Raw genomic sequence first — 228,648 nt, forward strand, 5'->3', positions numbered from 1 at the left:
CCGATGTGGTCCTGCTGGACATCGGCATGCCTGGCCTGGATGGCCTTCAGGTCGCTGCTCGCCTATGCGAGCGCGAAGCGCCGCCCTCGGTGGTGTTTTGCACCGGCGACGATGAATACGGCACAGAGGCTTTCAAGGACAGCACCCTCAGCCATGTGACCAAACCCTTCCAGCCTCAGGCGTTGCGCGATGCGCTGCGCAAGGCCGAGAAGCCCAACCGCGCCCAGTTGGCGGCGCTCACCCGGCCGGCCAATGAAGGCGGCGGCCCGCGCAGCCATATCAGTGCGCGAACGCGAAAGGGCATCGAGCTGATTCCCTTGCCCCAGGTTATCTATTTCATCGCTGACCACAAATACGTGACCTTGCGCCACGAGGGCGGTGAGGTGTTGCTCGATGAGCCCCTCAAGGCCCTGGAAGACGAATTTGGCGAACGCTTCGTGCGTATCCACCGCAACGCGCTGGTGGCCCGCGAGCGTATCGAACGCCTGCAGCGCACCCCGCTTGGGCATTTTCAGCTGTTTCTCAAAGGCCTGGACGGCGATGCCCTGACCGTCAGCCGTCGCCATGTGGCTGGCGTGCGCAAGATGATGCAGACGCTCTGACCACGTCTTTGCGCGGCCGCTGCCCACGGCCGCGCACGGGACGAACATAGCCATTGACCCGCATCTGCTGGTGATGCCGCCGGAGCTGTTATCATCGGCAGCATTTCTCTGCATCGGGGCGTTCCATGTCCACTCGCGAAATCCGCATTGCCACCCGTAAAAGTGCCTTGGCCCTGTGGCAGGCCGAATACGTCAAAGCCCGCCTCGAGCTGGCGCACCCTGGCCTGATCGTGACCCTGGTGCCCATGGTCAGCCGCGGTGACAAGCTGCTGGATGCGCCGCTGGCGAAAATCGGCGGCAAGGGCCTGTTCGTCAAGGAACTGGAAACCGCCCTGCTGGACAACGAAGCCGACATCGCCGTGCACTCGATGAAAGACGTGCCCATGGACTTCCCTGAAGGCCTGGGCCTGTATTGCATCTGCGAGCGGGAAGACCCGCGCGACGCGTTCGTTTCCAATCGTTTTGAAAGCCTCGAAGCCTTGCCCGCCGGCAGCATCGTCGGCACCTCCAGCCTGCGCCGCCAGGCCCAGTTGCTGGCGCGTCGACCAGACCTCGAAATCCGCTTCCTGCGTGGCAACGTCAATACCCGCCTGGCCAAGCTCGACGCTGGCGAGTATGACGCGATCATCCTTGCCGCCGCCGGCTTGATCCGCCTCGGTTTCGAAGACCGCATCACCGCCAGCATCAGCGTCGATGACAGCCTGCCTGCGGGCGGCCAAGGCGCGGTGGGTATCGAATGCCGCAGTGCCGACAGCGAAATCCATGCACTGCTGGCGCCGTTGCACCATCTCGACACCGCTGACCGGGTGGTGGCCGAACGGGCTCTGAACAAGCGTCTTAATGGCGGCTGCCAGGTGCCGATTGCCTGCTATGCAGTGCTTGAAGGCGACCAATTGTGGCTGCGCGGCCTGGTCGGCCAGCCGAGCGGGGGCACCTTGCTGGTGGCCGAAGCCCGGGCGCCGCGCGCGTCGGCTGAAGTGTTGGGCGTGCAGGTTGCCGAAGACCTGCTCAGCCAAGGCGCCGAGGCCATCCTCAAAGAAGTCTATGGCGAGGCCGGGCACCCGTGAGCCCTTGGCGCCTGTTGCTGACCCGGCCTGAAGAGGACTGCGTGGCACTGGCGCAGAGCCTGGCAGCCGCCGGCGTGGCCAGCAACTGCCTGCCTTTGTTGGCGATCGAGCCTGTGCGATTGGGCGACGTGGCGCGTCAGCGGCTTGCCGGGTTGGGGCACTACCAGGCCGTGATTGTGGTCAGCAAACCGGCCGCCAGGTTGCTGCTTGAGCAGCTCGCGCACGCCGGGCTGCAGCCTCCGGCAACCGGCTGGTTCACCGTCGGTGAAGCAACGGCCGCAGTGCTGCAGTCCGCCGGTCTTCAGGTGACTTTCCCTACGCAAGGTGACGACAGCGAGGCCTTGCTCGCACTGCCGGCCCTGCGCGAGGCTATCGCGCTTCCTACACCACGCGTCCTTATCGTCCGTGGCGTGGGAGGTCGCGAACTGCTGGCAGAGCGTCTTGCAGAGCAAGGTGCTAGTGTCGATTATCTGGAACTGTATCGTCGCTGCCTGCCGGAGTACCCGGCGGGCACGCTGATGCATCGCATCGAAGCGGAACGCCTCAATGGCCTGGTGGTCAGCAGTGGGCAGGGTTTTGAACATTTGCAGCAGATGGCCGGCGCCGATTGGCCGCAGGTGGCGCGTCTGCCGCTGTTCGTGCCGAGCCCGCGGGTTGCCGAGCAGGCCAGGGCCGCCGGGGCCCAACAGGTTGTGGATTGCCGTGGCGCCAGTGCCACGGCCTTGCTGGCAGCTGTGCAGCGCAGCGCTGCACCTGCCTCTTAAGGCGCTAAGCTGAACGCCTAGCGCCCCCATGCAAAGGATGGATACGTGAGCGAAACTGTCTTGTCCAATAACGATCAGCCGTCGGCCCAGACGCCGGCGGATCCCGTCACCGCCACACCCGCCAAGCGCTCCGGCACCGGTCTGGCAGCGCTGGCGCTGCTGCTGGGTGCGGCCGGGGTCGCAATAGGTGGCTGGGGTGTCTGGCAGGTGCGGCAACTGCAAGGCAGCGAATTCAACCAAGGGCAGCACCTTGAAGCCCTGAACCAGCGCGCCGAAGCGCTGCAACAGCGTGAACAGCAGATCAGCGCGCAGCTGGCCAGCTTGCCTGCCGCCAGCGAGCTGGAAGACCGTCGCCGCCTGGTTTCGCAGCTGCAAGGCGATCAGCAACGCCTTAGCCAGCGTCTGGAAACCGTGCTGGGCGAGAGCCGCAAGGAATGGCGCCTGGCAGAGGCCGAGCATTTGCTGCGCCTGGCCACCCTGCGCCTCTCGGCGCTGCAGGACATTACCAGTGCCAAGGCCCTGGTCGAAGGCGCCGACGAAATCCTTCGCGAGCAGAGCGACCCCGGTGCCTTCGCCGCCCGCGAGCAGTTGGCGCGCAGCCTGGCAACCCTCAACAGCACGCAGCAGCCAGACCGCACGGGCCTGTTCCTCAAACTGGCTGCACAGCGCGAGCTGGTGCAGCAACTCAGCGCCCAGTCGCCTGAATTCGAGAGCAATGCCGATGCGCTCGGTGCGCTGACCTCCGACGGCGATGGCGCCAGTCGCTGGTCGCAGTGGTGGGCCGAAATCTCGAAGTATTTCCAGATCGACTTCAACGCCGATGACAATGTGCGGCCGCTGCTGGCCGGGCAGTCGTTGAACCAGCTACGCCTGGCCCTGAGCCTGACCATCGAGCAAGCCCAGTGGGCCGCGCTTAATGGCGAGGCCAAGGTCTACACCCAGGCACTGGATGATGCGCGCAGCGTACTGCTGGCCAACTTCAACGCCGACAACCCACAAAGCAAGGCCATGCTCGACAGCCTCAACGCCTTGGCCGAGCAACCGGTGTCTGTGGTCACCCCTGACCTGAGCGAGAGCCTGGCCTCGGTGCAAGCCTACATCCAGCGCCGCCACCTGCCGGCCGAGGGTGAAGGGGGCAAGCCATGAAGCGGGTCTACCTGCTGGCCGTATTGGCAATCGTCATCGCCGCCGCGCTGGGCATTGCGGTGGCAAAGCACAGCGGCTACGTCTTGATCTCCTATGGCAGCTTCCGCTATCAGTCCGGCTTGTGGGCGGCGCTGGCGGGGCTGGTTGCCGTGATCGCCTTGCTCGGGTTGCTGCGCTACCTGGTTGGCTTGGTGCTGACCTCCAGCGGCGTGGTCAACCCGTGGTCGCGTCGTAACCGCAGCCGCCGCATCCGTCTTTCCATCGAGCAAGGCCAGTTGGACCTCGCCGAGGGCCGTTGGGCCAGTGCCCAGCGCCACCTGCACCGCGCCGCCGAAGCCGAGCGCCAGCCCTTGCTGTACTACCTCGGCGCCGCCCGCGCTGCCAACGAGCAAGGCCGCAAGGAAGACAGCGACAACCTGCTTGAGCGCGCCCTGGAGCGTCAGCCGCAGGCGGAACTGGCCATTGCCCTGACCCATGCCCAGTTGCAGATGGACCGTGGCGACACGGACGGTGCGCTAGAAACCCTGTTGGCGATGCAGGCGCGGCACCCGCATAACACCCAGGTGCTGCGCCTGCTGCAGCGCCTGTACCTGGAACGTGGCGATTGGTCGGCGCTGATTCGCCTGCTGCCTGACCTGCGCAAGGGCAAGGTGCTGCCAGCGGCTGAGCTCGCCGAGCTTGAAAAGCGTGCGTGGGGCCAGAACCTGAGCCTGGCGACAACCCGCGGCGAGGATGCGCAAAGTGCGCGTCAGGCCCTGGAACGTGCCTGGCAGCAACTGACTGCCGCCCAGCGACAGGAGCCGCAGCTGGTGCTGGCCTACGCCGAGCAACTGCGCCAGGTCGGCGCCCAGGGCGAAGCCGAGCAAGTGCTGCGCACCGCCCTCAAGCGCGAGTACGAAAGCCACTTGGCCCGCTTGTATGGCCTGGTGCGCGGTGATGACCCGGCGCGCCAGTTGCAGACAGCCGAAGGCTGGCTGAAGGCGCATCCACAGGACCCGAGCCTGCTGCTGACCCTCGGCCGCCTGAGCTTGCAGAACCGCCTGTGGGGCAAGGCGCGGGACTATCTGGAAAGCAGCTTGCAGATGGAGCGCAACCCGGAAACCTGTGCCGAACTGGCCCGCTTGCTCGCCGGGCTTGGCGAGACCGAGCGCAGCAACCAACTGTTCCAGGAAGGCCTCGGCTTGCTGGATGAGCGCTTGCTGGCGCTGCCGTTGCCAGAAGCAGTGCGCGCCTGAGTTACACCTAAGCGCTTTACCTGGGTAACCCCTTAGTTCGCGCCAGCGTGCGGGCTAAGGGGGCGGGTAACTTTCCCGGCGATATAAGTTAGTTCTGCAGTCCATTTCTTAAGACGTTTCCTACTGCTTGGCAGGAAACTTCCTTTGCTATTCAGCGACTTGTCGTCCCTGTAGTGCCTTGAAACACAGCGGTTATTTCCTCTACCGTTTCAAGCCACTTCATTCCCCGGGACCTCCATCGCCCATGCTGCCGGCCCGTTTACGCACTTTTTTCTTTCCTGCCTGCCTTGCCGCGTTGGCCGTGCTGGCCGGGTCATTTCACCTGGAAAGTGCCCTGGGGCTAGTGCCGTGCCCGTTGTGCTTCAGCCAACGTTTGTTCCTGGGCCTGTATGGGCTGCTTTGCCTGGGCGCAGTGCTGCAGGCACCTGGCAGGTCGGGTATTCGTCGTTACTCACAAGCACTGCTGGCCAGCGCGGCGGCGGGGGCGCTGTTGGCGGCACGGCATGTCTGGCTGCAAGGGGCGGGCGGGGCAGTTCACCTGTGCCCGGCACCGATCTGGGATGTGTTCGATCAATCCTGGCGTGAAGCTGCGCGGCAATTGCTACTGGGTGGCCCGGATTGCAACGCGCTGACCTGGAGCTTTGTTGACCTGACACTGCCTGAATGGAGCCTGCTGGCATTCCTGCTACTGGGCGCGCTGCCCCTGAGCCGCCTGCTGGCGTATCGTTTCCGCACCCTGGCGGGCGATTGACTTGGCGCAAGCCTGGAACGCTATCGCGACCAATGGTGTTGTAACGGGGTATTAAACACTTGTATGAACTTTGTCTGCTGCGTACCTTGATGGTCAGCACGCGCGGGAATAATCTCCCAGCACGCATACCGAAAATACAACTGCTCGATGCCGTCCTGCTGATGTCACCTTTGTGCTGCGCGGTCGTAGTGCGAGGTGCAGCGGCATCTACCCAGAAGGGAAGAGATCGCCATGCTCGATAGTTGTCAGAACGCCCAGGAACGCTGGGGTGGGGTTCATAAGCTGATCGACCGTTGGCTGGAGGAGCGCCAGGAACTGGTGCAGGCTTTCCGCGCGTTACGCGACGCCAAGCCAGCCTTCGCCGACAAGGACAAGAACCGCGATTTTTGCGCGGTGCTGGTCGACTATGTTTCGGCTTGGCATTTCGAAGTCAGCGAACAGCTGGTCAGTGAGGCCAAAGCCTTCGGCGATACCCGTGGCCTTGAACTGGCCACGCAGATCAACCCACGCATCGATGACAGCACCCAGATCGCACTGGCATTCAATGACCATTGCGAGAAGGGCGAATGCACAGACCCCGAGCGCTTCGCCGAAAAACTGGCCAAGCTGGGCGGCCTGCTGCACGAGCGCTTCGAGCTGGAGGATTGCCTGATCGAGGTGCTGCACAACGCGCACAAGGAAGAGGGCGCGGTCGAAGCCTGAGGCGGGCGTCAGTCGCCAACCGCCAGCAGTTCGATCTCGAATACCAAGGGGGTATAGGGCGCGATCAGGTCACCCGCGCCCTCGGCACCGTAGGCTTGCGCCGACGGAATCACCAGGCGCCATTTCGCGCCTGCATGCATCCGAGGCAACGCCACCCGCCACCCTTCGATCACCGAATCCAGGCTGAACCACTGCGGCTGTTGGTTTTGGTCGAAGACCGAGCCATCCGGCAACCTGCCCACGTAGCGTACCTGCACCTTGCCACCCGCTTTCGGCTGGGCGCCGGCGCCGCTTTGCAGTTCGCTGTAAAGCACGCCTTCGGGCAGTTCATGCACACCAGCACGTGCCCGCTCGTTGGCCATGAAGCGTGTTTCCACCGCCTTGAGTTTTTCTGCCTGAGCCTGCTCGGCGGTGTTGTCGGCCTGCGCTTCGTGCTGCTGCAGCACAGCCTGCATACGTGCCTTGTCGAGCTTGAGCGGTTGCCCTTGATAAGACTGGCGCAGGCCTTCGACCAGGGCGTCCAGTTGCAGCCCCGGCATCTCTTCGCGCAGCCGCTCGCCCAGGCTGGCACCCAGGCTGTAGGCCAGGTCGTGGTCGTCTGCATTGGCCAGGGCAAAGGGCGCCACCAGGCACAAACCTAAAACAAGAAAACGCGGCATGGACAGTTCCTGCGCAATGAGCGGGCCGTGGCAGCCAACATCGGGGTTGGCCTGTATCTGCCAAATATGAGCAACGCTTAATTCAGCAACTACACTTTCACGGAGCTGCAAGATAACAACTTTGCCCAGGCATGCAACGCGGCGTAAATATTACTGTCAACATGCCCTAGCGGCGGTAGCAGCAGAAGCATAGTATGAGCCGCAATCTCGTCAGCCAGGAGGTAAACCATGTCGGCCAAAAAGAAGCCAGTAAGTACGCCGTTGCACCTGCTCCAGCAACTTTCGGGCAGCCTGCTCGAACATTTGGAAGATGCCTGCTCGCAAGCGCTGGCTGATGCGGAAAAACTGCTGGCCAAGTTGGAAAAGCAACGTGGCAAGGCACAAGAGAAACTGCACAACGGTCGCCTGAAACTGCAGGACGCGGCCAAGGCAGGTAAAGCCAAGGCGCAGACCAAGGCACAAAAAGCGATCGGTGAACTTGAAGGGTTGCTCGACTCGCTCAAGGACCGCCAGACCCAAACCCGTACCTACATCCAACAGCTCAAGCGTGATGCCCAGGACAGCCTGAAGCTGGCCCAGGGTGTGGGCAAGGTGCGTGAAGCCGCCAGCAAGGCACTGGACCAACGTGCCGTCGCTGCCAAGGCTGCAAAACCGGCTGCCGCCAAAGCACCGGCTAAGGCCGCCAGCAAACCAGCAGCGCGCGCCACTGCCGCCAAACCTGCTGCCAAAGCACCTGCAGCCAAAGCACCGGCCAGAGCCGCTGCCGCCAAGCCAGCCGCCAAGCCAGCCGCCAAAGCCGCTGCCGCCAAAGCGCCGGCCAAAGCGCCAGCAAAAGCCGCTGCCGCCAAGGCACCCGCCAAAACTGCCGCCGCCAAACCTGCGGCCAAGCCAGCCGCTAAAGCCGTCGCTGCCAAAGCACCGGCCAAGGCTGCAGCTGCAAAACCCGCAGCCAAGCCAGCAGCTGCCAAGGCGCCAGCCAAGGCCGCCGCTGCTAAACCAGCAGCCAAACCTGCAGCGGCCAAAGCCCCAGCCAAAGCGGCAGCTGCAAAACCTGCTGCCAAGCCTGCTGCGAAGCCCGCAGCTGCCGCTAAAGCACCCGCACGTGCTGCCGCCAAACCGGCTGCAAAACCGGCGGTGAAAGCTGCTGCAAAACCCGCTGCTGCCAAACCTGCCGCGAGCAAGCCAGCCGAAACCAAGCCCGCCACGGCTGCCACCAGCGCGCCTGCCGCCGCGACCAACTCGGCTAGCCCGGCCGCAGCACCGTCGGCACCCGCCAGCACCCCGGCTCAGGCGCCGTCTTCGGCATCCTCAAGCGCTGCCGCCGCGACGCGCAATTGATGCAGCGCGCGGTGGTCTCGAGCCTGGTCCGGCGCTAGCCGGGCCAGCCAGTCGTCCGTGGGCTCGTGCGAGCCCGCGGGCCACTGTTGCGAACACGCCTGCAGGCGTTCCAGCAACGCCTTCTCGGCCTGCAATTCCAGCCCTTTTACTTGCTCACGCAACGCTGCCAATTGCGCATCGTTGTGCGCTGCTGTGCGCCATTGCTGGCGCAGGTTACGCAATGGCGTCACCACCTCACGCTGCCAAGGCTCGGCAATGTCGCGCAGGGCTTGTGCGCGCTCACCTGTCGCGGCCACGCCGCGTGCTTGCAGCCAGGTGCCACAGAGCAACAGGCAAACGTCACCGCCCAACGCTTGCACGTCAAGGCAGGCCTTTTCCACGCCGGCCCTGGCATACAAGGCCAGGGCGTGATTCCACAGGTCGGTGCACATGATTCCACTCACGCTACGGGCCGAGGAAGCTGGTAGACTCCGCGACCATCATGATCAGACTATCCAACCTCACTTTACAGCGTGGTCCGCAGCGCTTGCTAGAAGGCGCCGAGATGACCTTGCACGCCGGCCACAAGGCCGGTTTGATCGGTGCCAACGGCGCCGGAAAATCCAGCCTGTTCGCTTTGCTGCGCGGTGAGCTTTCGCCCGATTCCGGCGATTGCCAACTGCCCGGCGACTGGCGCATCGCCCACATGCGCCAGGAGGTCGACACCCTCGATCGCCTCGCGGTGGACTATGTGCTCGATGGCGACGTGCGCCTGCGCAAGGTGCAGGCCGAGCTTGCCATCGCCGAAACGGCGCACGACGGCACGGCCCTGGCGCGCCTGCACAGCGAGCTGGAAAGTGCCGATGGCTATACCGCCGATGCCCGAGCGCGCAAATTGCTGGCCGGCCTTGGCTTCACCAACGAACAGATGGACCGCCGCGTCGGTGACTTCTCCGGTGGCTGGCGGATGCGCCTGAACCTGGCACAGGCACTGATGTGCCCGTCCGACCTGCTGCTGCTCGACGAGCCCACCAACCACCTGGACCTGGATGCCATCCTCTGGCTGGAAGACTGGCTCAAGGGCTACCCCGGCACCCTGTTGTTGATTTCCCACGACCGCGATTTCCTCGATGCCGTGGTCGACCACGTGGTGCACGTCGAGCAGCGCAAGCTGAACCTGTACAAGGGCGGCTACACCGCCTTCGAGCGCACCCGTGCCGAGCGCCTGGCGCAACAGCAGCAAGCCTACGAGAAGCAGCAGGCCCAGCGTGCGCACATGGAAAAGTACATCGCCCGCTTCAAGGCACAGGCCACCAAGGCCCGCCAGGCCCAGAGCCGCATCAAGGCCCTGGAGCGCATGGAAGAGTTGTCGGCGGCGCATGTCGATTCGCCGTTCGACTTCGTCTTCCGCGAGTCGCAGAAAATCTCCAGCCCACTGCTGGACATGTCCGAAGGCCGCCTGGGTTATGGCGACAAGGCCATCCTGGAGAAGGTCAAGCTGCAGCTGGTGCCGGGTGCGCGTATCGGCCTGCTCGGCCCCAACGGCGCGGGCAAGTCGACCCTGATCAAGAACCTTGCCGGCGAGCTGGAGCCGCTGTCCGGGCGCCTGGTACGTGGCGAGAACTTGGCGGTGGGCTACTTTGCCCAGCACCAACTCGACTCCCTCGACGACAAGGCCAGCCCGCTGTTGCACCTGCAGCGGATTGCCCCGACCGAGCGTGAGCAGACGCTGCGCGACTTCCTCGGCGGCTTCGATTTCCACGGTGACCGTGTCGACGAACCGGTGGTGAATTTCTCCGGTGGTGAAAAGGCCCGCCTGGCCCTGGCGCTGATTGCCTGGGAACGGCCGAACCTGTTGCTGCTCGACGAACCGACCAACCACCTGGACCTGGAAATGCGCCTGGCGCTGACCATGGCCTTGCAGGAGTTCGCCGGTGCTGTGGTGGTGGTTTCCCACGACCGTCACCTGCTCAAGAGCACCACTGACGATTTCCTGCTGGTGGCTGACGGCAAGGTCGATACGTTCGATGGCGACCTTGAAGACTACAGCCGCTGGCTGGTCGAGTACCGTCAGCGCAACGCGCCGGTCAGCAACACCCCGGCCAACCCGGACAAGACCGACAAGAAGGCTCAGCGCCAGGCTGCAGCGGCCTTGCGTCAGCAACTGGCACCGCACAAGAAGGCGGCCGACAAGCTGGAAGCCGAGCTTAACCAGGTGCATGCGCAACTGGCTGAGATCGAAACAGCGTTGGGCGACAGTGGCCTGTACGAGGCGGCGCGCAAGGATGAACTGCGCGATGTACTGGCCCGCCAGAGCAAACTCAAGCAGCGCGAAGGCGAGCTTGAAGAAGCCTGGATGGAAGCGCTAGAAACGTTGGAAAGCATGCAGGCCGAACTTGAGGCGCTGTCCTGAGGCTGAGGTCTTTGGGGCCTAGGGCGGGAGCCTTTTAGCGCTTGTGAGATCGAGCGCCGCCCATGCGGCGCTTCGCAGCACAAGGCTGCTCCTACATCTGTTCGTGTCAGGCGCAAAGGGGGCTCGCGCCCATGCCACAGGAATAACTGGCCCGTGTAGGAGCAGCCTTGTGCTGCGAAGCGCCGCGCGGGCGGCGCTCGATCTCAACCGCACCCAAAACCCCAAACCCTAAACAAATCTGCAAAATCCGCTGGTTATTTTTTCGCCAACATCTTAGCTTAACGTTTTGCAACATATGTTCGAGCGAGGTGTGTGATGTCGATGGAAGTGTGGTTGGGCTTCTTTGCCGCGTGTTGGGTGATCAGCCTTTCACCGGGGGCCGGGGCGATTGCCTCGATGTCCAGCGGCCTGCAGTACGGTTTCTGGCGCGGTTACTGGAACGCACTAGGCCTGCAGATTGGCCTGATCGTACAGATCGCCATCATCGCCGCCGGCGTCGGCGCCATCCTCGCCGCTTCCGCCACCGCCTTTACGGTGATCAAGTGGTTTGGCGTTGCCTACCTGGTCTACCTGGCCTACAAGCAATGGCGCGCGCTGCCGATGGACATGAGCGAAGAGTCTGCCGTGCGCCCGATCGGCAAACCGCTGAGCCTGGTGTTTCGTGGTTTTCTGGTCAACGTCAGCAACCCCAAGGCACTGGTGTTCATGCTGGCGGTGCTGCCGCAGTTCATCAACCCACATGAGGCCCTGCTGCCGCAGTACGTGGCCATCACCGTCACCATGATCACCGTCGACATGCTGGTGATGGCGGGCTACACCGGCCTGGCTTCGCGGGTGCTGCGCCTGCTGCGTACACCCAAGCAGCAGAAGCGGCTGAACCGCACCTTTGCCGGGTTGTTCATCGGCGCGGCAACCTTCCTCGCGACCCTGCGTCGCGCGCCTATCTGACAGGCCACCGGGGGCGCATAAGCGCCCCCGGTTATTTCGGCTTTTCCACAAAGCCCTTGAGCAAATCCAGCGGCAGTGGGAAGACGATGGTCGAGCTCTTGTCCCCGGCAATCGCCCCCAGCGTCTGCATGTAGCGCAACTGCATGGCCCCTGGCTCCTTGCTGAGCATGTGCGCCGCCTGCATCAGTTTTTCGGATGCCTGCAACTCCCCTTCGGCATGGATCACCTTGGCCCGTCGCTCACGTTCGGCCTCGGCCTGGCGCGCGATGGCACGCACCATCGATTCGTTGAGGTCGACGTGCTTGATCTCGACATTGGCCACTTTGATGCCCCAGGCATCGGTTTGTGCATCCAGCACCTGGCGGATATCGGCATTCAGTTGCTCGCGCTCGGCCAACAACTCGTCCAGCTCATGCTTGCCAAGCACGGCGCGCAGGGTGGTCTGGGCCAGCTGGCTGGTGGCGACGAGAAAGTCTTCGACCTGAATGATCGCTTTTTGTGGGTCGAGCACGCGAAAGTACAGCACCGCATTGACCTTGACCGAGACGTTGTCGCGGGTGATCACGTCCTGCGGCGGTACATCCAGTACGACCGTGCGCAGATCGACCCGAACCATCTGCTGGATGACCGGGATCAGCAGGATCAACCCCGGTCCTTTCACCTGCCAGAAGCGCCCCAGCTGGAACACCACGCCGCGCTCGTACTCGCGCAAGATCCGGAACGCCGACAGCAACAACACGCCCAGCAGCATCAGCAGGGCGCCGAAACCCAATTGCATGAACATCGTCATTCTCCTTGGGCCGCAGGTGCAGCAGCGCTGACCTCCAGCATCACGCCACGGCGCGCCGTGACTCGCACGTGTTGGCCAGGCTGCAGTGGCGTTGCGCACTGAACCTGCCACTGTTCGCCCTGCGCCTGCACCGAACCGCAGAACGGGTTGTCTGCCAGCACTTGGGTAACCGTGACCAGGCTGCCGACCAAGCCGGCATCGCCGCTGACCAGGGCGCGCTTGCGCGCTTTCAGGGCCATACCCAGCACGCCACCGATGAACAGCGCCGACAGCACTGCCAGGCTGGCGATCAAGGGCAAGGGGATGCCGAACCCAGGCACGTCGGTATCCATCAAAATCACTGCGCCTACCACGAAGGCCACGATGCCGCCAAAGCCGACCACGCCAAAGCTGGGCAAGAACGCCTCGGCAATCATGAACGCCAGCCCGAGCAGTATCAGCGCCACCCCGGCGTAGCTCACCGGCAGCAATTGCAGGGCATACAGCGCCAGCAGCAGGCAGATACCGCCGATCACGCCGCCTACGGTGGAGCCGGGGCTCATGAACTCAAACAGCAGGCCGTAAACGCCGACCATGATCAGGATCAGCGCCACGCTGGGGTTGGTGATGACGGCCAGCAGGCGCGTGCGCCAGTCCGGCAGGTGTTCGACCAGGCTGGCACTGCGGGTGTGCATCTGCTGCGGCTGGCCGGCAGCGTCCAGTGTTTTGCCGTCGAGTTGGCGCAGCAGGTCGGGCAGGTCAGTCGCCACGAGGTCGACCACCTTCAGCCGCAACGCCTCGCTGGCCGACAAACTGACGGCTTCGCGCACGGCCTGCTCCGCCCAATCGGCATTGCGCCCGCGCAGCTGCGCCAAGCCGCGTATATAGGCAGCAGCGTCATTGACCTGCTTGCGGGCGAGGGTTTGTTCATCACCACTGGGCTTGGCCTTGTCGTCCTTGGACATGCCCGGGGGGCCGCCGATCTGCACTGGGGTGGCCGCGCCCAGGTTGGTCCCAGGGGCCATGGCTGCGACATGGCTGGCATAAAGGATGTAAGTGCCAGCGCTAGCGGCCCGTGCACCGCTGGGCGCGACGAAGCTGGCAACCGGCACGGGGCTGGCGAGGATGGCTTTGATCATCTGGCGCATGGCGCTGTCCAGGCCACCAGGGGTATCCATGCGGATGACCACCAGTTGCGCCCCTTGCGCATGGGCCTGGTCCAGGCTGCGCACCAGGTAGTCGGCACTGGCCGGGCCGATGGCATCGTCGATGCTCAACACCCAGACGGCACCGGGCGCTGCCTGGCTGCCCGGTGCCAGCCCAAGCAGCATCAACAGCAACAGCCAGCGCCACCAGCGAGCGGCCACCTGTCGTCACCTCGTTCGTCTCTATTACACAAGTTTAGTCATGCCTGCCGGGCCAAGGCCTAAAATTGAAGATTGGGGGGCGCACTACCGGAGGTGCATCATGCGTATGGCAAAGACCCTGCAGGCCCGCCTGGACAAGGCCAACTGCGACTACGACATCATTCCCCATCCACATTCAGCCACCAGCCTGGAGTCGGCACGCACGGCCGGTGTACCCGCCGAGCGGGTCGCCAAGTCGGTGGTGCTCGATGACCGGCATGGCAACTACATCCTGGCCGTGCTACCGGCCAACCGGCATCTGGACATGAGCAAGGTGCGCATGTCGGGCGCCTGGCAACTGACCCGCGAAAGCGGCCTGCCGACGCTGTTCGGCGATTGCGAGCGTGGCGCAGTGCCGGCGCTTGGCGATGCCTACGATATAAAAATGCTGCTCGACCCGACCCTTACCCGGCAAGGTGATGTCTACCTGGAGGCGGGTGACCACGATCACCTGATCCACATGAGCATGGAGCAGTTCATGAAGCTGGTACCGCACGCCGAAGTGCGTGAGCTGTGCTGATGTTCTCAAGCCAACGCCGGGCGGGCGTCGTGGACGGCCTGACCGGCTTTTAGGAGGAATCATGGAAGCACCGATCCATCCATTCGCCGAGCTGTTCAAGCAGCTGGGCTTGCCTGACGATGCCTTGAGTATCGATCAATTCATCACCAGCCACTCGCCGCTGCAAAACGAGATCAAGCTGGTCGATGCCCCGTTCTGGACCGATGCCCAGCGCAACTTCCTCAAGGACAGCATCAACGAAGATGCTGATTGGGCAGTCCCTTTCGACCAACTCAACGAGGCGTTGCGCCGCCCCCGAAAATAAAGCGCCGAGCGGCACCTGACGAGTGATTGGCCGTTGCTATGCTCAGGAAAACAATAAGGGGATAGCGCGATGAAAGATCCCTACGCACCAGGGTTCTGGTGCTCCGTGACGATCCTGGGCACGCTGACGGCCAGTTACTTCTATGGCATCAGGCAGACGCAACAGATGAACCAGGCGGTGCAGTTTCTCTACGCCGCTGCCGCGGTTACCGTGGCGGTTGCGTTGGTGGCGCTGACCTGGATCGCCTGGCAGCAGTTGCGTCTGAACAAACGTGAGGTGATCCAGGGGCGAACGTTGCTGACCATCTGGAACACCAAGGTTGCCCTGCGCCGGGTCGAAACGGTATTCGACCGCTATTTCTGGGGCAGCTACTGGCACTCCGGGCGCACCTTCGAAGAAGTCATGGGTGAGCTCAAGGGCACCCCGCTGGAGCAAAGCCTAGACGCTTTAAAGCGCCAGTGCCGGGCGCTCGACCGTGAAATCCACGATCACCACCACCACTGGCTGGCCAACGCACGGGACCTCTCCAGCGTGGCGGCGGCCATGGCCCGCGAACGCTATCAGCTCGACCTGGGCGAGCCGACGAGCACGGGCAATGGCACCACTGCCGTGCTCAACCGCGACCTTGAAGTGCTGGTCTACACTTGGTCGGCGCGCCTGCGCAGCTTCGACCACCAACTGGACGAACTGGAGCGCGCCTACCACTGAGGCGGTTTACTCGCCGCGGATGTACTGCTCCAGCTGCAGGATCAGGTTGGCCTGTTCGGCGATGGTTTCCTTCACCAGGTCGCCAATCGACAACAGGCCCAGCAGTTCGCCATTGCTGACCACCGGCAGGTGACGCAGGTGCAGGTTGGTCATCTGGTTCATGCAATATTCCAGATTGTGCTTGGGTTCCACGGTAATCACCGGGGCGCTCATGATCTCGCGTACCGGCGTTGCCGCTGACGAACGGCCCTTGAGCACCAGCTTGCGGGCATAATCACGCTCACTGACGATGCCGATCACCTGGTTGTTCTCCACCACCGGCAGCGCACCGATATTCTTCTCCGCCAGCAGTTTAAGGGCGTCCAGTACCGAGTCGTCCGGGCCGATGGTGTAAACGGTCTGGGGCTGCGACTTGGTCTTGAGGATTTGTTCGACGTTTTTCATACGGGCCTCTGCGGGTGGAAAAATCGCTGTCTCAATGTAAATAAAGCATCCGGCACGGCGCTCTGCACAGCAATGCAAGAAACGGCATAGAGGCGATTGAAAAACGTCATGGTTGAATCGATTGTGTGCCCAGCACTCCGGCAAGCCGTGTATCCGGCGCTGGAGATGCTTACCTGGGTGGGGCAAAATCCCCGATAATCTGTGACAATGCATGTCAAGTTGCCATCATCCAGACCTGTTTCGGCAAGGAGCCGCAATGCAAAGCATGTTTCGCCTCACAGCGCTCAGTTGCGCCTTCATCACCGCTGCCGGTTGCAGCAGCCAACAGATCGATAATATTTCCAAGAGCGTTAAAGACATTGGCAGGGACTACGGCATGCCCGTGCTCTGTGGTGTCGGGGTTGTCGCCGGGGGCGCTGCCGGTTATGCCCTTAAAGGCAAGGACGGCATCTTGCCGGGCGTTGCAGTCGGCGGCACGTTGGGGTGCATCGCCGGTTATGTCTGGCAGTCGCGCTTGCAGGAGCTTGACCGCATCGCCAAGGAAGAGAACCTGAAGATCACCACCGAGAAGTTGACCGTTGCCTCGGCTGCGGTGGTGACCGCCGTCCCTGAACAGGCGGGCCTGGTGACCCAGATCGAAGACACCGGTATGTTCGCCACCGGCTCCGACCAACTGACCCCCAACGGCCAGCGCGCCGTGGCCAAGCTGGCGCAGATGTATGCCAAGCCGGCCGCCACCGACAAGCAGGCCGCCGCCAAGGAGGCGCAGGCACGTCGCTTGTTGATCGTTGGCCACAGCGATGCCGTGGGCAATGCCGATTTCAACCAGAAGCTGTCCGAGCGCCGCGCCAAGACCGTGGGCAAGGTCATGCTGCAGGCCGGCATTCCGGCCAGTGCCATCTATTACCAAGGCGCCGGGGCATCGCGCCCGATTGCCGATAACAGCGACCCGTTGCTGCGTGGCCAGAACCGCCGTGTGGAAATCGTCGAGCTGGCCAACGAACAGGCCTTGGTGATGCGCGCCCAGGCAGAAGCGGGTAACACCCGCTACCTGCACTACGGCACCTCGACCGCTGCCAAACCTCGGCAGGCGACCACTACCGCACAAGCGAGCAGCAAGCCTGCCGCAAGCAAGCCGACCACGGCACAGCGCACGCCGGCCACGGCCAGCAGTACCGCCAGCGCAACCACCAGTACCACCAGCACCAGCACCAGCACCAGCACCAGCACCAGCACCGCGAAGGCTGTTGCAGCTGTGCGTCCGCAGGTCGATTTCGCCGGTACCCCCGTGGCCAACTACAGCTGGACCATGGCGCAGAGCATCAAGCCGAAACAGAGTGGCTTCACGCTGATCAGCAGCGCATACGCCGCGCAGATGCCGATGTCCAGCTGCGAGGCCGACCGCCCACGCAATGCCGGTGACGTGCTGAGCATGGTCAACGACCAACCTTTGCAGCGCCGTGCCACCAAGGACTACCTGCCGGGTTACAACAACCGGGTCTGGGCCAACCTGGTCAACGGGCACCTGGTGACCGTGTCGCCGGTATCAATCTTGCGTGAGAACGCCATGGTCGACCGCCAGCCGATCCTGCAGCTGGTCGAAGACTACAAACAGCCCACGCAGCACAAACCACGCACCATGAAGGCCGTGGCCAACACCTATGAAGGCGAAAGCGAAGTGCTCTACCGGGTCTTCGCCAGCGATGCCCAGGCATCGATTTCGTGCATGGACATCGTATTCAGCAAAGGCAATGCCGAGGTCAGCCAAGGTGCCTTGTTCTATGCCGCCGGCAGTGACGCGTTTGTCGCTTCCTACAAGCCGATCCCGGCTACCAAATAACCCCAGTCAAGGACGTCCTGAATGGAAGACTTTTCGCTTGCTGCACTTAAATCACTGATTCTCGCCAATCAGTTGCTCTCTGCCGGCCTGCTTTCGTTGCTGATCACTGCGGTGATCGTGCGTAACTATTGGGAAGAGGTTTCCTACTTCCTGACCCGTGTCTGGCACAGCTTCCCCTTGATCGGTACGGTGGCGCGCCTGTCGCGCAAGCCGGCTTCGGTCGACGCTGAAGGCTGGATCAACCACGAAGTCACCCTGTCGAACGTGTACAACAAGAAGTTCAAGCTCTACGCCAAGGACGCGAACGCCTACAGTGCCTACCTGGACTACCTGTCCAAGGCCGGTGAGGCCGGGCGTTCTGCGCGGCCGTGGTGGGTGTTGGCGGTTGTCCTGTTGCTGGTGGTGATCGAGGCCATGGGGTTTGCCTATGTGGTCGCCGGCTGGGTGAACATGGACGCGTCGACCAATGACCGTCACTGGCTGACGGCATTCGTAGCGATTCTGCTGGCTGTTGCGTCGGCGTTTCTGGCCGAGGCTGCCGGGCACGCGGTGCACCACAACAGCCTGGTCGCCCGCGCCCGCCATTGGTGGCAGGGTGAAGAGCCTTCCAAACGCTCGCGCTCGCTGAAAGCCAACAAAGCCATCAACCTGGAAGACTCCTTCAGCGACTCGGACAAGCCTGACTACGAGCAGCTGCTGGCCCGGGTGAAGGACGTGAACGCCAACGTCACGCGCAAGTTCTTCTGGTTGATCACCTGCGGTGCGTTCGTGGTGGCCATGGCCATTGGTGCCTTCCTCATCCGTTCGGCCACCCTGGACAGCATCGAGACCGAGATGGTCAACGGCATGCGTGCCGAAGCGTCCACGCAAAGCAGCACCGCAGGCTCGCCGTTCGACCTGCCAGCAGAATCCCAGGCCATCAACGATGAAGCGGATAACGCCACCATCGACGACAAGATGCAGGCGATCCGCAAGGCCAGCCTGACGACCTACGTGATGCTGTCGCTGATCTACGTGGCGATCCAAGGCATCAGCCTGTGGTTGGCCAGCCGCTACTTCTTCGCCGGTACACACTCGCACACCGCCTGGCAGCGTACCCACAAGTACGCCACCTCCGAAGAAATGCTCGATGCCATGGACCAGAAGCGTTCGGCCATCGCCAGCCATGCCGATGACAAGCTGCGCCGCTTGCAGACCTTGTTGTCCAGCCGCGATCACACCGATGCCAATGTGCTGACTGCACTGGATGGGGAAAACACCGCCCGCCGCAATTTCCTCAGCTTCGTCGAACACAAGGCTGACAAAGTATCGGAGCAGCCAGAGAAGCCAGCGCGGCCGGTTGAAACCGTTGCGCCAGCACCCGCCGCTGTAGCCGTCGCGGTCGCCGCGACGCCGGTCGAGTCCCAGCCTGCCGTAGCCCCGGTTGCCCCTGCTGCTGCAGTGGCCGAACCGGTCGGCACTGTCGCTATCAAGGCCTCCGAGTTCCACGATGTGACTGGCCTGCCGGAAGAAAGCCTGGCCGCCGCCAGCCGTGCGCTGAATGTCAGCGAGGCGCAACTGCGCGACATCCGCGAGCAACAGCAAGCACTCAAGGCGCTTGGCCTGTTCCCGGCGAAGAAGGAGGGCATGCTGTCATGAGGCTTGCCAAGGCCCTGATCCTTGCGCTGGCGCTGCCGTGTGCAGCGCTGGCCGCCGAACGCAACGACCTGCAGAGCTGCTACACGCGCAACGGCCTGGCAGACATCAAGCCTGCAGGTTCCGGCCGCGAGCTGGTGGTGATCATCGATCAGACCATCCCGATGCCAGAAGACCTGCAGCGCAGCGCCTGGGGCCAGATCGACCGGTTCGTGCAGCCGGGCGATCGCGTCAGGCTCTATACCTTCTCGGCGTTTCTGCCGGGTGAGTATCAGCGCCTGGTATATGCCGGCGAGCTGGACACGCCGTTGCAGGGCGAGGTTCGCGATGATGTGAACATGCGCAAGCTGCGTGGCCTGGACCAGTGCCTGGCGACCCAGAAAAAGGCGTTTCAGACCGGTTTCGGCGGGCTGTTCGTGAAGGGCTTGCGCGAGGCGCGTCAGGACATCCCCAAGAGCGAAATCATGAACACCCTGCGCCGTGTCGGTGAAGACATGGGCAAAGAGCAGGGTATCCAGGAGCGGGTGGTGTACCTGATTTCGGACATGCTCGAGCATTCCGATTACACCAGCTTCTACGCAGCCAACCAGATCAAGCAGCTGAACGTTGGCAACGAGCTGAAGCTTGCGCAGAGCAAGGGGCTGTACGCCGACCTGCAAGGCGCCCGGGTGTATGTGTCTGGCGCAGGGCTGGTCACCGACGCGGTGAAGCATGCCTACCGCTCTGGCAAGACCATGGATGCGCTGAACGACTTCTGGGCGCAGTACCTGAATGCGTCCAACGCAACGTTGGAAGGCTTTGGCACGCCTAGCCTGAGTACCGACCTTCGGTAACCCGGCCTTCCGGGTAATACGCACCCTTGTAGGAGCAGCCTTGCGCTGCGAAGAGGCCGGTGACAACAGCGCAGATCTACTGTGTTGTCACCGGCCTCTTCGCAGCGCAAGGCTGCTCCTACAAGTGATTGCGCTACAGCTTCGGCATCTGTCCGATGCGCGCGACCATCTCGCTCACTACCTGCAGATCCAGCATGAACTGCTCCACGGTCTTGAACTCGTTGTCGTTGTGCCCGGTGTATTTCACGTCAGGCATGGCCAGCCCGAACTGCACGCCGTTGGGCAAGTCATGCACCGAGGTAGCTCCCGCCGAGGTGCCAAACTCGTGCTTCATGCCCAGGTTCTCGCTGGCCACGGCAAGCAGGGCCTTGACCCATTCGCCCTCCGGGTTGCGGTACATCGGCGCGTCGAGGCTGTAGTCGAAGGCCACCGGGACGTGGCTGGTGCTCTTCCATTGATCCAGCTTGGTCGCCAGGTCATCCTTGATCACGGCAATTTCCTTGCCCTTCGGGATACGCAGGTTGACCGCCAGTTTCAGCCCCTTGTCGTCCACGCCGACAAAGGTCGGCGAGGCGGTCAGCGGCCCCATGAACGCGTCTTCAAAGCCCACGCCGAGCTTTTTGCCCAGGTAGTCCAGGCCCCAGTTGTCGCTGGCATAACGGGCGGCGTCGGTGAACTGGTTGTGCTTGAGCGGCACCTGCTTGCCCAGGCCATCGATGAACACCAGCATGCGCGCCACCGGGTTAACCCCGGACTCCGGCTCCGAGGAGTGGGCCGAGACGCCTTTCACGGTGAGCTGCACGTCCTTGCCAACCACCTTGGCATCGATGCTGAAATCACCGCCGTTGCCCTTCACATACGCGGCCCCGGCCTTGTTCAGGCTGGCTGCCAGCTCGGCAGGCTTGTCGCTGGCCAGGGTGGCGACCGACGTCGTCGGAATCTGGTTGGTGGCCAGGCCGCCGGTGAGGTGGGTGATTTCGGCGCCCTTGCCGGTGGCGGCGCGCTTGGCGAAGCTGGCCATGACCGTGCCGTAGCCTTTCTCGGCGATCACTACCGGGTAGCCGCCGTCCAGCGCCAAGTTGTAGTCAGGCGTCGGGTTGCGCTCGAAGTAGTAAGGGATCGCGTCACCGCTGGTTTCTTCGGTGGTGTCCACCAGCAGTTTGAGTTGCCGGGCCAGCGGCAGCTTCTCGTCCTTGGCCACTTTCAGCGCATACAGCGCCACGACGATGCCGTTCTTGTCGTCTTCGGTGCCGCGGCCATACATGCGGTCACCCACCAGCGTGACCTTGAAGGGGTCGAGGCGAGTGCCATCGTCCAGCTTCCAGTTGTCCGGGTTGACCGGCACCACATCGGCGTGGGCATGGATGCCGACCACTTCTTTGCCTTCGCCCAGGGTGATCTCGTAGACCCGGTTGTCGATATTGCGGAACGTCAGGCCAAAACCTTCGGCCAGGGCTTTGATCTTGTCCGCGATCTTCAGGAACTCGGGGTTCTCGTGCTGCGGTACGCCATCGACGCTGAAGGTGGGGATGGCCACCAGTTCGCGCAGGGTCTCGGTGGCGGCCTTGCCGTACTTGATACGGGTATACAGGCCCAGCAGGCGGTTGATTTCGTTCTGCTGCTCGTCGGCCAGCGGCTTGTTGGCCAGGTAGGCGCTCAGCGTCTCGCCGAGGTTGTCGGCCTTGGCCAGGTCGCTGCCGTTGAGCTTGCCGATGAACTGCTTGAAGTCCGCCAGTTCTGTGCCGTCGTAGGCCTTGATGATGGCCGCGGATTGTTGCTGGGAGAGGTTGGCCTGGGCCGGTACGCTGAACAGGCCGATGCTGGCCAGCAGCAGTGAGGTAGCGGTGAGTTTTTTCAGGTACATGGGCGCGCGCATTCCTTCGCGAGTCATTGTTGGGGGTACCCGTTCGAAAAACGGGAAGGTGCCCACGCTAACACCAATGCTCTGCAGTACGGGAGTACCAGAAACGCGACATGTCGCACAAACGAAAAAGCCCCGGGAATAATCCCAGGGCTTTCGAAGATGGCGCACTCGGCGGGATTCGAACCCACGACCCCTGCCTTCGGAGGGCAGTACTCTATCCAGCTGAGCTACGAGTGCAACGCGCACGCATGATACCCATCTGTTTCGGTTGCGTCCATCGCCTTGATCTGTAGCTGTTTTTACCCGCGCTTCGGACATAACGCTTGTAGGAGCAGCCTTGTGCTGCGAAGAGGCCAGTGGCAGCAACGCAGACGTGTGCTGTTATCGCCGGCCTCTTCGCAGCACAAGGCTGTTCCTACAGGCCATCAGAGTGCGATCAGCTCGGGCCGCAGCCCTTCTACCCGGCGAACCACGGGTGGCAGGTAACCGCCGGCACCGGTGATTTGGTGCAGCACCTTCTCGCGCAGCCCATGCAGCGCCACGCCTGTGCGCAGGCGCGGGTGTGGCAGGTCGATTTCGACCACCGACTTGATCCGCCCCGGGCGCGGTTCCAGCACGACCACCCGGTCGGCCAGGTAGGTGGCCTCTTCGGCATCGTGGGTCACCAGCAGGGTGGTGATGCCGGCTCGTTCCCGAATGGCCAGCAGCTCATCCTGCAGTTGCTGGCGGGTCAGCGCATCGAGCGCGCCGAAGGGCTCGTCAAGCAACAGGATCCGTGGGCTTGCCACCAGCCCGCGGGCGATTGCCACGCGCTGGGCCATGCCGCCGGAAAGCTGGTGCGGGTAAGCCGACTCGAACCCGCTAAGGCCGACCAGCAGCACAAATTCATGCACGCGCCGGGCGCGCTCACCCTGGGTCAGCTGTTCGTTGACCAGCCCCAGGGCGATGTTCTGCTCCACCGTCAGCCAGGGGAACAGGCGGTGTTCCTGAAACACGATGCCGCGTTCGCCATCAATGCCACTGACCGGGCGCCCGTCGACGCGGATGCTGCCGCTGTAGTCGGTGTCGAGCCCCACCAGCAGGCGTAGCAGGGTAGATTTTCCACAGCCAGACGCACCGACGATGGCGATGAATTCGCCTTCGTTGATCGACAGGTTGAAATCGTGAATGGCCTCCAACGGTTGGCCATCGACGCGGAATACCTTACCGACCTCTTCGAAGCTGACCAATGGCGGGGTAGCGTCGGGTTGATTGGCCGCAGGCAGGTGCGAGGTGTTGAAGGCGTTCATGCGGTTCTCCAGCGCGTGGCGCGCGATTCGAGGCGTTGTCCGAGGGTGCCGAGCAGGGCGCCGACCAGGCCGATCAGGACCATGGCGGCCATCACCTGGTCCATGCGGAACAGCTGTTGGGCGCCGATCATCAGGCTGGCGATGCCGCCGTCAGAAGGCATGAAGTACTCCGCGCCGATGGTGCCCAGCCAGGCGTAGATCAGCGACAGGCGCAGGCCAGCGAAAATCGCCGGGGCAGCGCCGGGCAGCACCAACCGGCGCAAGCGTTGCCACAGGCTCAGGCGCAAGGTGCGGGCGGCCTCGCCCAGCTGAGGCGACAGCCCGGCGATACCGCGCTGGGTGGCGATCAGCAACGGGAAGAACGCCGCCAGGGCCACGAACACAGTTTTTGCGCCTTCGCCCAGGCCGAACCAGGCCGTAAGCAGAGGCACCCAGGCAAACAGCGCCACTTGGCGCACGGCCGTCAGGCTCGGGCCGAACACGCGCTCGGCGTGGTGCGAAAGGCCCAGCAGCAGGCCAACCAGCAAACCCGCGCCACCGCCCAGCACCAGGCCGGTCAAGGTGCGTTGCAGGCTCAGCAGCAACGCCTGTGGCAGCGTGCCGTCCGCCAGCCCGTTGAACAGGGTGTGCAGCACGCCCAGCGGTGACGTGAGGATGTTCTGGTCGACCCAGCCAACGTTGCTGGTGGCCTGCCACAGTGCCAGCAGTGCAATCGGCAGCAGCAGGCTTTGCCAACCTTTTGGGATCGGGCCACGCTGTTGCTCGCCGGTTGCGGGTTGCGGCCAGAACAGCAGGCGTTTCTCCAGGCGCGAGAAGCCCTGCTCCATGAGCGCCCCAACCAGGCCGATCACTAGGATGCAGAGCAGCACCAGGTCGAGCATGAACAACTGCCGGCCCCACACCATCAGGTAGCCGATGCCCTCGCTGGAGGCCAGCAGCTCTACGGCCAGCAACGACGTCCAGCCGGTGGCCAGGGCCAGGCGTACGCCCGTGAGGAAGGCGGGCAGGGCGGCGGGCAACAGCAGCCGCAGGAACAACAGATGACGGGGCAAGCGCAGCGCCGCTGCAGCTTCACGCAGTTTGGGTTGGGCATCGCGCACGCCGACCAGGGTGTGCAGGGTGACCGGCACCACCACGGCTTTGACCAGCACCACCAGCTTCAGCAACTCGCCGATGCCGAAAAACAGCATGAACAGCGGTATCCAGGCCAGGGTAGGAATTTGCGCCAGCGCGACGAAGGTGGGCAGCACCAGCGTCTGTGCCCGCCGCGACGACCCCAGCCAGGTGCCCAGCAGCAACCCGCTGACAATCCCGACCGCCAAGCCCCAGAACAGCCGCTGCACACTTATCCACAGGTGCCCCCAAAGCTCCCCGGAGCCAAACTCCAGCGCGCTCTCCCACACCCGCGAAGGCGCCGGCAAAATCTGCTCGCTCATCCAGTGGTGCTGGCTAGCGACCACCCACAACACCGCGATCAACACCGGCAATACCCAAGAAAGGTACGCAGCCTTCTTGTAGGAGCGGCCTTGCGTCGCGAAAGGGCCGCGAAGCGGCCCCCGAAGCCACCCCCAACTCCTGTTCAGAATTCCATTCATCGGCATCTCTCGAACGAAGCGTTGTTATCTTATGCACTAATGGAATTAAAAAATCATAAGTGCGCATTTCAAGAGATAAGAGCATGCAAACCTTGCATGCGCAAACCCCTTACCGTTGCGTTTTCCTCATATTTTCCATGCGTTCTCCGCAAGCCCCCCGCAGGCCCGCAGCGCGCCTGATTTATGCCTTCTGGTTACTAAAAAATGAAGTTTTGATCTTTGGAGGTTCTAACCAGACCTGCCTAGCTTCTGACCAAAGCGCCGGCCTTCGTCGGTGGCAGCCTGCCAAGGAGCCTTGCCATGAAAACCCCACTACGCCACCTGATCACCGCCCTTGGGCTGGTCTTTACCCTCAACGCCCACGCTGCCGAGTCAGCCAAGCCAGAGAGCATCCGCATCGCCGTGCCCGACTTGAGCGCTGGCAGCAAACACAGCGCCGGGGGCGTGGTCGATGTCCTGCGCGACCAGCAATTGCTGGAGAAGGAATTCGCCAAGGACGGCATCCGCATCGATTGGCACTTCTTCAAGGGCGCAGGGCCGGTGGTGAACGAGGCCCTGGCCAATGGCCAAGCCGACTTTGCCTACCTCGGGGACCTGGCTGCGATCGTCGGCAAGGCCAATGGCCTGGATACCCGCGTGCTGTCGGCCGGCGTGCGCGGGGTGAAAAGCTACCTGGGGGTGGTGCCGGGGTCCGGCATCAAGACCCTGCACGACCTCAAGGGCAAGCGTGTGGCGGTGTTCCGCGGCACTGCCAACCAGCTGTCGTTCGCCAGCGCGCTGGCCAGCCAGGGGCTGTCCGAGCGTGATCTGAAGGTGATCAACCTCGACTTCAACGCTGCCAACGCCGCAATCGCCGCCAAGCAGATCGATGCCACCTGGGGCCTGTCGAACCTGCTGGCGCTGCGTGAACGCGGGCTGGTCGAGCTGCCCGTCAATTCCCGCGACCTGCAAGGCGCCGGCAGCACCCAGGCGGTCTTGCTGGGCACCGGCGAATTCATCCGCCAGCACCCAGACCTGGTGCAGCGCCTGGTCAATGCCCAGGAGCAGGCTACCGCGTGGCTGCGTGACGAACACAACCGCGACGCCTACGTCGACCTGGTGGCAAACAACGCGAGCTGGCCGCGCAGCATCCTCAGCGATGACTTGGCCAAGGAAAACCTCGCGCATTACTTCGACCCACGCCTGGACGCTGATTTTCTGGCCCAACTGCAGCAGGGCGTCGACCTGGCCGCCAAAGAGCGCCTGATCCGCCGTGGCTTCCAGGTTGCCGACTGGGTTGAACCTCGCTTTCTAGACACCGCACTGCAACAGCAGCAGGCCGTCCAGGCCGCCCGCTAACCCTCTGAACCGACAATAACCGCAAGGACCACGACCATGAGCAATGCCGCCTTGGCCACCGCGCCACTCGCCCTTGAACTCGACATCCACCCGGTTGCCGGCCGTATCGGCGCCGAGATCCGCGGGTTGAAGCTTTCTGCCGACTTGGATGCCGCCACGATCGACGCCATACAGGCGGCCTTGGTCGAGCACAAAGTGATCTTCTTCCGTGGCCAGACCCACCTGGACGACCAGAGCCAGGAAGGCTTCGCCAAGTTGCTGGGCGAACCGGTCGCCCACCCCACCGTGCCGGTGGTCGATGGCACCAGCTACCTGCTCCAGCTTGATGGTGCCGAAGGCCAGCGGGCCAACTCCTGGCACACCGACGTGACCTTCGTCGATGCCTACCCCAAGGCGTCCATCCTGCGCAGCGTGGTGGCGCCGGCGTCTGGTGGGGATACCGTGTGGGCCAATACTGCAGCGGCGTACCAGGAGCTGCCCGAGCCATTGCGCGAGCTGGCCGACAAGTTGTGGGCGGTGCACAGCAACGAATACGACTACGCGTCCCTCAAGCCTGACGTCGACCCGGCCAAGCTGGAGCGTTATCGCCAGGTGTTCACCTCGACGGTGTACGAGACCGAGCATCCGGTCGTGCGCGTGCACCCGGTCAGCGGTGAGCGGGCGCTGCAGTTGGGGCATTTCGTGAAGCGCATCAAGGGCTATTCGCTGGCCGACTCGCAGTACTTGTTCGCCGTGCTGCAGGGGCATGTAACGCGCTTGGAAAATACCGTGCGCTGGCGCTGGCAAGCGGGGGATGTGGCGATCTGGGATAACCGCGCGACGCAGCATTATGCGGTGGATGACTATGGCACCCAGCCGCGTGTGGTTCGGCGGGTGACGTTGGCGGGTGAGGTGCCGGTGGGGGTGGATGGGCAACTGAGCCGCACAACCCGAAAAGGCTAAGACCTACCCAGTCGGTAGGAGCAGCCTTGTACTGCGAAGAGGCCGGAGCTGCCAGGCTCATTACGTTTGGCATGTACCGGCCTCTTCGCAGCACAAGGCTGCTCCTACACACAGCGGGCGGTAGGGTTGTTCATAGGTCGGTATCACAGGCAATCAGCTGCCTGACCAACCCCTGCGCCAACGGCGACAACCCATACCCCACCCGGCTCACCACCCCATAGCGGGTATAAAACGCCTCTTCTTGCTCCGGCGCCAAGTCCGAAAGCTTCAGCGCCACCAGCCCCCCGTCGCGTTGATACGGCCGCAGGTTGGCATTGCAGGCAATGCCGATGGTGTCCGAATGCATCACCACATTCAGCAACGCATAGCCATGTTCGCATTCCACCGTGGGCAGAAAATCCTGCCGCCCGCTGAGGTCGCTGAGGATCTTGCGGATGTTCGGCGGGCGAAAGGTGGTGGCCAATGGGTACTCGAACAGGTCCCGCGCCTGCACCGCTTGCCGCGTGGTCAGCGGGTGCCCAGCGCGGCAGCAGAAATGCCAACGCTGCGGCGCCAGCTTGTGCACGCGGTAATCCGGGTCTGACTCGAACTGGCGGGTGTCGGCGACGAAAAACTCGATCTCTTCGGCGATCAGCTTGCGGTTCAACGCCTGCCAGTTATCCACCTGAAAACACGTGCGCGCCGCTGGGTATTCGGCGACGAAGCGCGCCACTGCCCGTGGCACCAAGCCCCCCGCTGGCGCAGGGCCGGAGCCGAAGCGCACCACGCCGGTGGTGGCGCCGTTGAACTGGTGAATTTCATTGACCAGGTTGTGCGCCCCGTGCACCAGCCGCCGTGAATGCTCCAATACCAGCAAACCCTGGCGGGTGGGGGCCAGCTCTTTGCTGGCGCGGTCCACCAGGCGGCAGCCGATGTTGTGCTCGAGGGTCTGGATGCTGCGGCTGAAGGCCGATTGCGACAGGTTCACCGCAGCAGCCGCAGCGACGAAACTGCGGTGTTCGACCAGGGCGATGTAGTGGCGCAGCTGACGGAGATCGATATGCATTTTCTACATTAAAACCTTCGGTCAAATGCAATTGCTGATAAGGGTAAGTCCCCTTATAAAGGCTGTTACTTATTCCACTAAATATGAATTACAAATATTTATATCACTTAAAAGAATATAAGCCCGACTGACCGCGATTCGGTTCCGCCAACGGAAATGCTCGCTCAGGGCCCATGCCTCAAGGAGCATCAGCATGTCCCGAGTTTCCCGTTGGCCTGCGCGCGCATCGCGGTTCACCCTGCAACCCTTGGCCGCTGGCGTATTGCTGGCGGCATCCACTGGCAGCTTTGCCGAAGCGCCTGTCAGCACCGCCCCAGCCGTGGAGCAGGAGGCCAAGCTTGGCACCGTTACCGTCAACGCCCGCCGTCGCGAAGAAACCGCACAGAGCGTGCCCACGCCGATCAGCGTGCTGAACAGCGAAACCCTGGAAACCCAGCGCATCTACCGCGTGCAGGACCTGCAACAACTGGTGCCGAGCACCAACGTCGCCTATGTGCATGCCCGTCAATCGAGCATCTCGATCCGTGGCCTGGGTAACAACCCGGCCAGCGATGGCCTGGAAGGCAGCGTCGGCATCTACCTGGACAACGTCTACCTCGGTCGCCCCGGCATGGCGGTGTTCGACCTGCTGGATGTCGAGCAACTGGAGGTGCTGCGCGGCCCGCAAGGCACGCTGTTCGGCAAGAACACCACCGCCGGTGTGCTCAACATCACCACGCGCAAGCCGACCTTCCACCGCGAGGGCAGCGTTCAGCAGTCGATTGGCGAAGATGGCTACCTGCAGACTCAGGGCAGCTTTTCCGGGCCGATCAGCGACACCCTGGCCGGGCGCATCAGTGCCTACCGCACCGAAGACGATGGCTACGTGAAGAACATCCACAACGGTGACGACCTGAACGGCGGCAAGCGCCAGGGATTTCGCACCCAATTGCTGTTCAAGCCCAGCGAAACCTTCAACCTGCGCTGGATCGGCGAGTACAACGAAGAAGATTCCAACAACGGCATCCTCAGCCTGTACAGCACCGGCCCGACCATCAACGGCGTCAACCGCTACGAGAGCCTGGCAGCGCAGGCCGGCGCGACGCTGGTGTCGGGCAAGGACCGCAAGGTCAATTTCGATGCCGATCAGCAGGTGACGGTGTTCCAGGGTGGCACTTCGGTCGAGGCCAACTGGACCTTGCCCAACGACTTCACCCTCACTTCGATCACCGCCTACCGCTGGTGGGACTTTACCCCGCGTAACGACGATGGCCTCAACGTGCCGGTGTTCTACAGCGCCGGTGTATCGGTGCGCGACAAGCAGTATTCGCAGGAGATTCGCCTGGCTTCGCCGACTGGTGGCGCCTTCGACTACGTGCTGGGCGCGTACTACTTCAAGCAGGACCTGGACAATAAATCCTTCACCTATTACGGCCCTCAGGCAGACATCTGGAACATCACCCCGGCGGGCGCCCTGAACAACGTCAACACCCTCGGTGATGGCCACATCGACACCGACAGCTATGCGCTGTTCGCCCAGGGCACCTGGCACCTTACCGACCGCCTGGACTTCACCGCCGGTGTGCGCGGCACTTACGAGGAGAAAAGCGCCTGGGTGACCCGTGATGCGCCTACGGGTGGCGCGGCGGTCACCGGCGCCGCAGCGGCGGCGCGCCAGGGCCGGGTGGGGGCCTACGACTCGGGGGATCTCAACCAGTACAGCTTCAGCCCCTCTGGCCTGCTGGGCCTGAGTTACCGCTTCAACGACCAGGTACTGGGTTATGCCACCCTGACCCATGGCGAGAAATCCGGGGGTATCAACCTTACCGTGGGCGCCGCGCCGCGCTTGGGCACTGACTCGCTGCTGGTCGGCACCGAGCGGGTCAACAACGCCGAAATCGGGGTCAAGAGCACGCTGCTGGATGATCGCCTGCAGCTCAACGCCAACCTGTTCTGGGCTGAAGTGCATGGCTACCAGGCCAACGTGTATGACGAGGCCAACCGCGTGCAGTACCTGGCCAACGCGGGGCGTGTGCGTTCGCGAGGCCTGGAGTTCGAGGCCACGGCGCTGCCGGTGCGCGGCCTTACGGTCAACTTCAACGGCTCGTGGAACGACGTGCGCTACACCGAGTACGACGATGCGCCATGCCCGCCCGAAGTCAGCCTGGCCAATGCCACCGCCACCTGCGACCTGTCGGGCCATCAGGTGGTCGGCGCCTCCAAGTACATCGCCAACCTCAACGCCCAGTACAAGTGGCAACTGGCCGAGCGCGTCGAGCCCTACGTCACCGCCAGCTACGCCTTCCGTTCCAAGGCGGTGGGCACCATCGATGACTCTGATTTCGGCCAGATCCCCAGCTATGCGCTGGTCAACCTCTCCACCGGCGTGCGCCTGGACCAGGGCGACGGCGTGCTCGACCTGTCGCTGTGGGTGAAAAACGCCGGTGACAAGACCTACTTCACCAGCCTGTGGAACTCCGCCAACGGTGGCTATGCCGGCGTACTCGGCACCCCTCGCACCTTCGGCGCTACCGCCCGTTACGACTTCTGAGCACAAGGAGCTTTGCCATGAATGCTAAAACCGAAACCCCTGCATTGCCTGAAGGCGCCTGCCTCACAGCCAAGGTCCCCGGGCCTGATGAGGCGCTGTTGGGCGACGTGGTGGTCAACCCGTACCGCCTGGCACCGCTGACGGCCATCATCCGCGATGGCGGGCGTACGCTGAGTGCGGCCCATGTGCGCGTGCTGGGCCGCGGCGAGCGGGGCGTAGACATCGCGTACGAGGTGTCGGACCGCTCGCTGTGGACCTATGGCGGCATCCCGGTGTTCGGGCTGTACCCCGACTACGTCAACCAGGTGGAAGTGACCTACAAACTCGATGGCGAGCGCATCCGCGAGCGTTATCAGGTCTATGCGCCGGCAGTGCGCCTGCCGGTGGTAGCGAAGCAGACAGCGGCGTTGCCCGAGGTCGAACCGATCAAGGTAGCGCCCGGCTTCGAAAACCGCCTTTACCTGTTCAACCACCTGCAGGGGGATATCCCGGGCGGCCGGGCCTTCAAGTGGAATGCCCTGGGCGGTGCGGCCGAGTGGGACCAAGTGGGCAACAACTGGATCGCCGACAGTAATGGCGACGTGCGCTGGTACCTGGATATCGAGCAGATTCACGATTCCAACCGCCGGGACGGCCTGGGCGGCACCATGGGCTTCCAGCAGACCCGTGACGGCAAGCTGATTTGGGGCCAGGGCCAGACTTACTCCAAGTACGACCTGCTTGGCCGGCGCATCTGGCAACGCAGCTTGCCGGACAAGTTTGCCGACTTCTCCCACGAAATCCGCGAGACCGCCAACGGCACCTACCTGTTGCGGGTCGGCACCAGCGATTATCGCCGGCCAGACGGCAAGCGCGTGCGCTCGATCCGTGACCACATCATCGAGGTGAGCGAAGCGGGTGATGTGTTGGACTTCTGGGACCTGAACCAGATCCTCGACCCGTACCGCGGCGACCTGCTGGAAACCCTTGGCAAGGCGGCGATTCAGTTGCCCGACGGCGTGCATAAGCAGGAAGACCGGCTGGCCAACGAACTGGCCGAAGGCGACCTACCGTTCGGTGACACCCCAGGCGTTGGCACCGGGCGTAACTGGGCGCACGTCAATGCCATCGACTACGACGCAGATGACGACAGCATCATCGTTTCAGCACGCCATCAAGGCGTGGTGAAGATCGGCCGTGACAAAGCCGTGAAGTGGATTCTCGCCTCGCCGCAGGGGTGGCCGCAGCGCTTGCAGGACAAGGTGCTGACGCCGGTGCAGAGCGAAGGCTTCGATTGGTCCTGGACCCAGCACACCGCCTGGCTCACGGGCAAAGGCACGTTGACTGTGTTCGACAACGGCTGGGGGCGCGATTTTGCCCCGACCAAGCTGGCCGGCAATTACAGCCGCGCGGTGGAGTACAAGATCGACGAGGCCAAGGGCACGGTCGAGCAGGTGTGGGAGTACGGCAAAGCGCGCGGTGACGAATGGTACAGCCCGGTGACCTCGGTGGTGGCCTACCGGCCCGAGACCGATACCCAATTCATCTATTCGGCCTCGGTGAATTTCCTGACCCCAGAGAAACTGACTACCACTGTGCTCAATGAGGTGCGCCGCGGGACGCAGGAGGTGCTGGTGGAGCTGAAGGTGCACAGCCGACAGCCGGGCAGTGTCGGGTATCGGGCGCTGGTGATCGACCTGGGCAAGGCGTTCTGATCCATCCCGTCTGGGAGGGCCGTCGGTCCTCCCTTCACATTTCTTCCCGCTCGATCGTCTAACCTGTATCGGCCTCTTCGCGGGCTTGCCCGCGAAGAGGCCGTCTGCGGTGTAAAAAATCATGAAATTTCCCCAGGCTGTTCAACCATTCGTTCTTTTTTTCGAACAGCCTATTGTCCTACACCCCAGCAGCCGCTTAGCATTCGTTTGAGATTTCAAACGCTCGATGCCCTGCTTTGGGCGCTTTTCAACAATCAACAATTCGGGAAGCCGACATGCAGCTCAAAGACGCTCAGTTGTTCCGCCAGCAAGCCTATATCAATGGTGAGTGGCTGGATGCGGACAATGGCCAGACCATCAAGGTGACCAACCCGGCCACCGGCGAAGTCATCGGTACCGTGCCGAAGATGGGCACCGCGGAAACCCGCCGCGCCATCGAAGCCGCCGACAAGGCCCTGCCGGCCTGGCGCGCCCTGACCGCCAAAGAGCGTTCGGCCAAGCTGCGTCGCTGGTTCGAACTGATGATCGAGAACCAGGACGACCTGGCTCGCCTGATGACCACCGAGCAAGGCAAGCCACTGGCCGAAGCCAAAGGCGAAATCGCCTATGCCGCCTCGTTCATCGAGTGGTTCGCTGAAGAAGCCAAGCGCGTCTACGGTGACACCATCCCAGGCCACCAGCCTGACAAGCGCCTGATCGTCATCAAGCAGCCAATCGGCGTTACCGCGGCCATCACCCCGTGGAACTTCCCGGCGGCCATGATCACCCGTAAAGCCGGCCCGGCCCTGGCCGCTGGCTGCACCATGGTGCTCAAGCCCGCTTCACAGACCCCGTACTCCGCTCTGGCCCTGGTCGAGCTGGCTCACCGTGCCGGCATCCCAGCTGGTGTGCTGAGCGTCGTTACCGGCAGCGCTGGCGAAGTCGGCGGCGAGCTGACTGGCAACTCCCTGGTTCGCAAACTGTCCTTCACCGGCTCGACCGAAATCGGTCGCCAGCTGATGCAAGAATGCGCCAAGGACATCAAGAAGGTTTCCCTGGAGCTGGGCGGCAACGCGCCATTCATCGTGTTCGACGACGCTGACCTGGACAAGGCAGTCGAAGGCGCGATCATCTCCAAGTACCGCAACAACGGCCAGACCTGCGTCTGCGCCAACCGTATCTACGTGCAGGACGGCGTCTACGACGCGTTCGCCGAGAAGCTGGCTGCTGCAGTGGCCAAGCTGAAGATCGGTAACGGTCTGGAAGACGGCACCACCACTGGCCCGCTGATCGACGGCAAGGCTGTCGCCAAGGTTCAGGAACACATCGAAGACGCGGTCGCCAAAGGCGCCAAGGTGCTGGCCGGTGGCAAGCTGATCGAAGGCAACTTCTTCGAGCCGACCATTCTGGTCAACGTGCCGAAGACCGCTGCTGTCGCCAAGGAAGAGACCTTCGGCCCACTGGCGCCGCTGTTCCGCTTCCAGGACGAAGCCGAAGTCATCGCCATGTCCAACGACACCGAGTTCGGCCTGGCTTCGTACTTCTACGCCCGCGACATGAGCCGTGTGTTCCGTGTTGCCGAAGCGCTGGAATACGGCATGGTTGGCATCAACACCGGCCTGATTTCCAACGAAGTCGCACCGTTTGGCGGTATCAAGGCTTCGGGCCTGGGCCGCGAAGGTTCCAAATACGGTATCGAGGACTACCTCGAAATCAAATACCTGTGCATCAGCGTTTGATCACCGGTTAAAAGGCTTTACCTCTGCCAGCGGGGCGCGAGAGCGACGTCTCGCTGGCCTTTTTTACATGCAGTACCTGGTGGCCAGGGCGTTCACGGCAGTCGATCAACGAATACTGTGCGCGAGCACTCCCAGCCACCCCCGAATAAAAGCGCCATTCTGATCGGCGCAATGAGGGCATTATGAGCAAGACCAACGAATCCTTGATGCAACGCCGTGTAGCCGCCGTCCCACGTGGCGTCGGCCAAATCCACCCGATCTTCGTAGACACCGCGAAGAACTCGACGGTGATCGACGTTGAAGGCCGCGAACTGATCGACTTCGCGGGCGGCATCGCAGTGCTGAACACCGGCCACCTGCACCCGAAAGTGGTTGCAGCCGTGCAAGAGCAGCTGACCAAAGTCAGCCACACCTGCTTCCAGGTGCTGGCCTACGAACCCTACGTAGAGCTGTGCGAAAAGATCAACAAGCTGGTCCCAGGCGACTTCGACAAGAAGACCCTGCTGGTCACCACCGGCTCCGAAGCCGTTGAAAACGCCGTCAAGATCGCCCGTGCCGCCACTGGCCGCGCTGGCGTGATCGCCTTCACCGGCGCCTACCACGGCCGTACCATGATGACCCTGGGCCTGACCGGCAAGGTCGTGCCGTACTCCGCTGGCATGGGCCTGATGCCAGGCGGCATCTTCCGCGCACTGTTCCCGAACGAACTGCACGGTGTGAGCGTCGACGACGCCATCGCCTCGGTTGAGCGCATCTTCAAGAACGATGCCGAGCCTAAGGACATCGCCGCGATCATCCTCGAGCCCGTACAAGGCGAAGGCGGCTTCCTGCCAGCGCCGAAAGAGCTGATGCAGCGCCTGCGCGCCCTGTGCGACCAGCACGGCATCCTGCTGATCGCCGACGAAGTGCAGACCGGCGCTGGCCGTACTGGCACCTTCTTCGCCATGGAACAGATGGGCGTTGCGCCTGATCTGACCACCTTCGCCAAATCCATCGCTGGCGGCTTCCCGCTGGCCGGTGTGTGCGGCAAGGCCGAGTACATGGACGCCATCGCACCAGGCGGCCTGGGCGGCACCTACGCCGGTTCGCCGATCGCTTGCGCTGCGGCCCTGGCCGTGATCGAAGTGTTCGAAGAAGAAAAACTGCTGGACCGCAGCAAGGCTGTTGGTGAGCACCTGGTAACTGGCCTGCGCAAGATCCAGGAAAAGAACCCAATCATCGGTGACATCCGTGGTCTGGGCTCGATGATTGCCGTCGAAGTCTTCGAGAAAGGCACTCACACCCCGAATGCTGCTGCCGTTGGCCAAGTGGTTGCCAAGGCACGTGACAAGGGTCTGATCCTGCTGTCTTGCGGCACCTACGGCAACGTCCTGCGTATTCTGGTCCCGCTGACCGCCGAAGACGCACTGCTGGACAAAGGCCTGGCGATCATCGAAGAGTGCTTCGCCGAACTCGCCTAATGTGACACGCTTCAGAAAAAACCCGCCTCGGCGGGTTTTTTTTGTGCCCAGAAAACGCGATGAACGCTATCGTTGACGCAGGACTTGCCTTGGAAGCTGCGACGGATTGCGTGTCAGGGATATTCAGGAGTTGGCCATGAGCGCTGTAGACCCCACCCCACCTTGCGTACTGATTGTCGAGGGCGACCCGTGGGTGCGTGACATGCTCAAGGAGATGCTGCTCAGCGTGCGTTGCGACGCCCGTCTGCAGGTCTGCGCCGATGGCTCGCAGGCGCTGAGCGCGCTGTCGAGCAAGCCCGACCTGATCATCGCTGCGCGTGAGCTGGCCGGCGTCGATGGCCTCGACCTGCTGCGCAAGGTCCGCGCCAAGGGCCCGGGGTTGCCGTTCATTCTCATGAGCAGCCGCAGCGACAGTGCCAGCGTGCGCGAAGCGTTGCCCCTGCACCCCACCGCTTACCTAAGCAAGCCCCTGAACCTGGATAACCTGCGCAAGCGCCTGGAAGAACTCCTGCTAGCCGTCGGCGAAGAAATCGCCTGCCCGGTGCCGCCTTTGCAGCCGGGTGCCAGCCTGGCCGGTTACCTCGAGCAGCGCCGCGCAACGGCCGATGGCGGGCCGCTGCTCGCCGATGTGCAGGTGGCGATCAAGCGCGCGCTGAACCCTCAGGGCCTGAACCTCAAGGTGCTTGAAGAGGAAGTGCGCAACGACCCGCAGGTTACCGCGGTGCTGATCGCCGCCGCCAACAGCGCCGCCCTGCACCGCGACGCGCCCGTGCAAACGTTGCTGCAGGCGTTGAACAAGCTTGGCAGCACCCAGAGCATGAACCTGATCCTGGGCATGACCCTCAAGCGCAGTGCACGGCTAAGCGACCCCTTGCTTGCGCAGCACGCGGCGCACTTCTGGAACCTCTCGCTGCACTGCGCTGAATACGGCCGCAGCCTGGCGCGGATGTTAGAACTGGATGAAGGGCGTTGTTACTGCGCCGGGCTGTTGCATTGCCTGGGCGACCTGGCGGTGCTGCGCTGCCTGCAAGAGTGGCGCCTGGCCGGTGGTGAGCTGGACGAGGGCACGGTCCGCAAGTCGCTCGATGAATACGGCGCGGCATTCGGTTCGGCGCTGCGCACGCGCTGGCGCTTGCCGCTGGCACTGCGTGAACTGATTGCGGCCATCTACCAACTGGGCGGTGGCGTGTATTCGCGGGAGATCCTGGCGATGAACCTGGCCGGGCAATTGTCACGGCTTCCGGCTGAGCATGGGTTGGAGCAGGTTGCCAGTAACAAGACTGCACGGCTGCTCAAGCTCGGCTTGGCGGAGCTGGGCCGGTTGCGCAAAGTGGAGAAGCCGCAGGACGAAGCCTCCATCTGACATCACGTGCGATTCTTGTAGGAGCGGCCTCGCGTCGCGAAAGGGCTGCGAAGCAGCCCCGGCAATATCGGCGGCGAAGCTGAAAGCCTGGGGCCGCTACGCGCCCCTTTCGCGACGCAAGGCCGCTCCTACAAATCGTGCATGGCCTGTGCTGAGTTTAGCCCCGCACAATCTGATTCTTCCCCTGCCGCTTGGCCCGATACATCGCCGCATCGGCGCGGGCGAACAGGCTGTCCAGCGACTCATCCTCATCCGTCAACGCCGTCAGCCCCTGGCTCACGGTCACCCCGTAAACGTGCTCGTCGTGGCTGAAGCTCAGCCGTTGGATCTCTCGCTGCAAACGCTCGGCGATCTGCTCGGCCACCTGTGCATTACAGCCTGGGAACACGGCCGCAAACTCCTCGCCTCCAATACGTCCAAACTGGTCCCCTCGCCGTAGCACGGCTTTGCCGCTGTCGGCGATACGCTGCAGTACCTGGTCGCCTTCCTGGTGCCCGTAGCTGTCATTGATCTGTTTGAAATCGTCGATGTCCAGCAGCAGGAAGGCCAGTGGCGTGCCGTCCTCGCGGGCGCTGTCGAAGGCCTGCTGGGCGCATTCGAAGAAGTGCCGGCGGTTGCTGCTCTGGGTCAGCACGTCGGTGGTGGCCAGGCGATGCAGTTCGCCTTCGAGTTGCTTCTTTTCGGTGATGTCTTCGGCGATACCGACAACGATGACCCGCTGTTCGCCCTCGCGGTGCTGGTTGATGTAGCACTTGTCACTCAGCCAGCGTACCTGGCCTTCGGCATTGAGGATGCGGTATTCGCGATCTTCCACCGAGCCTTTGAGCAGCACTTGGGCCAGGCTGCGCTCGGCGTACTCCAGGTCGTCGGGGTAGATGCTGTCGCGCCACTCGTTGTAGTCGGCCAGCACCAGGCTGATCGGGCGGCCAAAGATACGTTCGTAGGCCGGGCTGACGTAGAGCACCTGGCGAGCTTCCCAGTCAAAGGCCCAGAGTACGGCATTGACGCTGTCCAGCAACGAACTGAAGAGTTGTTCGCGTTCACTCAGGCGGGCGACTTCGCCTTGGGCGTGCAGCAGGGCCAGCAAGGTCTTGGCGGCCTCTGGAGGTGGGGTGCCGGGCAGGGAAGTTGGAATGTTCTTGGCCATGTGCACGAGCGAGTCTCGACAAGTGAGCGTGCGGCCAGCATCAGGCCCGCCACGCGGGCGATGTGCCGAATTGGAGTGGTGGGCAGGGGGGGAAGTTCCAGGCGGCACGCCCTGCCAGAAGGGCGTGCCGATCAACGGCGGTCAGGCGCCGGTTGGGCGCAGGGAGTAGGTTTTAAGTTGTGCGGCGAAGTCGTGCAGGGCATGGATGCCACTGGCTTCGGCCTCGTGCACCCAGTCCTTCATGGCCGCGAGCATGTCGTGGCCATTGGCGCTGGTGCGTGCCCAGATTTGCTGCAGGGCCAGGCGTTTTTCGTAAATGACCTTGAGGGCCTGGCTATGCGCGAGCAGCGTCTCGATGCGCACGTGGTGGCGGTCTTCCAAGAGGCTGGTCTCCCGCGACAGCAGGCGCTTGGCGCGGCGGAAACGGTGGCGCATCGACGCGTCGACCTTGGCCAGCTCTTGCTGCACCAGCGGGCCGATCACCAGCTTGCGGTACTGGGCCATGATCTGGAAGCGATTGTTGAGGATCGCCATGGCAGTGTCCATGTCCAGGTTGGCCTTGCCTTCGACCCTGTGGGCGATCGGCGCCACGCGCTGCACCTTGGCCAGGCGCAGGAAGCAGAACAGGCGTATCCAGGCCCAGCCCATGTCGAATTCCCAGCGTTTTACCGACAGCTTGGCCGAGTTGGGGTAGGTGTGGTGGTTGTTGTGCAGCTCTTCGCCACCGATGACGATGCCCCACGGCACCAGGTTGGTGGCGGCGTCACGGCATTCGAAATTGCGGTAGCCGACGGCATGGCCCAGGCCATTGACCACGCCAGCGGCCCAGAACGGAATCCACATCATCTGCACCGCCCAGATGGTGATGCCAATGGTGCCGAACAGCAGCAAGTCGATCACCGCCAGCAGGGCAATGCCGCCCAGCTTGAACCGCGAGTAGAGGTTGCGCTCGATCCAGTCGTCCGGGCAGTTCTTGCCGTAGATGCGCAGGGTTTCGGAGTTGCGTGCCTCTTCGCGGTAGAGCTCGGCGCCTTTGCGCAGGACCGTGCTCAAACCCTTGTGCACCGGGCTGTGCGGGTCGTCCGGGGTTTCGCACTTGGCGTGGTGCTTGCGGTGGACGGCGGTCCACTCGCGGGTGTTCTGCGCCGTGGTCAGCCACAGCCAGAAACGGAAGAAATGCTTGAGCGCGCCGTTGAGCTCCAAGGCCCGGTGCGCGGAGTAGCGATGCAGGTAAACCGTGACGCTGACGATGGTCACATGGGTCATCAACAAAGTGATGCCGACCAGTTGCCAGGCCGACAAGTCGAGCAGGCCGTTGTACCACATAGGTGTTAAAACCCTCGAGAACACAGGGGAAGGGTCTGATTATCCCTTGGCAGGGAAATAAAACCAGTCACCCTTTCAGATAGGACGTCACGACATGTTTCACCCTTTATAATGCGCGCTCTTTGTTCATGGGCCATTCCACCCGACATGTCTGTTTCCGTTCGCGACGCCTTGCGCATGGCTGCGCTCTATGTGGTGCTGTCGATCCTCTGGCTGGTGCTGGCAGAGATGCTCCTGCATGGCATGACTGACGACCCGCTGGCACTGACGGTGGGGCGGCAGATCAATGTGGTGATCTGGGTCTTGTTCAGCGCGGTGCTGATTTTCGTGTCGCGGGCACGGCTGCTCAATTTCATCGGCATTGGCGCGCGCCTGCGCTGCGAAGACCGCGAGCGGCTGCGCATGGCGGCGGCGGTGTTCGACAGTACCCTCGAAGGGGTGCTGGTGACCGACCGCCAAGGCCTGATCGTGCACGTCAACCGCGCCTTCATGCGTATCACCGGCTACCAGCAGGACGAGGTCATTGGCCAGCGCCCGAACAAGTTCAAGTCGGGCCGCCATGGCGCGTCGTTCTATCAGCAGATCTTTGCCACCCTGGCCGAAAAGGGCGAATGGAGCGGCGAGATCTGGAACCGCCGCAAAAGCGGCGAGATCTACCCGCAATGGCAGACGATCTGCGCCATACGCGATGACGCTGGCGAGCTAAGCCATTACGTGGCGGTCTTCAGCGACATCAGTGCGATCAAGCATACCGAGCAGGAACTGGCTTACCTGGCGCATCACGACCCGTTGACCGGCCTGCCCAACCGCCTGCTGTTCACCGACCGCGTCGAGCAGGCGCTGGTGACGGCGCAAGCCAACAAACGCGGTTGCGGTTTGCTGCTGCTCGACCTGGACCATTTCCAGAGCATCAACGACGGCCTTGGCCACACCATCGGCGATCAGTTGCTCAAGCTGGTGGGCGAGCGCCTGGGCGAGGTGGTGGGCAATGGGGTGACCCTGGCGCGGCTGGGGGGGGACGAGTTCGGTGTACTGGCGGAGAACTGCCAGCAAGTCGGCCAGGCGGGCAAGCTGGCGCAACGCATCATCGAGCGTATGCGCGAGCCGTTCGTGTTCGATGGTCATCGCCTGTTCATCAGTGTCAGCGTCGGCATCAGCCTGTTCCCCAGCGATGCGCTGGGTACCGAGCAGTTGCTGCGCAATGCCGACGCGGCACTGTTCAAGGCCAAGAGCAGCGGGCGCGCCTGCTATGCGCTGTACACCGAAGAGCTGACCGCGCACGCCCAGCACCGGGTGGAAACCGCGGGCGAGCTGCGCCGTGCCTTGGAGCAGGATGAACTGCGGGTGTACTTCCAGCCGGTGCATGACCTGGCCACGGCCGAGCGGGTAGGGGTCGAGACCCTGGTGCGCTGGGCGCATCCACAGCGCGGCCTGGTGCCGCCGAGCGAGTTCATACCGATCGCCGAGCGCACCGGGTTGATTGCCGAAATCGACACTTGGGTGCTGCGTCAGGCTTGCCTGCAGATGGTGCAGTGGCAGCGCGAAGGCCGGCAGCTGGCGTTTGTCGCGGTGAATATCTCAAGCCGTCTGTTTGGCCAGCACGCGTTGTATCGGCAGGTGGCCGAAGTGCTGCACGAAACCGGCCTGGCCCCGGCGATGCTGGAGCTGGAAGTCACCGAGAGTGCGGTGATGGAAGACCCGGAAGTGGCGCTGGAGCAGCTGCATCGCCTGCGTGAACTGGGCGTGACCTTGGCGATCGACGACTTTGGCACGGGGTATTCATCGCTGCTGCGGCTCAAGCGTTTGCCGGTGCAGAAGCTGAAGATCGATCAGGGGTTTGTCGCGGGCCTGCCTCATGACGATGACGACATCGCGATCGTGCGGGTGATCATTGCCCTGGCCCGCAGCATGGGCATGCACGTGCATGCCGAGGGCATCGAGCAGCAAGAGCAGGCCAGCTTCCTGCTGCAGGAGCAGTGCCAGTTGGGCCAGGGCTACTGGTTCGGCCGGCCGGTGCCGGCGCAGGATCTACCTTGGGGGTGATGGGTCGCCGGTGAGATCCTGGGGCTGCTTCGCAGCCCATTCGCGACGCAAGGCCGCTCCAACAAGAATCGCGACCCCTATAGAAGCAGCCTTGCCGGGGCGCCGGACCGTTAACGGCTCACCGCTTGTTCAACCCCTTCGCCAGCCGATCCCCACCCAGTTGAATCAACGCCACCAACGCCACCAGCATGGCGATCACGGTCAGCATGATTTGGCTGTCAAAGCGCTGATACCCATACCGATAGGCAATGTCGCCCAGCCCACCGGCGCCAATCGCCCCGGCCATGGCTGACGAGTTGATGAGGGTCACCAGGGTAATGGTGAACCCCCCGACGATGCCGGGCAGCGCCTCAGGCAGCAGCACATGCCAGACGATGTGCCAACGCCGGCAGCCCATGGCTTGCGCCGCTTCCACCAGGCCGTGGTCCACTTCGCGCAAGCTCACCTCGGCAATCCGGGCAAAGAAGGGGGTGGCGGCGATGGTCAGCGGCACCACGGCCGCCCACACGCCATAGGTGGTGCCTACCACCAGGCGGGTGAAGGGGATCAGCGCGACCATCAGGATCAGAAACGGGATCGAGCGGAACAGGTTGACGAACGCCCCCAGCACCCGGTTCAGCAGCGGTGCCTCGAAGATGCCGCCCTTGTCGCTGGTGACCAGCAGCACCGCCATCGGTACACCGACCAACAGCGCGATCAGCGACGACACGCCGACCATCAGCAGGGTGTCGAGCAAGCCTTCAAGCAGGCGATCAAACCACATGGCCCAGTACCTCCACGTCTTCGGCCCAACGGCGGGCACGCTCCAGCAATTGGTGGGTGTCGTGTGGCGAATGCTGCACCGACAGGATCAACTGCCCAAGGGCATGCTCACCGATGGTTTCAACGCCACCTTGCAGCAGGCGCACACGGCCGCCGAGGTCGGTGAACAGCGCAGAAAGCTCCGGCTCGCCGAGCAAAGTCAGCTTGAGCACCACGGCGCTGTCGCGGCTCTGCGGGCTGGCCTTGAGGCTGGCCTGCAAAGTCGCGGGCAGCTTGGCCTGCAAGGGTGCGAGCAAGGTCCGCGTCACTTCATGGCGCGGTGTGCCGAATACCCGCCAGACTTCCCCTTGCTCGACCACTTCGCCGCGCTCCAGCACCACCACGCGGTGGCAGATATCGCGGATTACCGCCATTTCATGGGTGATCAGCACGATGGTCAGGCCCAGGCGCTGGTTGATGTCACGCAGCAGTTCAAGGATCGAGGCCGTGGTTTCAGGGTCGAGTGCCGAGGTGGCCTCGTCGCACAAGAGGATCTCGGGGTCGTGCACCAGCGCCCGGGCGATGCCGACGCGTTGCTTTTGCCCGCCCGACAACTGCGCGGGGTAGACGTGGTGCTTTTCCTGCAGGCCGACCAGCTCCAGCAGTGCGCGCACCTTGCGCTGGCGCTCGGCCTTGGGCACACCGGCCACTTTCAGCGGCAGCTCGACGTTTTGCCACACGGTCTTGGCCGACATCAGGTTGAAGTGCTGGAAGATCATGCCGATGCGCCGGCGCAGCGCAACCAAGCGGTCCTCGTCGAAGGGCGCGATGTCCACCTGGTCGATCAGCACGCGGCCCTGGCTGGGTTGCTCCAGGCGGTTGATGGTGCGCAGCAGCGACGACTTGCCGGCGCCGCTGCGGCCGATGATGCCGAAGACCTCGCCATGGCGGATGTTCAGGTCGATGCCTTGCAAGGCAGGCTGAGCCTGGCCAGGGTAGGTCTTGCCGAGGCCGATGAAGCGCACGTGGGCTTCGTTGACCTCTGGGCGCAGGGCCTGTTCCTTGGCCGTTGGCGGCAATGGTTGGGGTGTCGGCGCCCTGAGCGCGCTGGCCTGGCTCATGTCAGCCCTCCCAACCGGCCTGGTAGAGGTTGCCGTGGGCTTTGTTCAAGGCCGCGCGCACCGCGGGCGAGTGCTGGTAGATATCGACGAACTTGGCCAGGCGCGGGTCGTCCTTGCTTTGCGGGCGAATGACGAACTGGATCACGTACTCTTTGTTTTCCAGGCCATCGAACAGCAGCGCGGAGGTGGCGTCGAAGCTGTTGGCCAGGCGGATGTAGGCCGGGTAGCCCTGAACCAGGTCGGCGTCATCATAGGCGCGGACCAGTTGCACCGCCTCGACCTGAAGGATTTTAAGGTGCTTGGGGTTGGCGATGATGTCGTCTTCCGTGGCCTTGTAGCCGACCCCAGGTTTAAGCGTGATCAGCCCCGCCTTGGCCAGTAACTGCAGGCCCCGGCCGCTGTTGATCGGGTCGTTGGCGATGGCCACGCTGGCGCCTTCGGGCAGCTCGGCGAAGCTTTTGTACTTTTTCGAGTACAGACCGACGTTGTTGATGATGCCTGGCGCGTAGGGCACCAGGTTGAAGCCCGCAGCGGCCTTGGCGTTTTCCAGGAACGGGATGTGCTGGAAGTAGTTCACGTCGATGTCGCCGCTGTTGAGGCTGACGTTGGGGGCTATCCAATCGCTGAACTCGATCAGCTTCACGTCCAGGCCTTGCTTGTGGGCTTCTTCCACGGCGGTTTCCAGGGGAATCGCAAAGGCGGAGGTGGTACCGATTTTCAACGGCTCGGCGGCGAAGGCGCTGGCGGACAGGCCAAGGGTGACCGCAATGGCCGCGACGGGCCGGAACAGTTTCTCAAGCATGGTGCAGGGCTCCAGTCGGGGCAGGGGTTGGGGTAAAGCGGTAGCGCGAGCCGGGATGGCTGGCGGGCAGGTGCGGGTGGTCGGTGTCGAACAACTTCTCGCGCAGGGTGCCCTCGGCGTAGGCGGTCTTGTAGCGGCCACGCTGTTGTAGCTGCGGGATGACCAGGTCGATGAAGTCCTCAAAGCTTTCTGGGGTGACGGTGCGGGTCAGGTTGAAGCCGTCCAGCCCGGTTTCGTCGAGCCAGGCGATCAGGGCATCGGCGACCTGTCCAGGCGTGCCGACCAGGGTCACGTAGCGCCCGCCCAGGGCGTGCTGATCAAGCAGGCGGCGGCGGGTCCAGGCGTTTTCCTGCAGCTGGCGCGTGGCCGACTGAATGGCGTTGCCCTTGCTGAAGCCGATCGGCTCGTCCAGCCCATAGGCCGCAAAGTCGATGCCGGTGGAGGCGGCAAAGTGCGCCACGCCGGCCTCGGGGCTGGCATGGCGCAGGTATTCGGCATGCTTGGCTTGGGCCTGTTGCTCAGTGGGGGCGACGATCACCGTGATGCCCATGAACACCTTGACCGCCTGCGGATCGCGACCCGCCGCCTTGGCGGCCGCGCGCACCTTGTCGACCTGGGCGCGGGTGGCGGTTTTGTCCTGGCCGCTGATGAACACGCACTCGGCATGGTTGCCGGCAAAGGCGAGGCCGCGCGGGGAACTGCCCGCCTGGAACAACACCGGTGTGCGTTGCGCTGAGGGCTCGCACAGGTGGTAGCCCTCGACGTTGTAGAACTCACCGTGGTGGCTGACCTTGCGCACCTTGTCGGGCTGGGCGTAGATGCGCTGCTCGCGGTCGGCGACCACGGCATCGTCAGCCCAGCTGCCTTCGAGCAGTTTGTACAGCACCTGCAGGTACTCGTCGGCCTGGTCGTAGCGCCGATCATGCTCGGGTTGCTGCGCCAGGCCCATGGCGCGGGCCGCGCTGTCGAGGTAGCCGGTGACGATATTCCAGCCGACCCGGCCATTGGTGAGGTGGTCGAGCGTGGAGAGGCGCCGGGCGAACAGGTAAGGCGCCTCGTAGGTGAGGTTGGCGGTAAGGCCGAAGCCCAGGTTGCGGGTGACGGCGGCCATCGCCGACACCAACAGCAAGGGGTCGTTGACCGGTAGCTGGATCGACTCCTTGAGCGTTACCTCCAGGGACTGGCCATAGATGTCGTAGGTGCCGACGATGTCGGCGATGAACAGGCCGTCGAACAAGCCCCGTTCCAGCAGGCGTGCCAGGTCGGTCCAGTATTCAAGCGTCTTGTACTGGGTCGAGGTGTCCCGCGGGTGGGTCCACAGGCCATGGTTGATGTGCCCGATACAGTTCATGTTGAAGGCATTGAGCAGAATCTGCTTGGCCATCAGATCGTCCCCCGGCGCGGCGGGTTTTCGTTGTTCAGGTAGTAGTTGCCGATGGCGTGGTACTTCCAGCGCACCGGGTCGTGCAGGGTGTGCACGCGGGCGTTGCGCCAGTGGCGGTCGAGGTTGTGCTCGGCGAGGGTGGCCTGGCTACCGGCCAGTTCGAACAGCGTGGTGCCGGCGGCGAGGGAAATCTCGGTGCTGATGGCGCGTGCTTCGGCCACGGCAATGGAGGCGGCGGCGACGTTATCGACGCTGCTGTCTTGCTGGGCGCGGTCGAGGTATTCACCGGCGCGTTCGAGCAGGGCTTCGGAGGCGTGCAGGCGGATCGCCAGTTGGCCGAAGCTTTTCAGGGTCAGGGGGTCTTCGCTGGCCTTGTCCAGGCCCGAGTCGACCCAGGGGCGGCTGCGGGTGCGCACGAAGTGCAGGGCATCTTCGTAGGCGGCGCGGGCGATGCCGGTGTCGATGGCGGCGTGGAGAATCTGTGCCAGTGGGCCGACCGGGGTCGGGCGTTCGAAGGCGCTCTGGAAGGGCACTACGTCTTGGGCGCTGACCCACACGTTGTCGAATACCACCGAACCACTGCCGGTGGTGCGCTGGCCGAAGCCGCTCCAGTCGTCGATCACCTGCAGGCCTTGGCTGTCGGCGGGGACGAAGGCCAATTGTTGCACGCCATCGTCATCGATCACCGAGGTCGGGATGCGCTGGGCGTAAAGGGCACCGGTGGAATAGAACTTGCGCCCATTGATACGGAACCCATCACCGTCGCGGCTCAGGCGGGTGGTGCGGTCGTTGGCGGTCTTGGTGCCCAGTTCGGCCAAGGCATTGCCAAAGCGCCGGCCGGCCAGCACTTCGGCGTACAGGCGTTGCTGTTGTTCAGGGCTGCCGTTTACCCGCAGCACTTCCAGGGCATAGAAGTGGTTTTGCGGGATCTGCCCCAGGGAGCCGTCGGCCTGGGCGATGCGGGCGATGACTTTGGCCAGGGTGACGTTGGACACACCGGCGCCGCCGAAGGCCTTGGGCACGCTGATGGCCCACAGGCCGGAGCGGGTGAACAGGTCGAGTTCGGCATGGGGCAGGCGGCGCTCGCGGTCGCGCAGGGCGCTGTCGCGGCGCAGTTGCTGGGCGATGTCTTCGGCGATGGCCAGGGCTTGGGTGTCGCTGGTGATGATGTTTGTGGTCATAGTGTTTCTCCGGGGCCTTGGGGGCCGCTCCGCGCCCCAATCGCCGGCAAGCCGGCTCCCACATGTTCGGCGGTAGCGCTCTGAAGGTGGGAGCCGGCTTGCCGGCGATTGGGCTGCGAAGCGGCCCCAGGGCCAATAATCAGATCCAGGAATGCCGCGCAGGCAGGCTGCCGTTCAGGTGGTAAGCGCCCACCGCGTGGTACTTCCAGCGCACCGGGTCATGCAGGGTGTGCACGCGGGCGTTGCGCCAGTGGCGGTCGAGGTTGAACTCGGCCAGGGTGGCGCGGCTGCCGGCCAACTCGAACAGCTTTTCGCTGGCCTGCAAGGAGACCTCGGTGGTCAGCACCTTGGCCTCGGCCACGGCGATCGACGCGCGGGCCGCAGAAGCGGCGTCGATGGGTGCGGCATTGACCTCATCGAGCACCCGCGCCGCCTTGCGTAGCAGCGCCTCGGCAGCGTGCAGCTCGAGCTTGAGGCGGCCGATGTCGGCGATCACGTACGGGTCGTCGCTGGCGCGCTCGACCTTGGCCTCGATCCAGGGCCTCGATTTGTCGCGCACAAAGCTGATGGCATCATCGATGGCCGCTTCGGCGATGCCGGCGTCGATGGCTGCCTGGATCAACTGCGAAGCTGCGCCCTGGATATTCGGCGTGTCACGCTGGCGCCAGTTGTCGATCACCAGCTCCGCATCGACCGGTACCTGGTCGAGCAGCACGGTGCCGCTGGCGGTGGTGCGTTGGCCGAACCCAGACCAGTCATCGACGATGCGCAGCCCAGGGCTGCCGCGGCGGACGAAGGCCAGGCGCTGGCGGCCTTCGTCGTCCAGTGCCTTGACCGCCACCCAGTGGGCGTACAGGGCGCCCGTGGAGTAGAACTTTTCACCACTGATGCGATAACCGTCGCCTACGCGGGTGATCTTCGCCTTCAGGGTCAGGGTGTCTTTGGTGCCGCGCTCGGGGCCGGCATTGCCGATGCGCCAGCCGTCCAGCACGCTGCGGAAGATAACCGCCTGCTGTGCTTCGGTGGCGGTCAGGCGCAGCAACTGCAGCATGCCGAACTGGTTCTGCGGGATCTGCCCCAGGGCCGGGTCGGCGGCACTGATCAGGCGGAAGACTTCCGCCACGGTTTCGAACGAGACATCGGGGCCGCCATAGGCTTTGGGTACGCTGATGCTGCCCAGGCCGCTGCGGGTGAACTGCTCGATCTCTGCCCACGGCAGTTTGCGTTGCTGGTCGCGGCGTGCGGCCTGCTCACGGGCCACGTCGGCCAGCTCGCGTGCGGCTTGCAGGGCCTCGGCGTCGTTGCGCAGGACCTTGGCTGGCAGCAACAGAGGCGAGCTGTCGACGTCGCTGTGGAAAAGGGTATTTGGCTGGCTGGACATCAGTACCGCTCCTTGGCTGCACTCAATGCCCTGGCGATACGCACTGGGGTGATTGTGATCCTGACCATTCCTAACCTCACAAAAGTAGATGCGTCGCTTCAGCTGATGGCGACAGACGTTTGCTGGTCCGGTGGTCCGGTGTATATACCCTAATGGCTTATTAAAAGATTATGAACTAACCTTTTGGAATATATATAGAAGTTGAGATCTGCACAGGATATGCCGGCCTCTCCGCGGGCAAGTCGGACCGCGAAGAGGCCAGTACAGGTTTATTCCGATGCTGCGGTACCGAGGAACTTGCGCAAGAACTGCCGGGTGCGCTCTTCTTTGGGCGCGGCAAACAGCGCCTTGGCTTCACCCTGTTCGACGATCACCCCCTTGTCGAAGAAGATCACCCGGTTCGCCACATCACGGGCAAAACTCATCTCGTGGGTAACGATGATCATGGTGCGCTTCTCTTCGGCCAGGCCGCGGATGGTGGCGAGCACTTCGCCAACCAGCTCCGGGTCGAGCGCCGAGGTGGGTTCATCAAACAGAATCACCTCAGGCTCCATCGCCAGGGCACGGGCAATCGCTACCCGCTGCTGTTGGCCACCGGAAAGGCGCCGGGGGTAGGCGTCTTCCTTGCCCGCCAGGCCCACCTTGGCCATCAGCTTGCGGCCCAGGGCAATGGCCTGGTCGCGGGGCGTCTTCTTGACGATCACCGGGCCCTCGATGACGTTTTCCAGGGCGGTGCGGTGGGGGAACAGGTTGAAGTTCTGGAACACGAAACCGGCCTGCTGACGCAACCGGCGAATCGCGCTCTGCTGCCCACCCAGCGGGCGATTGGCATCGATGCTGATGGCGCCGATCTGGATCTGCCCGGCGTCGGGGGTTTCCAGCAGGTTGAGGCAGCGCAGGAAGGTGGTCTTGCCCGAGCCGCTGGGGCCGATGATGGCGACCACTTCGCCTGGCTGCACGGTCAGGTCGATACCATTGAGCACGGTCTGGCCCTTGAACTGCTTGGACAGGCCTTTAACTACGATCATGCTCAATGCTCCTGGTCATGCTGGTTGACCCGCGCTTCCATGCGGTTCTGGAAGTGCGCGAGGATACTGCAGAGAATCCAATAGATAACCGCCACAGCCAGGTACATGGTGAAGACTTCGAAGGTGCGCGCGGTAATCAGCTGGGCCTGGCGGAACAGCTCGGGCACCTGGATGGTCGCCGCCAGGGCGGTGTCCTTGACCAGCGAGATGAAGCTGTTGCCCAGCGGCGGCAAGGCCGTACGCAGGGCTTGCGGCAGGATGGCCCGGCGCATGGCCTGGGTGCGGGTCATGCCGATGCTGGCAGCGGCTTCCCACTGGCCACGGTCGATCGAGGAAATGGCCGCACGTAGGATTTCGCAGATATAGGCTGCCATGTTCAGCGACAGGCCGATCAGCGAGGCCGGGATGGGGTCGAGTTCGATACCGATCTGCGGCATGCCGAAGTAGATCACGAACAGCTGCACCAGCAGCGGCGTGCCCCGGAAGAACGACACGTAGATGCGTGCCAGCCAGTTCAGCGGCAGAATCTTCGACAGGCGCATCAGCGCCAGGGCAAACCCCAGCACCAGGCCGAAGAACATGCCACCGACACTGAGCAGCACCGTATAACCCGCGCCCTTCAGCAGGAAGGGCGTGGAATCGACAACGAGTTGCAGGCTTTCAGCGATCATTTAGTGACATCGGCACCGAAGTATTTTTCCGACAGCTTGGCCAGCGTGCCGTCGGCCTTGAGCTTGTCGATGGCCTTGTTGAGGGCCGCCAGCAACTCAGGTTCGCCTTTGCGCAGGGCCACGCCGCTTTCCAGGCGCGAGAAGGCATCGCCGGCAAGCTCGGTGTCCTTGGCTTTTTGCGCGTATTCCAGTGCGGCCAGGCGGTCGATCAGGATCGCGTCGATGCGGCCGTTGCGCAGGTCGGCGAACTTGGTCGGGTCGTCTTCATAGGTGCGGACTTCGGCTTTCGGCACGTCCTGCTTCACCCACTGCTCGTAGTTGGTGCCCAGGCCGACGCCGACTTTTTTGCCCGCCAGGTCCTGTGCAGTCTTGATGTTCAGGTCTGCGGCTTTCTTCTTCAGCACCAACGCCTGGATGCCGGAGATGGTGTAGGGCTCGGAGAAGTCGTACTTTTTCTTGCGCTCTTCGGAGATGGTCACTTGGTTGACCACCACGTCCAGGCGTTTGGACTCCAGCGCTGCAAGGATACCGTCCCATTTGGTCGGCTGGATCTTGGCCTTGACCCCCAGTTCCTTGGCCAGCAGTTCAGAAAGCTCCACTTCGAAGCCGGCCAGCTTGCCGTTTTCATCCTGGAAGCTGAACGGTGGGTAGGTGCCTTCCAGGCCGACGTTGATCACGCCCTTTTCCTGAATGGTCTTCAATTGCTCGCCGGCGAAGGCCTGGCTGAGCAGGCCGGTACCCAGCAGAATGGCCAGGCTGGCGTTGAGTAGCGGTTTGGCGAATTTCGACATGTCAGGCCCCGCGCTTGGTGTGGAAGTAGTGGGTGGCGACTATAAAGTTGGCCGCTTAGGCCAGGAAATAATAAAAAATTATCTTATTATTTCATTTTGTTTTTCTGCCGAGTGAAGTCAGCTTTGAGGGTAGGCCAGGATACTGGCGCCGTCATCGCGGCTTATGCCCGACTTAGCGCAGGATGGAATAAAGCGTTGTTTTTTCCAAGGGATGGATTTGCCGTAGAGTGGATTGCATAACGACAGATTGGCCCCAGGCAGGAGAACACCGTGAGCGAACAACCAACATCCGCGCATTGGCAGCTGCACAGCATCGTCAGTGGTTTGCGCAGCGCCCGTGAGCAATGGCGCAGCCGCAATGGCCGCAGCATTGGCGAGCAGGGTGGGCGCGAACTGCCCTCCCGCGAGGCCATGCGGCAGATTCTCGAGCAGTTGTGCGGGGCGCTGTTCCCGATGCGCCTTGGGCCGGTCGACCTGCGCGAAGAGAGTGAAGATTTTTACGTAGGGCACACCCTGGATGCCGCCCTGACCGCGTTGCTGGCCCAGGCCCGCCTGGAGCTGCGCTACGCCGCCCGGCAGACCCAGGGTGACCTGGCATCCGTCGATGCCCAGGCACTGCGCCTGATTCAGGATTTTGCGGCGGCGCTGCCCAACCTGCGGGTATTGCTCGACACCGACGTGCTGGCCGCCTACCACGGTGACCCGGCGGCGCGCAGTGTCGATGAGGTGCTGCTGTGCTACCCAGGCATCCTCGCCATCATCCATCACCGCCTGGCGCATCACTTGTACCAGGCTGGTTTGCCGCTGCTGGCGCGTATCAGTTCGGAGCTGGCGCATTCAGCGACCGGCATCGACATCCACCCCGGCGCGCAGATCGGCCCGAGCTTCTTCATCGACCACGGCACCGGCGTGGTGATTGGCGAGACCGCGATCATCGGCGAGCGGGTACGTATCTACCAGGCGGTGACACTGGGCGCCAAGCGCTTCCCAAGCGATGAGTCGGGGACCTTGCACAAAGGCTTGCCGCGCCACCCGATCGTCGAGGATGACGTGGTGATCTATGCGGGGGCGACGATCCTGGGGCGCATTACCATCGGCAAGGGCTCGACTATTGGCGGTAATGTGTGGCTCACCCGCAGCGTGCCGGCCGAGAGCAACATTACCCAGGCCAACCTGCAGCTGGATTGCCAGGACAAGAACTGACCTGAGGTCTTTACTGGCTGAACCGCCCCTTTCGCGGGGCGGTTCAGGCATGCACCGATCAGCACCCCGGTTCGCATCAAATCCCGATCCATGGTTAACTTGAACGCTTGTTCAATGAAAAAACGCTGGTCCGCTGCCGGTGTTCAACAGGAGGATTCCTTTGCTGAACCCGTTCATTTCGAACCTTACGTCACGTGACGAGGTGCATGCCCGATGAGTGCACCGACCCCCTCCCTTGCCAATGGCAAGATGCGCATGAACCCTCCGGTGTTCTATTTCGCGGCAAGTTTCATCCTCATCTTCGGCCTGATCGTCATCACCAATCCGCAAGCCGCAGGCGACTGGTTGCTGGCGGCGCAGAACTGGGCGGCCAATACGGTTGGCTGGTACTACATGCTGGCGATGACGCTGTACCTGGTCTTCGTGGTGGTCACCGCCTTGTCCGGCTACGGCAAGATCAAGCTCGGTGCCGACCACGACGAACCCGAGTTCAGCTACTTGTCCTGGGCCGGCATGCTGTTTGCCGCCGGCATCAGCATCACGCTGTTCTTCTTCTGCGTGTCCGAACCGCTGACCCACATGCTGCAGCCGCCCCAGGGCGAAGCAGGCACGGCAGAGGCCGGGCGCCAGGCCATGCAGATCCTGTTCCTGCACTGGGGCCTGCATGGCTGGGGCGTGTTTGCCTTCGTCGGCATGGCGCTGGCCTACTTCGCCTACCGGCATAACCTGCCGCTGGCCTTGCGCTCGGCGCTATACCCCTTGATCGGCAAGCGCATCAACGGGCCGATTGGTTACGCGGTGGATGGCTTCGGCATCATTGCCACGGTGTTCGGCCTGGGCGCTGACATGGGCTTTGGCGTGTTGCACTTGAATGCCGGCCTGGATTACCTGTTCGGGATCAGCCACAGCCAGTGGGTGCAGGTCGCCCTGATCACCCTGATGATGAGCGCGGCGGTGGCCGTGGCGGTCGCCGGGGTGGAGAAAGGCGTGCGGGTGATGAGCGACATCAACCTGTTCCTGGCCTGCGCGCTGTTGCTGTTCGTGCTGTTTGCCGGCCCTACCCAGCACCTGTTCAACACGCTTATCCAGAACCTGGGTGACTACCTCGGCGCCTTGCCCCGCAAGAGCTTCGACGTCTATGCCTATGGCGAAAACCGCGACTGGCTGGGCGGCTGGACGGTGTTCTACTGGGCCTGGTGGATTGCCTGGGCGCCGTTTGTGGGCTTGTTCATTGCGCGTATTTCGCGCGGGCGCACCATCCGCGAATTCGTCTTCGGCGTGTTGCTGATTCCCCTGGGCTTCACCCTGGCGTGGATGTCGATTTTCGGCAACAGCGCGCTGGACCAGGTCATCAACCATGGCATGACCGCGCTTGGCCAATCGGCGCTGGATAACCCGTCGATGAGCCTGTACCTGCTGCTGGAGACCTACCCCTGGAGCAAGGTGGTCATCGCGACCACGGTGTTCATCAGCTTCGTGTTCTTCGTCACATCGGCCGACTCGGGCACTGTGGTGCTGTCGACTTTGTCGGCCAAGGGTGGTGACCCGGATGAAGACGGGCCTAACTGGCTGCGGATTTTCTGGGGCGCGATGACCGCGCTGATCACCAGTGCATTGCTGTTCGCCGGCAGCATCGATTCGCTGAAGTCGGCGGTGGTGCTGACCTCGCTGCCGTTCTCGCTGATCTTGCTGTGCATGATGTGGGGGCTGCACAAGGCGTTTTACCTGGAGTCCCAGCGGCAGATTGCACAGATGCATTCGCTGGCGCCGTTCGCTCAGTCGCGTCGCGGGCGCGGCGGCTGGCGCCAACGCCTGAGCCAGGCCGTGCACTTCCCGTCACGCGATGAGGTGTACCGCTTCATGGACGACGTGGTGCGCCCGGCGATTGCTGATGTGCGTGAGGTGTTCGAGCAGAAGGGCCTGGTGCTGATTACCCAGGACGACCCGAGCCACGATAACGTCAGCTTGAAAGTGGGCCATGGCGAGGAGCAACCCTTCATCTACCAGGTGCAGATGCGTGGCTATTTCACGCCGTCGTTTGCGCTGGGTGGGCTGGGTGCTCAAGAGTTGAAGAACCGCCGCTATTACCGGGCGGAAGTGCACCTAAGCGAGGGCAGCCAGAACTACGACCTGGTGGGCTACAGCAAGGAGCAGATCATCAACGACATCCTCGACCAGTACGAGCGGCATATGCAGTACTTGCACCTGGTCCGCTAGACCGCTGGGGCCGCTTTGCGGCCCTTTCGCAGCACAAGGCTGCTCCTACAGGGGATCGCACATCCGGTAGGAGCAGCCTTGTGCTGCGAATGGAGGCCAACGGCCTCCCGGTTCAAAACGGCGCATCCCCCAGGATCGTCGCCCGGTGCATCACCCGCCGATTCGGCCGGTAATCATCCACCGCAAAATGCTGGGTCACGCGGTTGTCCCAGAACGCCACATCATTTTCCTGCCACCGCCAGCGAATGCTGAACTCAGGCCTGGTCGCATGGGCGAACAGCAACTTGAGCAACGCGTCGCTCTCATACTCGTTCAACTCGTTGATACGCGTGGTGAACCCTTCGTTGACGAACAGCGCTTTGCGCCCGCTGACCGGGTGCGTGCGGATCACTGGGTGTGACAGCGGCGGGTTGTTGCGCCGGGTCGCCTCCCAGCGCGCCAGGTCTTCTGGCGTGGTGCCAAAACGCTCGAGCGGGAACGACTGGGTGAAGTCATGGGTGGCCGTCAGCCCGTCAAGCATCTCGCGCAGGGGCGCCGACAAGGCTTCGAGGGCGGCAATGCCACTGGCCCACAGGGTGTCGCCGCCATACGCCGGCAGTTGTTTGGCGCTAAGTACCGCGCCTAACGCCGGGGTCGGCAGGAAGGTCACGTCGGTGTGCCAGACGGCATTGTCGCGCACGTCGGTGACCGCCGTGTCGAGCACTAGCACCTGTGGAGTTTCCGGCACGTTGGGGTAGATCGGGTGGATGTGCAGGTCACCAAAGCGGGCCGCAAAGCGGGCTTGCTGGTCTGGGTTGATCGGTTGATCGCGGAAGAACAGCACCTGGTGCTTGAGCAGCGCTTGCTCGATGGCGTCGCGCTGCTCGGTGGTGATGTCGCGGCTGATGTCCACGCCGCTGATCTGGGCGCCGAGCGCCGGGCTGAGAGGGGTGATGGTCAGGCTCATGTCGGTCTCGATCTGTTTTTACTAGGCGCCGAAATGCCGGCGTGGTCAGTGGCTTTGCCCGTGCCAGGGCACCAGCTTGCGTTGCAGCGCGCGCAGGCTCATCTCCAACGCGAAGGCGATCAGGGCGATCAGCAGAATGCCCAGCACCACCACGTCAGTGACCAGAAACTGCGCCGCCGACTGCACCATGAAGCCCAGGCCGCTGGTGGCGGCGATCAGTTCTGCGGCTACCAGGGTCGACCAGCCGACCCCAAGGCCGATGCGGATGCCGGTGAGGATGTCGGGCAAGGCGCTGGGCAGGATCACATGGCGGATCAGTTGCGCCTTGGTCGCCCCCAGCGATTGCGCGGCGCGCAGTTTGGCCGGGTCGACGGTGCGTACGCCGGTGGCGGTGGCGATGGCAATCGGGGCGAAGATCGCCAGGTAAATCAGCAACACTTTCGACAGCTCGCCGATGCCGCACCAGATGACGATGAGCGGCAGATAGGCCAATGGCGGAATAGGGCGGTAGAACTCGATCAGCGGGTCGAGAATGCCCCGCGCCACGCGGTTGTAACCGATGGCGATGCCGACCGGGATGGCGGTCAGGGTGGCGGCGACCAGCGCCAGGCCGATACGGCCCAGGCTTGCACCCAGGTGCTGCCACAGGCTGGCATCCATGTAGCCCTGGGTCAGTAGGGTCCAGGCCCTGGCCAGGATGTCGCCGGGCGCCGGCAGGAACAGTGGCTCGATCCAGCCGGCGGCCGTCACCAGCCACCAGGCCAGCAGCAGGCTGGCCAGGGTCAGGGTGCTGATCCAGCGGGTAGCAAGTGGGCGGCGTACCTTTTCAGCCGGCCGGGTGTGGGCGTCGCGTTTGCCGGTAACCGGCAGATCCAGGCTGCTCATGCGCGCTCCTGCAGGCTTTGGCGTTGGGAGAAGACCCGCGCCAGCACATGCTCGCGGGTTTCGATGAAGCGTGGGTCGGACTTGATCGCCCGGGCCGGCTCGCCCGCCGCGTAGCGTTGGCCGAAGTCCAACTGCAGGCGCTCGACCACACGCCCTGGGTTGGGCGCCAGCAGCATCAGCTCGCTGGCGAGGAACACGGCTTCTTCAATGTCGTGGGTAATCAGGAACACAGGCTTTGCGGTGCGCTGCCAGACCTGCAGCAGCAGCTCTTGCATCTGCTCACGGGTGAACGCGTCGAGCGCGCCGAACGGCTCGTCCATCAGCAGTACCCGTGGGTCGGCCGCCAGCGCGCGGGCCAGACCTACACGCTGCTTCTGGCCACCGGACAATTGCCAGATACGCCGCTCGGCAAACCCGTCCAGGTCGACCAAGGCCAGCATCTCGCGGGCCTTGGCCTCACGCTGGGCGCGCGGTACGCCGGCCAGCTCAAGGCCAAAGGCGACGTTGCCCAGCACGTTCTGCCAGGGCAGCAAGGCATCGTCCTGGAACACCACTCCGCGTTCGGCGCTGGGGCCGTTGACCGGTGTACCGTCAAGGGTGATGCGCCCGCCGCTGGGGGCGACGAAGCCGGCGATCAGGTTGAGCAGCGAAGTCTTGCCGCTGCCGGATGGCCCAAGGGCCACCAGCAGCTGGCGTGGCCCCAGGCTCAGGTTGATGTCGGCCAGCACCGGGGTGCTGGCGCCAGGGTACTGTGCGCTGATGCGCTCCAGTTCAAGCAAGGCCATGACGGGCTCCGGATCAGTTTGGAAGGAACTTGGCGCTGACGTACGGCGAGTAGTCCGGCAGCACCGCGTCGACCTTGCCTTGTTGCTTGAGGAAGGTGGCGGTGTCAGTCAGCGCTTGGGTGGTCGGTGCGCCCAGGGCGTTGGCCTGGTCGGCGGCCAGTGGGTAGACGTTGCCTTCCAGCAGCACCGGGATATCGCTGGCCTTGGCGCCGGACAGCTTGACCAGCTTGGCCACGTTATCCTTGTTGGCCAGCCAGGCTTGTGGGTCTTTGCGGTAGTCGGCGTAGGCGTCAAGGGTGACCTTGGCGAACGCCTTGACCACCTCAGGGTGCTTGTCGGCGAAGTCCTTGCGCACGATCCAGGCATCGAAGGTCGGTGCGCCTTTCTCGGCCAGTTCACCGGAGGTGATCAGCACCTTGCCGTTTTCCTTGGCCACACCCAGGGCGGGGTCCCAGACGTAGGTGGCGTCGATGTCACCGCGTTTCCAGGCGGCAATGATCGCCGGTGGCGCGAGGTTGAGGATCTGCACCTTGGACGGGTCGATGTTCCAGGCCTTGAGCGCCGCCAGCAGGCTGTAGTGGCCGGTGGAAACGAAAGGCACGGCCACTTTCTTGCCGATCAGGTCTTGCGGCGTCTTGATGCTGTCGCGCGCCACCAGTGCTTCGCCCGCGCCGATCTGGGTGGCGATCAGGAAGGTCTCGACCGGCAGTTTGCGTGTTGCCGCAGCGGCCAGCGGGCTGGAGCCGAGGTAGCCGATCTGCACATCACCGCTGGCCACAGCCGTGATCACATCGGCGCCGTTGTCGAATTTGCGCCAGTCGATGCTGGCCTTGCTGGCTTTTTCGTAGTCGCCATCGACCTGGGCCACTTTGGCTGGGTCAACGGTGGTCTGGTAGGCCACGGTCAGGTCGGCGGCCTGGGCCAACCAGCTGGTGCTGGCGAGGGTCAGGGCGGCGAACAGGCGCAGCGGAGCGTGCGGGATCATGGTTGAACCTCTCGTCAGGCAATCAATGTGATGGATGGCGAGAAGACTAAATGATCTAAGAAATCTAAAATAAATAACTTTTTAGAATTAGCTTAGGAGCCAAATGCTTTAAGCCGCACGCCGTTGATGTCGCGCAATGGCGAAATCCGACACGCCTGCTAGGCTTTTTCGTCCCTTAGAACAGTATGGAATTAGGTTATGAGCAAACGTTTGCAAATAACCTTCAGTTATGAGCGAATGTGCCGTCTACAACAAATGGCAGTAAAGGTTCCTAACATATTCCCTAAAAATCTTACAAATTCATAAAACGGTCATTTTGGATTTATAGGATTGTCATTATCCTGTAGCGCAGGTGGCGCCTTAGACCAAAGTCGCGAAACGTTTAGAAACGATTGACTTCATGGTCACGCTTTGGGACTAAATCGCCAATCCACGGTGAGCGGGGCAGCAGACCCCGCCTCCAGAGATACACAAGAATTAGAACGTAGAGGAGCAAAACATGTACAAGTCCAGCCTGGCTCTGGCCGTGGCACTGGGGGTTCTCGCCCAACAAGCAGGCGCTGCCGGTTTCGTTGAAGACAGCAAACTGTCGCTCAGCTCGCGCACCATGTACTTCGACAACAACAACCGTGAAGCCCACGGCGACCCTCGCCCGGATCAGCGTGAATCAGGCCAGGGCTTCAAGCTCGATTACATTTCCGGCTTCACTGAAGGCACTGTCGGCTTCGGCGTCGACGCCCAGGCTCTGTGGGGCATTCAGCTGGATGGCGGCCGCGGCTATCACAAGACTGGCTTCCAGCCAGACGATAGCGATGGTTCGGCAGTAAGCCAGTGGGGCCGCATTGGTGCCAACGCAAAGGCTCGCTTCTCCAAGACCGAAGCTCACTTCGGTAGCGCCTTGGCGCCTAACCTGCCGATTCTGGTGGCCAACGATGGTCGTCTGCTGCCGCAGACCTTCGAGGGTGGCACCATCCAGTCGAAGGAAATAGACAACCTGACCATCAACGCCGGTCAGCTGACCCACGCCATGGGCCGTGCTTCGACCAACCGCACCGGCCTGTCCGTGGCGGGCGCTACCCAGGACAGCAACAAGTTCCGCTACGGCGGCCTGGACTACAAGCTCACTCCAGACCTGACCCTGCAGTACTACTACTCGAACCTGGAAGACTTCTACAAGCAGCACTTCCTGGGCGCGACCCACGTGTTCAAGATTGCTGACGACCAGTCGTTCAAGACCGACCTGCGCTACTTCGACAGCAGCAGCGACGGCAAGAACGGTGAAGCTGGCTACCGCTTCAGCAACAACGGTGGCTATGCCAAGAACCTCGGCGAGGTCGACAACAAGACCTGGTCCGCCATGTTCACCTACACCCTGGGCGGCCATGCGCTGATGCTCGGCCACCAGCGCGTCAACGATGACGGTGGTTTTGTCTGGCTCAACCAAGGCAACGTCGTTGATGGCAATGGCCGCAACGAAGGCGCCGGTGGTTCCAGCTTCTACCTGTTCACCGACAGCATGATCAACCAGTTCGCCAAGGCCGGTGAAAACACCACCTTCGGTCAGTACTCGTATGACTTCGCGCGTCTGGGCGTGCCAGGCCTGAAAGCTTCGGTTGCTTACCTGAAAGGTGAAGATGGCAAGAACGCCAACGGCAACGGTACTTTCAGCGAATGGGAACGTGACGCCCGCGTCGACTACGTTATCCAGGAAGGCACCTTCAAAGGCCTGGGCGCGAGCCTGCGTCACGGTGTCTACCGTGGCACTGGCACCAGCTCGCTGGCTGACCAGGATCAGACCCGTCTGATCTTCAACTACACTTACAACTTCCTGTAAGCCGTAGCTGAACCAGAAGCCTCGCCTAGTGCGAGGCTTTTTTGTGTCTGCAATTCGGTATGCTCTTCGGTTATAAATAAATCAGTATTTATTCTTTTTGTTTTTAACTGAATGCAGGCACATTGAACCCACAAGGCCAGAACACAGCACAGGAGCCGCACCCCATGAGCCTCAAACTCGGCGACATCGCCCCCGACTTCGAACAGGATTCCAGTGAAGGCAAGATCCGCTTCCACGAGTGGCTCGGCAACAGTTGGGGTGTGCTGTTTTCCCACCCGGCCGACTTTACCCCGGTGTGCACCACCGAACTGGGCCTGACCGCCAAGCTCAAAGACGACTTCGCCCAGCGCGGCGTCAAGGCCATCGCGCTGTCGGTGGACCCGGTCGACTCGCACCACAAGTGGATCGATGACATCAACGAGACCCAGAACACCGTGGTCAACTTCCCGATCATCGCCGACGCCGACCGCAAGGTGTCCGACCTGTACGACCTGATTCACCCGAACGCGAACGACACCCTGACCGTGCGCTCGCTGTTCGTCATCGACCCAAACAAGAAGGTGCGCCTGACCATTACCTATCCGGCCAGTACCGGGCGCAACTTCAACGAGATTTTGCGGGTAATCGACTCGCTGCAGCTGACCGACAACTACAAGGTCGCCACGCCAGGTAACTGGCAGGACGGTGACGACGTAGTGATCGTGCCTTCGCTCAAAGACGAGGAGGAGATCAAGCAGCGTTTCCCCAAAGGGTATCGGGCGGTGAAGCCTTATCTGCGCCTGACGCCGCAACCTAATCGTTAAAGGATCCACGTTGCATTGCTCTTAGCCATAGCAGGGATTTCGGGCCGTTTCGACGGCCCTTTTTTATACCTGAAGGAACGGTGTTGGCCTCTTCGCGGGTAAACCCGCTCTCACAGAGACCGTGTTCAGGAATAAACAAAAATGGAATAAACAAATGAAAAAATATGATTTCTAGATATATGAGCAGGCTGTTAATGTCACTCCCAACAGAACACAAGGAAGCGCTCCAATGCTGGTCGTCTCAATCGGTGGTAGCCCTGGTACCCGTTCACGCTCCGGCGTGTTGCTCGAGCGCTCGCGCCAGTGGCTGCAGCACCGTGGCGTCGAAGTGGTGACCTTCCAGGTACGCGACTTCCCCGCCGAGGACCTGCTGCATGCGCGCTTCGACAGCCCGCAGGTGCAGCACTTCCAGCAACTGGTGGCCCAGGCTGACGGGCTGATCGTCGCCACCCCGGTGTACAAGGCGTCGTTCGCCGGTGCGCTGAAGACTTTGCTCGACCTGCTGCCCGAGCGCGCCCTGGAGCACAAGATCGTGCTGCCCATCGCTACCGGCGGCAGCATCGCCCACATGCTGGCGGTGGATTACGCGTTAAAACCGGTGCTGTCGGCACTCAAGGCGCAAGAGACCCTGCAAGGGATCTTCGCCGACGACAGCCAGGTCGCCTACGCAGAAGGCGCCAAGGCGGCACAGCTTGCACCTGCTCTGGATGAGCGCCTGCAGGACTCGCTGGAAACCTTCCACGTTGCCCTGGCCCGTCGGCCGCGTCCCGTGGCCCCCGGCGTACTCAACGAACGCCTGATCAGTGCCCGCTGGAGCATCTGACCCGGTTCAACGGCTTTATCGCGTCATCCACCTTACTCGCCCGTCAACGAGGCAAGCAGGTGCAACCCGAACCCCATTCGCACAGGAGAGCGCCATGCGCACAGTCTTCTTGCGTCGTGGTCTGGTCGCCCTGTTTGCGGCGGCTGTGTCCTTCGGCGCCATCACCCAAGCCCAGGCCGAGAGCCTGCGCATCGGTTATCAGAAATACGGCACCCTGGTGCTGCTCAAGGCCAAAGGCACGCTGGAGAAGCGCCTGGCCGAGCAGGGCGTGCAGGTGCAGTGGACCGAATTCCCCGGTGGCCCACAGTTGCTCGAAGGCCTGAACGTCGGCTCCATCGACTTCGGCGTCACCGGCGAAACGCCGCCGGTATTCGCTCAGGCTGCCGGGGCCGACCTGCTTTACGTGGCCTACGAGCCACCGGCGCCGCACAGCGAAGCGATCCTGGTGCCGAAGGGCTCGTCGATCCAGTCGGTGAAAGACCTCAAAGGCAAGAAAGTCGTCCTCAACAAGGGCTCCAACGTCCACTACCTGCTGGTGCGTGCCCTGGAAGATGCAGGCCTCAAATACAGCGACATTCAACCGGTCTACCTGCCGCCAGCCGATGCCCGCGCGGCATTCGAGCGTGGCAGCGTCGATGCCTGGGTGATCTGGGACCCGTACCAGGCCGCCGCCGAGAAACAGCTGCAGGCACGTACCCTGCGTGACGGCAAAGGCCTGGTCGACAACCATCAGTTCTATCTCGCCACCCGTGACTATGCCACCCAGCACCCTGCCGTGATCAGCACCTTGATCGACGAAGTGCGTGCCGTGGGCGAGTGGTCCCAGGCCAACCCGCAGGAGGTCACCGATCAGGTCGCGCCCCTGCTTGGGCTGCCTGCCGACATCACCCTGACCTCGGTCAAGCGCCAAGGCTACGGCGCTGCGCCGCTCACCCCTGAGGTGGTGGCCGCGCAACAGAAGATCGCCGACACGTTCCAGGCGCTGAAGCTTATTCCCAAGCCGCTGAGCATCAAGGACGTGATCTGGACACCCCCGGCCAAGGTCGCCAGTGCGCCTTGATTGAATTGCCTGCGCCGGGGCGTTGCTCCGGCTTGAGCCACCCTTGAGGAGACAACTCCAATGAGCCTTAACATTTTCTGGTTTCTTCCCACACACGGTGACGGCAAGTACCTGGGCACCTCCGATGGCGCCCGTGCAGTCGATCACGGCTACCTGCAGCAAATTGCCCAGGCTGCCGACCGCCTTGGTTTTGGTGGGGTGCTGATCCCTACCGGGCGCTCCTGCGAGGATTCCTGGCTGGTGGCTGCGTCGTTGATCCCTGTCACCCAGCGCCTGAAGTTCCTGGTGGCCCTGCGCCCCGGCATCATTTCGCCAACCGTGGCGGCGCGCCAGGCCGCGACCCTGGACCGCCTGTCCAACGGCCGCGCGCTGTTCAACCTGGTCACCGGTGGCGACCCGGACGAACTGGCCGGTGACGGCCTGCACCTGAGCCACGAAGAGCGCTACGAAGCCTCGGTCGAGTTCACCCGTATCTGGCGCAAGGTGCTGGAAGGCGAAAACGTCGACTATGACGGCAAGCACATCCAGGTGAAGGGCGCCAAACTGCTCTATCCGCCGATTCAGCAACCGCGTCCGCCGCTGTACTTCGGCGGGTCGTCCGAGGCCGCGCAAGACCTGGCGGCCGAGCAGGTCGAGCTGTACCTGACCTGGGGCGAGCCACCGGCCGCCGTCGCCGAAAAAATCGCCCAGGTGCGTGAAAAGGCTGCCGCCCAAGGCCGCGAAGTGCGCTTCGGTATCCGCCTGCACGTGATCGTGCGTGAAACCAATGAAGAAGCCTGGGCCGCCGCTGACCGCCTGATCTCGCACCTGGACGACGAAACCATCGCCCGTGCCCAGGCCTCGCTGGCGCGTTTCGACTCGGTCGGCCAGCAGCGCATGGCTGCCCTGCACGGCGGCAACCGCGACAACCTGGAAGTCAGCCCCAACCTGTGGGCGGGTGTCGGCCTGGTACGCGGTGGCGCCGGTACCGCGCTGGTCGGCGATGGCCCTACCGTGGCTGCGCGGGTCAAGGAATACGCCGAGCTGGGCATCGATACCTTCATCTTCTCGGGTTATCCACACCTTGAAGAGTCCTACCGCGTTGCCGAGCTGCTGTTCCCGCACCTCGACGTACAGCGCCCGGAGCAACCGAAAAGTACCGGTTACGTGAGCCCGTTCGGCGAGATGGTGGCCAACGACATCCTGCCCAAGTCCGTGTCGCAGAGCTGAGGGCCGGGCCATGAGTCGTGCAACTTCTTCTACCTTGGCCCAGCGCCTTGCCCCGTGGGCACTGCCGGTATTGCTGCTGGCGGCCTGGCAGCTGGCGGTCAGCGCGGGCTGGCTGTCGACCCGCATCCTGCCAGCGCCGAGCGCGGTGGTGAGCGCGGGTGTCGAGCTGGTGCGCAGCGGCGAAATCTGGACCCACCTGGCCATCAGTGGCTGGCGTGCTGGGCTGGGCTTCGTCATCGGCGGCAGCATCGGCCTGGCGCTGGGCTTTATCACTGGCCTGTCGAACTGGGGCGAACGCCTGCTCGACAGCTCGGTGCAGATGATCCGCAACGTGCCTCACCTGGCGCTGATCCCACTGGTGATCCTGTGGTTCGGTATCGATGAGTCGGCAAAGATTTTTTTGGTCGCCCTGGGCACGTTGTTCCCGATCTATCTCAACACCTACCACGGCATCCGCAACGTTGACCCGGCGCTGGTGGAGATGGCGCGCAGCTATGGCCTGTCCGGTTTCGGCCTGTTCCGTCAGGTGATCCTGCCAGGTGCATTGCCCTCGATCCTGGTGGGCGTGCGCTTCGCCCTGGGCTTCATGTGGCTGACCCTGATCGTGGCAGAAACCATCTCGGCCAATGCCGGTATCGGTTACCTGGCGATGAACGCCCGGGAGTTCCTGCAGACCGACGTGGTGGTCTTGGCCATCGTCCTGTACGCCGTGCTTGGCAAGCTCGCTGACCTCGCCGCCCGCGGCCTGGAACGTGTCTGGCTGCGCTGGCACCCGGCCTATCAAGTGGCCAAGAAGGAGGGCGCATGACCGTGCTCAAGGAACAGCCGCCACGCCTGCTGCGTGGCATCCCCCTGGCATCTAACGGCCTGCGTAAAACCTTTGGCCAGCGTGAAGTGCTCAATGGCATCGACCTGCACATCCCGGCCGGCCAGTTCGTCGCCATCGTTGGCCGCAGCGGCTGCGGCAAGAGCACCTTGCTGCGTTTGCTGGCCGGCCTCGACCAGCCCAGCGCCGGTGAATTGCTGGCCGGTGCCGCACCCTTGGCCGAAGCCCGCGAAGAAACCCGGCTGATGTTCCAGGACGCGCGCCTGTTGCCGTGGAAGAAGGTGATCGACAACGTCGGCCTGGGCTTGTCTGGCAACTGGCGGCCACGTGCGCTGGATGCGCTGGAAGCAGTCGGCCTGGCCGACCGCGCCAACGAGTGGCCGGCAGCACTCTCCGGTGGCCAGAAGCAACGGGTGGCCCTGGCGCGGGCACTGATTCACCAGCCGCGTCTGCTGTTGCTGGACGAGCCGCTGGGTGCCCTGGATGCACTGACTCGTATCGAGATGCAGCAATTGATCGAACGCCTCTGGCGTCAGCACGGGTTCACCGTGTTGCTGGTCACCCACGATGTCAGCGAGGCGGTTGCCGTGGCGGACCGGGTGATCTTGATCGAAGACGGTGAGGTCGGGCTCGACCTCACTGTCGATCTGGCACGGCCAAGGTCGCGTGGTTCGCACCGTTTGGCGGCGCTGGAAAGCGAAGTGCTCAACCGTGTTCTGTCGGCCCCGGGCACTGCGCCTGAGCCGGATCCTGTAGCCCCTTTGCCCACGCAACTGCGTTGGGCGCACTGAATCACTCACTTACCCGACTGAAGCCAAAGAGAAGGAATCAAGCCATGACTATCAAAGCCATCAACGTTCGCAACCAGTTCAAAGGCACCGTGAAAGAAATCCTCGAAGGCCCGGTACTGTCGGAAATCGACGTGCAGACCGCCTCAGGCGTGGTCACCTCGGTGATCACCACCCGCTCCGTGCGTGAGCTGGAGCTGCAGGTGGGCAGTGAAGTGATTGCCTTTGTGAAGTCGACAGAAGTGTCCATCGCCAAGCTGTGATTCTGGTGTTGAAGGGGGCTGCTCTGCAGCCCTTCGCGGGCAAGCCCGCTCCTACAGGAGATCGAATTCCCATCAGGAGATCGAATCCCATGTGGAAGCGGCCTTGCGTCGCGATAGGGCCGCAAAGCGGCCCCAACCATTTCAACCCAAACGCTTAGCCAGAAACGGCGGCAAATAAAGCCCCAGATACGCCTCGAACACCCGCTTGCCTTCCTCAGCCATGCGCGGCGTGATCTGTTCATGCAACTGCACCGACCGCGCATACACCCGGTCGCTCAGCTCCATGGCCAGGGCAAACACATCCACATCCGCAGGCATCACCGGCAAATGAAAATGCTGGTCGAACAGCTTGTACATCAGGTCGCCCAGCTCCATGTCGTGCTGCCGGTCGGCTTGCACCACTTCGCTCAGGCCATGCTGCGCCAGGATCAACTGACGCGCCGCGGCATCCCCGTTGTAGATATCCAGCATGCGTTGCTCGATCAACCGTGACAGTTCATGCCAGGTCGTCAGCGTACTGCTGTTGATCGGTGCACTCAGCGCTTCGCGAAACGCCCGGTGCACGTCGGCGGTCAACGCCTCCAGCAGGGCCGGGACGCTGGCGAAGAAGTGGTACACCGACGAAGGGGGTATCTGCGCTCGCTCGGCCACGCTGTAGATCGACAACCCCGCTACCCCCAGCTCGGCAAGCAGCTCGCGCGCGGCCGCCAGGATCGTCTCGATCCTGGCCTGGCTGCTGGCGCGCGGCTTGCGCGGGGAGGCGGTGCGGCTCATCAGTTGCTGATCGCCAGGATGCTGGCCTGGTAGGCGCCGACGAACAGGTCGAAGTCGCCGACTTCGGTCTGCTCAAGCTCGGCCTGCTTGGCCAGCGACTCGCGGGCCAGTATTTCGAAGGCCTGTTGCTGCTCGTGGCTCAGGGGCTGTTCGCGGAATGTCTCGGCGTGGACCCGGCTTTGACGCAGGGAGAACTGGATGAAGGTTTCATCGTGCTCGGTCATGCGTGCCAGCACCTGGGCTGATGGGGTCAGCGAGGCGTCATCGACCTTGGCCTGTTGCTCCTGCAGCGCGTTGGCATGTTCGTCGCCGCCGTGGGCGCGGTCGAGCAGCTCGGCCAGTTGGCCAATGCGAGTGATCAACTCGGTAGCCCAGGTTTTCAGCGCGATGGGCTGACCATCACGGTGCAGTTCCAAGCCTGGGCGGCGGCCTTCCTTGACCACGGTCAGGAAGTTGTCGGTGCACTGGCCGCATTCGCCGTTGTCCAGCTGCGGGCTGTCTTCCAGCGCGCAGAACAGCAGGAACGCATCGAGGAAGCGCGCCTCGGGCAGGTCGATGCCCACCGGCAGGAACGGGTTGATGTCCAGGCAACGCACTTCCACATACTGCACGCCGCGCGAGGTCAGGGCCTGGATCGGCCGCTCGCCGGTGTAGGTGACACGCTTGGGGCGGATGTTCGAGTAGTACTCGTTCTCGATTTGCAGGATGTTGGTGTTCAGCTGCACCCACTCGCCATCCACGTGCGTGCCGACCTCGACGTAAGGCGGGTAGGGCGTGCCCACCGCCTTGCGTAGGCTGTCGGTGTAGCTGGCCAGGTTGTTGTAGCACGGCGTGAGGCCGGCCTGGGCGTTGCTCTGGTAACCCAGGTCGCTCATGCGCAGGCTGGTGGCATAGGGCAGGAACAACGTTTCGGCATCCAGCTCTTCAAGCTGGTGCGGGCGGCCGCGCAGGAAGCCTTTGTCCAGCGCCGGCGAGGCACCGAACAGGTACATCAGCAACCAACTGTAGCGGCGGAAGTTGCGGATCAGCGCAATGTAGGCCGAGGACTGGAAGTCGCGGTCGTCTTCAGTGCTGCCTTCGGCTTCGCGCAGCAGTGGCCACAGCGCTTCAGGCAACGAGAAGTTGTAGTGGATACCGGCGATGCACTGCATGGTGCGGCCGTAACGCAGGGCCAGGCCCTTGCGGTAGACGTGTTTGAGCTTGCCGATGTTCGAGGTGCCGTACTCGGCGATCGGGATGTCCTCCTCGGCCGGCAGCGTGCACGGCATCGACGGGCTCCACAGGTATTCGTCACCCAGCTTGCTGTAGACGAAACGGTGGGTCTGTTCGAGGCTTTCGAGCACCTTGGCCGGGTCCGCGAGGGCCGGGGTGATGAACTCCAGCAGCGACTCGGAATAATCGGTGGTGATCTGCTCGTTGGTCAGCGCCGAACCCAAGGCCTCAGGGTGCGGGGTCTGGGCCAGGCGACCTTCATCGGTCACGCGCAGGCATTCTCGCTCAATACCGTGCAGGCACTGCTTGAGCAGGGGGAGATTTGCGCCGAGCAGGCTCAGGCGGCGGTTGAGGAGTTCGCTCAAGATGTATTCCTTCACGCGTCAGTCGCCCCAATATGGGGGTAGAGATAACGGTCTACAAGGGTAGGAAGAAAGGAACTGGCGTTGTCGCCTGGTTTACGCGGTTCCAGCAGTGCCAGCGCACTGCTGAAAATACCGCAGATACAGCTTGGTGAGCTAGAGAACCGCGAAGGTTCCTTGCGCTTTGGCCACCAGTTTGTCGCCTTGAACTACGTCGGCGTCGACCACCAGCGTGCGCCGCCCGGCGTGCAGCACACGGGCCGTGCACAGCACCTCGCCTTCACTGACCGCGCGCATGTAGTTGATCTTGCATTCGATTGTCACGCTCTGCTGGTCGAAACCATGGCTGGCCGAGCAGGCCAGGCCCATGGCGATGTCCACCAGGCTGAAGATCGCACCACCGTGCAGTTTCTGGCCACGGTTGCGCAGTTGCGGCTCGAGCGCCAGGGCCACTTCGGCAACACCTGTATCCAGGCGTTGCAGGCGGCAGCCGAGCAGTTGGCTGAAGGCGCTTTCGACGTATTCGCGCGGGACGTCCATCACTTCTTCTTCAGCTGCTTGGCGTTGGCGAACAACGACGCCATGGCATTGTTGGCCGGGGCGGCAGTGGCAGTTTCACGCTGGCGCGGGGCCTGCTGCTGGCGATTGCCGCCGTTGCCACGGCCGCCGCCACGGTTGCCTTCGACCTTCTCGCCCGGGGTATCGCCCATGCGCATGGACAGGCCGACGCGCTTGCGCGGGATGTCCACTTCCATGACCTTGACCTTGACCACGTCGCCGGCCTTGACCGCTTCACGCGGGTCTTTGATGAACTTCTCGGACAATGCCGAGATGTGCACCAGGCCGTCCTGGTGCACGCCGATGTCGACGAAGGCACCGAAGTTGGTGACGTTGGTGACCACGCCTTCGAGGATCATGCCAGGCTCCAGGTCCTTGAGGTCTTCGACGCCGTCCTGGAAGGTGGCGGTCTTGAACTCAGGGCGTGGGTCGCGGCCGGGTTTGTCCAGCTCTTGCAGGATGTCGGTAACGGTCGGCAGGCCGAAGGACGCGTCGGTGAACTGCTTCGGGTCCAGGCGCTTGAGGAAGCTGCTGTCGCCGATCAGCGAGCGGATGTCGCGGTCGGTGCCAGCGGCGATGCGTTGCACCAGCGGGTAGGCCTCAGGGTGCACGGCGGAGGCGTCCAGCGGGTTGTCGCCGTTCATCACACGCAGGAAGCCGGCGGCTTGTTCGAAGGTTTTTTCACCGAGGCGGCTGACCTTTTTCAGCGCTGCACGGGTTGCGAACGGGCCGTTGGCATCGCGGTGGGCGACGATGTTCTGTGCCAGCGTGGCATTGAGGCCGGAGATGCGGGTCAGCAGCGCTACCGAGGCCGTGTTCACGTCCACGCCGACGGCGTTCACGCAGTCCTCGACCACGGCGTCCAGGCCACGCGCCAGCTTCAGCTGGGACACGTCGTGCTGGTACTGGCCGACACCGATGGATTTCGGGTCGATCTTCACCAGCTCCGCCAGTGGGTCCTGCAGGCGGCGGGCAATCGACACGGCGCCGCGGATCGATACGTCCAGGTCCGGGAACTCACGGGCGGCCAGTTCCGATGCCGAGTACACCGACGCACCGGCCTCGGAAACCATGATCTTGGTGATTTTCAGGGCTGGGTATTTTTTGACCAGCTCGGCCACCAGCTTGTCGCTTTCGCGGCTGGCGGTGCCGTTGCCGATGGCGATCAGTTCCACCGAGTGCTTGGCGCACAGTGCGGCCATGATGGAGATGGTGCGGTCCCAGTCGTTCTTCGGCGCGTGCGGGTAGACCGTCGTGTAGTCCAGCAGTTTGCCGGTGGCGTCGACCACGGCGATCTTGCAACCGGTGCGCAGGCCCGGGTCGAAGCCCAAGGTGGCACGCGGGCCGGCCGGTGCGGCCAGCAGCAGGTCGTGCAGGTTGTGGGCGAACACGTTGATCGCCTCGCTTTCTGCGTTGTCGCGCAGTTCGCCGAACAGGTCGGTTTCCAGGTGGGTGTACAGCTTGACCTTCCAGGTCCAGCGCACCACCTCGCCCAGCCACTTGTCGGCCGGCCGGCTGCGGTTTTCAACGCCGACGTGGTTGCCGATCATCACTTCGCACGGGTGCAGGGTGCCAGGCAGTTCTTCACCGACTTTGAGCGACGCGCTCAGGATACCTTCGTTGCGCCCGCGGAAAATCGCCAGGGCACGGTGCGACGGGGCGTTGCGCAGCAGTTCGTCATGGGCGAAGTAGTCGCGGAACTTGGCGCCTTCTTCTTCCTTGCCAGCCACCACGCGGGCGCTGAGCACCGACTCCTGCTTGAGGAAGTTGCGCAGCTTGTCGAGCAGGGCAGCGTCTTCGGCGAAGCGCTCCATGAGGATGTATTTGGCGCCTTCCAGCGCCGCCTTGACATCGGCCACGCCCTTTTCGGCGTCGACGAAGCGGGCCGCTTCGGTTTCCGGGGTCAGCTGCGGGTCGTTGAACAAGCCGTCGGCCAGCTCGCCGAGGCCGGCTTCCAGGGCGATCTGGCCCTTGGTGCGGCGCTTTTGCTTGTACGGCAGGTAAAGGTCTTCGAGGCGGGTTTTGGTGTCGGCCAGCTTGATCTCGCGGGCCAGTTCCGGGGTCAGCTTGCCCTGTTCCTCGATGCTGGACAGGATGCTGGCGCGGCGCTCGTCGAGTTCGCGCAGGTAGCGCAGGCGCTCTTCCAGGTGGCGCAGTTGGGTGTCGTCCAGGCTGCCGGTCACTTCCTTGCGGTAACGGGCGATGAAGGGCACGGTCGAGCCTTCGTCCAACAGGCCCACGGCCGCTTCGACCTGTTGTGGGCGTACGCCCAGTTCCTCGGCGATACGGCTGTTGATGCTGTCCATGTAAACCACCTGACAATTGTGAATACGGGGGCCGCGCGCGGGTTTGCAGCCCGACGGCACTGGATGAAAGCCGCGCATTATACCCATCGTGACCGGCTTGCGGTGATGGCGCCAAGCCAGCCTGAACGGCCCGGAACTGGCGCTGGGGGAAAAATCTGCTAACAATGCTCACGGCACGCGTTGCAATGGCTACGCCATAATGCGCGGCGATACCAGAGGAGTAATTCATGACCGGCACTGCAAACACCGCTGAAGGTGACAAGATTCTCATCGTCGACGACGATCCGGGGCTGAGCAGCCTGCTGGAGCGTTTCTTCACCAGCAAGGGCTACCGTGCCCGTGCGGTGCCCAACACCGAACAGATGGACCGCCTGCTCGCGCGGGAGGTGTTCAACCTGGTGGTGCTCGACCTGATGCTGCCGGGCGAAGACGGCCTGTCCGCCTGCAAGCGCCTGCGCCAGTCGAACAACCAGATCCCGATCATCATGCTCACCGCCAAAGGCGACGAACTCAGCCGCATCAAAGGGCTGGAGCTGGGCGCTGACGACTACCTGGGCAAGCCCTTCAACCCGGACGAGCTGATGGCCCGGGTCAAGGCTGTGCTGCGCCGCCAGGCGCCGAGCGTCCCGGGTGCCCCGGGCAGCGAGGACGAATCGGTCACCTTCGGTGATTACGAGCTGTCGCTGGCCACTCGCGAGCTTAAACGCGGCGACGAAGTGCACATGCTCACCACCGGTGAGTTCGCCGTGCTCAAGGCGCTGGTCATGCATGCGCGTGAACCGCTGACCCGCGACAAACTGATGAACCTGGCCCGTGGCCGCGAGTGGGATGCCTTGGAGCGTTCCATCGACGTGCAGATCTCGCGCCTGCGCCGCATGATCGAGCCCGACCCGTCCAAGCCACGGTATATCCAGACGGTCTGGGGCGTAGGGTACGTCTTCGTGCCGGACGGAAACGCCGGCAAATGATGCCGCGTCGTCCATGAGAACGCCGTTGTGGTTTCCCCAGAGCTTCTTCGCCCGCACGCTGTGGCTGGTGCTGATCGTCGTCCTGTTTTCCAAGGCGCTGACCCTCGTTTATCTGTTGATGAACGAGGATGTGCTGGTCGATCGTCAGTACAGCCACGGTGTGGCACTGACCTTGCGCGCCTATTGGGCTGCCGATGAAGAGAACCGTGACAAGATCGCCGAATCCGCAGGCCTGATCCGGGTGACCGGCTCGGGTGTGCCGGAAGGCGAGCAGCACTGGCCTTATAGCGAGATCTACCAGCGCCAGATGCAGGCCGAACTGGGCGAAGACACCGAAGTTCGCCTGCGCATCCATGCGCCACCGGCGTTGTGGGTCAATGCGCCGAGCCTCGGCCCTGGCTGGCTCAAAGTGCCGTTGTACCCGCACCCGCTGCGTGGGCAGAAGATCTGGAACGTGCTTGGCTGGTTCCTGGCCATCGGCCTATTGTCCACCGCCTCTGCCTGGATTTTCGTGCGCCAACTGAACCAGCCGCTCAAGCGCCTGGTGTTCGCCGCCCGGCAACTGGGCCAGGGGCGCAGCGTGCGCTTGCCAATCAGCGATACGCCCAGTGAGATGACCGAGGTGTACCGCGCCTTCAACCAGATGGCCGAGGATGTCGAGCAGGCCGGGCGTGAACGCGAGTTGATGCTGGCAGGGGTTTCCCACGACTTGCGTACACCGCTGACGCGGCTGCGCTTGTCGCTTTCGCTGCTGGACAGTGACAACGAGCTTAGTGATGACATGGTCCGCGATATTGAGGACATGGACGCGATTCTGGACCAGTTCCTGGCGTTCATTCGCGATGGCCGTGACGAGCCGGTGGAAGAGGTCGACCTGGCCGACCTGGTACGCGAAGTGGTAGCGCCGTACAACCAGCCCGAAGAACGTGTACGGCTGTGCCTGGAGCCGATTCCGCCGTTCCCGCTGCGTCGGGTTTCGCTCAAGCGCATGCTGGGCAACCTGATCGGCAACGCCCTGCACCATGCCGGAAAGGGTGTGGAAGTGGCGGCCTATGTGTCAGGCGACGAGAGCGCGCCGTACGTGGTGCTCAGCGTGCTGGACCGGGGGACGGGGATCGACGAGTCGGAGCTGGAGACGATCTTCAACCCGTTCATTCGCGGTGACCGTGCCCGTGGTGGCAAGGGGACTGGGTTGGGCCTGGCGATCGTCAAGCGCATTGCGGCCCAGCATGGCGGGAATGTCGAGTTGCGCAACCGGTCGGGTGGCGGGATCGAGGCGCGCGTCAGGTTGCCGTTGGGGCTTTTGCTGCCGCGTAATGCGGTGTGATTGTCGGGGCCGCTTTGCGGCCCGTTCGCAGCACAAGGCTGCTCCTACAAGGCTTCCGCGGTCCCCTGTAGGAGCAGCCTAGTGCTGCGAATGGGCTGCATAGCAGCCCCAACATTTCAGCCCTTACCCTTGGTTCGAGTCTGATTCGGCCCGCCATTCTTCTCCAGGTGCTCAATGATCATCCCGGCCACGTTCTTGCCGGTGGTCACTTCAATCCCTTCCAACCCCGGCGACGAATTCACCTCCATCACCAACGGCCCATGGTTGGAACGCAGGATATCCACCCCCGCCACGCTCAGCCCCATCACCTTGGCCGCACGAATGGCGGTAATCCGCTCTTCCGGCGTGATTTTGATCAGGCTGGCCACCCCACCCCGATGCAAGTTGGAGCGAAACTCGCCGGGCTTGGCCTGACGCTTCATCGAGGCAATCACCTTGTCACCCACCACAAAGCAGCGAATGTCGGCGCCGCCGGCCTCCTTGATGTATTCCTGCACCATGATGTTCTGCTTCAGGCCCATGAACGCCTCGATCACCGACTCTGCAGCTTGAGTTGTTTCGCACAGCACCACGCCAATGCCCTGGGTACCTTCCAGCACCTTGATCACCAGGGGCGCGCCATTGACCATCTGGATCAGGTCCGGAATGTCGTCAGGTGAGTGGGCGAAACCGGTGATCGGCAGGCCGATGCCACGGCGCGACAGCAGCTGCAACGAGCGCAGCTTGTCACGCGAGCGGGCGATGGCCACCGACTCGTTGAGCGGGTAGACGCCCATCATCTCGAACTGGCGCAGCACCGCGCAGCCATAGAACGTCACCGAGGCACCGATGCGCGGGATCACCGCATCGAAGCCTTCCAGTGGCTTGCCGCGATAGTGGATCTGCGGCTTGTGGCTGGCGATGTTCATGTAGGCCCGCAGGGTATCGATCACCACCATTTCGTGGCCACGCTGGGTACCGGCTTCGACCAGGCGGCGGGTGGAATACAGACGCGGATTGCGCGACAGCACAGCGATCTTCATGCAGCACCTGTGACAGGGGAAAGGGTGGCCGGAAAGGCCGGTTTGTCTTGTACGTACTTCAGGCCAGGGTTGACCACCAAGTGGCCGTGAATAAGTGCTTTGGAACCCAGCAGCAGGCGGTAGCGCATCTCTTTGCGACAGGCCAGGGTGAACTCGACTTCCCACACGCTATCGCCCAGCGCCAGCGATGTGCGAATCACATAGCGGGTCTGGGCGTGGCCATTGGAGCTCTTGATGGTCTTCATGGTCACCAGTGGCGCTTCGCAACGGCGGTGGCGCAACTGCACCACCGAACCCAGGTGCGCAGTAAATCGGACCCACGGCTGGCCGTCACGTTCGAACTGTTCCACCTCGGTGGCGTGCAGGCTGGACGTACTGGCGCCGGTGTCGATCTTGGCGCGCAGCCCGGCGACGCCAAGGTCGGGGAGGGCTACCCACTCGCGCAGGCCGATCACAGTCAAATGGTCAAATGTCTTCACGAAGCGCACCCAGGGGATAAGGTGGTGAACTGTAAGCACGGCGTGGACTTTTTGCATCCGCAAGATACGGTAGTACAGTTCGATTAAAGACAGAATTCGAGGTAACGGGATGGCACACAAGGCGGAAGAAGACGACAAGGTTCGCCTGGACAAATGGCTATGGGCGGCGCGGTTCTACAAGACTCGGGCGCTGGCCAAGGCGGCCATCGAAAGTGGCAAGGTGCATTGCCGGGGCGAACGCTGCAAGCCGGGCAAGGAACCCAGGGTAGGGGATGAGTTTGTCCTGCGCACCGGGTTTGACGAGCGCACAGTGGTGGTCAAGGCGCTGTCGGTGGTCAGGCGCGGGGCGCCCGAAGCGCAGGCGCTGTATGCAGAAACCGAAGAGAGTGTGCGCCGCCGCGAACAGGCTGCCGAAATGCGCAAGGCCGGGGCGATGGGTGTGACCACCGATGGCCGGCCAAACAAGAAGCAGCGGCGACAGATTCACCAACTGCACGGTAGCTTTGAATAGCCAGGCCCCTAAGGCAGCGCGATCGAGGTAGGAGCTGGCTTACCTGCGAAAGGGCCGCAAAGCGGCCCCCGCTGTTAGCGAACCACCGCCAGTCTACCGACCAACGGTAACCTGCCTGCTAAGGCAAACAACGGCGCCGTCCAGCGCATCAACGCCGCACTGCCTTTGGCCGCCAGAGGCGTGTAGCAACTCCACCCCAACGCCAGCACCGCCATCAGCAACCCGCCGATGTAGTCGTCCTGGCCCCAATGGGCGCCCGCCACCAAGCGTGGCAGCATGAACACCAGCGCCAGCCCCCAGACCACCAGGTAGTGCATCAGGCGACGGCTGAACACGCTCATGAACAACGCCCAGACCAGCAGCACCGAGGCGTGATCGCCCGGGAAACTCTTGCTGGAGCGGTCCTTGAGTTCCCAGGCCGCTTCCAGGTTCGGGTAATAGTCACTGAGGTGCACGACGTCATCGAAGATCATCGACGGGCTCTTGTGTTGCCACCCCGCAGCATCCACCCACTTGGAAAACAGCGCGCGAATCACCACTAATAGGATCAGGGTCACCAGAAAGCCGAAAAACGCCTCACGCACCTGGCAGGCTTTGAACACCCAGTTGCCACGGATCAGCACCGCCAGAAGGATCAGCCCGACCACGATGTCGAACGGGCGCAGGCTGCCAAGGGTCCAGATGTAGCGCCAGGTGGTGTTGTCGGCCAGCGGCGCATTGAGGCTGTGGAACAGCCACTCGTCGAAAGTCAGGCACAGGATCTGGCCAAAAGGCCATAACCAGAAACACAGTAGAGCGATGGGCAGCAGCGTGCAGGCTGCCAAGGGCCCGAAGGACCACCTTGCTTGGAACAGTGGTCGATTGTCCATAAGATACCTCTATTGCCAACAGGAATCGGAGCGCCTTGTGAGCGCTCTGCCACGGGCTTCGCAGTATTTCGAAACCTCGTGTAACCATTTTGTCATCATTTTCAGATAGCCAGAACCTATGAGCGAATTGCCGGATACCGATTTCACCCAACGTTTCCTCTTCGACGACCGCGATATCCGCGGTGAGTGGGTAGGGCTCGACCGCAGCTATGCCGAAGTGCTGGCGCGTCACCCGTACCCCCAACCCGTGGCCGCGCTGCTCGGCGAATTGATGGCCGCCACCGCATTGCTGGTGGGTGCCCTGAAGTTCGACGGCCTGCTGATCCTGCAGGCGCGCTCTCAGGGGCCGATCCCGCTGCTGATGGTGGAGTGCTCGGGCGAGCGCGAAATCCGCGGCGTGGCCCGTTACGAAGCCGATCAGATTCCTGCCGACGCGACCTTGGCGCAGCTGATGCCCGACGGCCATCTGACGCTGACCATCGACCCAGTCAACGGCCAGCGCTACCAGGGGACCGTGGACCTGGACGGTGCGAACCTGTCGGAGTGCTTCACCAATTACTTCGTTCAGTCGCAACAGCTCAACACCCGTTTCTGGCTCGATGCCAAAGATGGCAAGGCCCGCGGCCTGCTGTTGCAGCAATTGCCACGTGATCGTCAGCCGGACGACGAAGAGCGTGAGGACAGCTGGCAGCACGTTGTAGCCCTGGCCAAGACACTCAAGCCTGAAGAGTGGCAGGAAGACAACGAAACCTTGCTGCACCGTCTGTACCACGAAGACGCGGTGCGCCTGTTCGACATCGAACCCCTGCGTTTCCACTGCAGCTGCTCGCGCGAGCGCTCCGGCAATGCGCTGGTCAGCCTCGGCGAGCACGATGCCAAGCAGTTGGTCGAGGAGTGTGGTGGCAAGGTGGAGATCGATTGCCAGTTCTGCAACGAGCGCTATTTCTTCGATGCAAGCGATGTGGCGCAACTGTTTGCGGGTGGCGGCACGGACACGGCCTCAGAAACTCGCCACTGAAACGATTAATTGCAGGGAAATCTCCTGTCTAATTGCGCAAAAGCGCGGTTACGACAGGAGGGGCCTACTTTTTTTGGGCTTTTCTGGCATAATCCGGCCACTTTTTTCGCTGTAGTAGTTTTTTACAGACAACTACAAAACGTTTGGAGCACTCGGCCTCGGGCCGGATGGGGTATCTCATGACGCAAGCCAACAACACCGTGTACACCGACCTGAGCGTCGATGAGCTGGTAAAAGAAGCGCTGCAACGCGGTGAAGGCGTACTAGCCGATACCGGCGCACTGGTCGTTGAGACTGGGCACCGTACTGGCCGTTCGCCGGCTGACCGTTTCATCGTCGAAGAACCTTCCACCCAGGACGCCATTTCCTGGGGCCCGATCAACCGCAAGTTCCCGGCCGACAAGTTCGATGCCCTGTGGGACCGCGTCGAGGCGTTCAACAACGCCCAGGATCACTTCGTTTCCTACGTTCACGTAGGCGCCGCCGCCGAGCACTACCTGCCGGTGAAGATGACCACCCAGACTGCCTGGCAGAACCTGTTCGGCCGTTGCCTGTTCATCAACCCTGAACAGTTCAACCCGGCTGGCCGTGACCAGTGGCAAGTGCTCAACGTTGCCAACTTCGTGTGCGAGCCTGAGCGTGACGGCACCAACTCCGACGGTTGCGTCATCATCAACTTCGCCGCCAAGAAAGTGCTGATCGCTGGCATGCGTTACGCCGGCGAAATGAAGAAAGCCATGTTCTCGGTGCAGAACTTCCTGCTGCCGGCCGCTGACGTGCTGCCAATGCACTGCGCTGCCAACATCGGTGAAGAAGGCGATGTGACCCTGTTCTTCGGCCTGTCCGGCACCGGCAAGACCACCCTGTCGGCCGACGAAAGCCGTTACCTGATCGGTGACGACGAGCACGGTTGGGGCGAAGGCGTTGTCTTCAACATGGAAGGCGGCTGCTACGCCAAGTGCATCGACCTGTCCGAGAAGAACGAGCCGGTCATCTGGAAAGCCATCAAGCATGGCGCAGTGCTGGAAAACGTCGTACTCGATGCCAACAAGCACGCCGACTACACCGACGTCAGCCTGACCCAGAACAGCCGTGCGGCCTACCCGCTGGAGCACGTTGCCAAGCGTTCCGAAGCGAACCTGGGCGGCGAGCCTAACGCGGTCATCTTCCTGACCTGCGACCTGACTGGCGTTCTGCCTCCGGTTTCGATCCTGAACAACGAACAGGCTGCTTACCACTTCCTGTCCGGTTACACCGCGCTGGTCGGTTCCACCGAAATGGGTTCGGGCGGCGGCATCAAGTCGACCTTCTCCACCTGCTTCGGCGCGCCGTTCTTCCCGCGTCCGGCTGGCGAGTACGCTGAGCTGCTGATCAAGCGCATCAACGGCTTCAACTCCAAGGTTTACCTGGTCAACACCGGCTGGACCGGCGGTGGCTACGGCGTTGGCAAGCGTTTCAGCATCCCGACCACCCGTGCTGTGATCGCTGCGATCCAGAGCGGTGCACTGGTAGGTGCCGAAACCGAGCACCTGGACATCATCAACCTGGACGTGCCAAAAGCCGTTCCGGGCGTCGACACCGAGCTGCTCAACCCACGCACCAACTGGGCTGACAAAGCCGCTTACGACGAAGCGGCCAAAGGCCTGGCCAAGCTGTTCATCGAAAACTTCAAGAAATTCGAAGTTTCCGACGCGATTAAGGCTGCTGGCCCACAGCTGTAAGCTGTCGTTGGTTGTAACAATAAGCCGCCCTTGTGGCCAATGCCAGTCAGTTAAGCTGACTGGCATTGGCCACAAGGGCGGCTTATTAATGACTAGCTGAACTGCTGGGGCAGTTCTGCAGCTTGTATGCAATTAGGGTTTATGTTTATAGTTGGTGCGAGTTTAATTGGCTGGATTGCGGTTCCATTTAACAGTCCGCAATCTCAACGTTCCGGCCGAATTCTCTGGAATAATTTCAGCTCTAACAATTCTTTTTCCAATAAAGTCAACGGTTTGCAAGCCGTTGATCTTTTTTTCTATAATGCTGCCATCCCATTCCCAGGCGCGCACCACGCTCTCTTGTTGGACTGAGTCGCACTCCAGAGCCAGGTCAGAGCCTCGACTCACGAACTCGAGATTGAATTTTGCCTTTTCCGTACCAGGGCTCAGCTTATATTCCAGCTCAATATAGTTTCGATAGCTCCCCCCCTCTTCAACGGTTTGAAGTGTGAACTGTGCTTGGCCACCGCGTGTTTCCATGTAAAGGTTGTAATGAAAATCTCGAGGCGGTAGGAACCGGCGAACGCTTTCATTCATGTCCTCATTAAAGATATCTATGAAATAGTCGTGAAATTCATAATTGATGTCAGTGCTCATATCTGCTCTCCAAGTAATTAGATGATGAAACAAAGCCGACTATTCACAATTTCTGTAAAAGCGGAAACTGTTAGATTTATCAGTTGACTTCCTCGGCGAACCTTCGGACGTGCTGGACTCCAGAAATTTGAAGTTTCTGACGCCGTCTAGGCTGCTTGTTCACAGCTGTATACTGCTGCCAGCTGCTCCGAGGAAGCCGCCACTAGGGGCGGCTTTTTCGTATGTGAATCAAGGCCATTTTTGCCGTGCATGCAGAATACGGATGATCTCAACGCACTCGCCCGAGACGCGGTAAATCATCACATAGTTAGGCCGTACCACGATTTCTCGAGTTTCTGGGTACCTGCCCTTTCTGTACACAGAAGGATTGTGTGCAGCGCGCCTGGCTTTCTCCCTGAAGGATTCGTCCAGCATGATGGCCGCTTCAAGGGTTATCTTGCGCAATATGGTCCATGATGCGAAAACGGTCTTTACGTGCCATCTGACGCCATACCAGCCGCATCAGCGAATTTTGGCCCTGGGCGCAGCGCGGTGTGCGGCGAACAGTCGTTCCGCTTCTTCATCCTCCATAAGCGGTGAAGTATCGTTCAGGCTTGCCTCGACCTGTTCAGTAAACCAAGCTCATAGGCTGCGGCCTCATGGGCCTTTTTGAGGGCCTGGGCACGATCCGGCCGTTGATAGGTACTCGTTTGGCCAGGATCAAACGTGGATGCATCGACTTCGAAATGCTCAATACCCAGATCGAGCAGGTAAGTCACCAAGGTTTCGAATTTCTTGAATAGCCTCACGTTGCCGCTGCGTTGGGCGGTCAGAATGTGTTCCTGCTGATTGATATCGACCTGAATGGCCCAACCTCCCGGTTGGCCCACGATGTGAGTGGCGTTGATGCGCCCTGCTTCAGCCAATCGGCTCAGGTTGGCATGGTCTACTTGATGAGTGGGCACGGGTGTTTTTCTCGGTTTCATCGGGATAAACCATGCTATGCAATCTATAGTTGATTGCGACTATATGCCTTCCGATATTGTTGTGGGAAGCTTCCTTCTGGTGTCATCAACTGTGGATAACTAATGACCGAATCTCCTCAGCGCAGCGCATTCACCCACTTCCACCCCATCCTCACCCGCCCGCAAGACAACGATCACAACGGCCATATCGCCGGTGCCACCGTGCATGGCTTCTTCGAAACCGCCATCCAGGCGTTTCTGGTGGAGCAGGCCGAATTCGACCTGCGCGAAGGTGCGCTGGCGGCGTTCGTGGTCAGTTCGGCTGCAGACTTCTTCGCCCTGCCGGGCTTTCCGGATGTGCTTGAGGTGGGGCTGGGCGTGACGCGCCTGGCGGGCAGTACCGTGGAGTACCGGTTGGCCCTCTATCGCCCGGGTGAAGCGGATGCCTGTGCGGCGGGGACGGTGGTGCAGGTGTTCATCGAGCGGGCAAGCGGCCGGCCTGTGCCGTTGCCTGAGGCGCTGCAGGCAGTGCTCGCTGGCCTTCAGCTCGGGCAACAGGCATAAAAAAGCCCCGCCGGTGCGGGCGGGGCGTTTGCTGCCAGGGCTGGGCCCTCAGGCATTAGTCGCGCCAGTGGCGCTTGTGCTTGCGGTGGCCGTAATGGTGGCCACGGTCGTAGTGACGGCGGTCGTCATAGCTGCGACGGTAGCGACGATCGTCATGGCGCTCGTCTTCGTCGGCCTTGTTACCCATGTAGTTACCCAGCGCGCCACCGGCACCACCGCCGGCTGCTGCACCAATGTAGCTACCGGTGGTACCGCCCACGGAGCGACCGACCACGTTACCGCCTGCAGCGCCCAGCGCGCCACCGATGGCGGCTTCGCCACGCTGACGTTTGTCGGCACCCAGTGCACCGCCGGCGGCGCCGCCCAAGCCGGCACCAATGGCGCCGCCTGTGCTACCACCGATGGAGTTGCCCACGACGGAGCCGAGTACCCCACCCAATGCGCCGCCAATGCCGGCCTCGGTATTGCCACCGGCCATGGCAACGCCGCTGAGCAAGCTGAAAGACAACAACAGAATCGAGGAGTACTTCTTCATCAAGAGAGCCTCATAAGGATGACGAGGCGAATTTGAGGCTCTGGAGCGCGGCTGGCAATTGAAATCCGACGAGTAGCACGAGTTGTACACAATTCTCTAAGTTACTGTATTTACTGTGAAACTTTATCGGTTTTTGGCTGTCAGAGGTACTTATGACAAAGCCCTGAACCGTTGCGGAACAGGGCTTTTTTCGTTTTTGGCGGTGCTGCTTCCGGCCCTTTCGCGGGCAAGCCCGCTCCTACACCATCACCCCAACTCTCAAGCCTAGTGGAGTTACCTGTGGGAGCGGGCTTGCCCGCGAAGAACCCAACACATCTCTACAGAATGCGCCCATTGTCCCGCGCCCGCTCAAGCTTGATGGCAATGAACTTGGAAGTCGGCGTATGGCTGCCATCGCCAATGCTCTCAAGCGGCACCAGCGGGTTCACTTCTGGATAGTAAGCCGCCGCCTGCCCCGCCGGGATATCAAAGGCCAGCAATGTGAAACCGTGCACACGGCGCACATGCTCATCGCCCCACAACGAAACGATGTCGACCTTCTGCCCCGGCTGGAAACCTAGGCGGAGGATGTCGGCCTCGTTGGCGAACAGCACTTCACGCTGGCCACGCACGCCGCGGTAGCGGTCATCCAGGCCATAGATGGTGGTGTTGTACTGATCGTGCGAGCGCATCGACTGCATGATCAGGTCTGGCAACTGGCCGCTGGCCCGCACCCTTTCATCAAGCAAGGTGTCCGGCAACAGGTTGGCCTTGAAGTTGGCGCGGCCGGTAGCGGTCTTCCATTCGCGGCTGGCGGCGCTGTTGCCCAGGTAAAAACCGCCCGGTTCACGCAGGCGTTCGTTGAAGCCGCCGAAGCCGGGGATGGTGTCGCCGATCAGGTCGCGGATGCGGTCGTAATCGGCCACCAGCCAGTGCCAATCGACCGGCTGCTTGCCCAGGGTGGCGGCGGCGATGCCAGCGACCACCGCAGGCTCCGAGCGCATCTGCGTCGACAGTGGTTTCAACTGGCCGTTGGAGGCATGGACCATGCTGAACGAGTCTTCCACAGTCACCGCTTGTGGCCCGTCGGCCTGCAGGTCGATGTCGGTACGGCCCAGGCACGGCAGGATCAGCGCCTGCTTGCCGTGAATCAGGTGGCTGCGGTTGAGTTTGGTGCTGATGTGCACGGTCAGTTCGCAGTTGCGCAGCGCCTGCGCGGTGCGCTCGGTGTCTGGCGTGGCTTGGGCAAAGTTACCGCCCAGGCCGATGAACACCTTGGCGCGGCCGTCGAGCATGGCGTGGATGGCTTCGACGGTGTTGTGGCCGTTGTGCCGCGGCACGGGGAAGTTGAAGCGCTTTTCGATGGCGTCGAGCAAGGCCACCGGCGGGCGCTCGTTGATGCCCATGGTGCGGTCGCCCTGGACGTTGCTGTGGCCACGCACCGGGCACAGGCCGGCGCCTGGCGCGCCGATGTTGCCGCGCAGCATCTGCAGGTTGACGATTTCCTGGATGGTCGGCACCGAATGACGGTGCTGGGTGATGCCCATCGCCCAGCACATGATCACCCGCTTGCCACGGCAGTACATGCGCGCTGCCAACTCGATGTCGGCCAGGGTTAGGCCGGATTGCGCCTGAATGTGTTCCCACGAAGTGGCGTCGACCACGGCCAAGTAGTCATCGACGCCGTGGCCATGCTCGGCAATGAAGGCGTGGTCGAAGACCGCAGGCTCGCCGTTGGCCTGGGCTTCGCGTTCCCACTGCAGGACGAACTTGGCCATCCCACGCAGCAGCGCCATGTCGCCACCCAGGGCCGGGCGGAAGAACGCGGTGTTGGTTGGCCGGTCGCTGTTGGTCAACATCTCCAGCGGGTTCTGTGGGTGCTGGAAGCGTTCAAGGCCGCGCTCTTTCAGCGGGTTGACGCACACCACCTGGGCACCGCGTTTAACCGCATCGCGCAGCGGGTCGAGCATGCGCGGGTGGTTGGTGCCCGGGTTCTGGCCCCAGACGAAGATCGCATCGGCATGCTCGAAATCGTCGTAGGTGACCGTGCCCTTGCCGACGCCGACGCTCTGACCCAGGGCCACGCCGCTGGCTTCGTGGCACATGTTCGAGCAATCCGGGAAATTGTTGGTGCCGTAGGCGCGCACGAACAATTGGTAGAGGTACGCGGCTTCGTTGCTGGCACGGCCCGAGGTGTAGAACTCGGCCTGGTCAGGCGTTGCCAGGTTGTTCAGTTCGCGGGCGATCAGGGCGAAGGCCGCCTCCCAACTGATGGGCTGGTAATGGTCGCGTTGCGCGTCGTAGACCATCGGTTCGGTCAGGCGCCCTTGGTACTCCAGCCAGTAATCGCTTTGTTCGCGCAGCGCGCTGACGCTGTAGCGGGCGAAGAAGGCGGCATCGACGCGGCGCTTGGTGGCTTCCCAGTTGACTGCCTTGGCGCCGTTCTCGCAGAACTTGACCATGCCGCTTTCCGGCGAATCGCCCCAGGCGCAGCCGGGGCAGTCGAAGCCGCCATTCTGGTTGGTCTTGAGCAGGGCTCGAATGTTCTTCAGCGCATTGTCGCTGCCGACCCAGGCCTTGGCCACGCTGCGCAACGCCCCCCAGCCACCGGCGGGGCCGTGGTAGGGCTTGTAGCGAGGGGAGGAGGCTGGGGCGTTGTCCGGGAGGTGCTGGTACGAGGTCACGGCTGTTACGACTCCGCCGCTGGGCTGTAGACCCGCGGTGCGCTGTGCTTGGGCAAGTGGATGAGGTTGAGGTTGTGCTTGCGTGCCCATTGCAGGGCAAGGCCGGTGGGCGCCGACAGGCTAACCAGGGTCTGGATGCCGGCACGCAGGACCTTCTGGATCAGCTCCAGGCTGCAGCGGCTGGTGACGATGGCCAGGCCGCCTTCACTGTCGATGCCTTGGCGCAGCAGGGCGCCGATCAGTTTGTCGAGGGCGTTGTGCCGGCCAATGTCCTCGCGGCCGAGCAACAGCTCGCCGTTACGGTCCATGAACAGTGCCGCATGCACCGCGCCGCAATGCTGGCCAAGCGGCTGGAAGGCGTCGATGCGCTGGCGCAGGCCAGCCAGCCAGTGCGCGGGCGGCAGTGGCGCGCCGGGCAGTTCGGCAAGCTCTGGCAGTGCCTGCTCCAGGGCTTCGACCCCGCACAGGCCGCAGCCGCTGGTGCCGGCCAGTTGGCGGCGCTGGTTTTTCAGGTTCCAGAAGGCGCGGCTGGAGATTTCCAGGTCGGCGTACATTGCCGAACCGCTGCCAGAAAGCTTGAGGTCATAGATTTCCTGGGTGCCTTCGACAATCCCGCTGCCGACGCTGAAACCAACTGCAAAGTCTTCCAGGTCGGTCGGGCTCACCAGCATCACGGCCTGATTGAGGCCGTTGAAGGCGATGGCCAGGGCCACTTCTTCGGCCAATGGCGTGCTGGCGCGCTCGGCGTCGCTGAGCTGGACGTATTCGTAGGTGTTGCTGGCGGCGGGCAAGGCCAAAGGCGATGAGGCCGCGCAGACCGGAGGTTTGCTGTTCATCGGGGCTGACTACCGGCGGCTTTTTGATAGCACAAGCCTAGGCCTGTGGGCCGGTCACGTCTAATCGCTAGGGTCTATGCCGTGATAGACCGCGTCGATTGGTCGCAGTGGGGCAGGCCGAGCAATCCTGGCCTAGACTCCTGGCTCCGAGGTTTTTTCAACAAGGAGAACGCAATGAGCCTATTCAGTTTCGTGAAGGAAGCCGGCGAGAAGTTGATCGACCTGCTGACCCCCGGCAATGCCAATGCCGAGGAGCAGCTCAAGGAGCATGTGCAAAAGGTTGGCCTGGGTAATCCGAACATCACCGCCACTGTAGAGGGCGACAAGATCATCCTCAAGGGTGAGGTGGCCAGCCAGGAGGAGAAGGAGAAGATCATTCTGGCGGCGGGCAACATCAGTGGTGTGGCCAGCGTTGACGATCAGATCAAGGTGACAGGGCCAGTCGTTCAGGCTGCGCGGTTCGTTACCGTTAAAAAGGGTGACACCCTTTCAGCCATTGCTCTAGTCGTGTATGGCAATGGCAACCAGTACAACAAGATCTTCGAGGCGAACAAGCCGATGCTCACCCACCCGGACAAGATCTACCCGGGGCAGGTGTTGCGCATTCCGGACTGATAGATCTCTGTAGGCTGTGCCGCCCCTTTCGCGGGGCAAGCCCGCGAAAGGGCCCTCACAGGCCTGCCAGCAAATCCCGGTAATCCTCGACCGCTGCAAACTCTTGGGTGTCGCGGGGTGCCGCCTGGCTATCTGGCTGGCGCACTGCCAGCAAATGCCCCACGCCAAACCGCTGGGCACTGCGCAAAATCGCCAATGTGTCATCGATGAACAGGCTGCGCGCAGGCTCAAAGCCAATATCCGCCTGCAAGGCATCCCAAAACTGTGGGCTCTCTTTCGGATAACCATAATCATGCGAACTGATCAGCCGCTCGAAATACGGCGCCAGTTCCACCCGCTCCAGCTTCAGTGACAGCGAGTCACGGTGGGCATTGGTGATCATCACCACGCGTTTGCCTGCCTGACGGATGGCGGCCAGGAAGGTGTCGGCATCCGGGCGCAGGGCAATCAGGTCGGCGATCTCGCGTTTCAGTTCGCGGATCGGCAGCTTCAGCTCACGGCTCCAGAAGTCCAGGCAGTACCAGTTGAGCGTGCCGGCATTGCGCTCGAACAAAGGCTGCAGCTCCATTTCCGCCATGGCCCGGCTCACGCCATGCAGCTCGGCATAGCGCTGGGGCAGGTGCTCCAGCCAGAAGCGGTTGTCGTAGTGCAGGTCGAGCAGCGTGCCGTCCATGTCCAGCAGGACAGTATCGATGGCAGACCAGGGAAGAACAGGCATGGGAAACTCTCGTTCAGTCGGCTAGCCACGGTATAGTAACCCGTTCACGCCAAGGAGCTGCCCCATGCGCCAGAAACCCACCGTCCTCAACCGCGAAATCGTCGCCAGCAGCCGCCTGTTCCGCGTCGAGGCCGTGCAATTGCGCTTCAGTAACGGCGCCGAGCGCACGTATGAACGCTTGGTCGGCCGGGGCAATGGTTACGGGGCGGTGATGATCGTGGCCATGCTCGATGCCGAGCATGCCGTGCTGGTCGAGGAGTACTGCGGAGGCACGGACGAATATGAGCTGTCGCTGCCCAAGGGCTTGATCGAGCCGGGCGAAGACGTGCTGGCGGCGGCGGACCGCGAGCTCAAGGAAGAAGCCGGCTTTGGTGCGCGGCAGCTGGAACACCTGACCGAGTTGTCGCTGTCGCCGGGCTACATGAGCCAGAAGATTCAAGTGGTGCTGGCCACCGACCTGTATGAGGAACGCCTCGAGGGCGATGAACCAGAGCCCATGGGCGTAGACAAGGTCAACCTGCGCGAGCTGTCGGCGCTGGCCATGCACCCGCAATTTACCGAGGGCCGTGCCTTGGCGGCGCTGTACCTGGCGCGCGACCTGCTGATCCAGCGGGGGCTGCTGGAGCTATGAACGACCTGCAACTGATGCACGAAGTGGTCAAGCTGGCCCATCTGGCGGGCGAGGCGATTCTGCCGTTCTGGCGGGCCGACGTGGCGGTGACCAACAAGGCTGATGATTCCCCGGTGACCGCCGCCGACCTGGCCGCCCACCGCATCATCGCTGATGGCCTGCTGGCGCTGGCGCCGCAGATCCCGGTGCTGTCCGAGGAGGACTGCAACATTTCGCTGGCCGAGCGCCAGGGCTGGAGCCGCTGGTGGTTGGTTGACCCGCTGGACGGCACCAAGGAATTCATTGCGGGCAGTGAAGAGTTCACGGTCAACATCGCCCTGATCGAAAACGGCGTGGTGGTGTTTGGCGTGGTCTCGATGCCGACCAACGGGCGCTGCTACTCGGGTGGGCGCCAGTTGGGTGCGTGGCGTGCCGAGGCGGGGGAAGCTGCCCAGCCAATCCAGGTGCGTAACGCACCGCCTGCCGAAGGCCGTTTCACGGTGGTGGCCAGCCGTCGCCATTCCAGCCCCGAGCAAGAGGCGCTGTTGGCAGGGTTAGGGGCGGCGGTGGGTGAGCTGGACCTGGCCAATATCGGCAGCTCGCTGAAGTTCTGCCTGCTGGCCGAAGGCAGCGCTGATTGCTACCCGCGCCTGGCACCGACGTCGCAGTGGGATACCGCCGCTGCACAGGGCGTATTGGAGGGGGCCGGTGGCGAAGTGATCGAGCTGGATGGCCAGCCGTTCACCTACCCGGCGCGTGAAGCCCTGCTCAATCCGTTTTTCCTGGCCTTGCCCCGCGCAGCCGCCTGGCGCCAAGCCTTGATCGAACTGGCGCGCGCATTGTAGGAGCAGCCTTGTGCTGCGAAGAGGCCCGTTCAAGCAACAATAGCGATGGTGTCGATACGGGCCTTTTCGCAGCGCAAGGCTGCTCCTACAGACTCACTAGCGGTGCAGCACGTACTGGCCGCTGAATTTCACGGCAGGCTCGTCACTGCCAGCGTTGCTGACGGTGGTTTTCAGCGTCAAACGCGCCCGGCCGCGGCGCTGGTACATCGCCACGAAGCGCTCCCAAGCCTTCTCATCCGGCGCCGCACAGCGGGCCACCGCCGCGCCGGTGACCGGTAGCGGATAACTGATCTGCCCTTCCTGAATGACGATATGCCCGTCATCAATGCCCAGCTCGCGCAAGCGCAGGTGCAGCCACCCCCACCCCACCAGCACCGCGGCGCAGTACAGGCTGCCGCCGAACATGGTGCTCTTGTGGTTAACGTTGGCTGCCAGCGGCAGTTGCAGGCGCAGGGTGTGCTGCTGCCAATCGATGACCTCCAGGCCCATTTCGCGGGTCAGAGGGATGTCGCTGTGCAGTACAGATTGCAGGTACTGGCTGTCGCTGCTCATGGACGGTTGTCCTCCTGGTCGTCGTGCCCGCCACTGCCGCCGTCAAAATTGAGGCTGTGTTTGCGCAGCTTGTCATGCAGGGTCTTGCGGGGGATGCCCAGCGCTTCGGCCAGGCTGCGCATCGAGCTGTGCGGCTGGGCAAGCTCGGCGGCGATCAGCGAGCGCTCGAACTGTTCGACCTGTTCGCTGAGGTTGCCGGTCAATACTGGCGCCGTGGGCGTCGCCGCAGCCGGCGCCTGGCCGTCGAGGGCAAGCTCCAGGCCAAGGGCGAAGCGCTCGGCGACGTTCTGTAGCTCACGCACGTTGCCCGGCCAGTCGTGGCGCAGCAGCAAGGCGCGCTGGGCCGGCTGCAGGGTGTGCGGCGGCAAGCCGTGGCGCTGGCTGGCGGCGTCGGCAAAGTGCTGGAACAACACCAAAATGTCATCGCCACGCTCGCGCAGCGGGGGGATGCGCAGCGGCGCCACGTTCAGGCGGTAATACAGGTCGGCCCGGAAGCGCCCTTGGTCGGCTGACTGGCGCAGGTCTTCCTTGGTGGCGGCGATGATGCGGATATCCAGCGGGATCAGCTGGTTGCCGCCCAGGCGTTCGACCACCCGCTCCTGCAGCATGCGCAGCAACTTTACTTGCACATCCAGGCTCATGCTTTCGATTTCATCGAGGAACAGCGTGCCGCCATTGGCGAATTCGAACTTGCCGATACGCCGCTTCTGCGCACCGGTGAAGGCGCCGGGTTCGTGGCCAAACAGCTCGCTCTCGACCACCGATTCGGCCAATGCCCCGGCGTTGATGGCCACGAAGGGCCCGTCGCGGCGGCTAGAAAGGTCGTGCAGGGCGCGGGCAACCACCTCTTTGCCGGCGCCAGTTTCACCCAAAATCAGCACATCGGCACGGGTGCCGGCCAAGGCGCCGATCTGCTCACGCAGGCGCAGCATCGTCGGCGACTGGCCCACCAGGCGGGTGGCCAGTTGCTGACGGTCGCTCAAGGCCAGGCGCAGGCTGCGGTTGTCCAGCACCAGGCGGCGCAGGGCCAGGGCGCGGCGCACGCTGTCGAGCAGGGCGTCGCTGGCGAACGGCTTTTCGAGAAAGTCATAGGCGCCGGCACGCATGGCCTGTACCGCCAGCGGCACATCGCCGTGGCCAGTAATCAGCAGCACGGGCAGTTCGCTGTCGCGGCCGTGCAGTTGCTCCAGCAGTTGCAGGCCATCGATGCCCGGCATGCGGATGTCGCTGACCACCACACCGGGCCAGTCGGCTTCGATGCGCTCGGCCAGGCCTTGGGCATCGGCCAGCGCCACCACTTTGAGCCCGGCAAGGTCCAGGGTCTGGCTCAGGGCTTGGCGCAGGTGCGGGTCGTCGTCGACCAGAATGACCTGGGCTTGGCTGTCGATCAGTGTCTCGGGGCTCATGCCGAGGGGTCCTCCGAATTGGGCAGGGTAGCGCCGGGTGCCGCCACGCGCAGTTGCAGGGTAAGCAGGGCACCGCCTTCAGGGTGGTTGGCCAGCAGCAGTTCGCCGCCCAGGGCGCGCATCAGGCTTTCGCAGATGGCCAGCCCCAGGCCAAGGCCCTGGGTACGGGTCTTGGTGGTGAAAAACGGCTCTTTGGCATGCTCCAGTGCCTGGCGGCTGAAGCCCGGGCCATTGTCGCGGATGTACAGATAGACGTAGCCATCGCGCTGTTCGGCACTCAGCCAGAGGCGGCGTGGGTTGGCCTTTTCGGTCAGGGCATCGAGGGCGTTGGCCAGCAGGTTGCCCAGCACTTGGCGCAGGCGGGTTTCGCCGGCTTGCACCCACAACGTGGCCTCTGGCAGGTCGCGGATCAGCTCGACGGCCATCGCGCGGCGGCGCTTGGCCAGCAGCGCCAGGGCGTCGTCCAGTGCCGGCTGCAGGGCCACGCTTTCCGGGGCGTGGCGGTCGCGGCGGGCGAAGGCGCGCAGGTGGGCGATGATCGAGGCCATGCGCCCGGTCAGCTCACCGATCAGCTTGAGGTTGCCGCGGGCGTCTTCGGTGCGCTGGTGGTCGAGCAGGATCTCGGCGTTTTCGGCGTAGCTGCGGATGGCCGCCAGCGGCTGGTTGAGCTCGTGGCTGATGCTCGCCGACATGGTGCCCAGCACCGACAGCTTGCCGGCCTGGACCAGTTCGTCCTGGGCCCGCACGGCCTCCTGCTGGGCGTTTTCACGTTCGAGCACGGCGCTCTTGAGGCGGGTGTTGAGGCCTTCAAGGTCAGCGGTACGTTCGGCGACGCGCTTTTCCAGCTCTTGACGGCCACGGGCCTCGAAGTCGATGCGGTCGATGTAGTGCCGGCGCCGCTGCATCACCAGGCCGGCCAGCAGCACCAGCACCAGCAACGTGCCGGCGCCGATGGCCATCACCGTCTGCACCGAGCGGTCGACCAGGATGCGCGGGGCGAGGATGCTGACCTGCCAGCCGGTTTCCTTGATGTCGCGGGTCTGGGTGATCCACGCGTCCTGGTTCAGCACCAAGGGTTGCGGGGCCTGGGTCGGGTACGGCTGGATGGCGATGATCGCCTGGCGCTCGGCCTCGGTCAGCGCGCGGGTGGCGCGAAAACGCCAGTCCGGCCGAGAGGTGAGGATGACCACGCCGTTATGGTCGGTCAGCAACAGTTGCTCGGGGGTACGGCCCCAGAGGGTTTCGGTGTGGTCGAGGTCGACCTTGACCACCAGCACGCCCACGATCCGCTCGCGGTCGCGCACGGCGGCGGCGAAGAAGTAGCCACGCTTGGCCGAGGTAGTGCCCTGGCCAAAAAAGCGCCCTAGGTGGCCGGCCATGGCTTCGTTGAAGTAGGGGCGGAAGGCGAAGTTGCGACCGACGAAACTGTCGTGCTTGTCCCAGTTGGAGGCGGCCAGGGTATTGCCGCTGACGTCCATCAGGTACATGACCTCGGCACCGGTCTGCTGGACGATGTCCTTGAGCAGGCGGTTGGCGTTGGTTACCGCTTCCAGGCGGAACGGGTCGGCCAGCACGCCGCGCAGCGCCGGCAGGTCGCCGAGGATTTGCGGCAGGGTTTCGTAGCGGTGCAGGGTGCCCAACAGGTTGGCGACGTACAGGTCGAGGGTCTGGCGATTCTGCGAGGCCAGCTCTTCCTGGTAATAGCGCTCGGCCAGATGATGCAGCGGCCACAGCAGTGGGATCAGGCACACGGCCAGCAGGGCCAGGCTGCGCCAGCGGGGACGGCGTGGGGGCGTGGGTTTCGCGATCATCAGGTCAATGCGCCAGAAAAGTCTGACGCAATTATGCGCTACTTGAGGCAGTCGATCAGCGCCTGCTGCCAGTGCGGCAGGCTGATGTGCCATTGCTGGGCCAAGCGTGAGCAGTCCAAGCGTGAATTGAGTGGCCTGCGGGCGGGTGTAGGGTATTCGCTGGACGGGATCGGCTGCAGTTCGGCACAGGGTAACCCTTGCGCCTGCAACTGCTCGGCGATCGCCTGGGCGAAACCGAACCAGGAGGTCTCACCTTGCGCAGTGAGGTGGTAGGTGCCCCAGTCGCCAGCCTGCCCGGCTTGCCAGCGCTCGATCAGCGTGCGGGTGCTGGCGGCAAGGGTAGCGGCAGACGTCGGCGCGCCAATCTGGTCGTTTACCACGCGCAGTTGGGGCTTTTCCTGCAGCAGGCGCTGCATTGTCAGCAGGAAGTTGCGCCCATACAACGAATAGACCCAGCTGGTACGCAGGATCAGGTGCTGGCCGGCCACCGCGGTAATCGCCTGCTCGCCGGCCAGTTTGCTGTGGCCATAAACCCCCAGGGGGTTGGGCGTGTCTTGTTCGGTATAGGGCGTGGCCTTGCTGCCGTCGAAGACGTAGTCGGTGGAGTAGTGGAAGAGCGGCGCACCCAGCCGTGCTGCTTCTTCGGCGAGCACGCGGGGGCCATGGGCATTGATTGCAAAGGCCAGCTCGGGCTCTTGTTCGGCCTGGTCCACCGCCGTGTAGGCAGCCGCGTTTATGATCAGGTCGGGGGCGATCCGGCGCAGCGGCTCGCGCAGGGCCTCGGGCTGTGCCAGGTCGAGGTGCTCGCGGCCAAGCACGTGTAGCTCGCCAAGCCCGGCCAGCTGCGCCTGAAGCGCCTGGGCAACCTGGCCATTACGGCCGCAGACGACGATTTTCATGGCAGCAGTTGCGCCTCGCTCAGCGGTACGCCGACCTTGTCTTTGTCCGACAGCACCGGCGGCCCCGCGAGTTGCCAGTCGATGGCCAGCTCAGCGTCATCCCAGCGGATGCAACGGTCTGCGCCAGGGTTGTAGTAGTCCGTGGTCTTGTAGAGAAACTCGGCCGATTCGCTGACCACCGAGAAGCCGTGGGCGAACCCCGGTGGAATCCACAGTTGCCGATGATTATCGGCCGACAGGTGCACCGCGACCCATTTGCCGAACGTGGGCGAACTTCTGCGCACGTCCACGGCAATGTCGCGTATCTCACCCTGTACCACCCGCACCAGTTTGCCCTGGGTGTTTTCCACCTGATAGTGCAGGCCGCGCAACACGCCTTTGACGGAGCGCGAGTGGTTGTCCTGGACGAAGTCCACGGTGACGCCGGTGTGCTTCGCGAACTCGCGGGCATTGAAGGCTTCGAAGAAGAAGCCACGGCTGTCACCGTATACCGTTGGCTCGATGATCAGTACGTCAGGGATCTCGGTGGGGATGATGTTCATGCAGACTCGTTTGCCAGTTTGCCCAGGTACTGACCGTAACCGGTCTTCTTGAGTTTTTCAGCCTTGGCCAGCAGCTGGTCACGGGTGATCCAGCCCTTGTTGAAGGCGATTTCTTCCAGGCAGGCCACTTTCAGCCCCTGGCGATTCTCGATGGTTTGCACATATTGCGAGGCATCCAGCAGGCTCTCATGGGTGCCGGTGTCGAGCCAGGCGAAGCCACGGCCAAAGCGCTCCACACGCAAGTCGCCACGCTTGAGGTAGGCATTGGTGACATCGGTGATCTCAAGCTCGCCGCGCTCCGAGGGGCGAATGCCTTTGGCGATTTCGACCACGTCGTTGTCGTAGAAGTACAGGCCCGTCACGGCATAGCTGGACTTGGGCTTGAGTGGCTTCTCTTCGATGGACAGCGCATTGCCCTGCTCGTCGAACTCGACCACACCGAAGCGCTCCGGGTCCTTGACCCAATAGCCGAACACGGTGGCGCCGCTGGGGTGGCTGACCGCGCGCTGCAACTGTTCGGTGAAGCTCTGGCCGTGGAAGATGTTGTCACCGAGGATGAGGCAGACCGAGTCGTCACCGATAAACTGCTCACCGATCAGGAACGCCTGGGCCAGGCCGTCGGGTGATGGTTGCTCGGCATAGCTGATGCGAATGCCGAACTGGCTGCCATCGCCGAACAGCTGGCGATACTGAGGCAGGTCCTGGGGCGTGGAGATCAGCAGGATGTCGCGGATATCGGCAAGCATCAGCACCGAGATCGGGTAGTAGATCATCGGCTTGTCATAAATTGGCAGCAGTTGCTTGGATACCCCGAGGGTGATGGGGTGCAGGCGGGTGCCGGATCCTCCGGCCAGGACGATGCCCTTGGTCATGCAATGAGCTCCTTGATGTCGGTATTGCCCAGGCGTTCCCCCTGGTAGCTGCCATCCTGGACATGGCGGCACCACTGCAGGTTATCCAAGTACCACTGCACGGTCTTGCGCAGCCCGGTGGCGAAGGTTTCCTGCGGTACCCAGCCCAGCTCCCGCTCGATCTTGCTGGCATCGATGGCATAGCGCAGGTCATGGCCGGGGCGGTCTTGAACGTAGGTGATCAGGTCTGCATAACGGGCGACGCCTTCAGGGTGCTGTGGCGCCAGCTCGTCGAGCAGGGCACAGATGGCGTGAACCACGTCGAGGTTCTTCTGCTCGTTGTGGCCGCCGATATTGTAGGTTTCGCCGACCTCGCCGCGGCTCACCACCTCGAGCAACGCCCGGGCGTGGTCTTCGACAAACAGCCAGTCGCGCACCTGCTGGCCATTGCCGTACACCGGCAGTGGCTTGCCGGCCAGGGCATTGAGGATCATCAGCGGGATCAGCTTTTCAGGGAAATGGTACGGGCCGTAGTTGTTCGAGCAGTTGGTGATCAGTACCGGCAGGCCATACGTGCGGTGCCAGGCGCGTACCAGGTGGTCGGAGGCGGCCTTGCTCGCCGAATAGGGGGAGCTGGGCGCATACGGCGTGGTCTCGTGGAACAGGTCGTTGGCGCCATGCAGGTCGCCATACACTTCGTCGGTGGAGATATGGTGAAAGCGGAACGCACGGCGCTGCTCGGCAGGCAGGCGGCTCCACCAGGCACGGGTGGCTTCGAGCAGGGCGTAGGTGCCGACGATATTGGTCTGGATGAACGCTGCCGGGCCGTCGATCGAACGGTCCACATGGGACTCGGCAGCCAGGTGCATGATCGCGTCGGGCTGGAAGCGCTCGAGCACGGCACTGACTGTCGCCGCATCGGCGATATCGGCGTGGACGAATTCGTAACGGGTATTGTTGGCGATGCTTTGCAGCGACTCGAGGTTGCCGGCGTAGGTCAGCTTGTCGAGGTTCAACACTTCGTGTTCGGTGTTGCCGATCAGGTGCCGGACCAGCGCCGAGCCAATGAAGCCGGCGCCGCCTGTGACGAGTATGCGCATCTCAAGTCGCCTCTGGAAAACCAAGTTCTATGGCATGCAGCCTAGCTCGTCGGCTAGGGTGGTGGCAGACAAATATCATGGGTTTGAGCGTGATTATGGTGGATATGCCGATGGATATCGATTTAATAAGCGATAAGGCTTTGCCAGTCGGCTGTTTTTGCTTTTAAAGCCGATATATATCGGTTATAAATTTGCCATCGTTGCTCCTACCCCTATCGACCAACGCCCCAGCGCACATCGGCTCAGGGCCTACGCAGAGGTTAACCATGAAAACCCTCAATTCTACCCCCCGTGCCGACGGCTTCCACATGCCCGCTGAATGGGCGCCGCAGACCCAGGTCTGGATGGTCTGGCCGGAGCGTTCGGACAACTGGCGCCTGGGTGGTAAACCGGCACAGGCCGCGCATGTGACATTGGCCAAGGCTATCGCCCGCTTCGAGCCAGTGACCGTGGGTGTTTCTGCTGGCCAGTACGAGAACGCACGCCGTCAGCTCGACCTGCCGAACATCCGCGTCGTGGAAATCAGCAATGACGACGCCTGGGTGCGCGACACCGGCCCGACCTTCGTCATCAACGACCACGGCGAAGTGCGCGGCGTGGACTGGGGCTTCAATGCCTGGGGCGGCTTCGATGGCGGGCTTTACGCACCCTGGAACCGTGACGAGGAACTGGCCGCCAAGGTCCTGGAAATGGAGCGCTGCCAGCGCTACCAGACCGAGGGCTTCGTGTTGGAAGGTGGTTCGATCCATGTGGACGGCGAGGGCACGGTGATCACTACCGAAGAATGCCTGCTCAACCGTAACCGCAACCCGCACCTGGGTCGTGAGGAAATCGAAGCGGTCCTGCGTGAGCAGTTGGCAGTCGATACCGTCGTCTGGCTGCCGGACGGCCTGTACAACGACGAGACCGACGGCCACGTCGACAACTTCTGCTGTTACGTGCGCCCAGGCGAAGTGTTACTGGCTTGGACCGATGATTCCAACGACCCCAACTACGCCCGCTGCCACGCGGCGATGGACGTGTTGAAAAACACCCGCGACGCCAAAGGCCGTGAGTTCGTGGTGCACAAGATGCCGATCCCGGGCCCGCTGTACGCCACGGCTGAAGAGTGTGCTGGCGTCGACCAAGTGGCCGGTAGCCAGGAACGCGACCCGTCGGTGCGCCTGGCCGGCTCGTACGTGAACTTCCTGATCGTCAACGGCGGCATCATCGCGCCGAGCTTCGATGACCCTGCCGATGCCCAGGCCAGAGCCATCCTGGCCGAGCGCTTCCCGGATCATGAAGTGGTGATGATTCCAGGCCGTGAATTGTTGTTGGGGGGCGGCAATATCCACTGCCTGACCCAGCAGCAGCCGGCGCCGGTCAAGCGCTGAGACCACCGTGAATAAAGAGGCCCGTCATACGACGGGCCTTTTTTTTCGGGCGACCTTTCCACGCGACGTCCGGCCGCCTGAGTGGCATACGTTTTGTATTGTTTTTCAATTAGATAGCTCGAATGGGTCGGGCTCTCTGATCTGTAACAATGCCTACGTAAATTAGCCGCTCACGGGCAAAGGAGTACGTGTGGAAATGAACGCAGCAAGTGAGTCGGCTTTGTGCCCATCGGCCGTTAACCACCCATCGCTCAAGCTGTTGGCGCAGTGGTTGAAGCACCATGGAAACATCCAGGTCAGGACGACCGACCCACGACGTCTGCTTGCCGGGCGATACCCGCAAGGGCTGATCAGTGAAGCAGAGATGCAGGCGCTGATGGCGGTGTGGCACTGATCTCATCGGTTTTACCGGTGCTGGCCCCTTCGCAGCACAAGGCTGCTCCTACAGGTGGCGCGTGATCCCTGTAGGAGCAGCCTTGTGCTGCGAAGAGGCCGGTACAGCCAACAAAGATCAGAAGCGGTAAGTGCTCGTCACCACCAGGCTCCGCGGGTCGCCCACCTGGATCTGCGCCGCACTGGTCGCCGAACTGTAGTAGGTCTTGTCGGCAATGTTGTTCAACGCCGCCCGCACATCCCAGTCGTGGGTGCGGTAGCCGGCCAGCGCATCCCAGCGGCCGTAGCCTGGCAACACCGTGGTGTTCTGGTTGTCGGCATAACGCTCACCCACCAACGTCAAGCCGGTCTCGGCGTACCAGCCCAATTCCGGTTTCCAGGTCACGAACAGGCTGGCATTACGCTTGGCCACGTCGTTGATGCGGTTGCCTTCCTGGTTATTGTTGTCTTTGACGATGGTCGCATCCTGCAGGCCGATGCCCCCGCGCACGTACCAGTTGCCGACGATATTGCCGGTGGCGGTCAGCTCGATGCCTCGTGAGCGTTGCAAGCCGCTGAGCAGGGTGATTTCCGGGTTCTCCGGGTCACGCGTGCGGCGGTTGTAAAGCTCCAGTTCATACACGGCGAGGGTGGTGGTCAGGCGTTGGTCGAACCAGTCGCTCTTGACCCCGATCTCCTTCTGCCGGGTCAGCTCTGGCCCGGTGTCGTTGGTGTTGCCCGGCGCGCCAGGGGTGATGCCGATCAGGCCACCGCCCACTGGCGAGAAGGTCTTGCTCCACGACGCATAGAAGGAATGGTCGCGCCACGGCGTGTAGACCACACCCAGACGCGGGCTGGTGGTGTTGCTGTCCTGCGGCTCGGTCAGGCCGTCCTTGTTGGTGGTCTCTACCTCGAACTGGTCGAAACGAACGCCAGCGAGCACCTGCCATTGATCGTTCAGGCGGACCTGGTCTTGCAGGTAGAGGCCACGGCTTTGGACCACGGTGTGGTTGTCGCTCGACAGCAACATTGGGCCCGTGTGCTGGCGGCTGCGGTCGGGGTTGCCGACGTCCAGGCTGGGCACACTATTAGGCGCAGCGGTGTACAGGGTCGGGTCACGCCGTTGGCTGCCGAACTCCAGGCCCACCAACAGCTTGTGCTCCAGCCCCACGGTAGTGAAGTCGCCCTCGGCTTCGAGGTTGTTAAACAGGTTGCGGGTGTTCAGGTCTTGCTGCCAGCGCTGGCGGGTGACGGTGTTGGTGCTGGCGTTGTAGCCCGTCGCGTAGGTGTTGTCGAACTCGCTGTCGAGCTTGAACAGGCCGAGGGTGTGGCGCAGTTGCCAGGTTTCGTTCAGCTGGTAGTTGAGCCGCGAGCGCAGCGACTGGGCGCGGTCATCGATGTAGTCGCGCTGGGTATCGCTGTAGGTAGTGCTGCGGCTGACGTCGGCCGGGCGGCCGTTGACCCCGGGGATACCGCGGTCTGGTGTGCGGTTGTAGCGGCTGTATTCGTAATGCACCAGCCAGTTCAGGTCGGGCGAGAGCTGCCAGCTCATCGACGGGGCGAACAGCTGGCGGCTGCCATCGATGCCGTCGCGGAAGCTGTTGTTGTCTTGGTTGCCCAGGTTCAGGCGCAGGCTGATGGTATCGCTGGGGTCGGCGCTGAGGTCGGCGTACAGGCTGCGCAAATCTTCGCTGCCGCCTTGCGCCTCGATGCTCGAACGGCGGCCGTGCTCCGGCGCCTTGCTGACGCGGTTGACAATGCCACCCTGGCTGCCGCGGCCATACAACACCGCCGCCGGCCCTTTGAGTACCTCGACCCGCTCGATGTTGTTGAGGTCGCGGATGTACTGGCTGTCGTCGCGAATGCCGTCCAGGTAGAAGTCGTTGCTGGCCTCGAAGCCGCGAATGCGCACGCTGTCGAAGCGGGTGTCGGCGCCGCTGCTGACGTTGGGGATGCCCTCAAGTGCCTTGCCCAGGGTGTTGTTGCCGTAGTCCAGCACGTTGGCGGTCTTTACCGTGTCGATGGCCTGGGGCACGTAGCGCACGGGCGTCGAGGTGCGCGTCGCGGTACTGACTTCCTTGACCCGCGGGTTGTCCTCCTCGCGCTCGCCTTCGGCAGTCACTGACATTTCCGGCAGGGTGGTGGTGGCAGCGGTGGCCAGGCTGGCGCTGAACAGCAGCGACAGGCCAAGCGTCAGCGGGGAGAGGCGGCAGGGTACAAGCATGGAGACATCCGGACCGTGGCAGGTGAGAAAGGGTGCGAATGGTAATGCTTGCTATTTACTGTTGCTTGGGTATCTGTAAAGGGTTGTCTTTACATATGTATCACTTTGTAACCGCCGCTGTTGTATGCTCCGCGCCCGTGAAAGCTGCCGGGTTGGTCAAAGCGACATTTCTGACAGAAGAAAAAATGCCCACTGATAGCGCCAACAGGCATGGAAATGCACCAGCCGCCTGGGTGATTTTGGTTATATCAACCTGCATTTCACGATTTTTTGACATTTGTAATCGCACACCGCTAGGATTCGGCCAACGCCTGCTGGCCATGACATGGCCATGCTGCTGTAAAAGGCCACCGTGCGATTGCCGGCAAGCCTTTCAGTCTGGATCCGCATAGCGTCGAACCTACGAAGGGGCGTTGGTTCCTGGCGTCATATTGCGAAGCGTTTTTGATTAAGAAATAAGGAAAACAACATGTTGAAAACCAGGATCAGCCTGGTCGCACTGGCAATGATCGCCGCGACCCAGGCCCAGGCCAATGAGCAGGCCGACAGCAAGGGCTTCATCGAAGACAGCCACGCCAACGTTCTGCTGCGCAACGCCTACATCAACCGTGACAAGAAGCACGGTACCGATGATCAGATCGAATGGGGCCAAGGCGTCATCGCCAACTTCTCCTCCGGTTTCACCCAGGGCACCGTCGGTGTCGGTGTCGACGCATTCGGCCTGTACGCCCTGCGTCTGGACGGCGGCAAAGGCCACAACGGTGGCGGCGGCGTCGACTTCTTCAAACCGCACGACACCAAGAACGCCGACGGCAACGCCAGCTCGCCACACAACCTGGCCCGTGGCGGCGCAGCCGTGAAATTCCGCATCTCCAACACCGTGCTCAAGTACGGTGACCAGATGCCAGCACTGCCTGTGCTGCAGTACGACGACGCCCGTCTGCTGCCAGAAAGCTTCACCGGTACCCTGATCACTTCCAAAGAAATCCAGGGCCTGGAACTGAACGCCGGCCGCTTCACCCAAGAAGCGCGCAAAAGTGCCGAGCGTCGTGACGGTGGTGGCCTGAAGTCGATCAACGTCTTCGGTGGTAGCTACAAGTTCACCGACAACTTCACTGCTTCGCTGTACACCGCAGACAACGAAGACGTGATGCAGAAGCACTACCTGGGCATGAACTATGTCTTCCCGATCGCCAGCGACCAGTCCCTGACCTTGGACTTCAACGGCTACAAGTCGGACATCAACAACAAGTTCGTCAAAGCGGCCGAGCTCAATGGTGACTCCAACACCATCTGGAGCCTTGCAGCGACCTACGCCTACGGTGCGCACTCGTTCACCATCGCGCACCAGCGCAGCACTGGCAGCACCGGTTACAACTACGGCTTCTACCAGAACGCCGGCGGCGTGGGTGACGGTGGTTCGACCATCTACCTGGCCAACTCGTACTGGTCTGACTTCAACGCCGAAGACGAGCGTTCCTGGCAGCTGGGCTACGGCCTGGACTTCGGCGCCTACGGCGTACCGGGCCTGACCTACAAGCTGGCCTACGTAGTGGGTGACAACATCAACACCCGCAACGTCGCCAACCCGCAAGGTTTCGGTGAAGGTAAAGAGCGCGAAATCTTCAACCAGATCCGTTACGTGGTTCAAGACGGCCCGGCCAAAGACCTGTCGGTCAAGCTGCGCAGCTCGTTCGTACGCACCAACAATGCCGTACAGCAGAACGGCTACAACGACGACGGTAACGAAGTCCGCGTATTCGTTGAGTACCCGATCAGCATCTTCTGATCGGATGGCGTCGGGGCTGCTTTGCAGCCCTTTCGCAGCGCAAGGCTGCTCCTACAAATACATGGACATCGCGCTCGCTGCCCCTGTTGTAGGAGCAGCCTTGCGCTGCGAAGGGCCGCAAAGCGGCCCCAGCTCATCAAGCTGGGACGCTTTCCTCACGGCGCCTGCCAGTTGCCTTCGCTACCAGCACCCTCTCCCCAGTCTCCGGCGCAAAACTGTCGCTGCGCGCCATCCGCCACATCCGCGCATAAAACTCGCTTTCAATCGAGCCACTGAGCAATTCGCCAGGCTTGAGGAACGTATGCAGGTCTGAAAACAAGCCGATCTCGCTGGCGCTGACACGCCGTGCCAAGTGCTTGGGCTTGAGCTCCGACGGGTGCTCCAGGCCCGCCGCCGCAAGCATCTCAGCCAATGTATGCAGGGTATTGCGGTGGAAGCTCGCCACCCGCTGTGCCTTGTCCGGTACCACCAGCGCACGCTGGCGTAGCGGGTCTTGGGTGGCGACCCCGGTCGGGCATTTGTTGGTGTGGCAGCTCTGCGACTGAATGCAGCCAATGGCGAACATGAAGCCGCGCGCCGAATTCACCCAGTCGGCACCAATGGCCAGCACACTGGCGATGTCGAAGGCGCTGACGATCTTGCCCGCCGCGCCAATGCGGATGCTCGAGCGCAAATTCAGGCCGACCAAGGTGTTGTGCACGAACATCAAGCCTTCGCGCATGGGCACGCCCATGTTGTCACTGAACTCGCGTGGCGCCGCGCCGGTGCCGCCTTCCTTGCCGTCGACGACGATGAAGTCGGGGGTGATCCCCGTGGCCAGCATCGCTTTGGCAATGCCCATGAACTCCCACGGGTGGCCCAGGCAGAACTTGAAACCCACCGGCTTGCCGCCCGACAGTTCGCGCAGGCTGGCAACGAACCGCAGCAGTTCGACCGGCGTGCGGAACGCGCTATGGGCGGCCGGCGAAATGCAGTCTTCGCCCTCACGCACGCCACGGGTGGCGGCGATTTCCGGGCTGACTTTGTGCCCTGGGAGGATGCCGCCGTGGCCAGGCTTGGCGCCTTGGCTGAGCTTGATCTCGATCATCTTCACTTGCGGCGAGCGGGCTTGCTCGGCGAAGCGTTGTGGGTCGAAACGGCCTTCTTCGGTGCGGCAGCCAAAGTAACCGCTGCCGATCTCCCAGATCAGGTCGCCGCCATGTTCGCGGTGGTAGGGGCTGATGCTGCCCTCACCGGTGTCATGGGCAAAGCGCCCCAGCCGTGCACCCTGGTTGAGCGCCGCGATGGCGTTGGCGCTGAGGGCGCCGAAACTCATGGCCGAGATGTTGAAGATCGATGCCGAGTAAGGTTGCCGGCACTGCGGCCCGCCAATGGCGATGCGAAACGAGGCGGGGTCGGGCGTGGCCACCGGCAGCATCGAATGGCTGATGAATTCGAAGCCGGGTTTGTAGGCATCGTTGAGCGTGCCGAAGGCTTTTTCGGCGCTCTCGTTCTTCGCCCGTGCATACACCAGGGAACGCTGGGAGCGTGAGAACGGCAGCTTGTCGTCGTCACCTTCGATCAGGTATTGGCGGATTTCTGGGCGGATGGTTTCGATCAGGTAACGGATGTTGCCCAGGATCGGGTAGTTGCGCCGCACCGCGTGGTGGCTCTGGCGCAGGTCATTGAGGCCGACCAGGCTGAGCAGGGTGGTGATCAGTGTGAATGGCCAGAGCCAGGCATGTTGGGGCAGTAATGGGAGGCTGGCACAGGTGAACGACAGGCAGATGAAAAGGCAGGCGTAGCGGCTGGGCAGTGAGTGTTTCATGGGTCCATCGCAGGCAGGATGACCCACCTAGGATAGGCAATGGTGGGCTGCGGAAAACCTGGGCAATCGGTAAAACACTGTTACCTGATCCCGTGCCCAGCTTTTTGTAGGCGCGGTGACAGGTTATCGAGGTAACAGCACGCTGGCCCGCAGCCCACCGCCGTCGCGGTTGCACAACAGCAACTCGCCGCCATGACTGGCCGCGATCCGCTGGGCAATACTCAACCCCAAGCCATACCCGCCAGACGCCTGGTTACGCGACCCTTCACCCCGCACGAACGGGTCGGCAACCGTCGCCAGCAAGCCTGGCGCGATCCCCGGCCCTCGGTCATCGACATGGATATAAACCCCCGTGGTCGCGCGCTCCAGCGTGACCGAAACCTCCTTGCCATAGCGCAAGGCATTGACCAGTAAATTCTGCAGGCAACGCTGCAGCAGCAGCGCATCAACCCGCAAGCTGCCACCCTGGCCATGAACCGGCAGTGGCTCGCTGGCTGTGGACAAGTCGGCACACTGCCGCGCCACCAGCCGGTCCAGGTCCACCTGTTGCAGGTTCTGCTGCTCCCCGGCCCGCAGGTAATCGAGCACTTGGCCAATCATGTCGTCCATCTGCGTGATGTTCTGCCGCAGGCGCTGGCGATGCTCGTCGTCCGGCAAGCGCTCCAGGCGCAGGCGCATGCGGGTCAGCGGGGTGCGCAGGTCGTGGGACACGGCAGCCAGGAAGTAGGCCTTGTCGTTGACCATCGCAATCAACCGCTGCTGCATGGCGTTGAAGGCCTGGGCGGCCTGGCGCACTTCTTCCGGCCCGTCCAGCGCCAAGGGCGGCTGTTCCAGGTTGCTGCCCAGGCCGCGCGCGGCATCCGCCAGGCGCCGCAATGGGCGCAGGCACAGGCGCACCGCCACCAGGCACACCAGCAGCACGGCGACGATGCGCAGGGCATACACCCGCAGCAGGTAATCGCTGATCAACACCCAGGCGGACTCGCCGCTCCAGCCCTGCAGCTCCTGGCCATCGATGGTCAGCCAATGCCCATCGGCCAGCGGCACGGCAAACGCGATATGTGCCTGCGCCGTGCGCAAACCGAACAGGCTGCGCCAGACAATCGGCTGGCCCAGTTCGTCGGTCAGGTGCACTTTCAGCAGGCGCACCTCCTGGGTATGGCCCAGTTCGTACTTGAGGGCCTGCTGCAGCAGCAGCTCGATACGCTTGCGCCCTCTGCGTTCATCGTGCTCCGCCGCAGGCAGGTTTTCGGCACAGCGCAGCTGATAATGCGCGGGTGCCGGCAACGGGCTGCCATGGCAATTGGCACTGGCGATCAGTGGCGCGCTGCGGGCGGCGATCAGCCGAACAGGGGCTTCAAGCACCTGGGCGAAACGCACATCGAACCAGATGCTGCTCGACATCAACTGGATCACCACGGTGCCACTGACCATGATCAACAGCAGTTGGCCAAACAGCGTGCGCGGCCACAGCCGGCGAAGCCAGCGCATGTCAGGCATCAGCCTCGCTGCGCGCAAGGCTCAGCAAGTAGCCTTCGTTGCGGATGGTGAGGATCTGCGCAGCGCCGCCTGGCGCGCGCCGCAATTGCTGGCGCAGGCGGCTGACGCACATGTCCACCGAGCGGTCGTCTGGCAGGTGGTCGCGGCCGAACGCACTGCGGGTCAGCTGATCGCGGGATACCACGCGGTTGTTGGCCTCCAGCAGCTCGCGCAATACGCGGTGGTCGGAGCGGGGCAGGGTCAGCGTTTCGCCGTCAGGGCGGGTGAGCAGGCGTTTGACGTGGTCGAGGCGAAACCCGGCGAACTGCTGCGCTTCCACCGCAGGCTTTGCAACCGGCGTATCCAGGCGCTGCGGGCGGCGCAATACCGCTTTTATCCGAGCAATCAGCTCGCGTGGCTCGAAGGGTTTGGCCAGGTAATCGTCCGCGCCCACTTCCAGGCCAATGATGCGGTCCAACGTGCTGCCTTTGGCCGACAACATGATCACCGCCAACCCGGGCGTCGATTGCAACTGGCGGCACAGGCTCAAGCCATCTTCGCCGGGCAGCATCAAGTCCAGCACCACCAGCTCGACTTTATGCAGCGCCAGTTGCTGGCGCATCCCGTCGCCGTCAGCGGCCGCTAGCACGGTATAGCCGGCATCGGTCAGGTAATCGCAGAGAAGTTCGCGGATCTCGTCGTCATCGTCGACAACCAGCAGGGTCGTGCTCATTTCAAAAAACACCTGTTCGATGAGGGCCGGTGGCGCTCGTTACGTTCGATTACAAGCCCGTACAAGCCGGGTCTGGAGCCTCAAGGGCGGATCCCTAGAATCGTAACAAAAAATCATCTGCGAATACGAAGCCTTCCCAAATGAAACCTCGGAGCATCATGAACGACTTCTCTCCCATCAGCCGAGGCGGAAGTCGCCTCAACCCGCTGGCCTTCTTCATTGCCGTGGCCATCAGCGGCGCAGCGATGGCGGCTGACAGCCAGCCCCTGGAGCTGGATGCCACGCAGATCGAAGACAGCGCGCTGGTGCCTGCCGATGAAACCGGCCAGCTAGGGTACACGGTCGAGAGCAGCCGCAGTTCAACCGGCCTCAAGCTGACGCCGCGCCAAACACCGCAGTCGGTGACCACCATTACCCGCCAGCAGATGGACGACCGCGCCATCCACACCATCGAGCAGGCGCTGGAAACCACGCCAGGCGTGACCGCGAGCAAGGCCGAAGTGGGCGGCCGCACCGACTACCGCGCCCGCGGTTATTCCATCACCAACTGGAAGGTCGATGGCCTGCAGTTCCAGGGTGGCTCCGATTTCAGCGGCGGGGGTAATGCGCTGAACATGGACCTGTACGAGCGCATCGATATCGTCCGTGGCGCCAACGGCCTGCTCGGCGGCACCGGCGACCCGTCGGCCACCGTCAACCTGATCCGCAAGGCCCCGACCAAAACCTTCGGCGGCAGCGCCTACGCCACCTACGGCAGCTGGGACAAACGCCGCCTGGGCGCCGACCTGAACCTGCCGCTGTCCGAAGACGGCCGCCTGCGTTCGCGCTTCGTGATGACCCAGCAGGACGCCAACTCGTTCCGCGACAACCAGTCCGAACGCTCCCGCGCCGCGCTGGCCAACTTCGAATTCGACCTCGACGACGCCACCACCCTGGGCGCCGGTTACCAGTACGAATACAACAAAGTCGTTGGCGGCGGCTGGGGCGCGAATATCCCGATCTGGTACGGCGACGGCAGCAAGACCGACCTGCCGCGCAGCACCAACGTAGTGCCGAGTTGGAGCTTTGGCGAGTACACCACCCGCACGGCCTTCGGCTCCCTCGAACACCGCTTCGACAACGACTGGTCGCTGAACCTCAAGGCTGCGCAAAGCACCGCGGAAGCCCTCAACCACCGCGGCCTGGCCAAGGTCAACTCGGCCGGGCGCGGCAGTTTTGGCGGCTACTGGGACCAGGACGGCAGCGGCGCCGTGCTCAACGGCCTGCACAGCTCCAGCGACACCACCCAGCAGTCCGCGCAAATCGACTTGTCCGGCCCGTTCCAGCTGTTTGGCCGCACACACCAAGCGATGGTCGGCTACAACGACAGCCGCACCGTCGCCTGGTCGCCGGAATACACCTGCAACATGGTCAGCGACAGCCAAGTCAGCGCCGCTGCCCTGGGTTGCCAGTTCCGCGCCAACAACGGCTTCCCGCTGACCGACTGGCGCAATGGCGTGGATGACGATTACGACATGCTCGCCTCGCGCACCGGCCGCCACAGCAAGACCACCACCCGCCTGCAAGGCATGTACGCAGCGACCCGCCTGAGCATCACCGACCCACTGTCGGTAATCGTCGGCGTGCGTACCAGCAACTACTCGGCCATTACCCGCAGCAACGCCGGCGTGCGCACCAGCCAGGAAGAAAACGGCATCGTCACCCCCTACCTGGGGGCAATTTACGACCTCAACGACACCTACTCGCTGTACGCCAGCTACACCGACATCTTCACCCCACAAACCGCCGAGACCAGCAGCGGCAGCAAAGTCGAACCCATTCGCGGCCAAAGCTACGAAACCGGCATCAAAGGCGAGTGGTTCGATGGCCGCCTGAATGCCTCGGCCGCGTACTTCCGCACCAAGCAGGAAAACAAAGCCGTGTTGGACGGCGACCTGACCACCCCCACCGGCAACGACGCCTACAAGGCCGGTTCCGGCCAGGAAACCGACGGCATCGACCTGGAAATCGCCGGCGCACTGACCCCCAGCTGGAACGTCTACGCCGGCTACACCTACCTGCACTTCCGCCGCATCGACAGCGACGGCCGCAGCGACCCATCACACCTGTTCAAGGCCTCCACCACCTACCGCCTCTCCGGCCCACTGGACCGCCTGACGCTTGGCGCAGGGGTTACCGCGCAGAGCAACATCCGTGCGGTGTCCAGCCCCGCAGGCCAGCCCACCAATGGCGTAAGCGCAGGCTCGACCGACGTCAACTGGTCGGGGTATGCGATCTGGAATGCCATGGCCAAGTACCAGCTGACGGACGAGACCAGCGTTAGCCTCAATGCCAATAACCTGTTCGACAAGCACTACTACACCCGCTACGGCTTCTATGCCGGGGCAATCTATGGTGACCCCCGCAATCTGTCGCTGACGCTCAGCACGTCATTCTGACGCCCACCCCTGTAGGAGCAGCCTTGTGCTGCGAATGGGCCGCAAAGCGGCCCCTTTCCCACCCCGATCAACTGCATTGCACCCCCGACACCTCATCAATCGGCTTATCCAACCGGTCCTCAAACCTGTCCCAGTCCTCGCCGAACAACTCCACCGGATGCATGGTCCGATCCGCCCCATTGCCACAGGCCAGTGCCTTGGCTGGGCAATAGAGGTCGCAGCCCCAGCAGATGCGCTCGGGGTGGCTGGGGTGGGTGGGGAATTTTTTGGGCATGGTGTTCAGTCCTCGCAGGTGGGGGCTGAGTTCACGCTATGCGGTTTGGTGGTATGGGTTTTGATTGAGATCAAGGTGGGGTTGGGTGTTGCGGTATGGCTTTCAAATTACCGTTTCAATGATGGCACAAACAAAAAAGGCCCACCTTTCGGTGAGCCTTTTTTGATACTGCGTATGGTGCGGCACCAGGAGTCGAATAAATTCATATCTTATTGATAGTGTTGTCATTTATCTATGTTGAATTAGCAGTCTATCTCTAAAACTACCTTTATGATCTAAAATAGATTAGTTAAAAATCATCGAGGTATCTGTTCGTCTATCTCCAGATCCAGTGAGCTCCGGATGTGGACAGATCAATCCAGTAAAAACTTGGGGCCTTTAACCAACCCGTAAGGAACTCTCAAAAAATTTTGTACCGATTCACAGTTTTACTGGCTATGGTTTTTCATGGAATTGGCTTAATGAAGCCTTGCCTTGAATCTTATTTTGAAAATGTTCAGACATCGCTTCTGAAAAAATATTTATTACTCGATCTACGTCGTAGTCTGCGGAATGCTCCAGCAAAACAGCGTCGTGCATTGGCAGTTTTAGTTTTACCTCAGATATTGAACTCAAGCATAGCAGTGCTTTCTTGAATATTAATGAGGCAGTTCCTTGTACAATTTGACTGATAGCAGATCTTTTTTCCTTGCTTGTTAGTTCTCCTTTTCGATCACGTTGCATATAATTGCCAAACGCAGTGCCAATTCTTCCCGTGCGTTGAAATTCTTCGTGGACTAAGACTTTCCAATCTTCGAATGTTTTGAATTGGTCAAAAAATTTCTTAGCGTTTTGGCGATCTGCACCAAAACCCTGCGCTGCAGCAAGGATGTGTTGCCGCTTCATTCCATAGGCATATGAAAGAAATAACCTCTTGGCTTGTTTTCTCTTTCTCTTATCGTCAAATATTTCTTCTGCAGCAATTTCATAGACATCACTACTGTTGTATAACGCTAATAATTTCTCGTCGCCGGAGAGTGCTGCCATTACGCCTGCTTCAAATTGATCGTAGTCTATGTATGACAACTGCTTGTTCGTGTCTGGAATTAAAATGTCTCGATGGTGTTTTGCAAGATTTTGCAACGACGGGTCTTTAAAGTAGATTCTTGAGGTGATAGATCCAAAGCTGTCGACGATCGGATAAATTCGATTTTGGCTCAAGGGAATAGCTGCTAATACTCTACGTGAATTTTGAATTTTCCTTAAGCGAATTAGGTCCACTGCAAAGTTTGATTGCATAGGGACGAAATTTAAAATGTAATCCACGTCTAGACCGGTAAAATCAAACCCTTGGGGCTCTAGGTATTCGATAACGGCTTGGTCGGAAGGAACCTCTAGAGGCATATCGTAGTCGGAAGAAAAATTCTTCAATGCCATATAGAATTCAAACTCTATTTTGTTTTTATGGTGTCTAAGTTTTTCTTCAGAGATAGAAATTCCTTCTGATGCTGATTTTATTAGATAGTCGTTTACGGGACGTTCGATTACCATGAATCTATCCCATTCACCGGCAGTTTCTGCATCTTTTTTTACAACTTCGGAGCATTTCAATAATGCTTCGCCAATTGAAGAAAAAATGGCTTCATCTAAAGGTGCCTTGCGGTTAAAAATTTCTTTATATTTTGCAATAATTTCATCAGAAACAAATGCGGATAGTAGCTGGGATATGTCTTTCTTGTCTCTTGATTCTCTTTCTTTTTTCTTTCCGGAGGTGAGGATTCGAAGTTCTTCAATGTCTGTGATGTTAGATGGTAATTTGTTTGTCGCCCGATAGAGCGATGGGGCAATTAACCATAAGTCATGGCAGACAAGCTCATGTTTTTGATCTACTAAGTCAGATATGGTGACTTCACCTAAAGTACCATCTGACCATAGGAAGGTTCTGTCTTGCCCTTGGTCTGTATAGTCAGCTATAAAAAGTAAGGCTTTTTTTGAGTCAGTCATATGGTGTGATCTCATCATAAAGATCGAGCATGGATATTTTTTCTCGTTCGACCATAGGAATACCATTGGTAAAATATGGCTTGGCTCTGCTGCCGGTCCTTTTAAGTTTAGGGCCTAGCTTAGAAATCAAAGGTTTCAGTTGACTTTGATCAAAGTCACTACAAGCTAATAGAAAATTTCGTTGATGATAATATGGCCAGGTAGACTCAAATTTGGAAATAACATCAATTAAAATTTGTGCCTCATCAACACACCTTAGATAAATAAAAATTGCCGCTACTTCTGGTTGAAGTACGTCAGAATTTATTCTTGTAGTTGCTAGCGATATTAAATTGATATTTTTGTACTTGCGATTTGCTAGAAGTAGCCATAGATGAAAATTTTGCCAAGAGTGAACCGAGCGCTCATGATCACTGAGATGGTTGTAGATATCACTGAGCTCTTGCTCGTTGAGGTCCAGAATCCCAAGAAGTCTGCAGTACTGATCAGTCGAGGCCGCATGGTCCTCAAGTGAGCTAATTAAGAGTGCTTTTAAATCTGTTGCTATGGCTGCATGAATATCAAAAATGCCTGCATCAGTCAGTTTGATCAGTCGGTTTACCGCGAATCGAAACTGCCTGGACTGTGTTTGTTTATCTTCGATGCACTCTTTCAATATTTGAAATATGTACTTTGCTGAACGCGCAATAACCCTTCTGCTTCTTGATCTCCACATGTTGTCGATAGTGATGCTTCGATCGTCAGATGTTGGGAAGAACTCATCAATTTCACTAGAGGTAGAGTCTTGGGTTAAGATTTTTGTTTTTCCAGAGTTTATATTCATTCCAACCTTTCTGAGCTGATTTATAAGCTCAGTCAACGCTTTCTTTGCGACTCTCGTGTTGGGACAAATTACCCTGATGTCGTCCACGTAGCGATAATAATCGTAACCTAATCGCACCATTTCATGGTCAATATCATTTAAGACGACGTTTGCGATGAATGACGATGCGTCGCGGTTTTGAGGTAGTCCGTGACGTTCACTGTATCCCCAGCGCGACAAAAGGTTGCAGAGGGTTTGCACTGCATTCCTAATTAATACTTTGTTTGGGCCGGAAGTTTTTATATTTTCAATTGATCGCTCAAAAGCTGTGCGAATTGTTTCAATTGTAATATTTTCATAGCAATTTATTAGATCGGTTGCTAGTAGTGATTGATTGTTGTTTAGAGCCGTTCTGGTTACACCTTCGAAAGTTTGCCATAAATCAATTCGGCTTTTAAATATATACTTTTCTGTTTTTCTTTCTTTGTTGAATCTGTGGCTTAGTACTCGATGAGATAAAAGTGGATCATAAAACTGTATCAGGAAGGTACAGATTGCTTGATATATAAATCTATCATAGAAGTCAGTTTCTAAAGAGTACCTAATCCCTAGCCCTTTTTTAGGTATGTTGTAAACATTCCGGAAAGAGCCAATATATTGTCCATTCCCTTCATTTAACAACTCATGTAGCACTTCATGAAGTGATTGTTTATTTGAGAGAAGGTCTTTGTGTTGAAGTGTGTCAGTAAACCAGTCATCCCTCATGTCTTGGTTTAAATGTTGTAGGACACTGTCGACGTCGATTGGAAATGCTAAAACTTCTTTTTCATCTTGAGATAAGTCTGCTAAAACGCCGCCTTTTTTTAGTAGCGGGGAAAGAATTGATCGAAGTTCTTGGAGCTTCTTTCGTTCGCGAGAGCTCAGATTGTCTGTATTGAAGGATTCAACCAATAGTTTCAGATTTTTAAGACTATCGTCCTGCTCTGCCAGATGCGGAGTTCCTGCCGCGTCGGACACGAATTGTTCACTCATGTCTCATTCCTCGATCTATCCGGAGTTCAATAGTTTTTATCTATCTCTTGTCTCAAATACCATGCCCTTGGAAGCTAGGTTATCAAAATGCTATCAAGCGTACTATAGCCGTATCGTCTAAGACAGGCACAGAAATATTTTTTGACGAAACAGCATGCATCTAGGTGGTCGCTTGCAGCCTAATTTGCATATGCGAGCCGAGATATTCTGCGATAGACCTGTACTGATTAAATAGGCGGAAGTATGAGTTCTATTGAGATCTCATACATCCGCAACCGATATCATTGGAATAACTTAATTATTTGACTTATAAGTCTTACGGTTTCGATGGCTAATATCATAAGTAATTTTATATTTTCCATTATTTCTTTTCCTTGTTTGGCTTATCTATGAGGTCACCATCTGCACCTATCTCAATCGCACGTTGCAAGAGCAGCTGATAATAGGATGCAGGTATCTGTGACTTAAGTTTTTTCAGTACCAAATATGGGTTATATATGAGGACAAAATTGTAGGGGCCATAAGCACCCTCTTTCGTATCGATAAAGCCCAGCTCTTGAAGGACCTTCATATGCTGCCGCCAAGTCGTCACGTTCCGCTCCCCGGAATATCCCGACTCAATGGCATAAACAGATTCATTCTCAATAGTTAGCATGTTTTCATCCCACACCCTACACCACAGAGCAAAATACGTTTTTCCAGCAGCGACAGATTTTCCGGTATGTTTTTTTGCGAGATCGTCAATCATGTTGGTTATGAGTGAAAGGGTTCTAGGGATCGATGAGTATCCATCATTGACTGTTCGATCCCATAGAAGGCTGGTATCTAGCTCTGGCCATAACTCTCCGCGCATTTTCATTGCATTAAGATGGGCTTTACTTTTTCTCTTTTTTTCTGAGTGGTATTCAACGCCAGTAGAGCAGCAAAATTCTGGTCTAATACACCGGCAGACGTCTGATTGACGACAGTTGAGGGTTGGGCAGCGGCAGGTAGCGCTGGGGTTGGGAGTGAGGGGATAGGGGTATCAGTCATGATGCAATCTCCGAGTTAGTAATCTCAGCTGAAAGCCCGACCGTTCGGGAATCATTCGCTGAAACCAAGAATCGACTAAAAAACGTTATTTATCAAAGACTTAGAACGTGCAATCTGAACCCGATATTGCAGGTATATTCCAATCTGAGTATTGAGTAAGAGTAAGAAAATAGCCACTCAGATTTGAGTTGAAAATTTTTTGTCAGCCAACCTGTTAAAAAACAGGCATTTGCAAGCGTTTCAGTGCTCGCTGGGCTGTGCGTGCTCACCGTGCTGAGTGTGCTCCCGGTGATCGCGGGTTGTAGGGGTTTTGTAGGCGTCCGATTCAGTGCTCCGAAAAAAATACAATGGACGTTTCGGTGCTGGGGATACTCTGTTGAGAGGGCAAGAAGCGGGGGAGGAGGAGGAAAAATCCATGTGGTGGCGTTACTAGTAGCTGGCGATGTTGCGAAAAGCTGGCGAAGAAACCAATTCCTATCGCCCGTCTCTGGTCGGTTGCGGATCCTCGACTGTCATTTGAACTGCCATACCTTTCCTAAGCGAATAGTGAGCAATTTTACGGTCAACAGATAGTAGTAGCGCGTCGACTCAGCGCGCCGATTCACGTGCGTATCAAGAAACCACGCCAGATGCTTTCGTTGCCAGGTCCATGGGTTATCTCGGTGCCAGCGTTCAGAAATGGCTGCTTGAATAGTCCTGGCTTGGCGGGTGTGACGTTCTCGTGTGGCATGCGCTCCAGTCAGCACTCCAGCCAGGAAAAGCTCCATGTCGTAGGGCCTACTCATGCTCGACCACCGATGTACGCCGATACCACGTCGATTCGACCGTGTCCCAGCTCATAGCTGATTTGTATACGTGCCTTTCGATCAAGGCCTGGATCGAGGCGCCTGCACCTGCCGCCATTGATGGGCGCTAGGTGATGTGTGATCTGCTCATAGCGTTCGCACGCATAAGCCGCGCGCAGTTCGTGGAAGCCTTTGAGCTTGTGTGTATGGAGGATATCTCGGGCGGGGCGGACGATTTCCAGTTGGAAATCGAGGTAGCTCTCGTTCGGTGCCAGCAGCTTGCGGCTACCGACGGGAGAGACCTGTTCGGCGTACCTGAGCGCTTCGCGAATATGGTCATCCACCGTGATCCAACGAGGCGCGGTTGCGCCGCCGCGGCCACCTTTGGTGCCGTCCTGGATGTTGATCTTGTAGTAGTATTCGGCTTCACGCTTGAGTCGCGGTAGGTCGGCCAAAATCGCTTCGCGCAGACGCATACCAGTGGCGCGTGCCAATTGTGCGATGGCGGCGGCACGCGGATGCTTTTCGCGGAGCGCCTCGATGACGCGTATCACGTGTTTGTGATCTTGACCTTGAGGATTTGTCGTGCGCACGGTGATGCGCCGCATTCCCAATGCCTTGCTCGGACTTGGCACTTTCACATAGTGATCACCGCGGAGCGCGCCCATGGTCCGGTTGACGCTGGACAATCGGTTTTGTGCAGTGGCGATGCTGAGTTCACCTTGGTCAACTTGCAGGCGCAAATGCCGGGCGTAGTCCAGTAATGTCTGCCGATCAATCTGCCGAGCGTCATTGAATCCTGGACCACCCTCAGATCGACACCACCGTACAAATGCCTGCCACCGATCACTGTGCGCTTTGACCGTCCCGTAATGGCCACCGCCGAACATTTCTTTCAGTGCCTGCGGTCCTGCATAGCTCAATTGCCTACCGTAGCCAAAATTGCGGCCGTCGCGCCTACCCACCAATGCCATGTTGGTCACCTCATCGTTCGCTCTCCGATCCTCGCCCCACGTCATCCCGCCAAGAATGTTGAGTGTTATCAGGGATCAAGGCCCCTGCGACCTGTGGGGAATGTCCTCTTCGCGGGACTGGCGGCTCCTTACGTCCGGGAGCAAGGGCATCTCATGATCTGGCCTCCTGAACACCGTTACCGGTGGGCGGGTGGAGGCAGCACTGGCTGACGAGACCAGCGCCTGAAGATCCTGAGCCATGTGCAAGCAGCAATGCGATGACCGGGGCATACCTGACTGTCAGTCAGGTGCAGTCCATTCCTTGGTCTGCGGCACCATCATCTACAGCGCTGTTGCTGGTGACATCGGCGTTTGTCACGCCGATTGTCACGAGGGGGAATGCCGCAAAGCCTTGTGCGATCAGGGCTGCAGCAGTGGTAGAAGTGCCCGTCTCTTTCCAGAAGAAAGAGACGGGCACAGGTTGGCGCAATATGCGGCCAAGCGGATAGGTTGCTGCAGGGCAGCGAGGTACGGTGCATCTGGCGCACGAGCGCTATATGTGTAAGAGCATCCATCACATGGGTAGTGACCGGGCGAGCTGCCGGATGCGAATCGCCCTTGGGGAGAACCACCGCGGGAGCGGCGTGACCTTTAAGGTTCGGGTCACCTGGGGTGCTGTCATCGAGAGCGCTTGCAACTCCCGGTCTACGCCTGTGGACAATGTTCGTCAAGCAAAGCGATTTCAGGAATTTAGCACCTGTGGATAAAACTATCCCCCGGTGGACATCTCTGGTTTTCCACAGACGTACGCTGTGCCAGCGGTTTTTTTCTTAGGTATGGTCCTTTCAAACGGGGCGGCTTTGCAGCCCCGTTTGAAAGGACCCGCGCGGAGGAGCTTCACGCGGTGCTGTGGGTAACTTCACAGCGAGTTTGAGGTGGTGGTGCGGCGGGTTACTCGGTCCTCTTGGCACTGCGAAGGCGCGTGACGTTCTCGCCCGTCTGTTTGGCAAACTCATGCGGCGTCACATGGTCCTCGCGGTTCGCCTCTAGAAACCGGCTCCACCAGGTCATGATCATCCGGCGCTCTTCAAGGAACTCGGCCTTGTGGGTATAGGCGGCCCGCACGTTGTTGCGTTCCTTGTGGCTCATCTGTCGCTCGATAGCCGTCTCCGACCACAGCCCGGACTCGACCAGCGCACTGCACGCCATGGCCCGGAACCCGTGGCCGCAGATATCCACCTTGGTGTCGTAGCCCATCGTCCTGAGCGCGGCATTCACCGTGTTCTCGGACATCGGTTTCCACGGCTTGGCATCCCCCGCGAACACCAGCTCGAACTTGCCGGTGATCGCGTGGATCTGCTCAAGCAAGGCCACTGCCTGCGGCGATAAGGGTACAACGTGAATGTCCCCGGCCATTTTTGTACCCCTTGTGGAAAACGGCACGCCGTCCAGCGCCGGGCGGGTGTCGGGGATCTCCCAGATGCCGCGCTTGAGGTCGAACTCGTTCCAACGGGCGAAGCGCAGTTCGCTGGAGCGTACGAATACATGCAACGACAGCATCACCGTGAGTCGCGTGAGCGGACGACCCCTGTAGTCCTCGATGCATGCCAATAGCTCTGGGAGTCGCGATAGGGGTAGTGCGGGTCGGTGAGTTACCCGTGGTGTCTTGATCGAGCCATCGAGGTCGTGAGCTGGGTTCGCGGTAATCAGTCGCAGCCGTTTGGCTTCACGCATGATGCTTTGCAGGTAGTTCTTGATCCTGAGCGCCACGTCGATGGTGCCGCGCTTCGTCACGGCTTCCAGTGGCTGCATGAGGTCGTGGGTGTCCAACTCAACGATTGCTCTGGCACCGATCAAAGGGAATACGTGGGTCTTCAATCGGCTAAGTACAGTCTTGGCGTGGCCGGGCGCCCACTTGGGCACCATGCTCGCGTGCCAGTCGAGCGCAACGCTTTCGAAGGTGCGACCGTTGATCACGGCTTGGGTCTTGGTTTGTTGCTTGTACTGGATGGGATCTATGCCGTTGGCGAGCTGCTGCTTGATCTCGAAGCGCTTGCGGCGTGCGTCGCCCAGCCCGACCACCGGGTAGCTGCCGAGGGCGGTCAGGCCTTCGCGGCCATCGGGTTTCACGTACCTGAGCCGCCAGCCTTTGCGGCCGTTGGGTTGCACAAGCAGGTAAAGACCGCCGCCGTCGAAGAGCTTGTACTCGCGCTCTCTGGGCTTTGCCGTGCGACAGGTGGTGTCTGTAAGCGGGGCAGTGGTGCGTGCCATAAGGGTAGTCTCCGATATCGAAACGGACCTCTATCCTTAAAACTACCCTTATTAACGCTGGCTACCCTCGGAATCCGACGGAACGCCAAAACGAAAAAACCCGCCAGAAGGCGGGTTTTTCGGGGGTTCCAGAGATTTTGAAAGCTTTCTATGGAACCTTGAATGGTGCCGGCACCAGGAATCGAACCCGGGACCTACTGATTACAAGTCAGTTGCTCTACCATCTGAGCTATACCGGCAATGGGGCGTCATTATAACGATCGTTTGGCGCCTGTAAACCACTTCCTTGCGATTGTTTGCAAATGAGCTAAGTCACCGGCTTAAAAGAAGATTTTTCCTACCAGCCGCGGTGGATCGTGTTGACGTTTGGCTCGGTTTTGCCGGGGTTGAAAAACAGCTTGTCGTTGTCGCAGCCGCGCTTGCGGCAAGGGGTCTCGGCGCGCAGGGGGAGGCCTCGGTCGCCGCCCAGCTGCATGGCGGGGGTGTCCCAGCCCAGGTTGCTGGAAGGCTGGCTTGGGGTGCCGCCGGCACACGCGGTCAGGGCCATGGCGAGGGTCAACAGGGCAAGGGGCTTGGCTTGGGTCACGATAAGGGTCCGTTGTTCCATTGTCGGCTCTGGCGCAACGCCAGAAGGTCGCAGGGCTGGCGGTCAGCGTGCGACGTGTCTTTTTAATGATTTGGGGGGCGGATGATACACCTTGGAAGGGGAGGCGGTGCGTGACCTGTAAGGCATTTCTGAACCTGAAACCAAATGCTTCGGGGTTGGCCTGCTTCGGACCTATCCTACGCGCGCTGCCGAAGTATCGCTGTTGTCGGGGAAGTGCCTCACGGATACCGTTTTCGGGTCGTTTCGGCGACCGGGTGTGAGAACCCGATTGAGAAATTGGCGGCACTGTAATGGTGGCCGTGCGCGGGCAGACTTCGGTCTGGCCGAGTCTTTTCGCGTTTTTTCTCCTCGGTTTCTCACCCCGCGTACGGCTGCCACCTTCAATCCGTGAGAAAGATCGGGTGGCAGTTCCTTTTTGAGAAAAAATGGAAGTCCGCCATGATCAAAATCGTCCCCGATCCACCCCAGCCCCACATAGAGATCACCACCGCAGGCCTGGAAACCTTCCTCGAAGTCGGCAACCCACCGGTTAACCTGCTGCGCGTACAACCCGGCATCCCCATCGACGACGCCTACGAGCAGGTGTCGATCCTGCTCGGCTATATCAAGCACCTGCTCAGGGAGGGCGATATGGAAGACGACCACAAGCAGTTGGGCGCAGCCGATTACCTGGCGGCGCTGGCCAAGGCTTTGATGAACGATATCGAGCTGGCCAAGAACAAAAACCGTTGACGCATCGGGCCGCTTTGTGGCCCCTGCAGAAAGCACAACAAAAGTTTATGCACAAGTAGCATTGCCAACTTGCGCGAAAGGCATGCCGAACCCATACGCCGCTGGTCTTTGCGCAAATGCCTGTTTTTGCGGGCCTTGAACGGCCTGCAGGAATAAGCCAAACGCTTGAAATAGCGCTTGGATCCAACCATTCATCAAAAGCTTGTGCACAGACTTATCCACAGGTTGTGCTGCGGCTAACGGTCGCGTTCCGCGAGGATGAGCAGGTTGCGCGGCGTGAGTGGATAGTCGCAGAACAAGCCGAGGCGCACGGTATAGCCTTGTTCTTCCATGAACAGGGCGCGGTCGAGCACCAGCCACAGTTCCAGGGGGCGGCGGAACAGGTTGCGCACCCGTTCGAGGTTGCGGACTTCGGCCAGGCGCTGCCAGCCGGCGGCCTCAAGGGCAGCCCAGTCTGGGGTGCCGCTTAGCGGGAGTTGCTTGAGTGCGGCCAGGTCGCGGCAATACGCCTCGAAGGGCTTGTCCAGCCAGGCCACCGGCAGCGAGGGGGTGGGCAGGTAATCATCACACTGGCGCTGTTGGCGTTGCAGCAGGTCGAAGCCCAGGCGACGGGCCATTGAGGTGTCGCGCTGGCGGCGCACGCGGGCGCCGGCGGTGACGGTTTCACTCAATGGCAGGCCGAGGTCGTCCAGCGAAAGCTGTAGGCTGGAGGCTTGGGCGGCTGTGGATAACGGCTGGTAGTGCTGCGCTTCGATGCGGTTGTAGCAGCAGGGGGCCACCGCGACTTGGCGGCAGCCTTGCTGGCTGGCAAGGCGCAGCAGGCGTACGTGCAGGTCGCCGCAAGCGTGCAGGGCGACCACGGTTTTGTCGCTGTCGAGGTGGCGGGCGCTGTCGGGGGCCATCACGTCTTGATGCGCATGGTGCGCGGGCAGATGGTGGTGGTCACTCAGGGCTTGGCCGGCGGCGACGAGTTCGGCGTCGTACTCCAGGCAGGTCAGTTGCTGGCCGGGCTGCAGCAGGCGGCGGCCAAGGTGGCCTTTGCCGGAGCACCAGTCCAGCCAGTGCTGGGGTTGCTCGTTGAAGGCCAGGCGGCGGGTGAAGGCTTCGATCTGCTGCCACTTGCGGCCGGGTACGCCGACGTCGAGGCGGTGGGTGGCGGGCGGCAGGCCGGCGTCGGGGAGTGTATCCAGCGCGCTGAGGTGGTGGGCTTGCTGGGCCAGTTGTGGGAACGGCGCGGGCAGGATCGTTGGGTCGGGCTCGGCGTCGGCATCGGCCAGGGGGGATTGGCGCAGGTGGGCGGCGAGCGCTGGGTGTTGGGCTTCCCATTCCAGGCGCAGGGCGGTGAATGGCCTGGGTTTCCACAGGTGCTGGTGCTCGGTCAGGAACTGGTCTAGGGCCTGGAAGCGGTCGCTTAGCGGGTGGCTGTGGAGGATGGGGGGTGGGGTCATGGTTGTGGTCGGCAGGGTTGGGGCTGCTTTGCAGCCCTTCGCGGGCAAGCCCGCTCCTACAGGGGGGCGCAAGGTTTGCGCCCGGTGGCATTCCTGTGGGAGCTGGCTTGCCCGCGAAGAGGCCAGTAAGGTTTAGCGCCCTTGGCAGGCGTCTACCCGCAACCAGCGCTCCAGCAGTTTGAAGCCTTGCACCAGCACAAACGAGATCAGCAGGTAGAACAACCCGGCGGCAAAGAAGATCTCCACCGGCAGGTAGGTGCGGGCGATGATGGTACGCGCCATGCCGGTCAGTTCCAGCAGGGTGACGGTACTGGCCAGGGCGCTGGCCTTGAGCATCAGGATCACTTCGTTGCTGTAGGCCGGCAGGCCGATCCGGGCAGCGCGCGGCAGCATGATGTAGAACAGCGTCTTACCCCGCGACATACCCAACGCCCGAGCCGCTTCGATCTCACCTTTGGGGATCGACTGCAACGCGCCGCGCAGGATCTCGGCGATGTAGGCGGCGGTGTGCAAGGTCATGGTCAGCACGGTGCACCAGAACGGATCGCGCAGGTAAGGCCACAACGAACTGTTGCGCACGGCGTCGAACTGGGCCAGGCCGTAATAGACCAGGAACAGCTGCACCAGCAGCGGGGTACCGCGGAAGAAGAAGATGTAGCTGAACGGCAGGGCGCGCACGTACCAATGGCGCGACGAGCGGGCGATGCCCAGCGGGATGGCCAGGATCAGCCCGGCAACCACCGCGATGGCCACCAGCTCCAGGGTCAGGGTCGCGCCCTGGGCCAGGCGTGGCAGCCATTTGATGATGACTTCCCAATTCATGATTCAGCCCTCGCAAAGCCGCGAGCGGCGCGTTTTTCCATGAAGTGCATGCCGGTCATGGCGATGACGGTCAAGCCTAGGTAGATGCAGGCCGCGACCATGTAGAAGGTGAACGGCTCTTTGGTCATGGTCACGCCGATCTGCGCGTGGCGCATGATTTCTTCCAGGCCGATGACCGACACCAGCGCGGTGTCTTTCATCAGGATCATGAACAGGTTGCCCAGGCCAGGCAGGGCGATGCGCCACATCTGCGGCAGGATGATCCGCGACAGAATGCGCGCCTTGGACAGGCCCAATGCCAGGCCGGCTTCGCGGTGGCCCTTGGGGATTGCCAGGATGGCGCCACGGAACACTTCGGTGGCGTAGGCGCCGAAGCACAGGCCGAGGGCGATGACGCCGGCGGCGAAGGCACTGAGCTCAAGGCCGGGCATGTTGAGCGCCTGGCCGAGGCTGTTCATCATGCCGACGGTGCCGAAATAAATAAGCAGGACCCAAAGCAGTTCGGGCACACCGCGAACCAAGGTCGAGTAGAAGCCGCCAAGCCATTGCAGTGGCTTGACCGGGGACGTTTTGGCGAGGGCACCGAGCAGGCCCAGGATCAGCCCCAGCAGCAAGGCGCAGAGCGCCAGTTTTACGGTCATCAAGGTGCCAGCCGCAAGGGCCGGACCGAATCCGTGCAGGTCGATATTCATGGGTAGGGTCGTTCTAGGGACCAGCACGCCCAAGGGCGTGCCGGTCGGGGCGAATCAATAGATGCTGAACGGGAAGTACTTGTCGTTGATCTTCTTGTAGGTGCCGTCGGCGACAATTTCCTTCAGTGCGGCATTGAGCTTGTTGCGCAGCTCATCGTCGCCTTTGCGTACGGCGATGCCGACTTTGTCGCTGTCGTTGACCGGCTCACCTTTGAACTCGTAGTTCTTGCCGGCTTCGGACTTCAGCCAGTCGTAGTTGGCGTACTTGTCGGCAAGGATGGCGTCGAGGCGGCCGGAGGTCAGGTCCAGGTAGGCGTTTTCCTGGCCGTCATACAGGTTGACCTTGAATTTGCCGTCCATGCCGCCGTGATCGTCCAGCCAGGTCGCGGCCTGGGTGGCGCGCTGGGTGCCGATGGTCTTGCCTTCGAGCGATTTATCGTCGGTTTTGAAATCGACGTTTTTCGGGGCGATGAACTGCTGCTTGTTCGAGTAGTACGGGTCGGTGAAGTCGACGGCCTGCTTGCGCTCATCGGTGATCGACAGCGACGAGATCAGGAAGTCGAACTTCTTGGCGTTCAACGCCGGGATGATGCCGTCCCAGTCAGAGGTGACCACTTCGCATTCGACTTTCATCTTGGCGCACAGTGCGTCGCCGATGTCTTTGTCAAAGCCGACCACTTGGCCGCTGGCATCCTTGTTGTTGAACGGCGGGTAGGCCGCCTCGATGCCCATTTTGAGTTTATCGGCTGCCATGGCATTTGCCGAGAACACCAGGGTGGCGGCAGCGGCCAGGAGGAATTTCTTATAGGTCTGCATTCGTGTTGCTCCGTTAGCGGTGGCTGGACATGAATTGCTTGCAACGCGCCGAGGTCGGGTTCTCGAAGACCTGCTGCGGCGATCCTTGCTCTTCAACCAGGCCCTGGTGCAGGAAGACGACTTCACTGGACACATGGCGGGCAAAGTTCATCTCGTGCGTGACCAGCAGCATGGTACGGCCTTCTTCGGCCAATGCGCGGATAACGTTTAGCACTTCCTGGACCATTTCCGGATCGAGCGCCGAAGTTGGCTCGTCGAACAGGATGACCTTGGGCTTCATGGCCAGGGTACGGGCAATGGCGGCACGTTGTTGCTGGCCACCGGAAAGTTGCGCGGGGTAGCTGTGGCGCTTGTCGAAAATGCCGACCTTGTTCAGCAAGGCTTCTGCGGCTTCGATGGCTTCGGCCTTGCTTTGGCCGAGCACGCGGCGCGGTGCCTCGATGATGTTGTCGAGGATCGACATGTGCGGCCACAGGTTGAAGTTCTGGAAGACAAAGCCGATCTCGCTGCGCAGGCGGTTGATCTGGCGGTTGTCGGCAGCGATCAGGTCGCCGTTTTTGGCGGCCTTGAGCTTGAGTGATTCACCGGCCACCAGGATTTCGCCCTGGTGCGGGTTTTCGAGCAGGTTGATGCAGCGCAGCAAGGTGGACTTGCCGGAACCGGACGACCCCAGGATGGAGATCACGTCACCGTCGCGTGCGGTCAGCGAAATGCCCTTGAGAATTTCCTGCTCGCCGTAGCGTTTGTGCAGATTGCGGATTTCCAGCGCGGGCGTGGCCTGAGCCATGTGCGGTCCTCATGTGTTCGGGTGCGTTCCCAGCTGTTGGCGGCCTTCCTGGCGTGCGCCAAGCTAGCATAGCGGCATTATGGCGGCCAACAGGGTCGCTAGGGGCTCGGGTCGCTGTCGGGGCAGATTGTCGCATCGCTGCAGTGCAACGTCGCGAGGATGACCGCGAAGGTCTAGCCCAACACCAGAGCCTTGATGAAAAAAGGCGCGATGGTGCCAGCTTTGGCCCGCGCTTGGAAGCGGTTTTGGACCATTCGCGGGTAATCCCCCTCTAGGCCATTGCTGACGCTTGCCAGGCAGGGTTGTACCTGCCGGTTGTACTTTTCTGCATTGCAGCGGTGCACAGGTGTTACCTGGGAGCACCTTTGGTGCATTTGTAAGTGGGTATTTCAGTAATCCGCACCTTGTATGGCGATTTGGCGGCCTTTCGGTCAAGGCATGGCCGAAAGCCCTGCAAGCCGCGCCCTTTACGGTTGCAAGATTTTTCTGACGAATGCATTCAGCCGATGGCTCACTTATTGCCAGTTGGAAACCGCCGATTGCAGCGACGCCTAACTAACCCCAGGCGCGCTTCGTTCCCGTAGTCGGAGTGGTCCACTCCTTACAAAGGTAGTTTTATGAGCGGTAACAATTCCAATGACCTCGCTCAGGGGCTCAAATCGCGGCATGTCACCATGCTGTCCATCGCTGGCGTGATTGGCGCCGGTCTGTTCGTTGGCTCCGGCCACGCCATCGCCGCCGCTGGCCCGGCCGTACTGCTGGCCTACGCCGCCGCCGGTACCTTGGTCGTACTGGTCATGCGCATGCTTGGCGAGATGGCCATTGCTTCACCTGACACCGGTTCCTTCTCTACCTATGCCGATCGCGCCATTGGGCGCTGGGCCGGCTTCACCATTGGCTGGCTGTACTGGTGGTTCTGGGTGCTGGTGATTCCGCTGGAGGCCAACGCGGCCGCCGCCATTTTGCATGCCTGGTTCCCCGCTGTTGATCTGTGGGCCTTCTCCTTGATCATCACACTGGTGCTGACCCTGACCAACCTGTGCAGTGTGAAGAACTACGGCGAATTCGAGTTCTGGTTCGCCTTGCTCAAGGTCCTGGCGATCATTGGCTTCATCGTTGTCGGCTGCGTGGCGATGTTCGGCCTGGCGCCTGGCAGCCAGGTGAGCGGTGTCAGCCACCTGTTCGACACCCAAGGCTTCATGCCCAATGGCCTGGGCGCAGTGCTGGCAGCCATGCTGACCACCATGTTCTCGTTCATGGGTACCGAAATCGTCACCATCGCCGCTGCCGAGTCCAAAGACCCGGGCAAGCAGATCAGCCGCGCGACCAATTCGGTGATCTGGCGTATCTGCCTGTTCTACCTGGTGTCGATCTTCCTGGTCGTGGCGCTGGTACCGTGGAACGATCCGGCCCTGGCTGAGCTGGGCTCTTACCAGACTGTGCTGAGCCGTATCGGTGTGCCGAATGCCAAGTTGATCGTCGACATCGTCGTGCTGGTCGCCGTCACCAGCTGCCTGAACTCGGCGCTGTACACCTCCTCGCGCATGCTGTTCTCCCTGGGCAAGCGTGGCGATGCCCCGGCCATGTCGCAACGCACCACCAAGGCGGGTACGCCGCATGTGGCGGTGTTGATGTCGACCGCGGCAGCGTTCCTGTGCGTGTTCGCCAACTATGTGGCGCCGGCCCAGGTGTTCGAGTTCTTGCTGGCCAGCTCCGGCGCCATTGCGCTGCTGGTGTACCTGGTGATCGCGGTGTCGCAACTGCGCATGCGCAGCCAGCGTGAAGCGCGTGGCGAGAAGATCGACTTCAAGATGTGGCTGTTCCCGGGCCTGACCTGGGCGACCATCGCCTTCATCGTGGCTGTGCTGGTGGTGATGGGGCTGCGTGAAGACCACCGCGCCGAGATCATCGCCACTGCCTTGCTGAGCATTGGAGTGGTGGCGGCCGGGCTGCTGGTGCATCGCAAGCGCGAAGCGGCTGGGCGGGTAGCGCTGGATAACTGATCCGCGTTGCTTTGAATGAAAAGGCCGCGCCCTGTGTAGGGCGCGGCCTTTTTGCATGCTCCTACCCTAGGGCCGGTGATGGCTTCTTTAGCCGAACTGCTTCTGCTGCTGTTGCTGCTTGGCTACAACTTCCGAGGCAGCGATATAAGCCTCCTGGAACTCGTCGCTTTCCAGCCAGGCCATGGTGGTGTCTTCGTCTGCGCCATCCAGCCAGGTGCGGTAGGCATTGAACACCAGCACGATGTAGTCGGTGGCGTGCTCTTCCTTGTGCCCCTTGAGCACCAGGGCCAGCAGCGGGTCGACCAGGAACACCGAGATCATCGCGACCAGGCTGGTTTCCTGTGCCGCCTTCATCTTGTCGAACAGCTCCTTATAGCTGTCCGACTCCATGGCCTTGTTGAACACCTGCTCGATGCTGGCGCTGTCGCCGGCGCTGGCTTTGACCGCCTGGCCACTGCGCACCATGCGGTTTTGCTTGGCCTTGCTGGCGGCGCGTTTGGCGCGTTTCTGTTGCTTGGTCGTGGTGGCCATGGGTGAATCCTTGGGTGTGCCTGAAAAAGTGCGCGTATTGAATCGCACTTGCCCGCGAAACCCAAGCGACATGCGAGGGTCTCAGGCAAGCGGCCGGATGTCCGGCATCTACTCATGAGGAATTCAGGGATGAAAACACCGATCTCGCTTTGCCTGCTGGCAGTGGCGCTGGCCGGCTGCGGCAATATTGCCGCGGTCAAATCGTTCAACACGCCTTATGGCTCACCGACTTCAGGCGATACCGCACGCCTGCGGGTGATTGCCGACGGCATGGTGCGCGCTGTACCAGGCAAGGATTGCGTTGACTGGTACAGCCCCGGCGCCGGGGTGATCGCCGTGCCGAAGGAGGGTTTTGCCGACCGCAATGGCGAAACCCTGGGCATGCCCGCCAGCGCCCCGGTCATGCAGGGCGATGCGGTCAGCGAAGTGCTGGTGCCGGCCGGCAAGCCGTTCACCTTGCACTTTCTCGATGGTGGCCGTAGCAGCTACAACAGCGTGACCAACTGTTTGGGCATGTTCTACTTCGTGCCGCAGAAAGGCGCCGATTACGAAGTGGTGGTGCGCGGTTACAGCGCCTGCGGCGTCAAGCTGCGGCAGCTGGGGGTGGAGCAACCCGTACAGACCACCAAGGCTGAATACTGTAGCGCCATGGCCAACTTCTGATTGCCGCTGTCAGTGGGCGGCGGCGGGCGCTTCATCCTCTTCGAAGTCGCGTGATGCGCGCCCCACCAGCAGCGGGTCTGGGGCGTGCGCTACGGCCAGGTCCTTGCCTGGGTAATCCAGCGAGTGCAGGAAGTGCCGGATGCAGTTGATGCGCGCGCGCTTCTTGTCATCGGACTTGATCACTGTCCAGGGTGCATCGGCGGTGTCGGTATGGAAGAACATCGCTTCTTTGGCGGCGGTGTAGTCGTCCCATTTGTCCAGCGACTTGATGTCGATGGGCGAAAGCTTCCAGTGCTTGAGCGGGTCGTCGCGGCGTGAGATGAAGCGCCGTAGCTGCTCTTCCCGGTTCACCGAGAACCAATACTTGAACAGCAGGATGCCGCTGTTGCACAGCATGCGTTCAAGGTCGGGTGCCTGGCGCATGAACTCCAGGTACTGCAGCGGGCTGCAGAAATCCATCACCTTCTCGACCCCGGCGCGGTTGTACCAGGAGCGGTCGAAGAAGACCATTTCGCCCGCCGTGGGCAAGTGCTGGATATAACGCTGGAAGTACCACTGGCCTTTCTCCTGCTCGGAAGGCTTTTCCAGCGCCACAATCCGTGCGCCACGTGGGTTCAAGTGCTCCATGAAGCGCTTGATGGTGCCCCCTTTGCCCGCCGCGTCGCGCCCTTCGAACAGGATCACCACGCGCTGGCCGGTTTCCTTCGCCCAACTCTGCACTTTAAGCAGTTCGATCTGCAGCGCGTGCTTGGCCTTTTCGTATTCCTGGCGGTGCATGCGGGTGCGGTACGGGTAGCTGGCCGGTAGGCGTGCGCGGGTGCTGTCTTCGTTGCTGCCCTTGGGCGCCCTGGCCACTTCCATGGCTGCCGGTTGCTGGCTGACCTGGGTGATGACGGGGTCGGCGACTGCTTTGATGGCGGTTTTGCGCGGGCGTGCGCGGCGGTTAGGGCTGGTTGGCGTAGCGTTCGGTGTGGCGTTCGAGGTGGATGTGACTAGCAGGGTGGCGTCGTCGCTCATGGAGGTCCTGTCGGTTCTGATGTGCTCTTCCCATGCTAGGGGCGACAGGCTCGGCGCTTATTGATGCGGGTCAATTTACCCGGATAGGTAGGCTCGGCCCCAGCCTCAGGTGGGTGGTTTCCACCTGATACTCAAAGGGCGGGCGCAATAGCCTGATCTGCCCACGCTTAGGTGGGGCTAACAGGAGACTTTCCCATGAAGCATTACTTTCACCTGGTGTTGAGCTGTGTCAGCAACGACGGCACCGGTTACAACGATTGGCTTACCCTGGCCCTGGATGAGTACAAGATCACCGAGGCGGAGTTGGCCAAGGCGGTCGCATCCGTTGATGACGCCAGGGCGCTGCTGAGCATTTCCTATCGGGGGCAGATGACCCCCGAGGAATTCGATAGCCAGGCGTAATGGCTGATTTGTGACGAGGCCCTCTGTGCACTGCGCAGAGGGCTTTTTTTTGGCGGGGTTGCAGGTGGCTGCTGCTAAAATCGCAGACAACAAAAAACCCGCACTAGGCGGGTTTCTTGTTGTCGCTTCGGGTAACTTTGCAACCACCAGAAGCTGAAGGTGGTGCCCAGAGACGGAGTCGAACCGCCGACACGAGGATTTTCAATCCTCTGCTCTACCGACTGAGCTATCTGGGCGACGAGGTGAATTAAATAGATTTCCAGACCGTCCGTCAACGACTTTTTGAAAAAATTTTAAATTAATTCCGTCGCTTACGTTTTTTGGGGTCATTCAGCAGGCGGAACGTAGCCTTCGGCCTGGGCGTACTCTTCGCCAGCGAAAAACTTGTCCATCTCGGCCTGGAGGAATTTGCGGTCCTCGGCATTCATCATGTTCAGTCGCTTTTCGTTGATCAGCATGGTCTGGTGCTTCTGCCAGTCGGCCCAGGCCTTCTGCGAGATGTGATCGAAGATGTCCTGGCCTTTAGCACCTGGGTAGGGCGGGCGCTCCAGGCCTGGGAGTTCTTCTTTGTACTTGCGGCACATCACGGTGCGGGTCATCGGGCATCTCCTGCAATCAGTTCGTCGGCCGCGCGTTTGAGCAACTTCTTGACCGGGGCAGCGAGGCCCAGGCGCGGCGGGGTGGCGAGGTTATACCAGAGCCAGTCGGGCTCGGCCACGTGCTGGCCGACCGGGTCGACCTTCACCAGCCAGGGCTCGATCGCCAGCTGGAAGTGGCTGAAGGTGTGGGTCAGGCCATCTAGGGCGCGGCTATCTGCCAGGCGCAGGCCATGCTGGTAGGCGAGGTCGTCGAGCTGTTCGATGTTCTCAAGCTCCGGCAGGCTCCACAAACCACCCCACAGGCCGCTGGACGGTCGGCGGTACAGCAGGATCGCGCCTTCGTGGTTGGCCAGCAGTGGCATCAGCGTCCGGCGTTGCGGCAGCGCCTTGCGTGGCTTGGGCTCGGGGTAGCGGGTTTCTTCGCCGTGCAGGTGCGCTTCACAGCCGCGTTGCAGCGGGCAGATCAGGCAGCTGGGCTTGCTGCGGGTGCACAGCGTGGCGCCCATGTCCATCATCGCCTGGGTGTAGTGGTTGGCGCGGGTCTGTGGGGTGTAGCGCTCTGCGCTGGCCCACAGCTGGTTAGCCACCTTGGGCTCACCGGGGTAGCCGGCCTGGGCGGTAAAGCGGGCCAGCACGCGCTTGACGTTGCCGTCCAGGATGGGCGCGCGGATGCCCATGCTGATGCTGGCGATGGCTCCGGCGGTGGAGCGGCCGATGCCAGGCAGTTCGGTCAGTTGCTCGACGCTACGCGGAAACTCGCCGCCATGCTGCTCGACGACGATTTTCGCGGCCTTCTGCAGGTTGCGCGCGCGGGTGTAATAGCCCAGGCCCGTCCACAGGTGCAGCACTTCGTCCTCCGGCGCTTCGGCCAGGGCCTGCACGGTGGGCAGGGCCTGCATGAAGCGGTCGAAGTAGTTGAGCACGGTGCTGACCTGGGTCTGCTGCAACATGATTTCCGACACCCACACCCGGTACGGGTTGATGCCCTGTTGCCAGGGCAGGTCGTGGCGGCCGTGCGCGTCATACCAGTCCAGCACGGCGCTGGAGAACTGCTCGGGGCTCATCGTTTGAACAGCCCCTTGAGCGCGTCTTTGAGTTCAGGGCTCACTTTGTCTCCGAGTTTTTCGTCGAGTTTTTCATCAATCTTGTCTTTCAGGCGGTTGCCGGCCAGTTTCGCAGCGACCTTGCCCAGGCCGTCCTGGTCCAGGCGGCAGGCCTTGGCGCCAAGCTCCAGCGGGCCGCGGCAGCGCAGCGGCACTTCAACGCCGACATAGCGCTCGTTGACCTGGCAGGCCGGGTCCGGCATGGCGCGTTGGTCGCCTTCGACGACCACGCCGACGTTGTAGTCCATGCCCAGCACGCGCAGGTCGAGGTCGCCGTGGCCGTTGACGGTCAGGCCTGGGATGCGGGCCTTGAGGTCTGGGTTGCTGGCCACACCATTGCGCACCACCAGGCTGCCACGCAGTTCCTCGAAGGGCGTGTCCTTGCCGCGCGGTTCGCCGCTGAGCGTTTTACGGTTCAGGGTGGCGATGGCCTGGCACAGTTGCTGTTCAAGGTTGGCATTGACCAGCACGCCATCGTTGATGGTGAAGTTGGCGCTGCCATTGAGGGTGTCGACCAGTGCCTTCTGGCTGTTGCCGGTTGCGGTCAAGTCGCTGGTCAGGGTCAGTAGGCCTTTGACAGGTGGCGTCTGCTCTTTGCCCTCGGCCTTGATGAAGTGTTCCACCGGTACCCGGTTGATCTTGGTATTGACGCCAAGCTGCGGCACGGCGGGGCGCACATCGACGGTGCCCTTGGCCTCGAAGCTGCCGTTGTAGAGGCCGCCGCGCAGGCTCTGCAGGGTCACCAGGCCGCCCTGGCCGGTGGCCTTGAGCTGGGCATCCTGAATGGGCAGTTTGTCCAGGGTCAGCGCGCCGAACGTCAGGTCGGCCTGCAGGTCGAGGGCGCGCAGGCGGTCCACCGGCAGCAGCTTGTCGTCGCTCCAGGCGACCTGGGTCGGGGCGTTGGGCAGCGGGGAGCTGCTGGCACCGGCCACGGCGCTGGCCTCCTGTTGCTTGACCTCGGCTTGGCGGGCGGCCGTCGCGCCTTTGGCTTGTTCGCTCTTGGCGGGCAGGTAGCGGTCGGCGTCGAAGGTGTCGGCCTTCAGTTGCAGGCGCAGGGCCTGTTTGGCGAAGTCTTCGACGGCCACGCGGCCGGTGAAGGTGCTGTCGTCCAGCTTCACGGCCAGGTCTGCCAGGGCCAGGCTGTTCGACGTGCCTTGCAGGCGGGTGACCAGTTCCAGCTTGGTGAACGCGGCAGGGTCGTTCGTGGCGGGCAGCGGGCGGCCGATGCCGTCGAGGAAGGTGCGCAGGTCGAACTGGGCGATCGACAGGCCGCCGCTGAGTTGCGGTGCCTTGTCCAGGTCGCGCAGGTTCAGTTCACCCAGTGCACGCAGCTGGTTGGCCGAGATTTTCAGGCCGTTCCACGAAGCGACATTGGCTGCCAGGTCGACCAGCAGTTGGCCTTGGGCGGCGAAGGTTACGGTCTTGCCGGCAAACGGCTCGCCCGAGGTTTCGCCCGACAGGCGCATGTCTTCGAAGTTGTAGCGCTTGAGCTTGCGGTCAAAGCGCAGTTCGCCGGCAAGCTCGGTGCGGGCCTTGATGCTCGGTTGGGTGGCACTGAGGAAGGCACTCGCCTTAAGCGCAATGTTCGCGCCTTCGTGGACCGGGCCGGTGCTCAGCTGGATGCTTTCGGCGCTGTAGCTCTGGCCGTTCTTGGCATCGGTGTACTGCACCCGGGCGTTGTTCACGGTCAGGCTGTCGATGTCGAGTTTGACCGCACGCTCGCTGCCGCTGTCGGCTTGCGCCGGGGCCTGTTCGGCAGGTGCCTGGGCGTGTGTATCGGCCGGGGCGCCGTTGGGGGCGGGCAATGGTTTGCCGATGTCTTCCCAGTTGCCATGGCCATTTTCGTCGCGGGCCAGGGTCAGGTTCAGGCCTTCGACGCGCACATCGCTCATCTGCACTTCGCGGCGCAGCAGCGGCAGAACGCGTACCGACAGGCCGAGCATCTTCAGGTCGGCGAACGGCTCGCTGGGTTTGCTCAAGGTCGCGATGCTCGCGTCATGCAGTTCCAGGCCCAACCACGGGAACAGGCTCCAGCCTATGTCACCGTTGAGGGTCAGCTCGACATGAGCCTTGTCGCGCGCCAGCTGGCGAATCTCGTCTTTGTAGTCGTTGGGATCAAAGAGGTGGGTCAGGGCGAAGCCCAGCGCCACGATGATCAGCAGCAACCCGAGAAGCCCCAGTCCCAGGATTTTGCCGAACGCTTTCATGGGCGAGTCCTTGTAGTCCGATTTGAATTTCAGCGGCAGAGTATAGCGCCGCAGTGCTTATCCCTGCGTATCCGGCAAGAGATACAGGGCATTTCCCTACGAGTGGATCAGATGTTGCGGCTTTCGACAGTTCTCATATGCACAGTTCCAACGGCGCATGCAGCCATTGTAGGAGCAGCCTTGTGCTGCGAAGACGGCAGAGCGGACAACCCAGAATCAAGCTGATTTTTGCCGGCCTCTTCGCAGCACAAGGCTGCTCCTACAGGAACGGGGTGAACTCGAAATACCGTTTCAGCTACGGAAAAATCCACGATATCAGATTGCTTTCATCCCACCGGGTGCTGGTAACCTTGCGCCGCTTTCGGTGTGCCCGCGACCCATTGCCGCGGTGCGTCGCCCAGTAAAGGCCATACAAAAAGGATCAAACCCATGAGCAGTAACGTCACGGCGGGCACCTTGGCCGGTGCGCCGAGCTTCCTGTCGAAGGAGCGCATCATCGCCCGTCCGGGCTTCAACCGATGGCTGGTGCCACCGGCCGCCTTGGCTATCCACCTGTGTATCGGGATGGCCTACGGCTTCTCGGTGTTCTGGCTGCCCTTGTCGCAAGCCATCGGCATCACCGCGCCGGTGGCCTGCTCGGCGGACATGGGGTTCATCGCCCGCCTGTTCAGCGCCGAGTGCGACTGGCCGATTTCGATGCTGAGCTGGATCTACACCTTGTTCTTCGTCTTCCTCGGCTGCTCGGCCGCGGTGCTTGGCGGCTGGCTGGAACACGCCGGGCCGCGCAAGGCCGGGCTGGTGTCGGCACTGTGCTGGTGCGGCGGTATGCTGATCTCGGCGATTGGGGTGAAGACTCATCAGCTGTGGCTGATGTGGCTGGGCTCTGGTGTGATCGGGGGTATTGGCCTGGGCTTGGGCTACATTTCGCCGGTCTCGACGCTGATCAAGTGGTTCCCGGACAAACGCGGCATGGCCACCGGCATGGCGATCATGGGTTTTGGCGGTGGCGCGATGGTCGGCGCCCCCCTGGCGACCGCGCTGATGGGCCACTTTGGCAGCGCAGAAGACGTCGGGGTATGGCAGAGCTTCGTGGTGATGGCGGCGATCTACTTCGTGTTCATGACCGCCGGCGCCCTGGGTTACCGCGTGCCACCGACCGGCTGGAAGCCAGAGGGCTGGACCGCTCCGGCGAAAAAGGCCGGCAATGGCATGGTCACCGACCGCCATGTGCACGTCAGCGTGGCCTGGAAAACCCCACAGTTCGCCCTGGTGTGGCTGGTGCTGTGCCTGAACGTCTCGGCCGGCATCGGTATTCTGGGCATGGCGTCGCCGCTGTTACAGGAAGTGTTCGCCGGCAAGTTGCTGGGCAACGAGCTGAGCTTCAGCGAATTGAACGCCACCCAGCTGGCGCAGATTGCCGCCATCGCAGCGGGCTTCACCGGCTTACTGAGCCTGTTCAACATTGGCGGGCGCTTCTTCTGGGCGTCGTTCTCTGACTACATTGGCCGCAAGAACACCTACTTTGCCTTCTTCGCCTTGGGCGTGGGCCTCTACAGCCTGGTGCCGAACATGGGTCACCTGGGCAACGTGGCGCTGTTCGTGGCGGCGTTCTGCATCATCCTGTCGATGTACGGTGGCGGCTTTGCCACGGTGCCGGCGTACCTGGCCGACCTGTTCGGCACGCAGATGGTCGGTGCGATTCATGGGCGCCTGCTGACGGCCTGGGCGGCGGCGGGCGTGCTGGGGCCGGTGCTGATCACCTACCTGCGCGAGTCTCAGCTGGCGGCGGGCGTGGAGCGGGCGGCGGCGTATGACATGACCCTGTATATCCTTGCGGGCCTGCTGGTGCTGGGCTTTATCTGCAACATGCTGATTCGCCCGGTGGCCGACAAACACTTCATGAGCGACCAGCAACTGGCCGCCGAGCGCGCGCTGAGCCATGACAAAGGCGCCGATGGCGCGCGTTCGCTGGAGTGGCATGCCGCGCCGGGCAGCTTGCCGTTGGTGCTGATCGCCTGGGCTGCGGTGGTTGTGCCGCTGGCTTGGGGGGTGTGGATTACGCTGCAGAAGACGGCTGTACTGTTCCATTGATGAGCGACAGTTCTGGCCTTATCGCCGGCAAGCCGGCTCCCACAGGATCTTCAGGTTGCTCAAGCCCTGCGCGGTCACTGTAGGAGCCGGCTTGCCGGCGAAAGGGCTGCAACGCAGCCCCAGATTCACAGCTTGTATAGACCTGTAACGGCATCCACCCCCCGTCATTGCTTGCTTTGCCATATGTCATCCGCGTTTCAAGCTGGCGCAATCTGGGCCTATAATGGAGCCCTTTTCGCCCAATGATTTTGCGGAGCTGGTGATGGTCGAACGTAAGGCTTCCGTCGAGCGCAATACCCTGGAAACCCAGGTCAAGTGCTCGATCAACCTAGATGGCAGCGGCAAGGCCCGATTTGATATCGGTGTGCCTTTCCTTGAACACATGCTCGACCAGATCGCCCGACATGGGCTGATCGATCTGGACATCGAGTGCAAGGGTGACCTGCACATCGACGATCACCATACCGTCGAAGACGTCGGTATCACCCTGGGCCAGGCATTCGCCCAGGCGATCGGCGACAAGAAAGGCATCTTCCGCTACGGCCATGCCTATGTGCCGCTGGACGAAGCGCTGTCGCGCGTGGTCATCGACTTCTCTGGCCGCCCAGGCCTGCAGATGCACGTGCCGTACACCCGCGCCACGGTCGGTGGCTTCGATGTCGACCTGTTCCAGGAGTTCTTCCAGGGCTTCGTTAACCATGCCCTGGTGAGCCTGCACATCGACAACCTGCGTGGCCACAACACCCACCACCAGATCGAAACCGTGTTCAAGGCGTTCGGCCGCGCGCTGCGCATGGCCATTACCCTGGACGAGCGCATGGCTGGGCAGATGCCTTCCACCAAGGGATGCCTGTAAATGCAGACGGTAGCCGTAATCGACTATGGCATGGGCAACCTGCACTCGGTGGCCAAGGCGCTCGAGCATGTCGGCGCCGGCAAGGTACTGGTCACCAGCGACGCCGCGGTGATCCGCGAGGCTGACCGCGTGGTGTTCCCAGGCGTGGGCGCGATTCGCGACTGCATGGCCGAAATCCGTCGCCTGGGCTTCGACAGCCTGGTGCGTGAAGTCAGCCAGGACCGCCCGTTCCTCGGCATCTGTGTCGGCATGCAAGCGCTGCTCGAACACAGTGAAGAGAACAACGGCGTCGACTGCATCGGCCTGTTCCCAGGCCAGGTGAAGTTTTTCGGCAAGGGCCTGCAAGAGGATGGCGAGCACCTGAAGGTGCCACACATGGGCTGGAACGAAGTCAGCCAGGCCAACCACCATCCGCTGTGGCACGACATCCCTGACCGCGCACGTTTCTATTTCGTGCACAGCTACTACATCAATGCCGGCAAGCCGAGCCAGGTGGTCGGTCGCGGCCACTATGGCGTCGACTTCGCCGCCGCGCTGGCCGACGGCTCGCGCTTTGCCGTGCAGTTCCACCCGGAGAAGAGCCATACCCATGGCCTGCAGTTGCTGCAGAACTTCGTCGCCTGGGACGGGCGCTGGTAAATGAGCCGATCGAAGACCAAGGCCCCGATCATCACCCTGGCCCCCGAGCAGGAGCGCGAGGCGCTCGATACGCTCAAGCGTTTTCTCGAAGACCGTTTCGAGCTGCAGCTGGGGTCGTTTGAAGTGGCCGAGGTCCTCGACCTGTTCAGCAAAGAGATTGCACCCCATTACTACAACAGGGCGATTGCCGATGTTCAGCTGCACCTCAAGGAGCGGTTCGAGAGCATCGAGAGCGACCTGTGGGCACTCGAGAAGCCCTGAAACCCAACAAATAGACAGGTTCCCAAGATGCTGATTATCCCCGCTATCGATCTGAAGGACGGTGCTTGCGTGCGCCTGCGCCAGGGCCGCATGGAAGACTCCACGGTATTTTCCGATGACCCGGTGAGCATGGCCGCCAAATGGGTCGAGGGTGGCTGCCGCCGCCTGCACCTGGTCGACCTCAACGGCGCCTTCGAAGGCCAGCCGGTCAACGGCGAAGTGGTTACCGCCATCGCCAAGCGTTACCCGACCCTGCCGATCCAGATCGGCGGCGGCATTCGCTCGCTGGAAACCATCGAGCATTACGTCAAGGCGGGCGTCAGCTACGTCATCATCGGCACCAAGGCGGTCAAGCAGCCAGAGTTCGTCGCCGAGGCCTGCAAGGCCTTCCCGGGCAAGGTCATCGTTGGCCTGGATGCCAAGGACGGCTTCGTCGCCACCGATGGCTGGGCTGAAGTCAGCACTGTTCAGGTCATCGACCTGGCCAAGCGTTTCGAGGCCGATGGCGTCTCGGCGATCGTCTACACCGATATCGCCAAAGACGGCATGATGCAGGGCTGCAACGTGCCCTTCACCAAAGCCCTGGCCGAAGCCACGCGCATTCCGGTGATCGCATCGGGTGGCATCCACAACCTGGGTGATATCAAGGCCCTGCTGGACGCCAAGGCCCCCGGCATCATCGGCGCCATCACTGGCCGTGCCATCTACGAAGGCACCCTCGATGTCGCCGAGGCCCAGGCCTTCTGCGACAACTACCAAGGCTGAGGACTGAACCATGGCACTGGCCAAGCGCATCATCCCTTGCCTGGACGTGGACAACGGCCGGGTGGTCAAGGGCGTCAAGTTCGAGAACATCCGTGATGCTGGCGACCCGGTAGAAATTGCCCGTCGCTACAACGAGCAAGGTGCCGACGAAATCACTTTCCTCGACATCACCGCCAGCGTCGATGGCCGCGACACCACGCTGCATACCGTCGAGCGCATGGCCAGCCAAGTGTTCATCCCGCTGACCGTGGGCGGTGGCGTGCGCACCGTGCAGGACATCCGCAACCTGCTCAATGCCGGTGCCGACAAGGTCTCGATCAACACGGCTGCGGTGTTCAACCCGGAGTTCGTGGGCGAGGCGGCGGACCGTTTCGGTTCGCAGTGCATCGTCGTTGCCATCGATGCCAAGAAGGTCTCCGCGCCGGGTGAAGTGCCGCGCTGGGAGATTTTCACCCATGGCGGGCGCAAGCCGACCGGGTTGGATGCGGTGCAGTGGGCGAAGAAGATGGAAGGCCTGGGTGCCGGTGAGATCCTGCTGACCAGCATGGACCAGGACGGCATGAAGAACGGCTTTGATCTGGGTGTTACCCGGGCCATCAGCGATGCGCTGGGGATTCCGGTGATTGCGTCGGGTGGGGTGGGTAACCTGCAGCACCTGGCGGACGGGATTCTGGAAGGGCATGCCAGCGCGGTGTTGGCGGCCAGTATCTTCCACTTTGGCGAGTACACCGTTCCGCAAGCCAAGGCCTACATGGCTTCGCGCGGGATCGTCGTTCGCTGAGCCATTGCTGGGAGGGCATTGCCCTCCATTCGCAGCACAAGGCTGCTCCTACAAGAATACACGCCCCCTGTAGGAGCAGCCTTGCGCTGCGAATGGGCCGCAACGCGGCCCCACTGGCATCACCCGTGGTTCTTGCCCAGCAACGCGTGGTAAAGCTCGGTATCCCCAAGAATCCCCACCACCTTGTCGTTATCCTGCAGCACCAGCTTGTTGCCCGTCTGATAACGAATCTGCAGCGCCTCACGCATACCGATATCGGCGTGCACCACCGTCGGCCTGCGCTCCAGCAACTCTACATTCTGCCCTGGCGCCCAATTCTGCATATCCAGGCCGTTCTGGCCTTGGCGTGCGCGCTTGAGCGAGCCGCCTTCGCCAATGTCCAGCCATGAGTCGATACCCGGGTCCAGGCACACCGACCCATTGACCCGTTTGCAGTTGTCCAGGCTGCGCATCAGGCTGCGGCCGCACAACACGTTCAGCGGGTTGGTGTGGGCCACGAAGGTGCGCACATAGTCGTCCGCCGGGTTCAGTACGATCTCTTCGGGCTTGCTGTACTGGATGATCCGCCCGTCCTTCATGATTGCAATGCGGCTGCCCAGCTTCAGCGCTTCGTCCAGGTCGTGGCTGACGAACACGATGGTCTTGCTCAGCTTGCGTTGCAGCTCCAACAGTTCGTCCTGCAGGCCCTGGCGGATCAGCGGGTCGAGTGCCGAGAACGGTTCGTCCATCAGCAGAATGTCGGCATCCATCGCCAGCGCCCTGGCCAGGCCCACACGCTGCTGCATGCCCCCGGACAGCTCGTCGGGCTTCTTGTTGCGCCACTGGGTCAGGCCAACCAGTTCAAGCTTCTCGTCCACCAGCTTGCGCCGCTCTTTCTCTGGGCGGCCCTGCATTTCCAGGCCAAAGCTGATGTTTTCGCGCACCGTCAGCCAGGGCATCAGGGCGAACTTCTGGAACACCATGGCGATGCGCTTGGTGCGCATCATCTTCAGCTCGGCCGGGGTGCAGTGGGCGATATCGATGTGCTTGCCTTCATGCTCGACGAACAGCTTGCCGCGGCTGACCGTGTTCAGGCCATTGATGCAGCGCAGCAGGCTCGACTTGCCCGAGCCGGACAGGCCCATGAGCACGCAGATTTCGCCTTTCTCGATATCCAGGTTGGCTTTTTCGACACCCACCACCAGGCCGGTCTGCTTGAGGATCTGTTCGCGGGTCTTGCCCTGGTCGAGCAGCGACAGCGCCTCGCGCGGTTTGTTGGAGAAGATGACGTCGACGTCTTCGAACCGAATGATGCTCATGCTTCACCCCTTACCGTGACTTCCGGTTGCTTGCAGATACGGTCGAGCATGATCGCCAGCAGCACGATCGCCAGGCCCGCTTCGAAGCCCAGGGAGATATCGGCGGTGTTCAGTGCGTTGACCACAGGTTTGCCCAGGCCGTCGGCGCCCACCAGGGCCGCGATCACCACCATCGACAGCGACAGCATGATGCACTGGGTAACACCGGCCGCGATGCTCGGCATCGCGTGGGGCAGTTCGATGCGGGTCAGCAACTGACGGCGCGAGCAGCCAAAGGCCTTACCGGCGTCGAGCAGCTCTTGTGGCACATCGCAAATGCCCAGGTAGGTGAGGCGGATCGGCGCGGCGATGGCGAACACCACCGTCGAGATCAGCCCCGGGACCACGCCCAGGCCGAACAGGGTCAGGGTCGGGATCAGGTAAACGAAGGTGGGTACCGTCTGCATCAGGTCGAGTACCGGGCGCATGGCGGTATAGAACATCGGTTTATGCGCGGCGACGATGCCCAGCGGCACGCCGATGGCCACGCAGACCACGGTGGCGAAGGTCACCTGCGCCAGGGTTTCCATGGTTTCCTGCCAGTAACCCAGGTTGAAGATAAGCAGGAACGACAGCGCAACGAACGCCGTCAGCCCCCACTTGCGCTGAATAACGTGCGCCAGGGCGGCGAACAGGGCGATGAGGACGAACGGGTTGAACCAGGTCAGGGTACTGGTGACGCCATGGATCATGAACTCCAGGCCTTGCGCGATGGCGTCGAAATAATTCGCGCCGTTCTGGGTCAGCCATTCGACGAACGACGCGATGTACTGCCCCAGGGGTATTTTCTGATCGATAAGCATGATAGCGAGCTTCCACCTGCAAAGATTGAAATCAGTCCGGGGCGGGCACGGTCCCGCCCCGAGGTAGCGCTATTGCGTGGTGCGTTATTGCGCCAGCTTGGCCTTGGCCGCCTCAAGGCCGGGTTTGCCATCAACGGTGGTAACGCCCGCCAGCCAGGTATCCAGCTTGCCGGGGTTGTCTTTAAGCCACTTCTTGGCGGCTGCTTCGGGTTTCATCTTGTCGTCCAGGACATAGCCCATCATGGTGCTTTCATCCTTGAGCTCGAACGACAGGTTCTTGAGCAGTTGGCCAACGTTGCTGCATTCCTGCACGTAACCCTTGCGGGTGTTGGTCAATACGGTTGCCTTGCCGAATTCGGGGCCGAAAAAATCATCCCCGCCGGTGAGGTACTGCATCTTGAAGCGGGTGTTCATCGGGTGCGGTTCCCAGCCCAGGAACACCACCGACTCGCCGCGTTTTTGCGCCCGGTCGACTTGCGACAGCATGCCGGCCTCGCTCGACTGAACGATTTTGAAGCCGGCGTCCTTCAGGCCGAAGGCGTTCTTGTCGATCATGCTCTGGATGGTGCGGTTGCCGTCGTTACCCGGCTCGATGCCGTAGATCTTGCCGTCCAGTTCTTTCTTGAACTTGGGAATGTCGCTGAAATCCTTCAGGCCCTTGTCATACAGCGCCTGGGGCACGGCCAAGGTGTACTTGGCGTTTTCCAGGTTGGCGCGCACGGTCTCGACGGTGCCGGCGTCGCGGTACTGCTTGATGTCGTTCTCCATGGTCGGCATCCAGTTGCCGAGAAACACGTCCAGGTCCTTGCCGGTGGCCAGCGACTTGTAGGTCACCGGTACCGAGATCATGGTGGTGTGGGTCTTGTAACCCAGGGCTTCGAGCACAACGCTTGTGGTGGCTGTCGTCACCGTGATGTCGGTCCAGCCGACATCGGAGAAACGTACCGTCTGGCACTGCTCAGGCTCGGCGGCCTGGGCCAGCAGTGGGGTGGACAACAACGCAACCAACAACAGCGAGGGTGAACCTTTCATGGATGGACTCCTGTGATTTTGTCTTCGGGTTCGCGTGGGTCGCCGGGCGTTCTGAAGGTCCGGTCGACCAGGCCTGCAGAGGGCAGGTTGCGTGGCCGTGCTATACGAGTCGCTTTTGATAATCCTCCAGCGCCGGGCAATCGCCTACTGGTGGGGTCGTATCCAGTACGGAACGGGTCGTATCCAGTACTGGCGATGTCGCATATGGGTTTTTCCACCCCCTCGGCCGCGTTTTTGCGTCACCAGGCCGCTGGAAAACGGCGTGAAGACGGCAGTACCTCAGGTAAAAACAGCACGGCGCAGCTGGACAAAACTACGTCGGTTGCAGACGGCGAAGGGGTAGGCAAAAGGCCGATGATGCGTGCATTCATGGCGGCTCGCAGCTTCAGCCTAGCAGTTGCCCCGCCCTGCGCATGGCGCGCAGAGACAAGCCCAGCAAGAGGTGATTCGACAATGGCCATCAGCGTGTTCGACCTGTTCAAGATTGGTGTCGGGCCCTCCAGCTCCCACACCGTCGGCCCCATGCGGGCTGGCGCTCTGTTTGTGCAGGGGCTGCGCGAGCGCGGCGAACTGGAGCAGGTAAAACGGGTCGAGGTGCGGCTGTATGGTTCGCTCTCGGCCACCGGCATCGGCCACGGTACCGACAACGCCACCATCATGGGCCTGATGGGCGATTGGCCGGACGCCATCGACCCGACCCAGATCGTCCCTCGCATCGCCGACCTGCGCGAAACCAACACCCTGCTGCTGGCCGGCCGCCTGCCCATCGAGTTTGTCTGGGCCCGCGACATGCTGTTGCTGGACGAGAACCTGCCGTACCACCCCAACGCCATGACCTTGATCGCCGAAGGCGCACAGGGCGAGCTGCACCGCGACACCTACTACTCGGTGGGCGGTGGCTTTGTGGTCGATGCCGCGCAGGCCGCCAGCGGTGTGCTGGACGCCGACCAGACCGTATTGCCCTACGACTTCAACAGTGCCGCCGAGCTGCTGCAACTGTGCAAGCAAAACGACCTCAGCGTGTCGCAATTGATGATGGCCAACGAGAAGGTCTGGCGCAGCGAGGAAGAGATCCACGCCGGCCTGCAGAAGCTCTGGCAAGCCATGCAGGAGTGCGTCACCAACGGCCTGAAATACGAAGGCACGCTGCCCGGTGGCCTCAACGTACGGCGCCGCGCCGCCAAGCTGCACCGCAGCTTGCAAGAGATCGGCAAACCCAACGTGATCGGCTCGACCATGAGCGCCATGGAGTGGGTCAACCTGTTCGCCCTGGCGGTCAACGAAGAAAACGCCGCCGGCGGGCGCATGGTGACCGCGCCCACCAACGGCGCTGCAGGCATCATCCCGGCGGTGCTGCACTACTACATGCGTTTCAGTGATGTGGTGGACGAGTCGAACGTGACCGACTTCTTCCTCGGGGCGGCAGCGGTCGGCATCCTGTGCAAGAAGAACGCTTCGATTTCCGGCGCCGAAGTCGGCTGCCAGGGCGAGGTCGGATCGGCCTGTGCGATGGCGGCGGCAGGCCTTGCGCAAGTGTTGGGGGCGACACCGCCACAACTGGAAAACGCCGCCGAAATCGCCTTGGAGCACAACCTTGGCCTGACCTGCGACCCGGTCGGTGGCCTGGTGCAGGTGCCGTGCATCGAGCGCAACGCGATTGCCGCAGTCAAGGCAATCAACGCGGTGCAGATGGCCCTGCGCGGTGACGGCGAACACTTCATTTCCCTCGACCAGGTGATCCGCACCATGCGTGACACCGGCGCCGACATGCACGACAAGTACAAAGAGACCTCGCGCGGCGGCCTGGCGGTCAGCGCCATCGAATGCTGATGCGCTAATCGCGCGCTGCTTGTCACCACGACGCCCCACTATGGGGCGTTTGTGCATGACCGGCCGTCAGATGTCGCGATGAGTGTGGGCGTTGTCGGTGACACTTAAGAGTGTCGTTTCTGGGCAACCCACCAGGCACGTGTCACCAAAGTGCTCAGCAGTTACAAGGAGCGCGCCTAGCACGGCGGTTCCAGAAGTTCAGCCAGCTCGCACCGAAGGCCCTGATTTGCCGAGTAAAGGCGTCGTTTTCAGGTTTTTTCGGATAGCCGTTCAACTTCAGGCACGGCGTTTGCGTTGAGATTGGCAACAAGCCCCTACCTACGAAGAGGGGGCCATAACAAAAAATCAGTGCCCGCCTGAGGCACACCCTGCATTTGTGTGAGGAGAAATCGCGATGACGTCGTACACCTCCGGGAATCCAACCCAGAACCGCACAGCTCCCCAGTCCATCGGGTTTCTTCTACTGGACAACTTCACCCTGATTTCCCTGGCGTCGGCGGTCGAGCCGCTGCGCATGGCCAACCAGCTTTCCGGCCGCGAGCTGTACCGCTGGCACACCCTGACCGTCGATGGCGGCCAGGTCTGGGCCAGTGATGGCCTGCAGATCACTCCCGACGCGGCCATGCACAATGCGCCGCCGATCGACACCGTGATCGTCTGCGGCGGTGTCGGCATTCAGCGCACCGTTACCCGTGAACACGTGACCTGGCTGCAGGCGCAGGCTCGCCAGTCGCGGCGCCTGGGCGCGGTGTGTACCGGCAGCTGGGCGCTGGCCTGTGCCGGGCTGCTCGACGGCTTCGATTGCAGCGTGCACTGGGAATGCCTGGCCGCCATGCAGGAGGCCTACCCACGGGTGAACATGAGCACTCGCCTGTTCACCCTCGACCGCAACCGCTTCACCAGCTCCGGTGGCACCGCGCCGCTGGACATGATGCTGCACTTGATCAGCCGCGATCACGGCCGTGAACTGTCGGCGGCGATCTCCGAGATGTTCGTCTACGAGCGCATTCGCAACGAGCAAGACCACCAGCGCGTGCCGCTCAAGCACATGCTTGGCACCAACCAGCCGAAGCTGCAGGAAATCGTCGCGCTGATGGAGGCCAACTTGGAAGAGCCGATCGACCTCGACGAACTGGCGGTGTATGTGTCGGTGTCGCGGCGCCAGCTCGAGCGCTTGTTCCAGAAGTACCTGCACTGCTCGCCGTCGCGCTATTACCTGAAGCTGCGCCTGATCCGCGCGCGGCAGTTGCTGAAGCAGACGCCGATGTCGATCATCGAAGTGGCTTCGGTGTGCGGCTTCGTCTCTACCCCGCACTTCTCCAAGTGCTACCGCGAGTACTTTGGCATTCCGCCGCGTGATGAGCGCGTGGGTTCCAACACCGCGCAGCAGGTGGCGATGATGCCGATCCCGCAGGCCATGACCCTGTCGCCGCACAGCGGGCCGATGGCGGCCCTGAGCCAGGCACGCAACGAGTCGACGTTCGCCAGCGTAAGGCTGTAAACGCTAAGCGCCCGTTTGTAGGAGCAGCCTTGTGCTGCGAAGAGGCCGGTAACAGCGTCATATAACGACTCTGTTTTCACCGGCCTCTTCGCAGCACAAGGCTGCTCCTACACGTGAACACCGCCCGTGATCATGTATTGATAATGATTCTCGACTACGGGTAACATCGCCGCCCCCGATACTCCCTGGCATACCACCCCGTGGCGGACGACAAACTGCAGCTGTACTTGGCCCATCGGGCGGCATTGGTCGATTATGCCCGCCCGATCGTTGGCTGCCGTGCCCGCGCCGAGGATGTGGTCCAGGAAGCCTGGCTGCGTTTCAGTGGGCAGGATGATGATGCCGACATCCGCCACCCGGCCAGCTACCTCTACCGCATTGTGCGTAACCTGGCCTTGGATCAGACGCGCCGCACCGCCACCGAAAAAGCCCAGCCAGACGGCGACGATATCCTCGCCGAGTTGCCGTCGAGCAGTGCCTCGCCCGAGCAGGCGGTCAGCCAGCAGAACGAGCTGGACGCCATCAGCCGAGCCCTCGAAGAACTGCCGCAACGCACCCGTATCGCCTTCGAAATGCACCGCCTCGGGGGCTTCACCTTGCAGCAGGTGGCCAACCACCTGAACGTCTCCGTGAGCTTGGTGCATCAACTGGTGCGCGACGCCATGAGCCATTGCATGGCGCGGCTGGAGGACGACCTTTGACGGGGCTGTTGAAAAAACCAGGCGCTGGCGCGTCCTTTGCTCATCGGGCCGACTCTGTGCGACCCTTCGCGCCCCCCAGCCCCCAGGAGACGTGCCGGACATGACGCCAGCAGACCTCGTATCCAGCCGCCGCGAGCAGGCCCTGGACTGGCTCCTGCGCCTGCAGCAGGCCCCGCAGGATGGGCCGCTACGTGCCGAGTTCGAGCAATGGTGCGCCAGCGATACGGCCAACGCCGAGGCCTACCGCAAGGCCGAGCGGGTGTGGCAGCTGACAGGGCAACTGGCCCCTGCCACCACCGCGCAATGGCCGCAAGCCGAGGTGCTGCGCTTGCCTGTGCAACGCACATCTCGGCGCCGCTGGTGGCTGGGCGCTGCGGCTGCTGCCTGCCTGTTGGTGGCGCTGGCGCCTTCCTTGAGCCTGCGCCTGCAGGCCGATTACCGCACGGCCCAGGGCGAAACGCGCGACATCACCCTGGCCGATGGCAGCGTGGTGCAGCTGGACAGCGACACGGCCATCGCCGTGGACTATGCGGGTGATCACCGTGATGTGCGCTTGCTCACCGGCCAGGCCTTTTTCCAGGTCACCCCCGACAAAGCCAAGCCGTTTCACGTGCGTGCCCAGGCGGTGCAGGTGACGGTGACCGGGACGGCGTTCAACGTCGCACTGCGGCCAGGCAGGGTAGGGGTGGATGTGCAGCACGGGTCGGTGCGGGTCGAGGACAGCGGCGATGGGCATGTACTGTCCGGTGCGCTCACTGCAGGGCAGCGGCTGCGCTATGACCACGGGCTGGTACAGGTGCGCACCTTCGTGCCCGCGCAGGCGGCCGCCTGGCGCCAAGGGCAACTGATTGCCGATGATCAGACGGTGGAGGAACTGGTTGCGGAGCTGGCGCGGTACCTGCCGGGTAAGGTGCTGCTGCGTGACGATGCGCTGGGGGCCAAGCGCGTCACGGGTGTGTATGACCTGCGCAAACCCGAGGCGGCGCTGCGTGCGGTGGTCCGGCCGCATGGCGGAGAGCTGCGTAGTTATGGGCCTTGGTTATTGGTGCTGAGTAAGCCTTGAAATTGCCGGGGGCCGCAAAGCGGCCCCAACAAGCGCGCCACAAAAAACTAATTTAACAATTTTCTGAAAATTCCCCGCACTGCCCCGTCTTCTTCCCCGCGCGCAATAACTGATACCGATTCGTATTCAATTTTGCAGCCCGGCGATTGCCCGGGGTGGGGATGTGGGATGACTGAAACAACAAGCCGTATGCCTCGCCAAGCGCGGGGGTGGTCGTTGCGCCTGAAGCATTTGGCCCGCAGTACGCTGCTTGGCGCAGGCTGTGTCCTGATCGTGCCTGCAGTGTCGGCAAGTGAGGCCGCCGCCTCTTCGCAATTGGCGCAAGTGCATGCTTTTGCTATCCCGGCGCAGGACCTTGCTGCCGCGTTGATCGCCTTCGGCCAGCAAAGCGGTCTGCAAATGACCGCCGATGCGCAGGTGCTGGAGGGCGCGCAAAGCAATGCCGTGCAGGGGCGTTTCAGCAACGAAGCGGCATTGGCTCGCCTGCTTTCTGGCAGTGGCCTGACCTGGGACTACGAAGGTGGTGTGGTAAGCCTGCGGCTCTTGCACAGCGATGCAGATGCCGGCCCTATGGAATTGCATGACACCTTGGTGCTGGGCGATAGCGGCGACAATGGTTACCTGGGTGCCACGGTCATCAGCAATCAGGCCATCCGTGCCTTCCCTGGGGCCAACGGCGATATCACGACCCTGCTGCAGATGCACCCGAGCGTACAATTTTCCAGCGCGCAGAAAAGCTCCAACACCCCCGGCGAAATCGACCCCGCCGACATCAGCATCAACGGCGCCAAGTTCTACCAGAACAACTTCATGATCGATGGCATTTCGATCAATAACGACTTGGACCCTGGCGCCCATGGCTACAGTGAAAACCGCCAATTCGATGCCGCGCCCAGCAACCCCCACGGCATAGCCCTGGACGCTGACCTGCTGCAGGAAGTGAAGGTCTACGACAGCAACGTTCCAGTCGAATACGGTGGCTTTAATGGCGGCGTGATCGATGCCATCACCCGTCGCCCGAGCAGAGAACTGCACGGCAAGATCTCCTATGCACTGACCCGCTCGGAGTGGACCCGCTACCACATTACCGAAGCCGATCAGGAGAGCTTCGACCACGCCTCTTCCGAGCAGTACCAGCCGGAGTTCGAGAAGACCACGTTGCGAGGCATGCTCGAGGGCCACCTGACCGACAATTTCGGTGCCATCCTGAGCTTTTCTCAGCGTCGCTCGGTGATCCCGCTCAACCGTTACGAAAATGGTTACAGCAGCCCTAATGCCGACAGCAGCGCGGACCAGACCCGCCAGCTCGACAACTACATGCTCAAGACCTATTGGGACGTCAACGAGCGGTTGACGCTGGAAGGCTCGTTCATCCACGCGCCTCAGGAGAACGTGTTTTTCAGGCAGAATTTTCTCGACTCCGATTTCACCAACACCAATGGCGGCTGGCAGGGTTCGTTGAAAGCCGTCTGGGAAGGTGACCAAGCGCGCTGGACGCACACGCTGGCGCTTACCAACCTGTACAGCTCGCGAGAGGCCGACAGCAAGGACACGGTGTTCTGGTATTACTCCGATGAGAAGAACTGGGGCAACCCCACCGGCAATACAGCCCGCAGCGGTGAGGGCTCGTTCGGCAATCTGGACCAGCGCCAGCGCGGCCTCGATTACACCCTCAAGGGTCAATGGCAGACGTTCGATTTCGCCGGTACCAGCCACGCGTTCACGACAGGCCTTGAGTTGTCGCAAAAGCACGCGGAGTGGGAGCGCGAAGCCACCGGGCAGGGGGTCAGTGGGTTTCGCCGCGACGACGAAACCCGCTGCGCAGGCGACGATCCGTGGTGCTCTGTCAGCCCGTTGCTCAACGGCAACAGCCGCCAGTGGGCGAACCTGCGTACCCAGTACAACGCAGGCAAGCTGGACCTGACCGAAAACGCTTACGCCGTGTTCATCGACGACCAAATGCAGATAGGCAAGCTCAGCCTGCGCCCGGGCGTGCGCTTCGAAGGCGATGACTACATGCAGCAGAAGACCCTTTCACCGCGCTTTGCCGGCGACTACGACTTCTTCGGCGACCGCAGCACGGTGCTGGTTTTCGGCGCCAACCGCTATTACGGCCGCAACCTGTTCAAGTACCGCCTTGCCGATGGCCGTCAGGGCTTCAATACCACCTATACCCGCAGCAGCCAGACCAGTGAGTGGGTCGGTCGGCAAACGCTGAACACCAACCGTTTTTCAGACATGAACATCCCTTACGATGATGAGCTGATGCTCGGCCTGGAACAGCGCTGGCTGAACACTGACTTTCGCCTGAAATACGTGCACCGCAAGGGCAAGGATCAGGTGGTGAGGTCTTCGTCGCGGGTGCTTGGCCTTGATCCCCTTGAGGGCTACCAGGCCATTTACTACACCTACGTGAATGCGGGGGCGAGCGAGAGCGACAACTTGTCCCTGACCGTTACGCCCAATCAGCCATTGCGGGTGCTGGGCAGTGTCACCAGCCTGCAACTGGCACTGGATTGGTCGCGCAGCAAGAATGCCTACAGCACCTATGAAGCGGGCTTCAATGACGCCGAATACGCGGATGGTGATGTGCTCTACGACGGCAAACGCATGGCTTACAGCCAACTCCCGGCTAGCGACTTCAACCGCCCTTGGACCGCCCGCCTGACCACCATTACCGAGATCCCGCGCTGGCACCTGAGCATCAGCAACTTCTTTCGTTACCGGGGTGCGTACGACCAGATCATCGACACCGGTCGCACTGCCGATGTGGACGGAGAGGCCCTGGCCGTTTACGACACCGCTTCGGTGGCTGGCGCACCCACCTGGGACATGCGCGTGAAATGGGAAATGCCCACCGCCAGGGAGCAGGCGCTGTTTGTTGCTGTGGACGTGACCAACGTCACTGACAAGGTCAACTCGATCGTCAGCAACAGCAGCACCGTCCGCACCACGTATGAAGTCGGCCGCCAGTACTGGCTGGAAGTCGGCTACCGCTTCTGACCCCATAAAAAACCGTGGACACCCTGATGAAAAAGCTCATTGCGGGCCTGCTCGGCCCGCTGCTGCTCGGCGCCTGCACAGCGCTACCCGAACCTGACTCGCCATTGCCTTGGGATGCCCAAGTCAGCCAAGGCACCCTGGCCAACGGCCTGCAATACCGGCTGGTGCGCGAGACCGCCCAGCCTGGCCGGCTCGACCTGCGCCTGACGGTCAATGCCGGTTCAATCGACGAAACCGACGACCAGGTGGGCGTCGCGCACATGGTCGAACACCTGGTGTTCCACAGCCGCGCCGGGCAGCCGGGCAACCTGCGCCAGCGCATGACGGCGTTGGGCTGGGTGCAAGGCCGTCACTTCAATGCGGTGACCAATTACGAACGCACCCAGTTCATGCTCAGCCCGCCGGCCGGCGTGCGCCAGGCCCCGCAAGCGCTGCAAGCATTGGCCGACCTGGCGTTCGCCGGCGATTACAGTGCTGCCGACCTTGAGCGCGAACGGCCGATCGTCATCGAGGAATGGCGGGGCGGCCTGGGTGTGGCCCAGCGCATGAACCAGCAACGCACCGCCTCGCAACGGGTTGGCTCGCGTTACCCAGAGCACCGCACCATCGGCAACGAGGCGGCCATTCGCAGTGCCAGCCTGGCCAGCTTGCAAGGCTTTCAGGCGCGCTGGTACCAAGCGCCGAACATGGTGATTTCGGCGGTGGGCGACTTCGAGCCCAAGGCCATACTGGCGCAGATCGAGCACACCTTCGGCAAGGCCAAAGGCGGTGCCAGCCCGGCTCGCGACTACCGTGACCTGCCGCTGGACAACGCGCTGAAAATCTTCCGCCTGCAAGACCCGCAGTCCGGCAGCAACCAGGTGGGGCTGTTGTTCCGCCTGCATGAACCGCACAGCCGTGGCACCACCCGCGCGGCGCTGCGTGAGCGGTTGATCGACCGCATGGCCTTGGCCGCGCTGCTCGACAGCCTGCGACGCCAGCCGCTGGCGCCCGGGGTGCGCAGCCTGGTGGCGCAGAAGACCCTGATTGGTAGCCAGTCGACGGTGCTGGGTATCGCTGCCGGCGTCGAAGGCCAGCAGCATGAACAGGCGCTGCGCCAGCTGCTGACCGAGATCGAGCGCTTGCGTCAGCATGGCTTCAGCGAGCAGGACTACCAAAAACAGCAAGCCCATATTCGCGCCTTGGGCGACAAGACCTTGGCCAACCACGCGCCACGTACGTTCGAGCAGTGGGTCGAACAGCTGAACAACGCCACCGCGGCAGAAGGCAGCGTGGTCGAGCGTCATGCTGCTGCCCGTCGCTACCTGCAGGTGCTGCCAGGCATCGAGCGGGAAGACCTCAATCACAGGCTGCGGCGTTGGCTTGGCAGTGCCGATCGCGTGTTGCAGTTTAGCGTGCCTGGGCAGTCGCAGGTCGAGTTGCCAAGCGTCGCAGCGGTCGAGGCACTGCGGGTGGAGATCGCCAGTCAGACCCTTTCGCCACCTGTTCAGCAGCCAGCTGAAACCCCGAGCGTAGCCAGTTACAAGCCCGATGCAGCGGGCACCGCAGGGCACATTGTCGACCGCAAGGCATTCCCTGCTGAGCACGTCGAACACTGGCGCTTGGGTAACGGCGACCGGCTGGTATGGCTGCGCCGTAACGGCCCAGAAGGCAAGTGGCTGTTACAAGCGGACTCGTCCGCCGGCTACCGCGTCGCCGATGCGCCTGCCTGGCGCTTGCAGATGGCTGCCCAACTGGCCGTGCGCAGCGGGCCGGATGGTGCGCAGGCGTGGCGCCAGGCGCAAAGTGCCACCGTCAGCCTTGAGCATCAGTCACAGCGCCTGCAGTTGAACCTCAGCGCCCGCCCCGAGCAGCTTCCGGCCTTGCTGCAGAGCTACCGGCTGAGCCAACAGGCGAGCATCGACCCGTCGTTGTTCGACGAGGCGCGCAGCGATCTGCTGCAGCGCCTGCGCAGTCGTCCCGAAGATGTGCGTGCGCGCCAGGAGCGCGAGCAGCGCGTGCTCAAGTACGGGGCCGATCATTGGCAAACCCCTGACCAGGCTGCGCTGCAACAGCTGGATCGCAAGCAGTTGCAGGCGGACTGGCAGCGCCTTGCCCATGCGCCCGTGACTTACTACCTGATGGCTGATGTGCCCGCAGAACAGCTCGAACCGCTGGTGCGCGGCTACCTGGCCAACCTGCAGCGCGGCGTCTCGCCAAACCCGCAAGCCGCGTTGCAGCAACCCGGCCAGCGCCGCAGCGACCTGGCGATCGCGCTGGAGCCCCGCGCCGTGCTGCAGGCCAGCAGTTACCAGCCGCACGCCTGGCAACCACAGGCCGCCATGCGTGTCGCACTGCTGCGTGAGTTGGCCAACCAGCAGCTCAAGCAGCAACTGCGCGGCGAGGCCTCGGGGGTTTATCGCCTGAGCTTCGATGCCCAGCTCGACCCGGATTCGCAGCGCATCGAAAGCACCCTGAGTTTTACCTGCGACCCGGCGCGTGTGGATGAGTTATGGGCACTGGCGCAGCAGACCCTGGCCGAGCTGAACGTGGATGAGCAGTGGTTGTTGGCCGAGCGTCGCGAGCTGGTGCGCCAGGAGGCTAAACGCCGCGATGACCCGCAAACCCAATTCAAGCGCTTGATCCTCAGTGAGCGCCACTGGCAGGACCCCCGCTACCTGAGCGAACAGGCGAGGCTGCCCGAGGCACTGACCGTGCCGGCCATGCAGCAACTGGCGCGACAGTTGTTCCCCGTCGCCAACCAGGTGCAGCTGCGCCTTTTGCCATCGGCTGCCGCGCTGGAGCAGGCGTTGTGAATACCCTGCGCAGGTTCTACCGGCTGAGCCGGCCATTCTGGCAAGCTCGCCAGCAGTGGCTGGCCTGGCTGATGCTGGCGACGATCATCGGCCTGGGCCTGTTGATCGTGCAGATCAACGTGTTGATCAACAGCTGGAGTAAAACTTTCTACGACACGCTGGCGTCTTTCGACACTGCGGGGCTGTACGCGCTGGCCGGTGAGTACGCCCTCTATCTTGGGTTATACGTGCTGATCTTCGTCGCCCTCGACTACCTGCGCAAAGGGCTGGTGCTGCGTTGGCGTCAAGCGATGACCGGGCGTTTGATCGATGCCTGGCTGAACGACCAGGCGTTCTACCGCCTGGGGCTCAGCGGCGAACCCGACAACCCGGACCAGCGCATCGCCCAGGACGTCGACCTGATGGTGGACCTGAGCATCGAGCTGGTGGCCTCGCTGGTGGTCAACCTGGCCCAGGTCGGCGCGTTCGTGGTGATCCTGTGGAACCTGTCCGGGGTGCAGACCTTCCACCTGTTCGGCGAACCCTTCACCGTGCATGGCTACCTGCTGTGGATCGTGCTGGCCTACACCTTGATCGGCAGTGTCCTGACCCACCTGATCGGCAAACCCTTGCACGCGCTCAACTATGTGCGTGAGCAACGGGAGGCGGACTTTCGCGCGGGCCTGCTGCGCAAGCGCGACCACGCCGAGCAAATTGCCCTGTACCGAGGCGAGGCGGTCGAGCGCCAGCACTTGGCGCAGCGCTTCCAGGCGATTGCCGAGAACTGGCGACAACTCATGGGCCGTGAGCGCGACCTTAGCCTGTTCACGGTCGCCTACCAGCGCTTCAGCCTGATCGTGCCGGTATTCGCGGCGCTGCCCGCGTTCATGGCCAAGGCCATCACCTTGGGTGGCCTGATGCAGATTCGCAGCGCGTTCAATGCCGTGCACGACTCGCTCAGCTGGTTCATCAAGCTGTACCACAAGCTGGTGCGCTGGAGCGCGGCGCTGGAGCGGCTCGACCAGTTCGAGCAGGCCATCGCCACCAGCCGCCAACAGGTGATGAAGGCGCCGCAGGGCCATTGCCTGTGCTTGCAAGGGCTGACGGTATGCCGGCCGGACGGCAGTCATTTGCTCCGCGACCTCAAGCTGCGCGTCGGGCAGGGGCAATGGGTGCGGCTGGCCGGGCATAGCGGGTTGGGCAAGTCGACCTTGCTGCGCACTTTGCAGGGGCTGTGGCCCCATTACTCGGGGGATTGGCAATTGCCGCCGGGGCGCAGCCTGCTGTTGCCGCAGCAGCCGTATCTGCCGCAGATGAGCTTGCGTGGCTTGCTGGCTTATCCACAGGTGCGGTCGATAGACGATGTGCAACTGGTCGATGTGCTGGGCAAGGTGGGGCTGGGTGGGTTGATCGGTCAACTGGACAGGCAGGTGGAGTGGGAGCGGGTGCTTTCTGGCGGCGAGCAGCAGCGGGTGAGCCTGGCGCGGGCCCTGTTGTACCGGCCGGATACGTTGTACCTGGATGAGGCGACCAGTCAGCTGGATATCGGCAGTGCGCAGCGTTTGCTGGAGATGCTCAAGCGGGAGTTGCCGGGGTGTACCGTGGTGGCGGTAACCCACCAGGAAGGCTTGGCCAAGGTATTCGGGAAAACGGTGGAACTGGAACCTCTGTGAACCCGTACTGGCCTCTTCGCCGGCAAGCCCGCTCCTACAGGATCGTGCAGACCTTGTGGGAGCGGGTTTGCCCGCGAAGAGGCCGGTGCAGGAATAATCGGTCAGGCCCGCTTGCTGAACTGCGCCAGCGCAGGCAAAAGCTGCTTGTCGATCGCCTGGCGCACCGCCGGCAATATCGTCGCGCTGCCGGTATACATCTGCTCGACCATGCCCTTCAGCGCCCTTGCATTAGGCTCGGTCAGCCCACGCACCACCGCCTCGCAGGCCTGCTCGGCGCTGGCCCCGGCGGGGATGTCGAAACCGCGCGCGCGCAGGTGGCCGGCGAGGTCGTCCTGGTCAATCAAATCCGCATGCATCATGGCTATTGTCCCTTTTATCGCTAAGAGAGTGCTGCTGTGATTTACGACCGATTCTGTGTCCACCGCGACATGCCCGCAAGGGCAGAATGTCGCAATGGCTGCTTTGGCTAAGAACAGGTCGTTTACGGCTAAATCACCCAGCCCCGAAGTGCGCACACTCAAGCCATCTACCGCAACGGAGGGTTTGGTCACCCTCGCTCGTGCACAGTGGATGTTGCTCGCTCTTGGCCCCGGATGCTCACGGCTTTCCGGGGTTATTTTTTCCTCCCTGGCAGCTGTTTCCCTAGCAACTCTACGAGTAGGCGGTCGCAGCGTCAGCTGATTAATTCAGTTCCTCTATTCCACAGGAACTGAACCATGAAACAGATGCTGACCAAAACGTGCCTATTGGGGGCGGGGTTGCTGTTCTCCTCGCTCTGCTACGCCTCATCGCCGCCAACCGGCGGTGCTGCTGCCCAACTCTTCTCGTTCGAGCAACGCCGCATTAACCTGCAAGCGAACACAACGGGTTATATGCGTACCTTGCTTGACGACCCTGCTAACAAGGATGTGCTGCTGGTCGATGTGCAGCCGGCGCTCATCAGCAATGAAACACGCACATTGGCAATCACCCTGCCCGACGGCAAGGCGGCGACTTTTAACCTGGAAACTTACAGTGCCCTGCCCGAGGGGATGGAGGGTTGGGTGGGTTACAAACCATCGGCTGTGAAATCGAAGTCTGCCTCGGAACTCAAGTTTGACCCACTGTATTACCTGTCGATTGTGCGTCAAGGCGATCAGTTGGTAGGGGAGATCATGGTCGACGGGCAGCGTTACCGTTTGGAGTATGTGAGCCCGGGTCAACATGCCCTTGTGGCTATCGATGAAGCCAAGCTTGCGCCCCAGGATGCCCTCCCAGAGGCTAAGGCGGTGGCGGCGCAAGCGGCGAGCGTTCAGCCTCACGCCACCTCTGAACATAGCACCATCCGCCTGATGTTCGTCACCACCCAACAATCGAGGGCCAAGTACCCCAACCCACGTCTGACCCTTAACCAAGCGTTGCAAGACGTGAATCAAACCATGAAGAACAGCAAGGTCAACATCACCTTTGAACTGGCCGGCATCTATGCTGCCAATTACGATGAGTCGGGCAAGGAATATTCGAAGTTGCTTAACGATGTAACCTACTACATGAAGGACGTGGCGCAGGCCCGGGACGGCATGCTGGCGGATTTGGTCTCCATGATAGTGGTCAATAACTCCCTGTGTGGCGGCGGAAAGCCTGGGCCCTCCAAAGCCGCTGGGTTCACTGCAGTGACGTGCCTCTCTTCGCTGGCTCATGAAATAGGCCATAACTTCGGTATGGTGCACAACTCGGGTGGCGCAAGGACACCGTCTTACATCCATGGCTACCGCTGGAATAAGAGCCTTTTCTTTTCATTCCGTACGCAGATGTCATATGAGTGCACAGGCCGCTCTTGCCCCCGCATTGCATACTTCTCCAATCCGCGCCTGAGCTACGCCGGCGTTCCCATGGGGACCGTCAAGGACAATGACGTTGCACGAGCATTGAATGAGCGACGTGGCATTGTAGAAAATTTTTATCCCTCTCCAGCCGAATCCGCCAAGATTAAAGTGTTCGAACAGTCCGGCTTCAGGGGAAAAAGCTGCGAGATGTACCTGCAGAAGGATAGCGTGACAATAGTGAAAGACAGCCTTTGTCGGTCACTGACCACCTCTCGCTCCGCTAAAATCGAAAACTTCCAGGCAGGGAACACGTTGTGCTTGCGCAATACGGATGACTCCAGGAACCGCTGCTTTACGGGGGCTTACACGGGTAATTTCGAAATCAATAACTTTGACCTCGATTCGGCCTGGCCAGGCGAACTGAAGCGCAGCGTAAAAGGCTGGCCAATGAACGGATCAGTTACTCAGGTAAGTTACAAAAAAACCGGTGACACCTTCGTTCGGCTTTATGCGCAAGAGAACTTCAAGAGCCCGCTATGCACGGTTGCAGTTGGGGAGGGGAAAACGGTGACCCTGAACACCGAAGCCCAATGTCCTTCGAATGTTGGCAGGTCCCGTTCTGCGCAGGTGCTGGGTTTTGATGGCAGCAAAGTATGTTTCACCAACGCAGACGCCAAGAGAAAGCACTGCTACAGCGGCCCGTATCAGGGCGACTTCAGTATTCGTAACTATGACGTCAGCAACCTGAATTTACCCAAGGGCCTGACGGCTACCAAAAGCAACTATATGAACAGTAATGCCTATCGGATTTCAAAGGGCGTGGAGTAACACCGCAACCTTGACTGAGCAGATGGCCCCGGCACTCTGAGAGCGCCGGGGCTGCTGTTCATTGGCTACCGGCGCTCAGCCCGATAGTGCGTCCGGCATAGGCCGGAGGCGGCAGGTCACACTGCTCCTCTATCAACGCCTGCAGCAGCGCGGTGCTGTTCTGCGCAAACGGAGCCGACCTCGGCCCCGCCAGGTCCACGTGCAGCAGCAACTGCTCACTGGCCGCCAACGCCTCGTCAAAGCCTGCCCGATGCAGGCTGTGATAAAGGTGCAGGCGCTTGCGATCGAACCCGATGATCTGCGTCTGCACCCACACTTCGCTGCCCAGCTTCACTTCGTGCACGTAGTTGATGTGCGCTTCGAGCGTGAACAACGAATGCCCACTTTGCCCGCGGCTGTCGGCATCCAGGCCGATACCCTCCATCAATGCATCGGTGGCATAGCTGAAAATCAGCAGGTAATAGGCATCGCGCAGGTGCCCGTTGTAATCCACCCAGTCTTCCTGGACCGGGGTGCGGTAGGTGATCAGTGCGGGCATTGCAGTCTCCTTAATCGCCAAAGGCCATGCCGTGCTTGGCCTTGCTGGTTTTCACCGCGTCCAGCACTGCCAACAGGGTGTCATCACGGTAGCGCTCCAGCGCCGCAATACTGCGTTCGCCCAGTTGGTCCGAGGTACCGTCCACTACATCGTCGATCAGCTTGTCGGTCAACTCGGGGGCTGGCAAGTAGGTCCAGGGCAGTTTAAGCGCCGGGCCGAATTGCGACATGAAGTGGCGCATGCCTGCATCGCCACCGGCCAGGGTATAGGTGAGGAAAGTGCCCATGAACGACCAGCGCAGGCCAGCACCAAAGCGGATTGCATCGTCGATTTCGCCGGTGGTCGCCACGCCGTCGTTGACCAGGTGCAGCGCCTCGCGCCACAGCGCTTCGAGCAGGCGGTCGGCAATGAAGCCGGGGACTTCCTTGCGCACATGCAGCGGGCGCATGCCGAGGGCGGTGTAGATGGTTTTTGCCGCGTCGATGGCCTCTGGCGAGGTGCGCTTGGCGCCGACGATTTCGACCAGCGGCAGCAGGTAGACCGGGTTGAAGGGGTGGCCGACTACGCAACGTTCAGGGTGGGTGGACGACTCGTAGAATTCACTGGGCAACAGGCCCGAGGTGCTGGAGCCGATGATCGCATCAGGCTTGGCCGCAGCGCTGATTTTCGCGTGCAGGTCGAGCTTGAGGTCCAGGCGCTCTGGCGCGCTTTCCTGGATGAAGTCGGCGTCACGCACGCAGGCTTCGATGGTACTGACGAAGGTCAAACGTTGCGGCGAAGCGCCTGGCGCCAGGCCTTGTTTTTCCAGCGCCGGCCAGGCATTGGCGATGCGTTTGCGCAGGGCCTGCTCGGCGCCGGGGGCTGGGTCCCAGGCGACGACATCCAGGCCGTGGGCGAGCGCACGAGCGACCCAGCCGCTGCCGATCACGCCACTACCCAGGGCGGCGAAGGTCTTGATCTCGGTGATGAAAGGCATAGCGGTCTCCTGAGGGATCAGCGGCGTTTGAGGTTCATTTTTTCCCGGCCCTCGGCCGGGGTCAGCACGCGAGCGCCGAGGCGGGAGATGATCTCCACCGCGCGCTCGACCAGCTGGCCGTTGCTGGCCAGTACGCCACGGTCCAGGTACAGGTTGTCTTCTAGGCCGACGCGCACGTTGCCGCCCAGCAGCACCGCCTGGGCCGCCATGGGCATCTGCATGCGGCCGATGCCGAAGCCGGCCCAGGTGACGTTGGCGGGCAGGTTGTCGACCATGGCCTTCATGGTGGTGGTATCGGCCGGCGCGCCCCATGGGATGCCCAGGCACAGCTGGAACAGCGGGTCGTGGAGCAGGCCTTCCTTGATCATCTGCTTGGCGAACCACAGGTGGCCGGTGTCGAAGATTTCCAGCTCGGCTTTTACGCCCAGCTCGGTGATGCGCTTGGCACCGGCGCGCAGTTGGGCCGGGGTGGAGACGTAGATCGAGTTGCCGTCGCCGAAGTTGAGGGTGCCGCAGTCGAGGGTGCAGATTTCCGGCAGCAGCGCTTCGACGTGGGCCAAGCGCTCCAGCGGGCCGATCAGGTCGGTGCCTGGGCCGAATTCCAGGGGCGTTTCGCCTGGGCCGATTTCCAGGTCGCCGCCCATGCCGGCGGTGAGGTTGACGATGATGTCCACGTCGGCTTCGCGGATGCGTTCCATGACTTCGCGGTACAGGTTCACGTCGCGGCTGAAGCGGCCGGTTTGCGGGTCGCGGACGTGGCAGTGGACCACGGTGGCGCCGGCTTTGGCGGCTTCGACGGCGGCTTCGGCGATCTGCTGGGGGTGACCGGGACCAGGTGGCTTTTGGAGGCGGTGTCGCCAGCACCGGTGAGGGCGCAAGTGATGATGACGTCGTGGTTCATGGCGGTTCCTTGTGGTGTCTGTGCTGGCCTTTTCGCGGGCAAGCCCGCTCCCCCAGGATCACGCTGTACCTGTAGGAGCAGCCTTGTGCTGCGAAAGGGCCGGATCAGTTGGCGGTAAGCTTGAGGTTGTCCGCAGCGGGCTTGCCATCGAAGGTGGTCACCCCTTCAAGCCAGCGGGCCTTGTCCTCGGGGTGGTCCTTGAGCCACTGGCGGGCCGACTCCAGCGCGTCTTTGTGGTCGAGCAGCGGCTGCATCATGCGGCTCTCGTCCTCGGCGCTGAAATTCAGGTTGGCCAGCAGGCGGTGAGCGTTGGGGCAACGTTCGGCGTAGTCCGGCGCGGTAACCGTCCACACCGTGGCGCGGCCTTCGTCAGGGCCGAGCGCGTCTTGGCTGTCGCCCAGGTAGGCCATGTCGATGTTCACGTTCATGGGGTGCGGCGCCCAGCCGAAGAACACCACCGCCTCCTTGCGCCGCACGGCACGGTCGACCGCGGCGAGCATGCCGGCCTCACTGGACTCGACCAGCTGGAATTTGCCCAGGCCGAACTGGTTCTTGGCGATCATCGCCTTGATCTGGGTATTGGCCCCCGAGCCGGGCTCGATGCCGTAGATTTTCCCACCCAGTTCCTTTTCGAACTTATGAATGTCGGCGAAGGTCTTCAGCCCCTTGTCGGCCAGGTACTTTGGCACTGCCAGGGTCGCCCGGGCGTCTTCCAGGCTCGGCTTGTCGAGCACCTTGACCTGCTTGGCGTCGATGAACGGGGTGATGGTCTGGGTCATGATCGGGTTCCAGTAACCCAGGAACATGTCCAGGCGTTTGTCGCGGATGCCGGCAAAGATGATCTGCTGCGAAGCGCTGGTCTGCTTGGTCTGGTAACCCAGGCCGTCGAGCAATACCTGGGCCATGGCGCTGGTGGCGATGACGTCGGTCCAGTTGACCACGCCCAGGCGCACGTTCTGGCAGGCGGCGGGCTCGGCGGCTAGAAGCGGGGTAGAGGCGATGCTGCTCACGGCAAGGGTCAACAGGCTGCGGCGGATCAAGCTGTGCATGGTGGCTCTCCATCGGCAGTGCATATTGTTATGGGGATCGGTCTCTCTGGACCGTGTGAACACGCTACGCTGCTGTCGGGGTGGAAAATCGCACCCTGGCGACCAACACTTGCACCCTGGCGACCACCTTCACTGTGGAGCGATGCAATGCCGCAGATCATTCATTTCCTGTTGTTGCCCGGCTTCTCGGCCATGGGCTTTATCAGTGCGCTGGAGCCGCTGCGTGTGGCCAACCGTTTCAAGGGCCCGTCGTATCGCTGGCAGGTGCTGAGCCTGGATGGCGGCGCGGTGCAGGCCAGCAATGGGATGTCGGTGAACGCCGATGCGGCATTGGGCGCGGGCGAGGCGGGGGGTATTTTGCTGATCGTCGCCGGCTTCGAGCCTTTAGCCTGTTATGGGCCGCCGCTGCAGCAGGCGCTGCGCCGTCTCGATCATGACGGGGTGATACTCGGCGGCATCGATACCGGTGCGGTGGTGCTGGCCGAGGCGGGCTTGCTCGACGGCCATCGCGCTACCGTGCACTGGGAGGCGCTGGAAGCGTTCAAGGAAAACTACCCAGGTTTGCAGGCGACCCAAGAGTTGTTCGAAATCGACCGGCGGCGCATCACCTGCGCGGGCGGCACGGCCTCGATCGACCTGATGCTCGACCTGATTGCGCAAGCCCACGGCAGTGAGTTGGCGGTGCAGGTGTCGGAGCAGTTCGTGCTTGGGCGTATCCGCCCGCGACAGGATCACCAGCGCATGCAGATCGCCAGCCGCTATGGCATCAGCAACAAGAAGCTGGTGAAAGTGATTGGCGAGATGGAGCGCAATACCGAACAGCCTTTGAATACCCAAGTGCTGGCCGACGCGGTGCAGGTAACGCGGCGGCAGCTGGAGCGGCTGTTCCGGCTGCACTTGGACGACACGCCCAGCGGGTTTTACCTGCGGCTGCGGTTGGACAAGGCGCGGCAGTTGCTGCGCCAGACCGACATGAGTGTGCTGGAGGTGGGGGTTGCTTGTGGGTTTGAGTCGGCGTCGTACTTTACCCGCTGTTACCGGGCGCGGTATCAGCGGTGCCCGCGGGAGGATCGGCTGGCCAGAGCGGTGTGAAGTAAACCTGTATTGGCCTCTTCGCGGGCTTGCCCGCGAAGAGGCCGGTGCAGGTTTACTGCTGCCCGATGGACTGCAGGTACTCCGACCGGTCATCACTGCGCTGTGCCACACAGGTGCCCCACGCCGCCTCGAACGCCTTGCTCCCAGGCTTCTCGGCAAAGGTCTCGACCTTGCAATCGGCATCACGCAGTTGGGCCCAGAGTTTTTCCGCCGCTTCCATACGCCCCACCAAGGCATTGGCCTGGTCGGCTTCGTCGGCATACTGGTCGCGAATGCGCTGGATCAAGTCATCGTAAGCCGACTTCAGCTCCCGCTCGGCCGTCTGCTTGTTGAATGCCGCGCACGCGTACGTCTGTTGGTCGGTCTCGACGTTGTCGCACGGGGTGCTTTCTTCCTCGCCGGCCTGGGCGCCCGACACGACGGCCAGCAGTACCAGGCATGCCATTGATTTCATCCTTTATCTCCTCAACAGGCTGACGAATCGCAGGGATTCTCGCTCAGCCGAAGGCAACGCGGTAGCTCCCTGACGAAATGTTCATGAAAGCGAGCAAAATGTCGTTATCGAGACTGTCTCTCATCGCCAGATAGCGTCGCAGAGGGCCTGTTGTCGCGCATTGACGCTTTCGGCAAACCCCCTGTCGTTTTTGCATCGGGGCGCCTCGGGGCACAGGCATATGCTGGCCCCAAAGCGCCGGCACAACGTTCGGCGTGACCCAACTCAATAAAAGGGGACAGCCTGATGAGCCCAGCCGAATTACACGCCGACAGCATCGTCATCGACGGTTTGATCATTGCCAAATGGAACCGCGAGCTGTTCGAAGACATGCGCAAAGGCGGCCTGACTGCGGCCAACTGCACGGTGTCGGTCTGGGAAGGGTTCAAGGCCACGGTCGACCAGATCGCCTCCAGCCAGAAGCTGATCCGCGACAACAGCGACCTGGTCATGCCGGTGCGCACCACCGCCGACATCCGCAAGGCTAAAGAACTGGGCAAGACCGGCATCCTCTTCGGCTTCCAGAACGCCCACGCGTTCGAAGACCAGATCGCTTACGTGGACGTGTTCAAGCAGCTGGGCGTGGGCATCGTGCAGATGTGCTACAACACCCAGAACCTGGTCGGCACCGGCTGCTACGAGCGTGACGGCGGCCTGTCGGGCTTCGGCCGCGAGATCGTCGCCGAAATGAACCGCGTCGGCATCATGTGCGACCTGTCCCACGTGGGCTCCAAGACTTCCGAAGAAGTCATCCTCGAATCGAAGAAGCCGGTCTGCTACTCGCACTGCCTGCCGTCGGGGCTCAAGGAGCACCCGCGCAACAAGTCGGACGAAGAGCTGAAGTTCATCGCCGACCACGGCGGTTTCGTTGGCGTGACCATGTTCGCGCCGTTCCTGGCCAAGGGTATCGATTCGACCATCGACGACTACGCCGAAGCCATCGAATACACCATGAATATCGTCGGTGAAGACGCCATCGGCATCGGCACCGACTTCACCCAGGGCCACGGCCAGGACTTCTTCGAATACCTGACCCACGACAAGGGCTACGCCCGTCGCCTGACCAACTTCGGCAAGATCATCAACCCGCTGGGCATTCGCACCGTTGGCGAGTTCCCCAACCTCACCGAGACCTTGCTCAAGCGCGGCCACTCCGAGCGTGTGGTGCGCAAGATCATGGGCGAGAACTGGGTAAACGTCCTCAAGGATGTCTGGGGCGAGTAAGCCGCTCTCCAAGCCTGAAAGCCCCTGCCAGCAACGCCGGGGCATCCCAATAAAAAATTTTATGGAGTTGAGTTTCCATGGCCAAGATCGCCCCGCAATTGCCAATCGAAGTCGACAGCGAGACCGGTGTCTGGACCAGCGACGCCTTGCCGATGCTGTACGTGCCACGCCATTTCTTCGTCAACAACCACATCGGTATCGAGGAAGTGCTGGGCGCCGACGCCTATGCCGAGATCCTCTACAAGGCGGGCTACAAGTCGGCCTGGCACTGGTGTGAAAAAGAAGCCGAGTGCCATGGCCTGGAAGGCGTGGCGGTGTTCGAGCATTACATGAAGCGCCTGTCCCAGCGTGGCTGGGGCCTGTTCGAGATCCAGGACATCGACCTGGACAAAGGCACCTGCAGCGTCAAGCTCAAGCACTCCGCCTTCGTCTATGTGTACGGCAAGGTTGGCCGCAAGGTCGACTACATGTTCACCGGCTGGTTCGCCGGCGCAATGGACCAGATTCTCGCTGCCCGTGGCAGCAAGATCCGCACCGTGGCCGAGCAGGTCTATGGCGGGTCGGAAGAAGGCCACGAAGATGGCCTGTTCGTTACAAAGCCGTTGTAAGCCGGAGATAGCGTCATGGCATTCGAAGCAATGTTCCAGCCGATTCAGATCGGCAAACTGACCATCCGCAACCGCGTGCTCAGCACCGCGCACGCCGAGGTCTACGCCACTGACGGCGGCATGACGACCGACCGCTATGTGAAGTACTACGAAGAGAAGGCCAAGGGCGGCATCGGCCTGGCGATCTGCGGCGGCTCGTCGGTGGTCGCCATCGACAGCCCGCAAGAGTGGTGGGCGTCGGTCAACCTGTCGACCGACCGCATCATTCCGCACTTCCAGAACCTGGCCGACGCCATGCACAAGCATGGCGCCAAGATCATGATCCAGATTACCCACATGGGCCGTCGCTCGCGCTGGGACGGCTTCAACTGGCCGACCCTGATGTCGCCGTCGGGTATCCGTGAACCCGTACACCGCGCCACCTGCAAAACCATCGAGGTGGAAGAGATCTGGCGAGTGATCGGCAACTATGCGCAGGCTGCGCGTCGTGCCAAAGAAGGCGGCCTGGACGGCGTAGAACTGTCGGCCGTGCACCAGCACATGATCGACCAGTTCTGGAGCCCGCGGGTCAACAAGCGTACCGACGAATGGGGCGGTACCTTTGAAGGCCGCATGAAGTTCGGCATGGAAGTGCTCAAGGCGGTGCGCGCCGAGGTCGGTGACGACTTCTGCGTGGGCATGCGTATCTGCGGCGACGAATTCCACCCCGATGGCCTGAGCCACGAGGACATGAAGCAGATCGCCGCGTACTACGACGCGACCGGCATGCTCGACTTCATCGGCGTGGTGGGCTCGGGTTGCGACACCCACAACACCCTGGCCAACGTTATCCCGAACATGAGCTACCCGCCGGAGCCGTTCCTGCACCTGGCGGCCGGCATCAAGGAAGTGGTCAAGGTCCCGGTGCTGCACGCGCAGAACATCAAAGACCCGAACCAGGCGACGCGCATCCTCGAAGGCGGCTATGTCGACATGGTCGGCATGACCCGCGCGCACATGGCTGACCCGCACCTGATCGCCAAGATCAAGATGGGGCAGATCGACCAGATCAAACAGTGCGTCGGTGCCAACTACTGCATCGACCGCCAGTACCAAGGCCTGGATGTACTGTGCATCCAGAACGCCGCGACCTCCCGTGAATACATGGGCGTGCCGCACATCATCGAGAAGACCACCGGCGTCAAGCGCAAGGTGGTGGTGGTTGGCGCCGGCCCAGCCGGCATGGAAGCCGCCCGCGTGGCGGCCGAGCGCGGCCACGACGTGACCTTGTTCGAGAAGAAAGACCAGATCGGCGGGCAGATCACCATCGCCGCCAAGGCACCGCAGCGCGACCAGATCGCCGGTATCACCCGTTGGTACCAACTGGAACTGGCACGCCTGAAAGTCGACCTGCGCCTGGGCACCGCTGCTAGCGTGGACGCGATCCAGGACCTGCGCCCGGACGTCATCGTACTGGCGGTGGGCGGCCATCCGTTCGTTGAGCAGAACGAGCACTGGGGCGCGGCCGAAGGGCTGGTAGTCAGCAGCTGGGACGTGCTCGATGGCAAGGTTGCGCCGGGCAAGAACGTGCTGGTGTACGACACCATCTGCGAGTTCACCGGCATGTCGACCGCGGACTACATTGCCGACAAGGGCAGCCAGGTCGAAATCGTCACCGACGACATCAAGCCGGGCGTGGCCATGGGCGGCACGACCTTCCCGACCTACTACCGCAGCATGTATCCCAAAGAAGTGATCATGACCGGCGACATGATGCTGGAAAAGGTCTACCGCGAAGGCGACAAGCTGGTGGCGGTGCTGGAGAACGAATACACCGGCGCCAAGGAAGAACGCGTGGTCGACCAGGTGGTAATCGAGAACGGCGTGCGCCCTGACGAGGAGCTGTACTACGCGCTTAAAGATGGCTCGCGCAACAAGGGCCAGATCGATGTGGAGGCGCTGTTCGCCATCAAGCCGCAGCCGATCCTCAGCCAGCCGGGCGAGGGCTACCTGCTGTACCGCATCGGCGACTGCGTGGCCCAGCGCAACGTGCATGCGGCGATCTACGACGCCTTGCGCCTGTGCAAGGATTTCTGATCCAGCGGGCATAAACGCCGTAAACCCCTGTGGGAGCGGGCTTGCCCCGCGAATGCGTCAGCAAGAACAACGATGTTGTCAGGCCGGACGTGTTCGCGGGACAAGCCCGCTCCCACAAGGGGCATAGCGGCGCAAGATTTCAGCTGTTGTGGGAGCCTCCCATGTTGAACACCCTTCTACCCATTCTGCTGTTCGCTGCCCTTGGCCTGGCGGTGCTCGGCGCCCTGCGCCGGGTGCGCATGTGGCGGCGTGGCCGAGCGTCCAAGGTCAATTTGATCGGCGGCCTGCTGGCCATGCCGCGACGCTACCTGGTCGACCTGCACCACGTGGTCGAACGCGACAAATACATGTCCAAGACTCACGTCGCCACGGCGGGCGGCTTTGTGCTGTCGGCGGCCTTGGCGATCCTGGTGCACGGCTTCGGCCTGCAGAGCAAGATTCTTGGCTACGCGCTGCTGGTCGCCACGGTGATCATGTTCACCGGTGCAATCTTTGTCTTCAAACGCCGCCTTAACCCACCTGCGCGCCTGTCTAAGGGCCCGTGGATGCGCCTGCCGAAAAGCCTGCTGGTGTTTGCTGCAAGCTTCTTCATCGCCACCTTGCCGGTCGCCGGTATTCTGCCTGCCAACACCGGTGGCTGGGTGATGGTCGGTGTGCTTGGCCTGGGTGTGCTGTGGGGCGTGTCGGAGCTGTTCTTCGGCATGACCTGGGGCGGCCCGATGAAGCACGCCTTCGCCGGTGCCTTGCACCTGGCCTGGCACCGCCGTGCCGAACGTTTCGGTGGCGGCCGCTCCACCGGCCTCAAGCCGCTGGACCTGGAAGACCCGAACGCGCCGCTGGGCGTGGAAAAACCGGTGGACTTCACCTGGAACCAACTGCTCGGGTTCGATGCCTGCGTGCAGTGCGGTAAATGTGAAGCCATGTGCCCGGCCTATGCCGCTGGCCAGCCGCTGAACCCGAAAAAACTGATTCAAGACATGGTCATCGGCCTGGCCGGTGGCACCGACGCCAAGTTCGCTGGCAGCCCGTACCCGGGCAAGCCGATCGGCGAGCATGGCGGCCACCCGCACCAGCCAATCGTCAACGGCCTGGTCGACGCCGAAACGCTGTGGTCGTGCACCACCTGCCGTGCCTGCGTCGAGGAATGCCCGATGATGATCGAGCACGTCGATGCCATCGTCGACATGCGCCGCCACCTTACCCTTGAAAAAGGCGCGACCCCGAACAAAGGCGCGGAAGTGCTGGAAAACCTGATCGCCACCGACAACCCAGGCGGCTTTGCCCCAGGCGGGCGGATGAACTGGGCGGCAGACCTCAACCTGAAATTGCTGTCGGACGTGAAAGCCACCGAAGTGCTGTTCTGGGTGGGCGACGGCGCCTTCGACATGCGCAACCAGCGCACCCTGCGCTCGTTCGTCAAAGTGCTCAAGGCCTCGGGCGTAGACTTCGCCGTGCTCGGCCTGGAGGAACGCGACAGCGGTGACGTGGCCCGTCGCTTGGGTGATGAAGCAACCTTCCAGCAATTGGCCAAACGCAATATCCAGACCTTGGCCAAATACAAGTTCCAGCGCATCGTCACTTGCGACCCGCACAGCTTCCACGTGCTCAAGAACGAGTACGGGGCGTTGGGTGGCGAGTATCAGGTGCAGCACCACAGCACCTACATCGCCGAACTTATCGCAGCCAAGAAGCTCAACCTCGGCCAGCACAAGGGCGGCAGCGTCACCTACCACGACCCGTGCTACCTGGGCCGTTACAACGGTGAATACGAAGCACCCCGTGAAGTGCTCAAGGCGTTGGGTATCGAAGTGCGCGAGATGGAACGCTCGGGCTTCCGTTCCCGCTGCTGCGGCGGTGGCGGCGGTGCGCCGATTACCGACATCCCGGGCAAGCAACGGATTCCCGACATGCGCATGGACGACATCCGCGAGACCGAGGCCGAACTGGTGGCGGTGGGTTGCCCGCAGTGCACCGCGATGCTCGAAGGTGTGGTCGAACCGCGCCCACAGATCAAGGACCTCGCCGAGCTGGTAGCCGACGTGCTGATCGAAGAGGAAACCCCCGCGACCCCAAAGTCGCCAACGGTTAAACGTGAACCTGCGGAGGTGCACTGATGAGCGACATCATCCGCCGCGACCCACGCGCCGAGTGGATCGCCCGTAACCGTCTGCATCCGCTGCACGCGGCGATGCAGACGCAACAGACCAGCTGGATGGGGCCCAACGGCGTCATCCGCAAGAACCCCCACGCGATTGCCGCGGGCTTCATCGGCCCTAGTGGCATCAAGCGCATCGACCGCAGCGGCGCCCAGCAGGGCACCGGTGTGGGCGGGCGGCGCACGGCGGCGGCTGAAGTCAAACTGCCGCTGCACCAGGTGCCAGCCCCGGCCTTCTACATTGCCGTGGTGCCGGACATGGTCGGTGGCCGCCTTGGCAGCCACGACCGCGACGTGCTCGGCCTGGCCCACAGCCTGGCGGGCAGCGACGGTGCGGTGCTGGCGATCGTGTTTGGCGAGCACAAGGAAAGCAACTTCACCAGCGCCGGTGTTGACCGCTTGCTGGTCATTGAAGGCGAAGCGTTTGAAGGGTACGCACCCGAACAACTCGTCCAGGGCCTGCGGGCTGTGGATAACCAGTTCACGCCGCGCCACTGGCTGCTGCCGGACAGCCGCACCGGGGGCGGCGAGTTGGGCCGACGCCTCGGCGCGGCGCTGGGCGAGCGCCCGGCGACGCGGGTATGGCAGGTCAAGGACGGCCAGTGCATCGGCCGCGCCGGTGCTGGCCAGCAAGACCTGCAGCGTGCGGTACCGCGGTTGATCCTGGCTGCGGCCGAGTGCGCCGAGCCCGTTAGCGAGACCCGTCACGAGGCGCTGCCGGTGGAGTTGTCCACAGGCGTAGTGCGTAGCCTGTCGCGTATCGAAGACCTCGGCTCGGTGGCGGTGGACCCTGCCACCATTGCCATGGCCGAGGCCGAGTTCATTGTCTCTGGCGGCAACGGCGTCAAGGACTGGGACCTTTACCACAAGGCCACTGCAGCCCTGGGCGCCACCGAAGGCGCCTCGCGGGTGGCGGTGGACGACGGTTTCATGCCGCGCAACCGCCAGGTGGGCGCTACCGGTACCTGGGTCACGGCGCGGGTCTACGTGGCGGTCGGTATCTCTGGCGCCATTCAGCACCTGCAGGGCATCGGTGCCTGCGACAAGGTGGTGGCGATCAACATGGACCCGGGCTGCGACATGATCAAACGGGCCGACCTGTCGGTAATTGGCGACAGTTCAGCGATTCTTCAGGCATTGATCGAGGCTGTGGAAAACTACCGCAGCGGCGGCCAGCGCGACGCGGCATAAGGGCACGAGCATGAGTACGAAAGTCATCAGCCTGGTTTCCATTGGTGCTCACCCAAGCTCTGGTCGCGCCCGCCGCGCCGAGCAGGATGCCCGCGCGGTGGAGCTGGGGTTGCAACTGGCTGGGGATAACTTGCAGGTGGTACATGCCGGTGATCCTCGGGAAGAGGCCTTGCGTGCGTACCTGGGCATGGGGCTGGAGCACTTGGATGTACTGGAGCAACCGGCTGGGGCCGATGTGCTCGACGTGCTAGGTGATTACCTGCGCGACGCCGGGGCACAGCTGGTGCTGACCGGCAGCCAGGCCGAGACGGGCGAGGGCTCGGGGATGTTGCCGTTCCTGCTGGCCGAGAAGCTGGGCTGGCCGTTGATCGTTGGCCTGGCGGAAGTGGAGTCGATTGAAAACGGCACAGCCCAGGTGCTGCAGGCACTGCCACGCGGGCAGCGGCGTCGCCTGAAGGTGCGCCTGCCGTTGCTGGCGACTGTGGATAACGCTGCGCCCAAGCCACGCCAGAGCGCGTTCGGGCCGGCGCGGCGAGGTGTGTTGGCAGCGCGTAACGTGGCGATTGTCGAAGACGACCTGCTGGGCGAGGCAGCGCTACAACCGGCCCGCCCACGGCCCAAGCGATTGAAGGTGATCAAGGCCAAGAGCGGTGCCGACCGGATGAAGGCGGCAACGGCCAAGGCCAGTGGCGGCGGGGGCAAGGTGCTCAAGGATGTATCGCCGCAAGAGGGCGCCGAGGCGATCCTCAAGCTCTTGGTGGAGGAAGGGGTCCTGCGCTGAATCATCTGCCGTGCGTCATGCGCGCACTTTGTAGGAGCAGCCTTGCGCTGCGAAGAGGCCGGTAAATGCACAGTGGATCTTCGCTGCTGTCACGGGCCTCTTCGCAGCACAAGGCTGCTCCTACAGGGCCGGTTTGCTGGGCCGTCAAGTCAGCTCGCCAGCCACATTGAAGGCCCAGAAGGCCAACCCTTCGATCACTGGTTCGAAGGTGACCCGCTCCCCCTCCAGCAGCCGCACCCTGCCCACCATCAGAATTGCACACCGTGCCACGAAATAGTCCCCGCTGCCGTCCTCAGCCTTGATAACTCCCACTCCCTTCATCTCGTGGAACCACTTCACAGTGCCGTTCAGGCGCCTGTGCATAAGTGACCTCTGGCTGAGCCCAACCTGTGGCTTCAATCAAACACAAAGGGGGGTTATGTGGAAACTGGCAGAATTGACAGGTAGGACGGAATGTTACCCCCGGAATCTGTTCGCCAAGGTGTGGATAAAGTGTTTGTGCATCGCTGCAGGCTTCTGGATTCAGTTGCTACACGGGTTTGATCAAAAAATGAGCATAATCTGTCCGGTGCCCATGAATCGCTCAAATATCGAGGCTTATGAGCGTTATCCACAGGTCTTTTCAGTGATGTGAACGTTTGCACACAATCTCTGTTGGTGTCTCTGTGGACAAGGTGTACGGAATTCGCTGTAGCCCAGGTTCCACGGGACCTGAAGAGATTTGATCAAAAAATGATCAGTACATCCCTGGTATTTCTGCTAGTACCCGCGCTTTTCATCTGGCGATAAGGTATCCACACGATGCGCCAGGTGTGGATAAGCGATGTCGAATCTACTGTTAATGACCGATTGGCAACAGTCCGTATTGGGAGGGCCTGCTCATATTTCGCGTGCTTATTCACCTTACGGTGCGGTCACATCTCCCCTGGTAACAGGGTTGGCTTTTTGTGGACAGAATCGTGATCCATTGACGGGCAATTACCCATTAGGGAATGGCCATCGCGTCTACAGCCCGACGCTCATGCGTTTCCAGAGCCCTGACGCGCTAAGCCCGTTTGAGCGGGGCGGAATCAACGCATACGGATACTGCGCAGGTGACCCCGTCAACCGGATCGATCCCTCAGGGCGATGGATGAGGCGTTTGTTCGTGGCGGGGGAAAGTCTATTTGCCCTTGGTGGTGCTTTGGGGGCCGCGAATGTAACGGTGAAGCGTATGAAAGCCATCAACGACCTCAACCTCCCTCTCCCCCCCGGCATCGACCCGCCAATGCCTGCGAACCCAGAGTGGATAACGCGGCTTGCGGAGACAGCGGACATGCATAGTTACCAGGTCTCAATGCTAACGCGTGTGGTAACCATCGGAGCCCTTCTAGGTGGTGGATGGGCAACCCCTGTGGTTCCTATCGCAAGTGCAGTGACTGCGGCGCGGGGCGTTGCTGTGGTAGCAGGATTTGCGGGGGTGGTGGGCAATGGCCGCATGGAGTGGAAGCGAGCTGTGCTCCGCGGAAATAACCCATATCGCATTGCTGGTCAGGCCTTTTTGGAGGCGAATAATCCGGCTAGCTATTTTCGTGCGATTGGGGAAGCCGTGGGCTGGGGGTGGGACAAGGTTCGTACTGCTGGCGTCGGTCTCGCCAGATGGATTAGTGATTCTGTGGCAAATGCTCGTCAGTCGGGGAACTCACCCAACATCCACAATTCAAGCCAGGAGGAAACGCGTTTCTGACAATAAGGAACTCGATTTGTCTGGATTTGGCCCTGGGCGCTATGACACACCCAGGGCCAAGCACGTTTACTGCGCCTGCACTTCCTTCAAATACGGCGCCGGTTCCGCCCCCAGGTTCTCCAGCACCCGCTGGCTGTACCAGTCGATGAAGTTCACCACACCAAATTCATAAGTCTTCGAGTAAGGCCCTGGCTGGTAAGCCGTGGAGTTGATCCCGCGCTGGTTCTCTTCCGCCAGGCGGCGGTCTTGGTCGTTGGTGGCGTCCCACACTTTGCGCATCTGTGCTGGGTCGTAGTCGACGCCTTCGACCGCGTCCTTATGCACCAACCACTTGGTGGTGACCAACGTTTCCTGGGCGCTGATCGGCCACACGGTGAAGACGATCATGTGATCGCCCATGCAGTGGTTCCACGAGTGCGGCAGGTGCAGGATGCGCATCGAGCCCAGGTCCGGGTTCTTGATGCGGCCCATCAGCTTCTGGCAGGCCTGCTTGCCGTCCATGGTCATCGATACGGTGCCCTTGAGCAGCGGCATGCGCACGATGCGGTTACGCAGGCCGTGGCTCTTGTGCAGGTACGGGATTTTCTCGGCTTCCCAGGCAGCGGCAGAGGCGGCCACGTGGTCTTTGAATTCCTGACTGGCACGCGGGTCGTTGGTGTCGTCCCATTCAAGCAGGGTCTTCAGCAGCTCAGGGTGCGAGCCGCTGCAGTGGTAGCACTCGCGGTTGTTTTCCAGTACCAGCTTCCAGTTGGCCTTTTCCAGCAACTGGGTCTGCACCGCGATCTTGGTGTTCTCCATGTCGTACGGTTCCATGTAATGGTCCAAAGTGGCCAGGAACTCGTCGATGGCTGGCGGGTTTTCCGCCAGGCTGATGAAGATGTAGCCACCCGCGACCTTCACATTCACAGGCTTGAGGCCGTATTCCTTCATGTCGAAGTCGGCGCCCATTTCGGTGCCGGCGAACAGCAGGCGGCCGTCCAGCTCGTAGGTCCACTGGTGATAATGGCAGACCAGCTTGGCCACCTTGCCCTTGTCGCTGGTGCACAGGCGCGAGCCGCGGTGGCGGCAGACGTTGTGGAAGGCATGCACCTTACCTTCGGCGCCACGGATGACGATGATCGGGTTCTTGCCGATCTGCAGGGTGATGAAGTTGCCTTTGGCCGGAATCTCGCAAGTCATGCCGGCGATCAGCCACTCTTTGTGGAAGATCTCCTGCATGTCGATCTGGAACAGACGCTCGTCGGTGTAGAAAGGCTGGGGCAGCGAGTAGGTGCGCTCGCGGGTTTGCAGCATCTCGGCGGTGGCCTTGCGTGCTGCTTCCAGTGGATCGCCCAGGCTCAGGGTTGCGGTGACGTCCATCGTGTGGTCCTCGGGGCCGTGTGCGGCCGGCAAAAGGTGGCTAATCATTGTTGTGGTGCCGCAAGGCTGTCGTAAAAAAAACAGCAGGTTCTTTTGCCGTGGAGTGTGCGTCCGAAGGCGTCGTGAACCGTATCCATGGGCGACATGGCCGATTTGAATAACGACGCCACAGCCCTTGTAGCATGGGGCTGGTCGCGATAAGTACGCCGATGTCGCAGGCAGGAATGTACGTCGCCTTCAGCTTGCGCATTATCGACGCCATAAAAAGGCCAATAGTCGGCTGCTGGAGATGAACATGTCCGATACCTTCCTCAATCCGGTCACCACCCAGACCTGGGCCAACGGCCGCCACATCGTGCGCTGCGTCAAGGTCATCCAGGAGACCTGGGACGTGCGCACCTTCTGCTTCATGGCCGACCAACCGATCATGTTCTTCTTCAAGCCAGGGCAGTTCGTCACCCTGGAGCTGGAGATCGAAGGCAAGCCGGTGATGCGCTCCTACACCATCTCCAGTTCGCCGTCGGTGCCGTACAGTTTCTCCATCACCGTCAAGCGGGTGCCGGGCGGGCATGTCTCCAACTACCTGCACGACACCATGCACGAAGGCGCCGAACTGCCCGTGCACGGGCCGGTGGGGTTGTTCAACGCCATCGACTTCCCGTCGGGCAAGGTGTTGTACCTCTCGGGCGGTGTCGGTATTACCCCGGTGATGTCGATGGCGCGTTGGTTCTACGACACCAACGCCAATGTCGACATGGTCTTCGTGCACAGCGCCCGTTCGCCGAAAGACATCATCTTCCACCGCGAGCTGGAGCAGATGGCCTCGCGCATCCCCAACTTCAGCCTGCACATCATTTGCGAGAAGCACGGGCTGGGCGAGCCTTGGGCCGGTTACCGCGGGTACCTGAACCAGCGCCTGATGGAACTGATCGCGCCCGACTACATGGAGCGCACGGTGTTCTGCTGCGGCCCGACGCCGTACATGACCGCGGTCAAACGCATGCTTGAAGCCGTCGGCTTCGACATGAAGAACTACCACGAAGAGTCGTTCGGCGCGACGCCCGCAGAAGCCAAGGCCGATGCTGTGGAGCATGCCGAGCAGGCCGCCGATGCGCCGGAAGTGGATGTTTCGGACCTCAACCTGGTGGAGTTCATCGGCAGCGAGAAGAGCATCCGCATTGCCCCGGGCGAGACCGTGCATGCAGCGGCGGCGAAAGTCGGGCTGATGATCCCCAAGGCGTGCGGCATGGGCATTTGCGGGACGTGCAAGGTGCTCAAGCTGGGCGGCGAGGTGGAGATGGAACACAACGGCGGCATTACCGAGGAAGACGAGGCCGAGGGGTACATCCTGTCGTGCTGCAGTGTGCCGAAAGGGGATGTGCGGATCGATTACTGATCTGCAGATTTTGGGGCTGCTTTGCAGCCCATTCGCGGCCGGTCCGACGCCTCGGCAAGCCCGCTCCCACAGGTTCACCGAGTACTTCAGGCTTGCGCATAACCTGTGGGAGCGGGCTTGCCCCGCGAAAGGGCCGCAGGTCAGGTACGGAAGCGCGCTACCAGCCCATTCAAATCCACCGCCAACCGAGACAACTCGGCACTCGCCGCGCTGGTCTGATGCGCTCCGGTCGCGCTCTGCACCGACAGGTCATTGATATTCACCAGGTTGCGGTCCACCTCGCGGGCCACCTGGGCCTGCTCTTCGGCAGCACTGGCAATCACCAGGTTACGCTCGTTGATCTGCGCCACTGCACCCGCAATGGTATCCAGCGCCATGCCCGCACCCCGGGCAATATTCAAGGTCGACGCGGCACGTTCGGTGCTGGTGCGCATCGACTCCACCGCCTCTTCGGTCCCGCCTTGGATGCTGCCGATCATCCGCTCGATTTCGCTGGTCGACTGCTGGGTACGATGTGCCAATGCCCGCACTTCATCCGCCACTACGGCAAAGCCTCGGCCTGCTTCACCGGCACGGGCCGCTTCGATCGCGGCATTGAGCGCCAGCAGGTTGGTCTGGTCGGCCAGACCGCGAATCACATCCAGCACCTTGCCGATGTCACGCGACTGCTCGGCCAGGTGAGTGATCAGCGTGGCAGTGGCCTGCACATCACCGCTCATGCGCTCGATGGCGCCGACGGTCTCCAGTACCAGGTCGCGCCCGTCGCCGGCCGAACGGCTGGCTTCACCGGAGGCCTCCGAGGTGCTGACTGCATTGCGCGCCACTTCTTCCACGGCGCTGGTCATCTCGGTGACCGCGGTGGCGGCCTGCTCGATTTCGTTGTTCTGTTGCTGCAAGCCACGGGCGCTTTCGTCAGTGACGCTGTTGAGCTCTTCCGCGGCCGATGCCAGTTGGGTCGCCGAACCGGCAATCAATTGCAGGGTGTCGCGCAGTTTCTCCTGCATGCGGGCCATGGCGCGTAGCAGGCGCGCGGCTTCGTCGGTGCCTTCGGCACGGATGACGTGGGTGAGGTCGCCGTCGGCCACCTGCTCGGCGCATTTAAGCGCCTCTTCAATCGGTTTGACGATACTGCGGGTCAGCAGGAAGGCGCACAGCAGGGTCAGCACCGTGGCTGCGATCAACAGGCCAATCACCAGGGCGAAGGCAGAGGCGTACTGGCTGGCAGCGGTTTCATTGGTGGCGCGGGTCTGGTCGGTGTTGATGCGCACCAAGGTGTCCATGACCTTGTTGATCTGCTCGGAGTTGGCCAGCAGGTCGCGGTTGAGCAGGTCGCGCAGTTCGTCGGTGCGGTCCGCCTGGCTCAGGCTGCGCATGCGCGCCTCCAGCTGGCGGTACTGATTGAGCAGTTGGCTGTATTGATCGTAAGCCGCTTGCTCGTCGCGTGCGCCAATCATGGGCTCGTAGGCACGGCGCGCCTGGTCGATCTGAGTGTTGCGTTGGTCCAGCAGGTTAAGCGTGTCGCGCTGCGTCTCCGGGTCGCGGTTGAGCAACAGGCGATAGGACAGGGTGCGCATGCGCAGGTTCAGCGCAGTAAGTTCGTCCAGCGTCTTGATGCTGGGCACGCTGATGCTTTCGATGGCAACGCCGGCCTGGCGGATGTTGCCCATCTGCATCAGCGAGAAGATGCCGAGGCCGAGCATCAACAGGCCGATCAGCGCGAAGCCGAGCAGCGCGCGCGGGGCGATATTCATGTTGCGTAGGGACATGAGGGGCGTAATCCAGGCAAGGGAAAGAGGTCGCAGGGGAGGGCGACGAAATATGACTTGCCTGGCTATCGGTCGTGACTGGTCAGTCTTGAGCGAGACCGGTGAAAATTGTGAGCGCGCTAACCTTTTCCTGACCGGCGGTTGATCCAAGTCGGAACAAGCGGGCGCTTACCCTGTCAATCTGCGGGTTAGAAACCTTAAGAATCCGATATTTAATGGCGAGGACTCACGCTTTTCTTTATCGTGTGCGGCCTTTGCAACAACCTGAGATAGACCCCATGCTGGAAGCCTCCCTGAATCAAATCGAGCAACTGGTCAGCGACCTGATGCAGAAAAACGCTCAACTCACCGAGCAGAACACCACCCTCGGTCAGCAACTGGCCCAGGCCAAGGAAGAAAACGAGACCTTGCAGCTGTCGCTGATGGAGCAGGAAGAGAAGAACGGCGCCACCGCCGCGCGCATCCAGGCGCTGGTTGACCGCGCCAATGCGGGTGTCGTCAACGCATGAGCCTGCAAGCGCAGCCGGTCAATGTCGTGTCGATCCTCGGCAGCGACTATTCGATCAAGGCGCCCGAAGGCCAGGAAGAAACCCTGGCGCAGGCGGTGCGGATGCTGAACACCGCCCTGGCCGAGACCAAGCGTTCGTACCCGACCCTGATCGGTGACAAGCTGCTGGTGCTGGCGGCCCTGAACCTGTGTTCCAAGCAGGTTGAGCTGCAAAAAGAGCATCAGCAGACGCTGGCGCGTACCCAGGCGCAGATCGACGCCACGGTGGACGCGATCGTTCGGACTATCGCCGAACAATAAAGCACTCCGCGATCCCTTGTAGGCGCAGCACAAGGCTGCGCCTACAATGTCCCAGATCACTGGAATAACTGGATACGTAAGTGTATACACTTCCCCCAAAACAATAATTGGCGGGGAGCACGGGCATGCGTATCTGGCGGCAAAGTATCCAGTGGCAATTGATCGCAAGCATGGGCGCAGCCCTGCTGGCGAGCATCCTGGTGGTGGTGATCATTTTCACGGTGGCGCTCAACCGCCTGACTGAACGCTACCTGGTCGACACAGCGCTGCCAGCCAGTGTCGAAGCAATTCGCAACGATATCGAGCGCATGCTCAGCCAGCCGCTGGTGGCGGCCGCCGACATTGCCGGCAATACCCTGCTGCGCGATTGGCTTGCCGAGGGCGAAGATCCCGCTCAAACCTCACGCTTTATCGAATACCTCGAGGCTGCCAAGCAGCGCAACAAAGCCTTTACCACGCTGTTCGCCTCCACCGAAACCGGCCACTACTACAACGAGAAGGGGCTGGACCGCACACTCAGCCGGGCTAACCCGAAGGACACGTGGTTCTACGGCTACATCGACAGCGGCGCCGAGCGCCTGATCAACATCGACATCGACGGTGCCACGGGCGAGTTGGCGCTGTTCATCGACTATCGCGTGGAAAAAGACGGCAAGCTGGTTGGCGTGGCGGGTATGGGCCTGCGCATGACCGAGTTGTCGAAGCTGATCCACGATTTCAGCTTTGGCGAGCACGGCAAGGTATTTTTGGTACGCAACGATGGGCTGATCCAGGTGCACCCGGACAGCGCCTTCAGCGGCAAGCGCCAGCTTGTCGACCAGCTTGATGCACAGGCCGCGAAAGCGGTGATGAGTGGCGACCAGGGCCTGCGTACCAGCCGCTTCCAGCGTGATGGCGAAGGCTACCTGGCTTTAGGCTTGCCACTGCGCGACCTGAACTGGACCTTGGTCGCCGAGGTGCCTGAGGCCGAGATCTACGCGCAGATGCATCAGGCGGTCTGGCTGACCACCTTGATCGGTGGCGGCGTGGCGCTGTTGTCGTTGCTGCTGGTGGTGTTGCTGGCGCGCGGCTTGGTACTGCCGATCCGCCGTGTCACGGCCGCACTGGTGCAGATCGGCAGCGGCGCGGGAGACCTCAGCCACCGCCTGGATGATTCGCGCCAGGACGAACTGGGTGATCTGGCCCGTGGCTTCAACCGCTTCCTCGACAGCCAACGGGGGTTGATCGGCGAGGTGCTGCGCACGACTGAACGCTTGCACATGGCCGTCGAACAGGTGACGCAGGTGGTGGACAACACGGCCGAGCGCTCCGGTCGCCAACAGGAAATGACCGAAATGGTCGCCACCGCCGTGCATGAGATGGGCCTGACCGTGCAGGACATCGCCCGCAATGCCGGCAATGCCGCCGAAGCGTCGCAATCGGCGCGCGACGAAGCCTTGCAGGCGCGTGACGTGGTGCGGCGCTCGATCCAGGGAATTGAAGGCATGTCAGGTGACATCGGCAAGGCGGCGGATGCAGTCGCACAGTTGGCCGACGAAGTCGCCTCGATCGATGAAGTATTGGCGGTGATCCGCAGTATTTCCGAGCAAACCAACCTCTTGGCGCTTAATGCGGCCATCGAAGCTGCGCGGGCAGGAGAGATGGGGCGTGGTTTTGCCGTGGTCGCCGATGAAGTGCGTACTCTGGCGCGGCGTACGCAGCTGTCTACCGATGAAGTGCAGCAGATGATCCAGCGCTTGAAGCAGGGCGCAGGCTCGGCGGTGACGTCGATGCAGGCAGGGCAGCAGGCGACGGGCAGCGGCGTTGAGTCGAGCCAACGCACCGGTGCCTCGTTGGGGGCGATTACCGACAAGGTCGAGCACATCAGCGACATGAACCATCAGGTGGCGACGGCGACTGAAGAGCAGTCGGCGGTGACGGAGGAGATCAACCGGACGGTACAGGGGATTTCCGACCTGGCCAGGGAGACAGCGGCGGAAGTGCAGGGGTGCCGGGCGGAGTGCCAGGCGTTGCGTGGGTTGGCTGATGATTTGGCGCGGCAGATGGGTGGGTTCAAACTGTAGCTCTTTCGACAGTGCGAATGCACTGAGGTGATACCTCTAGCTTGTCGAGGTAGAGGTATCGCCCATCCCGCAAATCAAGTGCTCTTTCTTTCCAAATGCACATTTACAAACATTTCCTGGTAACGAGGGTCGTCATAATTCTTGATGGTGTATTCAAAATTTTGCTTGATGTTGCAATCAGCGTTAGCGTAGTGCAGTTGGTCGGGGTGTGCGAGGAAGAATTCAGCCATTGAGTTGTCACCGTACTCAGTGACGTTGCCCTCGAAATTGATTCGGACAGTTCTTTTGTCAATGGTTTTCCGCGGGCTTTCGTTGCCGTCGTGTGTGAATTTATATTCAACTGTTGAATCTTCGCTGTCGGGATGGGTAATGCGGTGTTGGAGGCCCGTGACCTTATATGACTTTACGTTGCCGTTCGGACCAATGTGTACGGTGTCGCCGGCTTTGATGCTCGAGATTTCTTTGTCGAAATCAGCATCCAATGTGTATTTGGCGTCATCGCCAAACGTTACGCTAATGGTATCGGTCATTTGAAAGTCCTCGTGTATATGCCAAGAATATACAGGCCGCTGCAAGGTTATTTTCACGGTGTACAGAACCACCGTTCTATATCGCAATGATAGGGTTATTCTTCATCCACCATGACTACCAATAACTGATAATCCAAATGCGGGAAGGTATCGATCATGTAGTGAGCGTTTTTTTTCAGCCTGCAGAGCTTGTCGCGAAAGAGCACCTGCTGGGGTCTGGCTTGAAGGAGTGCTGCTGCTTGGCTGTTTGCGTAATATGCGTAAAGTGACTCTTTAGGGTTCAGGTCCGAGCGATAATAAGCGCCTGGCACCGGCGCCGTTGCGCTGTTGGTTATCGCGTCTCTGTTTGCCGTCGCACTTTCTTTTGAGGGCTCTTCGCCGGGGGGAATGTCTTCACAGGTGAACGCATAATCGACTGCCCCCGTCACGTTACTTTGCTTGTGAGCAGTACCCGTTATCCTGACGGCTTTACTGAAATCATCAACGATCCATAGCCATATTTTGTCGTCGATTTTAAGTTGGGCGATAAATGGCAGAAGGCTGCGCATTACTTTGTACGTGTAGGGTCCGAACGTGACATCACTGTATTCGATGGCCATGAGGGTCTCCTGGACTCGATTTTGAAATCGGGCGCGTTGGGCTAACACGGGCCCATGAAGTAAACTTCTAATGGATCAGTCTGTGTGGTGGTGCCTATTTTAAAATGCTGATGGCAGTGCGCAACTGTTAGAAATGCCAGTTTTTACTAATGGTAAAATAGGCTATGCCGGTTGTTGGCGGAGGCGAGTTGGCTGATGGCCTGATAGGGCAGGTGCGGGGCACAATGTGGACTGTGGGCGAGCGCTTTGTAGGCGAATCGCCGGCAAGCCGGCGATTGCGAACTTTCAGGCGCCTATAATGCTGCGGATATCCGCCGCCAACTCACGCACCCGATCTTCTTCGGTATCCCAAGAGCACATGAACCGCGCCCCACCACTGCCAATAAAGGTATAGAACCGCCAGCCCTTGCCCCGCAGCGCTTCAATCGCGTGCTCTGGCATTTGCAGAAACACCCCGTTGGCCTCCACCGGGAACATCAGCTCCACCCCTGGCAGGTCGCTCACCAGCGACGCCAGCAGCTGCGCGCAGTGGTTGGCGTGCGTGCCGTGGCGCAGCCAGGCGCCATCTTCCAACAGCCCGACCCAGGGCGCAGACAAGAAGCGCATCTTCGACGCCAACTGCCCGGCTTGCTTGCAGCGGTAGTCGAAGTCTTCGGCCAGCTGGCGATTGAAGAACAGGATCGCCTCGCCCACCGCCATGCCGTTCTTGGTACCGCCAAAACACAGCACATCGACGCCGGCCTTCCAGGTCAGCTCTGCCGGGCTGCAACCGAGGAACGCGCAGGCATTGGTGAAGCGTGCGCCGTCCATGTGCAAGTTAAGGCCCAGTTCCTTGCAGGTGGCGCTGATCGCCTTGAGTTCATCGGGGCGGTAAACGGTACCCACTTCGGTGGCCTGGGTGATGGTGACCACGCGCGGCTTGGGGTAGTGGATGTCCTGGCGCTTGAGGGCGACGTCGCGAATCGATTGCGGCGTCAGCTTGCCGTTGACGCTGGCCGCCGTCAGCAGCTTGGAACCGTTGGAGAAGAACTCCGGCGCGCCGCATTCGTCGGTTTCGACGTGGGCGGTTTCGGAGCAGATCACGCTGTGGTAGCTCTGGCACAGCGAGGCCAGGGCCAGGGAGTTGGCGGCGGTGCCGTTGAAGGCGAAAAACACCTCGCAGTCGGTTTCGAACAAGTTGCGGAAGTACTCGGCGGCGCGCTCGGTCCACTGGTCGTCGCCATAGGCGCGTTCGTGGCCCATGTTGGCCTTGGCCATGGCGGCCCAGGCTTCGGGGCAGATGCCGGAATAGTTGTCGCTGGCGAATTGTTGGCTCTTATCTGTCATGACACGGTCCTGTGAACGACGCAGAACAGCACTCTAAACCATCGATTCAGCAGTTGCCTATACAACCCAGACATAAGCTGATTTCAGGGTTGTCTGAACGGGCCTCTTCGCGGGGCAAGCCCGCTCCCACAATGGCCGCTTACGCAGGGCCATTGTGGGAGCGGGCTTGCCCCGCGAAGAGGCCGGCATGCACAACACAAAAGCGAATGTCGTAAACGCGCCATTGCAAGGCGTGCGCAGGCATCTGACCCACCCCGGCCAGTCATACCATCGCCACAAAGGGCCACAGTGCTCTACAGACAAGAAACGATCGCTGCCGGGAGACAACAAGATGTTCAGCAAGCAAGACCAGATCCAGGGTTACGACGACGCACTGCTGGCGGCGATGAATGCCGAAGAACAGCGCCAGGAAGATCACATCGAGCTGATCGCCTCGGAGAACTACACCAGCAAGCGCGTCATGCAGGCCCAAGGCAGCGGCCTGACCAACAAATACGCCGAAGGCTACCCAGGCAAGCGCTACTACGGTGGCTGCGAGCACGTGGACAAGGTCGAGGCGCTGGCCATCGAGCGCGCCAAGCAGCTGTTCGGTGCTGACTACGCCAACGTCCAGCCGCACTCCGGCTCTTCCGCCAACGGCGCGGTGTACCTGGCCCTGCTGCAGGCCGGTGACACCCTCCTGGGCATGAGCCTGGCCCACGGCGGCCACCTGACCCACGGCGCTAAAGTGTCGTCCTCGGGTAAGCTGTACAACGCGGTTCAATACGGCATCGACACCAAGACCGGCTTGATCGACTACGACGAAGTCGAGCGCCTGGCAGTCGAGCACAAGCCGAAAATGATCGTCGCTGGCTTCTCGGCCTACTCCAAGACCCTCGACTTCCCACGCTTCCGCGCCATCGCCGACAAGGTCGGTGCGCTGCTGTTCGTCGACATGGCCCACGTTGCCGGCCTGGTTGCTGCGGGCCTGTACCCGAACCCGATCCCGTTCGCCGATGTGGTCACCACCACCACCCACAAGACCCTGCGCGGCCCACGTGGCGGCCTGATCCTGGCCAAGTCCAACGAAGAAATCGAGAAGAAGCTCAACGCTGCCGTGTTCCCCGGCGCCCAGGGCGGCCCGCTGATGCACGTCATCGCCGCCAAGGCCGTGTGCTTCAAGGAAGCGCTGGAGCCAGGCTTCAAGGCCTACCAGCAACAAGTCATCGAAAACGCCCAAGCCATGGCCCAAGTGTTCATCGACCGCGGTTACGACGTGGTTTCCGGCGGCACTGACAACCACCTGTTCCTGGTCAGCCTGATCCGCCAGGGCCTCACCGGTAAAGACGCCGACGCCGCCCTGGGCCGCGCGCACATCACCGTCAACAAGAACGCCGTACCGAACGACCCGCAGTCGCCGTTCGTCACCTCGGGCCTGCGCATCGGCACCCCGGCCGTCACCACCCGCGGCTTCAAGGTCGCCCAGTGTGTGGCCCTGGCCGGCTGGATCTGCGACATCCTCGACAACCTCGGTGACGCTGACGTCGAAGCCGATGTGGCGAAGAACGTCGCGGCGCTGTGCGCAGACTTCCCTGTTTACCGCTGAGTGGAGTAAACGACCATGCAACGCTACTCGGGCTTCGGCCTCTTCAAACACTCCCTCAGCCACCACGAAAACTGGCAGCGCATGTGGCGCACGCCGACCCCTAAAAAGGTCTACGACGTGGTCATCGTTGGCGGTGGCGGCCATGGCCTGGCCACGGCCTACTACCTGGCCAAGGAACACGGCATCACCAACGTCGCAGTGATCGAGAAGGGTTACCTGGGCGGCGGCAACACCGCCCGTAACACCACCATCGTGCGTTCCAACTACCTGTGGGACGAGTCGGCGCAGTTGTACGAGCACGCCATGAAGCTGTGGGAGGGCCTGTCCCAGGACATCAACTACAACGTGATGTTCTCCCAGCGCGGTGTCTACAACCTGTGCCACACCTTGCAGGACATTCGTGACTCCGAGCGCCGGGTCAGCGCCAACCGCCTCAACGGCGTCGATGGCGAACTGTTGAACACCGCCCAGGTCGCGGCCGAAATCCCGTACCTGGACTGCTCGAAGAACACCCGTTACCCGATCCTCGGCGCGACCGTTCAGCGCCGTGGTGGTGTTGCCCGTCACGACGCCGTGGCCTGGGGTTACGCCCGTGCCGCCGACGCCCTGGGCGTGGACCTGATCCAGCAGACCGAAGTGATCGGTTTCCGCAAGGAAAACGGCGCGGTCATCGGTGTCGAAACCAACAAAGGCTTCATCGGCGCCAAGCGCGTCGGCGTGGTCACTGCCGGTAACTCCGGGCACATGGCCAAGCTGGCCGGCTTCCGCCTGCCGCTGGAATCGCACCCGCTGCAAGCCCTGGTGTCCGAGCCGATCAAGCCAATCATCGACAGCGTTATCATGTCTAACGCCGTGCACGGCTACATCAGCCAGTCCGACAAGGGCGACCTGGTGATCGGCGCCGGTATCGACGGTTGGGTTGGCTACGGCCAGCGCGGTTCGTACCCGGTGATCGAGCACACCCTGCAAGCGATCGTCGAGATGTTCCCCAACCTCTCGCGCGTGCGCATGAACCGCCAATGGGGCGGCATCGTCGACACCTCACCGGACGCCTGCCCGATCATCTCCAAAACCCCGGTCAAGAACATGTTCTTCAACTGCGGTTGGGGTACCGGTGGCTTCAAGGCGACCCCGGGTTCGGGCAACGTCTTCGCTGCCAGCCTGGCCAAAGGCGAGATGCACCCACTGGCCGCGCCGTTCTCCATGGACCGTTTCTACAACGGCGCACTGATCGACGAACACGGCGCCGCCGCCGTCGCCCACTAACCGGAGACACCGTCATGTTGCATATTTTCTGTCCCCACTGCGGCGAGCTGCGCTCCGAAGAAGAGTTCCACGCCTCTGGCCAGGCGCACATCGCCCGCCCGCTGGACCCTGCCGCCTGCTCCGACGAGGAGTGGGGCACCTACATGTTCTTCCGCGATAACCCACGCGGTATTCACCATGAACTGTGGGACCACGTTGCCGGCTGCCGTCAGTACTTCAACGTCACCCGCGACACCGTGACCTACGAGATTCTGGAAACCTACAAGATTGGCGAGAAGCCGCAGGTGACCGCCAACGGCAAGCAAAATAGCGCACCGTCGACCGTCAAAGGCCAAGGGGAAAAAGTATGAGCCAGACCTATCGCCTCGCCAGCGGCGGCCGTATCGATCGCAGCAAGGTCCTGAACTTCACCTTTAACGGCAAGACCTACCAGGGTTATGCCGGTGACAGCCTGGCCGCTGCGCTGCTGGCCAACGGCGTCGACATCGTCGGCCGTAGCTTCAAGTACTCGCGCCCGCGCGGCATCATCGCCGCCGGTACCGAAGAGCCGAACGCCATCCTGCAGATCGGCTCCAGCGAAGCCACCCAGATCCCTAACGTGCGTGCCACCCAACAGGCGCTGTACGCCGGCCTGGTCGCCACCAGCACCAACGGCTGGCCGAACGTCAACAACGACGTCATGGGCATCCTTGGCAAGGTGGGCGGCAGCATGATGCCGCCGGGCTTCTACTACAAAACCTTCATGTACCCGAAATCGTTCTGGATGACGTACGAGAAGTACATCCGTAAAGCGGCCGGCCTTGGCCGTGCACCGCTGCAGAACGACCCGGACAGCTACGACTACATGAACCAGCACTGCGACGTGCTGATCGTCGGTGCCGGCCCTGCTGGCCTGGCCGCCGCCCTGGCTGCTGCCCGCAGTGGCGCCCGCGTGATCCTGGCCGATGAACAGGAAGAGTTCGGCGGCAGCCTGCTCGACACCCGCGAAACCCTCGACGGCAAGCCTGCCGCTGACTGGGTCAATGCGGTGGTCAAAGAGCTGGAAAGCCTGCCGGAAGTGACCCTGCTGCCACGCGCCACGGTCAACGGCTACCACGACCACAACTTCCTGACCATCCACGAGCGCCTCACCGACCACCTCGGCGACCGCGCCCCGATCGGCCAGGTGCGTCACCGCGTGCACCGTGTGCGTGCCGGCCGTGTGGTACTGGCCGCTGGCGCCCACGAGCGCCCGCTGGTGTACGGCAACAACGACGTGCCGGGCAACATGCTGGCTGGCGCTGTGTCCACCTACGTACGCCGCTACGGCGTGGCCCCGGGCCGCAAACTGGTGCTGTCGACCAACAACGACCACGCCTACCGCGCCGCGCTGGACTGGCACGACGCTGGCCTGCAAGTGGTCGCCATCGCCGACGCCCGCCACAACCCACGTGGATCGCTGGTTGAAGAAGCGCGTGCAAAAGGCATCCGCATCCTCACTTCCAGCGCCGTGGTCGAGGCCAAAGGCAGCAAGCACGTGACCGGCGCCCGCGTGGCCGCCATCGACGTGCAGGCCCACAAAGTCACCAGCCCAGGCGAAACCCTCGAGTGCGACCTGATCGCCAGCTCCGGCGGTTACAGCCCGATCGTCCACCTGGCGTCGCACCTGGGCGGTCGCCCGGTCTGGCGCGATGACATCCTCGGCTTCGTGCCGGGCGATGCACCGCAAAAACGCGTTTGTGTCGGCGGCATCCATGGCGTCTACGCCCTGGGCGATGTGATTGCCGACGGCTTTGAAGGCGGCGTTCGCGCGGCCACCGAAGCCGGCTTCAAGGCCACCACCGGCACCTTGCCGAAAACCGTGGCACGCAAGGAAGAGGCCACCGTGGCCCTGTTCCAGGTGCCGCACGACAAGGGCAGCAAAGGGCCGAAGCAGTTCGTCGACCAACAGAACGACGTGACTGCTGCCGGTATCGAGCTGGCCACCCGCGAAGGCTTCGAGTCGGTCGAACACGTCAAGCGCTACACCGCGCTGGGCTTCGGTACCGACCAAGGCAAGCTGGGCAACATCAACGGCCTGGCCATCGCCGCCCGTTCGATCGGCATCACCATCCCGGAAATGGGCACCACCATGTTCCGCCCCAACTACACGCCAGTCACCTTCGGTGCGGTAGCGGGCCGTCACTGTGGCCACCTGTTCGAACCTGTACGCTTCACCGCCCTGCATGGCTGGCACGTGAAGAACGGCGCCGAGTTCGAAGACGTTGGCCAGTGGAAACGCCCGTGGTACTTCCCCAAAGCCGGTGAAGACATCCACGCCGCCGTGGCCCGCGAGTGCAAGGCCGTGCGTGACAGCGTCGGCCTGCTCGACGCCTCGACCCTGGGCAAGATCGATATCCAGGGCCCGGACGCGCGTGAGTTCCTCAACCGCATCTACAGCAACGCCTGGACCAAGCTCGACGTGGGCAAGGCCCGCTACGGCCTGATGTGCAAGGAAGACGGCATGGTCTTCGACGACGGCGTGACCGCCTGCGTTGGCGACAACCACTTCTACATGACCACCACCACCGGCGGCGCGGCCCGCGTGCTGCAGTGGCTGGAGCTGTACCACCAGACCGAATGGCCAGAGATGAAGGTGTACTTCACCTCGGTCACCGACCACTGGGCGACCATGACCCTGTCCGGCCCCAACAGCCGCAAGCTGCTGAGCGCGCTGACCGACGACATCGACCTGGACAAGGACGCCTTCCCGTTCATGACCTGGAAGGAAGGCACCGTCGCCGGCGTACCGGCCCGTGTGTTCCGCATCTCGTTCACCGGTGAGCTGTCGTACGAAGTGAACGTGCAGGCCAACTACGCCATGGGCGTGCTGGAAAAGATCATCGAGGCGGGCAAGCAATACAACCTGACCCCGTATGGCACCGAGACCATGCACGTGCTGCGTGCCGAGAAGGGCTTCATCATCGTCGGCCAGGACACTGACGGCTCGATGAACCCAGACGACCTGAACATGAGCTGGTGCGTGGGCCGCAACAAGCCGTTCTCGTGGATCGGCCTGCGTGGCATGAACCGCGAAGACTGCCTGCGCGACAACCGCAAGCAGCTGGTTGGCCTCAAGCCGGTGGACCCGACCCAATGGCTGCCTGAAGGCGCGCAACTGGTGTTCGACCCCAAGCAACCGATCCCGATGGACATGGTTGGCCACGTCACCTCCAGCTACGCAGCCAACTCCCTGGGTTATTCGTTCGCCATGGGTGTGGTCAAAGGCGGCCTCAAACGCATGGGCGAGCGGGTGTACTCGCCGCAGGCTGACGGCAGCGTGATCGAAGCGGAAATCGTGTCTTCGGTGTTCTTCGATCCGAAGGGTGAGCGGCAGAACGTCTAAGGCCCCGGATGGTGGCGCCGAACCCTGTGGGAGCGGGTTTACCCGCGAATGCGATGTTGGCCTTACTGGCCTCTTCGCGGGTGAACCCGCTCCCACAGGTTCGGCGTTGCTCGGAACTACAGAATTCAAGGCAGGTAAGAAATGAGCGCTATCAACGTCTTCCAGCAAAACCCCGGCGCCGACGCCAAGGCCCAGTCGCCGCTGCACCATGCCGACCTGGCCAGCCTGGTTGGCAAGGGCCGCAAGAACGCAGGCGTGACCCTGCGTGAGAAAAAATTCCTCGGCCACCTGACCCTGCGTGGCGACGGCCATGACCCGGCCTTCGCCGCAGGCGTGCACAAGGCCCTGGGCCTGGAGCTGCCGGTGGCCCTGACCGTGGTCGCCAACAGCGACATGTCGCTGCAGTGGATGGGCCCCGACGAGTGGCTGCTGATCGTCCCGGGCGGCCAGGAGTTCGCCATCGAGCAAAAACTGCGCGCGGCCCTCGACGGCCTGCACATCCAGGTGGTCAACGTCAGCGGCGGGCAGAGCCTGCTGGAACTGCGCGGCCCGCACGTGCGCGAGGTGCTGATGAAGTCCACCAGCTATGATGTTCACCCAAACAACTTCCCGGTGGGCAAGGCCGTCGGTACCGTGTTCGCCAAGTCGCAACTGGTGATCCGCCGCACCGCCGAAGACACATGGGAACTGGTGATTCGCCGCAGCTTCGCCGATTACTGGTGGCTGTGGCTGCAGGACGCTTCGGCCGAATACGGCCTGAGCATCGAAGCCTAAGGAGAGCCGCACATGAGTCGGGCACCGGATACCTGGATTCTCACCGCCGACTGCCCGAGCATGCTCGGTACCGTCGACGTGGTGACGCGTTTCCTCTACGAGCAGCGCTGCTACGTCACGGAGCACCACTCCTTCGATGACCGGCAGTCGGGGCGTTTCTTCATTCGCGTCGAATTCCGCCAGCCGGACGATTTTGACGAGGCGGGCTTCCGTGCCGGCCTCGCTGAACGTAGCGAAGCGTTCGGCATGGCCTTCGAGCTGACCGCGCCTAATCACCGCCCCAAGGTGGTGATCATGGTGTCCAAGGCCGACCACTGCCTGAACGACCTGTTGTACCGCCAGCGTATTGGCCAACTGGGCATGGACGTGGTCGCAGTGGTGTCCAACCACCCAGACCTCGAACCGCTGGCGCATTGGCACAAGATTCCTTATTACCACTTTGCACTCGACCCCAACGACAAGGCGGGGCAAGAGCGCAAGGTGCTGCAGGTGATCGAGGAGACTGGCGCGGAACTGGTCATCCTTGCCCGCTACATGCAGGTGCTGTCGCCCGAGCTGTGCCGGCGCCTGGACGGCTGGGCGATAAACATTCACCACTCGTTGTTGCCGGGGTTCAAAGGCGCCAAGCCTTATCACCAGGCGTACAACAAGGGCGTGAAGATGGTTGGCGCGACCGCGCATTACATCAACAACGACCTCGATGAAGGGCCGATCATTGCCCAGGGGGTCGAGGTGGTGGACCACAGCCATTATCCCGAGGACCTGATTGCCAAAGGGCGGGATATCGAATGCCTGACCCTGGCGCGGGCGGTGGGGTATCACATTGAGCGGCGGGTGTTTCTTAACGCCAACCGGACTGTGGTGCTCTGACTATTTTGGGGCTGCTTTGCAGCCCATCGCAGGCAAGCCAGCTCCTACAGGTGCACCGCCGCTTTCGAATGCGGCGCTGTACCTGTGGGAGCGGGTTTAGCCGCGAATGGCCCAACACATTATCCCCTGCCGTAAAAAGGCATCCCCCTGTCGTTTTCAGTCAGCGCAACTCGCCTCATCAGGCCCACAATTCCCTGCATCCCAGTAACACATGCCGCCCATGGATGGCGGCGCTTCAACCAACGCTGCATAAATAAAAATCAAGCGAGGTAAGAGCATGTCTGGCAATCGTGGAGTGGTGTATCTCGGCGCCGGCAAGGTCGAGGTGCAGAAGATCGACTACCCGAAAATGCAGGACCCGCGCGGCAAGAAGATCGAACACGGCGTCATTCTAAAGGTGGTCTCCACCAACATCTGCGGCTCCGACCAGCACATGGTCCGCGGCCGCACCACTGCCCAGGTCGGCCTGGTTCTGGGCCACGAAATCACCGGTGAAATCGTCGAGTTGGGGCGTGATGTCGAACGCCTGAAAAAAGGCGACCTGGTGTCGGTACCCTTCAACGTCGCCTGCGGCCGCTGCCGCTCCTGCAAAGAAATGCACACCGGCGTCTGCCTCACCGTCAACCCGGCCCGCGCCGGTGGTGCCTACGGCTACGTCGACATGGGCGACTGGACCGGTGGCCAGGCGGAGTACGTGCTGGTGCCGTACGCTGACTTCAACCTGCTGAAACTGCCGGATCGCGACAAGGCCATGGAGAAAATCCGTGACCTGACCTGCCTGTCCGACATTCTGCCGACCGGCTACCACGGTGCCGTGACGGCGGGCGTTGGCCCAGGCAGCACTGTTTACGTCGCGGGCGCCGGCCCGGTCGGCCTGGCCGCTGCTGCCTCGGCACGCCTGCTGGGCGCTGCCTGCGTGATCGTCGGTGACCTCAACCCAGCCCGCCTGGCGCATGCCAAGTCCCAGGGCTTCGAAGTGGTCGACCTGTCCAAAGACACCCCGCTGCACGAGCAGATCATCGACATCCTTGGCGAACCGGAAGTGGACTGCGCCGTCGACGCCGTTGGCTTCGAGGCCCGCGGCCATGGCCACGAGGGTGCCAAGCATGAGGCCCCGGCCACCGTGCTGAACTCGCTGATGCAAGTCACTCGCGTTGCCGGCAACATCGGTATCCCCGGCCTGTACGTGACCGAAGACCCGGGTGCGGTGGATGCCGCCGCCAAGATCGGCGCCCTGAGCATCCGCTTCGGCCTGGGCTGGGCGAAATCGCACAGCTTCCACACCGGCCAGACCCCGACCATGAAGTACAACCGCCAGCTGATGCAGGCGATCATGTGGGACCGCATCAACATTGCTGAGGTGGTCGGCGTGCAGGTGATCAACCTGGATCAGGCGCCGGAAGGGTATGGTGAGTTCGATGCGGGTGTGCCGAAGAAGTTTGTGATCGACCCGCACAAGATGTGGGGCGCGGCGTAATTTAAGTTGAGCTAAAAGCCCCTCAAGTGAGGGGCTTTTTCTAGATGCTATTCATTAATGGCGAGGTGACGGCGACCTTGGAAACTCGTCAGTAGGTTGCCAAAAGTCGCTAGCTTTTGTAGATGAATTGCGCCTGGTCGTGGTCAGGACGGCAAGTTACGGTTCAGCAGGTGGTTGAGAAGCAATGTTCCACAGTAACAATCAGCATTCAAGCTACCTTTTCCGAGTGAGCTTCAGCTGTCTACAGCACAAAAACGCATAAGGCGAGGAGAGGAGCTGCGCAATCTTAGACTCAGCGGTAACTGGCCGAATCTGGCTTGTAAGCTTCGCCATTAAAGCCAGTCGTTGTTAGCATCTAGGGCAAGCTCGGATCGTGGCCGTAGGTTGAGAGGTATGGACTTCCAGGCCATTCGCATTGTGCGATCAGCTTGTCGCCTTGGTAAAAGAACAGTGTACTGTGCATAGGTTGACAGGCCAGTAGAAAAGGCGAAAAATCCGGCGCACACGAAGTTTTTTATTCTTTCCTAATTGAAATAGTGATGAAAGTTGCTGCCGCAGCCAGCCCAAGGAGTGAAAAGCCACCGTAAATAATCTTCTGCTTATTTTTTTCCCAAAAACGGGGGGTACGAGCCGGGAAGTTTTTTGGGTCGTTCAAATATGCTACTGCTGATTCCTCAGACCTAACACGCGCATAATAGTTCTTTTCTAGTTCATTATGTGTATGAATGAATTCATCTCGAGTCATGTGGGTTTGTTTGTATGTTCCAGTTTCTGTGGCATAGACTTCATGATCATAAGCATTTAATTCAAGCTCAAATTTTTCCCTCTTCGTCTCATAAGATTCTTTTAGTGAATTAATTCGGCGTTGTTTTATTCTGTTAGGGTCGTCGCCTATCCATTTTTTATCTACAATCGAGCGTTTAGGGCGATTGTTGACTTGTTGTTGGACATTTCTCTTTGGGCGGGGTTGGGCTTGGGCTTGCGCTTGGAACGCGCCCCGAGATTGCCCTGAAGGATCATTCCAATTGATCGGGTCTCCAGCACAATAGACATACGCATTAATTCCACCCTTCCCAAAAGGGCTAAGTGCATCTTGGCTGCAAAACCGCATCAATGTCGGGCTAAACATCCGTTTACCGCCACCCAGTAAATATCCACCGCTTACAGACTCTGGGTGCTGTCCATTAAAACCGAGCAGTGCAGCTACTGCATCGATCGCCCGATGGCCGTAGGGCGTATAGAATATGCGTTGAGGGCCCATGCTGAGAATTGAGGCAGACAGGTCGGTCTGCAGGAGTTGCTTATTGCTCACACCGTCTAACTGCGCGACAGCTGACACTTTCGTCCAGAGTACTCTACGGTCGCCCAGTGGACCCGTCTCGGTTACCAAACGGTCTTTTTGATAAAAGCGAAGCGCCACATTGCCTGCGGCTTTAACCAGTTGGGATTCGGGGGCGTTGATTTGCTGAATGCCCTGCTCTTTGAGTGCCATAGTTACCGCTTCCTGGTTCGACTGTTAAGCCTTAGGTTGCCCTCGGATGCCAATGGCAACAACTGGCAGAATTATCAGGTCATGAAGGCGTGTCGTTGGTAGAAGGATTGGAACAAACCTCTAAAACTCCAGTCGAATGCCTCGTTTCCCAGGCCATCCCGGCCCACGAGGTCCCTCCCGATGAAAGCATTCACCCTGGCAACCCTGATGACCCTGGCCGCAAGCCCGGTGTTCGCCTTCAACCTCAGCGATGCCGCCAACGCCGTGTCGGCCATGCAGAACCAGAAACAGCAAGGCCAGGTGCAGGCGCCCGAGGCGCAGGCTAATTTGCTCAACACGTTGGGCAGTGAACTGAAGATCACCCCGGAACAGGCCGTGGGCGGGGCAGGGGCGATGCTGGGGTTGGCGCGCAATAACCTGAGTTCTGACGACTATGGTCAGCTGACCAAAGCCGTGCCTGGGCTGGACTTGTTGTCGGGTGCCAATGCACTGGGCGGGTTGAGCGGGTTGGGTGAGTTGCTGGGTAAGAACAGCGAAAGCCAGTCGGCATTGAGCAATGCGTTGGGCAACAACGTGGAAAACCGTAGCGATCTGGACAGCGCGTTCAAGGCGCTGGGCATGGATACCGGGATGATCGGACAGTTTGCGCCGTTGATTCTGCAGTACTTGGGGCAGCAGGGGATTGCAGGCTCGTTGTTGCAGAACCTGGGTAGCCTGTGGACTACCCCCGCGCCGCTGGCTCAGCCTTCGGTCTGAGGGGGTGTAGCGGCAGTGCTGGAATCACAAGTCTTCAAGACTGACGCTCTACCTGTAGGAGCGACCCAAGGCCGCTCCTACAGGTACAACGCAGGCTACAAGATCGATGTATCCCACCCTGACTGATCGCGTTGGCTCAGGTGGCTTCTGTGAAGTCCACCACGCTGACCGGGCGGCGGAAGCCGCTAGTCAGTACGGCCAGGTACGCAAGGCCCAGGGCAAACCAGCACAGACCAATCACTAGCGTCAGCGCCGACAGGCTGGTCCACAGCCACAGCGTCAGCCCCAACCCCACCAGCGGTACCGCGCCATAGCACAGCAGGCCTTTGGCATTGCGGTGCAAGGTGTCGTTCATGAGGTGCGTCTTCACCACCGCCAGGTTCACGGCCGAGAACGCCACCAACGCGCCAAAGCTGATCAGCGAGGCGAGGGTGGACAGGTCGATCACCAGCGCCAATAGCGAAAACGCCGACACCAGCACAATGGCGAACACCGGCGTGCCAAAACGCGGCGACAGGTAACCGAACGTGCGCTGCGGCAGCACCTTGTCACGGCCCATGGTGAACAGGATGCGCGACACCGCTGCCTGCGAGGCCAGTGCTGAGCCCAGGCTGCCGGCGACGAAGGCGGCGGTGAAGAAGTTGGCCAGGAATTGCCCGCCTGCTTTGAACATCACTTCATTGGCTGCCGCATCAGCGTTTGCAAAGGTGCTGCCCGGTAGCACCAGCTGGCTGACGTAGGCCAGCGCGGTGAAGAGTACGCCGGCGAAGAGCGTGGTGAGGATGATCGCCCGTGGTACGTCGCGGCGGGCATCGCGGCATTCTTCCGCCAGGGTCGAGACGGCATCAAAGCCGAGGAACGACAGGCACAGTACTGCGGCGCCAGCCATCAGCGGGCCGAAGCCAGGTTGTGTGCCGTCACCCATCAGCGGCGAGAGCAGGTCTACCGGCTGGCCGGCCAGGGTCTGGCAGGACAAGGCCACGAATACCCCGATGAACACGATCTGCGCGCCGACGATCAGGTTGCTGGTTTTAGCCACCGAGTTGATGCCGACCACGTTGAGCACGGTCACCAGGGCGATGGAGGCGAGCACGAAGGCCCAGGCGGGCACCGCTGGGAAGGCGATGTTGAGGAACAGACCGATCAGCAAGTAGTTGATCATCGGCAGGAACAAGTAATCGAGCAGCAGCGACCAACCCGCCAGGAAACCAACGTTCTGGCCAAAGGCCATGTTGGTGTAGGAGTACGCCGAACCCGCGACCGGGAAGCGTTTGACCATGAAACTGTAGGACGCGGCGGTGAACAGCATGGCCACCAGCGTAACCAGGTAGGCGCCAGCGGTGCGGCCACCGGTGAGTTCGGTGACGATGCCGTAGGTGGTGAAGATGGTCAGCGGGACCATGTACACCAGGCCGAAGAAGACCAGGGCGGGCAGGCCCAGGACGCGACGCAGTTGGGCGGGGGTGGAGCAAGGTTGGTTGGCCATCGATCGATCCAGGCTTTTTTGTAATTGTGCTTTGATCGATTTTTATCCACTTATGTGGGGTGTGACAAAGAAGTAATCCTTATGCTGATTATTAGCCTGGGTTTTAATCGGATTTTGAACAGGCCGGCCCAGTCTCATGATTTAGCCCATTTCCGCCCGCAACTGCTCGATCCGCTGATCCTTCTCCAACCACAGCTGGTTCACCCAGGCCTGCACGGTCTGCCGGAAGGCCGGGTCATTTTCATAATCCCCATCCCACAACGCCGGGTCCAGCTCACGCACCTGAATGTCGATAATCACCCGGCTAATGCTGCCATTGAGCAAGTCCCAGAACCCCGGCGCCTGGTTGCCCGGGTAAACGATGGTCACGTCCAGCAGCGCATCCAGCTGCTCGCCCAGCGCCGCCAGCACAAACGCCACGCCGCCCGCCTTGGGCTTGAGCAGGTGGCGGTAAGGCGACTGTTGCTCCTGGCGCTTGGCCTCGGTGAAGCGCGTGCCTTCCAGGTAGTTGACCACGGTTACCGGCTGGCGCTTGAACAGCTCACAGGCGGCCTTGGTGATTTCCAGGTCCTTGCCCTTGAGTTCGGGGTGCTTGTCCAGAAACGCCTTGCTGTAGCGCTTCATGAACGGGTAATCCAGCCCCCACCAGGCCAGGCCCAGCAGTGGCACCCAAATCAGCTCCTTCTTGAGGAAGAACTTGAAGAACGGCGTGCGGCGGTTGAGGCTTTCGATCAGCGCGGGGATGTCGACCCAGGTCTGGTGGTTGCTCACGGCCAGGTACGAGGTGTCCTTGCGTAGGCGGTCGACGCCGCGGATGTCCCACTGGGTGGGGATGCACAGGGCAAAAATCGCCTTGTCGATCTCCGACCAGGTTTCGGCAACCCACATCACCGCCGCAGAGGCATAGTCACGGCCACGGCCCGGCAGCACCAGCTTGAGCAGGGCAAAGACCAGCAGCGGGCAGATCAACACCACAGTGTTGAGCAGCAGCAGGAGGGTTGTGAGAATGCCGGTCAGCAGGCGACGCATAAAGGAACTCTTGTAGTGAGATAAAAACAGCCGGCAATGATAAGCAGCGATGCGGCCTACGCCAAATGCCCAATGCCCAGCGGCGAGGACAAATGTTTCACATTGTGTTGATTACCGTGTGCAGACGAACCTATTCAACTCATGCAGTCTAAGCACTGTCTGCAATCAAGGAAGCGTAACCCGTGAAATCACTGCTTGCCCTGTTGTCACTGTTCGCCTTGCCGGTCATGGCCGCCGAGCCGACGATTTATGGCCGTTACGAAAACATTGCCCTGCCGGAAATTGGCGAGACCTTGAAGGCCAAGATGGACACCGGTGCCTTCACCGCATCGCTGTCGGCCAAGGACATCGAGCTGTTCACCCGCGATGGTGATGAATGGGTACGCTTCCGCCTGGCGACCAAGGAATCCGACGGCAAGGTCTACGAGCACAAGGTCTCGCGCATCAGCAAGATCAAGGGCCGTGCCGACGAAGAAGAAGAGGGCGATGCGCCGGAAATCTCCAAGCGCCCGGTGGTCGACCTGGAGCTTTGCCTGGGTGATGTGAAGCGCACGGTTGAAGTGAACCTGGTGGACCGCAGCAGTTTCAACTACCCGCTGTTGATTGGCTCCAAGGCGTTGCGTGAGTTCAAGGCCGCAGTCAACCCGGCCAAGAAGTTCACCGCCGGCAAGCCGGACTGCTGACCAACATTTCACCCGTTCCTTCGTGTAGGAGCAGCCTTGTGCTGCGAAGAGGCCATGCCCGACGCAGCAAATGTGCTGACGATACCGGCCTTTTCGCAGCACAAGGCTGCTCCTACAATGTCCAGCTACGCTCCCCAGCCAGGCCGGACACCATGCCCCATATCCTCATCGTCGAAGACGAAGCCGCCATCGCCGACACGCTGGTCTACGCCCTGCAGGCCGATGGCCACAGCACCGAGTGGGTGACCCTGGGCAGCGCGGCCCTCGACCAGCAGCGCCAGCGCCCGGCCGACCTGATCATCCTCGACATCGGCCTGCCCGATATCAGTGGTTTCGAAACCTGCCGCCAACTGCGCCGTTTCAGCGAGGTGCCGGTGATGTTTCTCAGCGCCCGTGATGGCGAAATCGACCGGGTGGTGGGCTTGGAGATCGGCGCCGACGACTACGTGGTGAAGCCCTTTAGCCCCCGCGAGGTGGCGGCACGGGTGCGGGCCATCCTTAAACGCATGGCACCACGTGTTGAGCCCTCCGCCGCGGCAACGCTGTTCCAGCTCGACACCTTGCGCATGCAGATCAGCTACCGTAACCAGCCGCTGAGCCTGACCCGCCACGAGTTTCGTTTGCTGCAATGCCTGCTGGAACAGCCCCAGCGGGTGTTCAGCCGCGAGCAACTGCTCGATGCCCTGGGCGTGGCGTCTGACGTGGGCTACGAGCGCACCATCGACAGCCACATCAAGAGCCTGCGCGCCAAGTTACGCCTGGTCGCCAGCGAGGCAGAACCGATCCAGACCCACCGCGGCCTCGGCTACAGCTACAGCCCGGATCACGCCTGATGCGCCTGGGCATCCGGATCTTCCTGGTGTACTTCCTGTTCGTCGGGCTGGCGGGGTACTTCCTGCTTAACACGGTGCGCGAACAGATCCGCCCGGTGGTGCGCCAATCGTCCGAAGAAACCTTGGTCGACACCGCCAACCTGCTGGCGGAGATTTTGCACGATGACGTCAAGGCCGGCACCCTCGGGCAAAGCCGCTTGCCCGAAGTACTCAAGGCTTACGGTTCACGCAGCCCAGGCGCGCAGATCTGGGGCTTGGCGAAGAACCAGGTCAGCCACCGCATCTACGTGACCGACGCCAAAGGCATCGTGCTGCTCGACTCCAGCGGTGAGGACCTGGGCAAGGATTACTCGAAGTGGAATGACGTTTACCTCACCCTGCGCGGCGAGTACGGCGCCCGTTCCACGCGCAGTGTCGCCGATGACGAAAGCACATCGGTGATGCATGTGGCCGCGCCGATCATCGATGACGGCCAGATCATCGGCGTGGTTACCGTGGCCAAGCCCAACAGTTCGCTGCAACCCTACATCGACCGCTCCGAGCGGCGTTTGCTCACATTGGGCCTGGGCCTGATCGGCCTGGGCTTGTTGATTGGCGCAGCGCTGTCGTGGTGGCTGGCGCGCTCGCTGCGCAGGCTGGCCCGTTACGCCCAGGCGGTCAGCGAAGGTGAGCGGGCGGCGCTGCCGCATTACAAGGGGGGTGAGCTGGCGCACCTGGCCAATGCAGTTGAGCGCATGCGCACGCAGCTGGAAGGCAAGGCCTACGTCGAGCGCTATGTGCACACCTTGACCCACGAGCTGAAAAGCCCACTGGCGGCAATCCGCGGTGCCTCCGAGCTGCTGCAGGGCGATATGCCGGCCGAACAGCGGGCGCGCTTTGCCGGCAACATCGAGCGTGAAAGCGAGCGCCTGCAGCAGATGATCGAACGCCTGCTCAACCTCGCCCGCGTGGAGCAGATGCAGGCGCTGGAGGATGAACAGCAGGTGGCGTTGGCGGCACTGGTCGACGAATTGCTGTTGGCCCATGCGGCGCGCATCGAAGCGGCGGGCCTGCAGGTGCGGCAGCGGGTGCCGGCCGGTTTGCGGTTATTGTGTGATCCGTTTTTGATGCGCCAGGCGTTGGCCAACCTGCTCGACAATGCGCTGGACTTTACCCCGGCCGGTGGGGCGTTGTTGTTCGAGCTTGAGCGCGATGGTGGGCGGGTGGCGTTGAGCCTGTTCAACCAGGGGCAGGCGATACCGGCGTATGCCATTGGGCGGGTGAGTGAGCGGTTTTACTCGCTGCCGCGGCCGGGAAGTGGGCGCAAGAGTACCGGGCTGGGGCTGAATTTTGTGGCCGAGGTGATGCAGCTGCATGGCGGTTCGCTTGCAGTAGATAACGTCGATGGCGGTGTGCGGGTAAGGCTGTGGCTGCCGGTGCGGCGTATCAGCTGAAAACACGGAATCTCCACACAGTCTCCCCAAGGTCTCCACGCAAGGCGCAGACACTGCGCCCATTGCCAAAGGAGGCCCTATGAACAAGACCCTTGGATTCAAGCTCGGCATGATTGCCCTGCTGATGGTGCTGTTGCTGATCCCGCTGCTGATGATCAACGGCCTCATCGACGAGCGCCAGACCCTGCGTGACAGCGTAGTACGTGACATCGCCCAGAGCGCCAGCTTCGACCAGCAGCTCAGTGGCCCGCTGCTGGTGGTGCCTTACCGCAAGTACCAGCGTCGCTGGATCGACAAGGACGGCGAGCGTACCCAGGAGACCAGCAGCATCGCTGGCCACCTGTACTTCCTGCCGGAAACCTTCGAGGCCGATCTGGGTGTCGACACCGAGCTGCGTTCACGCGGCATCTACCAGGCGCGGCTGTTTCACGCCAAGGGCCGTATCACTGGCCGCTTCAAGCTCCCCGAACGCTGGGGCATCGACAAGGATTTTGAAGACTACCGGTTCGACAAGCCCTTCCTGGTGGTGGGCATCAGCGACATTCGTGGCATCGAGAATGGCCTGGAGCTGACGCTCGACGAGCGCAAGTTGCCCTTTGAAGCGGGGACTGGGCTCGACTGGATGCGCGGTGGTGTGCATGCCAGCGTGCCAGGGCTGGATGGCCTGCAAGCGCGGGAGCTCAGCTACGGCTTCGACCTGGCGCTGCAAGGCACTGGCCAGTTGCAGGTGTTGCCGGTAGGCCGTACCAGCAGTGTCGATATGCGCGCCAACTGGCCGCACCCAAGCTTCATCGGCAGTTACCTGCCCAGCCGTCGCGGCATTGATGCCCAAGGCTTCACTGCCCACTGGCAGACATCGTTCTTCGCCACCAACCTTGAAGATGCCCTGCGCCAGTGCGCCACGGCCGGGCAATGTGAGGACTTCAGCGAGCGCACCTTTGGCGTCAGCTTTGTCGACCCGGTCGATCAGTACCTGAAGAGCGAGCGGGCGATCAAATACGCGTTGCTGTTCATTGCCCTGACCTTTGCCGGCTTCTTCCTGTTCGAGGTGCTGAAGAACCTCAGCGTGCACCCGGTGCAGTACATCCTGGTGGGGGTGGCGTTGGCGTTTTTCTACCTGCTGTTGCTGTCGATGTCCGAGCACATTGGCTTTGGCCCGGCGTACGGGCTGTCGGCTTCGGCCTGTGTGTTGCTGATTGGCTTCTACCTGAGCCACGTACTGCGCAGCCTGGGGCGTGGGGTTGGGTTTGCGGCGGGGTTAGCGGCGTTGTACGGGATGCTTTATGGGCTGCTCAGCGCCGAGGACTACGCGCTGTTGATGGGGTCGCTGCTGTGTTTTGCTTTGTTGGGCGTGTTCATGGTGCTGACCCGGCGGCTGGACTGGGCGCGGGTGGGGAGGGCGGCATGAGGGAGGACAGAGAGCTTGGGCGGTGGTTGGCGCGCAGGATTGGGGAGTTGTTTCCTGTGATACCGGGGTGAGGCATTCGCAGCACAAGGCTGCTCCTACAGGGCGCGCGCTACCGTGTAGGAGCAGCCTTGTGCTGCGAAGAGGCCGGTCAGGCCGCTGGAGATGTAGCCACCATCGAAGGCCGTTGGGCCACTTCGGCATACCACTTCGCCAGCCCAGGCTGGCGCTCACGCCAACCAAATTCAGGCTGACGCAAATCCAGGTACCCCAACGCACAGGCCACGCCAATCGCGGCCAGATCAAAGCCTGAAATCAGCTCCGCCAGATGTTCCTGCTCCAGGTTGGCCAGGCTGCGGCGGATCTTGTCGCCCTGCGCCTCGAGCCAGCCATCCCAGCGCTTGTCCTCAGGCCGCAGGAAGCTCTCATAGCGGCTCGACACCGCCGCATCCATGATCGCATCGGCCTGCGACGCCAAGGTCATGCGCCGCCAGCGCGCCGAGCCCTCACGCGGCAGCAATGGCAGGCCGACGTGCTGCAGGTCGAGGTATTCGCAAATCACCCGGCTGTCGTGCAGCACCGTGCCGTCATCCAGGCGCAGGGCCGGGATCTTGCCGATCGGGTTGCCCTGGTTGAGCTGGTCATCCCCACTCACTGGGCTGATGTTGACCGGCTGCAGGGTGACGCGTTCAAGCTGGCCGGTCTCGTGCAGCACCACCATGACCTTGCGCACGAAGGGCGACAGCGGCGAGTGGAACAGGGTCATCGTGGCCATGGTTCAGTTACCCTGCAGGCTGGGCGGCAGGCACACACCGGTACCGCCAATACCGCAGTAGCCGTCCGGGTTCTTGGCCAGGTACTGCTGGTGGTAGGCCTCGGCGAAGTACACGGTCGGGGCCTGGTCGATCTCGGTGGTGATCTCACCGAAACCGGCCTTGTTCAGCTCGGCCTGGAAGGCGTCGCGGCTGGCCTTGGCTTCTTCGAGCTGCTGCGGCGAGGTGCAGTAGATGGCCGAGCGGTACTGGGTGCCGACGTCGTTGCCCTGGCGCATGCCCTGGGTTGGGTTGTGCAGTTCCCAGAACATGGCCAGCAGCTCGCGGTAGCTGACCTTGTCCTTGTCGAACACCACCAGCACCACTTCGGTGTGGCCGGTCAGGCCCGAGCAGACTTCTTCGTACGTGGGGTTGGGGGTGAAGCCGCCGGCATAGCCGACCACCGTGCTGACCACGCCTTCACGCTGCCAGAAGCGGCGCTCGGCGCCCCAGAAACAGCCCAGGCCGAAGATGGCGAAGTCGATGGCACCTTCGAAGAAAGGGCCGAGCAGGGGGGTGCCTTCGAACACATAGTGGAACTCGGGCAGCGACATTGGCGTTTCGCGGCCAGGCAGAGCCTGCTCCGCGGTTGGCATGACGTTTTTGTTCACCAGGATTTCCGAACGCAGGACCATGGCCGTTCCTCTGTGTTTTTTCAGTTGGATTGGTGGTGAGGCCTTCGCAGCACAAGGCTGCTCCTACAGGGAGCGCGCACTGCTGCAAAAGGGCCCGAATGGGCTCTATAGTGCCCGAGGTTAACGTTGCTGTCAGGCCATTGGACCGCGCGGATAGCGCTTCAGTCGCTCGGCCAGCTCACGCCCCGGAATCGGCCGATCGAACAGGTACCCCTGGCCCACATCGCACCGGTGCCTGCGCAGAAACGCCAGCTGCGCCGGGGTCTCGATCCCTTCGGCGACCACCTTGAGCTTGAGGTTGTGGGCCATGGCCACCACCGCCGAGGTGATTTCCATGTCGTCCTGGTTATCCGGGATTTCGTTGATGAAGCTGCGGTCGATCTTGATGATGTCGATCGGAAACTTCTTCAAGTAGCTCAACGACGAATAGCCCGTGCCGAAATCGTCCATCGCCAGCGTCAGGCCCAAGGCCTTGAGCTCGTCGAGCTGGCGGTGGGTGTCTTCGGTCGCCTCCAGCAGCAGGCCTTCGGTCAACTCCAGCTCCAGCAGGTGCGAGGGCAGCGCTTCTTCCTTGAGGATCGAACTGATCGAGGCTACCAGGTCCGGGTCGGAGAACTGCTTGGGCGACAGGTTGATGGCCACGTGCAAGTTGCCCAGGCCGGCCTCGCGCAGTTGTTGGCTCATGCGGCACGACTGGCGCACCACCCACTTGCCGATGGGGATGATCAGGCCGGTTTCCTCGGCCACGCTGATGAATTGGTCCGGGCGGATCATGCCGCGCTCGGGGTGGTTCCAGCGCAGCAATGCTTCCAACCCCAGCAGGCGGCCGCTGCGCAGGCACAGCTTGGGCTGGTAGAACACTTCCAGTTCGTTCTGGGTCAGGGCGCGGCGCAGGTTGTTCTCGACGAACAGCTTGTAACTGGCCTCGGCATTGAGCACTTCGGTAAACACCTGCACCTGGTGCTTGCCGTTGGCTTTGGCCTTGTGCAGCGCCAGGCCTGCGTTTTTCATCAGGCTCGCAGGGTCGATGCCGTGCAGCGGCGCGCAGGCAAGGCCGACCGAGGCGGTGACGTTGATCAGCTGGTTGTCGACGAACATCGGCTTGTCGAGGGTATGCAGCAACTGCTGGGCGACGTCCTGGCCGTCTTCCAGGCGGGTGTCGTCGAGCAGCACAGCGAACTCGTTGCTGGCGAAACGCGCCAGGATGCCACCGGCGCTTAGGCTGTTGCGCAGGCGGCGGGCCAGGCTGACCAACAGCTTGTCGCCGGTCTGGTGGCCGAGGCTGTCGTTGATGCGCTTGAAGTTGTCGATGTCCACCAGCAGCAGGCACATCGAGTTCTCGCCGTTACGGGCAAAGCGCTCGTCGAGGCTGCGGATGAACGCCGGGCGGTTGCCCAGGTTGGTCAGGTTGTCGGTGTAGGCCAGGCGCTCGATGCGCTGTTGGGCCAGCTTGGTCTGGGTAACGTCTTCGTAGATGCCGATGTAGTGGGTCAGCTCACGGTTGTCGCCATACACCTTGGATATCGACAGTTGGCCCCAGTAGGGCTCAAGGTTTTTGCGCCGGCTCTTGAATTCACCTTGCCAGCTGTTGCCCATGGCCAGGCTCGACGGCGAATCGAACAGCAACTCGCTGAGGTTTTCCAGGGCTGGCAGCTCGGCCAGTTGGCGGCCCTGGACTTCATCGGTGCTGTACTGGGTGATCGCCGTGAAGCTTGGGTTGACGTATTCCACCACACCGTCGCGGTTGACCAGCAAAAAGGCACTGGCGCTTTGTTCCACCGCGCGCTGGAACAGGTGCAGGGCGCTGGCCGCGGTGCGTCGGTTGTGGTTGGTGATGACCTGGGCGAACTGGTCGGCCAGCTCACCGGCAAAGGCGATTTCATCGGACTGCCAGGCCCGCGGCTGGCCACTTTGCTCCAGGCACAACACCCCGATTACCTGGCCATCGACGCGCACGCTGGCATCGAGCATGGCTTTGTTGTCGGGGCACAGGCTCTGGGTCAGGGCGCGGGTGCGCGGGTCGTGGTTGGCGTTGTGAGCGTCGATGGCGCGGCTGGCGTGCAGGGCGTCGAGGTAGTCGGGAAAGTGGCTGGCATCGATGGCTTCGGGCAGGCGATGCTCCTGCGCGTGGCGGTACCAGGCACTGATCGGCTCCAGGCGCTGGCCTTCCAGGTGCCAGATGCTGGCGCTGTCGACCTTGTAGATTTCGCAGGCGCTCTGGGTGATCAGCTCGGCGGCTTCGAGCAGCGAGTTCTCTGCGCTGTAACGCTGGCGGGCCAGGCGCAGGATCAGGTCTTGCTGGCCGCGCACACGCTCCAGGTGTTCAAGCTGTTCTTGCTGGGCGCGCTGGTTGAGCTGCAGGGCCAGTTGCAGGCGGTTGTTGCGCGATTCCAGGTCACTGGCGTCAGGGTCGGCGGCGTCTGCGGGCGGGTCGTCGAGCACGCTCAGGTAGCCGCGCAGCAGTTGCCGGTTGTGTTGCCTGTAGGCTTCCCCGGCCTCCAGCAGGCGCAGTGACGCGCCAGGGGCATGCAAGGTGTAGCGCACGCGGTAGTAGCCACGCCGGGCAAGCTGCGACTGGATCTCGTCGTGCAGCCTGTAGCGGGCTTCGGGCTCCATCAGGCTGGCATAGGGCGAATCGACCAGGGCGCACAGCTCGCCTGCCTGCAGGCCGAATTGGCGCTCGCAGGTGGGGTCGAGGTAGAGCATGGCCCAGGTGGCTTCGTTGAGCCTTTCGAAACGCAGCATGCCGAGCCGCGAGGGCACGGGTAGCTGCGTGACGACCTCGGCCGCCACACGGCTGGCGGCATCGGGTTGGCTTTTCATCGAAGACTCGCTTGAAGAGGGAAACACGGCCTGGTCGGCGACGTATCTGGCAAGGTTGCATCATGTCCCGAGGGCTGGCAAGCGGCCATGTGTGATGCTGTGTACGGGTTATCGGCAGACGTACCATAAACTATAGGCGCGCCCCTTGTAGGAGCAGCCGTGTGCTGCGAAGAGGCCCTGCCAGGCGCTGGAAATGTTGGCGCTGGTACCGGCCCTTTCGCAGCACAAGGCTGCTCCTACAAAAAACCGGTGAGGTGTGAGCCGCAGGCAAAAAAAAGCCCCGCCAAATGACGGGGTTGAGGTACGAGCGTGGCAGCTCGAAAAGGGTACTGCCCCTCTTGCGAGGGGCAGCGTGCCGCCTTACAGCAGCAGGGTGCGGATATCCGCCAGCACGTCGCCCAGGCGCTTGGTGAAGCGCGCGGCGGCAGCGCCGTTGATCACACGGTGATCGTAGGACAGCGACAGCGGCAGCATCAGCTTCGGCTGGAAGGCTTTGCCATCCCAGACCGGCTGCATGGTTGCCTTCGAAACGCCCAGGATCGCCACCTCAGGCGCGTTGACGATCGGCGTGAAGCCGGTGCCGCCAATGTGGCCGAGGCTGGAGATGGTGAAGCAGGCGCCTTGCATGTCGTCGGCCGACAGCTTTTTGGTGCGCGCCTTCTCGGCCAGTGCAGCGGCTTCGGCAGCCAGTTGCAGCAGGCTCTTCTGGTCGACGTTCTTGATCACAGGGACCAGCAGGCCATCCGGGGTGTCCACGGCAAAGCCGATGTTCACGTACTTCTTGCGGATGATCGCCTTGCCGCTTGGCGCCAGCGAGCTGTTGAAGTCTGGCATTTCCTTGAGCAGGAATGCGCTGGCCTTGAGCAGCAGTGGCAGCACGGTCAGCTTGACGCCAGCCTTCTCGGCCACGGCCTTCTGCGCAACGCGGAAGGCTTCCAGCTCGGTGATGTCGGCGGAATCGAACTGGGTCACGTGCGGCACGTTCAACCAGCTGCGGTGCAGGTTGGCGGCACCGACCTGCATCAGGCGGGTCAGGGCCACTTCTTCCACTTCACCAAACTTGCTGAAGTCCACGGCAGGGATTGGCGGGATGCCAGCGCCGCCGGTTGCGCCGGCGGCTGCCGGGGCTTCCTTGGCCTTCTGCATCATCGCTTTGACGTAAACCTGCACGTCTTCTTTCAGGATGCGGCCATGCGGGCCGGTGGCCGCGACAGCGCCCAGCTCGACGCCGAATTCACGGGCCAGCTGACGAACGGCTGGGCCAGCGTGAACCTTGGCGTTGTTGCCAGCCGCCGGTGCGGTAGCGACCGGAGCAGGGGCAGCAGCGGGGGCGGCAGCGGCAGGTGCGGCAGCAGGCGCAGCCTCAGCCTTGGCCGGTGCAGCGGCGGCCGGAGCCGGTGCGGCAGCCGGCGCTGCGCCAGCAACCTTCAGCTTGAAGATCAGGTCGCCAGTGCCGACTTCATCTTCCAGCTTGCACAGCACTTCTTCGACCACGCCAGCAGCAGGCGATGGGATCTCCATGGAGGCCTTGTCGGACTCCAGGGTGATCAGCGACTGGTCGGCTTCGACGGTATCGCCGACCTTGACCAGTACTTCGATGATCTTGGCCTTGCCCGACGAGCCGATGTCCGGCACGTGGATGTCTTGCACGCTGGCGGCAGCCGGGGCTGCAGCAGGCGCAGGCGCGGCTTCGGCGGCCGGCTTTTCAGCGGCGGCCGGCGCAGCGGCAGGGGCAGGTGCGGCGGCTGGCGCCTCGGACGCCGCAGCGCCCTCGGCTTCCAGCACCAGCAGCTCGTCGCCTTCTTTCAGGCGATCGCCCAGCTTGACCTTCAGCTCTTTGATCACGCCGGCCTTAGGGGCCGGGATCTCCATGGAGGCCTTGTCGGACTCCAGGGTCAGCAGGCTCTGGTCAGCCTCGATACGGTCACCGACCTTGACGAACAGCTCGATGATTTCACCTTCACCGCTGCCGATGTCAGGTACGCGAATGAGTTCGCTCACTTAAAAATACTCCTCAGCAGTCCAGTGGGTTGCGCTTGTCCGGATCGATGCCGAACTTGACGATAGCGTCAGCCACCACTTTCGGTTCGATCTCGCCACGGTCAGCCAAGGCTTCCAGGGCAGCCAGCACCACGAAGTGGCGGTCAACTTCGAAGAAGTGACGCAGCTTCTTGCGGCTGTCGCTGCGACCGTAACCGTCGGTACCCAGGACTTTGAACTCTTTGCTCGGCACCCACTGGCGAATCTGTTCGGCGAACAGCTTCATGTAGTCGGTGGAGGCGATGACCGGGCCTTTGCGACCGTTCAGGCACTCTTCGACGTAAGTCAGCTGAGGCTTCTGGCCAGGCTTGAGGCGGTTGGCGCGTTCCACGGCCAGGCCGTCGCGACGCAGTTCGTTGAAGCTGGTGACGCTCCACACGTCGGCACCGACATTGAACTCTTCACGCAGGATCTTCGCTGCTTCGCGGACTTCGCGCAGGATGGTGCCGGAGCCCATCAGCTGAACGTGGTGCGCGGCTTCGCGGGTGTCTTCTTCGAGCAGGTACATACCCTTGATGATGCCTTCCTCGACACCGGCCGGCATGGCTGGCTGCTGGTAGGATTCGTTCATCACGGTGATGTAGTAGAAGATGTCCTGTTGCTCTTCGGTCATCTTCTTCATGCCGTCCTGGATGATCACCGCCAGCTCGTAGCCGTAGGTCGGATCGTAGGTACGGCAGTTCGGGATGGTGCCCGCCATCATGTGGCTGTGACCGTCTTCGTGCTGCAGGCCTTCACCGTTGAGGGTGGTACGGCCGGCGGTACCGCCGATCAGGAAGCCACGGGTGCGGCTGTCGCCAGCGGCCCAGGCCAGGTCGCCGATACGCTGGAAGCCGAACATCGAGTAGAAGATGTAGAACGGCAGCATCGGCTGGTTGTGGCAGCTGTACGAGGTACCGGCAGCGATGAACGACGACATGGCGCCGGCTTCGTTGATGCCTTCCTCGAGAATCTGGCCCTTCTTGTCTTCGCGGTAGAACATCACCTGGTCTTTATCGACTGGCTCGTAGAGCTGGCCGACGGACGAGTAGATGCCCAACTGGCGGAACATGCCTTCCATACCGAAGGTACGGGCTTCGTCCGGGATGATCGGGACGATGCGCTGGCCGATTTCCTTGTCCTTGACCAGCTGCGCCAGGATGCGCACGAAGGCCATGGTGGTGGAGATTTCGCGGTCGCCCGAGCCGTCCAGGATCGCTTTCAGCGTTTCCAGGGATGGGGTCGGCACGCTGAAGCTCTTGGCGCGACGTTGCGGCACGAAGCCACCCAGGGCAGCGCGGCGCTCGGCCAGGTACTTGGCTTCGGCAGAACCTTCTTCCGGCTTGAAGAACGGCAGGTTCTCCAGGTCGGCATCCTTGACCGGGATGTCGAAGCGGTCACGGAAGTGACGCAGGCTGTCGACGTCGACCTTCTTGGTGTTGTGCGCGGTGTTCTTGGCTTCGCCTGCACCGGTGCCGTAACCCTTGATGGTCTTGGCCAGGATGACAGTCGGCTGCTCTTTGTGGTTCACCGCCTGGTGATAAGCCGCGTAGACCTTGTACGGGTCGTGGCCGCCACGGTTGAGCTTCCAGATCTCTTCGTCGGACAGGTCTTCGACCATGGCCTTGAGCTCTGGGGTGTTGAAGAAGTTCTCACGCACGTACGCGCCGTCTTTGGCTTTGTAGTTCTGGTACTCGCCGTCGATGACTTCGTCCATGCGGCGCTGCAGGGCACCGTTGGTGTCCTTGGCCAGCAGTGGGTCCCAGAAGCGGCCCCAGACGACTTTGTTGACGTTCCAGCCACCGCCACGGAACACGCCTTCGAGTTCCTGGATGATCTTGCCGTTGCCGCGAACCGGGCCGTCGAGGCGCTGCAGGTTGCAGTTGATGACGAAGATCAGGTTGTCCAGCTTCTCGCGGCCAGCCAGGGCGATTGCGCCCAGGGATTCCGGCTCGTCGCACTCGCCGTCGCCCATGAAGCACCAGACCTTCTGCTTGCCGGCCGGGATGAAGCCACGGGCTTCCAGGTACTTCATGAAGCGCGCCTGGTAGATCGCCTGGATCGGGCCCAGACCCATCGAAACGGTCGGGAACTGCCAGAAGTCAGGCATCAGCCATGGGTGCGGGTACGAAGACAGGCCGTTGCCGTCCACTTCCTGACGGAAGTTGTTCATCTGGTCTTCGCTGATGCGGCCTTCCATGAAGGCACGGGCGTAAACGCCTGGCGAAGCGTGGCCCTGGAAGAACACCAGGTCGCCGCCGTGTTCTTCGGTCGGGGCCTGGAAGAAGTAGTTGAAGCCGATGTCGTACAGGGTGGCACTGGAGGCGAAGCTGGAGATGTGGCCGCCCAGGTCCGAGTCCTTCAGGTTGGTGCGCATCACCATGGCCAGCGCGTTCCAACGCACCAACGAGCGAATGCGGCGTTCCATGAACAGGTCGCCAGGCATGCGTGCTTCGTGGGTGACAGGGATGGTGTTGCGGTATGGCGTGGTGATCGCATACGGCAGCTGAGAGCCACTGCGGGTGGCCAGCTCGCCCATACGGGTCATCAGGTAATGAGCGCGGTCTTCGCCTTCTTTGTCGAGGACCGACTCCAGGGCATCCAGCCATTCCTGGGTTTCGATTGGATCGAGGTCTTGCATGGCTTGCTCCAGGGCGGAAAGGCAACCAGAATCGATTGCCTGAGTTTGCGACTGGCCTTATGGGCAGACGTCGTGAATTCTTAGATTACCGGAGTGTGATCCGGCGCCGTGTAGTTTTACTACAAATGCATTCGCATTTCATGCTTTTAGACAGTCGGGGTAGTAGTAAAACTACACAAATGCGGCTTTTGGTCGCACCCCGGCTTGTGGGGAAAAACGTTCATGTTGGTTGGCGATGTGTCGCGAACGGGTGATTCTTGATGTTTTTTGCCAGTGATTGCTTTTTTTCAGCTATTTCCAACTTTTGTATGACAGTCCAACCGTGGTCCGCCTTCCATTTGACCGCCTTTACCCCTCTCATTCACGCCGATCAAGGATAGTCCATGCGCCTGCCTTTGCCGCTCGATCTGCCCGCCACCCTGCAACCGCTGGTCGCTCGTAATCAGCAGTTCCTCAGCGAAGCTGTGGCTGGCCACCCCGAACTCGACCTGAACGCATGCAGCCCTGCCCATCGGCAACAGTTCGACCAGGTTGCTGCCGCCAGCGACTTCGTCCTTGGCCTGGCCCAGCGCGAACCGGCCATGCTGCTCGCCCTGATGGCCAGTGGTGAGCTGGATCGCCGCTACGCGCCCGGCGAGTTGCGCGGGCAGATCGCCGCAGTGGCCCAGGCAGCGCAAAGCGAAGACGAGCTGGCGCGTAACCTGCGGCGCGAGCGCAATCGCCAGCAGTTGCGCATCATCTGGCGCGACATTACGCGCCAGGCCGAGCTGGGCGAAACCTGCCGTGACCTGTCCGACCTTGCCGACGCCGCCATCGACGAAGCGTATCAATGGCTGTACCCGCGCCACTGCCAGCAGTTCGGCACGCCCATCGGCCACCGCAGCGGCCTGGCGCAGCACATGGTGGTGCTGGGCATGGGCAAGCTGGGTGCGGTGGAGCTGAACCTGTCGTCGGACATCGACCTGATCTTCGCCTTCCCCGAGGGCGGCGAGACTGAAGGGGTCAAGCGCTCGCTGGACAACCAGGAGTTCTTCACCCGCCTGGGCCAGCGCTTGATCAAGGCCCTGGACCCGGTCACCGTCGACGGTTTCGTGTTCCGCGTCGACATGCGCCTGCGCCCTTACGGTTCGGCCGGTTCGCTGGTGCTGAGCTTCAATGCCTTGGAGCAGTACTACCAGGACCAGGGCCGTGACTGGGAACGCTACGCCATGATCAAGGCGCGGGTGGTGGCCGGTGACCAGGCGGCAGGGGCTCAGTTGCAAGAGATGCTGCGCCCGTTCGTCTACCGCCGTTACCTGGACTTCTCGGCCATCGAAGCCCTGCGCACCATGAAGCAGCTGATCCAGCAGGAGGTGCGGCGCAAGGGCATGTCCGAGAACATCAAGCTGGGCGCCGGCGGCATCCGCGAGGTGGAGTTCATCGCCCAGGCCTTCCAGCTGATCCACGGCGGGCGAGACCTGAGCCTGCAGCAACGGCCCTTGCTCAAGGTGCTGGCGACCCTCGAAGGACAAGGTTACCTGCCACCTGCGGTGGTGGCCGAATTGCGCGAAGGCTATGAATTCCTGCGTTATACCGAGCACGCTATCCAGGCTATTGCCGACCGCCAGACGCAGATGCTGCCGGACAACGAAATTGACCAGGCGCGGGTCGCCTACATCCTCGGCTTCGCCGACTGGCAGGGCTTCCATGACCAATTGATGTACTGGCGCGGCCGGGTCGATTGGCACTTCCGCCAGGTGATCGCCGACCCCGATGATGAGGACGGCGAGGGCGAACTGGTGGTCGGTGGCGAATGGTCGCCGCTGTGGGAGCAGGCGCAGGATGAAGACGCCGCCTGTCGTCAGCTTGAGGAAGCCGGGTTCAAACAACCCGCCGATGCGTTGCGTCGCCTCGCCGGGTTGCGGGGCAGCCCGCAATTGCGCTCCATGCAGCGCATTGGGCGCGAGCGTTTGGACGCCTTTATTCCAAGGCTCCTGGCCCAGGCTGTGGAGCACCAAGACCCTGATCTGGTGCTTGAACGCGTGCTGCCGCTGGTCGAAGCGGTTGCGCGGCGGTCGGCCTACCTCGTGCTGCTCACCGAAAACCCGGGTGCCTTGCGCCGCCTGTTGACCCTGTGCGCGGCCAGCCCTTGGATCGCCGAGCAGATTGCCCGCTACCCGTTACTGCTCGACGAGCTGCTCAACGAAGGCCGGCTGTTCAGCCCGCCATTGGCGCCGGAGCTGGCCAGCGAACTGCGCGAGCGTTTGACGCGCATCCCCGAAGACGACCTGGAACAGCAGATGGAGGCGCTGCGCCACTTCAAGCTGGCCCACAGCCTGCGTGTGGCGGCCTCGGAAATCAGTGGCAACCTGCCGTTGATGAAAGTCAGCGATTACCTGACCTGGCTGGCCGAAGCCATCCTCGACCAGGTGCTGGCCCTGGCCTGGCGCCAGACTGTAGCCCGCCACGGCCAGCCCAAGCGCAGCGACGGCAGCCTGTGCGACCCGGGCTTCATCATCATTGGTTATGGCAAGGTCGGTGGGCTTGAACTGGGCCATGGCTCGGACCTGGACCTGGTGTTCATTCACGATGGCGACCCACAGGCCGAAACCGATGGCGCCAAGCCGATCGACAGCGCGCAATTCTTTACCCGCCTCGGCCAGCGCATCATTCACTTGCTGACCACCCAGACCAACTCTGGCCAGCTGTATGACGTGGACATGCGCCTGCGCCCGTCCGGCGCTTCGGGGCTGTTGGTCAGCTCGCTCGGTGCCTTCGAGCGCTATCAACAGAATGAGGCCTGGACCTGGGAGCACCAGGCCTTGGTGCGCGCGCGCGTGCTGGTCGGCTGCAAACAGGTGGGCGCAGCGTTCGAAGGCGTGCGCGCCAACGTCCTGGGCCAACCTCGTGACCTTGAGACGTTGCGCACCGAAGTCAGTGAAATGCGCGCCAAGATGCGCGGCAACCTCGGCACCAAGGCCACGGCTGCCGGCACCGCAGCCAATGCCTTCGAGGCCGGTGTACCCTTCGATATCAAGCAGGATGCCGGCGGTATCGTCGATATCGAATTTATGGTGCAATACGCGGCTTTGGCCTGGTCCCACGACCACCCGGCCATACTCCGATGGACCGATAACATCCGCATTCTGGAAGAGCTGGAGCAGGCAGGTTTGATGCCGGCCAGTGACGCGGTGCTGTTGCGTGAAGTGTACAAGGCGTTCCGTTCTGCCTCGCACCGCCAGGCCCTGCAGAAGCAGGCCGGGGTGATCGATGCGGCGCAGTTTGCCGATGAACGCCGCGAGGTGCGGCGGATCTGGGGCGAGCTGGGTTTGACTTGATACCGCAGGGGCGCCTGTAGGAGCGGCCTTGTGCCGCGAAGGGCTGCAAAGCAGCCCCAAAGGTCCATGCCCCACCACCGGTGTTACACTGTCCGCCACATAGCCTGAATATAAAGAGGGGAGGCCAGGCTGTACCGCAGCCTGTAGCCTCCCCGAGCGTTTCTGGACTAAGCATGAGAATACTGATCATTGGCCCCAGCTGGGTCGGCGACATGGTAATGGCGCAGACCTTGTTCCAGTGCCTGAAACAGCAGCACCCCGACTGCGTGATCGACGTGCTGGCGCCCGAGTGGAGCCGGCCGATCCTCGAACGCATGCCCGAGGTGCGCCAAGCGTTGAGCTTCCCGCTCGGCCACGGTGCGCTGGAACTGGCCACCCGACGTCGCATCGGCAAGTCCCTGACCGGCCAGTACGACCAGGCAATCCTGCTGCCCAACTCGATGAAATCGGCGTTGGTGCCGTTCTTTGCCGGTATTCCCAAACGCACCGGCTGGCGCGGCGAGATGCGCTTCGGCCTGCTCAACGACGTGCGCAAGCTGGACAAGGCACGCTACCCGCTGATGATCGAGCGCTTCATGGCCCTGGCCTACGCGCCGGGCACCGAGCTGCCTCAGCCTTACCCACGCCCCAGCCTGCAAATCGAACCGCAGAGCCGCGACGCCGCCCTGGCCAAGTTCGGCCTGGCACTCGACCGCCCGGTGTTGGCGCTGTGCCCCGGTGCCGAGTTTGGCGAGGCCAAACGCTGGCCGGCCGAGCACTACGCCGCCGTGGCCGAGGCGATGATCCGCCAGGGCTGGCAGGTGTGGTTGTTCGGTTCGAAAAGCGATCACCCCGTCGGCGAGCAGATCCGCGACCGGCTGATCCCGGGCTTGCGTGAAGAATCCTACAACTTGGCCGGCGAAACCTCGCTGGCCGAGGCCATCGACCTGATGTCCTGCGCCGATTCCGTGGTGTCCAACGACTCCGGGCTGATGCACGTGGCGGCCGCGCTGAATCGCCCGCTGGTCGCCGTGTATGGCTCGACCTCGCCGGGTTTCACGCCGCCGCTGGCCGAGCAGGTGGAAGTGGTGCGCACCGGCATCGAATGCAGCCCGTGCTTCGACCGCACCTGCCGCTTCGGCCACTACAACTGCCTGCGCCTGCTCGACCCGCAGCAAGTTATCGCTGCCTTGCACAGCCTGGGCGGTCCGAACCTGATCGATACCGTGGCCGAGGTCGACTAAGTGCGGGTACTGATCATCAAGACATCGTCGCTGGGGGATGTGATCCACACCCTGCCGGCGATCACCGATGCCGCCCACGCGATACCGGGCATTCGTTTCGACTGGGTGGTGGAAGAAGGCTTTGCCGAGATCCCCAGCTGGCACCCGGCGGTCGACCAAGTGATCCCGGTGGCGATCCGTCGCTGGCGCAAGAATATCTGGCAGACCCTCAAGAGCGGCGAGTGGAAGGCGTTCAAGCAGCGCGTTCGCGCGCGCAAGTACGACCTGGTGATTGATGCCCAGGGCCTGGTCAAGTCGGCCTGGCTGACCCGCTACGTCAAGGCACCGGTGGCCGGGTTGGACCGTTACTCGGCGCGCGAAGGCCTGGCCAGCCGTTTTTATGACCGGCGCCTGTCGGTCGCCACGGGCCAGCACGCCGTCGAACGTGTGCGCCAGCTGTTCGCCCTGGCCCTGGCCTACGACTTGCCGGAAGGCATCGGCAACTACGGCCTGGACCTCGATCGCCTGCAACTGCCGCCCGCCGCGCCCTACGTGGTGTTCCTGCACGGCACCACCTGGGCCACCAAGCATTGGCCCGAGGCTTACTGGCGCGAGCTTGCCGAGCGCATGGGCCGGCGCAAGCTGCAAGTGCGCCTGCCGTGGGGCAACCCGGCCGAGAAGGCACGTGCCGAACGTATCGCCCAGGGCTTGAATAACTGCCAGGTACTGCCCAAGTTGAACCTTGTTGGCGTTGCCCGCGTGCTGGCGGCGGCCAAGGCCTGCGTGGCGGTGGACACCGGCCTGGGCCATTTGGCTGCGGCGCTGGATGTGCCGACCATTTCACTGTTCGGCCCGACCAACCCGGGCCTCACCGGCGCCTATGGCCGCGCCCAGGTTCACCAGGCCAGCGATTTCCCCTGTGCGCCGTGCCTGCAGAAAAAGTGCACCTACAAGCCGAGCGCCGATGACCTGCGCCGGTTCGATCTCAAACGCGAGTGGCCGCTGTGCTTCACTCGCCTGAATCCCGAGCATGTGGCGAGCCGCTTGAGCGCGCTGCTGCTGGCTGAGGATGTTCGTTGATGCAACTGGCTTTCGTGCTTTACAAATATTTCCCCTTCGGCGGGCTGCAGCGCGATTTCATGCGCATTGCCCTGGAATGCCAGAAGCGGGGCCACCAGATCCGTGTGTACACACTGATCTGGGAAGGTGACATTCCGCCCGGCTTTGAAGTGCTGGTGGCGCCGGTCAAGGCGCTGTTCAACCACCGCCGCAACGAGAAGCTCAGCGCCTGGATGGAAGCCGACCTGGCCAAGCGCCCGGTCGACCGCCTGATCGGCTTCAACAAGATGCCGGGGCTGGACGTGTACTACGCCGCCGACGGCTGCTTCGAGGACAAGGCCCAGACCCTGCGTGGCGGCCTCTATAAACGCTGGGGCCGCTACCGGCACTTTGCCGAGTACGAGCGGGCGGTGTTCGCCAAAGACTCGAAGACCGAGGTGCTGATGATCTCGGAGGTGCAGCAGCCGCTGTTCGTCAAACACTACGGCACCCCGGCTGAACGTTTCCACCTGCTGCCACCGGGCATTTCCCAGGACCGTCGGGCGCCGGCCAACGCCGCCCAGATCCGCGCCGAGTTCCGCAAGGAATTCAACCTGGGCGACGATGACCTGCTGCTGGTGCAGATCGGTTCGGGCTTCAAGACCAAGGGCGTCGACCGCAGCCTCAAGGCCTTGGCCGCGCTGCCGTCGGCCTTGCGCAAACGCACCCGGTTGATGGTCATCGGCCAGGACGACCCCAAGGTCTTCCAACTGCAGAGCGCCACCCTCGGCCTGGGCGACCAGGTGCAGTTCCTCAAGGGGCGTAGCGATATCCCGCGCTTCCTGCTGGGCGCTGACTTGCTGATCCACCCGGCCTACAACGAAAACACCGGCACCGTGCTGCTCGAAGCGCTGGTGGCAGGCCTGCCGGTGCTGGTCTCCAAGGTGTGTGGCTATGCCCATTACATCGCCGAAGCCGACAGCGGCCTGGTGCTGGACGAGCCGTTCGAACAGGAACAGCTCAATGGCTACCTGCAACGCATGCTCGAAGACCCGCAGGCCCGTGCCGATTGGTCGCGCAACGGCCTGGCCTTTGCCGATACGGCCGACCTGTACAGCATGCCGCAGCATGCTGCTGATGTGATCCTGGGGCAGGAGACCGCATGAAGCTGATACTGGCCGAACCCTTCAAGCGCTTGTGGGCCGGGCGTGATGCCTTCGAGGCCGTGGAAGCGCTGCAAGGTGAGGTGTACCGCGAGCTGGAAGGGCGCCGCACGCTGCGCACCGTCGTCGAGGGCGAGGGTTTTTTCGTCAAGATTCACCGCGGCATTGGCTGGGGTGAGATCTTCAAGAACCTGTTCAGCGCCAAGCTGCCGGTGCTGGGTGCCGGCCAGGAATGGCGAGCTATCCAGCGCCTGCACGAGGTCGGCGTGCCGACCATGACCGCCGTCGCCTATGGCGAGCGCGGCAGCAACCCGGCCACTCAGCATTCGTTCATCGTGACCGAAGAACTGGCGCCAACCATCAGCCTGGAAGACTTCAGTATCGACTGGGTCAAGCAGCCGCCCGCGCCACGCCTCAAGCGTGCGCTGATCGCCGAAGTGGCGAAGATGACTGGCGGCATGCACCGCGCCGGGGTCAACCACCGCGACTGCTACATCTGCCACTTCCTGCTGCACACCGATCGCCCGGTGACGCCAGAAGACTTCAAACTGTCGGTCATCGACCTGCACCGTGCCCAGACCCGGGCGGCAATCAGCCGCCGCTGGCGTGACAAAGACCTGGCCGCGCTGTACTTCTCGGCGCTGGACATCGGCCTGACCCGGCGCGACAAGCTGCGCTTTTTGCGTGGCTACTTCCAGCGCCCGCTGCGCCAAGTGCTTGCCGACGAGGCCGCGTTGCTCGCCTGGCTCGAACGCAAGGCGCAGAAACTCTATGACCGCAAACAACGCTATGGGGATGCACTCTGATGGCGGGTTGGACACTGGCGCCAGGCTACGAACACCTGGCGGCGGATTTCGGCAGCCTTGACGCAGTCTTCGCCCTGCAGGGTGAACGCCTGACCCGCGACCCGCTCAGCGAAGTGGTGCGCATCGAGCGCGAGGGCGTCAATTACTACGTCAAGCGTTACACCGGGGCGGGCAAGCACATGCGCCGCTACCTCGGCCGGCCGCGCATCAAGGCCGAATGGCAAAACCTCAAGCAGTTCGCCAAGTGGGGCATTCCCACCGCCGAAGTGGTCGCCTGGGGCCTGGAGCGCAAGGGCCTGGCGTTTGGCCGCGGGGCGATGATCACCCGCGAGCTGCCGCGCACCGAAGACTTGTCGGCCTTGGCCGAACGCAAAGACCCGCGCCTGGCAGACCCCGCCTGGGTCGACCACGTCAGCCGCCAGCTGGCGCGCCACACCCGGGTCATGCACGAGCACCGTTTTGCCCACAACGACTTGAAGTGGCGCAACCTGCTGGTCGACGACCAGGGCACGCTGTTCTTCATCGACTGCCCGACCGGCGACTTCTGGCGCGGCTTCATGTGGCGGCACCGGATGATCAAAGACTTGGCGTGCCTGGACAAGGTCGCCAAGTACCACCTGTCGGCGACCCAGCGCCTGCGTTTCTACCTGCAATACCGTGGTCGCGACAGGCTCAACGCCCGCGACAAGCAGCGGATTCGCCAAGTGCTGAGCTTTTTCGAGGGAAGGGAATGACCGATTACCTGGCCAGCGCGGACCTCGCGCTGCTCAAACGCCACGGCTTGAACGATTTCGACGCGCTGTGGGCGCTGCAGCTCGATGCCGTGGACGAGCCCAACACCGGGCGTGGGGGCTGGAGCAGCGTGTTCCGCCTGGAACTCGAAGGCAAGGGCTACTACCTCAAGCGCCAGAGCGACTACCTCACCCGTACCTTGCACCGGCCATTCGGCGAGCCAACCTTCGCCCGCGAATTCCGCAACATCAGCCGCTACCAGAAGCTGCACATTCCGGCCTTGCAAGCGGTGTTCTATGGCGAGCGCAAGCAGGCCGGCGAGCACCGGGCGATCCTCATGACCCGTGCCCTGGACGAGTGGGCCGACCTGGACAGCCTGCTGGCTCAGTGGCCGCAGTTGGGCGATGCCGAACGCAACGGCATCCTTGAGGCCTGCGGCCAGTTGGCGCGCACGCTGCACAGTGCTGGCCAGGTGCACGGCTGCTTTTACCCCAAGCACATCTTCCTGCGCCAACGCCGCGAAGGCTGGGAGGCCCAACTGATCGACCTGGAAAAAACCCGGCCCCTGCTGTTTGGCATGCGTGACCGGCTCAAGGACCTGGAGCCCCTGCTGCGCCGTGCCCGGGCCTGGAGCGAGGCGGAAGTGCGCCACCTGCTGGCAGCCTACCTGGTGCAGCCGGCGGACAGCACGCTGGTCGGCACCTGGCTGCAACGCCTGACGCAACGCCGTCGTGAAAAAGAGGCCCGCTGATGCGTTTGTCTGAACTGAAAGAGGCCGGGCGCGCCCCGGCGTTGCCCCTTAACGTGAGCTTGGCCGATGCCGCCGGCAGCGCCGAGCTGCAAGTGCTCAGCCTGCTGCGCGTGCTGCCCGGCCAGCGTTATGTGGGTGCTGGTGTCTGGCGTGGCACGCCGGTGCTGGCCAAGCTGTTGGTGGGCAGCAATGCTGCCCGGCACTTCCAGCGCGAGCTGCAAGGCGTCAAGTGGCTGGCCGAGCAGGGCCTGACCACGCCGAAACTGCTGGCCGATGGTTTGGAAGAAGGCGAGGGCGGCTGGCTGCTGTTCGAGTTTCTGGATGGCGCCGAAAGCCTGGCCGATGCTTGGGCCGCCGTGGAACAGCTGCCGGTACTGGCGGACGAGCAGCACGCGGTGTTGGGTGAGGCGCTGACTGCGGTGGCGCAGATGCACGCCAAGGGCTTGTGGCAGGAAGACCTGCACCTGGACAACCTGCTGCGCCATGGCGGCAAGCTGTACCTGATCGACGGCGCGGGCATCAAGGCCGAGACCCCGGGCCAGCAGTTGTCGCGCCCGCGTGTGCTGGAAAACCTCGGGGTGTTCTTCGCCCAATTGCCCAAGCGCCTGGAGCCGTTCATCGAAGAGCTGCTGGTGCATTACCTGTTGGCCAATGCCGAGCACGCGCTGCCACTCGAAGCGCTGCAGAAGCAAGTGGACAAGGTGCGCAACTGGCGCCAGAAGGACTACCTGGAAAAGGCCGGCCGCGAGTGCTCGCTGTTCAGCGTCGAGCGCAGCCTTTCGGGCCTGCGGGCTATTCGCCGCGCTGAGGTGCAGGCCATGCTGCCGGTGCTGGAACACGCTGATGAACTGATCGACAAAGGCCACCTGTACAAGACCGGTGGCGCCGCCAGTGTGGCCCGCATCGAGGTCGATGGCCGGCAACTGGTACTCAAACGCTACAACATCAAGAACACCGCGCACTGGTTCAAGCGCTTCTGGCGCCCGAGCCGTGCCTGGCACTCGTGGATCGAAGGCCACCGCCTGGAATTTCTCGACATTGCCACGCCACGCCCTCTGGCAGTACTAGAGGAGCGTGTCATGGGCCTGCGCAGCCGTGCCTACCTGGTCACCGACTATGTCGATGGCCCGGACCTGACTGCGTGCTTCGCGCCCTATGTGGAAAACGGCGAGGCACCTGAAGAGCAGGTCGATGCGCTGGTGAAGGTCATGCAGCAACTGATCCGCGAGCGCATCAGCCATGGCGACTTCAAGGGCCATAACCTGTTCTGGGATAACGGCCAGTGGTCGCTGATCGACCTCGATGCCATGTGCCAGCATGCCACCCAGCTCAGCTTCGCCCCGGCCTACGCCCGTGACCGGGCACGGCTGCTACGCAACTGGCCGCGTGACAGTGCCTTGTATCAACGGCTGGACAGGTTGCTGCCGCGGTTGTCCGAATAAGCTGCCGGCAGCGCCAGCCAGTTGCTGCTGCGGCCGGTCTGGCGCACGCGGATGCGCCATTGCGCATCCTGCCAGCGCAGCACTGCCCACGCGGGCACCGCGCCGCGCAGCGTCTCAGGCAATACCAAGTGGTAGTGATCAGCGAGCAGATGGCGGCGCACAGGTAACTGCTGGCTGCCCAGTTGCAGGTACAGCGCGGTGTTGTCTTGAAACAGCTGGGCATCGTCTTCGGAGACGGTACCGTGTAGCGGGGTGGACAGGCGGCAGTCTTCCAACAGTTGCTGGATATTCGGCAACCCGTCGTGCCAGAGCACTGGCGAGTCGACCACCCACCGGCCATCCAGGCAGCGCTTGATCGGCAGCTTCAGGTAGGTGTTCGGCTGGTTCGGGTCGGTGGCGCGCCAGCGTGTGCCGTCGAAGGTGACATTGAAGTAGCGGCCCAGGTTATCCCTCACGTAGTACTGCGACAGGCCCGGGCTCGCCGACTGCTGTTCGTACACGGCCTCGTCGTGCAGCGCATCGATGCGGTAGCGCAGCCTGGCCACGTCTGGGGTCGCTTCGTAATGCCGGGGCAGCGGCACCGGTGGCGGCTTGGGCAGGCCGCGCATGACCCGGCGCATCAGCCCGGAGCCTGCCATGTCGTTGAGCCCCGCCGTGGCGTGGCCGAGTGCTGCGACCGCATGATGGAGCGCACCGTTGTGGTCGTCCCGGTCAAGCGCTTCGAAGCCGTCCCAGATGGAAATGCCCATGCGCCCGAACGCCAGTGCGGTCGAGCCCGCCTGCGGCAACACCAGGGTGAGAATATCCAGCACCAGCCTGAGCACATTGACCGAAAACTCCCCCAGCAGCTCCTGGTTGCTGCGGGTCACGGCATTGGCTTGGGCCATCAGGGTGTTGACCTCGGCGCGGTAGAGGGCGTCGTACAGATTGCCGGTGATGGTCTGCAAACTGATGTGCGAGCCTAGGCGCCCCTGCACCAACAGGGCCTCCAGGGTTTTGCGGTTGCCCAGCGGCAAGCGCTGCAATACATAGTGGCGCAGCTGCGCATCGCTGCGCACGGCGCGGATCAGCGCCCGGGCGTTGTTGTATTCACGCCAGGGGCGGCGGTCCGGCGCGTCGGGGCTGTAGACCACGATGCGGTAAGCGTGCTCCGGCGAGACCAGTAGTACGACACCTTGCAGGGTTTGCCCCTGGATCAGCATCTGCCGGGCGATCACCTGTTGTTCGTTGCGGTGCGGCCGGTTGTGGCTGTCGGGTGAGTGAATGACGCAGTCGGCCCAGCCATAACCCTGTTCGAGCGTGCTTGGCTGAAAATGCCCGGCATAACGCGCCTTGACCGCTTCGGCGTGCATGCGCGTGCGGCTCAGGTGCGCGTAGGCCTGCTGGCGCCAGCGGCCATGGGGCGATTCGAGCAGTTGGGTGCGCAGGTAGGCTTGGTAGCCGCTACCAGCATTCAGGCGCCGCACGATTTGCTTGACCCGCAGTGGCGTCAGGGCTGGCAGTGGCTGCTCGGCGTCGAGGTGCACGCGGGCGGTCAGCCAGTAATCGACGTCGAACCAGGCGATATTGAGCAGTGCCAGTTCATCGAACCGATAACTGTGGTTGACCAGTTCGATGGTCCCGCCCGCGTGCGGGCGGCTGGCCACGGGGATGTAGGCGCTGGTGTCGAGCGGGTTGCTGACGGGGCCGACCTGGCGCGCCAGGGTCACGCTGATCGAGATCTGTTCCGGAGGGGTGTCGATGCCGGGGTCTTGTTGCAGGAACTCGCGAAGCCGCTGGCGCACCCAGGCCAGCAGGGTGTGGCGTTGGTTGAACTGCTCCAAGGTGAGGATGCCTGGCGCGGCAGCGGCCTTGATGGCCGCCACCTGCTCCTGCATGGCTTGCATGATGTGGGCAACGCCTTGCTGCGAGGTCGAGCGCAACCAGTCGGGCATGTGCTTTTCCAGCAGCAGACCATAGCGGGTGGCCACCGGACCTTGGCTGCCGAGCTCGCGGTGCAGGTCCAGTGCGTTGCCCAGTTGGGCGTCGAGGTGTTCGATACTGCGTTGCAGGCCCTGCGCCCAGGCGGCCTGCCAGGCGGCGGTCAGGCGCTTGCCATGGGCCTCGCGAATGGCCAGGGCCTGCGCTTCGGCGAGGTCCTCGCTGAACCAGTCGTAGCGCAGGCGTTCGGCCCGGTGGGCACGTTGGCGCTCTGCGCTCACCACTAGCAGTCGGGTCAGCGGTTCGCTCTGCACCGGGTCTTCGAGGCGTTCGCATAATTCCACGTGCAAGGCGGCCAAGCTGTCGAACGCTTCGATGCCATGCACGATGCTGCACAAAAGCACCCGCCCGACCGGTTCGTGCGCGTCGAGCAAGCGGCCCTCCGGGCCGTTCTCGGTGAGGATCAGCACGCCTGGCAAGTGGCTGCGCCAGTTGGGCGCCGAGCCCGACAGCACCGGGCGGTACAGCTGCGGGCGGCTGGCGGCGGGCAGGTGCTGGCGTTGCCAGGGTTGTGGGTATTCGAGGCAAGTGGTCAGCAACCGGGCGTGCTCCACAGACAGGGTCTGGTCGTGGCTGCGCAAGCGCATCTCGGTGAACAGTTGATCGCGGCGCAGGGTGGCCAGGCGTGCTTGCCGGCTCAGCCCTTTTTCGTCACGCGCCAGCCAATAACTGGCCAGGTGCGCATGCAGGCCTTGGCGAAGCGTCGCGCAGAAGCGTTCGATGTGGGTGTTGAAGTCGCTTGGCAGGTTGAGCGGGCGGTCGTCGTGTCGGGCTTGCGTACCGGCCGGTGGCTTGAAGGCGCCGCCGTCGAACAGGTGGAAGCCGACCAGGTCCAGCAGGCGCAAGCGCCCGAAGTACAAGGTCCGGGCGGTGATCGCTGGGTTGCGGAACAGGGTGTTCAGGGCTTGGTCGAGGCTGTGTTCCACGCCCGCCAAGGGGGGCAGTAGTGCGTCGAGTTGGCTGTCCAGCGACTGGAGGCGCAGCAGCGGTGTCATGGCCTATCTCCTGGTGAAAGGGGACCATGCTGCACCGCGGTGGCCGTGCGGCTGCGTTAACCCGTTACCTCAACGCCGCCAGAAGCCGCGCAGTGCCAAGTACGCCGGCAGGCCCAGGCCCACCCAGGACAAGCCATCCCACGCGCCGTCGCCCAGCAGCGCGGCGAACAGGCCCAAGGCACCGAGCAGGGCGATGACTGTCGGCCAGGCGAAAATCTTAGTGGTCGATCGCGACGCGTGGCTCATGCTTTGGCCTCCCGAGGTTTACGCTGTTTGCCCCACCACAGGTACAGGCCACTGCCGAGCACGATGAGGGTCAGCACGTCGAGCACCGCCCAGAGGATCTGCATGGGGCGGCCGCCGTAGTCACCGAAGTGCAGCGGCTGCGACAGGCCCATGGCGTCCATGTACCAGGGCCGCTCGCCGACGGCGGTCACCTGCAGGGTCTGCGCATCGATCAGCACCGGAGTGAGCAGGTGCGAGGTCAGGTGCGTGGCGCCTTTCATGAACACGGCGTAGTGGTGCTCGCTGGAAAAGCGCGTGCCGGGGAAGGCGATGAAATCCGGGCGCATGCCGGGCGCCGCGTGCTCAGCGATGGCCAACAGGCGGCTGGCCGGGGCGCGTTCGGTGAGCGGCGGGGCATCACGGTAGGGGGCAACCATGGCGGCCAGGCTGTCGTTGCGCCAGGCGGCGATGACCAGGTCGGAGAGTGCACTGATCACCCCGGTGACGCCAACCGTCAGCGCCCAGGCCAGGGTTACCACGCCGATCAGGTTGTGCAGGTCGAGCCAACGCAGGCGGCGGGACTTATCGTGGCGCACCGTGGCGAAATCCAGGCGGCGCATGAACGGCGCGTAGAGCACGGTGCCAGAAACGATCGCCACGACGAACAGCACGCCCATGAATGCCAGCAGCAACTTGCCAGGCAGGCCGGCGAACAGGTCCACGTGCAGGCGCAGCATGACCATCATGAACCCGCCGTTCGCAGCCGGCATGGCGACGGCTTCGCCGGTGCGGGCATCGAGCATGAAGGTGTGCGACGAATTGGGTTCGGTGCCGGCGGTCGCGGCTGTGATTGCCACCACGCCGTTGCGCTCGTCCTCGTCGTAGCCGACGTACTGCATCACCTCCCCGGGGCGGTATTGTTCGGCCTTGAGCACCAGCTGCTGCAGGTCGAGGTGCGGGGTGCCGGCGGGCATCTCGCGCAGTTCGGGAGCGTCACCGAGCAGGTGTTCCAGCTCGTGGTGGAAAATCAGCGGCAGGCCGGTGAGGGCCAGCACCATCAGGAACAGGGTGCAGACCAGGCTGCTCCAGGTGTGGATGAAGGACCAGCGGCGGATGGTTGAGCTTTTCATTTCATTTTGTTTCTCGACGTCCAGAAAGACCAAAGCCGCCCTCTGAAGGGCGGCTTGGTCGGCGCGCGTGGGGCGTCAGACCATCACCATTTGTAGGTGGCGCTGGCGACGACGCTGCGCTCATCTCCGTAGTAGCAGTAGTAACTGTCACAGGTGGAGAGGTAGTCCTTGTTGAACACGTTGGTCGCGTTGACCGCCACCGACGCGCCTTTGAGGCTGTTGTTCAGGCGGCCGAGGTCGTAGTGCACCGAGGCATCGAACACGGTGTAGGCATTGGCTTTGCCCAGGTAGGTGTTGGCCTGGTCGCCATAGGTATTGCCGGTGTAGCGCGCGCCACCGCCGATGCCAAAACCGTCAAGCACACCGCTGTGCCAGGTGTAGTCGGCCCACAGCGAGGCTTGCTGGTTGGGCATCAGTTGCAGGCGGTTGCCTTTGTAGTCGCCCTTTTGCACTTCGGACTTGGCCAAGGTGTAGGCAGCGGTCAGCTTGAGGTTTTCGCTGACGTCGGATACCGCTTCCAGCTCCAGGCCGCGCACTTTCACTTCGCCAGTCTGGCTGGTGACGCTCACGTTGCCGATGGTGTTGGTGACCGAGACGTTTTTCTGGGTCAGGTCATACACGGCTGCCGACAGCAACGTGTTGGAACCTGGCGGTTGGTATTTGATACCCAGCTCCCATTGCTTGCCTTCGGTCGGTTTGAACGACTCCGTGGCAGACACGGCGGCATTGCTGGCCGGCTGGAACGACTCCGCATACGACAGGTACGGTACAAAGCCCGAGTCGAACACATAGCTGATCGCCGCGTTGCCGCTGAATTGCTTGTCACGTTGGGTGTTGGTGGCATCGCCCTGGTTGAGGTACTTGGTGCCGGTGTGCACCCAATCTTCTCGGCCACCCAGGGTCAGGCGCCAGTTGTTCAGTGCCATCTGGTCCTGGACATACAGGCCCGTCTGACGGGTTTTCTGGTTGTAGTCATAGAACGCCGTGGAGCGATCCGGGCGGGTGATCGGCAGCCCGTAAACCGGGTTGTTGACGTTGCTGTTCGGTACGTTGAAGTCGTAGATCGACAGGTAGTTGGTGTTGACGCGCTGGTGGTCCAGGCCGATCAGCAGGGTGTGGGTAATGTCCCCGCTGGCGAAGTCAGCCTGGAAGTTGTTGTCCACGGCGAATTGGCTGATGTCTTCGTCGACGTTGGTGGACATGCGGCTGACGGTACCATCGTCTTGCACCGGGCCACCGGGCGCGTAATAGCTGCCGGGGGTAATGGTCTGGAACGCCAGGTCCGACTTGGTGTAGCGCAGGTTCTGGCGGAACTGCCAGACATCGTTGATGCGATGCTCGAAGGCATAGCCCAGCGCGTAGTAGGTGCGGTCGTAGAACTCGTAGTCCGGATCGCCCAGGTTTTTGTGGTGAGAGATCTTGCCGAACGGCATGTCGATCTTGGTGCCCTGGATCGGCCGAAACTGGCTGGTGGCGCCGGTATCGTCGCGGGTGAACTGGGTCAGCAAGGTCAGCGAGGTGTCGTCGTCGATGTTCCAGGTCAGGCTCGGGGCGATGTTGTAGCGCTTGTCGTCGATATGGTCGATCTGGGTGCCGCCATCGCGGATCACGCCACTGACGCCGTACAGAAACTGGCCTTGGTCGTCGATCTTGCCGGTGCTGGCGATGTTGATCTGGCGGTGGTTGTCGCTGCCGTACTGCAGTTCGATTTCGTGGGCGCTTTCAGCTTGTGGGCGACGGCTGACCATGTCCAGCAGGCCGCCTGGTGGGGTTTGCCCGTAGATCGAGGAAGCCGGGCCGCGCAGCAGTGCGAGGCGGTCGAGGTTCCAGGTTTCGGCTTTCGGGTTGGCGTACACGCCACGGGGCAGCGGCAGGCCATCGAGAAACTGGGTCGGCTCGAAGCCACGCACGCGCATCCAGTCATAGCGTGTGTCGCTGCCGAAGCTGGCAGACACGATGCCGGGCATGTAGCGCACGGCATCATCCAGGCTGTGCACGCCGCGGTCGGCCATTTGCTGGCGCGTGGCAACAGAGATGGAGCGGGGGACTTCGACCAGCGCGGTATCGGTCTTGGTGCCGGCGGCGGTGCGCTGGGCGAGGTAGCCCTCTACCGGGCCCCAGGCGCTTTCGCTGACGCTGTCGGCGTTCACGGTGGTTTCCGGCAGCGCCAGGGTGCCGTCCGGGACGGCCACCAGGCTGTAGCTGCCAACGCTGCTCTGCTGCAACTGCAACCCGGTGCCGCGCAGGGCGGCCTGCAAGGCGCCGATGCCGTCGTACTGACCGTTGACCGGGGCCGAGGTGCGGCCGCTGACCAGGGCCGGGTCGATGGCCAGGGCGATGCCCGATTGGCTGGCGATCTGATTGAGGGTGCTGGCCAGGGGCGCGCTAGGCAGGTCGTAGGCGCGCTGGGCGGATTGCTCGGCGGCGAACAGGGTAGGGCTGGCCAACGGCGCGGCCAGGCCAATGGCCAGGGCCATCAGGCTGGGGCGCAGGATACGATCGACAGTACGGGGCATGCAGCGGCTCCTAGACGGATAAGTGCTAACTGCTTCCTTGCCGAGCGAGATTTCAGAAGTGACAGGGGCTGTCGAAAAAAAAGTAAAAAACTTCAAGAACCGGCAATGCCTGTTCAAACGCTATCTACTGTAGGAGCAGCCTTGTGCTGCGAAGAGGCCAGTGAAAGCAGCGAAGATTCACTGTGTTGTCGCCGGCCTCTTCGCAGCACAAGGCTGCTCCTGCAGTGAATTCGCGCCAAAACAACAGATCACTATTTGGCCTTGACGGTCACCCACCACGGCGTATGCCGCTCGATCTGCACCGGCAGTGCCGGCACCAGCGAGGCCAGGGCCAGGTCGGTGTCGGTCAGCGGGAAGCTGCCGGTGACACGCAGGTCGGCAACTTCGTCAGCCACCCCGAGATGGCCGCTGCGGTAATGCCCGAGCGCGGCCAGCAAGTCAGCCAGGCGCACGTTGTCCACCACCAGCATGCCGCGGGTCCAGGCATCGGCGCCGACGGCGACTGTGCCGACCTGGCCAAGCCCGTTGGCATCCATGAGTACCTGCTGGCCTTCGCGCAACACCTGCTCGTCGCCACTGTTCAGCGGCATGGCCGCGACCGAGGCCTGCAGCACTTCCAGGCGTGTGCCCTGTGCTTCACGGCGCACCAGGAAGCGTGTGCCCAGCGGGCGCAGGCGACCGTCGTCGGTACGTACCAGCAACGGGCGTGGGTCCTGGTGGCCGGTCTCGACCGAGATCTCGCCCTGGTGCAGCACGATCACCCGTTGCTCGCCTTGGTAGTCGATATCCACCGCGGTATGGGTGTTCAGGCTCAGCAGGGTGCCGTCTTCCAGGCGCAGGGTGCGCAGCTCGCCGGTGGCGGTGCGTTGGTCGGCGAGCCAGTAGTTCGGTGACAGCGAGGGGGCGCCGACCCAGGCCAGCAGCGAGCCCAGCAGCAACATCCCGGCCAGGCCGCTGCCAACCTTGCCGATGCGCCGCCGCAGCCCGGCTCGGGATTGCAGCAGTGCCTGGCGCGCAGGCCCGGCAGCGGCGCTCACGCGCTGGTCGAGGCTGCCCAGTTGGCGCCAGGCGCGGGCATGCTCTTCGCTGGCGGCGTGCCAACGCATGAACGCGTTGCGCTCATCAGGCGTGCCACTGCCTTCATCCAGGCTCAGCTTCCAGGCGATGGCCGCTTCCAGGACGCGGGACGAGACCGGTGAGCCGTTCACGTCGGCTCCCCGTACAGGGCCACATAGCACTGGCGCAGGCCTTGGGCGATGTACTGGCGTACCCGCGAGACTGAAACGCCAAGGCGCTCGGCGATTTCGGCATGGCCCATGGCGTCCAGGCGGTTGTACAGGAAGGCCGCCCGCGCTTTGCTCGACAGCTTGCCCAACAGGCGGTCGATGGCTTTGAGGTCTTCGAGAATCAGGTGTTGGGTTTCCGGGGAGGGGTGTTCGGCTTCGGGCAGCAGGGCGAGCTCGGCCAGGTAGGCCTGCTCCAGCGCGGTGCGGCGGAAATGGTCGAACATCAGCCCTTTGGCGACAGCGGCCAGAAAGGCGCGTGGCTCGCGGGGCGTTTCCAGCCGATCACGGCCGAGCAGGCGTACGAAGGTGTCCTGGCTCAGGTCTTCAGCACGCTGACGGCAGGCCATGCTGCGTTGCAGCCAGGCAAGCAGCCAACTGCGATGGTCGCGGTAAAGCGCACCGACCAGCTCGGCGTGTGGGCTGTGGGCAGAAGACAAGCAGCGTCCCCCCGGAACGAATGCATTAACTAACGATAATTATTCGCGATTGTTGCAGAGGCAGGGGGCGGGGCGCAATGGACGCTTATCGGATTGCCACTAGGGTGCTGTGTTTCCTATGCCCGCGAAAGGGCCAGTGGGGCCATCATAAAATTCACAGGCCGTGACTATGCACCTTGCGCCGACGCCACCCCCGCAACCGCTGCTCCAGCTGCAACGGGCTGTCCAACTGTTGGCGGCGGGCCTGGCTGAACAGGATCAAGGCCAGCTCAGCAGTCACCTGGGCATCGGCACTGGCATGGTGGCGCTCTTCCACCTGCAGGCCAAAACGCGCAACCCAGTCATCCAGCCCGGCTTCGCGCAGCACCGTGTCGGGGTTGAGCATCGGCGCCAGCTCGGCGACATCGAGAAACGGCAACTGCAGGCGATAGCCCAGGCTTTCTTTCAGCGCGCGCGCGAGCATGCGCTGGTCGAAGGGTGCATGGAACGCCAGCACCGGGCTATCGCCAATGAAGTCGAGTAGGTCGAGCAAGGCCTCGACCGGGTCGCAGCCGGCCGCCAGGGCACTGGGCCCCAGCCCGTGGATCAATACGCTGGCGTTGGTCTTCTGTGTCGGGCGGTACAGGGTGCGTTCAAACTGCTGGGCAAAGTCGATGGCGCCGTCTTCGATGGCCACGGCGCCAATCGATAATACCTGGTCACGATTGGGGTTCAGGCCGCTGGTTTCCAGGTCCAGCACCACCCAGCGCTGTTCACGCAACGTGCACACCCCCAGCGCCGACGGCTTGGGCAACTGCGCCAGGCGCTGGCGCGAGGCGTCGTCCAGGTCGGGCAGGCTGGGGCGTAGCCAGGCGAACAGGCTCATAGCTGGTACCGCAAGGCCAGGCTGCTTTGCAGGCGCTGCGCCTGGCGCAGCGATTCCCGCAGGATGCGCCGGTCCAGGTGGTTGAGGCTGTCTGGGTCGACGCGGTTGGAGTAGGGCAGGTTATCGCGGGTCTGGCGCTGGTGCTGCTGCATGCGGGTTTGCTGAATGAAGTGGTAAGCCTCTTCATACGCCGCGCCGTCGAGTGGTTCAATGACGCCCTTGGTCACCAGCTGGCGCAGGCGCTCGAGGGTGTTGCAGGCACCGATGCCATTGGCCAGGGCCAGCAACCGCGCACCATCGACGAAGGGCGTCAGCCCCTGCACCTTGAGGTCGAGGGTGGCGGCCTTGTCATTGCCTTGACGGGTCAGCACGAATTCACGCAGGCGGCCCACGGGCGGGCGCTGTCGCAGGGCGTTGTCGGCCATCATGCGCTGGAAGAGGCGGTTGTCGGCCACCTGCACCAACAGGCTTTGGCGCAGTTGCTCACAGCCTTGCTCGTCGCCCCAGACCACGCGCAGGTCGAAATAGATGCTCGAAGCCAGCAGGTTTTCCGGGCTGGCCTCGCGGACGAAGCCGGCGAAGCGCTGCGCCCATTCGCTGCGTGATAGGCACAACTCGGGGTTGCCGGCCATGACATTGCCTTTGCACAGGGTAAAACCGCACTGGGCCAGGCATTGGTTGATGTACTGCGCCAGTGGCAGCAGGCGGGCCCGGATCGCGTCGGCTTCGGCGCTGTCGCGGGCTTCGAACAGGATGCCGTTGTCCTGGTCGGTGTGCAGGGTCTGCTCGCGCCGCCCTTCGCTGCCGAAACACAGCCAGCTGAAGGGCACGGCTGGGTCGCCGCGCTCGGCCAGGGCCAGTTCGATTACCCGGCAGACGGTGTGGTCGTTCAGCAGCGTGATGATCTGGGTGATCTGCGTCGAGGAGGCGCCGTGGGCAAGCATGCGCTCGACCAGTTGGCTGATTTCACCGCGCAGGGAAACCAGGGTTTCCAGGCGCGGTGCATGACGAATGGTACGTGCCAGGTGCACCAGGTCGACCCGTTGCAGGGAGAACAGGTCACGTTCGGAGACCACGCCGCACAGGCGCTGGTTGTCCACCAGGCAAACATGGGCGATGTGCCGCTCGGTCATGGCCATGGCGGCGTCGAAGGCGCTGGCCAGCGGGCTGAGGTAGAACGGTTTGGCGGTCATGTGCTGCTCGATCGGCGCACCCAGGTCGGCATCGGCGGCCGCCACCACCTGGCGCAGGTCGCGCAGGGTGAAGATGCCGATCGGGTAGCGTGCGGGGTCGACCACGACAATGCTGCCGACCTGCTGCTCGTGCATCAACCGCACCGCGTCGCGCAGCGGCATGTCGGGGCTGCAGACCACCGGGTGACGCATGGCCAGTTCGCCCAGGGGGGTGTTTAACGAGTACTGGGTGCCGAGGGTTTCCACGGCGCGTTGGCGCACTTGCTGGTTGACCTGGTCGAGCAGGCTGCTGACCCCGCGCAGGGCGAAGTCGCGAAAGGCTTCTGACAAGGAGAACACGCGGATGAACGCGGCTTTGTTCAGTTGCAGGCAGAAGGTGTCCTCACCGGCCAGGTGCTCGGTGCGGGTGGCACGCTCGCCCAGCAGCGCGGCCAGGGGGAAGCACTCGCCGCTGGTGATCTCGAAGGTGGTTTCCACCCCGGGTTTGACCAGGTGCTGGCGCTCGCCGACGACGCGCCCCTGCTTGACGATGTAGAAGTGCTCGACCGGGCCATCGGCGGGTTTGACGATGCTTTCGCCGCTGGCATAGAAGCGCAGCTGGCACTGCTCGACCAGGTACGCCAGGTGGCCGTGCTCCATCTGGTTGAACGGGGGGAAGCGCTGCAGAAACTGCAACGTGCCTTGTATGTTCTGTAGCACAGCCGTCCTGCCCGCCTGGCTGTAGGCGTCCTTTTTACTCATGAAGCTGACCGTATCGCTACGCCGAACTATATATATCTATATATAGGTGCCGGCCTTGTTGTTCTCGGTCTCCATGGTCGGCTGGCTGCGCTGTGGTGCCCATTGGACGTAAGTCTATGAGCGGCGTGTGATCAATATCGCAAGATGCGGTCTTACCGTGAGCACGACTTTTTGACGAGATGACCATGGTTGAGCATGACGACCTCCTGAGTGACGCCGAACGCGAGGCACTTGCCGTGGTGAGTGCGCCTGTTGCGCCCCGACCGGTGGTGCTGGTGGTGGATGATAATCCGGTGAACAGCGAGGCTTTGTGCCTGTACCTGAAAAGCAGAGGTATCGACTGCATGACGGCTGACGGTGCCCAGGAGGCCATGTTCAAGCTGTATTACGAGCCGAGGATCGCCTTGATGATCACCGACCTGCGCATGGAGCCCAAGGATGGCCTGGAACTGATCCGGCAGGTGCGCGAGACGGAGCGGGCGGCGTTGTCGATCATCGTGGTGTCGGGCGACACCGATGTGAGAGAGGCCGTGGACGTGATGCACCTGGGGGTGGTGGATTTTCTGTTGAAGCCGGTGGATTTGGGGAAACTGCTGGGGTTGGTGAAGAAAGAGTTAGGGCTCAAGTAAGTCGGTTGCTTGTGCCATAGCATTCGCGGGCAAGCCCGCTCCCACAAGTACCCCACCGCATTCGAGCTGAGTGGGGTACCTGTGGGAGCGGGCTTGCCCGCGAATGGGCCGCACAGCGGCCCCTTGCGATTTACAGCCCGTTACGCGCCTTGAACTCGCGACGACGGCGGTGCAGCACCGGCTCGGTATAACCGTTCGGCTGCTTGCCACCTTCGATCACCAGCTCCACAGCCGCCTGGA

Annotated in this window: 197 protein-coding genes, 3 tRNA genes and 3 pseudogenes (2 of these 203 running past the window's edge); 99 read left to right on the forward strand and 104 right to left on the reverse strand. The window is 62.1% G+C overall.

Features of this window, described 5'->3' with window-relative positions; all coding sequences use genetic code 11:
• The 7 genes from LOY53_RS00865 to rsd all read left to right on the forward strand — a co-directional run.
• A protein-coding gene (locus LOY53_RS00865; protein WP_027595125.1) for a LytTR family DNA-binding domain-containing protein crosses the window boundary here: on the forward strand, positions 1-602 show its 3' portion. The gene continues 142 nt to the left of window position 1, outside the view; only the last 602 of its 744 coding nucleotides appear in the window; the start codon falls outside the window, past its left edge; its stop codon occupies positions 600-602.
• 125 nt (positions 603-727) lie between these two features.
• On the forward strand, positions 728-1,669 hold the full coding sequence (gene hemC / locus LOY53_RS00870; RefSeq protein ID WP_252826382.1) for a hydroxymethylbilane synthase: 942 nt from the start codon (positions 728-730) through the stop codon (positions 1,667-1,669).
• Positions 1,666-2,433, forward strand: a complete 768-nt coding sequence (locus tag LOY53_RS00875; RefSeq protein WP_258703483.1) for a uroporphyrinogen-III synthase — start codon at positions 1,666-1,668, stop codon at positions 2,431-2,433. Before hemC ends, LOY53_RS00875 begins: the two co-directional genes overlap by 4 nt.
• A 45-nt stretch (positions 2,434-2,478) precedes the next feature.
• The gene (locus LOY53_RS00880; protein ID WP_097151363.1) at positions 2,479-3,579 is read left to right on the forward strand and encodes a uroporphyrinogen-III C-methyltransferase; all 1,101 of its coding nucleotides are present in this window, start codon (positions 2,479-2,481) and stop codon (positions 3,577-3,579) included.
• Positions 3,576-4,814 (forward strand): heme biosynthesis protein HemY, encoded by a 1,239-nt coding sequence (locus LOY53_RS00885; protein ID WP_238212772.1) that lies wholly within the window; start codon positions 3,576-3,578, stop codon positions 4,812-4,814. The genes LOY53_RS00880 and LOY53_RS00885 overlap by 4 nt, the downstream gene beginning before the upstream one ends.
• A 244-nt stretch (positions 4,815-5,058) precedes the next feature.
• Complete coding sequence (locus tag LOY53_RS00890) at positions 5,059-5,565, forward strand: disulfide bond formation protein B (protein WP_252826384.1); 507 nt, start codon at positions 5,059-5,061, stop codon at positions 5,563-5,565.
• A gap of 231 nt (positions 5,566-5,796) precedes the next feature.
• Positions 5,797-6,267 carry a sigma D regulator gene (rsd, locus tag LOY53_RS00895; protein WP_099452597.1) on the forward strand — a complete coding sequence of 157 codons (471 nt, stop codon included), beginning with the start codon at positions 5,797-5,799 and terminating at the stop codon, positions 6,265-6,267.
• 8 nt (positions 6,268-6,275) lie between these two features.
• Here the strand turns inward: rsd and LOY53_RS00900 are convergent, their stop codons facing one another.
• Entirely contained in the window at positions 6,276-6,926 is a 651-nt protein-coding gene (locus LOY53_RS00900; RefSeq protein WP_252826385.1) for an FKBP-type peptidyl-prolyl cis-trans isomerase, read from the reverse strand.
• Positions 6,927-7,154: 228 nt separating this feature from the next.
• On the opposite strand from LOY53_RS00900, the gene LOY53_RS00905 reads away from it, so the two are divergent.
• Positions 7,155-8,264, forward strand: coding sequence for an AlgP family protein (locus LOY53_RS00905; RefSeq protein WP_258703484.1), 1,110 nt, complete (start codon positions 7,155-7,157; stop codon positions 8,262-8,264).
• Here the strand turns inward: LOY53_RS00905 and LOY53_RS00910 are convergent.
• Entirely contained in the window at positions 8,213-8,695 is a 483-nt protein-coding gene (locus LOY53_RS00910; protein WP_258703485.1) for a TIGR02444 family protein, read from the reverse strand. The genes LOY53_RS00905 and LOY53_RS00910 overlap by 52 nt on opposite strands.
• 50 nt (positions 8,696-8,745) lie before the next feature.
• Here LOY53_RS00910 and LOY53_RS00915 point away from each other — a divergent pair, with 50 nt between their 5' ends.
• Together LOY53_RS00915 and LOY53_RS00920 are read left to right on the forward strand one after the other, a co-directional pair.
• Positions 8,746-10,656: an ATP-binding cassette domain-containing protein gene (locus LOY53_RS00915; RefSeq protein WP_252826388.1), complete on the forward strand. Its 1,911-nt coding sequence runs from the start codon at positions 8,746-8,748 to the stop codon at positions 10,654-10,656.
• 315 nt (positions 10,657-10,971) lie between these two features.
• The gene (locus tag LOY53_RS00920) at positions 10,972-11,604 is read left to right on the forward strand and encodes a LysE family transporter (protein ID WP_027595136.1); all 633 of its coding nucleotides are present in this window, start codon (positions 10,972-10,974) and stop codon (positions 11,602-11,604) included.
• A 31-nt stretch (positions 11,605-11,635) separates the two neighbouring features.
• Here LOY53_RS00920 and LOY53_RS00925 read toward each other — a convergent pair whose 3' ends face one another.
• Both LOY53_RS00925 and LOY53_RS00930 read right to left on the reverse strand, forming a co-directional pair.
• Positions 11,636-12,388 (reverse strand): slipin family protein, encoded by a 753-nt coding sequence (locus LOY53_RS00925; protein ID WP_252826389.1) that lies wholly within the window; start codon positions 12,386-12,388, stop codon positions 11,636-11,638.
• A 2-nt stretch (positions 12,389-12,390) separates the two neighbouring features.
• Complete coding sequence (locus tag LOY53_RS00930; RefSeq protein ID WP_258703486.1) at positions 12,391-13,740, reverse strand: nodulation protein NfeD; 1,350 nt, start codon at positions 13,738-13,740, stop codon at positions 12,391-12,393.
• Positions 13,741-13,840: 100 nt separating this feature from the next.
• Between LOY53_RS00930 and LOY53_RS00935 the strand changes: the two genes are divergently transcribed.
• The 3 genes from LOY53_RS00935 to LOY53_RS00945 all read left to right on the forward strand — a co-directional run bounded on the left by LOY53_RS00935 (position 13,841) and on the right by LOY53_RS00945 (position 15,311).
• Complete coding sequence (locus LOY53_RS00935) at positions 13,841-14,299, forward strand: aminoacyl-tRNA deacylase (protein WP_027595139.1); 459 nt, start codon at positions 13,841-13,843, stop codon at positions 14,297-14,299.
• Positions 14,300-14,360: 61 nt separating this feature from the next.
• On the forward strand, positions 14,361-14,603 hold the full coding sequence (locus LOY53_RS00940) for a DUF2789 domain-containing protein (RefSeq protein ID WP_085273890.1): 243 nt from the start codon (positions 14,361-14,363) through the stop codon (positions 14,601-14,603).
• A gap of 69 nt (positions 14,604-14,672) precedes the next feature.
• Positions 14,673-15,311: a hypothetical protein gene (locus tag LOY53_RS00945; protein ID WP_027595141.1), complete on the forward strand. Its 639-nt coding sequence runs from the start codon at positions 14,673-14,675 to the stop codon at positions 15,309-15,311.
• A 6-nt stretch (positions 15,312-15,317) separates the two neighbouring features.
• On the opposite strand, the gene LOY53_RS00950 is transcribed toward LOY53_RS00945, so the two are convergent.
• Entirely contained in the window at positions 15,318-15,755 is a 438-nt protein-coding gene (locus LOY53_RS00950; protein WP_027595142.1) for a CBS domain-containing protein, read from the reverse strand.
• A 256-nt stretch (positions 15,756-16,011) separates the two neighbouring features.
• Between LOY53_RS00950 and LOY53_RS00955 the strand changes: the two genes are divergently transcribed.
• Genes LOY53_RS00955 through LOY53_RS00965 form a run of 3 tightly spaced genes read left to right on the forward strand, consistent with a single transcriptional unit; the run spans position 16,012 to position 20,063 of the window.
• Complete coding sequence (locus LOY53_RS00955; protein ID WP_258703487.1) at positions 16,012-17,595, forward strand: OmpA family protein; 1,584 nt, start codon at positions 16,012-16,014, stop codon at positions 17,593-17,595.
• A gap of 21 nt (positions 17,596-17,616) precedes the next feature.
• Positions 17,617-19,233, forward strand: coding sequence for a hypothetical protein (locus LOY53_RS00960; RefSeq protein ID WP_252826394.1), 1,617 nt, complete (start codon positions 17,617-17,619; stop codon positions 19,231-19,233).
• Positions 19,230-20,063 (forward strand): hypothetical protein, encoded by an 834-nt coding sequence (locus LOY53_RS00965; protein ID WP_027595145.1) that lies wholly within the window; start codon positions 19,230-19,232, stop codon positions 20,061-20,063. Before LOY53_RS00960 ends, LOY53_RS00965 begins: the two co-directional genes overlap by 4 nt.
• A 133-nt stretch (positions 20,064-20,196) precedes the next feature.
• Here the strand turns inward: LOY53_RS00965 and LOY53_RS00970 are convergent, their stop codons facing one another.
• From LOY53_RS00970 to LOY53_RS00985, 4 genes are all read right to left on the reverse strand, one after another.
• Positions 20,197-21,927, reverse strand: a complete 1,731-nt coding sequence (locus LOY53_RS00970; RefSeq protein WP_258703488.1) for a dipeptidase — start codon at positions 21,925-21,927, stop codon at positions 20,197-20,199.
• A gap of 160 nt (positions 21,928-22,087) precedes the next feature.
• Positions 22,088-22,164, reverse strand: a tRNA-Arg gene (locus LOY53_RS00975).
• 188 nt (positions 22,165-22,352) lie between these two features.
• Complete coding sequence (locus tag LOY53_RS00980; RefSeq protein WP_258703489.1) at positions 22,353-23,216, reverse strand: ABC transporter ATP-binding protein; 864 nt, start codon at positions 23,214-23,216, stop codon at positions 22,353-22,355.
• Positions 23,213-24,811, reverse strand: a complete 1,599-nt coding sequence (locus tag LOY53_RS00985) for an ABC transporter permease (RefSeq protein WP_258703490.1) — start codon at positions 24,809-24,811, stop codon at positions 23,213-23,215. The genes LOY53_RS00980 and LOY53_RS00985 overlap by 4 nt, the downstream gene beginning before the upstream one ends.
• 300 nt (positions 24,812-25,111) lie before the next feature.
• On the opposite strand from LOY53_RS00985, the gene LOY53_RS00990 reads away from it, so the two are divergent.
• A complete protein-coding gene (locus LOY53_RS00990; RefSeq protein WP_258703491.1) occupies positions 25,112-26,149 on the forward strand; it encodes an ABC transporter substrate-binding protein in 1,038 nt (345 codons plus the stop codon).
• Positions 26,150-26,185: 36 nt separating this feature from the next.
• The gene (locus LOY53_RS00995) at positions 26,186-27,091 is read left to right on the forward strand and encodes a TauD/TfdA family dioxygenase (RefSeq protein ID WP_258703492.1); all 906 of its coding nucleotides are present in this window, start codon (positions 26,186-26,188) and stop codon (positions 27,089-27,091) included.
• A 130-nt stretch (positions 27,092-27,221) separates the two neighbouring features.
• Here the strand turns inward: LOY53_RS00995 and LOY53_RS01000 are convergent, their stop codons facing one another.
• Complete coding sequence (locus tag LOY53_RS01000) at positions 27,222-28,136, reverse strand: LysR family transcriptional regulator (protein WP_252826399.1); 915 nt, start codon at positions 28,134-28,136, stop codon at positions 27,222-27,224.
• A gap of 193 nt (positions 28,137-28,329) precedes the next feature.
• Here LOY53_RS01000 and LOY53_RS01005 point away from each other — a divergent pair, with 193 nt between their 5' ends.
• From LOY53_RS01005 to LOY53_RS01025, 5 genes are all read left to right on the forward strand, one after another.
• Complete coding sequence (locus LOY53_RS01005; protein WP_099428053.1) at positions 28,330-30,666, forward strand: TonB-dependent receptor; 2,337 nt, start codon at positions 28,330-28,332, stop codon at positions 30,664-30,666.
• A 17-nt stretch (positions 30,667-30,683) separates the two neighbouring features.
• A complete protein-coding gene (locus LOY53_RS01010; RefSeq protein ID WP_258703493.1) occupies positions 30,684-32,360 on the forward strand; it encodes an aryl-sulfate sulfotransferase in 1,677 nt (558 codons plus the stop codon).
• A 275-nt stretch (positions 32,361-32,635) separates the two neighbouring features.
• On the forward strand, positions 32,636-34,078 hold the full coding sequence (gabD, locus tag LOY53_RS01015) for an NADP-dependent succinate-semialdehyde dehydrogenase (RefSeq protein ID WP_027595154.1): 1,443 nt from the start codon (positions 32,636-32,638) through the stop codon (positions 34,076-34,078).
• Between the two features lie 182 nt (positions 34,079-34,260).
• Complete coding sequence (gene gabT / locus LOY53_RS01020; protein WP_027595155.1) at positions 34,261-35,538, forward strand: 4-aminobutyrate--2-oxoglutarate transaminase; 1,278 nt, start codon at positions 34,261-34,263, stop codon at positions 35,536-35,538.
• A gap of 136 nt (positions 35,539-35,674) precedes the next feature.
• Entirely contained in the window at positions 35,675-36,901 is a 1,227-nt protein-coding gene (locus tag LOY53_RS01025; RefSeq protein ID WP_258703494.1) for a response regulator, read from the forward strand.
• A gap of 157 nt (positions 36,902-37,058) precedes the next feature.
• Here LOY53_RS01025 and LOY53_RS01030 read toward each other — a convergent pair whose 3' ends face one another.
• Together LOY53_RS01030 and desA are read right to left on the reverse strand one after the other, a co-directional pair.
• Positions 37,059-38,048, reverse strand: a complete 990-nt coding sequence (locus LOY53_RS01030; protein WP_027595157.1) for a sensor domain-containing diguanylate cyclase — start codon at positions 38,046-38,048, stop codon at positions 37,059-37,061.
• Positions 38,049-38,189: 141 nt separating this feature from the next.
• Positions 38,190-39,374 carry a delta-9 fatty acid desaturase DesA gene (gene desA, locus LOY53_RS01035; RefSeq protein WP_258703495.1) on the reverse strand — a complete coding sequence of 395 codons (1,185 nt, stop codon included), beginning with the start codon at positions 39,372-39,374 and terminating at the stop codon, positions 38,190-38,192.
• A gap of 147 nt (positions 39,375-39,521) precedes the next feature.
• Between desA and dibA the strand changes: the two genes are divergently transcribed.
• Positions 39,522-41,417 (forward strand): phosphodiesterase DibA, encoded by a 1,896-nt coding sequence (dibA, locus tag LOY53_RS01040; protein WP_252826403.1) that lies wholly within the window; start codon positions 39,522-39,524, stop codon positions 41,415-41,417.
• Positions 41,418-41,535: 118 nt separating this feature from the next.
• Here the strand turns inward: dibA and LOY53_RS01045 are convergent, their stop codons facing one another.
• From LOY53_RS01045 to tcyJ, 9 genes are all read right to left on the reverse strand, one after another.
• The gene (locus LOY53_RS01045) at positions 41,536-42,180 is read right to left on the reverse strand and encodes a methionine ABC transporter permease (RefSeq protein ID WP_008096606.1); all 645 of its coding nucleotides are present in this window, start codon (positions 42,178-42,180) and stop codon (positions 41,536-41,538) included.
• Positions 42,170-43,279, reverse strand: a complete 1,110-nt coding sequence (locus LOY53_RS01050; protein WP_099452613.1) for a methionine ABC transporter ATP-binding protein — start codon at positions 43,277-43,279, stop codon at positions 42,170-42,172. The genes LOY53_RS01045 and LOY53_RS01050 overlap by 11 nt, the downstream gene beginning before the upstream one ends.
• A 1-nt stretch (position 43,280) precedes the next feature.
• Positions 43,281-44,081 carry a MetQ/NlpA family ABC transporter substrate-binding protein gene (locus tag LOY53_RS01055; RefSeq protein WP_085273879.1) on the reverse strand — a complete coding sequence of 267 codons (801 nt, stop codon included), beginning with the start codon at positions 44,079-44,081 and terminating at the stop codon, positions 43,281-43,283.
• Positions 44,074-45,465, reverse strand: coding sequence for an LLM class flavin-dependent oxidoreductase (locus tag LOY53_RS01060; protein WP_258703496.1), 1,392 nt, complete (start codon positions 45,463-45,465; stop codon positions 44,074-44,076). The genes LOY53_RS01055 and LOY53_RS01060 overlap by 8 nt, the downstream gene beginning before the upstream one ends.
• Positions 45,465-46,646, reverse strand: coding sequence for an SfnB family sulfur acquisition oxidoreductase (locus LOY53_RS01065; RefSeq protein ID WP_252826406.1), 1,182 nt, complete (start codon positions 46,644-46,646; stop codon positions 45,465-45,467). The genes LOY53_RS01060 and LOY53_RS01065 overlap by 1 nt, the downstream gene beginning before the upstream one ends.
• 139 nt (positions 46,647-46,785) lie before the next feature.
• Positions 46,786-48,027, reverse strand: a complete 1,242-nt coding sequence (locus tag LOY53_RS01070; RefSeq protein WP_252826407.1) for an SfnB family sulfur acquisition oxidoreductase — start codon at positions 48,025-48,027, stop codon at positions 46,786-46,788.
• Positions 48,028-48,296: 269 nt separating this feature from the next.
• Complete coding sequence (gene tcyN / locus LOY53_RS01075; protein WP_085273875.1) at positions 48,297-49,055, reverse strand: L-cystine ABC transporter ATP-binding protein TcyN; 759 nt, start codon at positions 49,053-49,055, stop codon at positions 48,297-48,299.
• Between the two features lie 2 nt (positions 49,056-49,057).
• Positions 49,058-49,726: a cystine ABC transporter permease gene (gene tcyL, locus LOY53_RS01080; RefSeq protein WP_252826408.1), complete on the reverse strand. Its 669-nt coding sequence runs from the start codon at positions 49,724-49,726 to the stop codon at positions 49,058-49,060.
• Positions 49,723-50,517 carry a cystine ABC transporter substrate-binding protein gene (gene tcyJ / locus LOY53_RS01085; protein ID WP_252826409.1) on the reverse strand — a complete coding sequence of 265 codons (795 nt, stop codon included), beginning with the start codon at positions 50,515-50,517 and terminating at the stop codon, positions 49,723-49,725. Before tcyJ ends, tcyL begins: the two co-directional genes overlap by 4 nt.
• Positions 50,518-50,787: 270 nt before the next feature.
• Between tcyJ and epsC the strand changes: the two genes are divergently transcribed.
• Entirely contained in the window at positions 50,788-51,720 is a 933-nt protein-coding gene (gene epsC / locus LOY53_RS01090; RefSeq protein ID WP_099452618.1) for a serine O-acetyltransferase EpsC, read from the forward strand.
• A 255-nt stretch (positions 51,721-51,975) separates the two neighbouring features.
• Positions 51,976-53,937 (forward strand): choline transporter BetT, encoded by a 1,962-nt coding sequence (gene betT, locus LOY53_RS01095; protein ID WP_258704149.1) that lies wholly within the window; start codon positions 51,976-51,978, stop codon positions 53,935-53,937.
• Between the two features lie 112 nt (positions 53,938-54,049).
• Here betT and tauD read toward each other — a convergent pair whose 3' ends face one another.
• Genes tauD through tauA form a run of 4 tightly spaced genes read right to left on the reverse strand, consistent with a single transcriptional unit; the run spans position 54,050 to position 57,538 of the window.
• Positions 54,050-54,883, reverse strand: coding sequence for a taurine dioxygenase (gene tauD, locus LOY53_RS01100; protein WP_258703497.1), 834 nt, complete (start codon positions 54,881-54,883; stop codon positions 54,050-54,052).
• A 45-nt stretch (positions 54,884-54,928) separates the two neighbouring features.
• Positions 54,929-55,768, reverse strand: a complete 840-nt coding sequence (gene tauC, locus LOY53_RS01105) for a taurine ABC transporter permease TauC (protein ID WP_027595173.1) — start codon at positions 55,766-55,768, stop codon at positions 54,929-54,931.
• Positions 55,765-56,553, reverse strand: coding sequence for a taurine ABC transporter ATP-binding subunit (gene tauB / locus LOY53_RS01110; RefSeq protein ID WP_252826410.1), 789 nt, complete (start codon positions 56,551-56,553; stop codon positions 55,765-55,767). Before tauB ends, tauC begins: the two co-directional genes overlap by 4 nt.
• A 13-nt stretch (positions 56,554-56,566) precedes the next feature.
• Positions 56,567-57,538 (reverse strand): taurine ABC transporter substrate-binding protein, encoded by a 972-nt coding sequence (gene tauA, locus LOY53_RS01115; protein ID WP_252826411.1) that lies wholly within the window; start codon positions 57,536-57,538, stop codon positions 56,567-56,569.
• A 499-nt stretch (positions 57,539-58,037) separates the two neighbouring features.
• Between tauA and LOY53_RS01120 the strand changes: the two genes are divergently transcribed.
• From LOY53_RS01120 to LOY53_RS01155, 8 genes are all read left to right on the forward strand, one after another.
• On the forward strand, positions 58,038-59,372 hold the full coding sequence (locus LOY53_RS01120; RefSeq protein WP_252826412.1) for an OprD family porin: 1,335 nt from the start codon (positions 58,038-58,040) through the stop codon (positions 59,370-59,372).
• Positions 59,373-59,536: 164 nt separating this feature from the next.
• On the forward strand, positions 59,537-60,175 hold the full coding sequence (locus tag LOY53_RS01125) for a peroxiredoxin (protein ID WP_027595177.1): 639 nt from the start codon (positions 59,537-59,539) through the stop codon (positions 60,173-60,175).
• Positions 60,176-60,404: 229 nt separating this feature from the next.
• Entirely contained in the window at positions 60,405-60,998 is a 594-nt protein-coding gene (gene ssuE / locus LOY53_RS01130) for an NADPH-dependent FMN reductase (protein WP_252826413.1), read from the forward strand.
• Positions 60,999-61,092: 94 nt separating this feature from the next.
• Positions 61,093-62,058 (forward strand): sulfonate ABC transporter substrate-binding protein, encoded by a 966-nt coding sequence (locus LOY53_RS01135; RefSeq protein ID WP_027595179.1) that lies wholly within the window; start codon positions 61,093-61,095, stop codon positions 62,056-62,058.
• Between the two features lie 60 nt (positions 62,059-62,118).
• A complete protein-coding gene (gene ssuD / locus LOY53_RS01140; protein ID WP_099452622.1) occupies positions 62,119-63,267 on the forward strand; it encodes an FMNH2-dependent alkanesulfonate monooxygenase in 1,149 nt (382 codons plus the stop codon).
• A gap of 10 nt (positions 63,268-63,277) precedes the next feature.
• Entirely contained in the window at positions 63,278-64,075 is a 798-nt protein-coding gene (gene ssuC / locus LOY53_RS01145) for an aliphatic sulfonate ABC transporter permease SsuC (protein ID WP_027595181.1), read from the forward strand.
• Positions 64,072-64,884, forward strand: a complete 813-nt coding sequence (gene ssuB, locus LOY53_RS01150; protein WP_258703498.1) for an aliphatic sulfonates ABC transporter ATP-binding protein — start codon at positions 64,072-64,074, stop codon at positions 64,882-64,884. The genes ssuC and ssuB overlap by 4 nt, the downstream gene beginning before the upstream one ends.
• A 44-nt stretch (positions 64,885-64,928) precedes the next feature.
• Entirely contained in the window at positions 64,929-65,144 is a 216-nt protein-coding gene (locus LOY53_RS01155) for a molybdopterin-binding protein (protein WP_027595183.1), read from the forward strand.
• Between the two features lie 141 nt (positions 65,145-65,285).
• Here the strand turns inward: LOY53_RS01155 and LOY53_RS01160 are convergent, their stop codons facing one another.
• From LOY53_RS01160 to LOY53_RS01175, 4 genes are all read right to left on the reverse strand, one after another.
• Entirely contained in the window at positions 65,286-65,918 is a 633-nt protein-coding gene (locus LOY53_RS01160; protein ID WP_258703499.1) for a TetR/AcrR family transcriptional regulator, read from the reverse strand.
• Complete coding sequence (gene gshA / locus LOY53_RS01165; RefSeq protein WP_408981316.1) at positions 65,918-67,495, reverse strand: glutamate--cysteine ligase; 1,578 nt, start codon at positions 67,493-67,495, stop codon at positions 65,918-65,920. Before gshA ends, LOY53_RS01160 begins: the two co-directional genes overlap by 1 nt.
• 153 nt (positions 67,496-67,648) lie before the next feature.
• The gene (locus LOY53_RS01170) at positions 67,649-68,032 is read right to left on the reverse strand and encodes a PaaI family thioesterase (protein WP_252826419.1); all 384 of its coding nucleotides are present in this window, start codon (positions 68,030-68,032) and stop codon (positions 67,649-67,651) included.
• Positions 68,032-70,356, reverse strand: a complete 2,325-nt coding sequence (locus LOY53_RS01175; protein WP_252826421.1) for a Tex family protein — start codon at positions 70,354-70,356, stop codon at positions 68,032-68,034. The genes LOY53_RS01170 and LOY53_RS01175 overlap by 1 nt, the downstream gene beginning before the upstream one ends.
• A 227-nt stretch (positions 70,357-70,583) precedes the next feature.
• On the opposite strand from LOY53_RS01175, the gene ompR reads away from it, so the two are divergent.
• Positions 70,584-71,324, forward strand: coding sequence for a two-component system response regulator OmpR (gene ompR / locus LOY53_RS01180; protein WP_085273867.1), 741 nt, complete (start codon positions 70,584-70,586; stop codon positions 71,322-71,324).
• 13 nt (positions 71,325-71,337) lie between these two features.
• Positions 71,338-72,651, forward strand: a complete 1,314-nt coding sequence (locus tag LOY53_RS01185; protein ID WP_258703500.1) for an ATP-binding protein — start codon at positions 71,338-71,340, stop codon at positions 72,649-72,651.
• A gap of 116 nt (positions 72,652-72,767) precedes the next feature.
• Here the strand turns inward: LOY53_RS01185 and rimK are convergent, their stop codons facing one another.
• Positions 72,768-73,673 (reverse strand): 30S ribosomal protein S6--L-glutamate ligase, encoded by a 906-nt coding sequence (gene rimK, locus LOY53_RS01190; protein WP_012316721.1) that lies wholly within the window; start codon positions 73,671-73,673, stop codon positions 72,768-72,770.
• Positions 73,670-74,152 carry an ATP-dependent zinc protease gene (locus LOY53_RS01195; RefSeq protein ID WP_027595189.1) on the reverse strand — a complete coding sequence of 161 codons (483 nt, stop codon included), beginning with the start codon at positions 74,150-74,152 and terminating at the stop codon, positions 73,670-73,672. Before LOY53_RS01195 ends, rimK begins: the two co-directional genes overlap by 4 nt.
• Before the next feature lie 109 nt (positions 74,153-74,261).
• On the opposite strand from LOY53_RS01195, the gene LOY53_RS01200 reads away from it, so the two are divergent.
• Complete coding sequence (locus LOY53_RS01200; RefSeq protein WP_099428071.1) at positions 74,262-74,663, forward strand: RNA-binding S4 domain-containing protein; 402 nt, start codon at positions 74,262-74,264, stop codon at positions 74,661-74,663.
• A 74-nt stretch (positions 74,664-74,737) separates the two neighbouring features.
• Here the strand turns inward: LOY53_RS01200 and LOY53_RS01205 are convergent, their stop codons facing one another.
• Positions 74,738-75,532: a phosphatase PAP2 family protein gene (locus LOY53_RS01205; RefSeq protein WP_252826422.1), complete on the reverse strand. Its 795-nt coding sequence runs from the start codon at positions 75,530-75,532 to the stop codon at positions 74,738-74,740.
• 118 nt (positions 75,533-75,650) lie between these two features.
• Here LOY53_RS01205 and hslO point away from each other — a divergent pair, with 118 nt between their 5' ends.
• Positions 75,651-76,550, forward strand: coding sequence for an Hsp33 family molecular chaperone HslO (gene hslO / locus LOY53_RS01210; RefSeq protein WP_027595192.1), 900 nt, complete (start codon positions 75,651-75,653; stop codon positions 76,548-76,550).
• 179 nt (positions 76,551-76,729) lie between these two features.
• Positions 76,730-78,271, forward strand: coding sequence for a phosphoenolpyruvate carboxykinase (locus tag LOY53_RS01215; RefSeq protein ID WP_027595193.1), 1,542 nt, complete (start codon positions 76,730-76,732; stop codon positions 78,269-78,271).
• Positions 78,272-78,433: 162 nt separating this feature from the next.
• On the opposite strand, the gene LOY53_RS01220 is transcribed toward LOY53_RS01215, so the two are convergent.
• From LOY53_RS01220 to LOY53_RS01230, 3 genes are all read right to left on the reverse strand, one after another.
• Positions 78,434-78,907 (reverse strand): hypothetical protein, encoded by a 474-nt coding sequence (locus LOY53_RS01220; RefSeq protein ID WP_258703501.1) that lies wholly within the window; start codon positions 78,905-78,907, stop codon positions 78,434-78,436.
• Between the two features lie 228 nt (positions 78,908-79,135).
• A complete protein-coding gene (locus LOY53_RS01225; protein ID WP_258703502.1) occupies positions 79,136-79,321 on the reverse strand; it encodes a type II toxin-antitoxin system RelE/ParE family toxin in 186 nt (61 codons plus the stop codon).
• Between the two features lie 173 nt (positions 79,322-79,494).
• Positions 79,495-79,872 carry a hypothetical protein gene (locus tag LOY53_RS01230; RefSeq protein WP_258703503.1) on the reverse strand — a complete coding sequence of 126 codons (378 nt, stop codon included), beginning with the start codon at positions 79,870-79,872 and terminating at the stop codon, positions 79,495-79,497.
• Positions 79,873-79,974: 102 nt separating this feature from the next.
• Here LOY53_RS01230 and LOY53_RS01235 point away from each other — a divergent pair, with 102 nt between their 5' ends.
• The gene (locus tag LOY53_RS01235) at positions 79,975-80,415 is read left to right on the forward strand and encodes a thioesterase family protein (RefSeq protein ID WP_085273862.1); all 441 of its coding nucleotides are present in this window, start codon (positions 79,975-79,977) and stop codon (positions 80,413-80,415) included.
• 55 nt (positions 80,416-80,470) lie between these two features.
• Here LOY53_RS01235 and LOY53_RS01240 read toward each other — a convergent pair whose 3' ends face one another.
• From LOY53_RS01240 to fdhD, 3 genes are all read right to left on the reverse strand, one after another.
• Positions 80,471-80,950, reverse strand: coding sequence for a glycine zipper domain-containing protein (locus LOY53_RS01240; protein ID WP_027595195.1), 480 nt, complete (start codon positions 80,948-80,950; stop codon positions 80,471-80,473).
• Positions 80,951-81,267: 317 nt separating this feature from the next.
• A complete protein-coding gene (locus LOY53_RS01245) occupies positions 81,268-83,613 on the reverse strand; it encodes an FdhF/YdeP family oxidoreductase (RefSeq protein ID WP_258703504.1) in 2,346 nt (781 codons plus the stop codon).
• A gap of 5 nt (positions 83,614-83,618) precedes the next feature.
• Positions 83,619-84,449 carry a formate dehydrogenase accessory sulfurtransferase FdhD gene (gene fdhD / locus LOY53_RS01250; RefSeq protein ID WP_099452628.1) on the reverse strand — a complete coding sequence of 277 codons (831 nt, stop codon included), beginning with the start codon at positions 84,447-84,449 and terminating at the stop codon, positions 83,619-83,621.
• A gap of 174 nt (positions 84,450-84,623) precedes the next feature.
• On the opposite strand from fdhD, the gene lysM reads away from it, so the two are divergent.
• A complete protein-coding gene (gene lysM, locus LOY53_RS01255) occupies positions 84,624-85,064 on the forward strand; it encodes a peptidoglycan-binding protein LysM (RefSeq protein WP_186681870.1) in 441 nt (146 codons plus the stop codon).
• 55 nt (positions 85,065-85,119) lie between these two features.
• On the opposite strand, the gene yrfG is transcribed toward lysM, so the two are convergent.
• Positions 85,120-85,782, reverse strand: a complete 663-nt coding sequence (yrfG, locus tag LOY53_RS01260) for a GMP/IMP nucleotidase (RefSeq protein ID WP_027595199.1) — start codon at positions 85,780-85,782, stop codon at positions 85,120-85,122.
• Between the two features lie 64 nt (positions 85,783-85,846).
• Here yrfG and nudE point away from each other — a divergent pair, with 64 nt between their 5' ends.
• On the forward strand, positions 85,847-86,413 hold the full coding sequence (gene nudE, locus LOY53_RS01265; RefSeq protein ID WP_027595200.1) for an ADP compounds hydrolase NudE: 567 nt from the start codon (positions 85,847-85,849) through the stop codon (positions 86,411-86,413).
• A complete protein-coding gene (cysQ, locus tag LOY53_RS01270) occupies positions 86,410-87,237 on the forward strand; it encodes a 3'(2'),5'-bisphosphate nucleotidase CysQ (RefSeq protein WP_258703505.1) in 828 nt (275 codons plus the stop codon). Before nudE ends, cysQ begins: the two co-directional genes overlap by 4 nt.
• 96 nt (positions 87,238-87,333) lie before the next feature.
• On the opposite strand, the gene LOY53_RS01275 is transcribed toward cysQ, so the two are convergent.
• The 7 genes from LOY53_RS01275 to rfbB are packed head-to-tail and all read right to left on the reverse strand — an operon-like array spanning position 87,334 to position 94,398.
• Positions 87,334-87,789: a YiiD C-terminal domain-containing protein gene (locus LOY53_RS01275; RefSeq protein WP_252826426.1), complete on the reverse strand. Its 456-nt coding sequence runs from the start codon at positions 87,787-87,789 to the stop codon at positions 87,334-87,336.
• On the reverse strand, positions 87,786-89,195 hold the full coding sequence (locus LOY53_RS01280; RefSeq protein ID WP_252826427.1) for a sigma-54 dependent transcriptional regulator: 1,410 nt from the start codon (positions 89,193-89,195) through the stop codon (positions 87,786-87,788). The genes LOY53_RS01275 and LOY53_RS01280 overlap by 4 nt, the downstream gene beginning before the upstream one ends.
• Complete coding sequence (locus LOY53_RS01285; RefSeq protein ID WP_027595204.1) at positions 89,192-91,006, reverse strand: ATP-binding protein; 1,815 nt, start codon at positions 91,004-91,006, stop codon at positions 89,192-89,194. Before LOY53_RS01285 ends, LOY53_RS01280 begins: the two co-directional genes overlap by 4 nt.
• A gap of 38 nt (positions 91,007-91,044) precedes the next feature.
• Entirely contained in the window at positions 91,045-91,983 is a 939-nt protein-coding gene (rfbD, locus tag LOY53_RS01290; RefSeq protein WP_408981364.1) for a dTDP-4-dehydrorhamnose reductase, read from the reverse strand.
• Positions 91,902-92,447 (reverse strand): dTDP-4-dehydrorhamnose 3,5-epimerase, encoded by a 546-nt coding sequence (gene rfbC, locus LOY53_RS01295; RefSeq protein ID WP_027595206.1) that lies wholly within the window; start codon positions 92,445-92,447, stop codon positions 91,902-91,904. Before rfbC ends, rfbD begins: the two co-directional genes overlap by 82 nt.
• Entirely contained in the window at positions 92,444-93,319 is an 876-nt protein-coding gene (gene rfbA / locus LOY53_RS01300; RefSeq protein ID WP_252826428.1) for a glucose-1-phosphate thymidylyltransferase RfbA, read from the reverse strand. The genes rfbC and rfbA overlap by 4 nt, the downstream gene beginning before the upstream one ends.
• The gene (gene rfbB / locus LOY53_RS01305) at positions 93,316-94,398 is read right to left on the reverse strand and encodes a dTDP-glucose 4,6-dehydratase (protein ID WP_099452633.1); all 1,083 of its coding nucleotides are present in this window, start codon (positions 94,396-94,398) and stop codon (positions 93,316-93,318) included. Before rfbB ends, rfbA begins: the two co-directional genes overlap by 4 nt.
• A gap of 266 nt (positions 94,399-94,664) precedes the next feature.
• Between rfbB and aguA the strand changes: the two genes are divergently transcribed.
• Positions 94,665-95,771 carry an agmatine deiminase gene (aguA, locus tag LOY53_RS01310; RefSeq protein ID WP_252826429.1) on the forward strand — a complete coding sequence of 369 codons (1,107 nt, stop codon included), beginning with the start codon at positions 94,665-94,667 and terminating at the stop codon, positions 95,769-95,771.
• A 196-nt stretch (positions 95,772-95,967) separates the two neighbouring features.
• Entirely contained in the window at positions 95,968-96,165 is a 198-nt protein-coding gene (locus tag LOY53_RS01315) for a hypothetical protein (protein ID WP_027595210.1), read from the forward strand.
• Positions 96,166-96,282: 117 nt separating this feature from the next.
• Here LOY53_RS01315 and LOY53_RS01320 read toward each other — a convergent pair whose 3' ends face one another.
• The gene (locus tag LOY53_RS01320) at positions 96,283-98,367 is read right to left on the reverse strand and encodes a TonB-dependent siderophore receptor (protein WP_258703506.1); all 2,085 of its coding nucleotides are present in this window, start codon (positions 98,365-98,367) and stop codon (positions 96,283-96,285) included.
• A 469-nt stretch (positions 98,368-98,836) separates the two neighbouring features.
• Here LOY53_RS01320 and LOY53_RS01325 point away from each other — a divergent pair, with 469 nt between their 5' ends.
• On the forward strand, positions 98,837-100,156 hold the full coding sequence (locus LOY53_RS01325; protein ID WP_027595212.1) for an OprD family porin: 1,320 nt from the start codon (positions 98,837-98,839) through the stop codon (positions 100,154-100,156).
• A gap of 136 nt (positions 100,157-100,292) precedes the next feature.
• Here the strand turns inward: LOY53_RS01325 and LOY53_RS01330 are convergent, their stop codons facing one another.
• From LOY53_RS01330 to LOY53_RS01340, 3 genes are all read right to left on the reverse strand, one after another.
• A complete protein-coding gene (locus LOY53_RS01330) occupies positions 100,293-101,963 on the reverse strand; it encodes an FMN-binding glutamate synthase family protein (protein ID WP_258703507.1) in 1,671 nt (556 codons plus the stop codon).
• Between the two features lie 123 nt (positions 101,964-102,086).
• Positions 102,087-103,454: an ATP-binding protein gene (locus tag LOY53_RS01335; protein ID WP_252826433.1), complete on the reverse strand. Its 1,368-nt coding sequence runs from the start codon at positions 103,452-103,454 to the stop codon at positions 102,087-102,089.
• A gap of 1 nt (position 103,455) precedes the next feature.
• Positions 103,456-104,175 carry a response regulator gene (locus tag LOY53_RS01340; protein ID WP_027595215.1) on the reverse strand — a complete coding sequence of 240 codons (720 nt, stop codon included), beginning with the start codon at positions 104,173-104,175 and terminating at the stop codon, positions 103,456-103,458.
• Between the two features lie 140 nt (positions 104,176-104,315).
• Here LOY53_RS01340 and LOY53_RS01345 point away from each other — a divergent pair, with 140 nt between their 5' ends.
• Entirely contained in the window at positions 104,316-106,613 is a 2,298-nt protein-coding gene (locus tag LOY53_RS01345) for a TonB-dependent siderophore receptor (protein ID WP_099428087.1), read from the forward strand.
• A gap of 67 nt (positions 106,614-106,680) precedes the next feature.
• Here the strand turns inward: LOY53_RS01345 and LOY53_RS01350 are convergent, their stop codons facing one another.
• The 10 genes from LOY53_RS01350 to LOY53_RS01395 all read right to left on the reverse strand — a co-directional run bounded on the left by LOY53_RS01350 (position 106,681) and on the right by LOY53_RS01395 (position 116,331).
• The gene (locus LOY53_RS01350) at positions 106,681-106,887 is read right to left on the reverse strand and encodes a DUF3079 domain-containing protein (RefSeq protein WP_252826434.1); all 207 of its coding nucleotides are present in this window, start codon (positions 106,885-106,887) and stop codon (positions 106,681-106,683) included.
• Positions 106,888-107,322: 435 nt separating this feature from the next.
• Entirely contained in the window at positions 107,323-108,870 is a 1,548-nt protein-coding gene (locus tag LOY53_RS01355; RefSeq protein WP_258703508.1) for a DNA polymerase, read from the reverse strand.
• Positions 108,863-110,704, reverse strand: coding sequence for an RNA-directed DNA polymerase (locus tag LOY53_RS01360; protein WP_258703509.1), 1,842 nt, complete (start codon positions 110,702-110,704; stop codon positions 108,863-108,865). Before LOY53_RS01360 ends, LOY53_RS01355 begins: the two co-directional genes overlap by 8 nt.
• Positions 110,705-111,065: 361 nt before the next feature.
• Positions 111,066-111,452 carry a hypothetical protein gene (locus LOY53_RS01365; RefSeq protein ID WP_258703510.1) on the reverse strand — a complete coding sequence of 129 codons (387 nt, stop codon included), beginning with the start codon at positions 111,450-111,452 and terminating at the stop codon, positions 111,066-111,068.
• A 107-nt stretch (positions 111,453-111,559) separates the two neighbouring features.
• On the reverse strand, positions 111,560-111,736 hold the full coding sequence (locus LOY53_RS01370; protein WP_258703511.1) for a hypothetical protein: 177 nt from the start codon (positions 111,734-111,736) through the stop codon (positions 111,560-111,562).
• A gap of 512 nt (positions 111,737-112,248) precedes the next feature.
• Positions 112,249-112,521, reverse strand: a complete 273-nt coding sequence (locus LOY53_RS01375) for a hypothetical protein (RefSeq protein WP_258703512.1) — start codon at positions 112,519-112,521, stop codon at positions 112,249-112,251.
• Entirely contained in the window at positions 112,518-113,495 is a 978-nt protein-coding gene (locus LOY53_RS01380) for an integrase domain-containing protein (protein ID WP_258703513.1), read from the reverse strand. The genes LOY53_RS01375 and LOY53_RS01380 overlap by 4 nt, the downstream gene beginning before the upstream one ends.
• Positions 113,496-114,425: 930 nt before the next feature.
• The gene (locus LOY53_RS01385; protein ID WP_258703514.1) at positions 114,426-115,745 is read right to left on the reverse strand and encodes an integrase arm-type DNA-binding domain-containing protein; all 1,320 of its coding nucleotides are present in this window, start codon (positions 115,743-115,745) and stop codon (positions 114,426-114,428) included.
• A 163-nt stretch (positions 115,746-115,908) separates the two neighbouring features.
• Positions 115,909-115,984, reverse strand: a tRNA-Thr gene (locus tag LOY53_RS01390).
• Between the two features lie 98 nt (positions 115,985-116,082).
• Positions 116,083-116,331, reverse strand: a complete 249-nt coding sequence (locus LOY53_RS01395) for a hypothetical protein (RefSeq protein ID WP_238212836.1) — start codon at positions 116,329-116,331, stop codon at positions 116,083-116,085.
• Positions 116,332-116,790: 459 nt separating this feature from the next.
• Between LOY53_RS01395 and LOY53_RS01400 the strand changes: the two genes are divergently transcribed.
• Positions 116,791-117,084, forward strand: a complete 294-nt coding sequence (locus LOY53_RS01400) for a DUF3077 domain-containing protein (protein ID WP_033694190.1) — start codon at positions 116,791-116,793, stop codon at positions 117,082-117,084.
• Positions 117,085-117,320: 236 nt separating this feature from the next.
• Here LOY53_RS01400 and LOY53_RS01405 read toward each other — a convergent pair whose 3' ends face one another.
• From LOY53_RS01405 to LOY53_RS01425, 5 genes are all read right to left on the reverse strand, one after another.
• The gene (locus LOY53_RS01405; protein WP_258703515.1) at positions 117,321-118,532 is read right to left on the reverse strand and encodes an SAM-dependent methyltransferase; all 1,212 of its coding nucleotides are present in this window, start codon (positions 118,530-118,532) and stop codon (positions 117,321-117,323) included.
• A gap of 132 nt (positions 118,533-118,664) precedes the next feature.
• Positions 118,665-119,354, reverse strand: a complete 690-nt coding sequence (locus LOY53_RS01410; RefSeq protein WP_027594257.1) for an ABC transporter permease — start codon at positions 119,352-119,354, stop codon at positions 118,665-118,667.
• Positions 119,351-120,046: an ABC transporter permease gene (locus LOY53_RS01415; RefSeq protein WP_258703516.1), complete on the reverse strand. Its 696-nt coding sequence runs from the start codon at positions 120,044-120,046 to the stop codon at positions 119,351-119,353. The genes LOY53_RS01410 and LOY53_RS01415 overlap by 4 nt, the downstream gene beginning before the upstream one ends.
• Before the next feature lie 54 nt (positions 120,047-120,100).
• The gene (locus LOY53_RS01420; RefSeq protein ID WP_258703517.1) at positions 120,101-120,862 is read right to left on the reverse strand and encodes an ABC transporter substrate-binding protein; all 762 of its coding nucleotides are present in this window, start codon (positions 120,860-120,862) and stop codon (positions 120,101-120,103) included.
• 13 nt (positions 120,863-120,875) lie between these two features.
• Positions 120,876-121,649 carry an ABC transporter ATP-binding protein gene (locus LOY53_RS01425; protein WP_027594260.1) on the reverse strand — a complete coding sequence of 258 codons (774 nt, stop codon included), beginning with the start codon at positions 121,647-121,649 and terminating at the stop codon, positions 120,876-120,878.
• A 617-nt stretch (positions 121,650-122,266) separates the two neighbouring features.
• On the opposite strand from LOY53_RS01425, the gene gabP reads away from it, so the two are divergent.
• Complete coding sequence (gene gabP, locus LOY53_RS01430) at positions 122,267-123,652, forward strand: GABA permease (protein WP_027594261.1); 1,386 nt, start codon at positions 122,267-122,269, stop codon at positions 123,650-123,652.
• Between the two features lie 87 nt (positions 123,653-123,739).
• Here gabP and LOY53_RS01435 read toward each other — a convergent pair whose 3' ends face one another.
• Entirely contained in the window at positions 123,740-124,183 is a 444-nt protein-coding gene (locus LOY53_RS01435; protein WP_027594262.1) for a hypothetical protein, read from the reverse strand.
• 129 nt (positions 124,184-124,312) lie between these two features.
• Here LOY53_RS01435 and LOY53_RS01440 point away from each other — a divergent pair, with 129 nt between their 5' ends.
• Positions 124,313-124,846 (forward strand): hypothetical protein, encoded by a 534-nt coding sequence (locus tag LOY53_RS01440; protein WP_027594263.1) that lies wholly within the window; start codon positions 124,313-124,315, stop codon positions 124,844-124,846.
• A 9-nt stretch (positions 124,847-124,855) separates the two neighbouring features.
• Here the strand turns inward: LOY53_RS01440 and ppk2 are convergent, their stop codons facing one another.
• Positions 124,856-125,707, reverse strand: coding sequence for a polyphosphate kinase 2 (gene ppk2 / locus LOY53_RS01445; protein WP_252827369.1), 852 nt, complete (start codon positions 125,705-125,707; stop codon positions 124,856-124,858).
• Positions 125,708-126,058: 351 nt separating this feature from the next.
• On the opposite strand from ppk2, the gene LOY53_RS01450 reads away from it, so the two are divergent.
• A complete protein-coding gene (locus LOY53_RS01450; RefSeq protein ID WP_085273848.1) occupies positions 126,059-126,265 on the forward strand; it encodes a hypothetical protein in 207 nt (68 codons plus the stop codon).
• Between the two features lie 160 nt (positions 126,266-126,425).
• Here the strand turns inward: LOY53_RS01450 and LOY53_RS01455 are convergent.
• The 4 genes from LOY53_RS01455 to LOY53_RS01470 form a co-directional block, all read right to left on the reverse strand.
• Positions 126,426-126,501 (reverse strand) — tRNA-Phe (locus LOY53_RS01455).
• A 90-nt stretch (positions 126,502-126,591) separates the two neighbouring features.
• Complete coding sequence (locus tag LOY53_RS01460; protein ID WP_027594266.1) at positions 126,592-126,864, reverse strand: oxidative damage protection protein; 273 nt, start codon at positions 126,862-126,864, stop codon at positions 126,592-126,594.
• A complete protein-coding gene (gene mutY / locus LOY53_RS01465) occupies positions 126,861-127,928 on the reverse strand; it encodes an A/G-specific adenine glycosylase (protein WP_252826441.1) in 1,068 nt (355 codons plus the stop codon). Before mutY ends, LOY53_RS01460 begins: the two co-directional genes overlap by 4 nt.
• Positions 127,925-130,174, reverse strand: coding sequence for an AsmA family protein (locus LOY53_RS01470; protein ID WP_252826443.1), 2,250 nt, complete (start codon positions 130,172-130,174; stop codon positions 127,925-127,927). The genes mutY and LOY53_RS01470 overlap by 4 nt, the downstream gene beginning before the upstream one ends.
• A gap of 429 nt (positions 130,175-130,603) precedes the next feature.
• Here LOY53_RS01470 and LOY53_RS01475 point away from each other — a divergent pair, with 429 nt between their 5' ends.
• The 6 genes from LOY53_RS01475 to hisF all read left to right on the forward strand — a co-directional run bounded on the left by LOY53_RS01475 (position 130,604) and on the right by hisF (position 135,567).
• Positions 130,604-132,265 carry an OFA family MFS transporter gene (locus tag LOY53_RS01475; RefSeq protein ID WP_027594269.1) on the forward strand — a complete coding sequence of 554 codons (1,662 nt, stop codon included), beginning with the start codon at positions 130,604-130,606 and terminating at the stop codon, positions 132,263-132,265.
• Between the two features lie 262 nt (positions 132,266-132,527).
• Positions 132,528-133,121, forward strand: coding sequence for an imidazoleglycerol-phosphate dehydratase HisB (gene hisB / locus LOY53_RS01480; RefSeq protein ID WP_027594270.1), 594 nt, complete (start codon positions 132,528-132,530; stop codon positions 133,119-133,121).
• Entirely contained in the window at positions 133,122-133,760 is a 639-nt protein-coding gene (gene hisH, locus LOY53_RS01485) for an imidazole glycerol phosphate synthase subunit HisH (protein WP_027594271.1), read from the forward strand.
• Positions 133,761-134,021 (forward strand): DUF2164 domain-containing protein, encoded by a 261-nt coding sequence (locus LOY53_RS01490; RefSeq protein ID WP_027594272.1) that lies wholly within the window; start codon positions 133,761-133,763, stop codon positions 134,019-134,021. It begins immediately after the preceding gene.
• Between the two features lie 27 nt (positions 134,022-134,048).
• On the forward strand, positions 134,049-134,786 hold the full coding sequence (hisA, locus tag LOY53_RS01495) for a 1-(5-phosphoribosyl)-5-[(5-phosphoribosylamino)methylideneamino]imidazole-4-carboxamide isomerase (protein ID WP_016484508.1): 738 nt from the start codon (positions 134,049-134,051) through the stop codon (positions 134,784-134,786).
• Between the two features lie 10 nt (positions 134,787-134,796).
• Positions 134,797-135,567 (forward strand): imidazole glycerol phosphate synthase subunit HisF, encoded by a 771-nt coding sequence (hisF, locus tag LOY53_RS01500; protein ID WP_258703518.1) that lies wholly within the window; start codon positions 134,797-134,799, stop codon positions 135,565-135,567.
• Positions 135,568-135,686: 119 nt separating this feature from the next.
• Here hisF and choV read toward each other — a convergent pair whose 3' ends face one another.
• From choV to LOY53_RS01515, 3 genes are all read right to left on the reverse strand, one after another.
• Positions 135,687-136,865 (reverse strand): choline ABC transporter ATP-binding protein, encoded by a 1,179-nt coding sequence (gene choV / locus LOY53_RS01505; protein WP_027594275.1) that lies wholly within the window; start codon positions 136,863-136,865, stop codon positions 135,687-135,689.
• The gene (gene choW, locus LOY53_RS01510) at positions 136,862-137,710 is read right to left on the reverse strand and encodes a choline ABC transporter permease subunit (protein WP_172960399.1); all 849 of its coding nucleotides are present in this window, start codon (positions 137,708-137,710) and stop codon (positions 136,862-136,864) included. Before choW ends, choV begins: the two co-directional genes overlap by 4 nt.
• Before the next feature lie 81 nt (positions 137,711-137,791).
• Positions 137,792-138,739 (reverse strand): choline ABC transporter substrate-binding protein, encoded by a 948-nt coding sequence (locus LOY53_RS01515; RefSeq protein ID WP_186682933.1) that lies wholly within the window; start codon positions 138,737-138,739, stop codon positions 137,792-137,794.
• Between the two features lie 453 nt (positions 138,740-139,192).
• Between LOY53_RS01515 and LOY53_RS01520 the strand changes: the two genes are divergently transcribed.
• The 7 genes from LOY53_RS01520 (at position 139,193) to LOY53_RS01550 (ending at position 151,284) form a co-directional block, all read left to right on the forward strand.
• A complete protein-coding gene (locus tag LOY53_RS01520) occupies positions 139,193-140,569 on the forward strand; it encodes an L-serine ammonia-lyase (RefSeq protein WP_099452656.1) in 1,377 nt (458 codons plus the stop codon).
• 394 nt (positions 140,570-140,963) lie between these two features.
• A complete protein-coding gene (locus LOY53_RS01525) occupies positions 140,964-142,070 on the forward strand; it encodes a GlxA family transcriptional regulator (protein ID WP_027594279.1) in 1,107 nt (368 codons plus the stop codon).
• 200 nt (positions 142,071-142,270) lie between these two features.
• On the forward strand, positions 142,271-142,771 hold the full coding sequence (locus LOY53_RS01530) for a sigma-70 family RNA polymerase sigma factor (RefSeq protein ID WP_252826445.1): 501 nt from the start codon (positions 142,271-142,273) through the stop codon (positions 142,769-142,771).
• 100 nt (positions 142,772-142,871) lie between these two features.
• Positions 142,872-143,834 carry a FecR family protein gene (locus tag LOY53_RS01535; protein WP_258703519.1) on the forward strand — a complete coding sequence of 321 codons (963 nt, stop codon included), beginning with the start codon at positions 142,872-142,874 and terminating at the stop codon, positions 143,832-143,834.
• A 168-nt stretch (positions 143,835-144,002) separates the two neighbouring features.
• Positions 144,003-146,837, forward strand: a complete 2,835-nt coding sequence (locus LOY53_RS01540) for a TonB-dependent receptor (RefSeq protein ID WP_258703520.1) — start codon at positions 144,003-144,005, stop codon at positions 146,835-146,837.
• A gap of 26 nt (positions 146,838-146,863) precedes the next feature.
• Positions 146,864-149,632, forward strand: a complete 2,769-nt coding sequence (locus tag LOY53_RS01545; protein ID WP_258703521.1) for a M16 family metallopeptidase — start codon at positions 146,864-146,866, stop codon at positions 149,630-149,632.
• On the forward strand, positions 149,629-151,284 hold the full coding sequence (locus LOY53_RS01550; RefSeq protein ID WP_258703522.1) for an ABC transporter ATP-binding protein/permease: 1,656 nt from the start codon (positions 149,629-149,631) through the stop codon (positions 151,282-151,284). The genes LOY53_RS01545 and LOY53_RS01550 overlap by 4 nt, the downstream gene beginning before the upstream one ends.
• Before the next feature lie 101 nt (positions 151,285-151,385).
• Here the strand turns inward: LOY53_RS01550 and LOY53_RS01555 are convergent, their stop codons facing one another.
• A complete protein-coding gene (locus LOY53_RS01555; RefSeq protein WP_079226233.1) occupies positions 151,386-151,643 on the reverse strand; it encodes a hypothetical protein in 258 nt (85 codons plus the stop codon).
• Between the two features lie 357 nt (positions 151,644-152,000).
• Between LOY53_RS01555 and LOY53_RS01560 the strand changes: the two genes are divergently transcribed.
• A complete protein-coding gene (locus LOY53_RS01560) occupies positions 152,001-153,917 on the forward strand; it encodes a M12 family metallo-peptidase (RefSeq protein WP_252826450.1) in 1,917 nt (638 codons plus the stop codon).
• A 58-nt stretch (positions 153,918-153,975) separates the two neighbouring features.
• Here the strand turns inward: LOY53_RS01560 and LOY53_RS01565 are convergent, their stop codons facing one another.
• The 4 genes and pseudogenes from LOY53_RS01565 to choX form a co-directional block, all read right to left on the reverse strand.
• Positions 153,976-154,455 (reverse strand): thioesterase family protein, encoded by a 480-nt coding sequence (locus tag LOY53_RS01565; RefSeq protein WP_258703523.1) that lies wholly within the window; start codon positions 154,453-154,455, stop codon positions 153,976-153,978.
• Positions 154,456-154,465: 10 nt separating this feature from the next.
• Positions 154,466-155,431 (reverse strand): L-carnitine dehydrogenase, encoded by a 966-nt coding sequence (locus LOY53_RS01570; RefSeq protein ID WP_258703524.1) that lies wholly within the window; start codon positions 155,429-155,431, stop codon positions 154,466-154,468.
• A 17-nt stretch (positions 155,432-155,448) separates the two neighbouring features.
• Positions 155,449-156,332: pseudogene (locus LOY53_RS01575) on the reverse strand (3-keto-5-aminohexanoate cleavage protein).
• Positions 156,333-156,436: 104 nt separating this feature from the next.
• A complete protein-coding gene (gene choX, locus LOY53_RS01580) occupies positions 156,437-157,381 on the reverse strand; it encodes a choline ABC transporter substrate-binding protein (RefSeq protein WP_252826453.1) in 945 nt (314 codons plus the stop codon).
• A 147-nt stretch (positions 157,382-157,528) separates the two neighbouring features.
• Between choX and LOY53_RS01585 the strand changes: the two genes are divergently transcribed.
• The gene (locus LOY53_RS01585; protein WP_027594290.1) at positions 157,529-158,473 is read left to right on the forward strand and encodes a GlxA family transcriptional regulator; all 945 of its coding nucleotides are present in this window, start codon (positions 157,529-157,531) and stop codon (positions 158,471-158,473) included.
• 55 nt (positions 158,474-158,528) lie between these two features.
• Here the strand turns inward: LOY53_RS01585 and LOY53_RS01590 are convergent, their stop codons facing one another.
• Entirely contained in the window at positions 158,529-158,930 is a 402-nt protein-coding gene (locus LOY53_RS01590; protein WP_027594291.1) for a lysozyme inhibitor LprI family protein, read from the reverse strand.
• Between the two features lie 285 nt (positions 158,931-159,215).
• Between LOY53_RS01590 and LOY53_RS01595 the strand changes: the two genes are divergently transcribed.
• The 6 genes from LOY53_RS01595 to LOY53_RS01620 all read left to right on the forward strand — a co-directional run bounded on the left by LOY53_RS01595 (position 159,216) and on the right by LOY53_RS01620 (position 167,004).
• The gene (locus LOY53_RS01595; RefSeq protein WP_027594292.1) at positions 159,216-160,193 is read left to right on the forward strand and encodes a dipeptidase; all 978 of its coding nucleotides are present in this window, start codon (positions 159,216-159,218) and stop codon (positions 160,191-160,193) included.
• A gap of 77 nt (positions 160,194-160,270) precedes the next feature.
• Positions 160,271-160,801 carry a DUF5943 domain-containing protein gene (locus tag LOY53_RS01600; protein WP_027594293.1) on the forward strand — a complete coding sequence of 177 codons (531 nt, stop codon included), beginning with the start codon at positions 160,271-160,273 and terminating at the stop codon, positions 160,799-160,801.
• 15 nt (positions 160,802-160,816) lie between these two features.
• A complete protein-coding gene (gene dgcA, locus LOY53_RS01605; RefSeq protein WP_027594294.1) occupies positions 160,817-162,877 on the forward strand; it encodes a dimethylglycine demethylation protein DgcA in 2,061 nt (686 codons plus the stop codon).
• Between the two features lie 161 nt (positions 162,878-163,038).
• The gene (dgcB, locus tag LOY53_RS01610) at positions 163,039-164,991 is read left to right on the forward strand and encodes a dimethylglycine demethylation protein DgcB (protein WP_252826456.1); all 1,953 of its coding nucleotides are present in this window, start codon (positions 163,039-163,041) and stop codon (positions 164,989-164,991) included.
• The gene (locus LOY53_RS01615; RefSeq protein WP_252826458.1) at positions 164,991-166,223 is read left to right on the forward strand and encodes an electron transfer flavoprotein subunit alpha/FixB family protein; all 1,233 of its coding nucleotides are present in this window, start codon (positions 164,991-164,993) and stop codon (positions 166,221-166,223) included. Before dgcB ends, LOY53_RS01615 begins: the two co-directional genes overlap by 1 nt.
• Before the next feature lie 10 nt (positions 166,224-166,233).
• Positions 166,234-167,004, forward strand: coding sequence for an electron transfer flavoprotein subunit beta (locus LOY53_RS01620; RefSeq protein WP_258703525.1), 771 nt, complete (start codon positions 166,234-166,236; stop codon positions 167,002-167,004).
• A 144-nt stretch (positions 167,005-167,148) separates the two neighbouring features.
• Here the strand turns inward: LOY53_RS01620 and LOY53_RS01625 are convergent, their stop codons facing one another.
• On the reverse strand, positions 167,149-167,367 hold the full coding sequence (locus tag LOY53_RS01625; RefSeq protein ID WP_252826460.1) for a cold shock domain-containing protein: 219 nt from the start codon (positions 167,365-167,367) through the stop codon (positions 167,149-167,151).
• Between the two features lie 478 nt (positions 167,368-167,845).
• On the opposite strand from LOY53_RS01625, the gene LOY53_RS01630 reads away from it, so the two are divergent.
• Entirely contained in the window at positions 167,846-168,730 is an 885-nt protein-coding gene (locus LOY53_RS01630; protein ID WP_252827370.1) for an RHS repeat-associated core domain-containing protein, read from the forward strand.
• 66 nt (positions 168,731-168,796) lie between these two features.
• Here the strand turns inward: LOY53_RS01630 and gbcA are convergent, their stop codons facing one another.
• Positions 168,797-170,089, reverse strand: a complete 1,293-nt coding sequence (gene gbcA, locus LOY53_RS01635; RefSeq protein ID WP_085273833.1) for a glycine-betaine demethylase subunit GbcA — start codon at positions 170,087-170,089, stop codon at positions 168,797-168,799.
• 295 nt (positions 170,090-170,384) lie between these two features.
• Here gbcA and gbcB point away from each other — a divergent pair, with 295 nt between their 5' ends.
• Entirely contained in the window at positions 170,385-171,485 is a 1,101-nt protein-coding gene (gene gbcB, locus LOY53_RS01640; protein ID WP_027594300.1) for a glycine-betaine demethylase subunit GbcB, read from the forward strand.
• Positions 171,486-171,625: 140 nt separating this feature from the next.
• Here the strand turns inward: gbcB and LOY53_RS26775 are convergent, their stop codons facing one another.
• Both LOY53_RS26775 and LOY53_RS26780 read right to left on the reverse strand, forming a co-directional pair.
• Positions 171,626-172,498, reverse strand: coding sequence for a methyl-accepting chemotaxis protein (locus LOY53_RS26775; RefSeq protein WP_371097753.1), 873 nt, complete (start codon positions 172,496-172,498; stop codon positions 171,626-171,628).
• Positions 172,481-173,251, reverse strand: a pseudogene (locus tag LOY53_RS26780) (MCP four helix bundle domain-containing protein); the annotation flags it as partial. The pseudogene LOY53_RS26780 and the gene LOY53_RS26775, both read right to left, overlap by 18 nt.
• A gap of 278 nt (positions 173,252-173,529) precedes the next feature.
• Here LOY53_RS26780 and LOY53_RS01650 point away from each other — a divergent pair.
• The 4 genes and pseudogenes from LOY53_RS01650 to LOY53_RS26790 all read left to right on the forward strand — a co-directional run bounded on the left by LOY53_RS01650 (position 173,530) and on the right by LOY53_RS26790 (position 176,122).
• Positions 173,530-173,760, forward strand: coding sequence for a hypothetical protein (locus LOY53_RS01650; RefSeq protein ID WP_027594302.1), 231 nt, complete (start codon positions 173,530-173,532; stop codon positions 173,758-173,760).
• Entirely contained in the window at positions 173,757-174,059 is a 303-nt protein-coding gene (locus tag LOY53_RS01655) for a cell division protein ZapA (protein ID WP_027594303.1), read from the forward strand. The genes LOY53_RS01650 and LOY53_RS01655 overlap by 4 nt, the downstream gene beginning before the upstream one ends.
• Before the next feature lie 170 nt (positions 174,060-174,229).
• A pseudogene (locus tag LOY53_RS26785) lies at positions 174,230-175,258 on the forward strand (cache domain-containing protein); the annotation flags it as partial.
• A 135-nt stretch (positions 175,259-175,393) separates the two neighbouring features.
• Entirely contained in the window at positions 175,394-176,122 is a 729-nt protein-coding gene (locus tag LOY53_RS26790; RefSeq protein ID WP_371097754.1) for a methyl-accepting chemotaxis protein, read from the forward strand.
• A gap of 74 nt (positions 176,123-176,196) precedes the next feature.
• Here LOY53_RS26790 and LOY53_RS01665 read toward each other — a convergent pair whose 3' ends face one another.
• The 3 genes from LOY53_RS01665 to LOY53_RS01675 all read right to left on the reverse strand — a co-directional run bounded on the left by LOY53_RS01665 (position 176,197) and on the right by LOY53_RS01675 (position 178,577).
• Positions 176,197-176,652 carry a hypothetical protein gene (locus LOY53_RS01665; protein WP_252826463.1) on the reverse strand — a complete coding sequence of 152 codons (456 nt, stop codon included), beginning with the start codon at positions 176,650-176,652 and terminating at the stop codon, positions 176,197-176,199.
• A gap of 95 nt (positions 176,653-176,747) precedes the next feature.
• Positions 176,748-177,251, reverse strand: a complete 504-nt coding sequence (locus LOY53_RS01670; protein ID WP_258703527.1) for a hypothetical protein — start codon at positions 177,249-177,251, stop codon at positions 176,748-176,750.
• A 285-nt stretch (positions 177,252-177,536) separates the two neighbouring features.
• On the reverse strand, positions 177,537-178,577 hold the full coding sequence (locus LOY53_RS01675; RefSeq protein WP_258703528.1) for a low specificity L-threonine aldolase: 1,041 nt from the start codon (positions 178,575-178,577) through the stop codon (positions 177,537-177,539).
• Between the two features lie 331 nt (positions 178,578-178,908).
• Here LOY53_RS01675 and LOY53_RS01680 point away from each other — a divergent pair, with 331 nt between their 5' ends.
• From LOY53_RS01680 to fdhA, 7 genes are all read left to right on the forward strand, one after another.
• A complete protein-coding gene (locus LOY53_RS01680) occupies positions 178,909-180,162 on the forward strand; it encodes a serine hydroxymethyltransferase (protein ID WP_258703529.1) in 1,254 nt (417 codons plus the stop codon).
• A 15-nt stretch (positions 180,163-180,177) separates the two neighbouring features.
• Positions 180,178-181,428, forward strand: a complete 1,251-nt coding sequence (locus LOY53_RS01685; protein WP_008089646.1) for a sarcosine oxidase subunit beta family protein — start codon at positions 180,178-180,180, stop codon at positions 181,426-181,428.
• Positions 181,429-181,442: 14 nt separating this feature from the next.
• A complete protein-coding gene (locus tag LOY53_RS01690) occupies positions 181,443-181,778 on the forward strand; it encodes a sarcosine oxidase subunit delta (protein ID WP_027594307.1) in 336 nt (111 codons plus the stop codon).
• Positions 181,775-184,792, forward strand: coding sequence for a sarcosine oxidase subunit alpha (locus tag LOY53_RS01695; RefSeq protein ID WP_027594308.1), 3,018 nt, complete (start codon positions 181,775-181,777; stop codon positions 184,790-184,792). Before LOY53_RS01690 ends, LOY53_RS01695 begins: the two co-directional genes overlap by 4 nt.
• A 141-nt stretch (positions 184,793-184,933) precedes the next feature.
• Positions 184,934-185,566, forward strand: coding sequence for a sarcosine oxidase subunit gamma (locus LOY53_RS01700; protein ID WP_027594309.1), 633 nt, complete (start codon positions 184,934-184,936; stop codon positions 185,564-185,566).
• 12 nt (positions 185,567-185,578) lie between these two features.
• Positions 185,579-186,436: a formyltetrahydrofolate deformylase gene (gene purU, locus LOY53_RS01705; RefSeq protein WP_027594310.1), complete on the forward strand. Its 858-nt coding sequence runs from the start codon at positions 185,579-185,581 to the stop codon at positions 186,434-186,436.
• 277 nt (positions 186,437-186,713) lie between these two features.
• Positions 186,714-187,913, forward strand: a complete 1,200-nt coding sequence (gene fdhA, locus LOY53_RS01710; RefSeq protein WP_099452670.1) for a formaldehyde dehydrogenase, glutathione-independent — start codon at positions 186,714-186,716, stop codon at positions 187,911-187,913.
• A gap of 514 nt (positions 187,914-188,427) precedes the next feature.
• Here fdhA and LOY53_RS01715 read toward each other — a convergent pair.
• Positions 188,428-189,405, reverse strand: coding sequence for an RHS repeat-associated core domain-containing protein (locus LOY53_RS01715; RefSeq protein WP_252826467.1), 978 nt, complete (start codon positions 189,403-189,405; stop codon positions 188,428-188,430).
• A gap of 180 nt (positions 189,406-189,585) precedes the next feature.
• Between LOY53_RS01715 and LOY53_RS01720 the strand changes: the two genes are divergently transcribed.
• Positions 189,586-190,161, forward strand: a complete 576-nt coding sequence (locus LOY53_RS01720) for a DUF2780 domain-containing protein (RefSeq protein ID WP_252826468.1) — start codon at positions 189,586-189,588, stop codon at positions 190,159-190,161.
• Positions 190,162-190,297: 136 nt separating this feature from the next.
• On the opposite strand, the gene LOY53_RS01725 is transcribed toward LOY53_RS01720, so the two are convergent.
• Both LOY53_RS01725 and LOY53_RS01730 read right to left on the reverse strand, forming a co-directional pair.
• Complete coding sequence (locus tag LOY53_RS01725) at positions 190,298-191,647, reverse strand: APC family permease (protein ID WP_258703530.1); 1,350 nt, start codon at positions 191,645-191,647, stop codon at positions 190,298-190,300.
• 141 nt (positions 191,648-191,788) lie between these two features.
• Positions 191,789-192,676, reverse strand: coding sequence for an acyltransferase (locus LOY53_RS01730; RefSeq protein WP_258703531.1), 888 nt, complete (start codon positions 192,674-192,676; stop codon positions 191,789-191,791).
• 182 nt (positions 192,677-192,858) lie between these two features.
• Between LOY53_RS01730 and LOY53_RS01735 the strand changes: the two genes are divergently transcribed.
• The 4 genes from LOY53_RS01735 to creD all read left to right on the forward strand — a co-directional run bounded on the left by LOY53_RS01735 (position 192,859) and on the right by creD (position 197,033).
• Positions 192,859-193,359 (forward strand): ATP-dependent zinc protease, encoded by a 501-nt coding sequence (locus tag LOY53_RS01735; RefSeq protein WP_099428126.1) that lies wholly within the window; start codon positions 192,859-192,861, stop codon positions 193,357-193,359.
• 152 nt (positions 193,360-193,511) lie between these two features.
• On the forward strand, positions 193,512-194,192 hold the full coding sequence (gene creB, locus LOY53_RS01740; protein ID WP_252826472.1) for a two-component system response regulator CreB: 681 nt from the start codon (positions 193,512-193,514) through the stop codon (positions 194,190-194,192).
• Entirely contained in the window at positions 194,192-195,625 is a 1,434-nt protein-coding gene (gene creC / locus LOY53_RS01745; protein WP_252826473.1) for a two-component system sensor histidine kinase CreC, read from the forward strand. Before creB ends, creC begins: the two co-directional genes overlap by 1 nt.
• A 79-nt stretch (positions 195,626-195,704) precedes the next feature.
• Complete coding sequence (creD, locus tag LOY53_RS01750; RefSeq protein ID WP_252826474.1) at positions 195,705-197,033, forward strand: cell envelope integrity protein CreD; 1,329 nt, start codon at positions 195,705-195,707, stop codon at positions 197,031-197,033.
• Between the two features lie 148 nt (positions 197,034-197,181).
• On the opposite strand, the gene LOY53_RS01755 is transcribed toward creD, so the two are convergent.
• The 5 genes from LOY53_RS01755 to aceE form a co-directional block, all read right to left on the reverse strand.
• On the reverse strand, positions 197,182-197,805 hold the full coding sequence (locus tag LOY53_RS01755) for a glutathione S-transferase (protein ID WP_252826475.1): 624 nt from the start codon (positions 197,803-197,805) through the stop codon (positions 197,182-197,184).
• A gap of 3 nt (positions 197,806-197,808) precedes the next feature.
• On the reverse strand, positions 197,809-198,477 hold the full coding sequence (gene msrA / locus LOY53_RS01760) for a peptide-methionine (S)-S-oxide reductase MsrA (RefSeq protein WP_085274042.1): 669 nt from the start codon (positions 198,475-198,477) through the stop codon (positions 197,809-197,811).
• Between the two features lie 132 nt (positions 198,478-198,609).
• On the reverse strand, positions 198,610-201,300 hold the full coding sequence (locus LOY53_RS01765) for a bifunctional diguanylate cyclase/phosphodiesterase (protein WP_258703532.1): 2,691 nt from the start codon (positions 201,298-201,300) through the stop codon (positions 198,610-198,612).
• 360 nt (positions 201,301-201,660) lie between these two features.
• Positions 201,661-203,301 carry a dihydrolipoyllysine-residue acetyltransferase gene (gene aceF / locus LOY53_RS01770; protein WP_085274043.1) on the reverse strand — a complete coding sequence of 547 codons (1,641 nt, stop codon included), beginning with the start codon at positions 203,299-203,301 and terminating at the stop codon, positions 201,661-201,663.
• Between the two features lie 13 nt (positions 203,302-203,314).
• Entirely contained in the window at positions 203,315-205,960 is a 2,646-nt protein-coding gene (gene aceE, locus LOY53_RS01775; RefSeq protein ID WP_027594324.1) for a pyruvate dehydrogenase (acetyl-transferring), homodimeric type, read from the reverse strand.
• 383 nt (positions 205,961-206,343) lie between these two features.
• On the opposite strand from aceE, the gene glnE reads away from it, so the two are divergent.
• The 8 genes from glnE to LOY53_RS01815 all read left to right on the forward strand — a co-directional run bounded on the left by glnE (position 206,344) and on the right by LOY53_RS01815 (position 216,411).
• Positions 206,344-209,277, forward strand: a complete 2,934-nt coding sequence (gene glnE, locus LOY53_RS01780; RefSeq protein ID WP_258703533.1) for a bifunctional [glutamate--ammonia ligase]-adenylyl-L-tyrosine phosphorylase/[glutamate--ammonia-ligase] adenylyltransferase — start codon at positions 206,344-206,346, stop codon at positions 209,275-209,277.
• Between the two features lie 173 nt (positions 209,278-209,450).
• The gene (waaF, locus tag LOY53_RS01785) at positions 209,451-210,500 is read left to right on the forward strand and encodes a lipopolysaccharide heptosyltransferase II (protein ID WP_258703534.1); all 1,050 of its coding nucleotides are present in this window, start codon (positions 209,451-209,453) and stop codon (positions 210,498-210,500) included.
• Entirely contained in the window at positions 210,501-211,559 is a 1,059-nt protein-coding gene (waaC, locus tag LOY53_RS01790) for a lipopolysaccharide heptosyltransferase I (RefSeq protein WP_027594327.1), read from the forward strand. It begins immediately after the preceding gene.
• Positions 211,559-212,683, forward strand: coding sequence for a glycosyltransferase family 4 protein (locus tag LOY53_RS01795; RefSeq protein WP_252826477.1), 1,125 nt, complete (start codon positions 211,559-211,561; stop codon positions 212,681-212,683). Before waaC ends, LOY53_RS01795 begins: the two co-directional genes overlap by 1 nt.
• Entirely contained in the window at positions 212,680-213,486 is an 807-nt protein-coding gene (rfaP, locus tag LOY53_RS01800; RefSeq protein WP_258703535.1) for a lipopolysaccharide core heptose(I) kinase RfaP, read from the forward strand. The genes LOY53_RS01795 and rfaP overlap by 4 nt, the downstream gene beginning before the upstream one ends.
• The gene (locus LOY53_RS01805) at positions 213,486-214,220 is read left to right on the forward strand and encodes a lipopolysaccharide kinase InaA family protein (RefSeq protein ID WP_027594330.1); all 735 of its coding nucleotides are present in this window, start codon (positions 213,486-213,488) and stop codon (positions 214,218-214,220) included. The genes rfaP and LOY53_RS01805 overlap by 1 nt, the downstream gene beginning before the upstream one ends.
• Entirely contained in the window at positions 214,217-214,969 is a 753-nt protein-coding gene (locus tag LOY53_RS01810) for a lipopolysaccharide kinase InaA family protein (RefSeq protein ID WP_252826478.1), read from the forward strand. Before LOY53_RS01805 ends, LOY53_RS01810 begins: the two co-directional genes overlap by 4 nt.
• Complete coding sequence (locus LOY53_RS01815; protein WP_252826479.1) at positions 214,969-216,411, forward strand: lipopolysaccharide kinase InaA family protein; 1,443 nt, start codon at positions 214,969-214,971, stop codon at positions 216,409-216,411. The genes LOY53_RS01810 and LOY53_RS01815 overlap by 1 nt, the downstream gene beginning before the upstream one ends.
• Here LOY53_RS01815 and LOY53_RS01820 read toward each other — a convergent pair.
• From LOY53_RS01820 to LOY53_RS01855, 8 genes are all read right to left on the reverse strand, one after another.
• Positions 216,372-219,386, reverse strand: a complete 3,015-nt coding sequence (locus LOY53_RS01820; protein WP_258703536.1) for a dermonecrotic toxin domain-containing protein — start codon at positions 219,384-219,386, stop codon at positions 216,372-216,374. The genes LOY53_RS01815 and LOY53_RS01820 overlap by 40 nt on opposite strands.
• Before the next feature lie 69 nt (positions 219,387-219,455).
• The gene (locus LOY53_RS01825) at positions 219,456-219,632 is read right to left on the reverse strand and encodes a hypothetical protein (RefSeq protein WP_252826481.1); all 177 of its coding nucleotides are present in this window, start codon (positions 219,630-219,632) and stop codon (positions 219,456-219,458) included.
• Complete coding sequence (locus tag LOY53_RS01830; RefSeq protein WP_258703537.1) at positions 219,629-220,741, reverse strand: PepSY domain-containing protein; 1,113 nt, start codon at positions 220,739-220,741, stop codon at positions 219,629-219,631. The genes LOY53_RS01825 and LOY53_RS01830 overlap by 4 nt, the downstream gene beginning before the upstream one ends.
• An 83-nt stretch (positions 220,742-220,824) precedes the next feature.
• Positions 220,825-223,257 carry a TonB-dependent siderophore receptor gene (locus LOY53_RS01835; RefSeq protein WP_258703538.1) on the reverse strand — a complete coding sequence of 811 codons (2,433 nt, stop codon included), beginning with the start codon at positions 223,255-223,257 and terminating at the stop codon, positions 220,825-220,827.
• Between the two features lie 251 nt (positions 223,258-223,508).
• Positions 223,509-224,465 (reverse strand): FecR domain-containing protein, encoded by a 957-nt coding sequence (locus tag LOY53_RS01840; RefSeq protein ID WP_258703539.1) that lies wholly within the window; start codon positions 224,463-224,465, stop codon positions 223,509-223,511.
• Entirely contained in the window at positions 224,462-224,980 is a 519-nt protein-coding gene (locus LOY53_RS01845) for an RNA polymerase sigma factor (protein WP_252826488.1), read from the reverse strand. The genes LOY53_RS01840 and LOY53_RS01845 overlap by 4 nt, the downstream gene beginning before the upstream one ends.
• Positions 224,981-225,134: 154 nt before the next feature.
• Complete coding sequence (locus LOY53_RS01850) at positions 225,135-225,845, reverse strand: PolC-type DNA polymerase III (RefSeq protein ID WP_099452694.1); 711 nt, start codon at positions 225,843-225,845, stop codon at positions 225,135-225,137.
• Positions 225,842-227,779, reverse strand: coding sequence for a DUF294 nucleotidyltransferase-like domain-containing protein (locus tag LOY53_RS01855; RefSeq protein ID WP_258703540.1), 1,938 nt, complete (start codon positions 227,777-227,779; stop codon positions 225,842-225,844). The genes LOY53_RS01850 and LOY53_RS01855 overlap by 4 nt, the downstream gene beginning before the upstream one ends.
• A gap of 185 nt (positions 227,780-227,964) precedes the next feature.
• On the opposite strand from LOY53_RS01855, the gene LOY53_RS01860 reads away from it, so the two are divergent.
• Positions 227,965-228,408 carry a response regulator gene (locus LOY53_RS01860; RefSeq protein WP_408981317.1) on the forward strand — a complete coding sequence of 148 codons (444 nt, stop codon included), beginning with the start codon at positions 227,965-227,967 and terminating at the stop codon, positions 228,406-228,408.
• A 130-nt stretch (positions 228,409-228,538) separates the two neighbouring features.
• Here the strand turns inward: LOY53_RS01860 and LOY53_RS01865 are convergent, their stop codons facing one another.
• Positions 228,539-228,648 carry the 3' portion of a malate synthase G gene (locus LOY53_RS01865; protein ID WP_252826494.1) on the reverse strand. It continues 2,068 nt past the right edge of the window, so the window shows 110 of its 2,178 coding nt (coding positions 2,069-2,178); the start codon falls outside the window, past its right edge; the stop codon is at positions 228,539-228,541.

Source organism: Pseudomonas sp. B21-031, from assembly GCF_024748985.1.
Taxonomy (GTDB): domain Bacteria; phylum Pseudomonadota; class Gammaproteobacteria; order Pseudomonadales; family Pseudomonadaceae; genus Aquipseudomonas; species Aquipseudomonas kermanshahensis.

Excerpts from the sequence above, each read along its gene's own strand:
- LOY53_RS01360 (WP_258703509.1), bottom strand. The coding sequence starts at position 110,704 with ATGAGTGAACAATTCGTGTCCGACGCGGCAGGAACTCCGCATCTGGCA.
- dgcA (WP_027594294.1), top strand. The coding sequence starts at position 160,817 with ATGGCATTCGAAGCAATGTTCCAGCCGATTCAGATCGGCAAACTGACC.
- rfbB (WP_099452633.1), bottom strand. The coding sequence starts at position 94,398 with ATGCGCATACTCGTCACAGGCGGCGCCGGCTTCATTGGCTCGGCGCTG.
- LOY53_RS01325 (WP_027595212.1), top strand. The coding sequence starts at position 98,837 with ATGTTGAAAACCAGGATCAGCCTGGTCGCACTGGCAATGATCGCCGCG.
- LOY53_RS01385 (WP_258703514.1), bottom strand. The coding sequence starts at position 115,745 with ATGGCACGCACCACTGCCCCGCTTACAGACACCACCTGTCGCACGGCA.
- LOY53_RS01045 (WP_008096606.1), bottom strand. The coding sequence starts at position 42,180 with ATGTGGTTTGATCGCCTGCTTGAAGGCTTGCTCGACACCCTGCTGATG.
- LOY53_RS01565 (WP_258703523.1), bottom strand. The coding sequence starts at position 154,455 with ATGCCCGCACTGATCACCTACCGCACCCCGGTCCAGGAAGACTGGGTG.
- LOY53_RS01400 (WP_033694190.1), top strand. The coding sequence starts at position 116,791 with ATGATCAAAATCGTCCCCGATCCACCCCAGCCCCACATAGAGATCACC.
- LOY53_RS01060 (WP_258703496.1), bottom strand. The coding sequence starts at position 45,465 with ATGGCCAAGCAGATTCTGCTCAATGCCTTCAACATGAACTGTATCGGG.
- LOY53_RS01415 (WP_258703516.1), bottom strand. The coding sequence starts at position 120,046 with ATGAATATCGACCTGCACGGATTCGGTCCGGCCCTTGCGGCTGGCACC.
- cysQ (WP_258703505.1), top strand. The coding sequence starts at position 86,410 with ATGAACGACCTGCAACTGATGCACGAAGTGGTCAAGCTGGCCCATCTG.
- LOY53_RS01675 (WP_258703528.1), bottom strand. The coding sequence starts at position 178,577 with ATGACAGATAAGAGCCAACAATTCGCCAGCGACAACTATTCCGGCATC.
- LOY53_RS01630 (WP_252827370.1), top strand. The coding sequence starts at position 167,846 with ATGACCGATTGGCAACAGTCCGTATTGGGAGGGCCTGCTCATATTTCG.
- LOY53_RS01695 (WP_027594308.1), top strand. The coding sequence starts at position 181,775 with ATGAGCCAGACCTATCGCCTCGCCAGCGGCGGCCGTATCGATCGCAGC.
- aceE (WP_027594324.1), bottom strand. The coding sequence starts at position 205,960 with ATGCAAGACCTCGATCCAATCGAAACCCAGGAATGGCTGGATGCCCTG.
- LOY53_RS01160 (WP_258703499.1), bottom strand. The coding sequence starts at position 65,918 with ATGAGCCGCACCGCCTCCCCGCGCAAGCCGCGCGCCAGCAGCCAGGCC.
- choX (WP_252826453.1), bottom strand. The coding sequence starts at position 157,381 with ATGCACAGCTTGATCCGCCGCAGCCTGTTGACCCTTGCCGTGAGCAGC.
- choV (WP_027594275.1), bottom strand. The coding sequence starts at position 136,865 with ATGAGCATCATTCGGTTCGAAGACGTCGACGTCATCTTCTCCAACAAA.
- LOY53_RS01600 (WP_027594293.1), top strand. The coding sequence starts at position 160,271 with ATGGCCAAGATCGCCCCGCAATTGCCAATCGAAGTCGACAGCGAGACC.
- LOY53_RS00965 (WP_027595145.1), top strand. The coding sequence starts at position 19,230 with ATGAGGCTTGCCAAGGCCCTGATCCTTGCGCTGGCGCTGCCGTGTGCA.
- yrfG (WP_027595199.1), bottom strand. The coding sequence starts at position 85,782 with ATGCCTGTTCTTCCCTGGTCTGCCATCGATACTGTCCTGCTGGACATG.
- LOY53_RS01125 (WP_027595177.1), top strand. The coding sequence starts at position 59,537 with ATGAGCCTCAAACTCGGCGACATCGCCCCCGACTTCGAACAGGATTCC.
- LOY53_RS01345 (WP_099428087.1), top strand. The coding sequence starts at position 104,316 with ATGAAACCTCGGAGCATCATGAACGACTTCTCTCCCATCAGCCGAGGC.
- LOY53_RS01835 (WP_258703538.1), bottom strand. The coding sequence starts at position 223,257 with ATGCCCCGTACTGTCGATCGTATCCTGCGCCCCAGCCTGATGGCCCTG.
- LOY53_RS01000 (WP_252826399.1), bottom strand. The coding sequence starts at position 28,136 with ATGCATATCGATCTCCGTCAGCTGCGCCACTACATCGCCCTGGTCGAA.
- LOY53_RS01535 (WP_258703519.1), top strand. The coding sequence starts at position 142,872 with ATGACGCCAGCAGACCTCGTATCCAGCCGCCGCGAGCAGGCCCTGGAC.
- LOY53_RS01585 (WP_027594290.1), top strand. The coding sequence starts at position 157,529 with ATGCCGCAGATCATTCATTTCCTGTTGTTGCCCGGCTTCTCGGCCATG.
- tauA (WP_252826411.1), bottom strand. The coding sequence starts at position 57,538 with ATGATCCCGCACGCTCCGCTGCGCCTGTTCGCCGCCCTGACCCTCGCC.
- tcyJ (WP_252826409.1), bottom strand. The coding sequence starts at position 50,517 with ATGTCGAAATTCGCCAAACCGCTACTCAACGCCAGCCTGGCCATTCTG.
- LOY53_RS01715 (WP_252826467.1), bottom strand. The coding sequence starts at position 189,405 with ATGGCACTCAAAGAGCAGGGCATTCAGCAAATCAACGCCCCCGAATCC.
- LOY53_RS01810 (WP_252826478.1), top strand. The coding sequence starts at position 214,217 with ATGACCGATTACCTGGCCAGCGCGGACCTCGCGCTGCTCAAACGCCAC.
- dgcB (WP_252826456.1), top strand. The coding sequence starts at position 163,039 with ATGTTGAACACCCTTCTACCCATTCTGCTGTTCGCTGCCCTTGGCCTG.
- LOY53_RS00985 (WP_258703490.1), bottom strand. The coding sequence starts at position 24,811 with ATGAATGGAATTCTGAACAGGAGTTGGGGGTGGCTTCGGGGGCCGCTT.
- mutY (WP_252826441.1), bottom strand. The coding sequence starts at position 127,928 with ATGAGCCCCGAGCAGTTCTCCAGCGCCGTGCTGGACTGGTATGACGCG.
- tauB (WP_252826410.1), bottom strand. The coding sequence starts at position 56,553 with ATGGCCTTGCTTGAACTGGAGCGCATCAGCGCACAGTACCCTGGCGCC.
- LOY53_RS00935 (WP_027595139.1), top strand. The coding sequence starts at position 13,841 with ATGCGTATGGCAAAGACCCTGCAGGCCCGCCTGGACAAGGCCAACTGC.
- LOY53_RS01830 (WP_258703537.1), bottom strand. The coding sequence starts at position 220,741 with ATGAAAAGCTCAACCATCCGCCGCTGGTCCTTCATCCACACCTGGAGC.
- LOY53_RS01795 (WP_252826477.1), top strand. The coding sequence starts at position 211,559 with ATGCAACTGGCTTTCGTGCTTTACAAATATTTCCCCTTCGGCGGGCTG.
- LOY53_RS01285 (WP_027595204.1), bottom strand. The coding sequence starts at position 91,006 with ATGATCGCGAAACCCACGCCCCCACGCCGTCCCCGCTGGCGCAGCCTG.
- LOY53_RS01570 (WP_258703524.1), bottom strand. The coding sequence starts at position 155,431 with ATGCCTTTCATCACCGAGATCAAGACCTTCGCCGCCCTGGGTAGTGGC.
- LOY53_RS01405 (WP_258703515.1), bottom strand. The coding sequence starts at position 118,532 with ATGACCCCACCCCCCATCCTCCACAGCCACCCGCTAAGCGACCGCTTC.
- gabD (WP_027595154.1), top strand. The coding sequence starts at position 32,636 with ATGCAGCTCAAAGACGCTCAGTTGTTCCGCCAGCAAGCCTATATCAAT.
- LOY53_RS01280 (WP_252826427.1), bottom strand. The coding sequence starts at position 89,195 with ATGAGCCCCGAGACACTGATCGACAGCCAAGCCCAGGTCATTCTGGTC.
- LOY53_RS01005 (WP_099428053.1), top strand. The coding sequence starts at position 28,330 with ATGTCCCGAGTTTCCCGTTGGCCTGCGCGCGCATCGCGGTTCACCCTG.
- betT (WP_258704149.1), top strand. The coding sequence starts at position 51,976 with ATGAACCCTCCGGTGTTCTATTTCGCGGCAAGTTTCATCCTCATCTTC.
- LOY53_RS01420 (WP_258703517.1), bottom strand. The coding sequence starts at position 120,862 with ATGCAGACCTATAAGAAATTCCTCCTGGCCGCTGCCGCCACCCTGGTG.
- desA (WP_258703495.1), bottom strand. The coding sequence starts at position 39,374 with ATGTGGTACAACGGCCTGCTCGACTTGTCGGCCTGGCAACTGGTCGGC.
- gbcB (WP_027594300.1), top strand. The coding sequence starts at position 170,385 with ATGTCCGATACCTTCCTCAATCCGGTCACCACCCAGACCTGGGCCAAC.
- LOY53_RS01490 (WP_027594272.1), top strand. The coding sequence starts at position 133,761 with ATGAGCCGATCGAAGACCAAGGCCCCGATCATCACCCTGGCCCCCGAG.
- LOY53_RS01685 (WP_008089646.1), top strand. The coding sequence starts at position 180,178 with ATGCAACGCTACTCGGGCTTCGGCCTCTTCAAACACTCCCTCAGCCAC.
- dibA (WP_252826403.1), top strand. The coding sequence starts at position 39,522 with ATGTCTGTTTCCGTTCGCGACGCCTTGCGCATGGCTGCGCTCTATGTG.
- LOY53_RS01410 (WP_027594257.1), bottom strand. The coding sequence starts at position 119,354 with ATGAATTGGGAAGTCATCATCAAATGGCTGCCACGCCTGGCCCAGGGC.
- LOY53_RS00885 (WP_238212772.1), top strand. The coding sequence starts at position 3,576 with ATGAAGCGGGTCTACCTGCTGGCCGTATTGGCAATCGTCATCGCCGCC.
- LOY53_RS01450 (WP_085273848.1), top strand. The coding sequence starts at position 126,059 with ATGAAGCATTACTTTCACCTGGTGTTGAGCTGTGTCAGCAACGACGGC.
- LOY53_RS01665 (WP_252826463.1), bottom strand. The coding sequence starts at position 176,652 with ATGACCGATACCATTAGCGTAACGTTTGGCGATGACGCCAAATACACA.
- LOY53_RS00945 (WP_027595141.1), top strand. The coding sequence starts at position 14,673 with ATGAAAGATCCCTACGCACCAGGGTTCTGGTGCTCCGTGACGATCCTG.
- LOY53_RS01335 (WP_252826433.1), bottom strand. The coding sequence starts at position 103,454 with ATGCGCTGGCTTCGCCGGCTGTGGCCGCGCACGCTGTTTGGCCAACTG.
- LOY53_RS00995 (WP_258703492.1), top strand. The coding sequence starts at position 26,186 with ATGAGCAATGCCGCCTTGGCCACCGCGCCACTCGCCCTTGAACTCGAC.
- LOY53_RS01425 (WP_027594260.1), bottom strand. The coding sequence starts at position 121,649 with ATGGCTCAGGCCACGCCCGCGCTGGAAATCCGCAATCTGCACAAACGC.
- LOY53_RS01725 (WP_258703530.1), bottom strand. The coding sequence starts at position 191,647 with ATGGCCAACCAACCTTGCTCCACCCCCGCCCAACTGCGTCGCGTCCTG.
- LOY53_RS01365 (WP_258703510.1), bottom strand. The coding sequence starts at position 111,452 with ATGATTGACGATCTCGCAAAAAAACATACCGGAAAATCTGTCGCTGCT.
- LOY53_RS01030 (WP_027595157.1), bottom strand. The coding sequence starts at position 38,048 with ATGGCCAAGAACATTCCAACTTCCCTGCCCGGCACCCCACCTCCAGAG.
- LOY53_RS01755 (WP_252826475.1), bottom strand. The coding sequence starts at position 197,805 with ATGGCCACGATGACCCTGTTCCACTCGCCGCTGTCGCCCTTCGTGCGC.
- rfaP (WP_258703535.1), top strand. The coding sequence starts at position 212,680 with ATGAAGCTGATACTGGCCGAACCCTTCAAGCGCTTGTGGGCCGGGCGT.
- LOY53_RS00950 (WP_027595142.1), bottom strand. The coding sequence starts at position 15,755 with ATGAAAAACGTCGAACAAATCCTCAAGACCAAGTCGCAGCCCCAGACC.
- fdhD (WP_099452628.1), bottom strand. The coding sequence starts at position 84,449 with ATGAACAGCAAACCTCCGGTCTGCGCGGCCTCATCGCCTTTGGCCTTG.
- LOY53_RS01850 (WP_099452694.1), bottom strand. The coding sequence starts at position 225,845 with ATGAGCCTGTTCGCCTGGCTACGCCCCAGCCTGCCCGACCTGGACGAC.
- LOY53_RS26790 (WP_371097754.1), top strand. The coding sequence starts at position 175,394 with ATGGTCGCCACCGCCGTGCATGAGATGGGCCTGACCGTGCAGGACATC.
- rimK (WP_012316721.1), bottom strand. The coding sequence starts at position 73,673 with ATGAAGATCGCTGTGCTGTCGCGCAATCCGCGTCTGTATTCCACCCGC.
- LOY53_RS01690 (WP_027594307.1), top strand. The coding sequence starts at position 181,443 with ATGTTGCATATTTTCTGTCCCCACTGCGGCGAGCTGCGCTCCGAAGAA.
- ssuB (WP_258703498.1), top strand. The coding sequence starts at position 64,072 with ATGACCGTGCTCAAGGAACAGCCGCCACGCCTGCTGCGTGGCATCCCC.
- LOY53_RS01545 (WP_258703521.1), top strand. The coding sequence starts at position 146,864 with ATGAAAAAGCTCATTGCGGGCCTGCTCGGCCCGCTGCTGCTCGGCGCC.
- LOY53_RS01375 (WP_258703512.1), bottom strand. The coding sequence starts at position 112,521 with ATGAGTAGGCCCTACGACATGGAGCTTTTCCTGGCTGGAGTGCTGACT.
- hisA (WP_016484508.1), top strand. The coding sequence starts at position 134,049 with ATGCTGATTATCCCCGCTATCGATCTGAAGGACGGTGCTTGCGTGCGC.
- LOY53_RS01065 (WP_252826406.1), bottom strand. The coding sequence starts at position 46,646 with ATGACCACAAACATCATCACCAGCGACACCCAAGCCCTGGCCATCGCC.
- hslO (WP_027595192.1), top strand. The coding sequence starts at position 75,651 with ATGAGCGAATTGCCGGATACCGATTTCACCCAACGTTTCCTCTTCGAC.
- LOY53_RS01515 (WP_186682933.1), bottom strand. The coding sequence starts at position 138,739 with ATGAAAGGTTCACCCTCGCTGTTGTTGGTTGCGTTGTTGTCCACCCCA.
- LOY53_RS01460 (WP_027594266.1), bottom strand. The coding sequence starts at position 126,864 with ATGACCCGCACCGTGATGTGCCGCAAGTACAAAGAAGAACTCCCAGGC.
- LOY53_RS01560 (WP_252826450.1), top strand. The coding sequence starts at position 152,001 with ATGAAACAGATGCTGACCAAAACGTGCCTATTGGGGGCGGGGTTGCTG.
- gbcA (WP_085273833.1), bottom strand. The coding sequence starts at position 170,089 with ATGGACGTCACCGCAACCCTGAGCCTGGGCGATCCACTGGAAGCAGCA.
- purU (WP_027594310.1), top strand. The coding sequence starts at position 185,579 with ATGAGTCGGGCACCGGATACCTGGATTCTCACCGCCGACTGCCCGAGC.
- LOY53_RS00940 (WP_085273890.1), top strand. The coding sequence starts at position 14,361 with ATGGAAGCACCGATCCATCCATTCGCCGAGCTGTTCAAGCAGCTGGGC.
- LOY53_RS01620 (WP_258703525.1), top strand. The coding sequence starts at position 166,234 with ATGAGTACGAAAGTCATCAGCCTGGTTTCCATTGGTGCTCACCCAAGC.
- LOY53_RS01215 (WP_027595193.1), top strand. The coding sequence starts at position 76,730 with ATGACGCAAGCCAACAACACCGTGTACACCGACCTGAGCGTCGATGAG.
- hemC (WP_252826382.1), top strand. The coding sequence starts at position 728 with ATGTCCACTCGCGAAATCCGCATTGCCACCCGTAAAAGTGCCTTGGCC.
- LOY53_RS01320 (WP_258703506.1), bottom strand. The coding sequence starts at position 98,367 with ATGCTTGTACCCTGCCGCCTCTCCCCGCTGACGCTTGGCCTGTCGCTG.
- LOY53_RS01825 (WP_252826481.1), bottom strand. The coding sequence starts at position 219,632 with ATGAGCCACGCGTCGCGATCGACCACTAAGATTTTCGCCTGGCCGACA.
- LOY53_RS01240 (WP_027595195.1), bottom strand. The coding sequence starts at position 80,950 with ATGAAGAAGTACTCCTCGATTCTGTTGTTGTCTTTCAGCTTGCTCAGC.
- rsd (WP_099452597.1), top strand. The coding sequence starts at position 5,797 with ATGCTCGATAGTTGTCAGAACGCCCAGGAACGCTGGGGTGGGGTTCAT.
- LOY53_RS01525 (WP_027594279.1), top strand. The coding sequence starts at position 140,964 with ATGACGTCGTACACCTCCGGGAATCCAACCCAGAACCGCACAGCTCCC.
- LOY53_RS01765 (WP_258703532.1), bottom strand. The coding sequence starts at position 201,300 with ATGAAAAGCCAACCCGATGCCGCCAGCCGTGTGGCGGCCGAGGTCGTC.
- LOY53_RS01540 (WP_258703520.1), top strand. The coding sequence starts at position 144,003 with ATGACTGAAACAACAAGCCGTATGCCTCGCCAAGCGCGGGGGTGGTCG.
- LOY53_RS01220 (WP_258703501.1), bottom strand. The coding sequence starts at position 78,907 with ATGAGCACTGACATCAATTATGAATTTCACGACTATTTCATAGATATC.
- LOY53_RS00960 (WP_252826394.1), top strand. The coding sequence starts at position 17,617 with ATGGAAGACTTTTCGCTTGCTGCACTTAAATCACTGATTCTCGCCAAT.
- LOY53_RS01655 (WP_027594303.1), top strand. The coding sequence starts at position 173,757 with ATGAGCCTGCAAGCGCAGCCGGTCAATGTCGTGTCGATCCTCGGCAGC.
- LOY53_RS01050 (WP_099452613.1), bottom strand. The coding sequence starts at position 43,279 with ATGAGCCAGGCCAGCGCGCTCAGGGCGCCGACACCCCAACCATTGCCG.
- LOY53_RS00890 (WP_252826384.1), top strand. The coding sequence starts at position 5,059 with ATGCTGCCGGCCCGTTTACGCACTTTTTTCTTTCCTGCCTGCCTTGCC.
- LOY53_RS01350 (WP_252826434.1), bottom strand. The coding sequence starts at position 106,887 with ATGCCCAAAAAATTCCCCACCCACCCCAGCCACCCCGAGCGCATCTGC.
- rfbA (WP_252826428.1), bottom strand. The coding sequence starts at position 93,319 with ATGACCAAGGGCATCGTCCTGGCCGGAGGATCCGGCACCCGCCTGCAC.
- LOY53_RS00910 (WP_258703485.1), bottom strand. The coding sequence starts at position 8,695 with ATGTGCACCGACCTGTGGAATCACGCCCTGGCCTTGTATGCCAGGGCC.
- LOY53_RS01555 (WP_079226233.1), bottom strand. The coding sequence starts at position 151,643 with ATGATGCATGCGGATTTGATTGACCAGGACGACCTCGCCGGCCACCTG.
- fdhA (WP_099452670.1), top strand. The coding sequence starts at position 186,714 with ATGTCTGGCAATCGTGGAGTGGTGTATCTCGGCGCCGGCAAGGTCGAG.
- LOY53_RS01235 (WP_085273862.1), top strand. The coding sequence starts at position 79,975 with ATGACCGAATCTCCTCAGCGCAGCGCATTCACCCACTTCCACCCCATC.
- LOY53_RS01820 (WP_258703536.1), bottom strand. The coding sequence starts at position 219,386 with ATGACACCGCTGCTGCGCCTCCAGTCGCTGGACAGCCAACTCGACGCA.
- rfbC (WP_027595206.1), bottom strand. The coding sequence starts at position 92,447 with ATGAACATCATCCCCACCGAGATCCCTGACGTACTGATCATCGAGCCA.
- LOY53_RS00920 (WP_027595136.1), top strand. The coding sequence starts at position 10,972 with ATGTCGATGGAAGTGTGGTTGGGCTTCTTTGCCGCGTGTTGGGTGATC.
- gabT (WP_027595155.1), top strand. The coding sequence starts at position 34,261 with ATGAGCAAGACCAACGAATCCTTGATGCAACGCCGTGTAGCCGCCGTC.
- LOY53_RS01135 (WP_027595179.1), top strand. The coding sequence starts at position 61,093 with ATGCGCACAGTCTTCTTGCGTCGTGGTCTGGTCGCCCTGTTTGCGGCG.
- LOY53_RS01010 (WP_258703493.1), top strand. The coding sequence starts at position 30,684 with ATGAATGCTAAAACCGAAACCCCTGCATTGCCTGAAGGCGCCTGCCTC.
- LOY53_RS01355 (WP_258703508.1), bottom strand. The coding sequence starts at position 108,870 with ATGACTGACTCAAAAAAAGCCTTACTTTTTATAGCTGACTATACAGAC.
- LOY53_RS01700 (WP_027594309.1), top strand. The coding sequence starts at position 184,934 with ATGAGCGCTATCAACGTCTTCCAGCAAAACCCCGGCGCCGACGCCAAG.
- lysM (WP_186681870.1), top strand. The coding sequence starts at position 84,624 with ATGAGCCTATTCAGTTTCGTGAAGGAAGCCGGCGAGAAGTTGATCGAC.
- LOY53_RS01380 (WP_258703513.1), bottom strand. The coding sequence starts at position 113,495 with ATGGCATTGGTGGGTAGGCGCGACGGCCGCAATTTTGGCTACGGTAGG.
- aguA (WP_252826429.1), top strand. The coding sequence starts at position 94,665 with ATGAAAACCCTCAATTCTACCCCCCGTGCCGACGGCTTCCACATGCCC.
- LOY53_RS01860 (WP_408981317.1), top strand. The coding sequence starts at position 227,965 with ATGGTTGAGCATGACGACCTCCTGAGTGACGCCGAACGCGAGGCACTT.
- ppk2 (WP_252827369.1), bottom strand. The coding sequence starts at position 125,707 with ATGGAAGTGGCCAGGGCGCCCAAGGGCAGCAACGAAGACAGCACCCGC.
- LOY53_RS01595 (WP_027594292.1), top strand. The coding sequence starts at position 159,216 with ATGAGCCCAGCCGAATTACACGCCGACAGCATCGTCATCGACGGTTTG.
- tcyL (WP_252826408.1), bottom strand. The coding sequence starts at position 49,726 with ATGATCGCTGAAAGCCTGCAACTCGTTGTCGATTCCACGCCCTTCCTG.
- waaF (WP_258703534.1), top strand. The coding sequence starts at position 209,451 with ATGAGAATACTGATCATTGGCCCCAGCTGGGTCGGCGACATGGTAATG.
- LOY53_RS01315 (WP_027595210.1), top strand. The coding sequence starts at position 95,968 with ATGAACGCAGCAAGTGAGTCGGCTTTGTGCCCATCGGCCGTTAACCAC.
- creC (WP_252826473.1), top strand. The coding sequence starts at position 194,192 with ATGCGCCTGGGCATCCGGATCTTCCTGGTGTACTTCCTGTTCGTCGGG.
- LOY53_RS00900 (WP_252826385.1), bottom strand. The coding sequence starts at position 6,926 with ATGCCGCGTTTTCTTGTTTTAGGTTTGTGCCTGGTGGCGCCCTTTGCC.
- LOY53_RS01855 (WP_258703540.1), bottom strand. The coding sequence starts at position 227,779 with ATGAGTAAAAAGGACGCCTACAGCCAGGCGGGCAGGACGGCTGTGCTA.
- ssuE (WP_252826413.1), top strand. The coding sequence starts at position 60,405 with ATGCTGGTCGTCTCAATCGGTGGTAGCCCTGGTACCCGTTCACGCTCC.
- LOY53_RS01205 (WP_252826422.1), bottom strand. The coding sequence starts at position 75,532 with ATGGACAATCGACCACTGTTCCAAGCAAGGTGGTCCTTCGGGCCCTTG.
- LOY53_RS00955 (WP_258703487.1), top strand. The coding sequence starts at position 16,012 with ATGCAAAGCATGTTTCGCCTCACAGCGCTCAGTTGCGCCTTCATCACC.
- ompR (WP_085273867.1), top strand. The coding sequence starts at position 70,584 with ATGACCGGCACTGCAAACACCGCTGAAGGTGACAAGATTCTCATCGTC.
- LOY53_RS01225 (WP_258703502.1), bottom strand. The coding sequence starts at position 79,321 with ATGCTGGACGAATCCTTCAGGGAGAAAGCCAGGCGCGCTGCACACAAT.
- LOY53_RS01230 (WP_258703503.1), bottom strand. The coding sequence starts at position 79,872 with ATGAAACCGAGAAAAACACCCGTGCCCACTCATCAAGTAGACCATGCC.
- LOY53_RS01470 (WP_252826443.1), bottom strand. The coding sequence starts at position 130,174 with ATGAAAGCGTTCGGCAAAATCCTGGGACTGGGGCTTCTCGGGTTGCTG.
- LOY53_RS01070 (WP_252826407.1), bottom strand. The coding sequence starts at position 48,027 with ATGTCCAGCCAGCCAAATACCCTTTTCCACAGCGACGTCGACAGCTCG.
- LOY53_RS00925 (WP_252826389.1), bottom strand. The coding sequence starts at position 12,388 with ATGTTCATGCAATTGGGTTTCGGCGCCCTGCTGATGCTGCTGGGCGTG.
- creD (WP_252826474.1), top strand. The coding sequence starts at position 195,705 with ATGAACAAGACCCTTGGATTCAAGCTCGGCATGATTGCCCTGCTGATG.
- creB (WP_252826472.1), top strand. The coding sequence starts at position 193,512 with ATGCCCCATATCCTCATCGTCGAAGACGAAGCCGCCATCGCCGACACG.
- LOY53_RS01615 (WP_252826458.1), top strand. The coding sequence starts at position 164,991 with ATGAGCGACATCATCCGCCGCGACCCACGCGCCGAGTGGATCGCCCGT.
- LOY53_RS01440 (WP_027594263.1), top strand. The coding sequence starts at position 124,313 with ATGAAAACACCGATCTCGCTTTGCCTGCTGGCAGTGGCGCTGGCCGGC.
- LOY53_RS01475 (WP_027594269.1), top strand. The coding sequence starts at position 130,604 with ATGAGCAGTAACGTCACGGCGGGCACCTTGGCCGGTGCGCCGAGCTTC.
- msrA (WP_085274042.1), bottom strand. The coding sequence starts at position 198,477 with ATGGTCCTGCGTTCGGAAATCCTGGTGAACAAAAACGTCATGCCAACC.
- LOY53_RS01650 (WP_027594302.1), top strand. The coding sequence starts at position 173,530 with ATGCTGGAAGCCTCCCTGAATCAAATCGAGCAACTGGTCAGCGACCTG.
- LOY53_RS01590 (WP_027594291.1), bottom strand. The coding sequence starts at position 158,930 with ATGAAATCAATGGCATGCCTGGTACTGCTGGCCGTCGTGTCGGGCGCC.
- LOY53_RS26775 (WP_371097753.1), bottom strand. The coding sequence starts at position 172,498 with ATGGCCCGCATGCAGGAGAAACTGCGCGACACCCTGCAATTGATTGCC.
- LOY53_RS00970 (WP_258703488.1), bottom strand. The coding sequence starts at position 21,927 with ATGTACCTGAAAAAACTCACCGCTACCTCACTGCTGCTGGCCAGCATC.
- hisF (WP_258703518.1), top strand. The coding sequence starts at position 134,797 with ATGGCACTGGCCAAGCGCATCATCCCTTGCCTGGACGTGGACAACGGC.
- hisH (WP_027594271.1), top strand. The coding sequence starts at position 133,122 with ATGCAGACGGTAGCCGTAATCGACTATGGCATGGGCAACCTGCACTCG.
- LOY53_RS01435 (WP_027594262.1), bottom strand. The coding sequence starts at position 124,183 with ATGGCCACCACGACCAAGCAACAGAAACGCGCCAAACGCGCCGCCAGC.
- LOY53_RS01815 (WP_252826479.1), top strand. The coding sequence starts at position 214,969 with ATGCGTTTGTCTGAACTGAAAGAGGCCGGGCGCGCCCCGGCGTTGCCC.
- LOY53_RS01200 (WP_099428071.1), top strand. The coding sequence starts at position 74,262 with ATGGCACACAAGGCGGAAGAAGACGACAAGGTTCGCCTGGACAAATGG.
- hisB (WP_027594270.1), top strand. The coding sequence starts at position 132,528 with ATGGTCGAACGTAAGGCTTCCGTCGAGCGCAATACCCTGGAAACCCAG.
- LOY53_RS01625 (WP_252826460.1), bottom strand. The coding sequence starts at position 167,367 with ATGCACAGGCGCCTGAACGGCACTGTGAAGTGGTTCCACGAGATGAAG.
- LOY53_RS00905 (WP_258703484.1), top strand. The coding sequence starts at position 7,155 with ATGTCGGCCAAAAAGAAGCCAGTAAGTACGCCGTTGCACCTGCTCCAG.
- LOY53_RS01170 (WP_252826419.1), bottom strand. The coding sequence starts at position 68,032 with ATGGACGTCCCGCGCGAATACGTCGAAAGCGCCTTCAGCCAACTGCTC.
- LOY53_RS01185 (WP_258703500.1), top strand. The coding sequence starts at position 71,338 with ATGAGAACGCCGTTGTGGTTTCCCCAGAGCTTCTTCGCCCGCACGCTG.
- LOY53_RS01055 (WP_085273879.1), bottom strand. The coding sequence starts at position 44,081 with ATGCTTGAGAAACTGTTCCGGCCCGTCGCGGCCATTGCGGTCACCCTT.
- nudE (WP_027595200.1), top strand. The coding sequence starts at position 85,847 with ATGCGCCAGAAACCCACCGTCCTCAACCGCGAAATCGTCGCCAGCAGC.
- LOY53_RS01175 (WP_252826421.1), bottom strand. The coding sequence starts at position 70,356 with ATGGACAGCATCAACAGCCGTATCGCCGAGGAACTGGGCGTACGCCCA.
- LOY53_RS00915 (WP_252826388.1), top strand. The coding sequence starts at position 8,746 with ATGATCAGACTATCCAACCTCACTTTACAGCGTGGTCCGCAGCGCTTG.
- LOY53_RS01680 (WP_258703529.1), top strand. The coding sequence starts at position 178,909 with ATGTTCAGCAAGCAAGACCAGATCCAGGGTTACGACGACGCACTGCTG.
- gabP (WP_027594261.1), top strand. The coding sequence starts at position 122,267 with ATGAGCGGTAACAATTCCAATGACCTCGCTCAGGGGCTCAAATCGCGG.
- LOY53_RS01520 (WP_099452656.1), top strand. The coding sequence starts at position 139,193 with ATGGCCATCAGCGTGTTCGACCTGTTCAAGATTGGTGTCGGGCCCTCC.
- glnE (WP_258703533.1), top strand. The coding sequence starts at position 206,344 with ATGCGCCTGCCTTTGCCGCTCGATCTGCCCGCCACCCTGCAACCGCTG.
- tauD (WP_258703497.1), bottom strand. The coding sequence starts at position 54,883 with ATGAGCCTGACCATCACCCCTCTCAGCCCGGCGCTCGGCGCCCAGATC.
- ssuC (WP_027595181.1), top strand. The coding sequence starts at position 63,278 with ATGAGTCGTGCAACTTCTTCTACCTTGGCCCAGCGCCTTGCCCCGTGG.
- LOY53_RS01730 (WP_258703531.1), bottom strand. The coding sequence starts at position 192,676 with ATGCGTCGCCTGCTGACCGGCATTCTCACAACCCTCCTGCTGCTGCTC.
- LOY53_RS01340 (WP_027595215.1), bottom strand. The coding sequence starts at position 104,175 with ATGAGCACGACCCTGCTGGTTGTCGACGATGACGACGAGATCCGCGAA.
- tauC (WP_027595173.1), bottom strand. The coding sequence starts at position 55,768 with ATGAGCAGCCTGGATCTGCCGGTTACCGGCAAACGCGACGCCCACACC.
- tcyN (WP_085273875.1), bottom strand. The coding sequence starts at position 49,055 with ATGATCGTAGTTAAAGGCCTGTCCAAGCAGTTCAAGGGCCAGACCGTG.
- LOY53_RS01120 (WP_252826412.1), top strand. The coding sequence starts at position 58,038 with ATGTACAAGTCCAGCCTGGCTCTGGCCGTGGCACTGGGGGTTCTCGCC.
- LOY53_RS01720 (WP_252826468.1), top strand. The coding sequence starts at position 189,586 with ATGAAAGCATTCACCCTGGCAACCCTGATGACCCTGGCCGCAAGCCCG.
- LOY53_RS01025 (WP_258703494.1), top strand. The coding sequence starts at position 35,675 with ATGAGCGCTGTAGACCCCACCCCACCTTGCGTACTGATTGTCGAGGGC.
- LOY53_RS01670 (WP_258703527.1), bottom strand. The coding sequence starts at position 177,251 with ATGGCCATCGAATACAGTGATGTCACGTTCGGACCCTACACGTACAAA.
- LOY53_RS01155 (WP_027595183.1), top strand. The coding sequence starts at position 64,929 with ATGACTATCAAAGCCATCAACGTTCGCAACCAGTTCAAAGGCACCGTG.
- LOY53_RS01370 (WP_258703511.1), bottom strand. The coding sequence starts at position 111,736 with ATGACTGATACCCCTATCCCCTCACTCCCAACCCCAGCGCTACCTGCC.
- LOY53_RS00990 (WP_258703491.1), top strand. The coding sequence starts at position 25,112 with ATGAAAACCCCACTACGCCACCTGATCACCGCCCTTGGGCTGGTCTTT.
- LOY53_RS01805 (WP_027594330.1), top strand. The coding sequence starts at position 213,486 with ATGGCGGGTTGGACACTGGCGCCAGGCTACGAACACCTGGCGGCGGAT.
- LOY53_RS00980 (WP_258703489.1), bottom strand. The coding sequence starts at position 23,216 with ATGAACGCCTTCAACACCTCGCACCTGCCTGCGGCCAATCAACCCGAC.
- LOY53_RS01330 (WP_258703507.1), bottom strand. The coding sequence starts at position 101,963 with ATGAAACACTCACTGCCCAGCCGCTACGCCTGCCTTTTCATCTGCCTG.
- LOY53_RS01275 (WP_252826426.1), bottom strand. The coding sequence starts at position 87,789 with ATGAGCAGCGACAGCCAGTACCTGCAATCTGTACTGCACAGCGACATC.
- ssuD (WP_099452622.1), top strand. The coding sequence starts at position 62,119 with ATGAGCCTTAACATTTTCTGGTTTCTTCCCACACACGGTGACGGCAAG.